The sequence below is a fragment of the Rhodococcus sp. 008 genome (assembly GCF_001682295.1).
Classification (GTDB): Bacteria; Actinomycetota; Actinomycetes; order Mycobacteriales; family Mycobacteriaceae; genus Rhodococcus_F; species Rhodococcus_F qingshengii.
Genome location: NZ_CP012749.1, coordinates 3,318,872 through 3,549,557, shown reverse-complemented (window position 1 = coordinate 3,549,557; position 230,686 = coordinate 3,318,872). Strand labels below are relative to the sequence as shown.

General features: G+C 62.4%; 215 protein-coding genes, 2 pseudogenes and 2 riboswitches (2 of these 219 cut by a window edge). Of the genes and pseudogenes, 109 read left to right on the top strand and 108 right to left on the bottom strand.

Features of this window, described 5'->3' with window-relative positions; translation table 11 throughout:
* Positions 1–669 carry the start of a catalase/peroxidase HPI gene (katG, locus tag AOT96_RS16490; RefSeq protein WP_007726429.1) on the bottom strand. 1,554 nt of this gene lie to the left of the window's left edge, so only the first 669 of its 2,223 coding nucleotides appear in the window; it begins with the start codon at positions 667–669; its stop codon lies off the left edge, out of view.
* A 36-nt stretch (positions 670–705) separates the two neighbouring features.
* Positions 706–1,149, bottom strand: a complete 444-nt coding sequence (locus AOT96_RS16485; RefSeq protein WP_037129600.1) for a Fur family transcriptional regulator — start codon at positions 1,147–1,149, stop codon at positions 706–708.
* Between the two features lie 248 nt (positions 1,150–1,397).
* On the opposite strand from AOT96_RS16485, the gene AOT96_RS16480 reads away from it, so the two are divergent.
* The gene (locus AOT96_RS16480) at positions 1,398–1,706 is read left to right on the top strand and encodes an amphi-Trp domain-containing protein (protein ID WP_007726426.1); all 309 of its coding nucleotides are present in this window, start codon (positions 1,398–1,400) and stop codon (positions 1,704–1,706) included.
* Positions 1,707–1,733: 27 nt separating this feature from the next.
* Here AOT96_RS16480 and AOT96_RS16475 read toward each other — a convergent pair whose 3' ends face one another.
* The 10 genes from AOT96_RS16475 to AOT96_RS16430 all read right to left on the bottom strand — a co-directional run bounded on the left by AOT96_RS16475 (position 1,734) and on the right by AOT96_RS16430 (position 15,358).
* Positions 1,734–4,031, bottom strand: coding sequence for a serine/threonine-protein kinase (locus AOT96_RS16475; RefSeq protein ID WP_042452385.1), 2,298 nt, complete (start codon positions 4,029–4,031; stop codon positions 1,734–1,736).
* An 86-nt stretch (positions 4,032–4,117) separates the two neighbouring features.
* Positions 4,118–5,533 carry an FAD-dependent oxidoreductase gene (locus AOT96_RS16470; protein ID WP_042452389.1) on the bottom strand — a complete coding sequence of 472 codons (1,416 nt, stop codon included), beginning with the start codon at positions 5,531–5,533 and terminating at the stop codon, positions 4,118–4,120.
* A 60-nt stretch (positions 5,534–5,593) separates the two neighbouring features.
* Positions 5,594–6,373, bottom strand: a complete 780-nt coding sequence (gene nagB / locus AOT96_RS16465) for a glucosamine-6-phosphate deaminase (protein ID WP_003941456.1) — start codon at positions 6,371–6,373, stop codon at positions 5,594–5,596.
* Positions 6,374–7,291: an N-acetylmuramic acid 6-phosphate etherase gene (gene murQ, locus AOT96_RS16460; RefSeq protein ID WP_065352030.1), complete on the bottom strand. Its 918-nt coding sequence runs from the start codon at positions 7,289–7,291 to the stop codon at positions 6,374–6,376.
* Positions 7,292–7,388: 97 nt separating this feature from the next.
* Positions 7,389–8,264, bottom strand: coding sequence for a MurR/RpiR family transcriptional regulator (locus AOT96_RS16455; RefSeq protein WP_047269009.1), 876 nt, complete (start codon positions 8,262–8,264; stop codon positions 7,389–7,391).
* Complete coding sequence (locus tag AOT96_RS16450) at positions 8,261–9,457, bottom strand: anhydro-N-acetylmuramic acid kinase (protein ID WP_042452394.1); 1,197 nt, start codon at positions 9,455–9,457, stop codon at positions 8,261–8,263. The genes AOT96_RS16455 and AOT96_RS16450 overlap by 4 nt, the downstream gene beginning before the upstream one ends.
* 46 nt (positions 9,458–9,503) lie before the next feature.
* A complete protein-coding gene (locus AOT96_RS16445) occupies positions 9,504–10,835 on the bottom strand; it encodes an MFS transporter (protein ID WP_065352029.1) in 1,332 nt (443 codons plus the stop codon).
* Positions 10,836–10,939: 104 nt separating this feature from the next.
* Complete coding sequence (locus tag AOT96_RS16440) at positions 10,940–11,920, bottom strand: linear amide C-N hydrolase (RefSeq protein WP_065352028.1); 981 nt, start codon at positions 11,918–11,920, stop codon at positions 10,940–10,942.
* Positions 11,921–11,937: 17 nt separating this feature from the next.
* Positions 11,938–13,845: an alkyl/aryl-sulfatase gene (locus AOT96_RS16435; protein WP_065352027.1), complete on the bottom strand. Its 1,908-nt coding sequence runs from the start codon at positions 13,843–13,845 to the stop codon at positions 11,938–11,940.
* 109 nt (positions 13,846–13,954) lie between these two features.
* Positions 13,955–15,358, bottom strand: coding sequence for an MFS transporter (locus tag AOT96_RS16430; protein WP_065352026.1), 1,404 nt, complete (start codon positions 15,356–15,358; stop codon positions 13,955–13,957).
* A gap of 112 nt (positions 15,359–15,470) precedes the next feature.
* On the opposite strand from AOT96_RS16430, the gene AOT96_RS16425 reads away from it, so the two are divergent.
* Entirely contained in the window at positions 15,471–16,073 is a 603-nt protein-coding gene (locus AOT96_RS16425; protein WP_065352860.1) for a helix-turn-helix domain-containing protein, read from the top strand.
* Here the strand turns inward: AOT96_RS16425 and AOT96_RS16420 are convergent.
* The gene (locus AOT96_RS16420) at positions 16,070–16,849 is read right to left on the bottom strand and encodes an IclR family transcriptional regulator (protein ID WP_007726402.1); all 780 of its coding nucleotides are present in this window, start codon (positions 16,847–16,849) and stop codon (positions 16,070–16,072) included. The genes AOT96_RS16425 and AOT96_RS16420 overlap by 4 nt on opposite strands.
* A 167-nt stretch (positions 16,850–17,016) precedes the next feature.
* Between AOT96_RS16420 and AOT96_RS16415 the strand changes: the two genes are divergently transcribed.
* From AOT96_RS16415 to AOT96_RS16405, 3 genes are read left to right on the top strand one after another with little or no spacing between them, the layout of a single operon-like run.
* Complete coding sequence (locus AOT96_RS16415; RefSeq protein ID WP_178377363.1) at positions 17,017–17,784, top strand: CoA transferase subunit A; 768 nt, start codon at positions 17,017–17,019, stop codon at positions 17,782–17,784.
* Positions 17,781–18,443, top strand: a complete 663-nt coding sequence (locus tag AOT96_RS16410; protein ID WP_020906493.1) for a 3-oxoacid CoA-transferase subunit B — start codon at positions 17,781–17,783, stop codon at positions 18,441–18,443. Before AOT96_RS16415 ends, AOT96_RS16410 begins: the two co-directional genes overlap by 4 nt.
* Complete coding sequence (locus AOT96_RS16405) at positions 18,440–19,639, top strand: acetyl-CoA C-acetyltransferase (protein WP_065352025.1); 1,200 nt, start codon at positions 18,440–18,442, stop codon at positions 19,637–19,639. Before AOT96_RS16410 ends, AOT96_RS16405 begins: the two co-directional genes overlap by 4 nt.
* A 72-nt stretch (positions 19,640–19,711) precedes the next feature.
* On the opposite strand, the gene AOT96_RS16400 is transcribed toward AOT96_RS16405, so the two are convergent.
* Complete coding sequence (locus AOT96_RS16400; RefSeq protein WP_003945782.1) at positions 19,712–19,927, bottom strand: BldC family transcriptional regulator; 216 nt, start codon at positions 19,925–19,927, stop codon at positions 19,712–19,714.
* A gap of 111 nt (positions 19,928–20,038) precedes the next feature.
* On the opposite strand from AOT96_RS16400, the gene AOT96_RS16395 reads away from it, so the two are divergent.
* Positions 20,039–20,446, top strand: a complete 408-nt coding sequence (locus AOT96_RS16395; RefSeq protein WP_047269303.1) for a RidA family protein — start codon at positions 20,039–20,041, stop codon at positions 20,444–20,446.
* Between the two features lie 22 nt (positions 20,447–20,468).
* On the opposite strand, the gene AOT96_RS16390 is transcribed toward AOT96_RS16395, so the two are convergent.
* Positions 20,469–20,738, bottom strand: a complete 270-nt coding sequence (locus AOT96_RS16390; protein WP_047269302.1) for a DUF4235 domain-containing protein — start codon at positions 20,736–20,738, stop codon at positions 20,469–20,471.
* 187 nt (positions 20,739–20,925) lie between these two features.
* Here AOT96_RS16390 and AOT96_RS16385 point away from each other — a divergent pair, with 187 nt between their 5' ends.
* Complete coding sequence (locus AOT96_RS16385; protein WP_047269301.1) at positions 20,926–21,141, top strand: hypothetical protein; 216 nt, start codon at positions 20,926–20,928, stop codon at positions 21,139–21,141.
* A gap of 7 nt (positions 21,142–21,148) precedes the next feature.
* Here the strand turns inward: AOT96_RS16385 and AOT96_RS16380 are convergent, their stop codons facing one another.
* The 4 genes from AOT96_RS16380 to AOT96_RS16370 all read right to left on the bottom strand — a co-directional run bounded on the left by AOT96_RS16380 (position 21,149) and on the right by AOT96_RS16370 (position 23,704).
* Positions 21,149–22,306, bottom strand: coding sequence for an AI-2E family transporter (locus AOT96_RS16380; RefSeq protein WP_065352024.1), 1,158 nt, complete (start codon positions 22,304–22,306; stop codon positions 21,149–21,151).
* A 64-nt stretch (positions 22,307–22,370) separates the two neighbouring features.
* Positions 22,371–22,847 carry a hypothetical protein gene (locus AOT96_RS16375; protein ID WP_065352023.1) on the bottom strand — a complete coding sequence of 159 codons (477 nt, stop codon included), beginning with the start codon at positions 22,845–22,847 and terminating at the stop codon, positions 22,371–22,373.
* A gap of 135 nt (positions 22,848–22,982) precedes the next feature.
* The gene (locus AOT96_RS35755; RefSeq protein ID WP_003945564.1) at positions 22,983–23,138 is read right to left on the bottom strand and encodes a DUF6131 family protein; all 156 of its coding nucleotides are present in this window, start codon (positions 23,136–23,138) and stop codon (positions 22,983–22,985) included.
* Between the two features lie 164 nt (positions 23,139–23,302).
* Positions 23,303–23,704 (bottom strand): nuclear transport factor 2 family protein, encoded by a 402-nt coding sequence (locus AOT96_RS16370; protein WP_007734703.1) that lies wholly within the window; start codon positions 23,702–23,704, stop codon positions 23,303–23,305.
* A gap of 101 nt (positions 23,705–23,805) precedes the next feature.
* Between AOT96_RS16370 and AOT96_RS16365 the strand changes: the two genes are divergently transcribed.
* The gene (locus tag AOT96_RS16365) at positions 23,806–25,161 is read left to right on the top strand and encodes a DUF1254 domain-containing protein (protein WP_065352022.1); all 1,356 of its coding nucleotides are present in this window, start codon (positions 23,806–23,808) and stop codon (positions 25,159–25,161) included.
* Positions 25,162–25,211: 50 nt separating this feature from the next.
* On the opposite strand, the gene AOT96_RS16360 is transcribed toward AOT96_RS16365, so the two are convergent.
* Both AOT96_RS16360 and AOT96_RS35320 read right to left on the bottom strand, forming a co-directional pair.
* Positions 25,212–26,003 carry an SDR family NAD(P)-dependent oxidoreductase gene (locus AOT96_RS16360; RefSeq protein ID WP_003945545.1) on the bottom strand — a complete coding sequence of 264 codons (792 nt, stop codon included), beginning with the start codon at positions 26,001–26,003 and terminating at the stop codon, positions 25,212–25,214.
* Positions 26,004–26,169: 166 nt separating this feature from the next.
* Positions 26,170–26,328, bottom strand: a complete 159-nt coding sequence (locus AOT96_RS35320) for a hypothetical protein (RefSeq protein WP_155419158.1) — start codon at positions 26,326–26,328, stop codon at positions 26,170–26,172.
* 156 nt (positions 26,329–26,484) lie between these two features.
* Here AOT96_RS35320 and AOT96_RS16355 point away from each other — a divergent pair, with 156 nt between their 5' ends.
* The 5 genes from AOT96_RS16355 to AOT96_RS16335 all read left to right on the top strand — a co-directional run bounded on the left by AOT96_RS16355 (position 26,485) and on the right by AOT96_RS16335 (position 31,196).
* Entirely contained in the window at positions 26,485–27,342 is an 858-nt protein-coding gene (locus AOT96_RS16355; protein WP_047269307.1) for a siderophore-interacting protein, read from the top strand.
* Positions 27,343–27,383: 41 nt separating this feature from the next.
* Positions 27,384–27,564: riboswitch (cobalamin riboswitch) on the top strand.
* Positions 27,565–27,622: 58 nt separating this feature from the next.
* Positions 27,623–28,636: an ABC transporter substrate-binding protein gene (locus AOT96_RS16350; protein ID WP_047269298.1), complete on the top strand. Its 1,014-nt coding sequence runs from the start codon at positions 27,623–27,625 to the stop codon at positions 28,634–28,636.
* Positions 28,637–29,389, top strand: coding sequence for a class I SAM-dependent methyltransferase (locus tag AOT96_RS16345; RefSeq protein ID WP_047269297.1), 753 nt, complete (start codon positions 28,637–28,639; stop codon positions 29,387–29,389). It begins immediately after the preceding gene.
* Positions 29,386–30,426 carry a FecCD family ABC transporter permease gene (locus AOT96_RS16340; protein ID WP_047269296.1) on the top strand — a complete coding sequence of 347 codons (1,041 nt, stop codon included), beginning with the start codon at positions 29,386–29,388 and terminating at the stop codon, positions 30,424–30,426. The genes AOT96_RS16345 and AOT96_RS16340 overlap by 4 nt, the downstream gene beginning before the upstream one ends.
* A complete protein-coding gene (locus AOT96_RS16335) occupies positions 30,423–31,196 on the top strand; it encodes an ABC transporter ATP-binding protein (protein ID WP_047269295.1) in 774 nt (257 codons plus the stop codon). The genes AOT96_RS16340 and AOT96_RS16335 overlap by 4 nt, the downstream gene beginning before the upstream one ends.
* A 15-nt stretch (positions 31,197–31,211) precedes the next feature.
* Here the strand turns inward: AOT96_RS16335 and AOT96_RS16330 are convergent, their stop codons facing one another.
* A complete protein-coding gene (locus AOT96_RS16330) occupies positions 31,212–33,572 on the bottom strand; it encodes an arylsulfatase (protein ID WP_007734692.1) in 2,361 nt (786 codons plus the stop codon).
* Between the two features lie 177 nt (positions 33,573–33,749).
* Between AOT96_RS16330 and AOT96_RS16325 the strand changes: the two genes are divergently transcribed.
* The 3 genes from AOT96_RS16325 to AOT96_RS16315 are packed head-to-tail and all read left to right on the top strand — an operon-like array spanning position 33,750 to position 36,093.
* Complete coding sequence (locus AOT96_RS16325) at positions 33,750–34,727, top strand: HAD family hydrolase (RefSeq protein ID WP_047269306.1); 978 nt, start codon at positions 33,750–33,752, stop codon at positions 34,725–34,727.
* A 12-nt stretch (positions 34,728–34,739) separates the two neighbouring features.
* Positions 34,740–35,606 (top strand): hypothetical protein, encoded by an 867-nt coding sequence (locus AOT96_RS16320; protein WP_065352021.1) that lies wholly within the window; start codon positions 34,740–34,742, stop codon positions 35,604–35,606.
* A 55-nt stretch (positions 35,607–35,661) separates the two neighbouring features.
* Positions 35,662–36,093, top strand: a complete 432-nt coding sequence (locus AOT96_RS16315; protein WP_065352020.1) for a PPOX class F420-dependent oxidoreductase — start codon at positions 35,662–35,664, stop codon at positions 36,091–36,093.
* Here AOT96_RS16315 and AOT96_RS16310 read toward each other — a convergent pair whose 3' ends face one another.
* On the bottom strand, positions 36,094–37,470 hold the full coding sequence (locus tag AOT96_RS16310) for a WS/DGAT/MGAT family O-acyltransferase (protein ID WP_065352019.1): 1,377 nt from the start codon (positions 37,468–37,470) through the stop codon (positions 36,094–36,096). It abuts the gene before it with no gap.
* 369 nt (positions 37,471–37,839) lie between these two features.
* On the opposite strand from AOT96_RS16310, the gene AOT96_RS16300 reads away from it, so the two are divergent.
* The 3 genes from AOT96_RS16300 (at position 37,840) to AOT96_RS16290 (ending at position 40,235) form a co-directional block, all read left to right on the top strand.
* A complete protein-coding gene (locus AOT96_RS16300) occupies positions 37,840–38,712 on the top strand; it encodes a hypothetical protein (RefSeq protein WP_007734676.1) in 873 nt (290 codons plus the stop codon).
* A 70-nt stretch (positions 38,713–38,782) separates the two neighbouring features.
* Entirely contained in the window at positions 38,783–39,571 is a 789-nt protein-coding gene (locus AOT96_RS16295) for a hypothetical protein (protein WP_003945568.1), read from the top strand.
* Between the two features lie 49 nt (positions 39,572–39,620).
* Complete coding sequence (locus AOT96_RS16290) at positions 39,621–40,235, top strand: hypothetical protein (RefSeq protein ID WP_042920173.1); 615 nt, start codon at positions 39,621–39,623, stop codon at positions 40,233–40,235.
* Positions 40,236–40,360: 125 nt separating this feature from the next.
* On the opposite strand, the gene AOT96_RS36580 is transcribed toward AOT96_RS16290, so the two are convergent.
* Positions 40,361–40,819, bottom strand: coding sequence for a MarR family winged helix-turn-helix transcriptional regulator (locus AOT96_RS36580; protein ID WP_192712017.1), 459 nt, complete (start codon positions 40,817–40,819; stop codon positions 40,361–40,363).
* Positions 40,820–40,881: 62 nt separating this feature from the next.
* Here AOT96_RS36580 and AOT96_RS16280 point away from each other — a divergent pair, with 62 nt between their 5' ends.
* Both AOT96_RS16280 and AOT96_RS16275 read left to right on the top strand, forming a co-directional pair.
* The gene (locus AOT96_RS16280; protein WP_058228149.1) at positions 40,882–41,757 is read left to right on the top strand and encodes a haloalkane dehalogenase; all 876 of its coding nucleotides are present in this window, start codon (positions 40,882–40,884) and stop codon (positions 41,755–41,757) included.
* A gap of 168 nt (positions 41,758–41,925) precedes the next feature.
* Complete coding sequence (locus AOT96_RS16275) at positions 41,926–42,564, top strand: PAS and ANTAR domain-containing protein (RefSeq protein ID WP_065352017.1); 639 nt, start codon at positions 41,926–41,928, stop codon at positions 42,562–42,564.
* A gap of 139 nt (positions 42,565–42,703) precedes the next feature.
* Here AOT96_RS16275 and AOT96_RS35750 read toward each other — a convergent pair whose 3' ends face one another.
* The gene (locus AOT96_RS35750) at positions 42,704–42,850 is read right to left on the bottom strand and encodes a hypothetical protein (RefSeq protein WP_164490549.1); all 147 of its coding nucleotides are present in this window, start codon (positions 42,848–42,850) and stop codon (positions 42,704–42,706) included.
* Between the two features lie 181 nt (positions 42,851–43,031).
* Here AOT96_RS35750 and AOT96_RS16265 point away from each other — a divergent pair, with 181 nt between their 5' ends.
* The 4 genes from AOT96_RS16265 (at position 43,032) to AOT96_RS16250 (ending at position 46,265) form a co-directional block, all read left to right on the top strand.
* On the top strand, positions 43,032–44,219 hold the full coding sequence (locus AOT96_RS16265; RefSeq protein ID WP_065352016.1) for a zinc-dependent alcohol dehydrogenase: 1,188 nt from the start codon (positions 43,032–43,034) through the stop codon (positions 44,217–44,219).
* Between the two features lie 112 nt (positions 44,220–44,331).
* Entirely contained in the window at positions 44,332–44,859 is a 528-nt protein-coding gene (locus AOT96_RS16260; protein ID WP_065352015.1) for an SRPBCC family protein, read from the top strand.
* 51 nt (positions 44,860–44,910) lie between these two features.
* Positions 44,911–45,498 (top strand): TetR/AcrR family transcriptional regulator, encoded by a 588-nt coding sequence (locus AOT96_RS16255; RefSeq protein WP_007734655.1) that lies wholly within the window; start codon positions 44,911–44,913, stop codon positions 45,496–45,498.
* Complete coding sequence (locus AOT96_RS16250; RefSeq protein WP_007734653.1) at positions 45,495–46,265, top strand: glucose 1-dehydrogenase; 771 nt, start codon at positions 45,495–45,497, stop codon at positions 46,263–46,265. The genes AOT96_RS16255 and AOT96_RS16250 overlap by 4 nt, the downstream gene beginning before the upstream one ends.
* A 13-nt stretch (positions 46,266–46,278) precedes the next feature.
* On the opposite strand, the gene AOT96_RS16245 is transcribed toward AOT96_RS16250, so the two are convergent.
* The 4 genes from AOT96_RS16245 to AOT96_RS16230 all read right to left on the bottom strand — a co-directional run bounded on the left by AOT96_RS16245 (position 46,279) and on the right by AOT96_RS16230 (position 50,787).
* Positions 46,279–47,028: an enoyl-CoA hydratase/isomerase family protein gene (locus AOT96_RS16245; RefSeq protein WP_099696961.1), complete on the bottom strand. Its 750-nt coding sequence runs from the start codon at positions 47,026–47,028 to the stop codon at positions 46,279–46,281.
* 23 nt (positions 47,029–47,051) lie between these two features.
* On the bottom strand, positions 47,052–48,299 hold the full coding sequence (locus AOT96_RS16240; protein WP_065352014.1) for a CaiB/BaiF CoA transferase family protein: 1,248 nt from the start codon (positions 48,297–48,299) through the stop codon (positions 47,052–47,054).
* A gap of 38 nt (positions 48,300–48,337) precedes the next feature.
* Positions 48,338–49,936 (bottom strand): bifunctional 3-(3-hydroxy-phenyl)propionate/3-hydroxycinnamic acid hydroxylase MhpA, encoded by a 1,599-nt coding sequence (gene mhpA / locus AOT96_RS16235; RefSeq protein WP_042920183.1) that lies wholly within the window; start codon positions 49,934–49,936, stop codon positions 48,338–48,340.
* Between the two features lie 161 nt (positions 49,937–50,097).
* The gene (locus AOT96_RS16230) at positions 50,098–50,787 is read right to left on the bottom strand and encodes a DAPG hydrolase family protein (protein WP_065352013.1); all 690 of its coding nucleotides are present in this window, start codon (positions 50,785–50,787) and stop codon (positions 50,098–50,100) included.
* Between the two features lie 182 nt (positions 50,788–50,969).
* Here AOT96_RS16230 and AOT96_RS16225 point away from each other — a divergent pair, with 182 nt between their 5' ends.
* Positions 50,970–52,205 carry an MFS transporter gene (locus AOT96_RS16225; RefSeq protein WP_042452477.1) on the top strand — a complete coding sequence of 412 codons (1,236 nt, stop codon included), beginning with the start codon at positions 50,970–50,972 and terminating at the stop codon, positions 52,203–52,205.
* Between the two features lie 113 nt (positions 52,206–52,318).
* Here AOT96_RS16225 and AOT96_RS16220 read toward each other — a convergent pair whose 3' ends face one another.
* The 4 genes from AOT96_RS16220 to AOT96_RS16205 form a co-directional block, all read right to left on the bottom strand.
* Positions 52,319–53,056, bottom strand: coding sequence for an IclR family transcriptional regulator (locus tag AOT96_RS16220; RefSeq protein WP_042452480.1), 738 nt, complete (start codon positions 53,054–53,056; stop codon positions 52,319–52,321).
* Between the two features lie 2 nt (positions 53,057–53,058).
* On the bottom strand, positions 53,059–53,466 hold the full coding sequence (locus AOT96_RS16215) for a nuclear transport factor 2 family protein (protein ID WP_042452483.1): 408 nt from the start codon (positions 53,464–53,466) through the stop codon (positions 53,059–53,061).
* Positions 53,463–54,461 (bottom strand): DUF3500 domain-containing protein, encoded by a 999-nt coding sequence (locus AOT96_RS16210; RefSeq protein ID WP_230793175.1) that lies wholly within the window; start codon positions 54,459–54,461, stop codon positions 53,463–53,465. The genes AOT96_RS16215 and AOT96_RS16210 overlap by 4 nt, the downstream gene beginning before the upstream one ends.
* Positions 54,462–54,721: 260 nt before the next feature.
* Positions 54,722–55,441, bottom strand: a complete 720-nt coding sequence (locus tag AOT96_RS16205) for a FadR/GntR family transcriptional regulator (RefSeq protein WP_042452488.1) — start codon at positions 55,439–55,441, stop codon at positions 54,722–54,724.
* A gap of 99 nt (positions 55,442–55,540) precedes the next feature.
* Here AOT96_RS16205 and AOT96_RS16200 point away from each other — a divergent pair, with 99 nt between their 5' ends.
* Positions 55,541–56,392, top strand: coding sequence for a fumarylacetoacetate hydrolase family protein (locus tag AOT96_RS16200; protein ID WP_058228150.1), 852 nt, complete (start codon positions 55,541–55,543; stop codon positions 56,390–56,392).
* A gap of 31 nt (positions 56,393–56,423) precedes the next feature.
* On the opposite strand, the gene AOT96_RS16195 is transcribed toward AOT96_RS16200, so the two are convergent.
* The gene (locus AOT96_RS16195; protein WP_064443200.1) at positions 56,424–56,978 is read right to left on the bottom strand and encodes a hypothetical protein; all 555 of its coding nucleotides are present in this window, start codon (positions 56,976–56,978) and stop codon (positions 56,424–56,426) included.
* Between the two features lie 384 nt (positions 56,979–57,362).
* Between AOT96_RS16195 and AOT96_RS16190 the strand changes: the two genes are divergently transcribed.
* From AOT96_RS16190 to AOT96_RS16180, 3 genes are all read left to right on the top strand, one after another.
* Positions 57,363–58,250, top strand: coding sequence for a class I SAM-dependent methyltransferase (locus AOT96_RS16190; RefSeq protein ID WP_065352011.1), 888 nt, complete (start codon positions 57,363–57,365; stop codon positions 58,248–58,250).
* Between the two features lie 191 nt (positions 58,251–58,441).
* A complete protein-coding gene (locus tag AOT96_RS16185) occupies positions 58,442–59,683 on the top strand; it encodes a serine hydrolase (RefSeq protein WP_335739938.1) in 1,242 nt (413 codons plus the stop codon).
* 1,165 nt (positions 59,684–60,848) lie between these two features.
* On the top strand, positions 60,849–62,027 hold the full coding sequence (locus AOT96_RS16180) for a carboxylate-amine ligase (protein ID WP_065352010.1): 1,179 nt from the start codon (positions 60,849–60,851) through the stop codon (positions 62,025–62,027).
* Here the strand turns inward: AOT96_RS16180 and AOT96_RS35745 are convergent.
* A complete protein-coding gene (locus AOT96_RS35745) occupies positions 62,021–62,176 on the bottom strand; it encodes a DUF6131 family protein (protein ID WP_003945912.1) in 156 nt (51 codons plus the stop codon). The two genes, AOT96_RS16180 and AOT96_RS35745, sit on opposite strands and share 7 nt — an antisense overlap.
* A gap of 145 nt (positions 62,177–62,321) precedes the next feature.
* Here AOT96_RS35745 and AOT96_RS16170 point away from each other — a divergent pair, with 145 nt between their 5' ends.
* From AOT96_RS16170 to AOT96_RS16160, 3 genes are all read left to right on the top strand, one after another.
* Positions 62,322–62,525 (top strand): hypothetical protein, encoded by a 204-nt coding sequence (locus AOT96_RS16170; RefSeq protein ID WP_003945456.1) that lies wholly within the window; start codon positions 62,322–62,324, stop codon positions 62,523–62,525.
* A 77-nt stretch (positions 62,526–62,602) separates the two neighbouring features.
* Positions 62,603–63,685, top strand: coding sequence for a M48 family metallopeptidase (locus AOT96_RS16165; protein WP_042452503.1), 1,083 nt, complete (start codon positions 62,603–62,605; stop codon positions 63,683–63,685).
* A gap of 201 nt (positions 63,686–63,886) precedes the next feature.
* Complete coding sequence (locus tag AOT96_RS16160) at positions 63,887–64,921, top strand: baeRF2 domain-containing protein (RefSeq protein ID WP_007734628.1); 1,035 nt, start codon at positions 63,887–63,889, stop codon at positions 64,919–64,921.
* A 40-nt stretch (positions 64,922–64,961) separates the two neighbouring features.
* Here AOT96_RS16160 and AOT96_RS16155 read toward each other — a convergent pair whose 3' ends face one another.
* On the bottom strand, positions 64,962–66,128 hold the full coding sequence (locus AOT96_RS16155) for a MinD/ParA family ATP-binding protein (RefSeq protein ID WP_003945525.1): 1,167 nt from the start codon (positions 66,126–66,128) through the stop codon (positions 64,962–64,964).
* A 309-nt stretch (positions 66,129–66,437) separates the two neighbouring features.
* A complete protein-coding gene (locus AOT96_RS16150) occupies positions 66,438–67,145 on the bottom strand; it encodes a hypothetical protein (protein WP_064112938.1) in 708 nt (235 codons plus the stop codon).
* A gap of 220 nt (positions 67,146–67,365) precedes the next feature.
* Between AOT96_RS16150 and AOT96_RS16145 the strand changes: the two genes are divergently transcribed.
* From AOT96_RS16145 to AOT96_RS16130, 4 genes are all read left to right on the top strand, one after another.
* Entirely contained in the window at positions 67,366–67,896 is a 531-nt protein-coding gene (locus AOT96_RS16145) for a hypothetical protein (RefSeq protein WP_007734626.1), read from the top strand.
* 108 nt (positions 67,897–68,004) lie between these two features.
* On the top strand, positions 68,005–69,435 hold the full coding sequence (locus tag AOT96_RS16140; protein ID WP_065352008.1) for a PepSY-associated TM helix domain-containing protein: 1,431 nt from the start codon (positions 68,005–68,007) through the stop codon (positions 69,433–69,435).
* Positions 69,436–69,460: 25 nt separating this feature from the next.
* Positions 69,461–69,961: a copper chaperone PCu(A)C gene (locus tag AOT96_RS16135; RefSeq protein WP_064443196.1), complete on the top strand. Its 501-nt coding sequence runs from the start codon at positions 69,461–69,463 to the stop codon at positions 69,959–69,961.
* Entirely contained in the window at positions 69,954–71,171 is a 1,218-nt protein-coding gene (locus AOT96_RS16130) for a Dyp-type peroxidase (protein ID WP_064443195.1), read from the top strand. Before AOT96_RS16135 ends, AOT96_RS16130 begins: the two co-directional genes overlap by 8 nt.
* An 80-nt stretch (positions 71,172–71,251) precedes the next feature.
* Here AOT96_RS16130 and AOT96_RS16125 read toward each other — a convergent pair whose 3' ends face one another.
* Together AOT96_RS16125 and AOT96_RS16120 are read right to left on the bottom strand one after the other, a co-directional pair.
* On the bottom strand, positions 71,252–72,388 hold the full coding sequence (locus AOT96_RS16125) for a GIY-YIG nuclease family protein (protein WP_054827317.1): 1,137 nt from the start codon (positions 72,386–72,388) through the stop codon (positions 71,252–71,254).
* 45 nt (positions 72,389–72,433) lie between these two features.
* On the bottom strand, positions 72,434–73,021 hold the full coding sequence (locus AOT96_RS16120; protein ID WP_228401948.1) for a TetR/AcrR family transcriptional regulator: 588 nt from the start codon (positions 73,019–73,021) through the stop codon (positions 72,434–72,436).
* 178 nt (positions 73,022–73,199) lie between these two features.
* Here AOT96_RS16120 and AOT96_RS16115 point away from each other — a divergent pair, with 178 nt between their 5' ends.
* The 3 genes from AOT96_RS16115 to AOT96_RS16105 all read left to right on the top strand — a co-directional run bounded on the left by AOT96_RS16115 (position 73,200) and on the right by AOT96_RS16105 (position 76,407).
* A complete protein-coding gene (locus AOT96_RS16115) occupies positions 73,200–74,765 on the top strand; it encodes an LVIVD repeat-containing protein (protein ID WP_042452515.1) in 1,566 nt (521 codons plus the stop codon).
* Positions 74,762–75,418, top strand: a complete 657-nt coding sequence (locus AOT96_RS16110; protein WP_054831545.1) for a DUF305 domain-containing protein — start codon at positions 74,762–74,764, stop codon at positions 75,416–75,418. The genes AOT96_RS16115 and AOT96_RS16110 overlap by 4 nt, the downstream gene beginning before the upstream one ends.
* Before the next feature lie 65 nt (positions 75,419–75,483).
* Entirely contained in the window at positions 75,484–76,407 is a 924-nt protein-coding gene (locus tag AOT96_RS16105; RefSeq protein WP_003945794.1) for a DUF2797 domain-containing protein, read from the top strand.
* Positions 76,408–76,414: 7 nt separating this feature from the next.
* Here AOT96_RS16105 and AOT96_RS16100 read toward each other — a convergent pair whose 3' ends face one another.
* Positions 76,415–76,885 (bottom strand): hypothetical protein, encoded by a 471-nt coding sequence (locus AOT96_RS16100; RefSeq protein ID WP_003945723.1) that lies wholly within the window; start codon positions 76,883–76,885, stop codon positions 76,415–76,417.
* Positions 76,886–77,136: 251 nt separating this feature from the next.
* On the opposite strand from AOT96_RS16100, the gene AOT96_RS36445 reads away from it, so the two are divergent.
* From AOT96_RS36445 to AOT96_RS16085, 3 genes and pseudogenes are all read left to right on the top strand, one after another.
* A complete protein-coding gene (locus AOT96_RS36445; protein ID WP_007734612.1) occupies positions 77,137–77,958 on the top strand; it encodes a roadblock/LC7 domain-containing protein in 822 nt (273 codons plus the stop codon).
* 112 nt (positions 77,959–78,070) lie between these two features.
* Positions 78,071–78,436 carry a pyridoxamine 5'-phosphate oxidase family protein gene (locus AOT96_RS16090; RefSeq protein ID WP_047269305.1) on the top strand — a complete coding sequence of 122 codons (366 nt, stop codon included), beginning with the start codon at positions 78,071–78,073 and terminating at the stop codon, positions 78,434–78,436.
* A gap of 78 nt (positions 78,437–78,514) precedes the next feature.
* Positions 78,515–79,258: pseudogene (locus tag AOT96_RS16085) on the top strand (HNH endonuclease family protein); the annotation flags it as partial.
* Positions 79,259–79,274: 16 nt separating this feature from the next.
* Here the strand turns inward: AOT96_RS16085 and AOT96_RS35735 are convergent.
* The 4 genes from AOT96_RS35735 to AOT96_RS16070 all read right to left on the bottom strand — a co-directional run bounded on the left by AOT96_RS35735 (position 79,275) and on the right by AOT96_RS16070 (position 82,845).
* On the bottom strand, positions 79,275–79,445 hold the full coding sequence (locus tag AOT96_RS35735) for a hypothetical protein (protein WP_007734610.1): 171 nt from the start codon (positions 79,443–79,445) through the stop codon (positions 79,275–79,277).
* 353 nt (positions 79,446–79,798) lie between these two features.
* Positions 79,799–80,167 carry a hypothetical protein gene (locus tag AOT96_RS16080; RefSeq protein WP_228232477.1) on the bottom strand — a complete coding sequence of 123 codons (369 nt, stop codon included), beginning with the start codon at positions 80,165–80,167 and terminating at the stop codon, positions 79,799–79,801.
* A gap of 289 nt (positions 80,168–80,456) precedes the next feature.
* Positions 80,457–81,575, bottom strand: coding sequence for an Ig-like domain-containing protein (locus tag AOT96_RS16075; protein WP_065352007.1), 1,119 nt, complete (start codon positions 81,573–81,575; stop codon positions 80,457–80,459).
* A gap of 55 nt (positions 81,576–81,630) precedes the next feature.
* Positions 81,631–82,845, bottom strand: a complete 1,215-nt coding sequence (locus AOT96_RS16070; RefSeq protein ID WP_064443192.1) for an Ig-like domain-containing protein — start codon at positions 82,843–82,845, stop codon at positions 81,631–81,633.
* 297 nt (positions 82,846–83,142) lie between these two features.
* On the opposite strand from AOT96_RS16070, the gene AOT96_RS16065 reads away from it, so the two are divergent.
* From AOT96_RS16065 to AOT96_RS16055, 3 genes are read left to right on the top strand one after another with little or no spacing between them, the layout of a single operon-like run.
* Positions 83,143–84,642, top strand: a complete 1,500-nt coding sequence (locus AOT96_RS16065; RefSeq protein ID WP_228401945.1) for a SulP family inorganic anion transporter — start codon at positions 83,143–83,145, stop codon at positions 84,640–84,642.
* Between the two features lie 35 nt (positions 84,643–84,677).
* Positions 84,678–85,103 carry a MerR family transcriptional regulator gene (locus AOT96_RS16060; RefSeq protein WP_047269546.1) on the top strand — a complete coding sequence of 142 codons (426 nt, stop codon included), beginning with the start codon at positions 84,678–84,680 and terminating at the stop codon, positions 85,101–85,103.
* 26 nt (positions 85,104–85,129) lie between these two features.
* Positions 85,130–85,750: an L-threonylcarbamoyladenylate synthase gene (locus AOT96_RS16055; protein WP_003945756.1), complete on the top strand. Its 621-nt coding sequence runs from the start codon at positions 85,130–85,132 to the stop codon at positions 85,748–85,750.
* Positions 85,751–85,784: 34 nt separating this feature from the next.
* On the opposite strand, the gene AOT96_RS16050 is transcribed toward AOT96_RS16055, so the two are convergent.
* From AOT96_RS16050 to AOT96_RS16040, 3 genes are all read right to left on the bottom strand, one after another.
* Positions 85,785–87,698, bottom strand: coding sequence for an alkyl/aryl-sulfatase (locus AOT96_RS16050; RefSeq protein ID WP_003945738.1), 1,914 nt, complete (start codon positions 87,696–87,698; stop codon positions 85,785–85,787).
* A 99-nt stretch (positions 87,699–87,797) separates the two neighbouring features.
* Positions 87,798–88,361: a TetR/AcrR family transcriptional regulator gene (locus tag AOT96_RS16045; RefSeq protein ID WP_007734604.1), complete on the bottom strand. Its 564-nt coding sequence runs from the start codon at positions 88,359–88,361 to the stop codon at positions 87,798–87,800.
* A complete protein-coding gene (locus AOT96_RS16040) occupies positions 88,358–89,593 on the bottom strand; it encodes a cytochrome P450 (protein WP_065352006.1) in 1,236 nt (411 codons plus the stop codon). The genes AOT96_RS16045 and AOT96_RS16040 overlap by 4 nt, the downstream gene beginning before the upstream one ends.
* Before the next feature lie 108 nt (positions 89,594–89,701).
* Here AOT96_RS16040 and AOT96_RS16035 point away from each other — a divergent pair, with 108 nt between their 5' ends.
* Positions 89,702–90,547, top strand: coding sequence for a hypothetical protein (locus AOT96_RS16035; RefSeq protein ID WP_065352005.1), 846 nt, complete (start codon positions 89,702–89,704; stop codon positions 90,545–90,547).
* Between the two features lie 105 nt (positions 90,548–90,652).
* Here the strand turns inward: AOT96_RS16035 and AOT96_RS36340 are convergent, their stop codons facing one another.
* Positions 90,653–90,781 (bottom strand): hypothetical protein, encoded by a 129-nt coding sequence (locus AOT96_RS36340; RefSeq protein ID WP_007734598.1) that lies wholly within the window; start codon positions 90,779–90,781, stop codon positions 90,653–90,655.
* Positions 90,782–90,988: 207 nt separating this feature from the next.
* On the opposite strand from AOT96_RS36340, the gene AOT96_RS16030 reads away from it, so the two are divergent.
* Positions 90,989–91,750 carry an SDR family NAD(P)-dependent oxidoreductase gene (locus AOT96_RS16030; RefSeq protein WP_042452547.1) on the top strand — a complete coding sequence of 254 codons (762 nt, stop codon included), beginning with the start codon at positions 90,989–90,991 and terminating at the stop codon, positions 91,748–91,750.
* Here the strand turns inward: AOT96_RS16030 and AOT96_RS35730 are convergent.
* Positions 91,732–91,869, bottom strand: a complete 138-nt coding sequence (locus tag AOT96_RS35730; protein WP_003945592.1) for a hypothetical protein — start codon at positions 91,867–91,869, stop codon at positions 91,732–91,734. The genes AOT96_RS16030 and AOT96_RS35730 overlap by 19 nt on opposite strands.
* 219 nt (positions 91,870–92,088) lie before the next feature.
* On the opposite strand from AOT96_RS35730, the gene AOT96_RS16020 reads away from it, so the two are divergent.
* From AOT96_RS16020 to AOT96_RS16010, 3 genes are all read left to right on the top strand, one after another.
* Positions 92,089–93,033 carry an alpha/beta fold hydrolase gene (locus tag AOT96_RS16020; RefSeq protein WP_064074108.1) on the top strand — a complete coding sequence of 315 codons (945 nt, stop codon included), beginning with the start codon at positions 92,089–92,091 and terminating at the stop codon, positions 93,031–93,033.
* Positions 93,034–93,296: 263 nt separating this feature from the next.
* Positions 93,297–94,070, top strand: coding sequence for a VOC family protein (locus AOT96_RS16015; protein ID WP_065352004.1), 774 nt, complete (start codon positions 93,297–93,299; stop codon positions 94,068–94,070).
* A gap of 135 nt (positions 94,071–94,205) precedes the next feature.
* Positions 94,206–95,360: an alkaline phosphatase family protein gene (locus tag AOT96_RS16010; protein ID WP_007734589.1), complete on the top strand. Its 1,155-nt coding sequence runs from the start codon at positions 94,206–94,208 to the stop codon at positions 95,358–95,360.
* On the opposite strand, the gene murJ is transcribed toward AOT96_RS16010, so the two are convergent.
* The 4 genes from murJ to AOT96_RS15990 form a co-directional block, all read right to left on the bottom strand.
* On the bottom strand, positions 95,346–96,974 hold the full coding sequence (gene murJ / locus AOT96_RS16005) for a murein biosynthesis integral membrane protein MurJ (protein ID WP_228232473.1): 1,629 nt from the start codon (positions 96,972–96,974) through the stop codon (positions 95,346–95,348). The genes AOT96_RS16010 and murJ overlap by 15 nt on opposite strands.
* Before the next feature lie 97 nt (positions 96,975–97,071).
* The gene (locus tag AOT96_RS16000) at positions 97,072–98,100 is read right to left on the bottom strand and encodes a beta-ketoacyl-ACP synthase III (protein WP_003945837.1); all 1,029 of its coding nucleotides are present in this window, start codon (positions 98,098–98,100) and stop codon (positions 97,072–97,074) included.
* A 161-nt stretch (positions 98,101–98,261) separates the two neighbouring features.
* Complete coding sequence (locus AOT96_RS15995; RefSeq protein WP_042452561.1) at positions 98,262–98,903, bottom strand: response regulator transcription factor; 642 nt, start codon at positions 98,901–98,903, stop codon at positions 98,262–98,264.
* Positions 98,891–100,129 carry a sensor histidine kinase gene (locus AOT96_RS15990; RefSeq protein WP_231917215.1) on the bottom strand — a complete coding sequence of 413 codons (1,239 nt, stop codon included), beginning with the start codon at positions 100,127–100,129 and terminating at the stop codon, positions 98,891–98,893. Before AOT96_RS15990 ends, AOT96_RS15995 begins: the two co-directional genes overlap by 13 nt.
* A gap of 109 nt (positions 100,130–100,238) precedes the next feature.
* Here AOT96_RS15990 and AOT96_RS15985 point away from each other — a divergent pair, with 109 nt between their 5' ends.
* From AOT96_RS15985 to AOT96_RS15970, 4 genes are all read left to right on the top strand, one after another.
* On the top strand, positions 100,239–101,021 hold the full coding sequence (locus AOT96_RS15985) for an ABC transporter ATP-binding protein (RefSeq protein ID WP_065352002.1): 783 nt from the start codon (positions 100,239–100,241) through the stop codon (positions 101,019–101,021).
* On the top strand, positions 101,021–103,504 hold the full coding sequence (locus AOT96_RS15980; RefSeq protein ID WP_065352001.1) for an FtsX-like permease family protein: 2,484 nt from the start codon (positions 101,021–101,023) through the stop codon (positions 103,502–103,504). The genes AOT96_RS15985 and AOT96_RS15980 overlap by 1 nt, the downstream gene beginning before the upstream one ends.
* Before the next feature lie 21 nt (positions 103,505–103,525).
* A complete protein-coding gene (locus AOT96_RS15975) occupies positions 103,526–104,158 on the top strand; it encodes a class I SAM-dependent methyltransferase (protein ID WP_058039137.1) in 633 nt (210 codons plus the stop codon).
* 89 nt (positions 104,159–104,247) lie between these two features.
* Entirely contained in the window at positions 104,248–106,083 is a 1,836-nt protein-coding gene (locus tag AOT96_RS15970; protein ID WP_007734578.1) for an acyl-CoA dehydrogenase, read from the top strand.
* Between the two features lie 85 nt (positions 106,084–106,168).
* Here AOT96_RS15970 and AOT96_RS15965 read toward each other — a convergent pair whose 3' ends face one another.
* Positions 106,169–106,801: a hypothetical protein gene (locus AOT96_RS15965; protein ID WP_230359540.1), complete on the bottom strand. Its 633-nt coding sequence runs from the start codon at positions 106,799–106,801 to the stop codon at positions 106,169–106,171.
* Positions 106,802–106,980: 179 nt separating this feature from the next.
* Between AOT96_RS15965 and AOT96_RS15960 the strand changes: the two genes are divergently transcribed.
* On the top strand, positions 106,981–107,703 hold the full coding sequence (locus AOT96_RS15960; RefSeq protein WP_007734574.1) for an ATP-binding cassette domain-containing protein: 723 nt from the start codon (positions 106,981–106,983) through the stop codon (positions 107,701–107,703).
* A 5-nt stretch (positions 107,704–107,708) separates the two neighbouring features.
* The gene (locus AOT96_RS15955; protein WP_007734572.1) at positions 107,709–109,721 is read left to right on the top strand and encodes a YhgE/Pip domain-containing protein; all 2,013 of its coding nucleotides are present in this window, start codon (positions 107,709–107,711) and stop codon (positions 109,719–109,721) included.
* Here the strand turns inward: AOT96_RS15955 and AOT96_RS15950 are convergent.
* Entirely contained in the window at positions 109,718–110,296 is a 579-nt protein-coding gene (locus AOT96_RS15950; protein ID WP_042920237.1) for a nucleotidyltransferase family protein, read from the bottom strand. The genes AOT96_RS15955 and AOT96_RS15950 overlap by 4 nt on opposite strands.
* Positions 110,297–110,361: 65 nt before the next feature.
* Between AOT96_RS15950 and AOT96_RS15945 the strand changes: the two genes are divergently transcribed.
* The 3 genes from AOT96_RS15945 to AOT96_RS15935 all read left to right on the top strand — a co-directional run bounded on the left by AOT96_RS15945 (position 110,362) and on the right by AOT96_RS15935 (position 112,161).
* Positions 110,362–110,607 (top strand): helix-turn-helix transcriptional regulator, encoded by a 246-nt coding sequence (locus AOT96_RS15945; protein WP_007734566.1) that lies wholly within the window; start codon positions 110,362–110,364, stop codon positions 110,605–110,607.
* Positions 110,604–111,092 (top strand): hypothetical protein, encoded by a 489-nt coding sequence (locus tag AOT96_RS15940; protein ID WP_054187986.1) that lies wholly within the window; start codon positions 110,604–110,606, stop codon positions 111,090–111,092. Before AOT96_RS15945 ends, AOT96_RS15940 begins: the two co-directional genes overlap by 4 nt.
* 85 nt (positions 111,093–111,177) lie before the next feature.
* A complete protein-coding gene (locus AOT96_RS15935; protein WP_007734562.1) occupies positions 111,178–112,161 on the top strand; it encodes an LLM class F420-dependent oxidoreductase in 984 nt (327 codons plus the stop codon).
* A 4-nt stretch (positions 112,162–112,165) separates the two neighbouring features.
* Here AOT96_RS15935 and AOT96_RS15930 read toward each other — a convergent pair whose 3' ends face one another.
* Both AOT96_RS15930 and AOT96_RS15925 read right to left on the bottom strand, forming a co-directional pair.
* Positions 112,166–114,388 (bottom strand): VanW family protein, encoded by a 2,223-nt coding sequence (locus AOT96_RS15930; RefSeq protein WP_065352000.1) that lies wholly within the window; start codon positions 114,386–114,388, stop codon positions 112,166–112,168.
* Between the two features lie 294 nt (positions 114,389–114,682).
* Positions 114,683–116,038, bottom strand: a complete 1,356-nt coding sequence (locus AOT96_RS15925; protein WP_065351999.1) for an acetyl-CoA C-acetyltransferase — start codon at positions 116,036–116,038, stop codon at positions 114,683–114,685.
* Positions 116,039–116,168: 130 nt separating this feature from the next.
* Between AOT96_RS15925 and AOT96_RS15920 the strand changes: the two genes are divergently transcribed.
* A complete protein-coding gene (locus tag AOT96_RS15920) occupies positions 116,169–117,515 on the top strand; it encodes a 3-oxoacyl-ACP reductase (RefSeq protein ID WP_007734554.1) in 1,347 nt (448 codons plus the stop codon).
* Positions 117,515–118,378 carry a MaoC/PaaZ C-terminal domain-containing protein gene (locus tag AOT96_RS15915; RefSeq protein WP_007734551.1) on the top strand — a complete coding sequence of 288 codons (864 nt, stop codon included), beginning with the start codon at positions 117,515–117,517 and terminating at the stop codon, positions 118,376–118,378. The genes AOT96_RS15920 and AOT96_RS15915 overlap by 1 nt, the downstream gene beginning before the upstream one ends.
* Before the next feature lie 100 nt (positions 118,379–118,478).
* Here AOT96_RS15915 and AOT96_RS15910 read toward each other — a convergent pair whose 3' ends face one another.
* Both AOT96_RS15910 and AOT96_RS15905 read right to left on the bottom strand, forming a co-directional pair.
* Complete coding sequence (locus tag AOT96_RS15910; protein ID WP_003945885.1) at positions 118,479–119,078, bottom strand: TetR/AcrR family transcriptional regulator; 600 nt, start codon at positions 119,076–119,078, stop codon at positions 118,479–118,481.
* A gap of 72 nt (positions 119,079–119,150) precedes the next feature.
* On the bottom strand, positions 119,151–120,329 hold the full coding sequence (locus tag AOT96_RS15905) for a glycoside hydrolase family 3 N-terminal domain-containing protein (protein ID WP_007734549.1): 1,179 nt from the start codon (positions 120,327–120,329) through the stop codon (positions 119,151–119,153).
* A 101-nt stretch (positions 120,330–120,430) separates the two neighbouring features.
* On the opposite strand from AOT96_RS15905, the gene AOT96_RS15900 reads away from it, so the two are divergent.
* The 4 genes from AOT96_RS15900 (at position 120,431) to AOT96_RS36440 (ending at position 126,713) form a co-directional block, all read left to right on the top strand.
* On the top strand, positions 120,431–120,898 hold the full coding sequence (locus AOT96_RS15900; protein WP_003945900.1) for a universal stress protein: 468 nt from the start codon (positions 120,431–120,433) through the stop codon (positions 120,896–120,898).
* Positions 120,899–120,943: 45 nt separating this feature from the next.
* The gene (locus AOT96_RS15895) at positions 120,944–122,032 is read left to right on the top strand and encodes an isochorismate synthase (protein WP_065351998.1); all 1,089 of its coding nucleotides are present in this window, start codon (positions 120,944–120,946) and stop codon (positions 122,030–122,032) included.
* Positions 122,033–122,161: 129 nt separating this feature from the next.
* Positions 122,162–122,335, top strand: a complete 174-nt coding sequence (locus AOT96_RS34705) for a DUF2613 domain-containing protein (protein ID WP_003945488.1) — start codon at positions 122,162–122,164, stop codon at positions 122,333–122,335.
* A 43-nt stretch (positions 122,336–122,378) separates the two neighbouring features.
* Positions 122,379–126,713 carry an alpha-(1->3)-arabinofuranosyltransferase gene (locus AOT96_RS36440; protein WP_065351997.1) on the top strand — a complete coding sequence of 1,445 codons (4,335 nt, stop codon included), beginning with the start codon at positions 122,379–122,381 and terminating at the stop codon, positions 126,711–126,713.
* 71 nt (positions 126,714–126,784) lie between these two features.
* Here AOT96_RS36440 and AOT96_RS34700 read toward each other — a convergent pair.
* Positions 126,785–127,714 (bottom strand): annotated as a pseudogene (locus AOT96_RS34700) (acyltransferase family protein); the annotation flags it as partial.
* 288 nt (positions 127,715–128,002) lie between these two features.
* On the opposite strand from AOT96_RS34700, the gene AOT96_RS15885 reads away from it, so the two are divergent.
* A complete protein-coding gene (locus AOT96_RS15885) occupies positions 128,003–129,136 on the top strand; it encodes a DUF3068 domain-containing protein (RefSeq protein WP_065351996.1) in 1,134 nt (377 codons plus the stop codon).
* A 169-nt stretch (positions 129,137–129,305) separates the two neighbouring features.
* Positions 129,306–130,262, top strand: coding sequence for an ABC transporter substrate-binding protein (locus tag AOT96_RS15880; RefSeq protein WP_065351995.1), 957 nt, complete (start codon positions 129,306–129,308; stop codon positions 130,260–130,262).
* Here AOT96_RS15880 and AOT96_RS15875 read toward each other — a convergent pair.
* On the bottom strand, positions 130,243–131,469 hold the full coding sequence (locus AOT96_RS15875; RefSeq protein WP_065351994.1) for a lipopolysaccharide biosynthesis protein: 1,227 nt from the start codon (positions 131,467–131,469) through the stop codon (positions 130,243–130,245). The two genes, AOT96_RS15880 and AOT96_RS15875, sit on opposite strands and share 20 nt — an antisense overlap.
* A gap of 33 nt (positions 131,470–131,502) precedes the next feature.
* On the opposite strand from AOT96_RS15875, the gene AOT96_RS15870 reads away from it, so the two are divergent.
* Positions 131,503–133,242: a hypothetical protein gene (locus tag AOT96_RS15870; RefSeq protein ID WP_065351993.1), complete on the top strand. Its 1,740-nt coding sequence runs from the start codon at positions 131,503–131,505 to the stop codon at positions 133,240–133,242.
* Here the strand turns inward: AOT96_RS15870 and AOT96_RS15865 are convergent.
* Positions 133,189–134,403 carry a glycosyltransferase family 4 protein gene (locus AOT96_RS15865; RefSeq protein WP_042452597.1) on the bottom strand — a complete coding sequence of 405 codons (1,215 nt, stop codon included), beginning with the start codon at positions 134,401–134,403 and terminating at the stop codon, positions 133,189–133,191. The genes AOT96_RS15870 and AOT96_RS15865 overlap by 54 nt on opposite strands.
* Before the next feature lie 173 nt (positions 134,404–134,576).
* Between AOT96_RS15865 and AOT96_RS15860 the strand changes: the two genes are divergently transcribed.
* From AOT96_RS15860 to AOT96_RS15840, 5 genes are all read left to right on the top strand, one after another.
* A complete protein-coding gene (locus AOT96_RS15860) occupies positions 134,577–135,347 on the top strand; it encodes a class I SAM-dependent methyltransferase (protein WP_003945692.1) in 771 nt (256 codons plus the stop codon).
* Between the two features lie 4 nt (positions 135,348–135,351).
* The gene (locus AOT96_RS15855; RefSeq protein WP_065351992.1) at positions 135,352–136,239 is read left to right on the top strand and encodes an ROK family protein; all 888 of its coding nucleotides are present in this window, start codon (positions 135,352–135,354) and stop codon (positions 136,237–136,239) included.
* A 139-nt stretch (positions 136,240–136,378) separates the two neighbouring features.
* Positions 136,379–137,566 carry a phosphotransferase family protein gene (locus AOT96_RS15850; protein WP_007734522.1) on the top strand — a complete coding sequence of 396 codons (1,188 nt, stop codon included), beginning with the start codon at positions 136,379–136,381 and terminating at the stop codon, positions 137,564–137,566.
* Between the two features lies 1 nt (position 137,567).
* On the top strand, positions 137,568–138,737 hold the full coding sequence (locus AOT96_RS15845) for a hypothetical protein (RefSeq protein ID WP_042452600.1): 1,170 nt from the start codon (positions 137,568–137,570) through the stop codon (positions 138,735–138,737).
* A gap of 4 nt (positions 138,738–138,741) precedes the next feature.
* Positions 138,742–140,187 carry an aldehyde dehydrogenase gene (locus tag AOT96_RS15840; protein WP_003945530.1) on the top strand — a complete coding sequence of 482 codons (1,446 nt, stop codon included), beginning with the start codon at positions 138,742–138,744 and terminating at the stop codon, positions 140,185–140,187.
* A gap of 330 nt (positions 140,188–140,517) precedes the next feature.
* Here the strand turns inward: AOT96_RS15840 and AOT96_RS15835 are convergent, their stop codons facing one another.
* The 5 genes from AOT96_RS15835 to AOT96_RS15815 all read right to left on the bottom strand — a co-directional run bounded on the left by AOT96_RS15835 (position 140,518) and on the right by AOT96_RS15815 (position 144,974).
* Entirely contained in the window at positions 140,518–141,219 is a 702-nt protein-coding gene (locus AOT96_RS15835) for a (2Fe-2S) ferredoxin domain-containing protein (RefSeq protein WP_065351991.1), read from the bottom strand.
* A complete protein-coding gene (locus tag AOT96_RS15830; RefSeq protein WP_065351990.1) occupies positions 141,216–142,277 on the bottom strand; it encodes an ABC transporter substrate-binding protein in 1,062 nt (353 codons plus the stop codon). Before AOT96_RS15830 ends, AOT96_RS15835 begins: the two co-directional genes overlap by 4 nt.
* Complete coding sequence (locus AOT96_RS15825; RefSeq protein ID WP_042452609.1) at positions 142,274–143,092, bottom strand: ABC transporter ATP-binding protein; 819 nt, start codon at positions 143,090–143,092, stop codon at positions 142,274–142,276. Before AOT96_RS15825 ends, AOT96_RS15830 begins: the two co-directional genes overlap by 4 nt.
* The gene (locus tag AOT96_RS15820; RefSeq protein WP_007734507.1) at positions 143,089–144,096 is read right to left on the bottom strand and encodes a FecCD family ABC transporter permease; all 1,008 of its coding nucleotides are present in this window, start codon (positions 144,094–144,096) and stop codon (positions 143,089–143,091) included. Before AOT96_RS15820 ends, AOT96_RS15825 begins: the two co-directional genes overlap by 4 nt.
* Positions 144,097–144,213: 117 nt before the next feature.
* Positions 144,214–144,349: riboswitch (cobalamin riboswitch) on the bottom strand.
* A 16-nt stretch (positions 144,350–144,365) separates the two neighbouring features.
* Positions 144,366–144,974, bottom strand: coding sequence for a TetR/AcrR family transcriptional regulator (locus AOT96_RS15815; protein WP_083197639.1), 609 nt, complete (start codon positions 144,972–144,974; stop codon positions 144,366–144,368).
* 52 nt (positions 144,975–145,026) lie between these two features.
* Between AOT96_RS15815 and AOT96_RS15810 the strand changes: the two genes are divergently transcribed.
* From AOT96_RS15810 to AOT96_RS15800, 3 genes are read left to right on the top strand one after another with little or no spacing between them, the layout of a single operon-like run.
* Positions 145,027–145,965, top strand: a complete 939-nt coding sequence (locus tag AOT96_RS15810; RefSeq protein ID WP_007734503.1) for an alpha/beta hydrolase — start codon at positions 145,027–145,029, stop codon at positions 145,963–145,965.
* 10 nt (positions 145,966–145,975) lie between these two features.
* Complete coding sequence (locus tag AOT96_RS15805) at positions 145,976–146,923, top strand: cation diffusion facilitator family transporter (RefSeq protein ID WP_042452614.1); 948 nt, start codon at positions 145,976–145,978, stop codon at positions 146,921–146,923.
* A gap of 28 nt (positions 146,924–146,951) precedes the next feature.
* Positions 146,952–147,254 carry a hypothetical protein gene (locus tag AOT96_RS15800; protein ID WP_065351988.1) on the top strand — a complete coding sequence of 101 codons (303 nt, stop codon included), beginning with the start codon at positions 146,952–146,954 and terminating at the stop codon, positions 147,252–147,254.
* A 58-nt stretch (positions 147,255–147,312) separates the two neighbouring features.
* Here the strand turns inward: AOT96_RS15800 and epsC are convergent, their stop codons facing one another.
* From epsC to AOT96_RS15770, 6 genes are all read right to left on the bottom strand, one after another.
* Positions 147,313–147,891: a serine O-acetyltransferase EpsC gene (gene epsC / locus AOT96_RS15795; RefSeq protein ID WP_003945907.1), complete on the bottom strand. Its 579-nt coding sequence runs from the start codon at positions 147,889–147,891 to the stop codon at positions 147,313–147,315.
* Positions 147,892–147,896: 5 nt separating this feature from the next.
* Positions 147,897–148,832 (bottom strand): cysteine synthase A, encoded by a 936-nt coding sequence (gene cysK / locus AOT96_RS15790; protein WP_003945916.1) that lies wholly within the window; start codon positions 148,830–148,832, stop codon positions 147,897–147,899.
* A 181-nt stretch (positions 148,833–149,013) separates the two neighbouring features.
* Complete coding sequence (locus AOT96_RS15785) at positions 149,014–150,843, bottom strand: phosphoenolpyruvate carboxykinase (GTP) (RefSeq protein WP_029254577.1); 1,830 nt, start codon at positions 150,841–150,843, stop codon at positions 149,014–149,016.
* A gap of 277 nt (positions 150,844–151,120) precedes the next feature.
* Positions 151,121–151,459 (bottom strand): DUF6802 family protein, encoded by a 339-nt coding sequence (locus AOT96_RS15780; RefSeq protein ID WP_003945875.1) that lies wholly within the window; start codon positions 151,457–151,459, stop codon positions 151,121–151,123.
* Between the two features lie 134 nt (positions 151,460–151,593).
* Positions 151,594–152,745, bottom strand: a complete 1,152-nt coding sequence (locus tag AOT96_RS15775) for a hypothetical protein (RefSeq protein ID WP_231917213.1) — start codon at positions 152,743–152,745, stop codon at positions 151,594–151,596.
* Positions 152,746–152,926: 181 nt separating this feature from the next.
* The gene (locus AOT96_RS15770) at positions 152,927–153,859 is read right to left on the bottom strand and encodes a GTPase domain-containing protein (RefSeq protein WP_231917212.1); all 933 of its coding nucleotides are present in this window, start codon (positions 153,857–153,859) and stop codon (positions 152,927–152,929) included.
* A gap of 163 nt (positions 153,860–154,022) precedes the next feature.
* On the opposite strand from AOT96_RS15770, the gene trmB reads away from it, so the two are divergent.
* From trmB to AOT96_RS15755, 3 genes are read left to right on the top strand one after another with little or no spacing between them, the layout of a single operon-like run.
* Entirely contained in the window at positions 154,023–154,781 is a 759-nt protein-coding gene (trmB, locus tag AOT96_RS15765) for a tRNA (guanosine(46)-N7)-methyltransferase TrmB (protein ID WP_037132323.1), read from the top strand.
* Complete coding sequence (locus AOT96_RS15760; protein ID WP_003945733.1) at positions 154,778–155,485, top strand: NYN domain-containing protein; 708 nt, start codon at positions 154,778–154,780, stop codon at positions 155,483–155,485. Before trmB ends, AOT96_RS15760 begins: the two co-directional genes overlap by 4 nt.
* A 10-nt stretch (positions 155,486–155,495) precedes the next feature.
* A complete protein-coding gene (locus AOT96_RS15755; RefSeq protein ID WP_065351985.1) occupies positions 155,496–158,450 on the top strand; it encodes an MMPL family transporter in 2,955 nt (984 codons plus the stop codon).
* A gap of 1 nt (position 158,451) precedes the next feature.
* On the opposite strand, the gene AOT96_RS15750 is transcribed toward AOT96_RS15755, so the two are convergent.
* On the bottom strand, positions 158,452–160,305 hold the full coding sequence (locus tag AOT96_RS15750) for a DUF2339 domain-containing protein (protein WP_065351984.1): 1,854 nt from the start codon (positions 160,303–160,305) through the stop codon (positions 158,452–158,454).
* A 121-nt stretch (positions 160,306–160,426) separates the two neighbouring features.
* The gene (locus AOT96_RS15745) at positions 160,427–160,999 is read right to left on the bottom strand and encodes a TetR/AcrR family transcriptional regulator (protein WP_042920278.1); all 573 of its coding nucleotides are present in this window, start codon (positions 160,997–160,999) and stop codon (positions 160,427–160,429) included.
* Positions 161,000–161,151: 152 nt separating this feature from the next.
* Between AOT96_RS15745 and AOT96_RS15740 the strand changes: the two genes are divergently transcribed.
* Entirely contained in the window at positions 161,152–161,679 is a 528-nt protein-coding gene (locus AOT96_RS15740) for a cupin domain-containing protein (protein ID WP_007734488.1), read from the top strand.
* A gap of 35 nt (positions 161,680–161,714) precedes the next feature.
* Complete coding sequence (locus AOT96_RS15735; RefSeq protein WP_003945664.1) at positions 161,715–162,167, top strand: MaoC family dehydratase; 453 nt, start codon at positions 161,715–161,717, stop codon at positions 162,165–162,167.
* 4 nt (positions 162,168–162,171) lie between these two features.
* Here AOT96_RS15735 and AOT96_RS15730 read toward each other — a convergent pair whose 3' ends face one another.
* From AOT96_RS15730 to AOT96_RS15715, 4 genes are read right to left on the bottom strand one after another with little or no spacing between them, the layout of a single operon-like run.
* Positions 162,172–162,891 (bottom strand): DUF1707 SHOCT-like domain-containing protein, encoded by a 720-nt coding sequence (locus tag AOT96_RS15730; RefSeq protein WP_064443169.1) that lies wholly within the window; start codon positions 162,889–162,891, stop codon positions 162,172–162,174.
* Positions 162,892–162,908: 17 nt separating this feature from the next.
* Positions 162,909–163,541 carry a response regulator gene (locus tag AOT96_RS15725; RefSeq protein WP_047269712.1) on the bottom strand — a complete coding sequence of 211 codons (633 nt, stop codon included), beginning with the start codon at positions 163,539–163,541 and terminating at the stop codon, positions 162,909–162,911.
* Between the two features lie 28 nt (positions 163,542–163,569).
* A complete protein-coding gene (gene macS, locus AOT96_RS15720) occupies positions 163,570–164,793 on the bottom strand; it encodes a MacS family sensor histidine kinase (RefSeq protein ID WP_003945490.1) in 1,224 nt (407 codons plus the stop codon).
* Positions 164,786–165,964 (bottom strand): AI-2E family transporter, encoded by a 1,179-nt coding sequence (locus AOT96_RS15715; protein WP_007734480.1) that lies wholly within the window; start codon positions 165,962–165,964, stop codon positions 164,786–164,788. Before AOT96_RS15715 ends, macS begins: the two co-directional genes overlap by 8 nt.
* A gap of 192 nt (positions 165,965–166,156) precedes the next feature.
* Between AOT96_RS15715 and AOT96_RS15710 the strand changes: the two genes are divergently transcribed.
* Together AOT96_RS15710 and AOT96_RS15705 are read left to right on the top strand one after the other, a co-directional pair.
* Positions 166,157–167,635 (top strand): adenylate/guanylate cyclase domain-containing protein, encoded by a 1,479-nt coding sequence (locus AOT96_RS15710; RefSeq protein WP_003945952.1) that lies wholly within the window; start codon positions 166,157–166,159, stop codon positions 167,633–167,635.
* Between the two features lie 9 nt (positions 167,636–167,644).
* Positions 167,645–168,751 carry a lysylphosphatidylglycerol synthase transmembrane domain-containing protein gene (locus AOT96_RS15705; RefSeq protein ID WP_037132313.1) on the top strand — a complete coding sequence of 369 codons (1,107 nt, stop codon included), beginning with the start codon at positions 167,645–167,647 and terminating at the stop codon, positions 168,749–168,751.
* Here the strand turns inward: AOT96_RS15705 and AOT96_RS15700 are convergent.
* A complete protein-coding gene (locus AOT96_RS15700) occupies positions 168,748–169,428 on the bottom strand; it encodes a FadR/GntR family transcriptional regulator (RefSeq protein WP_007734477.1) in 681 nt (226 codons plus the stop codon). The two genes, AOT96_RS15705 and AOT96_RS15700, sit on opposite strands and share 4 nt — an antisense overlap.
* Positions 169,429–169,591: 163 nt before the next feature.
* Here AOT96_RS15700 and AOT96_RS15695 point away from each other — a divergent pair, with 163 nt between their 5' ends.
* The 4 genes from AOT96_RS15695 (at position 169,592) to AOT96_RS15680 (ending at position 173,927) form a co-directional block, all read left to right on the top strand.
* Positions 169,592–171,328 carry a 2-isopropylmalate synthase gene (locus tag AOT96_RS15695; protein WP_042920290.1) on the top strand — a complete coding sequence of 579 codons (1,737 nt, stop codon included), beginning with the start codon at positions 169,592–169,594 and terminating at the stop codon, positions 171,326–171,328.
* Between the two features lie 78 nt (positions 171,329–171,406).
* Complete coding sequence (locus tag AOT96_RS15690) at positions 171,407–171,955, top strand: YceI family protein (protein ID WP_003945643.1); 549 nt, start codon at positions 171,407–171,409, stop codon at positions 171,953–171,955.
* Positions 171,956–172,019: 64 nt separating this feature from the next.
* Complete coding sequence (locus tag AOT96_RS15685) at positions 172,020–172,397, top strand: DUF3054 domain-containing protein (RefSeq protein ID WP_065351983.1); 378 nt, start codon at positions 172,020–172,022, stop codon at positions 172,395–172,397.
* Between the two features lie 57 nt (positions 172,398–172,454).
* On the top strand, positions 172,455–173,927 hold the full coding sequence (locus tag AOT96_RS15680) for a peptide MFS transporter (RefSeq protein WP_003945468.1): 1,473 nt from the start codon (positions 172,455–172,457) through the stop codon (positions 173,925–173,927).
* A gap of 6 nt (positions 173,928–173,933) precedes the next feature.
* Here the strand turns inward: AOT96_RS15680 and AOT96_RS15675 are convergent, their stop codons facing one another.
* The 3 genes from AOT96_RS15675 to AOT96_RS15665 form a co-directional block, all read right to left on the bottom strand.
* Positions 173,934–174,671 (bottom strand): sulfite exporter TauE/SafE family protein, encoded by a 738-nt coding sequence (locus AOT96_RS15675; RefSeq protein ID WP_003945554.1) that lies wholly within the window; start codon positions 174,669–174,671, stop codon positions 173,934–173,936.
* Positions 174,672–174,701: 30 nt separating this feature from the next.
* Complete coding sequence (locus AOT96_RS15670; RefSeq protein WP_064443164.1) at positions 174,702–176,381, bottom strand: NTF2-like N-terminal transpeptidase domain-containing protein; 1,680 nt, start codon at positions 176,379–176,381, stop codon at positions 174,702–174,704.
* A gap of 107 nt (positions 176,382–176,488) precedes the next feature.
* Positions 176,489–178,306: a penicillin-binding transpeptidase domain-containing protein gene (locus AOT96_RS15665; protein WP_065351982.1), complete on the bottom strand. Its 1,818-nt coding sequence runs from the start codon at positions 178,304–178,306 to the stop codon at positions 176,489–176,491.
* A 96-nt stretch (positions 178,307–178,402) separates the two neighbouring features.
* Between AOT96_RS15665 and AOT96_RS15660 the strand changes: the two genes are divergently transcribed.
* The 4 genes from AOT96_RS15660 to AOT96_RS15645 all read left to right on the top strand — a co-directional run bounded on the left by AOT96_RS15660 (position 178,403) and on the right by AOT96_RS15645 (position 182,280).
* On the top strand, positions 178,403–178,957 hold the full coding sequence (locus tag AOT96_RS15660) for a hypothetical protein (protein WP_003945732.1): 555 nt from the start codon (positions 178,403–178,405) through the stop codon (positions 178,955–178,957).
* Positions 178,958–179,175: 218 nt separating this feature from the next.
* Positions 179,176–180,777 carry an ABC-F family ATP-binding cassette domain-containing protein gene (locus tag AOT96_RS15655; protein ID WP_054781005.1) on the top strand — a complete coding sequence of 534 codons (1,602 nt, stop codon included), beginning with the start codon at positions 179,176–179,178 and terminating at the stop codon, positions 180,775–180,777.
* Positions 180,778–180,785: 8 nt separating this feature from the next.
* Positions 180,786–181,367, top strand: a complete 582-nt coding sequence (locus AOT96_RS15650) for a hypothetical protein (protein ID WP_231917211.1) — start codon at positions 180,786–180,788, stop codon at positions 181,365–181,367.
* Between the two features lie 142 nt (positions 181,368–181,509).
* Positions 181,510–182,280, top strand: coding sequence for an alpha/beta fold hydrolase (locus AOT96_RS15645; RefSeq protein WP_058039300.1), 771 nt, complete (start codon positions 181,510–181,512; stop codon positions 182,278–182,280).
* 18 nt (positions 182,281–182,298) lie between these two features.
* On the opposite strand, the gene AOT96_RS15640 is transcribed toward AOT96_RS15645, so the two are convergent.
* Both AOT96_RS15640 and AOT96_RS15635 read right to left on the bottom strand, forming a co-directional pair.
* The gene (locus tag AOT96_RS15640) at positions 182,299–184,347 is read right to left on the bottom strand and encodes a heavy metal translocating P-type ATPase (protein ID WP_231917210.1); all 2,049 of its coding nucleotides are present in this window, start codon (positions 184,345–184,347) and stop codon (positions 182,299–182,301) included.
* Between the two features lie 142 nt (positions 184,348–184,489).
* The gene (locus tag AOT96_RS15635) at positions 184,490–185,140 is read right to left on the bottom strand and encodes a DUF305 domain-containing protein (protein WP_007734459.1); all 651 of its coding nucleotides are present in this window, start codon (positions 185,138–185,140) and stop codon (positions 184,490–184,492) included.
* 216 nt (positions 185,141–185,356) lie between these two features.
* Here AOT96_RS15635 and AOT96_RS15630 point away from each other — a divergent pair, with 216 nt between their 5' ends.
* Together AOT96_RS15630 and AOT96_RS15625 are read left to right on the top strand one after the other, a co-directional pair.
* Positions 185,357–186,070, top strand: a complete 714-nt coding sequence (locus AOT96_RS15630; protein WP_007734457.1) for a response regulator transcription factor — start codon at positions 185,357–185,359, stop codon at positions 186,068–186,070.
* Positions 186,067–187,188, top strand: a complete 1,122-nt coding sequence (locus AOT96_RS15625) for a sensor histidine kinase (RefSeq protein ID WP_080726726.1) — start codon at positions 186,067–186,069, stop codon at positions 187,186–187,188. The genes AOT96_RS15630 and AOT96_RS15625 overlap by 4 nt, the downstream gene beginning before the upstream one ends.
* Here AOT96_RS15625 and AOT96_RS15620 read toward each other — a convergent pair.
* On the bottom strand, positions 187,172–187,462 hold the full coding sequence (locus tag AOT96_RS15620; protein ID WP_003945505.1) for a YiaA/YiaB family inner membrane protein: 291 nt from the start codon (positions 187,460–187,462) through the stop codon (positions 187,172–187,174). The genes AOT96_RS15625 and AOT96_RS15620 overlap by 17 nt on opposite strands.
* A 163-nt stretch (positions 187,463–187,625) precedes the next feature.
* On the opposite strand from AOT96_RS15620, the gene AOT96_RS15615 reads away from it, so the two are divergent.
* On the top strand, positions 187,626–188,834 hold the full coding sequence (locus AOT96_RS15615; protein ID WP_065351981.1) for a macrolide family glycosyltransferase: 1,209 nt from the start codon (positions 187,626–187,628) through the stop codon (positions 188,832–188,834).
* Between the two features lie 6 nt (positions 188,835–188,840).
* Here the strand turns inward: AOT96_RS15615 and AOT96_RS15610 are convergent, their stop codons facing one another.
* Both AOT96_RS15610 and AOT96_RS15605 read right to left on the bottom strand, forming a co-directional pair.
* Complete coding sequence (locus AOT96_RS15610; RefSeq protein WP_007734451.1) at positions 188,841–189,287, bottom strand: MarR family winged helix-turn-helix transcriptional regulator; 447 nt, start codon at positions 189,285–189,287, stop codon at positions 188,841–188,843.
* A 57-nt stretch (positions 189,288–189,344) separates the two neighbouring features.
* Positions 189,345–190,751: an aminotransferase-like domain-containing protein gene (locus AOT96_RS15605; RefSeq protein ID WP_042452643.1), complete on the bottom strand. Its 1,407-nt coding sequence runs from the start codon at positions 190,749–190,751 to the stop codon at positions 189,345–189,347.
* Between the two features lie 138 nt (positions 190,752–190,889).
* Between AOT96_RS15605 and AOT96_RS15600 the strand changes: the two genes are divergently transcribed.
* Positions 190,890–192,110: a pyridoxal phosphate-dependent aminotransferase gene (locus AOT96_RS15600; RefSeq protein WP_058227295.1), complete on the top strand. Its 1,221-nt coding sequence runs from the start codon at positions 190,890–190,892 to the stop codon at positions 192,108–192,110.
* Between the two features lie 79 nt (positions 192,111–192,189).
* Here AOT96_RS15600 and purQ read toward each other — a convergent pair whose 3' ends face one another.
* Both purQ and purS read right to left on the bottom strand, forming a co-directional pair.
* Entirely contained in the window at positions 192,190–192,867 is a 678-nt protein-coding gene (gene purQ, locus AOT96_RS15595) for a phosphoribosylformylglycinamidine synthase subunit PurQ (RefSeq protein WP_003945887.1), read from the bottom strand.
* Complete coding sequence (gene purS / locus AOT96_RS15590; protein ID WP_003945817.1) at positions 192,864–193,103, bottom strand: phosphoribosylformylglycinamidine synthase subunit PurS; 240 nt, start codon at positions 193,101–193,103, stop codon at positions 192,864–192,866. The genes purQ and purS overlap by 4 nt, the downstream gene beginning before the upstream one ends.
* A gap of 165 nt (positions 193,104–193,268) precedes the next feature.
* On the opposite strand from purS, the gene AOT96_RS15585 reads away from it, so the two are divergent.
* Entirely contained in the window at positions 193,269–193,916 is a 648-nt protein-coding gene (locus tag AOT96_RS15585) for an MBL fold metallo-hydrolase (protein ID WP_054825454.1), read from the top strand.
* An 8-nt stretch (positions 193,917–193,924) separates the two neighbouring features.
* On the opposite strand, the gene AOT96_RS15580 is transcribed toward AOT96_RS15585, so the two are convergent.
* From AOT96_RS15580 to AOT96_RS15565, 4 genes are all read right to left on the bottom strand, one after another.
* On the bottom strand, positions 193,925–195,295 hold the full coding sequence (locus AOT96_RS15580; RefSeq protein ID WP_065351980.1) for an Ig-like domain-containing protein: 1,371 nt from the start codon (positions 195,293–195,295) through the stop codon (positions 193,925–193,927).
* 227 nt (positions 195,296–195,522) lie between these two features.
* Entirely contained in the window at positions 195,523–196,227 is a 705-nt protein-coding gene (locus AOT96_RS15575) for a DUF2334 domain-containing protein (RefSeq protein ID WP_007734443.1), read from the bottom strand.
* A 94-nt stretch (positions 196,228–196,321) separates the two neighbouring features.
* Entirely contained in the window at positions 196,322–196,819 is a 498-nt protein-coding gene (locus tag AOT96_RS15570) for a glutathione peroxidase (protein WP_003945816.1), read from the bottom strand.
* A 47-nt stretch (positions 196,820–196,866) separates the two neighbouring features.
* The gene (locus tag AOT96_RS15565; RefSeq protein ID WP_065351979.1) at positions 196,867–197,805 is read right to left on the bottom strand and encodes an ABC transporter substrate-binding protein; all 939 of its coding nucleotides are present in this window, start codon (positions 197,803–197,805) and stop codon (positions 196,867–196,869) included.
* A 277-nt stretch (positions 197,806–198,082) separates the two neighbouring features.
* On the opposite strand from AOT96_RS15565, the gene AOT96_RS15560 reads away from it, so the two are divergent.
* The 3 genes from AOT96_RS15560 to AOT96_RS15550 all read left to right on the top strand — a co-directional run bounded on the left by AOT96_RS15560 (position 198,083) and on the right by AOT96_RS15550 (position 201,530).
* Complete coding sequence (locus AOT96_RS15560; protein ID WP_231917209.1) at positions 198,083–198,907, top strand: sucrase ferredoxin; 825 nt, start codon at positions 198,083–198,085, stop codon at positions 198,905–198,907.
* 125 nt (positions 198,908–199,032) lie between these two features.
* Positions 199,033–200,310 carry an acyl-CoA dehydrogenase family protein gene (locus tag AOT96_RS15555; protein WP_007734440.1) on the top strand — a complete coding sequence of 426 codons (1,278 nt, stop codon included), beginning with the start codon at positions 199,033–199,035 and terminating at the stop codon, positions 200,308–200,310.
* The gene (locus tag AOT96_RS15550) at positions 200,307–201,530 is read left to right on the top strand and encodes an acyl-CoA dehydrogenase family protein (protein ID WP_054188015.1); all 1,224 of its coding nucleotides are present in this window, start codon (positions 200,307–200,309) and stop codon (positions 201,528–201,530) included. The genes AOT96_RS15555 and AOT96_RS15550 overlap by 4 nt, the downstream gene beginning before the upstream one ends.
* Before the next feature lie 128 nt (positions 201,531–201,658).
* On the opposite strand, the gene AOT96_RS15545 is transcribed toward AOT96_RS15550, so the two are convergent.
* Positions 201,659–203,071, bottom strand: coding sequence for a C4-dicarboxylate transporter DctA (locus AOT96_RS15545; RefSeq protein ID WP_007734438.1), 1,413 nt, complete (start codon positions 203,069–203,071; stop codon positions 201,659–201,661).
* 119 nt (positions 203,072–203,190) lie between these two features.
* Between AOT96_RS15545 and AOT96_RS15540 the strand changes: the two genes are divergently transcribed.
* Both AOT96_RS15540 and AOT96_RS15535 read left to right on the top strand, forming a co-directional pair.
* The gene (locus AOT96_RS15540) at positions 203,191–204,777 is read left to right on the top strand and encodes a sensor histidine kinase (protein WP_065351977.1); all 1,587 of its coding nucleotides are present in this window, start codon (positions 203,191–203,193) and stop codon (positions 204,775–204,777) included.
* Complete coding sequence (locus AOT96_RS15535; RefSeq protein ID WP_003945570.1) at positions 204,774–205,463, top strand: response regulator; 690 nt, start codon at positions 204,774–204,776, stop codon at positions 205,461–205,463. Before AOT96_RS15540 ends, AOT96_RS15535 begins: the two co-directional genes overlap by 4 nt.
* A 44-nt stretch (positions 205,464–205,507) precedes the next feature.
* On the opposite strand, the gene AOT96_RS15530 is transcribed toward AOT96_RS15535, so the two are convergent.
* From AOT96_RS15530 to AOT96_RS15520, 3 genes are all read right to left on the bottom strand, one after another.
* Positions 205,508–207,622: a S9 family peptidase gene (locus tag AOT96_RS15530; protein WP_065351976.1), complete on the bottom strand. Its 2,115-nt coding sequence runs from the start codon at positions 207,620–207,622 to the stop codon at positions 205,508–205,510.
* The gene (locus AOT96_RS15525) at positions 207,619–208,512 is read right to left on the bottom strand and encodes a phosphoribosylaminoimidazolesuccinocarboxamide synthase (RefSeq protein WP_003945463.1); all 894 of its coding nucleotides are present in this window, start codon (positions 208,510–208,512) and stop codon (positions 207,619–207,621) included. The genes AOT96_RS15530 and AOT96_RS15525 overlap by 4 nt, the downstream gene beginning before the upstream one ends.
* A gap of 155 nt (positions 208,513–208,667) precedes the next feature.
* Positions 208,668–209,702 (bottom strand): ABC transporter substrate-binding protein, encoded by a 1,035-nt coding sequence (locus tag AOT96_RS15520; protein WP_081377449.1) that lies wholly within the window; start codon positions 209,700–209,702, stop codon positions 208,668–208,670.
* Between the two features lie 250 nt (positions 209,703–209,952).
* On the opposite strand from AOT96_RS15520, the gene AOT96_RS15515 reads away from it, so the two are divergent.
* Complete coding sequence (locus AOT96_RS15515; protein ID WP_065351975.1) at positions 209,953–210,885, top strand: tyrosine-protein phosphatase; 933 nt, start codon at positions 209,953–209,955, stop codon at positions 210,883–210,885.
* Positions 210,886–210,981: 96 nt separating this feature from the next.
* On the opposite strand, the gene AOT96_RS15510 is transcribed toward AOT96_RS15515, so the two are convergent.
* The 3 genes from AOT96_RS15510 to fepB form a co-directional block, all read right to left on the bottom strand.
* A complete protein-coding gene (locus tag AOT96_RS15510) occupies positions 210,982–211,644 on the bottom strand; it encodes a response regulator transcription factor (RefSeq protein WP_003945911.1) in 663 nt (220 codons plus the stop codon).
* Positions 211,641–212,918 carry a sensor histidine kinase gene (locus AOT96_RS15505; protein WP_007734428.1) on the bottom strand — a complete coding sequence of 426 codons (1,278 nt, stop codon included), beginning with the start codon at positions 212,916–212,918 and terminating at the stop codon, positions 211,641–211,643. Before AOT96_RS15505 ends, AOT96_RS15510 begins: the two co-directional genes overlap by 4 nt.
* A 147-nt stretch (positions 212,919–213,065) precedes the next feature.
* Entirely contained in the window at positions 213,066–214,061 is a 996-nt protein-coding gene (fepB, locus tag AOT96_RS15500) for a Fe2+-enterobactin ABC transporter substrate-binding protein (protein ID WP_037132295.1), read from the bottom strand.
* A gap of 66 nt (positions 214,062–214,127) precedes the next feature.
* Here fepB and fes point away from each other — a divergent pair, with 66 nt between their 5' ends.
* Positions 214,128–215,363 carry an enterochelin esterase gene (fes, locus tag AOT96_RS15495; RefSeq protein ID WP_003945472.1) on the top strand — a complete coding sequence of 412 codons (1,236 nt, stop codon included), beginning with the start codon at positions 214,128–214,130 and terminating at the stop codon, positions 215,361–215,363.
* 13 nt (positions 215,364–215,376) lie between these two features.
* On the opposite strand, the gene AOT96_RS15490 is transcribed toward fes, so the two are convergent.
* The 5 genes from AOT96_RS15490 to AOT96_RS15470 form a co-directional block, all read right to left on the bottom strand.
* Positions 215,377–216,765: a DUF1254 domain-containing protein gene (locus tag AOT96_RS15490; RefSeq protein WP_058039304.1), complete on the bottom strand. Its 1,389-nt coding sequence runs from the start codon at positions 216,763–216,765 to the stop codon at positions 215,377–215,379.
* 55 nt (positions 216,766–216,820) lie between these two features.
* Positions 216,821–217,234 (bottom strand): HIT family protein, encoded by a 414-nt coding sequence (locus tag AOT96_RS15485; protein WP_042920316.1) that lies wholly within the window; start codon positions 217,232–217,234, stop codon positions 216,821–216,823.
* Between the two features lie 67 nt (positions 217,235–217,301).
* Entirely contained in the window at positions 217,302–218,723 is a 1,422-nt protein-coding gene (gene purB, locus AOT96_RS15480) for an adenylosuccinate lyase (RefSeq protein ID WP_058039170.1), read from the bottom strand.
* Positions 218,724–218,778: 55 nt separating this feature from the next.
* On the bottom strand, positions 218,779–219,384 hold the full coding sequence (locus AOT96_RS15475) for a TetR/AcrR family transcriptional regulator (RefSeq protein WP_003945736.1): 606 nt from the start codon (positions 219,382–219,384) through the stop codon (positions 218,779–218,781).
* Between the two features lie 64 nt (positions 219,385–219,448).
* Positions 219,449–220,609: a pyridoxal phosphate-dependent aminotransferase gene (locus tag AOT96_RS15470; protein ID WP_037132442.1), complete on the bottom strand. Its 1,161-nt coding sequence runs from the start codon at positions 220,607–220,609 to the stop codon at positions 219,449–219,451.
* 162 nt (positions 220,610–220,771) lie between these two features.
* On the opposite strand from AOT96_RS15470, the gene AOT96_RS15465 reads away from it, so the two are divergent.
* The 4 genes from AOT96_RS15465 (at position 220,772) to AOT96_RS15450 (ending at position 228,699) form a co-directional block, all read left to right on the top strand.
* Entirely contained in the window at positions 220,772–222,382 is a 1,611-nt protein-coding gene (locus AOT96_RS15465; RefSeq protein ID WP_042452661.1) for an ABC transporter substrate-binding protein, read from the top strand.
* A 54-nt stretch (positions 222,383–222,436) separates the two neighbouring features.
* Positions 222,437–225,805: a serine hydrolase gene (locus AOT96_RS15460; RefSeq protein WP_042452662.1), complete on the top strand. Its 3,369-nt coding sequence runs from the start codon at positions 222,437–222,439 to the stop codon at positions 225,803–225,805.
* 20 nt (positions 225,806–225,825) lie between these two features.
* Positions 225,826–227,223: a serine hydrolase domain-containing protein gene (locus tag AOT96_RS15455; protein WP_042453531.1), complete on the top strand. Its 1,398-nt coding sequence runs from the start codon at positions 225,826–225,828 to the stop codon at positions 227,221–227,223.
* A gap of 87 nt (positions 227,224–227,310) precedes the next feature.
* On the top strand, positions 227,311–228,699 hold the full coding sequence (locus AOT96_RS15450) for a sensor histidine kinase (protein WP_054188020.1): 1,389 nt from the start codon (positions 227,311–227,313) through the stop codon (positions 228,697–228,699).
* 3 nt (positions 228,700–228,702) lie between these two features.
* Here the strand turns inward: AOT96_RS15450 and AOT96_RS15445 are convergent, their stop codons facing one another.
* Positions 228,703–229,377, bottom strand: a complete 675-nt coding sequence (locus AOT96_RS15445; protein WP_058227663.1) for a response regulator transcription factor — start codon at positions 229,375–229,377, stop codon at positions 228,703–228,705.
* Between the two features lie 117 nt (positions 229,378–229,494).
* Between AOT96_RS15445 and AOT96_RS15440 the strand changes: the two genes are divergently transcribed.
* On the top strand, positions 229,495–230,328 hold the full coding sequence (locus AOT96_RS15440; RefSeq protein ID WP_207624134.1) for a phosphatase PAP2 family protein: 834 nt from the start codon (positions 229,495–229,497) through the stop codon (positions 230,326–230,328).
* Here AOT96_RS15440 and AOT96_RS15435 read toward each other — a convergent pair.
* Positions 230,264–230,686: the final stretch of an ABC transporter substrate-binding protein gene (locus AOT96_RS15435; protein WP_231917208.1), read on the bottom strand. It continues 660 nt past the right edge of the window; 423 of the gene's 1,083 nt are visible here — the last part of the coding sequence; the start codon falls outside the window, past its right edge; the stop codon is at positions 230,264–230,266. The genes AOT96_RS15440 and AOT96_RS15435 overlap by 65 nt on opposite strands.

Here is a 230,686-nt window from a genome sequence, read left to right as displayed (position 1 = left end):
TCCGAGCGGTCCGGACAGCTCACGGTCTCCGCTGTAACGCTCGTCGCCGAGCCAGGTGTCCTCGGGACCCCAGTAGATCTCCTCGGGCTCCCAGATGTCTTCTCGGCCGAATCCGAAGCCGAAGGTCTTGAACCCCATCGACTCCAGGGCGCAGTTGCCCGCGAACACCAGCAGGTCGGCCCAAGAAACCTGCTTTCCGTACTTCTGCTTCACGGGCCAAAGCAGGCGCCGGGCCTTGTCGAGGCTGGCGTTGTCCGGCCAACTGTTGAGCGGGGCGAAACGCTGAGCACCTTGGCCGCCACCGCCGCGGCCGTCTGCAATGCGATAGGTGCCGGCAGCATGCCAGCTCATACGCACGAAGAGTCCGCCGTAGTGCCCGTAGTCGGCCGGCCACCAATCCTGCGACGCCGTCATCAACGCGATGACGTCGCGCTTTAGCGCCTCGATATCGAGCTTGGCGAATTCCTGGGCGTAATCGAAGTCGGCACCCATCGGATTCGACTTCGACGAATGTGAATGCAAGACAGAGAGATCCGGCTGATTCGGCCACCAGTCGCTGTTTGTTCTCGGACGATTCCCGGTAGGCGTCGGAGACGGGATTGCGGGGTTTTCACTTTCGCTGGTGCTCTCGGTGTTTCCGTCGTGAGCAACCGGGCAACTATCGGACACGGTAATCCCTCCATGAGCGAGTAGAACGGACTTCGATCACGTTTGTGATCGCAAACTCTGAGTTGTCGAGCAGTCGGGACACAGGCCCCAGTAAATGACCTCGGCTTCGTCGAGAACGAAACCGTTGTGCGCCGACGGCGTCAAACACGGTGCCTCTCCGACTGCGCAGTCGACATCTGCAACGACCCCACAGGACCGGCAGACGACGTGATGATGGTTGTCGCCGACGCGTGACTCGTACAGCGCCACCGATCCGGACGGTTGGATCCGCCTGATCAGCCCGGCGTCGGTGAGAGCGTGCAACACGTCGTAGACCGCCTGCCGCGACACCCCCGGCAGAACAGCCCGCACAGCATCGAAGACAGTCTCGGTGGCTGCGTGTGGGCGTGCATGCACAACCTCGAGCACCGTGACTCTGGGACGAGTCACGCGAAGCTCAGCGTTACGCAGTTGGGCTGCATAATCCGGCGTCGAAGGCACCTTTCCACTATTGCGCAATCTTCTGGACTGAACCCAGACTTTCGCGAAAATCATCGCTGACAGGGCCCTCCCGACCGATTCGTCCGTGCGGGAAGTGAGCCGGATTCCTCGCTCTTTCTGGCGTCCCCACACCGCCTTCAGGTTTGTTGTGCGTCGACGCGTCCTGCTGTGTGGTTCCACAAACTCCGACAATCTCCCCTTCGTCCAACTACCGTGAAAGGGAGAATCCGCCGAGGTCAGGAGTGCTCGTGCCCAAACTGGAGATCAAGAGGAAGTCAGAACTCTCACGGCAGGAAGTCGCCGACCGACTCATCGCCCTCGGCCAAGCCCTCGCCAGTGGATCGGAAGTGGAGCTGGGGTCGGGTGGGGACTCGATCGAAATCAGTGTTCCGGAACAGGTTCGGTGGGAACTCGAGATCGAAGTCGACGGCAACGAAGTCGAGATAGAAATCGAGATTCACTGGCGCGACGACCCTCAGGAAGAATCGGAAGAGAAGTCTCCGCCTCCCGCCAAAGCAGTTCGTCGCAGCCGACCACGCAAGAGCACTTCCACATAGGCCGACTCGAATACGGTTGTTCGGCACTTACGGAGACGCCGACACCTCGAGAGACACGACGCGCAGCAGTGCTCGGAGATCACTTTCGATCCGTCGAAACAGTTGATACACAACGATGAATCCGGCGATACCGCCCAAACACAGCGCACGGACTGTTGCGTTGAGTTCCTCACCGGCACCCGAACCGACAAAACTGAGCCCCGCGATTCCCACCAGTGGAACCGACGCCGCGACTGCGAGGTAACGCGTGCTGCTCCGACCCAACGAGCGAATATCGCGTCCGTCGTCGCTTCGTAACTCGCCGTGTGACAACAAGATCGGATACAGACATCGAACCGAGTAGTACGTCAGGATGAAGAACGGATACGCGACTGCGACGGCGCCGCACACCGCCAGCGACGACATCAGGTGCACGTAGGCTCGCTGCGGAATTCCGCCGGCGGCAATCTGCAATGCGACCGGATATGCGATACCGGCCAGAACCCACAGACCGAATGCGATCACCACCGCGCGATGTCCGACATTCAGCGTCGCGGTACGCGCTTTGTTCAAGACCTCCGCGCTGTACGTCTGACCGTTGCGCAGTCCGTGAGGCACGGTGAGTGCAAGCCGACACCAATACAGGATCGCTGCGGCACCGAGAGAGAACGCAGCCACCCCGATGACCAGATGAACCTGCTCGAGATGCTGCTGAGCCTGCGGCGAGAGACCCGAGATGATCAGCATCTTGTTGTAGTAGTAGTTGTAGCCCGCCGCAAGAAGATTTGGAATTCCGATCGCGGCAAGCACTATCGGCAGCGCCCACTTCCACAACGTCGAACGTGGGCTCCCTTCCGGTGGGTCCACAAGATTGCGAGCAGACCGGTCCAGACACAGTGCGAACTGACGAGCCAACTTTCGGCCGCCAGACCACCTTCCGTCTCTCTCCGGCGAGAGAGACTTGACCAGAACTCGGCGCAGCGCCGGCGGACAGTCGTCCGGTAGCCGTGCCTCGGCTGCGGGATCCACCCCGCGCCGGCGGGCCTCGAGCGCCTTCTTGGGCGACGGTGGGTTCTCCCCCGATCCGTCGTCCGTGAAAGGCCTACTCCCGGTGAGGAGTTCCCACAACATCACGCCGAGTGCGTAAATGTCGCTACGGGTGTCGAGTGTGCCAGGCGCCCCCACCGCACAGGCCTCCAATTGCTCCGGAGACATGTAGGCAAGCGAGCCTCCGACAAAACAAGCAGCGTCCTCGGTCGAAACCTCCTCGCTCGAGCTGACGTTGAAGTCGGCGAGCTTGGGGATGCCTTCGACACTGAGCAGTACGTTCGCCGGCTTGATGTCCCGATGTAATACGCCGTGCTCCCGCGCATACTCGAGGGCATCGGCAAGTCGCATCCCCATCCAGGCCACGGTCTCCGGCCACGACATCGCAGCGATCTCGCTCCTCAGGCTCGTCTCGCTGGGCTTCATCTCTCCCTTCTTCGCCAGGGTCTTGTCGATGGCGTCGAGAAGTAGTTGTCCGGACCGCTGCGCCTGCGGTGTCACGCGGACAAGTTTGACCACGTCGAGCAGGGTCCCACCCGGCACGTATTCCATGAACAGGACTCGCAGTGCGCGTTCCTCGAGCAACCGTTGATCGAAGACCCGGACGATGTTGGGATGGTCGAGCTGGGCGAGAGTCTGCGGCTCGACTCCGACGTTGCGCGAGATTTTCAACGCAACCCACCGCTGCATCGAGAGTTGCCGAGCGAGGAACACTCGGGCGAATGCGCCGTGCCCGAGTTCCAACACCAGCTCGAAATCGTCCAGGTGCTGCCCGATTTCGAACTCGTCGAAACCCGAGAGTCCCAACATCATCACGTCTTCGCGACCGGCCATCGAATCACGGTCGAACATCTGCTCGAAACTCTCTGCCTGCAAGGGAAACTCGCTGAGGTACTCGGCTGCTGCGACGTCCTCCCCACCCTGCTTCCGCAGCCGGAACTCCTCGTACAGGAGCTCGGCCGGTAATGGTTCTTCGAGTAATTCGGGATACTCGGCACAGTAATCCGTGAGCCGTTTCGGGCAATCATTTTTCAGCCAGCGGTACTCCATGTCGATTCCGACCAGTTCGATCAGCGCCGCCCGACGAATCTTGGCTGGATCAGGCAGATAGTCGCTCAGGTCGGACGGGGTTCGTCCCTCCTCCCAATCCGCCACAAGGCGGCCGAGGCCGTCTGCACCGTTCTGGCCGTCACGCATCACCGGCAGCGTTGAGGGGCGCAACTCGGTGACGGTGCCCCGTTCGGTCAGGGGCCCGCTCGCGATTGTCGCGTCACTGGCCTGCGCACCACGTTCATTCATGACACTTCTGTTCCGCACCTCGATCACAATGAATCGGAGTGACTCACTTCAGCGTAACCCCGGTGGTACTCCAGACCCCAGCGAATCTATTCGGCGTGAACTGCCGACTCCGTGCCGATGCGAACGAGTTCGTCGCGCTCTTTGATTTTGATCCGATCACGCCCATGCTTCACACCGAGGGCACGTTCGGCGGCATCGATGCGAAGCCATCCGTCCCAATCGACGGGCACCACTCTGCCGGCCCTGAGGACCTCCGCGATCCGGCCGTGGCCGGCTCGACGCTCGTATGCCGAATCCAACTGTCGCAGCAAGGTTTCGACGGTTTGGCGTGCATCAGGCCGAGCCGCACCGATCAGCCCGGCGGCACCTCGCTTCATCCAGCCCGTCACGAACAAACCTACGATCGGCGAGCCGCTCTCGTCGACCGCTGCGCCGCCCTGGTGCGCAACATTGCCGCGTCCGTGATCGAAAGGCACCCCGGCAAGTGGCGTCCCGAGAAATCCGATTGCCCGGTACACAGCTTGAACCGGATAGTCGGTACAGATACCCGAAGCGGTGACGTGACCGTATCCGTCCGGGACTGTCCGCTCGACGCGGAGTGCCTCGACTTTCCCGTTGCCGAGAATCTCCACGGGCTGTCGGTAGAAGTGCAGGTGAACTCGACGCTGGGCAGTTCGGTCGGCAGGCGCAGTGTCCGCGAAACCACGGAGTGTCTCGACTGCCAGTCGGGTGTGCACCAACTGTTTGGTCATCCGCTCGACATGCCGGTCCGGTACGACATCGACAGAATCGACGACAACATCTACGCCGGGTAGTTCACCGAGAGCGCGCAACTCGTTCGGGGAGAAGCGAGCGTCGGCTGGTCCGCGCCGGACAAAGATGTGTACTTCGCGAACTCGACTGCCGGCGATCCCTTCCCGAACTTGGTCGGAGACGTCCGTGGCCTGCAGCGATTGCGCCTCGGCGAGGAGCATACGGGTGACGTCGAGTGCGACGTTGCCACCTCCGATCACTGCGACCGATTCCGCGTTCAGCGGCCACTGCGGCGAGCTGTCCGGGTGATCGTTGTACCAACCGACAAACTCGGCGCCACCGAAAGAACCTGGAAGCTCGACGCCGGGAATGTCGAGAGGTGCATCCCGCGGCGCACCGGTTGCAATGATCACGGCATCGTAGGACGAACGTAGGTCATCGACGGAAAGGTCCTTTCCGATCTCCACGTTGCAGAACAGCCGGAACTCACTGGCGACCAGCGTGGTGTGCAGAGAATGGGCGAACTTTTCGGACTCGGGGTGCCCTGGTGCGAGACCGTAGCGCACCAGTCCGTACGGCGTCGGTAGACGCTCGAACACGTCTGTCTTGGTGCCGGGCGCAAGTTCGGCGAGAGCGCCGGCGGCGTGGATTCCCGCCGGCCCCGCTCCGACGATCGCGACACTGAGCGGTGGTGAGAAGAATCGGGGCGCCGCAGGCGGGGATACCGCTGGACCTCTGGCGTTGATCATCCCCCGAGGCTAGGACCTCAACTGCGCTGGAGATCAAGTCCGCTTTCAGCAGCCCGCTTTTCAGTAACCTTGCTCTGCAGGCTTGTGCTCGGTTGTGTAGCGGTAGAAGTCCGCTAGTTGGAGTTCGCCGGCAGCTGCCTCGTCGACTATGACGGTCACGTGTGGATGCAGCTGCAGCACCGACGCCGGGCAGAATGCCGAGACCGGACCTTCGACCGCGGCCCGGACGGCGGGCGCTTTGCGGGCGCCGTCCGCGATCAGGACGAGATGCCGTGCATCACTGATGGTTCCGAGCCCTTGCGTGATCACATGATGCGGTACGTCGGCTGGGTCTGCGAAGAACCGTGCATTGTCGGCGCGGGTCCTCTCGGTCAAGGTCTTCACTCGGGTGCGCGATGCAAGCGAGGAGGAGGGCTCGTTGAAACCGATGTGTCCGTTCAGGCCGATGCCGAGGATCTGCACGTCGATGGGACCGTTTTCGGCGATGGCAGCGTCGTAGCGCCGGGCAGCGTCACTGGGATCCGCGGCCCCGCCGTCGGGGCTGAACACTCGCGCATTGTCGATGTCGAGGTGATCCACGAGTTCCGTGCGGATGGTGTGCGCGTAGGACTGCGGCTGATCGGACGTGAGACCTACATACTCGTCGAGAAGATACGCGCTCATCGCCGCGAACGACACTCCCGATTCTCGATGCCTCTTGATCAGCTCTCGATACGTGTGCAGCGGTGACGATCCGGTCGCGAGGCCGAGCGTCCGCGCTCCGTTTTCGATTGCGCCGCACACGATATCGGCAGCGATTCGCCCGCCGTCCTCAGGACTGGGAACTATGACGATTTCCATTCAGACTTCCTCACTGCTCTTGCCGGCTCCGACGATGGCCTCACGTACCGAACCCGAAGCGCGGTCCAACAGTTCGGTTGCTTCGGCGAAGTCGCATTCGGCCAACAACATGACGACCGCTGCCTTCACATGACCATCGGCATCGTCGATGGTCTCCGCAGCGATCTCGGTATCGACTCCGGTGGCTGCCGCGACGATCCGGTTCGCACGATCGACAAGCTTGGCATTGGTCGGCCGAAGATCGACCATCAGATTGTGGAATGCCTTCCCGGAGCGAACCATACTCGCCGTGGAGAGCATGTTGCACACCATCTTCTGCGCAGTTCCGGCCTTGAGCCTCGTCGATCCGGTGAGGATCTCGGGGCCGGTCTCCACTTCGATGGCCACGCCGGCGTGAGAACTCATTGCCGCGTTCCGGTTGCACGAGACTGCCACTGTTGCAGCGCCGAGTTCGCGGGCGTGATCGAGTCCCCCGATGACGTAGGGGGTACGACCGCTGGCAGCCAGACCCACCACGACGTCGTTGGCGTTCAACGAGATTGCGTCGAGATCGACCCCAGCCGCTCGCGGATCGTCCTCTGCCCCCTCGACGGCGTTCAGAAACGCTCCTGGGCCACCGGCGATGATGCCGATCACCTCGCCCGGATCGGTCCCGAACGTCGGAGGGCATTCCACTGCGTCGAGAACTCCCAGACGCCCACTTGTCCCCGCTCCCAGGTAGATCAGTCGACCACCTTGTGCTCGGGCCGCGACGATCAAGTCGACTGCGGCTTCGATGGCGGGTAGTACCGCTGCCACCGCGCCGGCCACGATTGCGTCCTGTTGATTCATCACCGTCAGCAGACCAGACACCGACATGACATCGAGATCGTGGGTCAGAGGGTTGGGTCTCTCGGTGGAGAGCATTTCCAATTGCATTGTGGCGAGTCCTCCTCGATCGATATTCATTACGACGACTCCTCGTCAGTACTCACAGCGACGACTCCTCGTCAGTACTCACAGCGACGACTCCTCGTCAGTGCCGCTTCGAAGCAATGGCATCATGGCTTCGTTGCAGAGCAGAGAGTGCGCTGGGCAGCGAGTGCGCCACCATCGCAAAAATTGTGTCGACTACCAACAGCTGACCGGTGCGGCTTGCCATCGCAGCCGATCGGAAACCGAATTCTCTACCGGCAGTGAGCAGAACGTGATGTGACTGCACGGCGAGCGTCGATCGTACCCCTCCGGTGATCGCAGCCGTCGACGCCCCGGTTCGACGCGCAAGGGCAAGTGGTTCCACGACATCCGAAGTCTCACCCGAATGTGAGATCCCCACTGCGATGTCGTCCGGTCCGAGCAAGCTGGCGCTGACCATGGCCGCGTCTCGGTCGAGATGAACCCGGCAGTTGACGTCGATGCGAGAGAGCTTCAACGTGAGGTCTTGCGCGACGATGCCAGAGGCGCCGATGCCGTAGACCTCGACGCGGCGGGCGGATCGAATCCGGGACACAACTTCTTCGAGCGCAGCAGGATCTGTCAATTGCGCCGTGCCCTTGAGTTGTTCGGATTCGAACTCGGCGAGCTTGGCCATCACCTCACCGGCCGAGTCGGCAGCAACGATGTCCACACCGAGCGGAATCGTGTTCTCTGTACCGGACCCGCTGATCGCCGCCAGCGCGAGACGAAGCTGTGGATAACCCTCGAAACCGAGTCGTTTGGCTGTGCGGACCACTGTCGCCGTGCTTGTCGACGCTCGTTCGGCGAGGTCGTTGACCGTCAGGGTGGAGGCCAGACTGGGGTCGGCTTCGATGATTTCGGCGATCCGCAGCTCGGCAGGCGAGAGGCTACTCAGTGATGCACGAATACGAGCAAGCAGGTCGACGGACGCCGGAGCACTCCGGTCCAAAGTCATAACGCCTCGATTCGCATCGTTTTCGGAGCTGACGGCACCGATGTGATTCTAGGCAGCCCACGGCTTCCTGGCGTCAGAGATCCGAGCACACTGGCGTGACGCGCACCGGTGCACGAAGCAATGCTTCCAGGCAATCCGTGTGCGGTGAGATAGCCGAGAACCGCGAAAGCCAATGCTTCCTTGATGTCGGAAGTGACGCCGAGCTCGTCCGAAGAGACAAGCGCGATGTCGCCCAGTTCGTCACGGAGCATCGCCATCAACGTCGGGTTCTTGGTGCCACCGCCTGACACCACCACTTCGGTAGCCGCCAGCGCTTTGACGGAATCGGCGACGGTCCGGGCGGTCAGTGCAGTCAGTGTCGCGACGATGTCGGCCAGAGACAAGGATTCGTAGCCCCGCAGTGCGGCGAGTAGGTAGTCCCGATGGAACAATTCCTTGCCTGTGCTCTTGGGAGCGGGCTGCGCGTAATACGGTTCGCTCAGTAGTTGTGCGAGCAGATCGACGTTCGGTGTGCCGGCTGCGCCCAGAGCACCTCCGAGATCGAACCACTGCTCCCCCGCGGTGAATTCGCTTACCGCAGCGTCGATCAACGCATTTGCGGGGCCGGTGTCGAAGGCAATCGGTACTGCGGCACCATCTGCCGTCGATGTCGGAGCGCCTCCCGGAGCAGTGACGTTCGCGATGCCACCGAGATTGAGCGCGACGGAACCCGAAGTTCTTCCGTTGAGCCACAATACGTCGAACGCACTGACCAGTGGTGCACCCTGACCACCCGTCGCCACGTCGCGAGAGCGCAGGTCCGACACGACCGTGCATCCGGTCTTCTCGGCTATCCAGGCCGGCTGCCCGAGCTGAAGAGTGCCCTTTACTTGCGCTCCTTCGACCCAGTGGAACATCGTCTGACCATGTGAGGAGATCAACTCCGCACTGCCACCGCACAGTTCCTCGTTCGCCCGCGCAGCCACGGCCGCAAATGCCTGTCCGATCTCGGTGTCGAGTTGGCAGATCTGACCGACAGTGGTGGACGCCGGCGGTACCGCAGCCGCCACCGCAGCCCGCAACTCACCGGAATACGGTTCGCTGACCATGCCCAGTGGGGTGAGCACAAGAGTGTCCCCGTCGATCCGGATGTCTGCTGCGGCAGCATCGATAGCGTCGTACGAAGTACCGGACATCAGACCGATGACTCTCATGAAATATCCCTTACTCGCATCGTTTCGGCATTCGGAAGAACTGCGGTCAGTCGACGAGTGCCCGCTTGTGGGCATTCCCTCGCAAGGTACTCAAGGCGATCGCGCTGACGGCGCACGTTGCCATCACGAAGTAGGCCGGAATATCGAGATTGGAAGTTTCCTTGATCAGCCACGTGATGATCAAACCGGCGCAGCCCGAAAAGACCGCGTTGGACAGGGAGTATGCGAGTCCCAATCCGGTGTACCGAACCGAGGTGGGGAACATCTCGGAGAGCATGGCGGGTCCGGGTCCGGCAACAAGTCCCACTGCGGCGCCGGCGGCAAACACTGCAAATCCCTTGGCTGTCAAAGACGTCTGCTCGTTCTGCAGGACGTTGAGCAGCGGCAGAGCCAAGACCAGAATTATCACGGTGCCGGTGAGAATGACCGCGCGTCGTCCGATGCGATCGCTGAGTCCACCCGCGATCGGAATGGTCACCGCGAAGCCCGCATTGGCGAGCACGGAAGCAACAAGTGCCTGATGGAAAGTCGCGTTGAGCGAACTCTGAAGATAAGTCGGCATCACGACGAGGAACGTGTAACCGGCAGCAGACCACCCCATCAACCGCCCGATTCCGAGCAGAATCGCCCTGGCCGTCTCTCCGACAGTCGGCTGCACTACCGGCGCCGGCGCATCAGCTGTCGGTTCGGACTGGACTGATCGAGCACGCTCGAACGACGGCGTTTCTTCGAGCCGGAGCCTGAGCCACAGGGCAACCAGCCCCATCGGCAGTGCAAGGAGGAACGGGATACGCCAGCCCCAGTCACCGAGCTGTGACGGGTCGAGGACAGTGGCGAGGAGTGCTGCGATACCCGCACCGGCGAGCAGTCCGAGTGCGACGGTGAACGACTGCCACGAGCCGTACAGCCCACGTCGTCCGGGCGGAGCGAACTCGGTCATCACCGACACCGCACCGCCGAACTCACCACCGGCCGACAATCCCTGCAGAATTCGAAGGACCGTCAAGAGAAGCGGTGCCAGAATTCCGACGCTCTCGTAGGTGGGGAGCACACCGATCAGGGTCGTCGCAGCCGACATCAGCAGAAGAACGATCACCAGGGTGGGACGTCGGCCGATGCGGTCACCGAGTCGACCGAACAGCGCGGCCCCCACTGGGCGGAAGAAAAACGCCAACGCAAACGACGCATACGTCTTGATCAGGCTTTCGAGGTCGCCGGAACCGTCGGCGCTGAAGAAGTTCGACGCGATGATTGTCGCGAAGAACCCGTACACACCGAACTCGTACCACTCGATGAAATTTCCGACGGAGCCGGCGACGAGCGCCCTGCGCCGTTTGAGCTGCGCACCATCGTTCCGTGTCTGCACTGTGATGCCCATGCCGTCCTCCGTTGACGAAACCCGAATATGCAACAAAGTTTCATCTGAACGGAGTAGAAATGTCAAGAAGTTTCACGATTGGATTTTTACTACGCCCCGAAGCCTTATGCTCCCGCGAACGTGAATGCCTCCGCCCGTTCGAACTGGTCAGTGGAGTCACCGGAATAGACGGTGCTCTCGTTCGGTCCGAGTCCGAGCCTTCGGACGGGTGTCCCTTCCGCGAGATCCATCGACGCCACGTCCACCCAGAAGGTATTGGGCGTCATCGCCGACTCGAAGAAATAGAGCGTGCGTTTGTGATCGACGACGGTGCGCCAACGGGTCGATGAAATGTTGGGCTCATCGGGAGTCGAAATACCCAGGGGCACCGACACATTCCGAATAACACTGAAGGTGGATGCCAACGCCGCCCGCGGATCGTCCGTCTGCGGTATCGCATCGACATAGAACGACGCCCGAGCGAATCTGTCAGCGGCACGGTTTGTTCCGGGCAGCATGACGGTTCCGTTGATCTGCTTCCAGTACTCGTTGACGGCGAGTTGCTGATCGAAGATCGGCGAATTGGTCATCACCTGGTACTCACGGCTGTGATGAATCGTCGGGCGTCCACCGACGTACTCGATGATCGCGCTGTCTCCCCCGGCGTCCGAGAGCGACATGTGCAGCGTTGCGAGGCGGTCTTCGCCGGGAACGGCAGCGGTCACTACCGTGAACGGTTCCGACGCGAGCACTTCGACCGCTTCCTGAACTGTCGCAAAGCGATCCAGGACGTATTGCGCCCACGCCGCGATCGACAATCCCGGGGTCGAACCGTCATACGTCGGGTACTCGGACTCGACCAACCACAAGAGATTGGCGGACAGTCCAGCCTCGTTGACCCCGTCGGTCGTGCACATGTCGTAGGCCGTCGCGACAACGCTTCCGTATTTCGACGTCCACTGTATCGAGTTCGGACCTGCGCAGCCCCCTCTGGTCATGCCGCGCGGGAAAGCCCAGAGGTTTGTTCCGAGATCGACCTTCCAATCCATCGATCGAGCAGTGATCACAGTGCCGTTGGGCCCCAAGTAGACCAAGCGTGTACACATCGAAAACTATCCCTTCGTTACGGCGTGACGATATTGAAACTGGGATCGAAGGTATCGAGCAACCCTCCCAGCGTCTCGAACGCTGATTCGTCTCCGTCGAGCGAAATCTTCCCGGCCTTGGCCAGTTCGGCGGCCGCGCCCGGTTGCAGAAGCGCTCCCACGAGTGCCGCTTTCGGGCCCGAGACCGTCAGTTGTGTGTTCGGTGACGCGCCCTTACGTGCGTTGAGGACGCCGCGCTTGACCCACGCAGTCCATGCCTCGTCGCCGCGATCGGTGAACACGAAATCGATCCGCAGTTCCGCGTCGGTGGCCTTGTCGCCGATGAGATGTATTGCGACGAAGTCGAAGAGGATGTCGATGGGCATCGCGAGGACACTGTCCTGGCTCGCGGTGACATACGGGGCGGGCTGGGCGCCTTCACGGAGCTCCAGGGCGGCCGAGAGATAGATCCCACGCCACTGCGGCCCCTCGGCTTGATAGCCCATCTGCTCGTAGACGTCGGCTTGCAGGTTCCTCGCTTCGGTGTTCTCCGGTTGCGCGAACACCAACTTGTGCAGGATCTCTGCCGCCCATCGGTAGTCCGCGGCGTCGAATGCCCGCTTGCCCTCGTCCAGGATCTTCTGCGCGCCAAGGAGATCGACGAACCTCTTCGCCGATTCGACCGGCGGATGTGGATGAAGCGACACCGGATCGCCGTCCCACATTCCCAGTTCCTTGGTGTACACGGCGCGAACGTCGTGGTGCAGAGTGCCGTGATATCCGCGGTTGTACCACTTGCGCCCAAGTTCGTCCGGTAGTTCGATCACCTCGGCAGCTTCGAGCGGCGTGTACCCCTTGTTCGCGAGACGGAGTGCCTGGTCGTGAATGTACTTGTAAGTGTCCCTTTGCGATTCGATGAACGGCACCAGGTTCTCGTTACCCCACACCGGCCACGTGTGCGGTCCGTAGTGAACAGCCGCGTCGTCTCCCCACCGCTCGAGAGTCTCGTCCAGATACCGCGCGAAGTTCCGAGCGTCGCGAGTGCGCGCACCTCTTAAGGTCTGGATGTTGTGGAGCGAATGATTGGCATTCTCCGCACAGGTCAGCGCGGCGAGTTCGGGGATCCAGATGTGCATTTCCTCCGGGGCCTCGGTATCCGGCGCGTAGAGGAACTCGAATTCCAGACCGGCTATCTCACGCTTCGTTCCGGTCTCCGTGATGCTGTCAGTGGGGGAAATATACGAGACAAGTGGACCTTTCGTGCTGATCGTGCCGATGCCGCAGGTAACCATCCCTTTGGCATCGAGATCGAGCAATCCACCGAAGGCGTAGAAGGACCGTCTCGCCATGGCATTTCCGGCGACGACGTTTTCCCCGATCGCGAACTTGTCGAACGACGCGATCGTGCCCGGTGCGATGATCGGAACTCGCCCGGACGTCACGTCGTCCAGATCGACGATCCCTTTGACTCCGCCGTAGTGGTCGATGTGGGTGTGCGTGTAGATGATCGCCGAAACTGGCTTGTCGCTGACGTGCTCACGAATCATCTTCATACCCTGGCGCGCCGATTCGACCCCCGCCATACAGTCGATGACGATCAGTCCCTCGCCACCTTCGACAACCGTCAAATTTGCCAGGTCGTTGTTCCGTACCTGGTAAAGGCGATCCGTCACCTGATACAGACCACCTCGGCGCATCAGTTGTCCTTGACGCCACAGGCTCGGATTGACTGTCTCCGGCGCGGCAACATCGTCACCGAGGTATGCCATCGCATCAGGATCGAAGACCGTATGCCCGTCATCGGCGACAACCTTGCCCGGCAACGGAGCGATCAACCCTCGATCCGCGTCGGCAAAATCCTGCCGGTCGTCCATGGCATACCGTGCGACTGCCTCGCGATTCGCCGTGACTGTGGCCGGTGTTGCGTCCTTCGGTGTCTGGCACATGGCACTCCCCGCTCGGATACGACGATCTGATACCCCATCATCTGTATCGGTTGGGCGCGCGCTTGGAATCACCCGCGCAGGGTGAAGCTCCCACGAACACGCGAGGTGATCAGCCGGGGAGTTCCTCGGAATTCCGAGATGCGAGTGCAATTAACAGGACTGCGATCCCACATCCGGCAACCAGGATCCATCCCAGCCTCGATGCCTGTGCGACGTCTACCGGTGCACTGCCGCCGATAATGCCGCCGGCCAGCGCAACACCGAGAGCAGCACCGAATTGGCGTGCACTGGAGGTTATTCCACCAGCAAGCCCCGCCTGCGATCTCGGCAACCCGTTGACGGCGGTGTTGGTGATCGGGGCATTCGAGAACCCGAATCCGATACCGAGGAACAGGTAAGCGGCCAAGAGCATCGGAATCGCCGTGTTGTTGTCGAGCGAGACCAGGCACAGCCCGCCGAGTGTCGTGAAGCTACCAGCAATAAGTAACGGCCGCCGCGGGCCGAAGCGTCCGACGAGTATTCCGGACAACGGCGCGCAGACCGTTGCCGCAACAGCCATCGGAAGGGTGATCGCGCCGGCCAGTGCCGGACTCATTCCGCGGGAGTGCTGCAAGTAGAACGTGCCGAGCAGTAGCGTCGCGTTCAACGCTACGAACACCACGACAGCGCCGACCACGGCCGACGAGAACGGTCTGCGGCGGAAGAGTGCCAGATCCATCAGTGGCTCGCGCTTGCGTGATTCGACGCGGATGAATGCGGCCAACGCTGCAGCAACAACGACATACCCTGCCGTCGCCGCGGCAGAGAACCATCCGATTCGCGGACCCTCGATCAGAAGGGCGACCGCCCCGCCGACAAGAATCACCAGTAGCAACTGACCGGGAAGATCGAGTCGTCGCGACTGCTGCGCTCGGGACTCCGGTACAAACACAGCAGTCAGGGCGAGCACGGCCAAGATCACGGGCGCGTTGATCCAGAAAACCGATCGCCAGCCGAAACTTTCGATGAGCACGCCGCCGACGATCGGACCTGCCGCCATACTCAGACCGAAGACCGCGGCCCACACCCCGATCGCCTTGGCCCGCTCCTTCGGGTCGGTCATCACGTTGACCACGATCGCCAAGGCAACCGGACTGAGCATCGACCCGCCGACGCCTTGGACGATCCGCGCCGCGATCAGCACCTCCACGGACGGAGCGAGTGCGCAGGCAATCGACGCCACCCCGAAAACGACAAGCCCGATCTGAAAGACTCGTCTCCTGCCGAAACGATCGGCCACCGCTCCGGACGAGATCAGCAAGCTCGCCAGGACGAGCGTGTACGCGTTGACGACCCATTCCAGACCACGGGTTCCGACGCGAAATCCCTCACCGATCGTCGGCAGGGCTACGTTGACGATGGTCGTGTCCAACCCGACGACGAACAGGCTCGTGCAGCAGATCGCCAGGATGCCCCATCGCCGCCCTGCATCAAGTCCGATCACTTGCGGTTCGATCCGGCTCGAATGTTTCATGGTGGGACTCCATCTCTCGAAGTGCTCTGCCGTACTCGACTGTCGAAAGGATCGTTGCTCTCCAGCGTCCGAAGCCGGTAGAAATTTTGCGGAAACTGCAAAGATGGACGGCATGGATGCTGAATTCGAGCAGTTGATCACCGATATCGGACCGAAACTGCGCACGCTCCGACGCGATCGCGGATTGACCCTCGAGGGCCTGTCCGAAGCCACCGGCATCTCCGTCAGCGCACTCTCACGCCTCGAATCGGGTAAGCGTCGTCCCACCCTCGATCTGCTGTTGCCGCTTGCCCGAGCGCACCGGGTCGCGCTGGACCAACTCGTCGGCGCCCCCGCTACGGGCGATCCTCGGGTCCACCTCACCCCGAGCCGACGCAAGAACGGCAGTGCCGTCGTTCCGTTGACGCGCTATCCCGGCCGCGTGCAGGTCTTCAAGCAGGTGATCGGTCCGCGTCCACCGAAGCTGGTCACCCACGCCGGCTACGAATGGCTCTACGTCCTCGCCGGGGATCTGCGTCTCATCCTGGGGGCGAACGAGGTTCTCCTACACCCCGGGGAAGTCGCGGAGTTCGACACTGCCGAGCCCCACTGGTTCGGGCCTGCCGATGAACAGGTGGTGGAAATCTTGCATCTTTTCGGCCCGCAAGGCGAGAAGGCGCATGTGCGCACGAAGGCAAAAACTACTACTGCACAAGACCTGGTTCCCGAAAGTTAGTTCACTGCATGCGTTTTCAATCGGTTCGACAGTGTGTGAGCGTGCTCGAGGAGCAGCGTTCCCAACTCGGCATGACGCGCGGGCCGGAAGCGAGTTTCCACTCCGGTCAGGCTCAACGCCCAGGCCGGGCGACCGTTGCGGTCGAACACCGCGGCACCCATCCCCCAGCTTCCCTCGACGATGAGGGCTGGATTGACGGCGTAGCCGGTGACCCGCGTCGACTCGATTCGCTCTCGAATCGATGTCTCACTGTGGATCTCACCCCACTCCGAATCCAGATTCACCCGGGCGAAATAGTCGTCGACGTCCCGCGCCGGTAGGTGGCTCAAGATGGCAAGCCCCGCCGACGCGACCCCCAACGGGAAACGCTTCCCCTCGTGCAGCACGTGAGATCGCAGTGGAAAACTGCCTTCCTGGCTCAGGATGCAGACGGTCTCGTCACCTCGGCGTGCCGACAGGAAGGCGCTCTCCCCCGTGACCCGGGCAAGTTCGTCGACGACGTCGCGAGCCCGGTCGGTGATGTCGTACCGATTTCCGGCCGCCGCCCCCAGGAGGTACAACTCCGGGCCGAGAGACCACCGACCGGTTCGTGCGTCACGGTCGACCAGTCCTTCGGCAGCCAGGGACGTGAGCAGTCGGTGCGCAGTGGGCCGAGCGAGGCCGGTGACCTTGCCCAATTCCGTGGTGGAAGTGCCCGTTGGTTCGGACGCGCCGAGGGCTCGCAGAAGTGCAGCCACCCGCGCGACCATGGCCGGCGATTGCCCGTGAGTTGGCATGCAGCCATCCTAGCGTCCATTCAATGAACGAAATTCCTTCAGACGATCAGTAGTCGATCAGTTCTCGGTTGATGTTCGAGATTCCTTGAACCTGTGAACTGGAGATAGTTCACTGGATATCGAAGTGAGTGAGTGTCTACTCAATGAACGCTTGGCAGGGAGAGAACATGACAGCAAAGGTGTACGAGTCCGCAGCGGAGGCGGTCGCCGACATCGTCGACGGCGCAACGCTGGCCGTCGGCGGATTCGGCTTGTGCGGCATCCCCGACGTGTTGATCGACGCGATCGCAGCTACGAGTGCAACCGACCTCGAGGTGTTCTCCAACAACTGCGGCGTCGACGATCACGGTCTCGGAATCTTGCTGAGCGCCGGCCGTATCCGACGAGTGACCGCGTCGTACGTCGGTGAGAACAAGGAGTTCGCCCGGCAGTACCTGGCCGGCGAACTCGAAGTGGAACTGACGCCGCAGGGAACGCTCGCCGAGCGTCTGCGCGCCGGCGGAACCGGAATCCCCGCATTCTTCACACCGGCCGGGGTGGGTAGCCCCATCTCCGACGGCGGAATGCCATGGCGCTACGACGCCGACGGCTCGATCGCTATTGCATCGCCTCCGAAGGAGACTCGCGTCTTCGGAACCAAGCGTTACGTAATGGAAGAGGCGATCAACGCCGACTACGCACTCGTGCACGCTGTTCTCGGAGACACCGACGGCAACCTCGTGTTCGACAAGACCGCGATGAACTTCAACCCGCTCGCCGCGATGGCGGGACGGGTCACCATCGCGCAGGTGGAACGTCTGGTCGAGCCCGGTGAAATCGATCCGGCGTCAGTGCATCTACCTGGGGTCTTCGTCCAGCGCGTAGTCCACACCGGACCTCAGAACAAGCGAATCGAAAAGCGAACCGTCAGCGCTTCGGAAGGAACCTCACGATGACCGCACCAGTGACAGTGACGGGTTGGACGCGCCAGCAGATGGCAGCGCGGGCGGCCGCAGAGATGATCGACGGGGAGTACGTCAATCTCGGAATCGGCCTTCCCACACTGATTCCCGGATACCTGGGCTCGGACGTTCGTGTGGTCCTGCACTCGGAGAACGGAATTCTCGGCACCGGACCGTATCCCACCGAGGACAACGTCGATCCTGACCTCATCAACGCCGGCAAAGAGACCGTGACCGTTAACCCCGGTGCAGCATATTTTGATTCGGCCCTCTCGTTCGGGATGATCCGCGGCGGCCACATCGACACCGCAGTCCTCGGCGGTATGCAGGTGTCGAAGACGGGTGACCTCGCAAACTGGATGGTCCCCGGCAAGATGGTCAAGGGCATGGGCGGCGCAATGGACCTGGTCCACGGTGCCCGGCGTGTCATCGTCGTCATGGAGCACAACGACCGCGACGGCAACCCCAAGATCGTCGACGCGTGCACCCTGCCCCTGACCGGCCAGGGCGTGGTGAATCGGATCATCACCAACCTCGCCGTCATCGACGTGAGCGACGAAGGCCCACTCGTCCTGCGTGAACTCGCCCCCGATGTCAGCGTCGAAGACGTAGTCGCCGCAACCGGCACCGAACTGAAAGTTGAACTGGCATGACCGACACGACCACTGTGATTGTTGCGGGAGCTCGTACCCCGATGGGTCGACTCCTCGGATCGTTGAAAGACCTCTCCGGGTCCGACCTCGGCGGCATCGCCATCAAAGGCGCCCTCGACAAGTCCTCAGTCGCACCCGAACAGGTCGACTACGTCATCATGGGACAGGTCCTCACCGCCGGCGCCGGCCAGATGCCCGCCCGCCAAGCCGCCGTCGCCGCCGGCATCCCCATGAACGTCCCCGCCCTGAGCATCAACAAAGTGTGCCTCTCCGGCATCGACGCCATCGCCCTCGCCGACCAACTCATCCGCGCCGGCGAATTCGACATCGTCGTCGCCGGCGGGCAGGAATCGATGTCCCGCGCACCCCACATGCTCGAAAAAAGCCGCGAAGGCTTCAAATACGGCGACGTCACCCTCCGCGACCACATGGCCTACGACGGCCTCCACGACATCTTCACCGACCAGGCCATGGGCCTGCTCACCGAACAGGTCAACCAACAAGAAACCACCCACATCACCCGCGCCGAGCAGGACGCCTTCGCCGCCGCCTCACACCAGAACGCGGCCCGCGCCTGGAAAGACGGCCTCTTCGACAACGAAGTCGTCCCCGTCTCCATCCCCCAACGCAAGGGCGAGCCCATCGTCTTCGCCCAGGACGAAGGCATCCGCGCCGACACCACCACCGAATCCCTCGGCAAACTGCGTCCCGCGTTCAGCAAGGACGGCACCATCACCGCCGGCTCCGCCTCCCCGATCTCCGACGGCGCCGCCGCCGTCGTGGTGATGAGCAAAACCAAAGCCGAAGAACTCGGCCTGACCTGGATCGCGGAAATCGGCGCCCACGGCGTCGTCGCCGGACCCGACTCCACCCTCCAGTCCCAACCCGCCCGGGCCATCGCCAAAGCCTGCGCGAAGGAAGGCATCGACCCCACCGACCTCGACCTCGTCGAAATCAACGAAGCATTCGCCGCCGTCGGGATCGCCTCCACCCGCGAACTCGGCCTCGACCCCGCCAAGGTCAACGTCAACGGCGGCGCCATCGCCGTCGGCCACCCCCTCGGCATGTCCGGCGCCCGCATCGCCCTGCACCTCGCCCTCGAACTGCAACGCCGCGGCGGCGGCATCGGCGCAGCCGCACTCTGCGGCGGCGGCGGACAAGGCGACGCACTCATCGTCCGCGTCCCCAAGGCCTGATTACTTCCTGCTGACCAGACAGGTCGCCGAGCCCTCATCATGCTCGGCGACCTGTCTGTTTCGTGCCGGAGGTTATTGGTGATCGAGCGTCGTCGAGCGGTTACGCAGCAACGTCTCGATCTCCGATCGCCGGTACCTCCGATGCCCGCCAAGCGTTCTCAGAGTGCCGACTTTGCCCTCCCTCGCCCATCTGGACACCGTGGTCCTGTCGACGTGGAACAGTGCTGCAACCTGTTTGGTCGTCAGCCACTCGTCGACAGGTGCTGTGTGCTCTTCTTCTCGGCTCATTGGCAGTCATTCGTAGCTGCCGACTGAATGGATGGGTCCGACGATGAATTGGCAACCCCTGGCGTGCTGTGAAAGACTCGCTGCAAAACTTTACTATTCCTTGGGGAAATAATGTCGAAGTCGGTAACTCTGATCCGTTCCACGTCACTCTCTTCGGTGGCTGAATATGCCTATGCAGCAACGGCTCCCGCCGATGCACGGCTGATCTTCCTGGCCGGATCCTGTCCTCTGAACGCGGACGGCTCTACTGCCGCCATCGGTGACTACGCAGGACAGGCAGCCAAGGCCGTCGACAACCTGAGAACAGCTCTCTCGGACGCGGGCGCGTCCATCACCGACGTGATCAACACCCGCGTCCTCGTGGCGTCGAGCAATCAAGCCGACCTGGTTGCGGCGTGGGAGGTAGTCCGCGACGCGTTCGGTGATCACGACGCCCCGAGCACTCTGATGGGTGTGACCGTTCTCGGTTACGACGATCAACTGGTCGAGATCGAGGCAATCGCGGCCGTCGTCGACTGAACTCGAACCGAACCGGGCGTTCCTACCGAGGATCTTCATGAGCAAGGGCCCGGTAGCCCTTTGCCCCCGCACGATCCACTGCGGCTCGCACAACAGCGAAGATGGCTCCCTGCAGGGCTGCGGCGATCAGGACTTCCTTGCTCGACCTGCTCAAGTCTTTGGGCTCGGGCGCATTCTTGTCGTCACCGATGCGCTTCCACACCTGTTGGAAGACAGCGCCGGCCACGATGCCGCCCAGGACGCTGGTCGCCAGTGAGAGTGGCTTGTACATCACTTTCGATACTGCGCTCATTGCGCGGATCCTCCGTGGTTCGATACGTACCGCCTGAGCGGCTGACCGACTCTCACTACCCAGCAGGCGAGGTGTCGAAACATTGCACCGGCAAGGCACGAAGACGACTGTCGCACGTTGTGTTCCACGGGTTTGCCACTTCTCGAGCCGGGTAGGATCGTCTTAGCGAAAGAAGGTTGTGTAAGTCATGGAAAACTACAGAATCGAACTACCGGACGGTACAACGGTGATGGAAGATTTCGTCTCGGATCGCGCCGCAATCGCATACGCGGTCGATCTGAATCACGGTTGTAGCGAGAAAGTCTCGGTATTCCGTATCACCGCCGAGGGAGAAACCATCCCGACTCGGATGTGCCCCAAGCAGAATCCTGGTTCTCGGCGTCGCGCGCGAAGCGTCCGATAGAAGCCGGTCAAGAAGCGTCGAGGCGCGGAAAGAGCGTCTCCCTTGCAAGCAGCAGCAAGGCCGCAGCGACCGGAATCGCCAGCAACGCACCGACAATACCGAGCAACGCTCCACCCAACAGAACCGCGACAACGGTCACCAGTGCCGGGACCGCCACCGTCTTCCCGATGATCTTCGGAACGAGCAGGTAGTCCTCGAGCAGACGTAACGCAATGAAGAACGCAACTGTCGCCAATGCCGTTGGGACAGAGACTGTCAGGGAGACCAGGGCGACGACAACCCCTGCGATCGTGGAACCGACTATCGGGATCAGATCGAGCAGAGCGACCAGCAGCGCCAGGATCAACGGATACGGCACGTCGAAGATCAACAACCACGCGAAGGTGCACACTGCGGTGATCACGGAGATCAGAACATTGCCGAGGACGTACCCACCCACACCTGCCAGTATCTGATCACCGATGGCGATTGCTCGTGGCCGCCGCGAATGTGGCACCAGCCGATACAGATTCGTGCGGATTCGTGGATAGTCGATCAAGAAGTACGTCGTCAGTACCGCAACGATTCCAGCGTCGGCGACTGCGCTGAACACCGCGCGCCCCGCTCCGAGCAAACCCGTCGCGAGCGCAGACCCCGAACCGTCCAGTTGGGTGGTGAGGTGCTCCTCGAGGTAATACTTCTCGTCGAGGTCGCTGACGATCGGATACCGGTCACGAATGTGTGTCAGAAGTTCGGGAGCGTGCGATGCGAACTGACGTCCCTGCTCGACCAGCGGAGTGATCGCAGCAACGAGAAACAGCGCGAGCATCACCGCAATTCCGAGGAGTACCACGGTGACCGCGATCCAGCGCCGGAAATGTCTCCGCTCAAGCCAGACGATCATCGGTTCGATGCCCACCGCGAGAAACAGCGCGACCACGATCAGGATCAGCATGCCTCGCGCCGCCAGGAGCACTTCGATCACCGCGTACGTCACGGCAACACCGGCCGCCGCGCTCAGACCGATGAAGAACGGTGAACGACGATCGAACCTCGGCCCCGGTTCGCCCAGCGGCCGGACGGGCGTCGCCAATGCTGCGGCTTCACGTTCGGCTTCCGCCATCGGATCTGCAGCTTTGACTTCACTGTCGGAATCCGGTGAGGTGTCCGCGGAACTGGGATCCATTCAAGCCACCTCACGATCCGCGCGACTTCCCGGCACGGGAGTGAGTACCCGTGCCGTGGCCGGATCAACCTCGAGGCTTCTCCGCTCCGCTTCGGGTCAGCGCGAGACCGGTTCCTACCACTCCGATAATCGACACAGCGATGGCGATGCTGGGCCAACCGTCGCTCTGCCAGTAGACGTCGTCGAGAGTGATCAGTAACGCAGCCTCGTCGACGATGAGCCCGAGTGCGATGCCCAACGCGATGCCCATCCATGTTCTTGCGCGAGGGCTTCGGTCTACGAGTCCGAAGATCGCCACCCCGGCCAACAGCAGAATTCCCCATAAATAGTGATGCAGATGAGTGCCACCGGCGCTGATGTCGCCGACGTCTCTGGTGTCGATCTGGATCAACCACGTCACCAGACGTGCTCCGCCGAACGTCAACGTGAAGGCCACCCACGCCAACACCAAACCGCGGCGCGATTCGTCAACCTGATTCCATCTGGGAGGGAATCTGAATCGCTCGGCAGATTTCTCTTCGTCATGGTCTCGAGAAAGCATCCTTCATGTTTACCCGATGCCGCTCAGATCGATAATTTGGGGTAGAGAGACCGAAAACCAGTTGGAGCACAAAAAGCGGTACCCGATCTCCGAAGAGATCGGGTACCGCCTTCTCAGCTACTCGCGCGGTATTGATCAATACCAGACTTTTCGTCCGCCCACTGCGCGCCCGGTAGCACCGAGGATGGACAAAACTGCACCTACGACGACCAAGATGATGCCGACGGTGGTCAGAATGCTCAACCCCGTGAAAAAGCCGATCAACGCCAGAATAATGCCGAGAACAATCATGTGAGAACCTCATCCGGTATGCGTATCAAAATGATCTACTCAACTGACGCTACTACAGAAACTTCACAATCGATAAATCCGATAAATACATTCATAAATGCGAAACTCGTATTACTACCCAATAGCGCCTCCGTTAAAACATCAGCCTTTCTCTTATCTCTACCTCACAGTTCTACGTCCTCGATCTTCGCCTCGACCGCCGGCGTGATGTGGCTCAACACGCAGCACCAACGACCGTCTCGCCGCGCGAACACGTCGGTGGTCCACTCGTCGGCGTCGTATTGTCTGCCGCCGTAGTGCGCGGTATTGACGATCCGCGTGGTGAACAGTGCGACGTCACCGAAGAAACGCACGCGAGCGCTCCCGACGCGGTCCATCGCCGAATGAGTCAGGTCGCCCGAGGCCACGAAGCCCAGGAACTCCGCTTTGGTCGACACTCCGGATTCCGAGACGATCACCCAGTCGTCTGCCATGAAATCGCCGATCCGTTCGGCGTCGTTCGAGCACATCGCGACGTTCCACTCGTCTGCGACAGCGACCAATGCCGCACTCTCCTGATCCGACATGTCTTCTCCCTCTACCGTCGTCACCCTCGGCGGGTGATGCCCCGACGGCAGGGTTCCCGCAGGGTGGACTTCGAGCCGACGTGCACGACGAGAGGGCAGAGATGACAGACACCAGTCGCACCGAGCTTGCAGCTCAGGCGTATATCTACGGATTTCCCCTCGTTTTCAATCTCGACCAGGTCCATCGGTATGTTCACAACGGTGTCGGAGCGAACCCCGCCGCACCTTTCAACACCTTCAGCCACGCGCGCACACTGGCCGGGCCGGCAGACACTTTCGTCACGATCAACAACGACACCGTGTATTCCATGGCGCAGATCGATCTCTCTGTCGGCCCCGTTGCGCTGCACGTCCCCGATACCGATGGCCGTTACTACGTCCTCCAGTTCGTGGACGCCTGGACAAACAATTTCGCTTACGTCGGGCATCGGGCCACCGGCACGAAGAGCGGAGACTTCCTTCTCGTCCCACCCACCTGGACGGGAACCCCGGCGGATCAGACCACGGTGATCAGATTTCCCACGAACATTGCGTCGATCGTGGGCCGGTGGGCATGCGGTGGCGACGACGACCTCCCTGCGGTGCACGCCTTGCAGGACGCCACCACGCTGACCGTCGTCGACTCCACCGGAAACTCCGCGGGTCTCCCAGTGCCCGAACCCGGGGTAAGCCAGGACCTCCTGTTCCTCGAGAAACTCCGCATCTGGTCACAGGCGTTTCCGCCGGCCCCACGCGATCGAGAACTCCAGGATTCCTTCTCCCCGATCGGAATCGACGAGCCCGGGGCCTCTCCCTATAGCTCACACTCTGCCGCTTCACTCTCTGCCGACGAGGCAGCCGCGTTGGCTGACGGATTGACGATCGGTGAGAAGAACCTGCTCGAGGCCCTCACGAAAGGCTCCAGCCCCGAAGTCAACGGATGGAAGCTCACATTCCACGCCTTCGACTACAACCTCGACTACTTCGAGGTCGGCACAATCGACGATCCACAATTCAAGATCGCCGATCCCAAGTTGCGCATCGTCGAACGCGCCGCGGCTGCCAAGGGCGGGCTGTGGGGCAACCACCCTTACGAAGCGGCGTACATCATGACCTACGTCGACGATCAGGGCGAGCAGTTGAACGGAACCCACACCTACACAATAAGACTCGACCCCACTCCGCCGGTGAGCGCCTTCTGGTCGCTGACGATGTACTCGGTGCCGGACTTCTTCCTCGTCGCGAATCCCGTCGACCGATACTCGATCGGCGACCGCACTCCAGGAATCGTCCACGACGCCGACGGTGCGTTGACGATTACGATCAGCCACGAGGAGCCGAAAGATCCCACGGCGAAGGCAAACTGGCTGCCCGCACCGCGCGGGGATTTCCGACCGGTACTGAGAATGTACGAACCTTCGCCCGCCGTGCTCGATCACTCCTACGTCGTCCCCGCCATCACTCGCTCGCGAGAATGACGGCTCGCGTCTGACGGCCTGCCTGTGCGGGCCGTCAGACGGACGCAGAATCAGGCGTGCGTGCCGCCGTCGATCCGGATCTCCGTGCCCGTGATGAAGGCACCATCGTCGGATGCCAACATCGCGATAACTCCCGCAACACTTTCCGGCCCGGCCATGGGGGCACCACCGGACTCCAGATCAGTGCTCAGAATCGGTGACAACTTGCCGAAGAGCGACCAGTCGGTGTCTTCCGGCAAGTACGACGCCGTAGTGTCGGTGATCCCGCTCTTCACACTGCCTGGAGCCACCGCGACGGCACGCAGACCCTGCTTGCCGTATTCGAGAGCCAGTGCGTGAGTGAAGGACTGGATTCCTCCCTTACTTGCGGCATACGCGGCCATGTACGGGTGCGCGAAGGCCGCGGAGGTGGAACTGAAATTCACCACGACTGCGTTGGCGGTGGCGAGGAGAGCCGGCAGTGCCTGGCGGGTGACGAGGAAAGTGCCCGTCAAATTCACGGAGAGCACCTGATTCCACAGGTCCAGCGAGGTCTCGTGGGTGTGCCCACCACGCAGTATCCCGGCGGCGTTGACCAGTACGTCCAATCCCCCGAGAGTCGAAATCGCCTGACCCACAACCTTGATGACGGAACTCTCGTCACCGATATCGACGACGAGGGTGTCGAGGCGATCCTCCGTCGAAGCATGTTCTGCCGATTTCCGGGTGTTCGCCAAACCCTGCTCGGAGATGTCGGCAGCGACCACGCGGCCACCTTCGGCGAGCAACCGCAGCGCGGTGGCCTGCCCGATTCCAGATCCTGCGCCGGTGACGAGAATACGACGGCCTTCGAAACGATTCATTGCTGTGTACCTTTCACGAAAACGAGTTGGCTGGCATTCCAGGCTCGGTGGCGCCGACACTCACAACTCACCCGCGAGAAACTTCAGGTACGGGAAATGCGCAGCACTGCAACAGGTGTGGCACTGCGAAATCTCGGCGAGGCAATGCTCGCCGAAGTGGCGAATGTCAGACGGATCCGGCCGGTGCGGCCAAGGCTCTTTCGATCCAGACAAGACCGGACGGGCGGCGGTCGATCGCCTTACGCCCACGTCGGAAAGTCGCTACGCCGAATCGGGCCGTGCGCAGTGCACGGCCGGAAGCGAGAGAACAGCGGCGTATGGACATCACAGGCACGGTAGCAGCGCCGGCACCACTCGCTCAACCGCGTCGTTTCGAGACCCGAATCATTCAGGTAATCAGATGTCACTTCTGGACAACTCGCTCGACTTAGGCGGCACTAACCTGGCGGCATCCCGAAAACCCGATCCAGGAGCACAGTCGATGACACATGCAGACGCCTCGCGCACAACAACTCCCCCGACGACCGTCCTACGGACCGCTGACCACAATCGCGGACTCAACGACGTTCTCGCGATCGTCGAAGCGATGGAGCGACCGAGCGATCACCTGCTGCGGATCACGGCTCGTTTGACGGAGTCGACCGACGATCCGACCTGGTCACGCCCGAATGTGACCGTACGCATGAATCTCGGGCCGGCCTTCGACGACACTTCGCGCGTGTACACGGTGCGTTCCTACGATTCAGCGAGCGGATCGATCGTCGTCGATGTGGTCCTGCACGGACAGACCAGTCCGATGATGAAATGGGCAGCAGCGTTGGCCGTCGGTGACACCTTCGGCCTCACCGGTCCGCGGCCACACTTCTTGATCCCTGATGTTCCTGGTCGACGTATCGCACTTTTTCTGGACGGCACCGCAATACCCGCGTTGCACTCGATCATCGAGCAGTTACCTACCGACGTCGTCGGAATCGGCTGGGTCACAACAGATGACGAGGTCGCCTTCGCTGAACTGCCCGCCCTCCCCGGCCTGGAGCTTCACCGCGTGAGCGCAGATCCCGCCGAGCCCGACGGCCCACTGGCGGTACGAGCACGCGAGCTCGCCAATCCCGCGAGCTACGTCGTGTGGGGCGCCGGTGAACGCAACGAGATGCGCGCAATCCGGAAGCACTTTCGATCGACCGTCGGACTCGACAAAAACGACGTCGCGATATTCGGATATTGGAAGGAGGGCGTCAGCAACACCGAAATCGACCTCCGTCGACGCGAGAACTACGAGCGCATCCTCGCCGACGGCGGAACCCTCACCGACATCGACGACCTGGCCATCGAGATCTGATTGCCTCACACCAGCCGACCTGACCGGCGGTGCACTGCGGTGATAAGTTCCTCTGTGCCAGCGGACCTCCACACAGGGGGTCAGGGAATCCGGTGTGAATCCGGAACTGACGCGCAGCGGTGAGGGTGACCGCCCGGGCTTACGCCACTGGATGAGAATCTGGGAAGGCGCTCGGGTGGGGCGATCTCGAGTCCGAATACCGGCTGGCAGCAGGGGTCAACAGGCGCCTGTTCACACGGTAACGGGCTCCGCGAACGAGCCCCTGCGAGAACGAGATTCCATGCGTCTGTCCAGACTTCGCCTACCCGCCGCCGCCGTCGCTGCCCTGTTGAGCGCGTCGTTGGTTGCCTGCTCCTCCGACGACAGTGCTGCCCGACAATCCAACTCTTCCGAACAATCGCGCGTGACAGTCCAGAACTGTGGCCGAGACGTCACGGTGGAGCGACCGATCGAACGGGCAATCGCGGTAAATCAACCTGCAGCAGAGATGCTGTTCGCGCTGGGAGTGCAGGACCGGATGGCCGGGTACGCCATGAGCGATGACGATGTCCTCCCCGAACTGCGCGAGGCGCGTGGTCAGGTCCAGGCGTTCGACACCGAGTTCCCGTCATTCGAAAGTGTCCTCGAACGCGAACCGGACATGGTCTACACGACGTTCAACTACACGTTCACCTCGGAGGGCATCGCCGACCGGATCAAGTTCACCGACCTCGGTGTCGCGACATATCAGTCACCCAGCGAGTGCACCGGTCAGGATGCCGAGCAGAGCAAGGCCCTCACGCTCGACGACTTGTACGACGAAATCGACGACGTGGCAACACTGTTCGATGTCAAGAACAAAGGTGTCGAGCTCACCGAGAGTTTGAAGGATCGCGCGGCCACCGCCACGGCGGCACTGGGAGCTGAGAACGTGACGCTGGCGTGGTGGTACGCAGCCACGAAGACTCCGTACTTCGCCGGGTGCTGCGGTGCACCGGGAATCATGACCGACGCGGTGGGTGCGAAGAACGCCTTCGACGACAACAAGCAGTACTGGCCCGAAATCGGTTGGGAGAGTGTCCTCGATCGAGACCCGACCGTGCTGGTGCTCGCAGATCTCGACCGCGGTGGAGACGGCGACAGTGCCGCAGACAAGATCGCGTTCCTCGAATCGGACCCGGTCGCCAGCAAGCTCACCGCAGTGAAGAACAAGCGTTACATCATCCTCGAAGGAACGACGATGGATCCCTCGATCCGCAATGTCGGTGGCATCGAACAGCTCTCCGACGGGCTGCGCCAGTTGGGTGTGGTCTAGATGTCCGCGCAGATCAGTGAACTGGTGCGTCGGTGGGACGACCAGCAGGCGGCATACATCGCCGACCGTGAGAAGCGCTTCGACGTGATTCTCGACGTCCTCGAATTGCAGCACGCGCACGCCCCGTTCACGGTTGTCGACCTGGCCTGCGGGCCGGGTTCACTGAGCGCCCGGATTCTCGAAAAGTTCGAGCATGCGAGCGTTGTGGGGATCGATTACGACCCGATGCTGCTGGAGCTCGCCCGCCAGTCGTCGACGCGTTTCGGTGACCGACTGCAGCTGATCGACGCAGATCTGGCGGGAGCCGATTGGCCGAATTCGGTGGCTGCGCCGGTTCAGGCGATAGTGTCGACAACCGCGCTGCACTGGTTGCAACCGCAGCAGCTCGTCGAGGTGTACCGGCAGTGCCGCGAACTGCTGAGTCCGGACGGAGTCCTGCTCAACGGTGATCACTTTCGTTTCGACAGCCGCTTCCCTGTCATCGGGCGATGGGCGAAGGCTCACGACGAGCAGACGCAACGCTCCGCCTTTGCTGCCGGTGCTCCCGAGTGGGAGAGCTGGTGGGAGGAGTTGCGGGCAACTCCCGGCATCGGACCAATGACCGACGAGCGAGAGCGCAGATTCGCCGGACGTGACGCCACTGCGCCCACGGCCGTCGACTTCCAGTTGGCGGCGCTCGCGCAAGCAGGTTTTCGGGAGTCGGGGACGGTCTGGCAACTGTTCGACGACTACGTGGTCTACGGCGTGAGATGACGACAAGAGTTCGGCTGCGTGACAACCCGACGACCGTCACCCTGCTGTGGATGATCGGTGTTGTCACGCTGGCCGGATCGGCTGCCGTGGCAATCACGTTGGGGCCGGCCGGTCTGTCGGTCGGTGAGGTGGCTTCGATCGTCGTCGGCCATCTCGGCGGTACCGCGGCGGACGTCACCCCTATCCGTGACGGCATCGTCTGGGACCTCCGTCTGCCGCGTACCCTGCTCGCCGCGCTCTGCGGTGCCGGTCTCGGGTTGTGCGGTGCGATCATGCAGTCGCTGCTTCGCAATCCGCTGGCCGATCCGTTTGTCCTCGGTATCTCGTCCGGCGCCTCGACCGGTGCCGTACTGATCGTGATCCTCGGAGTCGGGTCGGGAGTAGTCGGCTTGTCGAGCGGCGCCTTCATCGGCGCGGTGATCTCCTTCGCCCTTGTGTTGCTGCTCGCCCATGCGGCCGGCGGCACGCCGGATCGGGTGATCCTGGCCGGTGTCGCCGCGACCCAACTGTTCTCCGCGCTCACCTCGTTCATCGTCATCACCTCGGCCGATCCCGAGCAGACCCGCGGCGTGATGTTCTGGCTCCTGGGTTCACTCGGCGGCGCCGACTGGCTCGACGTCGCACTCTGCGCTGCGGTGGTCGCAGTCGGCCTCGTGGTCTGTCTGACTCACTCCCGCGCACTCGACGCCTTTGCCTTCGGCGAGGACGCGGCGTCGTCGCTGGGGGTGAACGTGTGGCGGGTGCGTGTGACCCTGTTGTTGGCAACAGCCTTGATGACCGCGGTGATCGTGAGCGTCGCAGGCGCCATCGGCTTCGTGGGCCTGGTCCTCCCGCACGCGGCGCGGGCTCTCGTCGGTTCGAACCACCGCCGACTCCTGCCCGCGTCCGCACTGATCGGCTCCATCTTCCTTGTCTGGGTCGACGCTGTGGCACGCACAGCCATTGCGCCGCAGGAACTCCCGGCCGGTGTGGTGACCGCGCTGGTCGGTGTGCCTGCGTTTGCCGTCATCCTCTGGAGACGGAAGGCCAGGCCATGACACTCGAAGCTACCGGCGTCAGTTGGCGGGTCGGCGGGGCGCTCATAGTCGACGACCTCGACGTCTCGCCTACAACCGGAAGTACGGTGGGGCTTCTCGGCCCCAACGGTTCGGGGAAATCGACGCTGCTGAAACTGCTTGCCGGGCACAATCGTCCGACGTCCGGTGTCGTGACCCTGGACCGAACCCCGTTGTCCGACTGGAAACGCCGCGACGTCGCGCGTCGGATCGCGACCGTTGATCAGCACAGCAACACCGAGATCGATCTGACGGTCGCGGAGGTAGTCGAACTCGGACGCACACCGCACCGCGGACTGTGGGGTGGGCAGTCGGATTCCGATCGCGACGCCGTTCGGGCAGCGATCGAACACACCGACCTCGCCGGCATGCTGGACCGGTCGTGGCACACCCTGTCCGGCGGGGAGCGCCAACGCGTCCAGATCGCGCGCGCCCTCGCTCAGGAACCTCACGAGTTGCTACTCGACGAGCCGACCAATCACCTGGACATCAACCATCAACTCGAATTGCTCGCGCTCGTGCGACGCCTCCCCACCACCACGATCATGGCATTGCACGATCTGAATCTGGCCGCCATGTTCTGCGATTCGATAGTGATGCTGAACCGGGGATCCATCGTTGCCCACGGAAGCCCGACCGAGGTCCTCACCGCTGACCTGATAGCCGAGGTCTACCAGGTCGACGCCGAGGTTCGCCTGGACGGTCCCGGCGGAGTACCTACCGTGCGATACCTTCCGCCCGGCTCGCACTAGACGCACTCGGAACTGTCATTCACGCGAGAGCATCGCCACTGCTTCGCGTTCGAGGTCGACGTACGGTTCACCACTGACGTCGATGGCCACCCGGTTGAGCGTTCCACCCGTGAACGCCCACGGTGACGTACCCGGGTAGTCGTCGGTTACGGGCTCCCCGCTGTCACGGCCTGCGTTGAGCCCTTCGCCGCCACCGATGCTGAACTTGCCTGGCTGAGTGCGGATTCTGCCCTCACCGACTTTCCGATCGCCGTAGTAGAGGCCGAGCACCCCGTGCGCAGTGCCCGGCGGATCCTCGCCTTCCTTCTCGAAAGTTGCTGCCAAGATTATATTTTCGCCGATCGGAAGGTCTTCGGTGGCATCGATCTTCTGCTGTTCACTGCCGAGGAAGTTGTACACGTAATGCAGGCGGTTGTCCTTGACGTACAGCGAATGACCACCGAACCTGCCGCCATGCGAGAAAAGCACACCGGTCGCACCTGGCTCGGCCAAATCGACAACTGCCCCGATCGAGAATGAACGATTACGAAGGTTGACAGCGACGGCTTCCGGTACCTCGGCTCCGCCCGGGCGGTAGACATACCGGTTTCGGGGCGGGGCCAACTGGGGGCGAGGCGTGGTGAGGAGTTCGACACCGGACCGATCGTCCAGTGGCAGAGCTTGATTGGCACCGGCCTCGTGGAACCACAACCCCACCAGCTCTGCCAGCCTGCCGGGTTCTTCATCCGCAAGGTTCCGGAGCTCGGCTCGGTCCAACTCTGTGTGGTAGAGCTCCCAGGTGTCTTCCGAGAAATGGCCCCACCCGCTCAGAGTCGGGTGCGTGGTGACGGCCTTCCAGCCGTCATGCCAAATTCCTCGTCCTCCTAGCATCGAATAGAACTGGGTGTGCTTGGCGGTGGGGATGTTGCCGGCATCGAAGCTGTACCGCATGCTCACGCCTTGAATCGGGTGCTGGGTGTACCCCTTCACCGTGTCAGGCAAGTCGACGCCGACGCAGTCGAGCAGAGTCGGGACGACGTCGATGGCGTGATGGTACTGATCTCGAATCTCGCCACGGGCATCGATGCCCTCCGGCCACGAGATGATGCATGGGTCGCAGGTTCCACCGTTGAACGAGTAACGCTTCCACATCTTGAAGGGCGTGTTGAACGCCATCGCCCACCCGTTGGGATAGTGGTTGTACGTCTCGGTGCTGCCCAACTCGTCCAGCTTCGCCAGGTTCTCGGCTAGGTCGTCGGGTACGCCGTTCGCAATCTTGTTCTCGTTGACAGACCCGTCGGGTCCGCCCTCACCGCTGGCACCGTTGTCGGAGACCACCACGATGATCGTGTTGTCGAGCTGCTCGATTTCTTCGAGGTACCCGAGCAGGCGTCCGATCTGATCGTCACAGTGCGAGAGGAAGCCCGCGTACACCTCCGCCATCCGTGAGAACAGTCGCTGCTCGTCAGCGGAGAGGGTGTCCCAAGGGCGGGTGAAATCCAGCGGCGGGAACGGTTCGCCGTCGGGCCCGGTGCGGGTCTCAGGAGTGCCTATCGGGTTGAGTGAGGGCAGGGTCGTGTCTTTCGGGACAAGTCCCATTTCCTTCTGTCTGGCCAGAATCTCGTCCCGCATGGCTTCGTACCCTGCGTCGAACCTGCCTGCGTAGCGATCGGCCCATTCGCGGGGCGCGTGATGCGGAGCGTGTGCGCACCCGGGTGCGTAGTAGAGAAATACAGGCCGGTCCGGAGCTATCGACTTCACGTCACCGATGTATTCGAGCGCTCTGTCGGTGATATCGACGCTGAAGTGATACCCCTCTTCGGGCGTCGACGGCTGTTCGACGGGGTGGTTGTCGTGGACGAGATCGGGATACCACTGATTGGTCTCGGCACCGAGAAAGCCGTAGAACCGCTCGAATCCGCGGCCGACCGGCCAATTCCGTTTCGTGGAAGCAAGATTCATCTCGTCTTCTGCGCACAGGTGCCATTTGCCGACCATCGCGGTGCTGAATCCCTGCTCGACCAGAACCTCGGCGAGCGTGGCACATTCGGGAGGGATGTGACCGTTTCCGCCGGGAAAACCGACCGCGCACTCGCTGATGCAGGCCATGCCGTTGGTCGTGTGGTTTCTCCCGGTGAGCAGACACGATCGCGTCGGGGAGCACAGCGCTGTGGTGTGCCACTGCCCGTACCGCAATCCGTTGCCCGCGATGCGGTCGATGTTCGGCGTCTCGATCGGTCCCCCGTAACAACCCAAGGCGCCGTATCCGACGTCGTCGAGAACGATGTAAAGAATATTCGGTGTGCCGGCGGCGGCCTTCGGCTGCTCGTACGGGCTCCAGTCGGGAATCGAATCGCGAATATCGAGGTTGACGACGCCTTTGAATGCGTTGGCCATGATCTGGCTCCTTGTAGGTCATCTGATTTCCAGCCTCTACGGCCGCATGGTGAATCGCATACCCCGATTGTGGTCACCGAACCGCTGTCGCCCGAAATGGGCGATGCCATTTTCCGCAGGAGATCCGAGTATGAGAGTGCCGGATTTGTCATCGACTCACTGGAAGCCAGGGACCACATGAGCAGTCAATTCGTTGAAGCCTCCACCTCCGATAACCCTGACCCGCTTCCGAGCTGGCAGGACGGCACGCCGAAACAGGCCGTCCGGCAATTCGTCGAACGCGCGACGACTGAGGGAAGTCCGGACGAAATCGCACCGGAAGACAGGATCGCAGTCTTCGACAACGACGGAACCCTGTGGTGTGAGAAGCCGATGCCGATCCAACTCGACTTCATCCTGCGCCGCCTCGTCGAGATGACCGCCCAGGATCCGTCTCTTCGCAACCGTCAACCGTGGCAGGCTGCGTTCGAAAAGGACTACGCCTGGTTGAACGAAGTGATCTCGAAGCACTATCGCGGCGACGACAGCGCACTGAAGGTGCTCGCGGCCGGTGTCCTGGCGGCATTCGCCGAAGTCACGGTCGACGAGTTCGAAACCCACGCCGATACCTACCTGCGCACTGCTTCGCACCCCACTCTCGGTCGCGAGTATCTGCACTGCAGCTATGCACCCATGGTGGAGTTGCTCGATTACCTTGCAGCCAAGGGATTCTCGAACTACATAGTCTCTGGCGGCGGACGTGACTTCATGCGTCCGATCAGCCAGGAGGTCTACGGCATCCCCCGAGATCGCGTCATCGGCAGCGGCGTGGCCTTGACGTGGAAGGACGACGGGCACAGCGGCACAATTCTCCGTCAGCCCCAAACCGATGTCGTCGACGACGGGCCGGCCAAGCCCGTACAGATCTGGAACCGAATCGGCCGACGACCTGTCATCGCGGCCGGAAACAGCAACGGTGACCTACCTATGTTGAAGTTCGCCGAACACCCGAACGTTCCGGCACTTCGCCTTCTGGTGCTCCATGACGATCCGGAACGCGAGTTCGACTACGTGGACGGGGCCGAGCACGCACTCGACGTCTCGCGCGCAAACGGGTGGACGGTGGTGAGCATCAAGAACGACTGGAAGACAGTCTTCGAACGATTCGCCGAATGACAGTATTGATACGTGACCCTCGATGATGTCGCCGACGAACTCTACGGCCTCGACCCCGGCGAGTTCGTAGAGGCGCGTACAAAGCATGTGAAGACTGCCCGGGACGACAACGACCGCACACTGGCCGCAGAGATCGGAAAACTTCGGAAGCCGACCACCGTGGGGTGGTTGGTCAATCTCATCTCGCGCGATGCACCAGAGGATCTGGATGCACTTCTCGCGCTTGGCGAATCGCTACGCGACGCTCAACGCCATCTCTCGGGCCCGGACTTGCGACGGCTGACGACACAGAGGCAGCAGGTGGTGCGGAGTCTCGCCCACAAATCCGGTGAGATCGCCGCTTCACGGGGAAAAAGCGTCGGCGAGGATTCGTTGCGCGATGTCGCGCAGACTCTCAATGCCGCCCTGGCCGATGAGGAGACTGCCGCGCAGGTTCGACTCGGACGGGTCGTGACCGCCGCGAGTTACAGCGGTTTCGGGCCGGCGGGACTTGCTGTAGTGGAGGAGGATTCTGCACAAGACGCCCCTGCGATCCCCACCGAAGAACACGCTCCGGCCAAGTCCACTGCTCCGGATCGCAAGGCCGAACAAGCCAAGGCGAAAGCAGAATTGAAGGAAGCCAGGGCAGGCGTCGAGAAGATCCGACGACGGGTCAAGGCCGAGACCGCCCAATTCGAGGATGCCAGGTCAAAGCTGTCCGACCTCGACCGTCGCATCGAAGAACTCCGCGCCGATCTCGAACACGCAGAACAAGAACGACAGTTCGCCAAGAACACCGAGAAGGCTGCCCGCGTCGCAGTTCGAGAGTCCGAGGAGGAACTTCGCGAGGCCGAGTGGCGGGTCGACGAAGCAGAAGAGGCCCTCGACGAGATGGAATGAGTTGTACGTTCGGAGATCTTGACCTCTACAGCAGTTCAGGTTCTAGCGTGATTTCATGACATTCACCCGAATCGAACTCGACTACCTGGTCACACAGACTCTCGGTCGCCTCGCGACGGTTCAACGGAACGGAACGCTGCAAGTCAGTCCGGTCGGGTTCCACTACAACCCGGATACAGCCACGATCGACATCAGCGGTTACAACATGACGGGCAGCCGTAAGTTTCACAATGTCGCAGACAACGGTCGGGTCGCGTTCGTCGTGGACGACATCGCATCCGTAGATCCATGGCAGGTCAGGTGCGTCGAAATCCGTGGCCGGGCAGAGGCTTTGGATGCTACTGGTGCTGCTGCACATGGTCTCGACGCACCGATCATCCGTATCCACCCCGAACGCATCATCAGCTTCGGCCTCGACGACAAAGAACTGGACGTCCACCAGTTGGTCGTGAACGGACGTGACGTCGGAAGGCGCGAGTCGAATTGATCAGCCTGCGGCGGCTTCGAGCTCACTCAAGGATTCCTCGAGATGGCCGAGGAGCCGCTGCAAGTGCGGAACATTGCGGCGGCAGCCGACGAGCCCGAACTGCATGGTGTCCGCGTAGCCGATGACGGTGATGTTCATCGCCTGCCCGTCCAACGGAATCGATGCCGGGTAACAGCTCTCGAGTTTCGCGCCATTCCAATAGCGCGTCGTTGTCGGGCCGGGGACGTTGGAAATCACCAGATTGAAGACTGGACGCCCAGTGATCAGTCGGGATGAACCAGGGATCAGCGGCAGCCCGAGACCCGCGACGTTCAATGCACTGAGCGCCGTGATCTGCAGGGGCGTCAGGCCCGACATCAGGGACTTGGCGCTACTCATCGAGTTGTGAACTCTCTGAAGTCGGGCCGCCGGATCTGCCAATTCGGTTGCCAGATCACACAACACCGCACCCACGGCATTGCCGGAAGCCTCACCCTCTTCGCCTTTGCGAAGGGATACCGGCACCATCGCGATCAACGGTTTGTCCGGCAACTCGTCCAGTTCGATCAGGTATCGCCGTAGCGCACCCGCGCACATTGCCAACACCGCATCGTTGAGCGTCACGTCTGCAACGCAGCTGACCTTGCGCAGGCGCTCGATCGGCCACGACTGCGCGGCGACACGCCTCGCTCCGGTGATCGGGACGTTGAAGATCGATTTCGGAGCAGCAAACGGCAACGGTGCGACGTGGTCCTTCACTGCCGAGGCAGCAGCGTTCACTATCGCAGGGCCGACCCCGACCACATCTTGCACAGTCTCGATCACGGAGCCCACCCGCCTCTGCAGGTCCAGCCCGCGACCGGCACGAACCCGCCCCGAAGAAGGTCGTTGCGCCCATGGAGGCATCGAATGTCGATCGTGCGGATCCGACGAGAGGCTGCGGTACCACGCCTGAACAGCAGACACACCATCCATGAGCGCGTGGTGCGTCTTCATGTACACGGCAACTCGGCCGTCGGCGAGACCTTCGATCACGTACGCCTCCCACAGCGGCCGATGCCGATCGAGCAGCGTGCCGTGGAGCATGGAGGTCAGCTCGAGCAACTCGCGGACTCGACCCGGCTTGGGCAGCGCGAGCAACCGGACGTGATACTCGAGATCGACGTCTGCGTCCTCCGTCCAACGCACCGGCGCGAAGTTCGACAAGAACTGCACCGGCTTGCGGCGAAAGAGTGGCCGAATCGAGTCGACGTCGGTGAGCGAACGGTAGAGCGACCTGGCGAATTCGCCGTCGTCCCCTTCCGGCGGAACGAAAAGCGACAGGCCACCGACGTGCATGGGATGCTCCCGTGACTCCATCAGTAGGAACATCGAGTCGAGCGGCAGCATCAGCGTCATGGCGATCCGTTCTCTCGGGCAGCTGCCCGGAGTACCGATCAGCCGCTGTTCGACAAAGTTACTCGCCCTGACTTCCCTCATTGGCGACTCCGACAAAACATTGCCCCCTCGATTTCGACAGGAGTCGGATACTCCCGTCGACGAACGCCTTTTCGGGTCGAAGCACCTCACAGCGATTCGTGGGTGAATGACGAGACACAGAGCACTGCAACAAATTTCAATCCTCACAGCCACAAGTAGTAGCGGAGGCGATCGCAGTAATACTTTTGTCGGAATTGTTTCAAATTGTCTGTACATCTAAGTCACACGTGACTACCGTCACTCATCATCACAATCCCGACTGGTCGGTTGTACCCAAAGGAGAAATACATGTCCCGACGTTCGACGTCGCGTGGGCTTTTCGGCGCACTCGCCACCGCAACTGTGTTCGCCACCGCCGCTGCGGTGGGAAGCTTGTCAGCAAGCATTGCAGGAGCCGCCCCGGCAGCGGAGATCCCCTTCGGCGGTTGGGATTCATGTCCGATCGACAATCCCGAGACCAGCACCTGCATGGACGTCACGGTCACCGGCGGAAACATGAAGATCGGCAAGCTTTCCGTCAGCATTCCCGCCGGGGCGATGCGCATCGCAGGCGGAGTTGCATACCGGGAGAATCCAGAGGCTGAATTCGGATTCGACCAAGTATTCATCCCACCGAACGACAACAGTCGGGGGATCTACGCCAAACCCATCGATATCCCCGGGGGCGCACTCGGAATCGACCTGCCATTCAACAATCTCTTCGGACTGAACAAGGCTTCGGCCACCGTAGAGTCGACGTCTGCACTCCCCACCGTGGACGCATTTCAGCTTGGTGTGAAGCTACCCGTCAAACTGAAGATCGCGAACCCTCTCCTCGGCGGCAAATGCTACCTGGGCTCGGACAACAACCCCGTCCAACTCAACTTGGACGTGACCGAATACGGTGTCCTCGAAGAGGTTCCAGGTTTCCCGGACACTGCCGTCGTTCGAAACACCGGGCACACCGGACAGCCCTTCGCGGTCCCGACAGCTTCCGGGTGTGGCCCGTTCGGCGTTCTGAATCCAATCGTCAACTGGCGCGCCGGGCTTCCCTCGTCCACCACGTCCAACTCCCTCGCCACGACGAGTGACGTCTACAACATCGGTGCCGACAGCCTCAGGCCCCAGCCGGCCGGCTCACCCGAACCCGCTGCCGTCGTTGCCGAGCGTAGCGCCAACTAGCAATCCAACCCACTGCCACAGAACCGTCATCGACGACAGATTGCCACCTCGAAACGGAGTTCACTTGTCCATGCGCACAATACGATTCAGAGCCGCGCTCGCCGTCGTCGCAGCGGGAGTCCTCACTCTCGGGGCGGTGTCAACCGCGACGGCGGCCCCGCTGCCCAATGCGCCGTTCGGGGGCTGGGGAAAATGCCCGATAGCCAATCCGGAGACAAGCACCTGTGTCGATGTCGTCGTCAAAGGCGGCGAAATGAACATCAACGGGCTCAAAGTACCGATTCCTTCCGGCTCGTTGAATATCGCCGGCGGTGTCGCCTATCGCGAGAACCCCGACGCTGAATTCGGGTTCGACCAGATCTTCATTCCTCCCACTGACGGCACCAAAGGCGTCTATTCCACCCCCATCGAGGTACCAGGAGGAATCTTCGGGCTCGGTATACCGTTCCCCGGCGGCTTGACCACCATCAAGGCAACAGTCGAACCGGTCGCGTTGCCAACAGTCGACGCATTCCAACTCGGTGTCACACTTCCGGCAAGATTGAAGATCTCCAACCCCTTGCTGGGCGGCAACTGCTATCTGGGTTCTGCGAGCAACCCGATCATGTTCAAACTCGGAGTGTCCGAAAATGGTGTCCTGGAGGAAGTTCCAGGATTTCCGGATACCGCCGCCGTCAGAAACGTGACGCACGCCGACCAGACGTTCGCGGTACCGGGCGCATCTGGATGTGGACTGTTCGGCGCATTGAATTGGGCAGTCAATCTTCGCGCCAACGTTCCGTCTTCGAGTGGTCACAACTCGTTGACCACCACAAGCGATGTGTTCAACATCGGCGCCGACAGCCTGCGGACGCAGTAGAGCAAGCACCGGCGACTCACGAAGTATCACCGACAACAAGGAGATATCGATGACCCATGCAGTTCGCCGCACCACCATCGTCACAGCTGCCGCCGCAGCCGCGATTGCGGTCGCAGCCGGCACCGCTCTGGCTTCGACCGTCGTCACTCCAGCGGGTCAAGCCGTGACTGCTTCGAGCAGCAATCTCAGTATCAAGACTGGAACGATCACACTTACCTGCTCCAGTACGACGGGCTCCGGGACCATCCCATCCGCGCCGGGTAATTCCAACGCCGGCACCGGCGGAGTCAACGTCAATATCGGCACCCCCAGCCTGACCGGGTGCAAGGCTAACGGCCTACCCGCTGTGGTCACGACCTCCGGCTCGTGGCTATTGAACGTCTCGGCAGACACCGGATCGGCTCAGGGATCCCTGGTCATTCCTGCAGGAGGCGCAGTCGTCACGATGCCCGGATCAACATGCACAGTCACCGTCGGGGCCAGCACTGTCGGACCGCTGCCATTCGATATTCCCAACCAGCGCGTCGTGGCCAGCAACACCGGCACCGTGAACTACACACGCACCGGCACCGGACCCGTCTGCCCCGCCGCAGCCACTGGGACGGCAACAATGTCGGGCACACTGCAGTTCGCATCGGCCACACCGATCAACGTGACACCGTGACGATCGACAGCTAGACAATAGGGCTCGTTGGGGGATCGACGCTTCCGTCGCTCCCCCAACGAACGTCCTGTGGACCGGGTCCGCACACGATCGCCTTCGGTTGCGCCACTAAGCGGACCGGCGCATTATCCATCTCCTGCTTCGGTGGCGTCGAGTAACGCGTCAAGGGCGCGGTGGAGCTCGGCGAGTTCCCGCCCTCCGGTTTTCGTCAGCACTTCCGTATTCTTTGCATCCAATTGGCGGACAATGTCTTTAGCGAGCTCTATGACTCGTTTGCCCTCGTCACTGAGATCGAGGCGAACGGCTCGCGCATCGCGTCTATCGCGTTCACTGACAACAAACCCGCTCTTCTCCAACGCTCGCACGAGCTTGGATATGTAGATTCGCTGCAATCCTGTGTGCGCTGAGAGTTCTCGCTGACTCGGCCTCTCCCCCGCACTCACCAGACCATGCAGAGACGCGAGCACTGAATACTGGGCGTGAGTCAACCCCAGGTGCGCGATCGCTCGGTCAACCCCCGCCCGCCAGCGCAAGCCAAGGTGCCACACCAGCGACCCTGTCGTCCATGTTTCCCGATCTTGCATACAAATAGAATACATGGCTACTATCTCAATTAGAGTATATGGAAACTATTTGAGGAGTCGCAATGCCCACAATTCCCGTGCTCGACTCGACCATGGCCTACCGCTCGCGCGGTGAAGGAACACCCTTCGTACTCATCCACGGAAACCCCACATCCTCGCACTTGTGGCGAAACATCCTGCCGCAGATAGGAAATCTAGGCCGCGCACTTGCCCCTGACCTCATCGGAATGGGGCGGTCAGGCAAACCGCCAATCAACTACGGCTTCCTCGACACCGCCCGCTACCTCGACGCCTGGTTCGACCAGATGGAACTCGACGACGTCGTACTCGTCGGACACGACTGGGGCGGGGCACTTGCACTGGACTGGGCTGCCCGCCACCCCGATCGCGTCCGAGGTGTGGCCTTCTTCGAAACGATCCTTCGTCCGATGACCTGGGACGAACACTTCCCGGGAGAGGCACGGGCACGGGTGGAAGCTCTGAGGGACTCCGACACAGGAGAGACAAAGGTACTCGACGAGAACTTCTTTCTCGAAATAGCGCTTCACAGAACGGTTCTCGGCGAAATGACCGAAACCGATGCCGAGGCCTATCGCTCCCCTTATCCGTCACGAGAGAGTCGCCGACCCCTTCTCGAGTGGCCACGATCCTTCCCCATCGAAGGAACTCCCGGTGACGTGAATGCACGTGTGGCGGCGTACAGCGATTGGCTCACAGAAAGCACTGACGTACCCAAACTTCTTCTCACCTTCAGCGGCCCCGCAGAACTTCTCATGATCGGACCTGACGAAGTCACGTGGAGCCGATCGAATATCGCAAATCTCGAGGTGGAACAGTGCGGTCCCGCAGGACATCTCGCCCCCGAGGATCAGCCTGCGGCCATCGCGGCGGCGATCATCGAATGGACACAGCGGCAACACTGTTTCAACCGCGAGTGACGTGGGACCGTCGCCAAGTACTCTGAGCGCCGGTTTCCCCGACCCATGCGGTAGCGATCCAGACGATGCTCCGAAATATGGGACCGACACCACCTCCGCCGGATTTGTCCGATATAACTAACTGGCGAGTACGCCGGTTGGGACGAGGTCGAGAACGAGGGGGCGTGTGTGGTGAACGAGGACGGGTTGGGGCGAACGTCAGGATCGGGGGCTCCACACCGGGTGGGCGGCTTTCTCTATCACCGCAACGGCGACCGGTGGGAGTGGTCGGACGAAGTTGCACGGATTCACGGATACGAACCCGACCAAGTAGCTCCGACGACAGAATTGATGCTCTCGCACAAGCATCCCGACGACCGAAGACACGTTGCCCAGACACTGCACGCCATCCGCACTTCAGGCGGACCGTTCAGCAGCCGCCACCGTATCATCGACACTGCAGGGGATACTCACTCGGTAATCGTCGTCGGCGACAGCGTCGTGGACGAGTCGGGTGCCGTGGTCGGCAGCTCAGGCTTCTACATCGACGTCACCGAAACCCTCGACAGCACGGTGAAAGCGTCTGTCGACGTGCTGGTCAACGAAATCACCGCTTCTCGCGGAGTAATCGAGCAAGCCAAAGGCATGCTCATGGTGATCTACGGCATTTCGGCCGATCGCGCCTTCGACATACTCGTGTGGCGTTCTCAAGAGACCAACGTGAAACTCCGGGATATTGCCGAGCAGTTGATAGTTCGAACGCTTGACGACTTCCGGGTCCCGACACTACTGCGGACCCGATTCGATCACGTGCTGTTACAGGGTTGAATGACAACAGGGTTGAGGGATCTGCTCAAGGCGGTTCCCGTGGCTGGCTGCTCAACCTCGAGGAACCTCGCCCGCATTGATTCCGGGACGGTCCGATGCGGCCTATCCCCGTTGTTACCCAACGCGGAGTAAAAGGAAACTACTCGTCGTCAGACTTCTCGCCGGAGGTCTCCTCGACCAGTTCAGGCGCCTGTTCTCGCGTTGCCATCCCCCCGTCGCCGCCCTTGTCCACGGGTCCTGGGTGCCCACCCTTGGGCGACTGGTCGTTGTCGTCTTTGTCGGTCATGCGATCGTCCTCATCATCTCGTCGTCTCAGTCCTGGAGCCGGTGCAAAGAGACCGGGACCCAGCTCCATCTCAATCTAACGCGCTCAGGACTTCTCGCAACCCTCACCGATTTTGTTTGCATTTCAGTGCTTTCGGGCAGGTGACTGCGAACAGCATTTCCACGATGAGAGGTCGATCCCAGTGCGCGCAGTGACTTGGCAAGGCAAACGGAAAGTAAGCGTCGATACGGTTCCGGACCCGAAGATCGTCGAACCCACCGACGCGATCATCAAGGTCACCACGACGAATATCTGCGGATCCGATCTGCACCTGTACGAGACTCTGGGTGCGTTCATGAATGCCGGCGACATTCTCGGCCATGAACCGATGGGCATCGTCGAAGAAGTCGGTTCGGAAGTCACGAATCTCGAGATAGGTGACCGCGTCGTGATTCCGTTCCAGATCTCGTGTGGCAACTGTTTCATGTGCGATTCGAGCCTCTACACACAGTGCGAGACGACGCAGGTCCGCGATCAGGGAACGGGCGCAGCATTGTTCGGCTTCTCCGAGCTCTACGGCTCGGTGCCCGGCGGGCAGGCTGAGTACCTCCGAGTACCGCAAGCACATTTCACACATGTCAAAGTTCCCGAAGGTCCCGCGGATTCGCGATTCGTCTACCTCTCCGACGTGCTCCCCACCGCTTGGCAGTCGGTCGAATACGCCGACATTCCGCCGGGTGGTTCCGTGACAATCCTCGGCCTCGGACCGATCGGTGACATGGCGGCTCGTATCGCCCACCACAAGGGGTTTCGAGTAATCGGTGTGGACCGTGTACCCGAACGCCTTGCGCGCCTTGCCGAACGCGGTATCGAGACCCTCAACCTGGACGACTACGGCAGCAAGATCGGCGATGCCATCAGAGACGCGACAAACGGCCGCGGAACCGATTCGGTGATCGACGCTGTCGGTATGGAAGCGCACGGGTCTCCGATCGGAAAGCTCGCGCAGCAGTTCGTCGGACTCCTTCCCGACGCTCTTGCCGCGCCTGCGATGCGTAACGCAGGAATCGATCGCCTTGGCGCTGTCTATTCGGCCATCGACATCGTTCGGCGCGGCGGAACCATTTCTTTGATCGGTGTCTACGGCGGAATGGTTGATCCGCTGCCGCTGATGACCATGTTCGACAAGCAGATTCAGCTCAGGATGGGCCAGGCGAACGTCAAGAAGTGGGTAGAGGACATCATGCCCCTGCTCACTGACGACGACCCACTCGGTGTCGACACCTTTTCCACCCATCAGCTGCCGCTCGATCAGGCGCCACACGCCTACGAGATCTTCCAGAAGAAGCAGGAAGGCGCGGTCAAGATCCAACTGAAACCGCACCTGTAGTTCAACGCCGATCAGGTCGACGGTTCATCCGCCACGTCCGCATCTTGTTCGCGAAACCACCGATCGTCATACTCACCTCACACGCGCTCGACAGAAAGAACCTGAAACCGAAATGGCTCGCGAACTTACCGTCTCCGACAGCATCGTCGTCAGCTCCGACGCGCTTTCCCTCTACGAGCTCATCAGCGATCCCACTCGTATGGGTGCCTGGAGTCCCGAGAACTTAGGCGCAACCTTGCGGGGAGACCGCGAAAGCGCTTTCCTGGGCATGGAGTTCGACGGGCACAACAAGCGTGGGCGCGCGCAGTGGACCACGCGATGCACAGTCACCGCTGCCGAGGCCGGGAAGCTCTTCGAATTCCGTGTTCACAAGATCGGCCTCGGTACTCCCCGGATCCCCGCCTCTATCGCAACCTGGCAGTACCGATTCTCGCCGGTGCCCGACGGAACCCGAGTTACCGAAACGTGGACCGACGACAGGCGCGGCTGGCCGGACTTCGCCGCCGACATGTTCGACAAAATTGCCACCGGAGGAAAAACGTTCGCCGACTTTCAGCGCGGCAACATTCGCAAGACGCTCCTGAACTTCAAGAACGCAGTTGAGCAGGAGGTTTCCGGAATCGAAGGTAACGTCGGCTGACCGGCCGACACCATTTGTGGCAGTTTCTGCCACTTTTGGTACAGTGCGGATATGGCAACAGCCCGCCGCACTGCACTACTTCTCCGCGTCTCGCAGAGTTGTGCTGCCGCTTTCGTCGAACGCGGCGACACTTCGACGACCATCGCGGAGCTCGCCGAGCGGGCAGAAATCTCCGAGCGAACGTTCTACCGTTGCTTCGCCACCAAAGAGGAGAGCATCTGGCCGATGCTCGACGAGGGAAACCGCAGTCTGGCCACGGCACTCAGCGCGCAAGCCCGCGAATTCGGGCTCGCAGCGGCTGTGAAGAATGCCTTTATCGCATCGGTCGGCGAGTCCTTCGAGCCGATGACCCGATCACTGATGCCCATCATCTTCGGTGATGCGGCACTCCGGAGAGTTTGGGAATCAGCAACTTTCGAGACAATGGAACTGATTCGCCCAGAAGTCGCACGCCTGATCGACCGTCCGGAAACCTCGCTCGACACCACAGCGGCTTCGGGCCAGGCAACACTTGCGGTAGTCGCCGCACTGCGTGAGATGGCAGACCTCCGGACGCCCGCACCCGAGGCCATCACCCGCGCGCTCGGGGCGTTCTCGAAGCCATATCTCGCAACACCAACAGGTAAGGAACAATCATGACTCAGGATCTCTCCGGAAAAGTCGTTCTCGTCACCGGCGGCGCACGCGGCCTGGGCGAGGCGTTTGCCCGCGGCATCGTCGCGGGCAACGGCCGCGTCGTCATCGGCGACCTACTCGACGACGACGGTCGAGCAGTGGCCGAATCTCTCGGCGACGCAGCGCGTTACGTTCACCTCGACGTCACCGATCCAGCGTCTTGGAAGTCCGCCGCCGAGTACGCGGTATCCGAGTTCGGCGCGATCAACGGTTTGGTCAACAACGCCGGAATCTCGGCGTCCGGCCAGACAGTCGCCGAGGAACCACTCGAGACGTTCCAGCGCATCATCCAGATCAACCTGGTGTCCGTGCACACCGGTATCCACACGGTAGTGCCGTTCATGAAGGCAGCCGGCGGCGGATCCATCGTGAACATATCCTCGGCCGCCGGCCTGATGGGCATGGCTCTGACCAGCGGTTACGGCGCAGCCAAGTGGGGCGTGCGTGGGCTGAGCAAGATCGCCGCCGTCGAACTCGGTCGCGACAAGATCCGGGTCAACTCGGTTCACCCCGGCATGGTCCTGACGCCCATGACTGCACCGACGGGTATCAGCCTCGAAGAGGGCGCATTCCCCAACAATCCGTATCGCCGTGTCGGTCGCCCGGAGGAGTTGGTCGGCGCGGTCACCTACCTGCTTTCCGACGATGCCTCGTACACAACGGGTTCCGAGATCGCCGTCGACGGCGGTTGGACTGCCGGCCCGTCGATCGAATACATCGCCGGCCAGTAACAGCCTTGCAGACTCACGTATGCAGAATTTGCGCGATGCCAAGTTGGAGGTCGCGCAAATTCACGGCCGGACCGAGGGTGTGGTGAGGAGGAGGGCCGGTAACAGCAATCAATGCCTCCTTCGCCGCACGCACGGCTGATGTCGGCTGGCGAACAATCTCCTCTACCAAATCCCGAACAGTCGACGCGAGGAGCTCGCCGTACACACACCGATTCGCCAAACCTGTTGTTACCGCGTCCGGTCCCTTCACCAGCCGTCCGGTGTAGTGCAGTTCAGCGGCCACAGCCGGTCCCACAACACGGACAAGGCGCGCCGCGAATGCCGGACTGGGTCGAATCCCGAGACGCGCAATAGGCATTCCGATTCTGGCGGAAGTCGCCACGACTCGAATATCGCACGCGAGTGCCAACTGACACCCTGCTCCAGCTGCTACGCCGGAAATCTGTGCGATGACAGGAACGGGACAAATTTCGATAGCGCGGAAGGCTGCCTCCATTTGCGCGAACGACTCCTCCACGTCCTCGGCACAGGCACCAACCCACTCGGTGACATCGGACCCGGCGCAGAAGGTATCGCCGACGCCGCGAAGGACGACAACACCGAGCGATGCGTGGGTCGAGACGCCAATGATCTGATGCGCGAGATCTTTCCAAGCATCACCGTTCAAAGCGTTTCGACGACGGCCTGTGCCGATCGTCACCGTCGCGATTGGGCCGTCGAACGTCACATCGACCATGCCGGAGTCGCGCCGGCTCGGCCTCATAGCAGAAACCATCGATGTCTGTCTCATCGGCGTGCTTCGCTGAGCCAACCGGTGATAACAGCGTTGTCTGCACCGAGAAGCGGTGGAGCCGAGTGACAGTTCTTCGTGACCTCCATGCCGTCCACAGAGAAGAACCGGAGTGGGGGTCCAGGAAGCGTTATCCGACCTAGGCTTTCGTGTTCGACTTCGACCATCAACCCCTGCGAACGAGTCTGTTCCCAGCGGTACACCTCGTCGATTCCACGAACACGTCCCGCCGGAATACCCGTACGGTCCAGCTCGAGCAGCAGCTCGTCCGTGCCATACTTCGAAAAAATGCTTTCGACAAGCTGGCGGACCGCCTTACTGTTTCGAACTCGTTCGGAGTTGTCTTCCATCCCGGGGGCATCTGGGGCCAACCCGAAGCCCGAGCAGAACCGCTTCCAAAGTCCTTCACTACCAACCGCAATCTGAACTACGCCGTCAGCTGTCGGAAAGAGCCCGTAGGGGCAGATCGACGGATGGTGATTCCCTTGTGCCTTACCAGTTTCACCAGCGACGGTAAATCGAGTTCCTTGGAAGGCGTGGATACCTACTATGCCGGCCAGCAAAGAGGTTCGTACCGTCTGCCCAACGCCGGTTCGCGCTCGCTCCTGCAGTGCCGCGAGTACACCGAATGCGCCGTACATCCCTGCCAGTAGGTCGGCTATCGGAGTTCCGACCTTTTGGAAGTCGTTGGGACCCGAACCTGTCAGCGACATCAGACCCGCCTCCCCTTGTGCGATTTGGTCGTACCCCGCACGTCCGCCTTCCGGTCCGTCGTGACCGAATCCACTGATGGACAGCACGACGAGTCGCGGATTCAGCTCCGAAAGTCGTTCGGCGGTAAGCCCCAAACGATCGAGGACGCCGGTCCGAAAATTCTCCATCAGAACGTCGGCGCGTGAGACAAGGGATTCCAGTAGTGCAAGACCCTCTTCAGATTTCAGATCGAGTACGACTGACTTCTTGTTTCGATTCGTGGACAAGAAGTATGTCGATTCTCGCTGTGCACCTGCAGGTTCCATGAAAGGTGGCCCCCAGCCGCGCGTATCGTCGCCGGTACCGGGTGTCTCGATCTTGATGACCGTCGCCCCCAGGTCGCCGAACATCATTGAAGCGTGAGGTCCCGCGAGTGCGCGCGTGAGGTCTGCAACGACTATGCCTGCCAAGGGCCCTCTTCGAACATCGGATCCGGATTGTTCCGAAGATGATTCGACCGAATCGATGTCGTCGGTCACTGAGTTGAACATGTAACTTCCTGTCGATAGTCGATGTGGCGGTCGCGCTGTCAGGCAAGCGTCCGAGCAGGTTCCGGCACACGCAACCTGTGTAGAAAACCTGCTGCCAGCTCGGTTGCCTGGTGCGTTCCAGCAACGCCGTAGACGTGAAAATCCGGTCTGACCAGAACGACATCTGCGTCCTGATCGTCGAGCCAGCGCGTGTAGGTGAGGTCGACGTCGTCGACAACGGTCACGCCCGCCGATTCGGCACCTCCGAGCGCTACGAGGTCGATCCCCAACGTCGCCAAAGCTGTTCGCGTCGCCTCCGGAACTTCTCGCAGCGCGGCCGATGTGCGTGAAATCAAAGCCCCTGGCCCATCGAACGCATCGTCGAACTTGGCAACTTCGCCATCTCCGACTCGAACCTGACCTTGTAAAGCCAGACTGCCACCGGCAGTCCCGACATGTATCCCTGGGCCGAGCCCTGGTCGTGGCGGAGCAGGAGGCTTCATTCCCGCAGTCCAGTTCGCCACCATGCGGGCATCACGTTCAGCAGCTTGCTGCGGGTCGGACATGCAGATGACTTGACCTAGTTCGGTCGAGAACTGCACAAAAGCTTGTGCGTGCCTTAGTCGTTCTGTTCCATATGTATCGAGCAGGTGGTCGTCCGCTGCCGAACGCAACACCGCATCGAGCTTCCACGACAAATTCATCACGTCACGGACACCAGCACCCAGGCCTTGTCCGGCGAACGGCGGCATAAGATGCGCGGAATCGCCGGCGAGCAACACGCGTCCTTGTCGCCATCGCGTCGCCCAGCAAGCCTGAAACGTGTACACGGAATGCCGTTCAAGGATTGCATTGTCAGGGGTCAGCCCATACGGCTCGAGCAGTTCCCATGCCGTGTCTTCGCGCTGAAGGGATTCTCGACTCTCTTCCGGCAGTCGCATGAACTCCCAGCGACGGCGGCCCGGACCACCGGGAACCATCGTGGAAGGGCGTCGGTAGTCGCAATTCTGCGCGGCAACGTTCGGAAAACTGGTTCCGCCCGAAGGTTTGACGTCCACAACCAACCAATCGTAGAAGTACCCCTCGTCGTGCCAGTCGATTTCGGCCCATTGACGAACGCGACTGTTCGCCCCGTCTGCACCGACAATCCACTGCGCATCGACGGCGACACACCTACCGCTGTCCACGGATTGGACGACTACTGTTGCCAGTGCCGAATTCTGCGTCAATGCCACCGCTTCCCACCCCCTCATCACCCGAATATTGGACAACCCGGCGACAATGGCGTCCAAGGCCTCTTCCAATGCGGGCTGACTGAAGAAATAGGTGTTGTACCAACCGGATTCACCTTTACCACTCCAGTCGACCTCCACCAGTGTCCGCCCGTCACCGTTTCGCCACACATACATGTCGTCATAAGGTTCGGTTATCTCGGGAATGGTGTCCGGCGCCAGCCCGACCGACTGCAGGATTCGCGCGAAATCGGCGCAATGGGTTACTGCTCGCGGCAGAGGGTATCCGACTTCATTTCGATCCACGACGACGACATCGTGGCCCTTCCGAGCGAGTTTGACGGCGAGAAGCTTCCCCACCGGCCCGAAACCGACGATCATCACGTCAGCAGCTATCCTCGTTGCTTCGGCGTTGACACTCTGCACAGCGAATTCCGTTCTGGTGAAATAGCTTTGATGTTGAGAACAAGGATCGGTTCGTTAATTCCTTTTGTCACGGATCAGGTCCCGGAAATCGGGACGAGCCAAAATTCTCGGTGCCGCCTGAAACGGCTGCACGACCCTGGCGGGCACCGAGACAACTGCCGTCACCACGGTGCTCGCGGCGGAGATACGTCCCGGTTTTCGGCTACGTAGAGCGACGGCAGGAAACGAGACAAAAATGTGAACTCGTCGTACGCGTGCTGCAGGAGTCCTTGAGCGAACTCCACAGTTGCTTGTGCCGCAATCTGTTCCGCGGTTTGCCCGAGTGTCTCGAGATCGTGTCCGATGAAGAAGTGACTTCGCAGGGCCATCCCCCACTCGGTATCGCGAGCGATGTGCAGCAGCCTGCCGCCGAGCACGCGCCCGTCCGGGAGACGAGGTGGATTGTGGGTGACCCCCAATCGTCCGACAACCACTCCGGACACAGCGCCGGATTCTCTTGCTCTGGAATAGGCGTCTTCGTCGAAGAACTCGGACGGATCCCGAAATTGGATGACCAGATCATCGGCCGGCTGCCCCGAGAAGTATTCGGTGACGACGTGCTCGCTGCCGACATGAGTGTCGTCCGAGAGATTACCCTGCCAACTGCTGTACGTGTGGTCGATGGGATGCCACCAGATGTATTTCTGTGTGTCGCAACGCCAGCGGACCCACCATTCGAGCATCTCGCCGGTGCAACCGTGCATATCCGTACGGACTGCGACGTGCAGCCCTCCAGATGGCAGTCGCTCGTATCCCATCTCCAATTGCAGAGGCTTCGGATCTAGTAGAGCGGTGACTTCTGACAGGTCCATTGATTCAGCTCCTCGGATCGAGTTTTTCCAACGAGCTGAAGGTATGAGCCAGATGTGCTGCGCGTCACCCCATTTGTCCCGGTTTCCGGGACTAAACGGTTACGCCCGAGAAGTCGACATCGGACGATGGCACGCATCACATCGACCGCCCGAATCGGGCTCACTGTCTGGAGAGACAACACATGCATCTCAATGCACCCGCGCGAACCGATGAACGTGGGGAGACTCGATCCCACCCCGCAGTCATCGGGTTGTGCATGGTTATCACCGTGATCGAGGGATTCAACCTGATCGTCTACGGATCTGTTATTCCGTTGCTGTTGGAAGACTCGTACCTGCGCATAACCGATCAACAAGCAGGGCTGGTCGGCGGGCTCGTCTATATCGGAGCCATCGCCGGATCAGTACTGGCCCCTCTCGCTGCCGAGCGCTCCGGTCGAAAGTGGGTTCTCATTGTTGCCATCGCACTGTTCGCTTTCGGAGCCGTGATCACCGGAGCGTCGATCAGCATCGTCATGCTCGCAGTGGGTCGATTTGTCACTGGATTCGGCGTGGGCGGCGCGCTCACCACCGCGATGACAGTCGCTCGCAACAGTGCGGCATCGTCACGGGCGTCGTTGGTCGTCACGATCACAATGGCAGGTATCCCACTCGGCGGCGTCGTCGCGTCACTGCTCGCGATTCCAGTGCTTCCTGCGCTCGGATGGCGCCCGATGTTCTTCATCGGTGCATGTACGGCTCTGGTGATCCTCGCCGCCGTCGTGATAATCGACATCCCGACCGACACTCCCCAGGAGGTGGCGGGGCGTTTATGGTCTGGTCGGCAAAAGATTGCCGCACTGTTCACCGGCCGCGGGTCCACAATCGCACTGGTTGTCGCGGTATGCGCAATCTCCAACATGGTTGCGTGGCAGGGACTCAACGTGTGGGCAGCGCAGTCGATTATTGACTTGGGGTACACGCTGAACACTGCTCTTGTGATCACCTTTACTCTGACCGGTGCCGCAGTAATCGGTTCCTTTGCCAGTGCGTGGGCGGCCGACCGCCGCGGGGCCTCAGTTGTAGCGGTAGCCACCAGCGCGTGCACGCTCGTCGGACTTCTCGGAATGGTCTATCTGCCGACATCGTTGACGGGGACCATGATTTGTGTGGCACTGATGGGCATCGGCGGCCATTCCACGATGAATCTGGTGCACACGACCACAGCCGATGTCTACCCGTTGCCTGCACGAGCAACTGCCCTTGGTTGGTCGAACGGGACATCATTCGTCGGGGCGTTCTTAGGCCCGGTAATCGGCGGTACCTCCATTGCGTCGGGTGGAGCCGTCGGATTGTTCAGTACGTTCGCGGGTGCCGCGGCAGTGTGCTTGGTCGCGGTCTGTGCACTCTGTTTTGCAGATAGGCGCATCAGACGGTAGGGATACCACTGATCACGAATCAGTTCCCGACCTCCCAGTAGGAGCCGGGAACTGATTCGCGCGATCTGCAGAAGTCACGGGAGCACACAGAAGAAGCTCTCAGGCAGTCGCATTCAGAATTGCGCTCGCGACAAACCCAGATCCACCTGACTGTTCACCACTTTGAGACCTTCGACCGCGAGTTCCTTCTTCGCTTTGAACCGCCCGGACGGAATGACGATGGCGATCGCTTGAAGCGCGCCAGTCGGTCCGATCATTGCAGTAGCCACGGCGCAGATCCCTACGTCGTGCTCCTCGATGTCGACGGAGACGTGGGAGCGACGCACCTCCGCCAGTTCCGCCAGCAGCGCCGCCCGTTCGGTGATCGTCTTATCCGTAAATCGCGGTAGAACCGGTGACAACAACGCAACTGCCTGCTCCTCCGGCAACTGAGCAAGCATGGCCTTCCCGATACAACTCGCATGCAGCGAAAAGCTCTTGCCGACCTTGGTGACGCCTCTGAGCCTTTCCGGTGAGGCAATCTGATCGACGACGACAACCTCGCGACCACTGAAGATCGCCAACTCCACGTTCTCGTTGACGGTACGAGCCAACGTCGCCAGCTGAGATCGATTGGCCGAGAGTAGCCGTAGGTGAGCATTCATCCCGAACTTGAGTAAGCCGGGGCCCAAGATGTATCCGGATCTGTCCGGAACTCGGACCACGTACAACTCACGTTCGAGAGCTTGAATAACTCGGTGCACCGTCGAACGTGGAAGTCCGGTGCGGGTTGCGAGGTCTGTCAGCGTCATCGGCCAGCGACTCTCGGCGATCGAATCCAGAATCACCGTGGCCCTGCCTATGTTCGCCACGACTAACTCCTCGTCCAGGTCCTGGTTACCGCAAGTTCGATGATGCTCCAGTCTCGTTCGTCGACAACCATCGTGTATTCACCGAGGGTGTGCACCGAGGGATCGGGTTCGAACACCCACCGAGTGTAGTGCGCGTGAGCTTTCCACACTCGGGGGCCAGACCCGGCGAGCACCACGAGGTTGCTGACGTCATGGCGATGTGCGACAGGTGATTTCCACAATTCTGCGAAGAACTTCTCCGCATCGTCCGGATGATCGAAACCCGTCCCGGGGAAGCTAACCCGGGCAGAAGCCAGGAGCCCCACAGCACCGTCGACGTCTTTGCGGTCCGCAAAGTCGACGTACGTGTGAAGTAGGTTCGAAATCCAGTGTCTGGCCGAGACGACTCCCTGGAGTTGACTGCAGGTCACGATTCCGTCTGCTCTTGCCACTGTCGAACGTAGGAACGTCCGTAATCGTTGCCATGCGGAGTGCGCATCACCGTGTGAATATGGAAGGGCTGAGGAGTGTCGTAGTCGAGGAAGACACCGCAGTGGTGATCCAGTTCAGCTATCAAGACCGGGGATTGGATGCGGTAGTAGAAGACGTCTCCAGGGCGGTGCCCGCCGATCCAGCAGAACCATGTCCGGTCCAGGTGCTCTTCGATCTCGCGCAGACGAGCAGTCCGAGGTCCCGCGGGCAACAATGCCACGAACTGTTCGGCGATCGCGAGCACTAGTTGTCTGGCACGCGTGTCCATCTGATCGACGGGAATGCCTTCGAAGGGAATCACTCGGTTGTCCTGAAACGCTCCGGCGAGGTGCCGCTCATCCCCGGGGTGCACTCGCCCGGGAGGCATGGCCGGATCGTTCATCAGCCCGTATACAGTGGCCTCACGCCGCTGGTCGTCAGTGAGTGCGGCCATCAGTTCTATACCGAGTTCGATTCGACCAGTGAATGATTCGATGCCGGCGTGGGGACCATCGTCTATCTCGTTGGGTTCCGCGCCGAGAAAGACCGGACTCACAACCATCCGCCCGCCGATGATCAGACAGTTGACCGCGCAGTGGTGACCGTACAATTGCCATCCCCACGGCGAGAGGACACTCGGTTCACCGTACAGAGCGACGTTGTAACTGAATTCGTTGAGTATCGTCTCCAATCCGACAACCTCGCCGAGAAAACCATTGATCAACATCATGTTTCGGACGATTCGAAAACCTTCGGGGCTCAGCGAGGCCTCGACCAATCGCAAAGCCAACTGTCGAACACGTTGCGATTGGAACTCGAGTCGTACTCCGGTGTCGAACTGCATGAACTCGGGGTTCGCCCACGTCTGCCACTCGACAGCATCGATCGGATAACTGATCCTGGAGCGATCGACGTCACTCAACTCCGCAAGTAGATCTCTCGCAGCATCCACCATTTCATCCACCGGAGCCTCTTCACCGTGCGTGACGGCTGTCAAAGGGTAAAGCCCGTCCGTGATCGTGCCGTTTTCGGTGACTCCTCGAAATTCGTTGAGATATAGCGGCTTCCATCCCTCAACGAGATCACCGGTAAAGGTCCCAGGCCGCCTTGACACATCGCGATAGGCGTAGGGATCCAAACCTCGAACACTCGATAGTCGGCGATGGTCGTGAGGAAACAGATGTGAGCGGAACTCACCGGACATGAATCGTCCTTTCAGACTGGAGTGTTGTGCCGTACGACGGCCGCACGTACTGCAGCCATATCGCCGGCGGAGATTGCGTCGACAAGTTCGACGTGGATGTGAAACCTCTCGGTGCGGTAGCCCGCTGCGTCACGCTCGTTGTCGAACTCGGTGGCCGTGCCGTGCAGCGGGCCCAGAGTGCCGATATAGACCGATCGCGCAAGGTCATTGGGAACGATCGTCGCGATTCGCTCGTGCAAGGCCCAGTTCGCTCGGAGGAAGGTGTCCCAGTCGGGGGCGGATTCCATCCGCTTCAGGTGTGCCCCCAAGTCGGCGATGTCGGCCCGGCTTCGATGCCGAGCCGCAGCAGTGTCGATCAAGATTTCGAGGTGATCACGCAACTCGATGGCATCCGCGACGACCGAGGCCCCCTCGGTGACACTCAGCAACGTATGGCGCAAGCGAACCGCCGGGCTTTTCTCTGCGACAAATAAGCCGCCACCTCGCCCCTGGCGGATCTCCAGCACTCCCCGATCACGAAGCAGTCGAACCGCTTCGCTGACAGTCGAATATGCAAATCCGGTCTCGCCGCGAAGCGATTCCAGCGTGCCGATTGGCACACCGGGCTCCAGGTTCTGCTCCCGAATCCGGCTGTCGATCGCCGCCGCCAACTGCTCGGCTCGGGTCCCCCTCCCCACCGCTTTGGACAGCACAGAAATCGGGTCACTCGGCGCAACAGAAATCCGGGGCATGCGTCCGCCTTGTCCATCTGGGGTGTCGTGAGGCATAGTCCTATGAAACCATAAACCTCTGAAGGTTTATAGGTTTAATTCGAACCTGAAAGGCAACTGATGAAAATCGTTGGGATTCAGCAACCCGATCGTGGAGTTCAGGTGGCTCAACTGTCCGAGGACGGCTCCCACGTGAGTGTCGTGTGCACTCTCGAAGAGTTCTGGTCGGATCCCGCCGGCAAGCTCGCGACGACTCCGACCGGGCCACACCTGCCGGTAGCCGACATCGAGTTCGTTCCACCGGTCCTGCCGGGCGCGAGGGTGGTCTGCATCGGACTGAACTATCTTGCCCACGTCGCAGAGGGGAGCTACCGCGCAGATCCTCTACCCGCCTATCCGACTCTGTTCGCCCGGTGGCCCAACTCCCTCACTGTCGGCGACACCGATGTCCCCGTTCCAGCCAACGAGCAGGGTCTCGACTGGGAAGGAGAGGTGGTCGCCTGGGTTGGGCAAAAGCTTGCCGACGCCACTCCCGACCAGGCCCTTGCAGCTGTCGTCGGATACTCGACGTTCAACGATCTCACCTGCAGGCGAGCACAGAAACTCACCTCGCAGTGGATACTCGGAAAGAACGGTGACCGATCCGGCCCACTAGGACCGATGGTTCCTGCGTGCGAAGTCGGCGACCTGCGCGACGGCCTGCGAATACAAACCCGCGTCAACGGCGAAATCGTTCAGGACGCCCGCACCGACGAAATGGTCTATACAGTCGGCGACACCCTCTCTCACATCTCTCAGACCTTCACACTGCACCCCGGCGATCTCCTCGCTACGGGCACACCGTCGGGAGTCGGCTACGCACGCTCACCCCAATGGCTACTACAACCAGGCGATCAGGTCGAGGTCGAAGTCGAAAAGCTTGGTATTCTTCGAAATACATTGGTATCCAGGGATACTCGATTCGAAGGCTGAGCAAGAACGAGGCACCATGTCACGAGAGCCATCAGTCCGAGATGGGCGATCCCCCAGATCGCCCTCGACAGACGCCAGAGTGCCAACCTTCGCCGACCTCACGGGTGATTGTCAATACTTTTCTGATTGCATTCGGAGAAGACAACTTTCGCAGTCGCCGCAGCGCCCGATGCAGGTCGAGCGACACCTCGTCTGTCGTACGGGCAAGCGACGTTGCGGTCGCCTTTGTATCGAGCCCGACGATCAGCCGCAACACCAAGACATCGCGTTCGACAACCGGGAGCGTTGTCGGAGGCGGGAGCGATCCACCGCTGAACCCGTCGGATGCCGCCCGAGCAATCGCGATGCTTGTACTCGCGTACAGCACGCGTAGAAAAGGCTGATACGTCTCCGATCCGTCGCACACTGCCGTGAGAACGGCGACGCACGCGGCATCCGCGGCGGAATCGGAAACGGCCTGATCAAGCTCGGCGCGGCACCGCAGCACAACCATCGGACGAAACGCCGCATACAAACTGGCCATGGACTCACGGCTACCGCTCCGCGCCGCGGCGGCCAATACATCCAGCGAGCCTTCCTGCAACATGGGCTCACATCTCTCTTTCTCGACGGGACATTCGTTGTGCGGTCCGAGAGATCAACTGGAACCGAACGGTCCCACGAAGTGGTTCCGGCGGATGGTCATGCCACGATCAATCCCCTGCCCGAAGGATTCTCGAGTCTCTCTCTCAGCCCTGAGGCACACCCCAGTGAAGTCCTGCATCCTTGCCGCTCACTGGCACTGACCTGGCAAATTCCTGGCAGGATGCTGATTCAAACCGAACGCCTTGCACTGCAGAATTTTTCGATCCGGTCAGCGTGTATTTGCTGCTCCAAGTCCGACCGTTCCGTTCCAGGCGACGAGGGGTCACACCGGCGTAGGGTCGAGAGAGTTCGGCTCAGTCGTCAAGAGCGGAAGGACACCCAGACAATGCGGAGCGATGGAGATACGTGGGACATCGTCAGTAGCGTCGGACTTACCGCGCTGGCAGTGGCAACGTTCCGAGCACTGGAGAGCACCCGTACGGACGCGATCATCGAAGACAAGTTCGCATCGTGGTTCGTAGAAGCTGCAGCCGAGCCGCATTTCACAGCTCTTCTGAAAGATCCCACGCTCCTCGAGGACACCCCCTTCGGCGGTTTCATGGGGTTGCGAACCAGGTTCTTCGACGAATTCTTCTCGTCGTCAACCGAATCCGGAGTAAGGCAGGCGGTAATCGTTGCAGCAGGGTTGGATTCGCGTGCGTACCGGCTGGATTGGAGCTCAGGATCGACGGTATTCGAAGTGGATCAGCCAAAGGTGCTGGAGTTCAAAGCCGAAGTGCTCGCTGCGCACGACGCCCAGCCGAAGACCGATAGACGCACTGTGCCTACTGATCTGCGAAACGACTGGCCGGCCGCACTCGAGGAGGCTGGTTTCGACCCGAACGAACCCACAGCCTGGTCGGCGGAAGGCCTGCTCGCCTATCTCCCCGGCCCGGCCCACGACGCCCTGTTCGAGCGGATCGACGAACTCTCGGCCACCGGTAGTCGCTTGGCGGTGAACGACTTTCCGGCCGGAACCGACCCGAGCAAGCTTGCGGCCATCAGATCCAAGTACTTCGCCAAGGACCCGTTCGGCGACCTGGACATTTCGCAACTGTTCTACAGCGACAAGCGATCCGATCCGGGCCAGTGGTTGGCTGAACACAATTGGACTGTCCGACGCTTCAGCTCGGTCGAGTTGGCAGAACTGTACGATCGTCGGATCCCCGAACTCCCCGAAGAAATCGCAGCGCTGTCAACGCAACCGTCCTTTTTGGCCGCGACCAAGAACTAGCTCTCGCAGTCATCACGAAAGTTCTTCGAGTGCAGCCTTTCTCCCATTTGTCCAGCGGCAAGGCGCGTGTCACCACTACAAGTGGTTGACGGTACTCCAGGATGAAGCGATTCAGTACCTCAGGCTGAGTATGTCTACACCTCAGACGGACGCGCGCCGAAGCCCCCACCGCGGCACCCGCTACGGTCACGATCCCTGACAGCTCCGTCGGCAAGCAGATCACCTGGCTTCTCAGTGCGTTCAACACGAGCACGCCGTTGACCCAGGAAGAAATCGCCGAACACTTCGGGCCCACTGCACCCGTAGTCCTGACACCTCCGGACTTCGACTCCATCCGAGCCGGACAGCCTTGGACAACAGTGAATTACAAGGGAGGCGACTCCGACGGCACAGTTTCCATCACCAGCACCACCGGCGGTGCGTTCGACGTCAACGTCGTCGTCGACGGCAACGGGCTGATCCTCGGAATGGCGATCACACCGACCAAGGACGTTCATGTGCCGGCCGCATCTTGGCAAGAACTCGAGGCAGCTGTCAAAGCGCTTCCCGCGCCGACCAATCTGACCGTCACCGAGGTCACCGAAGGAAAGAACGCCGAAGTCTTCAATGTCGGCGACACCTCACCACAGCCCACAGGGTCAACGATCAAGCTGTACGTTCTCGGCGCGGTCGCGACGGCCGTCCAGAACGGGACACTCTCCTGGGATCAGAAGCTCACCATCACCGACGACCTCAAATCGATGCCCGGCGGGACCATGCAGGACCTGCCATCGGGAACTGGAGTCACGGTCCGAGATACCGCCGGCAAGATGATCTCGATCAGCGACAACACCGCCACCGACATGCTGATCGCTGCTGTCGGGCGCGAGCAGGTAGAAGCCGAATTCGCCCCGATGGGCATGGCAAATCCTTCGCTCAACATCCCGCTCAAGCCGACCCGCGCACTGTTCCAACTCGGCTGGGGTGACCAAGGCGCACAACGTATCGCTTGGCGCGACGGAACTCCGGACGAGCGTCGAGCGATACTCGCGGCACTACCTGGCGGCCTGGTGGACATCCCGGCGTCAGCATTCACCACCCCCGCATGGCCTTTCGACATCGATTGGTTCGCCTCGCCCGCCGACCTGCGTGCCGCGTTGGTCACGTTGCAAGAGAAGGCGAAGACCGAGAGCGGCGCACCGGTTCGAGACATTCTCGCCGAGGATCCGGCGCTCAGCGACGAGTCCGCGAAATGGTTCACTTACGGCGGATTCAAGGGCGGCAGTTCCATCGGGGTCCTCGCGGGTGCCTATTACGTGGAACACGACGATCGTGCCTGGGTTGTCACCATGCAAACTCATGGTGACGACGCTGCACTGGTTGCCGACCCGGCTCTGTACTTCGATCCGGTCGACGACGCGATGCTCTTGATCCAGACGGATGCAACCAGTTAGTGCCCAGTGGCGGGCCGAAACCACGCACGCCGATTCATTGCCTTCGCCGATGAAGGCGCCGGATACAGAGAAGCCGCTGCACATCCAGTGTCATCCGGATGCACAGCGGCTTCGCTAAGTCTTAGCCCGTGGGGGTCTCGGTCTCGTCCGACGAGAATCCGTCGAAGAATGCGATGACCTTCTGAAGAAGTGCCGCGATGTCGAAATCTTCCAAGCTACCCATTGCGTTCGTCCTTTCGTTTAACACTGAGGATGAAACGTGCATCTTGCAATTTCCAATGTAAAGCATGAAAAGCATTATTTCTCGACCGCGCGACACTTCGGTCGCAAATACGCCACTCAGCAAGATATGGGCAAATCACCGGAAATAACAGCTCCCACCCGCAATATTTCAGTCTTCTGCAACCCGCTGAATTCCCCAATTAGCAAGTGGGTAAATCTTGAGAAAAATTTCCCGGCGCGTCGATCACGAAAGATATTCCTGGTGAAACTCTCAATCCAAGAACACAAAGACAGAGGAAGCTCCGACACAGCTGACACGCAGTTTTGCCCGCCTTCAAGAGTCGTCATCCACGCACATAGTGGACATTCGTCTGCGATAACGAACCGGTAGCAACACAATCCCAGGCACTTTCTCCCATCTTCTGACTTTTACCCATGACCACTGAAGATTTGCGCTGGTGAAACGCAATACCAGTTCGAAAGTTCCACAACTTCTCCGGATGCTGTGCACGCGATTAACTGATCAAATATCTGTTGACTCACCGAACCCACACACTCCGCCAGAACGCCACATCCGAATGCTGGACGTTAGTTTAGATGGGTTCGCATTCTCGGAATCTGCTCGATAACGGCGGCCCCACGGATAAAGCCGAGACTGCACCACCGCAGGCCGCCAGGTCATGATCCGCGACTCGGCGAAGGGTGTGCGGACAAGTCCACACGAGGGTGAAATAGGGGGTGAGACATGCCTTGGGGTCTCGTTTTACCGAGTCCGACACAGTACGTTTTCCCAGGCACGCCAGTCCCCAGATTCATACGGTGTGCAAGGACTCGTTGACGCTTCCGAGATGTTGGCAAGGCCGACCACAGGCCCCGTTCTCCCGACGAGAACGGGGCTTCCTCGGGTCGGTTTCCGCCTTCGACCGACCGGGTAGACGCGAGCATGGGCGCCACCTGCTCGACCGAATCCACCGCTGGCCGCCACGAATCGACGACCCCGACCGTCGGCGTCGAAGAAGAATTCATCCTCGTCGACCCGACCTCCTGGTTGCCGTCCACCGACAATGCTGCGGTTGCGGAAACCGCGTCGACACTGGGATTGAATCTTCAGCTCGAGTTGTCCCGCTGCCAAGTCGAGACCAACTCTCCCGTGTGCCATGGCATCGACGAACTCCGAACCCACTTGACCGACATGCGTCGGCTCGCGGCAAAAGCTGCCGAGTTGAACGGCTGCAGGCTGTTGGCCGTCGGCGCATCGCTTTCGGGGCCTTCGCGTTTCGAGATCAGCGACTCGCCTCGTTACCGCCGGATGGGCGAACGCTTCGGCGCCCTCGCTGCCGAACAAAGCATCTGCGGTTGCCACATACATGTGGGCGTCGCTGATCAAGTACAGGCCGTGCAGGTCTGCAATCACGTGCGCATCTGGTTGCCCGCCTTGTTGGCACTGAGCGCCAATTCCCGTGTCCACCAAGGAGTCGACACCGACTTCGCGAGTTGGCGGGCGATCCAATGGTCCAGGTGGCCAGTCGCCGGGCCGCCGCCGTACTTCGAGACCACCGGGGACTTCGACACCGCGGTTGCGAAGATGGTGGATTGCGGCGTGATGCTCGACAAGCGGATGGCCTACTGGGATATCCGACCTTCCTGCCACCTACCGACCGTCGAGATCCGAGTCTGCGACGTTCAGCCGACAGCAGAGGATGCAGCGCTACTTGCAACCCTTGGACGGGCTCTGGTGGCAACTGCGTTACGCGCGATAGACCGGGGCATCGAGGCTCCGAACATTTCCCTCGAGAGCCTCCGCCTCGCAACCTGGGTGTCCGCGAAGGAAGGCGTCCTGGGAGCGTCGATCGATCCGATTACCTCACAAAGAATTTCAGCCACGGAACTGTTGCACCGGCTCCTGATCCATGTCCGTGACTCCCTCGACGAGGGAGGCGAGTACTCGAGCGTGGAGCCGGCGCTGCAGCTCAAGTCAGTCACAGGCAACGGCAGCGACTGGCAACAGCGAACGCTGCGCCAGGTCTGCCTTCGGGAACTGATTGCGCGTGCCGTTCAGCGCACCGTACCGACCGCGCCGACTGGCACGGATACGCACGACGAGCCGACAACGGATCAGTAGTAATGCCGCCGACCACCGATGGCGTGCCCGGCCGCGCCAAGCGCGTACAGGATGATTCCGATCACCAGCAAGACGACACCAATCGTCCACAGGATCGGAATGTTCACCACGAAACCGATTATCAGCAGGATCACGCCGAGGATGATCATCACAAGCTCCTTCAGTGCGTTCACTCGGGCGGATACGCCCGCCTCGAGCCGCATACACCGCGGATACCCGTCGGCAGAGCGTTTCATACCCACTCTGACCGGGTATTTCGGTGGGCACCATAATATTTGAAGAATCGAGCCCGCCATGATGAGAATTGTGACTCTGATCGTTCTGATCTGGCTGATAGTCGGGGCCGTCGCGGCCGGCCAACGCGGCTACTACAGCAGTTCGCCGACCAACTGCGCCGGCGTCGGGACCATCGCGCTCACGGTCATCGCGGGTCCGCTGAACTACTTCGGCGTCAACCCCAAAGTCACCGATTGCACGCTCCCCCAGCCCACCGAGTGAGCTGCCGGAAATCCACGCTAAACCGACTAGTCGTTACCCTGGAGGTGAGTCGACACACATCGAAGTGAGGGGCCACCATGACCACTGCACCAGATCGCACCCGAATCGAGTTCCCGGACATCAGCTCGCGTGCGTGGGAACACCCAGCCGATCGGGCTGCATTGGTGACGCTCCGGACGCTTCGGGGGTTCGACACTGTCCTGCGGACGCTGTCCGGACTGCTCCAAGAACGTCAGCACCGCCTCATGTACCTCGCCACGTCGGTGCGAGTCGACGAACGCCAGTTCAGCGACCTGAACGACCTGCGCCGTGACTGCGTCGACATCCTGCAGGCCGACGAGACACCCGAGCTGTTCGTACTCCAGACCCCGATGGTCAACGCCTTCACCATCGGCATGGACAAGCCGTTCATGGTGGTCACTACCGGCCTATTGGACGTGATGAACTACGAGGAACAGCGGTTCATCATCGGCCACGAACTTGGCCACGCGCTGTCCGGTCATGCTGTGTATCGGACCATCCTGATGCATTTGATGCGACTGGCCGGAACCATCGGATGGCTGCCCGTCGGCGGGTGGGCATTGCGCGCGATCATCGCCGCCCTCATGGAATGGCAGCGCAAGTCAGAACTGTCCGGTGATCGTGCCGGACTGTTGTGCGGGCAGGACGTACACACCGCGATTCGCGTCCAGATGAAATTGGCGGGCGGATCCCGAGTCAGTGAAATCGACATCGACGCGTTTCTTGCCCAGGCCGCCGAGTACGACGCCAGCGGCGACCTCCGCGACGGTGTACTCAAGCTCCTCAACATCGAACTGCTCTCTCACCCGTTCTCGGTGCTTCGCGCCGCCGAGCTCAAGAAGTGGGTGGACAGCGGAGACTACGCCGCGATTCTGCGCGGAAACTACCCCCGTCGCGGCGATGACGACGGAGCGAAGATCAGCGACGAGTTCAAGAATGCAGCCAAGACCTACAAGCAGAACTTCGACGAGTCGGAGGACCCTTTGATCCGCATGGTGCGCGACATCGGTAGCGGATTGGGCGGTGCGGTGGGCGCCGTGGGGAATGGCGTCGGCGATGTAGCGTCGGACATCAAGGAACGATTCACCCACTGGCGCAAGAGTTCCGACAGGTCGAAGGGCACTGACGACGCCGAGTAAGCAGAATCGGGACCTGCCACCGAAGGCAGTCGGCGGCAGGTCCCGGGCTCTTGGCGTGAAGGTGATGCAGGCTTCCCTCTGCACCACCCTCACGTTCACAGACAGTACCAGCAGTCGAACAAACGTGCGAACTGAAAGCGGTCGTGTCGAATCACCGGTTGTCGGGTACGCGGCATAGGACCACTACAGAAGGGAGCCGACATGCATGCTGGGCGACTGAAGAAGGTCGGTTCGAGTGACGGCCCGTTTGCCTCCGTGTACTTCGAAGACGTCCGTAACCGGGAAGATGCGCGCGAGCGCTTCGAACTCGAATGGCGCTCGATGCGCAATCAACTCACGAAACAGGGAGCATCGGAATCGCTGATCGCACGACTGGACGAGGTGAAGGACAACCATCACGGCATCTCAGGTCGCGCCGGGCGCGCGATCGTCGCCACTTCCGAGGCAGTGCTGATCGACGATATTCTGCTCGAACCTGCCGGCTCCACTATCGCGACCTTGGGCGAACTGCCCTACCTGATTCCACTGATCGCACACGGATACGACACCGAACCGTTCCTCATCGCCAAGGTCGACCACACTGGCGCGGACCTGTGCGTGCGCGATGCTCGCGGGCGTGACGTGTACGGCGAAACGGTAGACGGAGACGGCTTCCCGGTCCACAAGGCACACGTGGGCGGTCAGGAGCGATACACCGACAGCCAAAGCCTCGTGGAGGAGAATATCCGGAAGAACCTGACTCAGGCTGTGGAGCGCGCGGCGGCGCTCGCCCGTGAACACAAGGTCGCGCTGGTAGTTGTCATCGGAGAAGTACAATCCCGCAAAGCTTTTGCACAGCTTTTGCCGTCGACGCTACGGGTGGTGGACGTCGAAAAGGGTTCGCGTTCAGTCGGTTCGACACCCGCCGAGGTGTCCAAGTCGATTCGTGAACTGATCGACACGCAGCGACTGCGCAGAATGGATGTGGAAACCGAACGCTACGTCGCCGAGCAGGGCCGGGACTCCGGCCTCTCCATCGACGGGACCGCACGCGTCCTCGACGCCCTCGAACAGGGCAAGGTCGAGACGCTGCTGCTCACCGATCCTGACGACAAGGAAGTCACCAGTGGAGAGTTGATCGGGCCCGCCGATCGCGTACTCCCCTACATCGCAATCGGGACCGGCACCGAGTTGGTACAGATCGACGAACGCCTCGTTCTCGCCGACGGATACGGCGCGATACTTCGACACCCTTGAACGCCGGAGCCTGCTGATCAGATTCGGTGGCGAGCACGTTCTATCGAGAAGCGTGCTTGCCCACCGAGTCCGGGAAACCATCGGCAATTGCTGCGACGAGTTCCAGATATGCCCGTGCCGTGCGCTTGTTCAACAACTTCAAGTCGATCGGACCGCCTTCGCCCAGGTGATCGTCGTAGGGCAACGTCTTGACCGCTCGCACTCCACGCTGAGCGAAAACGTCCTCGAGTTGATCGAGGTCGAGCGAAGACGAACCCGGCCGCGTCGAATTGATCGCCACGACCGACCTGCTCACCAGATCTGCGTATCCGTGCTTGGTCAGCCAACTGAGCGTTGCTGCAGCACTACGGGCACCATCCTGAGCCGTCGGGCTGACGACAACCAAAGCATCTGCTTCGTCGAGAATTCCGTACATGGCCGAGTGCATGATTCCGGTGCCACAGTCGGTGATGACGATGTTGTAATGCACCTCGAGAATTCGGAGAGTATCGAGGTAGTCCTGCTCGTTGAACGACTCCGAAGTTTCCGGATCTGCCTCACTCGCAAGGATTTCGAGTCGGCTGTCGCCTTGCGAGGTGTAGTAGCGAACATCGCTGTACGTACGAATGTCACCGTCGGCCAACAGATCACGAACGGTCAGGTGATGTTCACGTCGTTCGCGATCAGCCAGGGTCCCCAGGTCGGGATTGGCGTCGATGGCTACGATTCGATCCCCACGGATCGATGCGAACGTCGAACCGACAGTTTTGGCCGCCGTGGTTTTCCCCACTCCACCCTTGAGTGAGATGAAAGCAATCTTGTACACGCCGCGCACCGTTCGGTTGGCACGGCGCACGAGAGCCTGGTGTTCGAGTTCAGCAGCCGACTGCCCGGTGTTGATCCGGCCCCCGGTGAGTTTGAACAACACACTGCCCAAACCGCGTTCGGGTGGACGCTTCGCCCGCTTGATGATGTCCAGGTCGTCGACGGAGGTCATAGGCCTGGGCGTCGAGGTCCGGAAATCGGTCGGCTCTTCACGACGTTGCTGGCGCATCCGCTGACTGGGCAACGGTTTTGCTGCAGGCTCGTCGAATTGTGGTGTGAAGGTGACGGTTCGAATCGACGTTGCATAGCCGTCGTCGGACGCGTCGAAATGGCCGTCGCCCTGAGTCGTTCCGGAGTTGTTCCCCAGGACTCCGTTATTCGAACCGTTGTTATCGCTGCGCACCGTTTTCCTAGGTCAAGTTCGGAATCATTTCGGACATAGCCTCTCGGACGCTATCACTCTGGCGGGCTTGCCGTTCTCTGCTCAATACCGTCGTGGCACAACAGACCGTTACACCCGCACTTCGATGACTTTGGTCCCCAAGCTTGTGCCGATCTCAGCAAATACGAACGTCGTAACGATATGCGGCACAGATATCTTCATCTGCCGCTAGAAACAGCCTTCCGCAATGTCAGGGCAAATCCCTTGGTAACAAACGAGAAAAGGGAGGGCGATCGCCTCGGCGATCACCCTCCCTTCATGGACAAGTGTTCAGCTGCTGCAGAATTCCGAACTACCGAGACTTCCAAAAATCGTCGACAGATCCACACTTCCGAACGAACTGCCCGTATCGCAGCCGTCGGCAGTGAGCGCGAAGTCGACACCGGTGACGTCATTCGTGCTCAGATTCACCGGAATTACTGCTGGATCGGCACCGCATCCGCTGCCGGGAACCACTTCTACGGAATAGCCGTCCTTGGCCGGCTTGTACTGAAAGAAGTAGTCACCGGAATCATCCGTCGTTGTCGTCGCGATTTGCGTGCCGGCATCGAGGAGATTCAACGTCACGTCAGACGCGCCGACCCCGTCAGCACCCGGACACCCAGTGACAGTTCCGACGATGCTGAACACCTTCACCAACTCGAAGTCGATCCCGGTCGCGTCGGACGTCGTCAGATCTACCGCCGTCCTGTCGGGTACGGATCCGCATCCAGCCGGCGAGTATGGACTGACCGTGTAATTGCCCGGAGGAACGTTCGTGATCGTGTATCCGCCACCCACCCCGACAGTGGCCGAGGATATCTGCGTCGAGCCATCCCATACGACCATCCATATCCCGACCGGATCGCCAGTATCGCTACACGAGTTGACAAGGGTGCCCGACACGGAGCGTGTGACCGGGTCCGCCGAGGCCACCGAAGACAGGAAGAGACCGAACGCACCCATCAGGGCGAATATCGCAAAGAATCGACGCCTCATGAAACTCTCCTATGTGTTTGCCCTGCCGCCGACCCGTTGCCGGCGACCAGAGCCAAGTCTGGCACCGGAAAATGACCGTCACGTTTGTTTCACCCGGTCCTCGGCAAAGTTTGGCGAATCGGACAAATCCCCCACCTAATGCGTTCGTCGGTCGGCCACCGAAACGATCCCGACCGATCACCTACTAAGCCCGGTAGTAGGCGCCTGTATCCTTTCGCGTATGACGCCGGGTCCGAAAGATGTCGCGCAGCTGCGCGGTGCTTTCGTGGGCGGCACCTCCGGCGCGGTTTCCGTCGCAGCCCACGCGCTCGGTGGCGGCGGCATGGCCCCGTCCGAAAGCGCTGTCGTGTTGCTGATCCTCGCCTGCGCGAGCGTCGGCGCGGTGGTCACGTCCATCGACACCCGTCGCTCCCCCGCGCTCTTGCTCGCCCTCATGCTCGCTGCGGGTCAGGCCATCGGTCACGCGACGTTGACCATCGCTTCGGATCATCAACACGGCCTGCTCCTGTCCCTTCCGATGCTCGCAGCACACATCGCTGCCGTCGGAGTGTGCGCAGTGCTGATCCGCGGCGCAGAACGCGGATACGTCGTGGCCGCATCGACGGTAGCGGCAATCGTCGCCGTTCTATTGCGCCCGTGGGCAGCTGAACCGTCACCGTTCGCTGCACGTACTCGATACCGCGCCAAAGTTGTTCTGCGTCAACTTCTCACCTCTGGCCTGGGCACTCGCGGCCCACCGGCATTCGTGTAACTCACCTCCCCTTTCCTTTCACGCACGTGATTACGTGCGCCACTTTGCTGTGCGCCTTTCTTAACCGCCCGCGGTTAACAAAGGCGCACAGCGGGATCGAGTACACGCATGTCCGCACCCGAATTGGAGCGCGCACAAACGCGCGCGTCCAACGACAGTTCTCCCCCGAAGAAGCAGGTTGGCGGGGCCAGACCACTGATCCTGCGTCTGCACTTCTACGCCGGCGTCCTGATCGGACCGTTCATCCTCATCGCCGCTTTGAGCGGTGGCCTCTACGCGATGGCACCCACCATCGAGAAGTTCGTTTACAGCGACTACCTCCAGACCGACACCACCGGACAGATCGCGTCACTGAACGACCAGATCCGTTCCGCTCAGCAGTACCGCCCCGACTTGACCGTCTCGGCAGTACGTCCGTCCCCTGCTGCCGGCGAAACCACCCGAGTCCTGTTCACCGATCCGTCACTGGGCGAATCGGAGAGGCTCGCCGTCTTCGTCGATCCGGTACTCGCACAGCCGGTCGGCGAGTTGGCGGTCTACGGAAGCAGTGGTTCGCTGCCACTGCGAACCTGGCTCTCCCAACTGCATCGCCACCTTCATCTGGGCGAACCCGGCCGCCTCTACAGCGAATTGGCCGCGTCGTGGATGTGGGTGGTCGCACTCGGCGGTGTCTACCTCTGGTTCCGTCGATACCGCACCGCCCGGAACGCTCGACTGCTCACGATCGACCGAGCATCCACCGGACGAAGCCGGACCCTGAACTGGCACGGTGTCGTCGGCATCTGGATAGCAGTTGCATTGGTCTTCCTCTCGGCGACCGGCCTCACGTGGTCGACCTACGCCGGAGAGAACGTCAGCAATCTGAGAACCGCGTTGAGTTGGACGACGCCCTCAGTTGTGAAAACTCTCGGCGACGCTCCCCCTCCGGCGACAGGCGGGCACGAGGGTCACGACATGGCCCCCGCCGCCACCGGCACGCTGACGGACACCAACGTCGGACGCGTCGACACCGTCCTCGGTATCGCCAGGTACAACGGGATCACCGGTCCCGTCGAAGTATCGATACCCGCGAACGCCGAGACGGCGTTCACCGTCGCCCAGACACGTCAGCCCTGGGTGTACAGCAACAACACCATCGCAATCGACGGAGCGACGCAAAAGGTCACCGACGAGTTGTGGTTCTCGGATTGGCCACTCGCAGCCAAACTTTCGGCCTGGGGAATCCAACTCCACATGGGCCTGCTGTTCGGTCTTGCCAACCAGATCGCACTCGCCGCACTGGCACTCGCACTGGTCAGCGTGGTCATTCGGGGCTACATCATGTGGTGGCGCCGACGCCCCACTCGTGGCTCCGACTGGGCAGCCGGCCGGGTTCCTGCCCGCGGCGGAATCCGCAACCTCTCCCCGGTCGGCCTCGTTGCGCTCGTCGCGATCACGGCGTTGGTCGGTTGGTTCGTTCCGCTACTCGGCATCAGCCTTCTCGCATTCCTGCTGATCGACCTGTGCCTTGCGGCGTTCAAACGCCGTGCCACCACCTGACACTTCACGAATTACGGAGACACACATGACTGTTCGCACAAAGATATTCGCAGCTGTTGCACTGTCCGCAGCTCTCGCCCTGACCGGCTGTTCTTCCAACTCCGACAAGGAAACCGAAGCTGCACAATCCATCACAGTTCAGGATCAATGGGTCAAGGCCGCGCCGGAAGGAATGAGCGCGGCGTTCGCCGAACTCGTCAACTCCAGTGACAAGGACGTACGCGTGGTCTCGGCCACCAGCCCCGCGTCGTCTCGACTCGAGCTGCACGAAGTCGTGACCGGCGACGGCGGAACGATGACGATGCGTCCCAAGGACGGCGGTTTCCTGGTCCCTGCCAACGGGTCCGCCTCCCTCACCCCGGGCGGTGACCACCTCATGTTCATGGACCTGTCCGCGCCGCTGCTCCCGGGCGCAGAAACCGACCTCACCTTGATCTACGACGACGGTTCCAGCAGCACGTTCACAGCCCAGATTCGCGACTTCTCCGGTAATCAGGAGAACTACGACCCGAATCACGGTGGCTGAGAACACGAACCCGCCCAGCCGAGCAGTCAGTCGGCGGCGCCTTCTCGGAGGAGGCGCCGCCGCGCTCGGCGTCGCGGGAATAACCTGGGGCGCAACCACAGTGGTCGAGCGCAGCGAACACGAGCAGCAAGCAGGCAAGTTGATGGAACCGTTCTACGGAGTCCACCAAGCCGGCATCGACACCACGCCGCAAGCGCACGGCACCTTCATCGGGTTCGACCTCTTGCCTGGAACCGATCGAGCAGTCGTCGTCGGAATCATGAAGATGTGGTCCGAGGATGCGTCACGGCTCACCGCGGGCAACCCGGCGTTGGCGGACACCGAACGGGAACTGGCTGTGGATCCGGCACGCTTGACAGTGACCGTCGGCTACGGCCCTGGCCTGTTCACCAAGCTGGGATTGCAAGCACGTCAACCGGACTGGTTCGAGCCGTTGCCGAGCTACGCGATCGACCGACTTGACGATCGATGGGGCGGATCGGACCTGTTGTTGCAGATTTGTGGCGACGATCCGGTGACCATTGCTCATGCTGTGAGAGTTCTGACCAAGAACGTCCGATCACTGACGACCATCCGGTGGACGCAAAAGGGATTCCGCAACGCTCGCGGCACCACGCCTGAGGGAACCACGATGCGCAATCTCATGGGCCAAGTGGACGGGACCGTCAATCCTGCTCCGGGAACAGTGGATTTCGATTCACTGATCTGGCACGACGGCGCGGGTCAGTCGTGGCTGGCGGGCGGAACCTCGTTGGTACTGCGACGCATTCGCATGGAAATGGATACCTGGGACGAACTCGACCGTTCGGGGCGCGAACTCACGATGGGGCGCACGTTGTCCAATGGCGCTCCGCTCAACGGAACCAACGAATTCGACGAAGCGGATTTCACACTCACGGACAAGTTCGGCATTCCGGTGATCCCGCCAGGATCGCACATCGCGCGAGCCCACCAGACGCATGAGAAGGAGCAGTTCTTCCGTCGGGCATACAACTACGACGACGCACCCGAGAGCGGGCAGACCTCGAATTCGGGATTGATCTTCGCAGCATTCCAACGGGACATCGCCGAGCAATATCTACCGGTCCAACAGCGATTGAGTGACTTCGACGCACTCAACGAGTGGACGACGCCGATCGGTTCTGCGGTGTATCTCATTCCGCCGGGATGCACCGAGAACGACTATCTGGGAAGCGGATTGCTCGGCTGACAACCCCGGGCAACGATATTGTGGGGGCTGGATCCGAACGGATCCCGCCCCCACAATTCCTTCTACCTGAAGTTGTTGCGTTACTTGGACTTACGAGGTCCCGGCATGACCGCACCTGGACGGGCGGTAGTCAACCTCGTGACCCAACCACTGACGGGCCACTTCTTCAGGCCGACGTTGTGCGGGGTGACCTCGGTTCCGACGTACTTGGCAGCAAGCTCGTCGTCGACGGTTCCGTTGAACCGCCACAGTTGGCTTCCGTCGGCGTTGCGCGTGGACACCTCCCACGACTGAGCACGGAAGGCACCACGAATGATGCTGTCGGCAAACACCAGAACGGGGATTCCGATCTCGGCACGAACGGCCGCACCGGCAGACCACTCGGCGCGCGCGAGTTCGTAGATCTCTTCCGGCGTTGCTCCCGGACGGGCGGAGGCCGGTACGTGGAGGACGATGCTCGGCGTCGGGAGTTCCGGCGCGGGATCAGCCGAGTAGCGCAATGCGAGTTCCTCGACGCGGGTCGCTCGGGCGTCCTTGTCCGAGGTATCGCCTGCGAGATTGGTCAGACCCTCTCCCGCGTCGGTGATCCGCAAGGCTTCCACGATGCCGCGGACGACCTCGTCGGTAGTGGCGGCCGAATCCGCGGCGGCAGAGACCGAGCGGAGGAGTACGAAGTGCTCCACCGCCGAACCTGCGTCGTAGATCTCGCGGATCCGAGCGATCTTGGCTGCCGTCACAGCAGCATTCGACTCGGCCGGAGCGTCCGCTCCTTCGAGGTTCGCGAGTTCACCGAGCGCTTCGAATACCGGCGCGAATACTTGATTTCCCGTGCCGTGCCCGACATGGAACACCTGGTCGTTACGCGGGTCACGCAAAGCAAAGACGTACTGCCCCAGTCTCTTACCGACCTTCTCGGAGAACGGCTGCGGAGCCGGCTTCCTGACGACGACCTCGGTGGACAGAGTGCGCATCACGGCCAGACGTAGTGCGTCTGGCACGCTGGTGGAACCGGCAGCACCGGAAAAGATTGCCGCCGAAGCAGCGCTGATCGAGGTGAACGTGCGGCCGACTTGCTTCTCGAGAGATGCAGAGACCGTACCGACCGCAGTCAGTTTTGCATCGAGGGTGCCGTCACCCTCGACAAGGAACTCCTTGATCAACGGAGCAACGAGCAAGGTGGAGCCGATAGCGCGAGGAACTGTCCAGACAATAGCCATGCCACGAGCCTAGGCGATCACCTCGAGACGCGAGGCGAACGCGACTCAGCCCGCCGCTGCCGGCCCGGCCAGTCCCTGCACAAGTAGGTTCCAGGCCGACTGCGCGACTTCTTTTCGCGAGCTCTCGGCAGTCCGTTCCATGATCGCGGCGAACATGGCGATCGCCAGGATCACGTCCTCAGCAGTCACGGACTCGCGTATCTTCCCAGCTCGACGCGCCTCCTCGAGCCGTCCTTCGAGGAGATCGGTCAGACGGGTGCCTGCCGAATTCAGTCGTGAGTCGCCGAAGGAGACGGGCTTGATGACCTCCACGAACACGATGGAGGTGGTGATCTGGTCTACCAACAATCGAAAAAGATCGTCGAGAGTCGAATCCGGATCGGCAGCCATATCTTGCAGCTCGACGATGTTCTCGTCGAACACCGCGAGTGCGAGGCTTTCGCGAGTGGGAAAGTGCCGGTAGAGGCTGCCCTGACCGACGCCGGCCGTGCGGGCGATCAGGCTGAGCGGAGCAGCAAAACCCTGAGTTGCGAACACCTCACGAGCTGCTGAGACGAGTGCCGCACGATTGCGCGCCGCATCTCTCGGCCCTCTGTTGAGAGATCCGCTATTGACGCGGCCAGACGATGTCACGCACACTACGATACCAACCGGACAGCATTGTCCGGTTGGTTGCGGCCCGACACCGGTTCACACCCCGACCCGATCGTCGTGAGCGCTCGAACACGCGCCTGCCCTCCGTGCTGCCTGTCCGTGAGATACGTCTGCCCGTGAGATACGAAAGGCAATCCCGCACCGGGAGTTGGACTCGATGAAATCGTTCACGACCATCAGAACCAGATCTGCCATCGCACTCGTCGCCTTGATCACCGTCCTTCCCGTGTGCGTCGCGTCGGCTGAGCCCGCCACTGCCCCGGGCTCGATCCACGAGAACCCGGGTGTCGCTTCCACCGCCGCAAGCCGCGCCGAATGCGGCCCGGGATCGATGCCCGAGACCGGGTTGCAGGGTGATGTTCCGGCCGAGGACCGAAACAGCGGACGCAGCCGAGACGGCTACAGCTGCAACATGTCTCAGATCGGCGGCTACTCGGGTCGCGGCGGCGGGATCACGTCCACCAACTTCGAACACTGCTCGTACGTCGGCAGTTTCTTCCCCGGGAACCTCCTGGGCCCCGCCCAGGGCGTCCAAGTTCTCGACGTGTCGGATCCTGCCAATCCCGCTCTCACCGCCACGCTGACCGAACCCGCGATGCTGGCCGGAACGTGGGAGAGCCTCAAGGTCAACACCGCGCGAAAGCTGCTGGTGGGCACGGGCGTTCCGCTCTTGACCGGCGTCGGCCTGATGTCGGTCTACGACATCTCCGATTGCGCGCACCCGAAACTGCTCAACCCCGGACCAGGAACCGATCTGGGGATGCTGCTGCCCATCACCAATCACGAGGGAGGATTTTCACCGGACGGGAACACCTACTGGTCTTCCGGCACCGCTCCCGGCGTGGTGAGCGCCGTCGATCTCACCGATCCCGCCGACCCGCGCGTCGTCTGGCAGGACCTCATCGGGTTGTCGACGCACGGCTTCGGAATCAGTCCCGACGGAAATCGCATGTACTTGTCGAACAATCTCGGCGGAATACATGTCCTCGACATCAGTGAGGTTCAGCGCCGGGTCCCGAATCCTCGGGTGCGCCAACTGTCCCAGCTCTCGTGGACCGACGGTTGGGCCACCCAACACAGCATTCCGGTCACCTACGACGGTTCGCCGTACCTGTTCACCGTCGACGAAGGTGGTTCCGGCGGAGTCAAATTGATCGACGTCTCCGATGACGACGAACCGTCGGTCGTCAATTCGGTGAAGCTCGAAATCAATCTGCCGGAGAATCAAGACGCTGCGCTGGCGTCTGCTGCCGGCGGATCGCTGTTCGCGTACGAATCTCACTACTGTTCGGCAGATCGCCCGGTCGACCCGACGGCGCTGGCATGTGGATGGATCTCGAGCGGGATTCGGGTCTTCGATGTTCGAGATCCCTTCGACGTCCACGAAATTGCGTACTTCAACCCACCTGCTCGGACCGGCGGCAATCTCGAACTCGCCAACTCGCCACACGCTCTCGCGTCGCTCATCGGGGTACCCGTTCTCAGCACCCCGGCAATCGCGCAGTCGATCGCGCAGGGCCAGTTCGACCCCGGCCAAGCACTGAGTTCGCGGTCGGGCATGGTCGCTCTCGGCGACATCTCGACCGATTGGTGTTTCTCCCCACCCGAATGGCGAGGGACCACGTTGTGGGCGACGTGCGCCGACAACGGCTTTGTTGCCATGCAACTCGAAAACGGTGTCTACACACCACCCGCTGACCAGAAGACGACCGTGGGATCATGACGGCGCCGCGATCGGTCAAAGCCGTCGCACTCGTGGCCGCGGCACTGATGCTGCTCGTACTCGGCGCAGCACTACGTCCGCTGTTCGCACCCGAGAACCACACGCAGAGAGCTGTTCTGAGCGAAACCGAAATCGGATTCGTGCACGACATGGCGGCCCACCATCAACAGGCCCTCTTCATTCTCGCGCGTCTGAGTCCCGATGTGGACCCGGCGGTGACGAGACTGGCCCAGCAGATCGACGATGTTCAACGAACGGAAATCGGTGTCATGCTCGGTTGGCTGAGGTTGGCCGGTGTCCCGCCGAACAGTAGAACGCCGATGGCGTGGATGGAGGCGTCGCCGAGCGGCGCGGGCGACTCTCGTCATCACCCGGCAACGCTGGACACCGAGACCGACTCCATGCCGGGTATGGCTACGACCGAAGAACTCGAGAAACTGAGCAGCGCTCGCGGGCTCGACGCCGAGGTCCATTTCCTTCAACTGATGGAACGCCACCACCGTGGCGGGATCGCCATGGCGCAGGCCGCCGATGCCCTGCTCGAGAGCGGGCCGGTGAAACAGTCCGCCCGCGACATGATCAATTCCCAGAGTCAGGAATCCGGGCTGATGACGCTGATGCTCGAACAACGTGGGGCACAACCACTGCACTGACCCGCATGTGCAGTGACTACCATAGGTGTCGACCTGCGAACTACAGAAGGAATCGACACTTCATCATGACCCTGCTCGTTCGCGGAATCGATTGGTCGAACCCGACAGCACCGCGGATCCGATGCGTCGACGACACCACTTCCGCTACGACCTTCTTCACTCACGACTCGGTGCTGCGGTTCTCCGTCGACGAGACGAAGGGCCGCCGCTGCCTCGGCTGGCGAGATCTCACCGCTGAAGGTCCAGGGCACTCGCCGTGCGACCGCGGGGCGACGGTCACCGCAGGACGCCAATGCGACCGATGCCGAAATCGTGAGGGGTTCACCACGGTTCATCAGGCACACGTCAGCGGCGCGCACATTCATCCGAATGTGCGTACCTACCTCGCACAACCACAATGGCTCTACGTCGACGTATTCGCCGGCGGCCAGATGAAGGTGGGGACGGCTTCCGAGTTCCGCAAGCATCCGCGAGTCGCCGAACAAGGGGCAGTCTGCGCATTGTTCGTAGCGCGGTCGACGGACGGTTACAGCATTCGCGCCCTCGAAGCCCGAGTTTCGGAGCACTTCCACTTGAGCCAGGCAATACGTACGTCTCGGAAGATCGAAGCGTTGACAGGTCCCTTGGATCGAGAGAAACTACGAAAGTCGTTGCACCACTTCGTATCGTCGATCAAAGACGAGCTGAATGACATCGGATCGGACATCGACGGAATCGAGATCCTGGAGGCTCCCGAAGAATGGACGGCGCCGGCGTGCGCTGACGTGGTCTTCGATGCGGCACCGTTGATCGCGTATCCGCACACTTTCGAGTCCGGGGAACATTCCTTGTATCTGGAGGGCCTTGCCGGTTCGATCGCCTCGCTGCGGATCGACCCCGATCCTGAATCGCCACGCTTCGTCGCGGATGTGTCCGGACTGGTCGGTCGAACCATCACCGTCGGCGAGTTCGAGTCCCCTGGCGTGGCGATTCAGGAATCGTTGTTCTGAAAGTAGGTCAGCAACTTCCCGCGGTCGCTGCGGCGAATCCGCGAGTGACCTCGGCCTGCTCGTCGGCAGACAGGCTCGACCATTCGGGATAAGCCTGGATGGAGGTCAGCATGTCGTTTGCCAATGATTCACGCGTCATGCCCATTTCCTCTCCGGACTCGTCGATGGCCGGCTGGTAGGCGTCGAGGTACCGGAGAACGTCGGAGCACGCCTGCGCGTAGGTCCGTGGCAGTGCCGAACTCACATTCGGGTCGGACGGGACCTCAGCCGGAGCACTCGAGTCGACCGAAGGGGTCTCGGTAGGTATTTCCGACGACGTCGCCGGAGCCTCGGATGACGTCGTCGACGTCGCCGTGGTGGTCGCCGAAGCAGAGGAAGTGAGTGTTCCGACCTCGGTCGGCTTGTCTCCGTCAGAACCGCAGGCAACCAGCGCCACCAGCGAGCAGGCACCGATGAACCCGGTGATCGTTTTCTTCATCCCTCAAGGATGCCAGAGGGCCACTGGCGTTCGAACGGACCGGCATCGCCCGTCAGCGCCAATTGCCCGAGCATCCTGCCGAATCCGAGCGCCTCGCCCTCCCGACTGCGGGATTGGACTGTATGCCCCGTTCGCGAACCCATGCTACGGTGACTTAACTGCAAAATAACTACGGGTGGGATTGTCCGGTCTGCCGCGTTCATCCGGAACGCTCCGATCGGAAATAGTTCGTCTATAAGGGGCTGGAACGAGTGGGACTTTTTCGTCGACGAGGTTCCCGCGAGGAAGACGACGATCGCGGGCAAAACCTCGATCGCAGCGACCCCGGGTACGCCGCCTGGTTCGCGAACGTCGCCGACGCGGGTGGTCAGCCGATTCCGTACAAGCGACCGCTGACCGCACCGGTGTATCCGCAACTCCAGCCGCCGGCCCCGGACTACGAGACGGATACGAGACGGCCACTCAACGCACCCGCCGGAGACGGCTGGCTACCCGCAGACCGCATCGACGAATTCGAGTCGTCGAATGGCCGCCCATCTGCACCGAACGGAACGAGCCCACAAATCTCCCAAACTGAAAAGTTGCCGCCCGACCCACTCCCGACGCCGCAACCAACGATTCCACCTCGAAATGTACCGATGACTTCACCACCGAAGCATCACCTGGAGTCGCCCCGCGCGACTCGGCCCTACCAAGGAGAAGCAATGAGCAACATCGACAAGATCCTCGGCGAATTGATGCGCATCGACGGTGCCAGCGGTGCAGCCGTCGTCGACGCCGACAGCGGAATGGTTCTCGGCATGAGCGGCAACCCGTCATTCAGCCTCGAGTACGCCGGCGCCGGCAACTCCGAGGTTGTGCGAGCAAAGCTCCGCACGATGAGTAACTTGGGGATTACCGACACCCTGGAAGACATCCTGATCACCCTGAGCAACCAGTACCACCTCATTCGCGTCCTCGAGACGCCCGGACTGTCGACGCTGTTCGTGTACCTCGTTTTGGACCGTGCGCGTGCGAACCTGGCGCTGGCCCGCCACAAGCTGGGCGAACAGACCCCCAAGATCGAGATCTGACGCTTCCACTTCCTTCCCGACAATGCCCGGTCCTCGCCAACGGCGAGGGCCGGGCATTGTTCGTTCCGAACACTCGCTTGGTGAACCTCGCGCCGGCGCCGATACTGGGACCGTGACTATCGCGGATGCTCCTTGCGTGTGGTTGACCACCCTCCGAAGCGACGGCTCGCCGCACACGACTCCGGTCTGGTTCTTACTGCATCAGAACACATTCTGGATACCGAGCGCTGAGCAGAATCGTAAGGTTCGGAACCTGCTGGATGATCCTCGGGTCTCGTTGGCAGTCGACGGATCCGCTGGCGACCCGTGGGTCGCACAGGGCCTCGCGACAATTCATCACGATGTCGGCGAATTCGTCGACCTCCTGAGACTTTTCGGCGAGAAGTACGACGGCTGGGATGCCGCAGACGAAACTCGTGACGGTCCGCGGGTCCTCGTCTCGGTCCCGGTGACTCGATGGTTCCTTCGACCAGACTGACAGACAGTGCCGGTTAGGCCCGAATTGTCGTGAATGACATACTTGTAGTTCATCTCTCGCAGAAATGGACTCTCACACATGGCACGCACGGCACATCACAGGCGCGGCATCACCGGCGTCACCATCGGCATTGCTGCCGTGATCGTGCTGGGAGGTTGCGCCAATTCCAACGCCGACGCGCCCGAAACATCTTCTCTCGGTTCGGGAATCGGATCCGGTGTCACCACGACGGTCGTGACCGAAGCCTCGGCTCCTTCGTCCGCCGCAATTGAACTGCTGGCACAGATCCCCGTCAAGGGACGCGCACCCAAGACCGGATACGACCGCGCGCTGTTCGGTACCGCCTGGACCGACGACGTCACCGTCGAATTCGGCCACAACGGCTGCGATACTCGCAACGACATCCTGCGGCGTGACCTCACCGACCTGACATTCAAGGACGGCTCCAAAAGCTGCTCGGTCCAAACCGGTACGCTCCGTGACCCGTACACGAACAAGACCATCGCGTTCACCCGCGGCCAGGACACGTCTTCTGCAGTCCAGATCGATCATGTAGTCGCACTCTCGGACGCCTGGCAGAAGGGCGCACAACAGCTCGATACACAGACGCGAACCAATCTGGCCAACGACCCTCGAAACCTGCGCGCTGTCGACGGGCCCACGAACCAGAAGAAGTCGGATTCCGACGCGGCGACCTGGCTGCCACCCAACAAGGCCTACCGCTGCCAGTACGTGACTGCTCAAGTGGAAGTCAAAGCGGCATACGGTTTGTGGGTCACCCAAGCCGAACACGACACCATCGCAGACATTCTCGCGACCTGCTGAACTCTTGCGGTGATCAGCGGCCCTTGATCAGATACCGCACAATCGCCATTCCGAGCGCGAGGCCCACTACGGTGGCGAGCGCTGCAACCAGACCGTGACCGGTCAGTGCGACGAACACACCGGTGATGACTGCGACGACGGCAATGATCCCCGCGTCCACTCTGCTTTGACCACGTTCAGGCATGGCACTCTCTCGTGCCGTCTGGTCCGTCCGCTCCCCTCGTAGCGGACGGACCCAGCGGCAATCTGTCGAAATGCGCGAACTCCGGTGGCCTCACCGGGCTGACTTTGCGGGCGGTCCTGCGAGGCCGGCACGTCCCCCGGAGCCAACTCACATCGGTTCACGAAGTCCGTACCTTCGCAGAATATACCGATTGGTAGGTAATTACCGAGGGCTAAAGTCCCTGGTCATGGACTCATGCGACGAGTGGTCGGAAACTCGAGACGAACGAGCACATCCGCGAGGCGAGCGTTAGCCGAGATAGCAGAGGTCCGTGGCCACGGCCAGAGGCCCATCTGGAATCAGAGCGGAGACGTCTATGACCCGAAAAGTGATCCGAGATCCAACGATCCGACTGACGACACTCGCTTCCAATCAGCGCAATATGCGGTGGTGAAGCGAGAATCCGTCAAGAGAATCGTGACTGTCGCCGGTTCGAGGGTGCTTTCGAACTCGAGTACATTCAATTCACCATCGCCGTCGACTTTCGCTCGGCCGTATATGCACGGCATGTCAGCTGATATGGGCCCAGACGTCGTGTAGGTTCCCGGCAACACCTCCCACGGCACGTCGAACAGTCCGTGACCAGGAATCGTTCCCGGCGCTGCTGAGGCCGCAGACGTCCCGATCATTGCCACACCGACAGCTACTGCTGCAGCGGACGCGAGCAAACTAACCTTGCGCATTTTCCCTACCTTGTTCATACCTGAACCGCAGCGGCGAGTTCGAAGGCTTGTTGATGTAAGAACCCGCGGTTCGCGCAGTTCTTCAACTAACGGTAGTAAAAGGGCACGAGTTTTGGTGAGCTACCTTTTTGTGGTTCTGGCCCGATTTCCGTGACGGAGACTCCCATTGAGAAGATCAGAGAACGCCGGCGTTGCGGCTCTCGGCATGATTCGAACCTGTCATTCCAGTATTCGATCACACACCCGCATTCGAGCCGAAACGTCGACGCTCCCCTGCCGTTTGGGTGACTCAGCCTCCGAGTGAGCCCGTCGGCAGCTTCGAGAAGATGTCCCCGAGGCTTCCGGTTCCACCAGGAGTTTCCGGTTCCGTCGGATCCACCGGCTCGACGACGATGACGCCAGGCACGGTGACGGTCACGGTCTTGTCCGCAGATTCCGAAGAACTGAACTTCTTGGTACCCAGGAACTTTGCGGTGATGCGATGCTCGCCCTGGTCGCGGAACGGCCAGACCAGTTCTGCATGGCCATTGGAATCGACTGTGGCGCTGCCGATCTTCGTATCGCCGTCGAAGAACTCGACCGTTCCCTCACCCGGGTTCGGGTCGATACTCGCCGCAATCTTGACGTCTTCGCCCGTCAGTGCCTCCAGTGCGACAGCGACCGTCGTCTCGGTCTGGTTGGTCGTGAATACCTCGGTAGTCGAGAGGGCGTTGCGTCCCTCGCCCGCAGCAACACAATACCCAGCGGCATTGACCCACCGGGATTCACCGAAACTCATGCTCGTGTCTTTGATCTTGATACTCGGGCTCGTCGCCCCGGCGCGCAGGTGCGTCGTCGCGTTTCCCTCGTCGGACCGAGCTTCGAGTTTCAATTCGACTGCCGGCAAACGAAAGTCCGTGTTGGCCTTGACTTGCAGCCCTTCCTTGGGCTTGTTGTCGCTGGCGCTCGGACCGTCGTTGACTGTCTTGTTGCCGGCACCGGTAATTCGCAGGTACTCACCCACCGGGTTTGCGTTTCCGTCTGCGCCCACCCGGAGCAGCACCGCAGTCTCGCCGGTCAAGTTGGACGACGAATCACCGACGAGGGAGTACGAAACCAGGGTTGCCCCTTGCGGTAGTGCGATGTCGTACTTGATACGACCGGTGTCCGAATCCGAACTACGCATGGTGCCTGGATGCAATTTCACTGTGAACTGTTCGCCGGGACGCACGGACGTGGGCGCGGTTACCTCCATGTTGTCGGAGAACGACGAATCCCAATCGGTGGCGCCGTCGACCCGGCACTTGTGTTCGAAGGAAACTGTCCGCGTCACGGTATCGGAAGCCGCTGCCACCGGCGCGGACACAGCGAGGAGTCCGGCCGCGAGTGCTGGTACGACAGCGCAAACTGCCAGAGTGCGGGGGTTCATGTGTTGCCTTTCAGAAGAACTCGGCCATTGAAAGTTCAGTGAGGTAGGACCGTGATCACTTGCCACCGAGCGAACCCGTCGGCAGCTGCGGCAGAACGGACTCGAGGCTGCCGAGACCACCCGGGGTGCCCGGATCGGTCGGGTTGGGATCGACCGGACCTGTGGTGTCACCGGTCACCGTGAGTACGTGTGCCGCCGACGTGTACTTCGCCTCGTCTCCGGTAGCGGTGAATACTGCAGTCACGGACTTGGTACCCGCCTTACCGAAGGTGAGATCCAGGCGCGCAATACCGCGAACCACCGGCCGCGGGTCACCGACGGGTTTGCCGTCGACCATGAACTGTACTGTTCCCGTTGCGTTTTCCGGATCGACGTGAGAAGCAAAAGACACCTTGGTACCGGTCGCGGCGGTAGCCGGTCCTTCGAGCTTAGTCACGATGTCCGCGCCTGGCTCAGGATCAACGGGCCCCAGGTCCCCGTCGATCTTCGTGGATGCCAGGGCGCCGGCACCGGCATTGAGGGGGCCGGTCTCAGCGTCGCGCGGCGAGCAGGATGTGGGCGCCCAGATGGTTCCCGCGAGCCAGTGACTGACCTGAGGGAGGAAGGTCAAAAATGACTCCGGCCCACCGAAAGTACCTGCAGCACCCGAAGTCCGGACATTGGTTTCGACTGCGCCGGAAGGCCCGGCCTTTACGGTGATTCTGATCTTCGGAAAGACGATGTCCGTCTCGGCTCCGGACTGAGCATTGATCGCCAGCCCGCCGTGCGCACCCGACGACGATGACGGGCTGTTGCCGATCGCTTCGTTTGCGCCGGACAACCGGAGTATCGGACCGTCCGCTGCGGGAGTGCCGTCTTCGTTGACACGAATCACCGAAGCAGGTTTCCCGGCAATAACATTGCCCGGATCGGTGACCGTCGCCGAAACGAACTCCGCGTTGGTCGGAATCGGCAGATCAATCTTCAGACGCGAGATCTTCTTGACGCTTGCGCCGCTCACATCGTTCGGGATCTGGACGCTACCCGGATCCACGTCGATGTCGAAGACCTGACCTGGCGCGACTACCGTCGGAGCCGAAACCCGCACCGTGGCAGGCTTTCCGTCTGACGAAGGACCGGAGAACGCACTCGGAACTGCGCGGCACGTGACCTGGAACGTTGTCGACGTGGTTTCTGCAACGGGCGCCGCGGTTGCCGGAATCACGGCCACAGCGGTTCCACCGGCAAGGAGGCCGGTAAGGAGCGCAGCATTCAGTAGGCGTTTTGACATGATGTCCTCTCGGAACAACCTGATTGACGTTTGCCGCCGAACTGTAACGGAGCCAGCGCCCGAGTTGACCCGTTTTCAATAAACAAAACCCACACAGTAGGTAAATACTTGGTAAGAGTTGCTAGTCGTCACATCTGACCGCCGCCGCAGGCCTTTCCTCTCTCGATCAATCTCGCAATTCGAGATTCACTGCAGGGAAACACAATTCGACAGAAGTTCGCACCATAGAGAGATCTCCGGTCATACTCTACCCTTACAGGAGGGTAGAGTATGAGAACCTCGTCAGGACGGAATCTCATGGCAGTAACCATCGCTTCATCCACCAACGACAATTCGGTTCGGGCCGCGCTCCGGTCACCTCACCGTCTCAAAACGGAGGTTTTGGCCGGACTGGTCGTGGCGTTGGCACTGATTCCCGAGGCGATCTCGTTCTCGATCATCGCCGGCGTCGATCCGCGGGTAGGACTGTTCGCGTCGTTCACGATGGCAGTGACCATCGCCGTCGTCGGCGGACGACCCGCAATGATCTCCGCAGCTACCGGCGCCGTCGCACTGGTCGTCGCTCCACTGACGCGCGAGTACGGAATCGACTACCTGATTGCGACAGTCCTTCTGGCCGGCCTTCTCCAGATCGTGCTGGGCCTCCTGGGCGTCGCAAAGTTGATGCGCTTCATTCCGCGCAGCGTCATGGTGGGATTCGTCAACGCACTCGCCATCTTGATCTTCATCGCCCAACTCCCCCACCTGATCGATGTTCCGTGGCTCGTCTACCCACTCCTTGCAGTCGCACTTCTGATACTCGTATTCCTGCCGAAACTGACGAACTCCGTCCCGGCTCCACTGGTGGCAATCGTGCTACTGACAACCGCCACAGTCGTTTTCGCGTTCGATGTCCCCAACGTCGGCGACGAGGGCGAGCTTCCGTCGAGCCTACCGACGCTACTGTTCCCCGACGTCCCCCTGGACATGCACACACTGTCGATCATTGCGCCGTACGCATTGGCCATGGCGCTCGTCGGACTCCTCGAATCGTTGATGACGGCCAAGCTCGTCGACGACGTCACGGATACTCACTCGAACAAGACCCGAGAAGGGTGGGGCCAAGGCGTCGCGAACATCGTCACCGGCTTCTTCGGGGGCATGGGAGGGTGCGCGATGATCGGCCAGACCATGATCAACGTCAAGGTCTCCGGCGCTCGCACTCGAATCTCGACTTTCCTGGCGGGCGTGTTCTTGCTGATACTCGTCGTCGGCCTCGGCGATGTGGTGGCGTTGATTCCCATGGCCGCATTGGTGGCCGTCATGATCATGGTCTCGGTCGGCACTTTCGATTGGCACAGCATCAATCCGAAGACCCTGCGCCGCATGCCGATCGGCGAGACAGTGGTCATGTTGGTCACCGTGGTAGTCACCGTCGCCACCCACAATCTTGCCTACGGCGTGATCATCGGAGTGATCACCGCGATGGTCATCTTCGCCCGCCGCGTCGCGCATCTCACCGAAGTGATCGACGTCGCGCATCCGGACGAGGACACCCGTGTCTATGCGGTTCGAGGCGAACTGTTCTTCGCATCCAGCAACGATCTGATCTACCAATTCGACTACGCCGGCGACCCGAAGAACATTGTCATCGATCTGTCCGAGTCTCATGTCTGGGACGCGTCGACCGTCGCGACACTGGACGCCATCACCACCAAGTACGCGGCCAGAGGCAAGAATGTCGAGATCGTGGGGCTCGACGACGCATCGGCCGAGCGCCACCTGCGCCTGTCCGGTCGCCTGGGTGACGGTCACTGAGAGTATGGAAGCCCAGCGCGAGGAAAGTGGGAGTGATGTCTGAGCCGGAACATGCGGGCCAAGGGCCGAACATGCAGATCGGACAGGTTGCCGAACGCACCGAACTGTCGATCAAGACGATTCGTCATTACGACGAGGTCGGTCTGGTTACTCCGTCCGAGCGGAGCGCCGGAGGATTCCGCCTCTATACCGAGGCCGATGTCCAACGGCTACTGGTAATCCGACGAATGAAGCCACTCGGATTCAGTCTCGAAGAAATGAAACAACTTCTCGATTCTCTGGCAGTGCTCGGCGACGAAGCTTCGGACGCGCCAACGCGCACCGCTGCAACCGAATTCGTCACCGACTGCCACACCCGGGCGGAAGAAAGCTGCACACACTTACGTAAGCAACTCGCCTACGCCGAAGAGCTGACGGGTTTGCTCGCCGACCACAGTCTCAACGGTGAACGGCATTCGTGATCTGCAAGCTGAACTAAGCTGAGTTGATGGCCCGATACTTCGACGTTCACCCGGAAAACCCGCAGCCGCGCGCGATCAGCCAGATCGTCGAAATGCTGCGCAACGACGCGGTCATCGCCTACCCCACCGACTCCTGCTACGCCCTGGGCGCCCGAATGGACAATCACTCGGGCACCGATCGGATCCGCGAGATCCGTCATCTGCGTTCGGACCATCACTTCACGCTGGTCTGTGCCGATTTCGCGCAGCTCGGGCACTTCGTCCACGTCACCAACTCGGCGTTCCGCGCGGTGAAAGCGGCTACGCCTGGGCAGTACACGTTCATCCTTCCCGCCACGAAGGAAGTTCCGCGTAGGCTGGCACACGCCAAGAAGAAGACCGTCGGAGTGCGTATCCCCAGCCACCCGGTAGTGCGGGCACTCTTGCAAGAGTTGGGTGAACCCATCCTCTCCAGCACCCTTCTCCTGCCCGGCGCCGAGGAACCGATGACGGACGGCTGGCAGATCAAGGAAGAACTCGACCACCAACTCGACGCCGTCATCGACTCGGGTGACTGCGGAACCGAACCCACCACAGTCGTCGACTATTCGTCCGGTGTTCCCGAAATCGTGCGGGTCGGCGCGGGAGATCCTTCTCGTTTCGAATGATCCCCCGCCCGGGCCACATCATGGAGTCGACCAGTCACGGCGTGACGATATCGAACCACAGATCGAAGTCCTCCAGCAGCGAGATGAACGTCTCCAGTTCGGACTGATCTCCCACAGCTTTTGCCGTTCCGGCCTTGATGGATTCGGTGAGCGAGGTCGTTCCCAGATACACCTCGTTGAACACGGCACGGGTCAAGGTCAGAGTCAGGGCGGCCGAAGCATCTGCCTTGTCCATGTCGTAGTTCAGCACGCCGTTGCGCACTGTGACCAGGACGTTGTCCGCGGTGTCCGACAACACGAATCGCAACGACAGGTCGACGTCGGCGGCCTTCGGGCCATCGAGGCGAACTGCCCAGAAATCCAGCATCTGTTCGAGCGGCATCACTGCGACCACGGCCGGGCCAGTGGGGTTGTTGGACGGCATCGGCGCCAGCGGATGCCGCAATTCCATCGCTCCGACCAGGTAGAAGTTGCGCCACGTACCGTTCTCGGCTTGGTAGCCGAGTTGTTCGTACGTGTCCGCCAACAACTCTCGCGCTTTCTGATTACTCGGATCGGCGAACACCAGATGGTTCACCAGCTCCGCGGCCCAGCGGTAGTCGCCGTCGTCGAACGCCTGCTTGCCCTTGGTCAAAAGTGCGTCCGGCCCGCCGACGGCTTCGACGTAGCGCTTGCCGTTCTCCACCGGCGGATGGGGATTGAGATGAGCGGGAACGCCGTCGAACCAACCGAGATAGAAGGTGTAGATCGCTTTGACGTTGTGACTGAGCGAGCCGTAGTACCCACGGTTGTACCACTGCTTTCCGATCGCGTCGGGTACCTCGATCTGGTCGGCAATCTCTACCGGTGTCAGTCCCTTGTTGGCAAGGCGCAACGTCTGATCGTGCAGATACTTGTACAGATCTGCCTGATCCGACATCAGCTTCAATATCTTGTCGTTGCCCCACGTGGGCCAATGATGCTGCGCAAAGATGATTTCGACGTCGGGGAACAGTTCCATTGCCAGACGCACGTAGTGCGACCACGCTTTGGCGTCGCGAGTCTTGGCGCCGCGCAACGTGTATAGATTGTGCATCGTGTGCGTGACGTCCTCGGCTGACCCGAGCGCCTTGAAATCTGGTAAATAGAAGAGCATTTCGGATGGCGCTTCGGTTCCCGGCGCGAGCATGAACGTCACGCGCACACCGTCGATGACCTCTTCGTGCACCGGTTCGGTGATGACGTCGGTAGGCACGGCAAACGTCGAAGTGCCGTGCGAAGTGGACAGGCCGAGACCACCGGATACCTGCCCTTGTGGCCCCGGACGCAGGAACGATCCGTACATGTACATTCCGCGACGTGTCATCGCCGTGCCGGCAAGTACGTTCTCGGAAATCGCTTCCTCGGTGAAACTGTCTGGTGCGTAGACCTTTACGGCACCGGACTCGATCTCTTCGTCGGTGACAAATCCTTTGACACCGCCGAAGTGATCGCCGTGGGAGTGCGTGAAGATGATTGCCTTGACCGGAACCTTCGGGCGGTGCTGGTAGTACAACTCCAGCGCGAGAGCGGCTGTTTCCGCGGACATCAGAGTGTCACCGATGATCAACCCGGTGTCGCCCTCGATGATCGTCGTGTTGGACAAGTCCTGGCCGATCACCTGGTACAGACGATCAGCCAGCTTGAACAGTCCACCGCCCTTTCCCATCAAAGTGGCTTGGCGCCACAGACTCGGGTTGACGGTATCCGGTGCATCGCCGTCGGCGAACCCGTAGGCGTCGTACGAGAAGATGAACTGCCCTTTGTCACCTTTGACCAGTCCGCCATCGATGAGCGGTGCCACGAGACCTCGAGAAATCAGTTCGAAGTCGAAGGTGTCGTCGAAAGGAAGGTCACGGAGAACCTGGGCATTTGCCAGGCGAGTCGCTTCGGTGGCGGGCTTGGGGTCGAGTTCGGACGGTGTAGTCATCTTCTCTTACGCTCCTCGGGAACTCGCGGTGACCTGTGTCGGGATATCGGTTCATCCTCGATTCCCACGCAGCCCTCGCGCATCACCCGGAAGGGATGATCAGGTGGCCCGTCCAGCAATCAACAGCGCAACGACGAACTCACGCACCAACGTCCGCTCGTCGTTCTCGTCCGCCCCCGGCACCATGAGCAGCGAGAGAATCACTCGCACGATCCAGCGCGCCCGCGACGCTGTGCCTGCTCCGAGTTCACCGAGCATCGCGACACCAAGTCCGTTGATGACGTCGGATGAATTGGCAAGTTCACCGGCAAGACTCGCATCACCCGGGGTGAACCATGCAGCCAACGTCGGAGTGCTACGCACCGCGGACACTGCAGTGAGTATGGCCGTCTCCAGACGCTCACTCGGATCGTCGATGGTCGCTACCGATTCCGCGATCGCAGTTCCCAGCCTGCGAGCTTCGCGGTGAACGAACGCAATGTGAAGAGCCTGCCGATTCTCGAAGTACCGATACAAGGTGGCTCGGGAACATCCTGCAGCAGAGGCTATCTCCGCCATACCGACCGCGTTGACGCCTTTCTCGACGAACAATTGTGCCGCACTGTCGAGGATCTTCTCGGCTGCCGCCAAGGCGCGCCCCTCGCCGAGCCAGTCGTTGCTCATGGCCGAGTCACCGACATCGGAGCCGAGAGCGGACGGCGCACGTAGTTGCCCGGCGCGTATTGCATCGCGTCGATGTCGACATGGAAGTCGGGAATCCGGGAAAGCAACTCTTCCAAAGCAACTCGCGCCTGCATTCGAGCTGCCGATGCGCCCAGACAATGGTGGGCGCCATGGCTGAAGGTGAGGATCTTCTGCGGTCGACGCAAGACGTCCAACTCCGCCGCGTCGGGTCCGTACTTCTCGGGATCACGATTGGCCGCACCGTACATCAGCAGAACCTTACGTCCTGCCGGAATCACTTTGCCACCCAAGGCCACATCTCGCGTCGTGGTGCGTGCCAGTCCTTGGACCGGTGAGGTGAGTCGAAGCAACTCGTCGACCGCGTCGGTGATCAATGCGGGATCGTCCAGCAGGATCTGACGCTGGTCGAGGCGTTCGGTCAGCATCGCCGCCGAACCACCCAGCATTCCTGTCGTGGTGTCGTTTCCACCGGCCACCATGGTGAAGGCGAAGCCCAGAATCGACAGCAGGCCGGACATGTCGCCGTCTTCACCGAGTCCAGCGGCGAGTAGGTGCGAAATCGTGTCGTCACCCGGTTCGACCTTGCGGCGTTCGATCAGCGAAGCGAAGTACATCATCAACTCACCGGTGGCGGCCTGCGCCGTCGTCGCTGCCGCGGCCACACCACCTGCCGAATTGGCAGCGACAATGGCTTCGGTCCAGCCGTCGAACCGGTCACGGTCCGATTCCGGCACACCCAGATAGTGTGCGACAACCATCGACGGCAACGGTTTGAAGAGCTCGACGACGATATCGCCGCTGCCACGCGCTTTCAGCGCCTCGATACGTTCGACGACAAATGCGCGAACCATCGGCTCGACCGCCGATACCTGACGCGGAGTGAAACCCTTCGACACCATGCGCCGGAACTCCGACTGCAATGGCGGATCCTGCATCACGAACGGCGGATTGTCCTGCATCCCGATCTGTTCGAGTTCACCGTAGACAGTGGTCAATCCCTTTGCCGACGAATACGTCTCGTAGTCGCGAGCGGCGTTGTAGACGTCTTCGTGACGGGTGAGCACCCAGTAGTCGTCCTGCGGCGCAGCTTCCGGCACAACGTTGTGCACCGGGTCGTTCTCGCGCAATGCGTCGTACATGGCCCAGGGCGAACGCCAGGACTCCCCGGTGGAAGGTACAAACCGTGGCGAATGTGACACAGAGGTTGTCATGACTCGACTATGAGACAAATTGCCGAATGTGTCAACGTTCTACGATCAACCGTTCCCACGAGCAGCATTGAGTAACTCGCATCCACGCAGAGCACTATCGTGTGTCGGGTGATCACGGATCCGAAGAATCATCCGAACAGCGCTGACGCCGGGCGCCGCGCCGTGGTTGCGGTCCTGCTCCCCCGCGAACATCTCCCCTTCATCAGAGACTGGTGCCTGCACCACATCGAGCAAGGCTGGGAGGTTGTTCTCTACGACAACACCGGTTCCGTCGGGTCCACCCGCAAGACAAGCGCATTCAGCCTCAACCGTTGGCACGGCCGCAGCGAGGACAAGAGAGGCAACTCTTACGGCGCCTTCACCCGATCGATGTCGGACAGTGAAGTTCAGGTCGCATTCCGCAAAGAACTGCACGACCTTCCGGTGACGATCGTCGACTGGCAACCGCGCGACGCGGACGGTCGGATCGTGCACGGACAGGTAGAGGCGTACGTCGATTACGTGAGCCGGTACCGCGACACCGTCGCATGGGCAGCATTCATCGACGCCGACGAATACCTCCAACACGCACCAGGATTGGACTGGGAGGTTCTACTTGCCGGCGTTACTCAAGCGGGTTCGCACCGCGTCGTTCTCGATGCTCTGGTCTACGAATCCAGGTGGACGCGCGACGGGCAATTGCGAGACGTCGAGGAATTGAAATGCCTTGGGCTACAGAGCCATGGTTGCAAGAACATACTGGAGCTGTCGGAGATTCTGCGAGCAGACGTCCACTGGGGATGGAAGACAAGCGAACCGGACAGCCTGGTGCGGCCGGACAGATCGCTCTACTACTTCCGCCACTACCGCGGTTCGGAAGCGATGCTCGACTACACTCCGTTGCCGAACTTCGGACCCCAGGTCTACGAAGAAGGTGTGGATGTTCCGGCAGCAATGGACGTATCACAGAATTGAATGTGCCTGCAAGACACAGATATTCAGGTGCAGACAAACCTCCGGCCCGCGTCCACGAAGGCAATGCCTTCAGGCCACGGGCCGGAGGATCAGCTCAGCGAAAAATCAGCTGAAGGACTGCAGGGCAACGCCCAGTCCGACGATTGCGCCGATGCCCGAGATCAGGCCAGCAACACCCGTGATAACCGGCTGAATCTGCTTGATCAATGCCAGGTCTGCGTCCGAAGAACCCATGTCTAACTCCTCATCATGGAATGTGTGTACGCGTTCCGCGCGTCCGGTGTGTAACGGCGCTCACAATATACGTAAGACGGCCGAAATTTGAAGCGGCACCGCCGAGTGGGACGTAACTCACATCTCATCCAGCGGGAACCCACGAGTAACAATGCGCGATTCGGACAACGCTTCGGGAACCGTTGAATGACGAGCAGGAGAACAGCAGTGGGCAAGTTGGATGGAAAAGTGGCCCTGATCACTGGCGCAGGGCAAGGCGTCGGCCAGGGAGTTGCGTTTGCGCTCGCCAAGGAGGGCGCTTCCGTCGCGGTCGCGGGCCGCACTGAGTCGAAACTCGTCGTCACATGTAACGAGATCGCCGAACGCGGAGGCCGTGCCGAACCGGTGCTCATGGATATCGCCGACGCGGATTCCATCACCGGAGCCGTGGCGCGAACGGTGGAACTGTTCGGCGGCGTCGACATTCTGATCAACAACGCCAGCCTCAACCCGCTCGGCAACGTCCTCGACCTCACTCCGGAGCGCCTTGCCGACGGATTGACGTCCGGCCCCGTCGCGACTCTGCGAACCATGCAAGCCTGTTACCCGTTCATGAAGGAGCGCGGCGGCGGGGCAATCATCAACATGGTCAGCTCCGTGGCCGTCCGCTGGGACGCTGCCGGCTACGGCGGCTACGCGGCCGTGAAGGAATCCGTCCGAGCCCTCAGTCGCGCGGCAGCATGCGAATGGGGCGTCGACGGGATCCGGGTCAACGCGGTTGCTCCCCACGCGTCGTCGCCGGGGCTGCAGCGGTGGGCAGATGCACGCCCGGAGGAGGCTGCCGCCTTTGTTGCCGGGATTCCGCTACGGAGGATCGGCGACTGCGAAACGGACATCGGAACCGCGGTGGCTTTCCTGGTCGGCCCGGATGCCGCGTATCTGACTGGAGCAACAATTCCGCTCGACGGTGGTCAGTCGCGCTGGGGCTGAGAGCTGGCGTCGTCGAAGGCAAGCACCGCCGACTTGGCTTCGGCGATCGGGCGGCGGAAAACGAAACCGACCAGAACGGATGCCAAAACCAAGGCGGCCAGAACAATGAGCCCGACCATCCACCACATGGTTTTCAGTATGCCCGAACCGACCTCCGCCGGACGCGCGCCACGGCCGTCGGAAAGCGGCGACAGCCTCGAAAAGTGCTGAACACCAGTCAAATTCCGTTTTGCCCGTTTCCTGAGCTTCTTGAGAAGCCGTGATCGATGACACATATTCGGATCCCGAACCGGAACGAGTGCGTGACTACGACGACACCTCGGTGCATCCTGGCATGTATGGAATCCGCTGTTTCGGCCCAACTCGTCGACGGAAGCACCCTCACACACCCGTGGGGCGGGACAAGCAACATCACCGATCTCGGCGGTGACGTTCACTGGATCGACTTCGGCGGTCCCAGCGGAGCGCCGCCCATCGTGCTCGTTCACGGTCTGGGCGGCTCGCACCTGAACTGGGTGCGGGTCGCACCGGCGCTGGCGGCGCGCACGCGCGTGTACGCCCTTGACCTCGCCGGATTCGGACTCACCTCTGCCCGTGGGCGACACACCGGCGTCGATGCCAACACAGCACTTCTGAATCGCTTTCTCGACACAGTGGTGGGTGAGCCCGCCGTCCTGTTCGGCAATTCCATGGGCGGAATGGTCTCGGCAATGTCGACCCATGCCAGTCCCGAATCAGTCGCCGGCCTGGTCCTGGTGGATCCGGCGCTCCCCCTGCCCGTCCAACTTCCCGATCTGACCGTCGCCGCCCAGTTCGCGCTCTACTCGATGCCGTACGTCGGTGAGCAGGTTCTCGGCTTCGGACGCCGAAAGATGTCAGACCGGCAGTTGGCCGCTCAGATGACCAGATTGTGTTTTGCCGATCCGACGCGAGCCGACCCCGCGGTCCTCGACGCGGGCGCTGCCTTGACGGCGATTCGCCGCAACGAACCTACCCAGGATGCCGAATTCCTTCAGGCAGCACGGTCACTGCTGATGACCCTCGCCCGTCCTGCCTCCTATCGAAAGACATTGCGAGAGATCACGACTCCGACGCTCCTGATGCACGGCGATCGCGATCGGCTTGTCCCGGTCGAGGCCGCACGGGCAGCCGCTGCTGCACATCCACACTGGACCACCATCATTCTCGGCGACACCGGCCACACCCCACAATTGGAGATTCCGGACGAGTTCACCCGTCATGCGCTCGCGTGGCTCGATCGCACGGGGCTGATCAGGAGCTGACACGTACCGGCACTACACCCGCGGAACGGCCTCGCCGATCGAGCAAGTGCCCCATAAACTTCGGAGTATCAAGAACGATTCGGCGGTCGTCTGCGTTGGCAGGTCCGGCCCACCGGGGAACGCGAAACGGTCACATACCCCAAAGCTCTCGAACCCTGGGAATGTGTCGGGGTACGCGCGTAGCGTGAGATTCAGGCCTTCCTCGGCCAAGCATTTCCGCGTCCCCTGCTTGTGTATCCGTTTCGGTTAAGGAGAGTTTTCAGATGCCCGCACGCACAGCGCTCGACGGAACACCCTGTTGGATCGACCTCACCAGCTCCGACACCGAGGTTGCCAAATCCTTCTACACCAACGTGTTCGGCTGGCAGGCTGACACAAACGACGACCCGCAGTACGGCGGCTACGCGATCTTCAGCAAAGACGGGCAGCCCATCGCCGGGCTCGGACCCCAGCAGGAGGGAAACCCCTACGGCAACGTGTGGACCACATACATCTCCTCGTCTGATGCGGCAGCGTCGGCGTCCAAGGCCCAAGCCGCGGGCGGAACGATCATGATGCCGTCGATGCAGGTCGGTCCTCAGGGCAGCATGGCGATCGTGGGCGATCCGGCCGGTGCCGTCGTCGGCATCTGGCAGGCAGATCAGCATCACGGCTTCGGTTTGGTCGGCGAGGCCGGAGCGCCGGTCTGGCACGAGACCTTGTCCAAGAACTACGCCGCGGTCCTGCCGTTCTACACCGACGTGTTCGGCTGGACTTACGAGTCGATCGGTGACAGCGACGAGTTCCGGTACTCACAGGCCAAGCAGGGTGACACCGTCGTCGCCGGTTTGATGGATGCCAGCTCGTTCCTCCCGGCAGAGGCGCCGTCGTTCTGGCAGGTGTACTTCGGGGCGGACGACACCGATGCGGCCGTCGCCAAGGTCGTCGAATTCGGCGGCAGCGTCTTGCGCGATCCCGAGGACACGCCCTTCGGTCGTCTCGCGTCGGTGGCCGATCCACTAGGTGCCAAGTTCCAGATCTCCACGATCATGGAATGAATCTCCGCGCGGAGGCCGCACCGGTCCGCGGTCTCTGCGCGCTGATCATCTGGAAAGTCCGGATTTGACCGCACAGATTTGAACACTCGCCCAGAAGGTATGCAGTTTTCTGCGTCCAACGCCTAATCTCATGGGATGCCCGCCCCCGCCCCTCTCCTCGATGTGTACTCGCAGCCGACTCTGTCGACGCTTGCGCCGTCGGTACTCGCTTCTCTCGGAGTGAGCGGCGAAGCGAACCGTCTCGATCTACAGCCCAGCAAGAAGACCGTAATTCTGCTGGTAGACGGGATGGGCGCGAACTTGCTCGCCCGCAACGCCGAACACGCACCGTTCCTGAATTCACTCGTCGGAACGCCCATACGGGCAGGCTTCCCCACGACGACGGCCACCAGCATCGTCTCACTGGGGACCGGTCTGCCTTCGGGAGCGCACGGCATCACCGGCTACCAGTCCTACGTCGAAGAAGCCGATTCGGTGTTCAACTGGCTGGGTTGGCACAGCGCGGGCAAGAAGGAATCTCAGACCGACTCCATCGTCCCGGAAACCCTGCAGCCGCAGGCCACGACGTTCGATCGCGCCGCCGCAGCCGGCATCACCGTTACAACCGTCGTACCGTCGAAGTTCGACGGCAGCGGCCTCACCCGTGCCGGGATGCGCGGTGCCCAGTTCGCCGGAATCCAGGCATACGGAGACCTCCTCGCTCGCACCGTGGCGGCGTCGAAATCTGCCGACCGCACGTTCACATACTGCTACATCAGCGAGATCGATGCACTCGGCCACGTCTACGGACCCGAGTCCGAGCCGTGGATCTTCCAACTGATGCTGGTCGATCGACTGGTCGAGCAACTCGCCGCGGCTCTCGGTCCGGACGTGAGATTGCTGGTGACGGCAGACCACGGAATGGTCGACGTGTCGGACGAGAACAAGATCGACTTCGACAACACTCCGATTCTGTCCAAAGATGTACTCGCTCTTGCCGGTGAACCTAGATGTCGTCACATCCACACCCGAGAAGGCGCTGCACAAGATGTTGCGGACCGCTGGCGCGCCGAACTGGGTGACCGCATGTGGATCGGGACGAGGTCCGAGGGCATAGTCGCAGGATTGTTCGGGCCTGCAGTGCATTCCGAGTATCACGGCCGGATCGGTGACGTCATCGCCATTGCGTCCGGGGACGTGGCCGTCGTACGTCGATCTGTCGAATCGGGACTGTCCGGCCTCCGTGGACAGCACGGCGCCCTCACTCCGGACGAACTGCTGGTACCGCTCTTGTCCTCAGGACAGCAGTAGGGTTCGCGCCCGGCGAATCTCGGGAACACCGACGACCTTGCATGCACCCAACAGGACGACGGCACCGACGGCCGCACCCGCCGACAATGAAATAACAGCAGCAAGCCTGGGCTCGGGAACTCGGTTCTGAACCGCCACCACCAAAGCGAGCGCACAACCACCTGCCAGAATTGCCGCCGCCGAAATCCTTCCGACGGTGGCCTGCACGCGACGGAATCCCAACAGCCCGTATCGCTTTCGAAGAAGGATGTGGCCGAGTACCGCTCCACACACGTAGGAGAACGAGCCGGCGGCACAGACGGCCAGGACCAGCCTTTCGTCACTCGCCGACAGTGACGCAAGAAGGACGAGCGCAGTCTTGGCGACCACCATCACCAGGGCGATCACCGCGGGAGTTCGGGTGTTGTTGTCGGCGTAGAACACTCGCAGCTGAAGCATGACCATCGCAAAGGGCACCAGCCCGAATGCACTGACCGCAACGGCCGTCCCGATCAAACGGGCACTGCTGCCGTCGACCCGGCCGAAGAAGATCAAGGTGGTCAACGAGGGACCGAACACCATGAGCGCCACAGTCACCGGGATCAGCGCCACCACAGAATACCGGGCTCCCCGGCCGAGATCGGATACGACGCCGACGTCGTCACCCGCAGCAACCGACCTGGCGATCCGCGGCATCAGCACCGTCAACAACGACACACCGAGAATGCCGTACGCCACTTGAAACAGCAGATCCGCGTGCGTGTACATCGAGTAGACGTGACGGGAGAGAGTGACCTTCATCGTCACCCACACACCGATCTGGCCGGCAACGACGTACACAAGTACCCAGCCGAGCAACGGCGCCCCGACGCGCACCGGTCGCCAGGTGTGCGGTACGACGCGCACGCGAAGGCGCCACCGAAACCCGTTGCGGTGCAGCGCTCGAGCAACGACGGCGGTTTGCGCCACGATCCCGAGCAGAGTGCCGATACCGATCACCAGAACCTGCGCGGTGGTCATCGACTCGGGAGTCAGAGCCACCGGTCCCGGGATACACAGGAAGACCGCGACCGTCACCAGAAGGACGACGTTGTTGATCACCGGTGCCCAGGCCGGCGCGCCGAATACCGATCGAACGCTGAGCACAGCCGTCATCATCGCCGTGACGCCGTAGAAGAAGATCTCCGGAAGGAGCAAGTACGCGAAGAGCGTCGTCAGCTCTCGTTGAGCCGGATCATCGATCACGGCCGAGACCAGAGGCGGCGCGCACACCACGGCCACTACCGTCACGAGCGCAAGAGCCAGCGCTCCGACGGTGAGAACGCGCTGCGTCTGCTCTCGTTCGAGCGTCCGCCCACGGCTCCGTTGCCGCGTCAGATACGGAAGCAGGACGCTGGCGAGAATCCCGCCGAGGAGGAGCTGATAGACCATGTTCGGGAAGCTGTTGGCCGCGTTGTACGCATCACTGACCAGGGCGATGCCCAGGACCGCGGCAAGGGCAAGGGTGCGGACGAAGCCGGTGATCCGACTGACCGTGCTGGCGAGCGCCACTTGCCCGCCCATCTTCGCCAAGCTGCCGCCCGTCACACCATTACGTTCGGACTCCCGTTCGGACTCCCCCACGTTCTCGACCATCTCGCCAGAGTGCCACATCGCAGACGTTCGACGATCCGGACGGAAACGGAAGGGCGCCCCGAACCGTGGGTTCGAGGCGCCCTTCCGTAAGGAACAATCAGGCGGATTCCGCTCCAGCCAACGGCGGCATGACGACAACCTGACCGGCGAAGGACAGACCCGCACCGAAGGCGAGAAGCAATGCCTTGTCGCCCGGCTTGCACTGGCCGTCGCGCAGCATCTGCTCCATGGCGAGCGGGATCGAGGCCGCGGACGTGTTGCCCGTCTCGGCGATGTCGTTGGAGACGGGGAAGCCCTCGGGCAGCTTCATGCTGCGAGCGATGACCTCGTTGATGCGCTGGTTTGCCTGGTGCGGCACAAAAGCGTCGATGTCCTCGATACCCAGCCCCGACTTCTCCAGGGTGCGAGTGGCGACCTTGCCCATCTCGAAGGCAGCCCAGCGGAACACCGCGGTACCGGCCATCTTGATCCACGGACGAGGTCCGGTCGGGTTCTTGGTGTAGTCGAGCCAGCTCGGCTCCTGAACGATGGCGTCGGACTGGCTGCCGTCCGAACCCCACTCGACCGGGCCGATTCCGACGGTATCGCTCGGGCCGACGACAACTGCGCCTGCGCCGTCACCGAAGATGAAGCGAACGCTGCGATCGGTGGGCTCGGTGGCCTCGCTCATCAACTCGACGCCGACGACGAGTACGTGATCAACCGTGCCGCCGCGAACCAGGTCGCTGGCCACCGCAAGGGCGGTACAGAAACCGGCGCAGCCTGCCGCGACGTCGAATGCAGCCGGACCCTTGATGCCGAGCTCGTGGGCGACGATGGACGCAGCCTGAGGAGTCTGCAGGTCCCACGTCGACGTCGCGATGATCACGGCGCCGATCTGCTCAGGGGCAATGCCGCTGACGTCCAGTGCTTTACGCGCCGCGCTGATCGACATCGCGAGGATGCCTTCACCTTCGCCGGAGAACCGGCGCGACTTGATACCCGATCGCGTCTGGATCCACTCGTCGGTGGAATCGATCAGCTCGCAGATCTCGTCGTTGGTCACGACTCGCTCCGGGCGGTGAACGCCGAGCCCGAGAAGGACGGACTGCCGACCTCCGGCCACACTGGCAATCGGCTTACCCATTGATCGATCTCCTCGTTGGTTTCTGGTGATGACGCGCATTCGACATCACACGTTACGTACAGGACATAAGCCCCTGCCTCTCAGGTCACCGTTCGATCACGGCAACAACATGAGGCTGGCTCACATTACGCTTCGGTCAGGTATGTAGTCCAGATCCACGATCAGGCGCGTAAATGAGCTAGAACTGCCAAAACACGACGATGCCCGCTTTCGGAAGCCGACAGGCCGAGTTTTGCGAAGATATTTCCTATGTGCTTGCTCACAGCAGTGTCGCTGACGACCAGTTTCCTGGCGATTTCCTGATTTCCCAGCCCCTCCGCCATCAGTCCGAGAACCTCGGACTCGCGTGGCGTCAGCGATCTGATCGGATCGTCGGCGCGTCGACGGCTCATCAGTTGGGATACGACCTCGGGATCCATCACCGTTCCACCGTCGACGACCCGGTTCAATGCGTCGACGAACTCGGCTACCTTCCCGACTCGTTCCTTGAGCAGGTACCCGACCCCGCCGGCGCCTCCTGCCAACAATTCACCGGCGTAGCGATCCTCGACGTAAGCGGAAAGGACCAGGACGGGAAAGCCCGGGCGAAGCTTGCGCACCTCGATCGCCGCTCGAAGTCCCTCGTTGGTGAAAGTAGGAGGCATCCGGACGTCGAGCACCGCGGCGTCGGGGGTTGTCTCCTCGAACACCGTGAGGAACTGCGCGGCGTCGGAGACAGCAGACACCTCGAAGCCCTCTCCACGGAGCAGCAGGGCCAGCCCCTCTCGCAGGAGAGCGTCGTCCTCGGCAATCAGAATCCGCACGGTAGTTCCACCCTCATCGTTGTCGGTCCACCCTCCGGGCTCTCCAATACTGCGGTTCCTTCGAAAGCCTCGACCCGGCGTCGAATACCCGCCACGCCGCCGCCCGGGCGTTCGTTCGCGCCGCCGTGACCGTCGTCGATCACGTCGATGAGCATCGTCTCACCCGACGGGTCGTCCGACGTCTCCGTCCGTGCCGTGACGGTGACCCTGCGCGCTCCGCTGTGTTTTGCGACGTTGGTCAAGGCCTCGGCGACGACGAAGTACGCAGCAGCCTCGACGGCAGCCGGGGCACGGCGGAGTTCGTCGATCTCGAGTACGCAGGGCACGGCGGAGCGCCCGGCGAGCGCCGAGATCGCGCCCTCCAGACCCAACTCGTCGAGGATCGGCGGGTAGATGTCGTGCACCAACGTCCGGAGTTCGCTCAACGCCTCGGTGGCCGCATCTTGGGCCCGATGCAGTTGTGGCAGAGCCTGGTCCGGATTGTTCTGCAACGACCGCTCGGCCATCCCCAACATCATCACCACCGCGACCAGACGGTTCTGCGCTCCGTCGTGCAGATCCCGCTCGATGCGCTTGAGTTCGGCCGAATGCGCGTCGAGCGCCGCAGCGCGGCTGGCCGTCAGGGCGGTGACGCGCTTCGAGAGGTCCGAACGCGTATCCGGCGCAAGCAAAGTCGTGGTCGACCAGCTGATCCATTTCGCCATCGCGGGGATCAACCACCACGCGATCAGGAAGTACAGGATGCCGATCAACGGCATTCCGGCAGCGCCCAGCCACGACGTCACGGGGTACGGGTTGTTGACGGGTTCGCCCGCGGGCATCTGCTGCCAGTACAGCGGGACGGCAATCGCATTGAGCGCACCGAGTGGCAGAGCAATGGTCAGCATCGCCGCGACGAAAGCACCCAGACCATGAATCGACAACCAGGCCGCGTCGCGCCTCGTCGACTGATCGGTGAGGAACCGGCTCCAGTCCCCGAATGTCGGATTGCTGGGCATCGGTGGGTATCGCTGCAGAACAGGGCGTCCGGTGTACGCAGCGGTGCGTTTGCGAGCCAGGCCGGCCCACCACCGGAGCACTCGCACGTACGACGGCAACAGCAACCAGCCGACGATCAGAATCGAGAGCGACAACAGAATGAGACCGACCATCAGCAAGAACAGGGAAACAACAGCTGCCGCACCCTCGACGAGCACGTACACCGCAGCCCTGGTTCTCTTCTTCACTGCCCCAGCATGCCGCACCACACCGCACGATCCACTACAGCTGGCTACACCATTGATTCGGGACTCTGCTGGATGTCGACGAATGGCGAATCTCCATAGCGTTCTTCCCATGAAGAATCGACACTCGGTCCTCGCCCCGCCGGCTCATGGTGCCACGGGAGCTCGAACATCTGCCGTGCGACTCGAAGGGGTCAGCAAGGTCTACGGCAACGGCCGCGGCGCCGTGACCGCCCTCGACAACATCAGCCTCACTCTGCCGCGCAGCACCTTCACCGCCGTGATGGGCCCGTCCGGATCAGGTAAGAGCACTTTCCTGCACTGCGCCGCGGGCCTCGACCGACCGAGCAGCGGATCGGTGTGGCTGGGCGATACCGAAATTTCACAGCTGAAGCCGAAGGCCCGCAGCATCTTCCGTCGCGATCACATCGGTTTCGTCTTCCAGGCCTACAACCTGCTCGGCGCTCTCGACGTCGAGCAGAACGTCACGCTCCCCCTACTCCTCGCCGGGCGACGAGCCGACAAGCAGTACCTGACCTTCGTCCTCGAATCCGTCGGACTCGGATCACACCGAAAGCGCAAACCCTCCGAGTTGTCCGGCGGTCAGCAGCAACGCGTCGCCATCGCACGCGCCCTCGTCACCCACCCCGACGCACTCTTTGCCGACGAACCGACCGGCGCCCTCGACTCCCGTAGCGCCAAGCAGGTTCTGGAGTTGTTGCGCCGGACAGCCGCCGAGTTCGACCAGACCATCGTCATGGTCACGCACGACCCGGTGGCCGCGTCGTACGCCGATCGTGTGCTGTTCCTCGCCGACGGGAAACTTGTCGGGCACATCGACCGCCCGACCCCGCAGCAGATCGCCGAGCGCATGACACACCTCGGGGACTGGTGATGATGAAAGCGCACACCTTTGCGCACCTGAAAGCGCATCGCTCCGGTTTCGTCGCCGTGTTCGTCTCCGTATTCTGCGCAGCGCTCCTCACCTGCGGTCTGGGTGTGCTGCTGGAATCGGGAGTGCGAGGCGGTGTCTCACCACATCTCTACGCCGGTGCCGACGCCGTCGTGAGTGCACCACAGGCGCTCGAGGTCAAGGAAGACGCCGATCAGCCCTTTGCCGAGCGAGTTCTCCTCGCCGGCGATACGGTCCGCAAGCTCGACGCACTCGATGTCACGGTGGTTCCCGACATCTCCGTCCCGGTCAGCACGGCCGAGGGCGTCGTACTCGATGGACATCCTTGGAACACAGCACAATTGGCGCCGTACTCGCTCACCGAGGGGCGCGCTCCGCAGAGCCGCGACGAGGTGGTCTCGACCACGGGCGCCGCGCTCGGCGAGCGAATCACGCTGGCTCACGGCGCGGTAACGGACGAGTACACCGTCGTCGGCACAGCTGATTCGGCTTCGGTGCCGTCACCCGACCGTCCGGCACTCGTCTTCCTCGACGACGCAGAGGCCGAACGGTTGTGGCCGCACCAGCACGCTGTCACCGCAGTCGGATTGATCGCTCCCGAAGGCGTGGATGCTGCCGCTCTCGCCCGCGATGCACTCGCCGGAACCGGTGCGGAGGTCTCGACCGGCACTGCACGCGGAGGCATCGAATTCCTCGACGCCGGTGCTGCGCGGACGCAGTTGATCGTGCTCTGCGCGTCGTTTGCCGGTCTCGCGTTGATGGTCAGTATGTTCGTCGTTTCCAGCACGCTGTCGCTCTCGATCAACGCCAGACGCCGAGAGTTCGCTCTGCTGCGGGCAATCGGAGCCACCACGCGGCAAGTGCACGTCATGATCGGACGTGAAGTGCTGCTCGTTGCTGCTGCGGCGGCAGCTCTCGGCGCGGTGCCCGGATACCTGCTCGCCCGAGTGCTGGGCGCACAGTTCGCCGACGCCGGTGTCATGCCCACCGATTTCGCGCTGGCCTACAGCCCGCTTCCGGCGATCGCAGCTTTCCTGATCTGCGTACTCACTGCCCGCGCGGCAGCGGCGATCGCGGCACGACGACCGGCGAAGCTCGACCCCGTCGAAGCGCTTCGCGAATCCGAAAGCGGCCCGGCGAAACTGAGCCGCGGACGTATCGTCACCGGGCTGATCTTCGGCGCCGCCGGCCTCAGCGCCTGCGTCCTCCCTGCTTTCCTGCCCGGCAGCGTGGCGGCCGCTGGAGCCGGTTCGAGCGCACTGTTGTTGATCTTCTCGGTCGCGCTGCTCGGCCCCTTGCTGGTGCGCGGCATCATCAAGGTGATCGGTGGTCCGCTGCGCCGCAGTGGGTCGGCGTCCAAAGTTCTCGCTGCCGCCAACGCCGAATCCAATTCGAGACGGCTCTCGTCGGCGGTTGTTCCGTTGGCTCTCGCAATCGCGCTCGGCTCGGTGCAGTTCTTCAGCCAGAGCACCGTCGCCGCCGAGGCGACCAACCAGTCGATCAAGGGCGTCACCGCCGACCTGATCGTCGGCGCACCAGCCGGTATCGCTCCCTCGCTCCTCGAGTCGATCGCATCGGTGCCCGGAGTGAGTGCGGCAAACCCGGTGGTCCGCAGTCAAGTCCTCCCGGTACCCAGCGGAGAGGAAGGCGGCTCAGCCGACAGCGCGATCGCGGCCCAGGGCATCGACGCCGCCAGCGCCGACGCGACCCTCGATCTCGCGGTGACCGAGGGCGACCTCAGCGCTCTGACCGGCGATACCGTTGCCGTGAGCGAAGACGGCGCCTTCACCCTCGGAGCCAAGGTAGGCCAGCGCGTCGACCTCTATCTGGGTGACGGAACACTGGTACATCCCATGGTCGTCGCAAAATATGGTCGCGGCCTCGGATTCGGGGACGTGACCATGCCGATCGAGACTTTGCGTCAGCACTCCACCGACGCTCTGATCGACACCGTTCTGGTTGCTGCCGAACCCGGACGGTCGGCCGAAGTCCAGCAGTCGTTGCGCTCGTTCCCCTCGATCGCCGCGATGAACCAGGACCAGTTCGGGGCCGCGGGCGAAGATCAGCGTCGTATGCAGTCGTGGGTCAGCATCCTCGCCGTCCTCGTCCTGCTCGGCTATCTCGCAGTCGCAGTCGTGAACACCCTGGTCGCCGCCACTGCCGAGCGTTCCCGCGAGTTCGCGCTCCTTCAACTGGTGGGCTCGCGGACGAGGCAGGTCCGAGCAATGATGCGCATCGAGTCGTTGATGGTGGTGGGAATCGCCGTCGTGGTCGGATCACTGATCGCCCTGCCGCCTCTGATGGGCATTGCCGTAGCGGTGTCCGGGCAGCCGATCCCGGCGATTTCACCGGCGATTTACGGTTCCATCGTCGCGGTGACCGCTGTTCTGGGATTTGTCTCCATCGCGATCCCGACGCGCACCGCTCTACGCAAGAACCCGATGGACGGAGTGCGTAACCACTGAGTGGCACTACCGTCGTCATCTATGGATGCGGCGGCCTGGGACAAGAAGTACGAAGAAACCGAGCTCGTCTGGGGCGCTCCTCCCAACGAATTGCTGGTGGAATACGCGACGGCCCTCCCCCACGGCCAGGCACTGGACCTGGCGTGCGGCGAGGGTCGTAACGCGTTGTGGCTCGCGACTCGCGGTTGGGAGGTCACCGGCATCGACTACTCGGCCGTCGCGATCGAGAAAGCCCGCACGATCGCGGCCCGCTCACCCCGATCGGTTCTCGACCGGCTCGACTACCGATGCGGCGACGTCACCGTCGCGGATTACGCCTCGAGGAACGAGCAGGGATACGACTTGGCCCTGCTTCTTTACCTTCATCTGCCCGCACCACAACGCACCCTGGTTGTGAACCGTGCCATAAATTCTCTGAAACCTGACGGAATCCTCATGATTTTGGGTCACGACCGAAGCAACATCGACTACGGCGTCGGCGGGCCACAAGATCCCGAAATCCTTTACACACCAGAAGAATTGATGCAGGAGTTCCGCGGAAAGCTCGAGTTCGAGATCGCCGGAAATCCCCACAGGCACACCGAAACGGGAATCGCGGTCGACGCGCTTGTCATCGGACGCAAATCCGGTGTTGGCAATGCAAAGAACGGCTAGTAACATGTATTAAGTTACCGACGAGTAATAAACTTCGGGCGGTACTAGGAGTGCTGGACCGCACCACCTCACTGGGAGAAGCAGAAGACATGGGCCATTACAAGAGCAACGTTCGGGACCTGGAGTTCAACCTCTTCGAGGTTCTCGGACTGGAGAAGCCACTGAGCGAAGGCGCTTGGGGCGACCTGGATGCCGACACTGTCCGCAACATGCTGGCAGAGGTCGCACGCCTGGCCGAGGGACCGCTTGGCGAATCTTTCGCCGATGCGGACCGCAACCCCCCTGTCTTCGATCCCGAGACGCACACCGTTGCACTTCCGGAATCCTTCAAGAAGTCGTTCAAGGCTCTGTGGGATGCCGAGTGGTACCGCATGGGATTGAGCGAAGAGGTCGGCGGCGTGCCGGTTCCCCGCTCCGTCGTGTGGGCCATCGGTGAGCTGATCCTGGGCGCACAGCCTGCAGCGCACATGTACCAGGCCGGACCCGCCTTCGCGGACGTGCTGTTCAACAACGGCACCGAAGAGCAGAAGAAGTGGGCAGCCACCATCGTCGAACGCGGATGGGGCGCCACGATGGTCCTCACCGAGCCCGACGCCGGCTCCGACGTCGGTGCCGGACGCACCAAGGCGATCAAGCAGGACGACGGCTCCTGGCACATCGAGGGCGTCAAGCGCTTCATCACCTCGGCCGACTCGGACGACCTGTTCGAGAACATCTTCCACCTCGTTCTCGCTCGCCCCGAAGGTGCCGGACCGGGCACCAAGGGCCTGAGCCTGTTCTTCGTCCCGAAGACGCACTTCAACTTCGAGACCGAAGAGTTCGGCGAGCGTAACGGTGTCTTCGTCACCAACGTCGAGCACAAGATGGGCCTGAAGGTCTCCGCCACATGTGAGGTCACCTTCGGCGGCCACGGCATCCCCGCACAGGGCTGGCTGGTCGGCGAGGTCCACAACGGCATCGCCCAGATGTTCGACGTCATCGAGCACGCTCGAATGATGGTCGGCACCAAGGCAATCGCCACCCTCTCCACCGGTTACCTCAACGCTCTCGATTACGCCAAGCAGCGCGTGCAGGGCGCAGACCTGACCCAGATGACCAACAAGGCAGCACCGCGCGTGACCATCACGCACCACCCCGACGTGCGTCGTAGCCTGGCAATGCAGAAGGCATACGCCGAAGGCCTGCGCGCGGTGTACCTCTACACCGCAGCTCACCAGGACGAGGTTGTCGCCCAGCTCGTCTCGGGCGCAGACAAGGACACCGCGTTCCGCGTCAACGACCTGCTGCTCCCGATCGTCAAGGGCGTCGGCTCCGAGCGTGCGTACCAGTACCTGACGGACAGCCTGCAGACCCTCGGTGGCTCCGGCTTCCTGCAGGACTACCCGATCGAGCAGTACATCCGCGACTCCAAGATCGACTCGCTGTACGAAGGCACGACGGCCATCCAGGCTCAGGACTTCTTCTTCCGCAAGATCGCTCGTGACCGCGGCGTCGCGCTCGCTCACGTTGCCGGACAGATCAAGACCTTCATCGACAGCGAAGCCGGCAACGGTCGTCTGAAGGCGGAGCGCGCACTGCTCGCCACCGCACTCGAAGACGTCCAGGCCATGGCCGCCACGCTCACCGGCTTCCTCATGGGAGCTCAGGAGCAGCCCACCGAGCTGTACAAGGTCGGCCTCGGCTCCGTCCGCTTCCTGATGTCCGTCGGCGACCTGCTCATCGGCTGGCAGCTGCTCCGCCAGTCCGAGATCGCTCTCGCAGCACTCGACAACGGCGCTTCCGACAAGGACAAGGGCTTCTACGAGGGCAAGGTCGCCATCGCTTCCTTCTTCGCCAAGAACGTCCTGCCCGAGCTCACCGCTTCACGCGAGATCATCGCGAACACCGAGAACGACATCATGGAGATCGACGAAGCAGCATTCTGATTCGTTCCTGATTCATGAAAAGTGCCGGTCCCGAGAACGTTTCGGGGCCGGCATTTTCATGCTCAGCAGTCCATGGAATCCGAGGTCATCTGCGCTCGACGGTCGGACAACTGATCTGTGCGGACAGTACGGACGTCGTCGGTTGTTCGCCGGGCCGTGCCGCCCTTCCCACCAGGGAAAGCGCCACGCGCCTGCGGTCCGGAGAACTGACGATTTCGATGGACTTGTCGTCACCGCCCCCGAAGGACACGAACTGTCCGCTCTGATCCGAGAACTTCATGATCGCCGACCCGTGCTGACCTGGTTCCGGTTTTTCGTTCACGTAGACCTGCAACTGGAAATCACGTCCCGGATACTCGCCGCCGCCGTCGTACTCGTAAAAGGAACTGGTGTGCACCTCGTAGGCCCACTGGCGGTGACCGGCGGGCAGCGAATCCGCCCAGTTGTGCTCGAAACACGTGACGGATCCGGGCAGCGAGACATTGGCTGCGCCGCTCCACCCACCGGACAGGGTGATGGCTCCGTACGGCGCTGCTTCGGACTCGTGCCGATCGGAAGGCAAGGGCGGAACGGTCACGGGTCCGACATTGCGACCGGTGAACTCGAAAAGCCTCTCGCTCGACACGAACGGGGGCGACTCGCGCTCACCGGCACAGGAGACAACCGACAGGGTGGCCATGACCAGTAACGCACACATACCGCGTCTACGAACCGGCACCTCGACTCCCCCGTTCCGTTTCCAACAGAATACATACCGTTCGGTCTTCAAGTTGTCGAACGTGTCCGACACATCCCATTCCTGGGACCGCTCGCCCGCTACCGATGTGATTGGGTGAGCACGAACGTCCACTGAACCAGCACTCGGTTCTTTCGCAGGCCGAGTAGATCAACAGACAGGTGATCATCGTGGTCGCACCAGAGCACGCACAACCCGATTACGCCCCTGACCTGGCATTGACCGCCACGGACTTGGCGCTCGACGGCCCATGGGGGCCGGTGTTCGGACCCGTCAATCTCGAGATTCGTGCGGGCGGTGTGACCATCCTCGAAGGCTCGGCCGGTTCAGGACGTACGTCCTTACTTCTGACACTCAGCGGACGAATGAAAGCCAGTTCCGGCTCACTGTCCGTCTTCGGTCGAACGCGTCCCCGCGAGATCTTCGAGATCGCCGGGGTCGCCGGGTTCGAGGACATCGACGAGCTTGCCGAATCCGTCACCGTCCGCGATCTGATCACCGAACAAATTCGCTGGGATGCGCCCTGGTACAAGCTCATCGGACGCGCCGGAGACCGCGAACTCGAAGCGGTGTGCGCTCCCGTCTTCGGCGATCATCCGTTACCTGCGCTCGGCCGGTACGTCAGCGATCTCGGGGAACTCGAGGCGATCCTGCTGCGTATCGCCGTCGCGAACACGAAAAAGCCGGCCCTGCTTGTCGTCGACGATCTCGAACAAGTGCGGCGCGACTCCGAACGTGCGTACCTCGTCGAGCGACTCGTCGAGATGGGGAGCTACCAGACCATCATCGCGTCGACCGTCAACCCGCTGCCAGACGGATCACCCATCGATGCCGTCACCCTGCTCCAAGAAGTCACCAATCCCGACCAAGAAGGGGCGAGGTAACCGCGATGCTCGCTGGAATGTCTCTCGGAACCGAACTCAAGCGGTTCTCCCGCGGCGCGATGCCCAGGATCGCACTCGTCACCATCATCTTGATGCCACTGCTGTACGGCGCGATGTACCTGTGGGCGTTCTGGAATCCGTTCGGTGAGGTCAACAAGGTCCCCGTCGCGCTGGTCAACACCGACCGCGGCGCGATGGTGCAGGGTCAGGAGCTCAACGCGGGCGACGAGGTAAGCCAAGCGCTGCTCGATTCCGGTGAGCTCGATCTCCACCTGGTCTCGCAGCAGGAAGCCGCTCAGGGAGTATCGGACGGCACGTACTACTTCTCTCTCACATTGCCTGAGAATTTCAGCGAGGCCGTCGCCTCCCCGACGACCAAGGACCCCCACAAAGCTCAGTTGCAGTTCACCTTCAACGACGTCAACAACTACCTCGGCACCATCATCGGCCAAAACGCCGCCCAGCAGGTCCTCAGTCAGGTCAGCGACAAGATCGGCGCGCAGTCCGTCGAGACAGTTCTGGTCGGATTGACCGATGCAGGTGCTGGTTTGAAGCAGGCCGCCGACGGAGCGCTCCAGCTCTCGGCCGGAGTGAACACTGCCAACGCCGGAGCCGGCGAATTGGCGTCGGGCTCGAAAACTCTGGCCGACAACATGGTTACCGCACGTGACGGTGCAGCCACTCTTGCCGGCGGTACAGCGCAACTCTCGACTGGCATCAACACCGCCACGGACGGCGTCCTCGCACTGACCGACGGTCTGGGGCAGCTCGATCTCGGAGCCGTCCAACTTGGCGACGGCGCAAGCCAACTCAGTGGTGGCGTCACCCAGGTCGTCGACCAACTGAGTGTCCTCGGGAACACACAAGCAGACGTCGCACAGCTGGTCGGGCAGGCAGTGGCCAGCCTTCGACTGAACCCGGATCCCGTCAGCCAACAGATCGCCAATGCCCTCGCGCCTGCCCAGGACATGCTGCGCACTCAGGGTTTCGGTGAAGCGACCATGGGCCAACTGGGCGAACTCAAGAGCGGTGCACAACAACTCGCCTACCAACTCGACGATCCGTCGAGCACCTTCCGAGCCGGGCTCAGCGCCGCGGCCAACGGCGGTGGTGAACTCCGCAACGGCCTGGTACAGCTGCGTGACGGCGGTCAGCAAGTCAACGACGGCGCTCAAACCCTCAGTAGTGGACTGGTTCAACTCACCGACGGAAGCGTTCAACTCTCCGATGGTGCAGCCAAACTCGCAGACGGCACCGAGCAACTCCGTGCCGGGTCTGCCGAACTCGCGACCAAACTCACCGAGGGCGCCGGTCAGGTCCCCAGTTGGAGCGATCAGCAGCGAACCGCAACCGCTCAAACCCTCTCCAGCCCGGTCGAACTACAGGAGACGTACGAGAACCGGGCAAGCACGTTCGGAACCGGTTTTGCTCCGTTCTTCCTGCCTCTCGCGCTGTTCGTGGGCGGCATCATCACCTGGATGCTGCTCAAGCCGCTCCAGAACCGGCCCATCGCAAACGGACTCGGCGCGCTGCGAGTGGTCCTCGCCTCGTACTGGCCGGCATTGCTCATCGGCATCTGCCAGGTGATCGTGATGTACCTAGTCGTGCACTTCGCCGTCGGCCTGCACCCCACACACGCCCTCGGCACCGTCGGATTCCTGATGCTCATCACTGCCACGTACATGGCGTTGATCCAGGCATTCAACGCCATCTTCGGAGTCTCCGTCGGACGCGTCATCACCCTGGCGTTCCTGATGCTGCAACTGGTTTCGGCCGGCGGCATCTATCCCGTCGAAACCACCGCGAAACCGTTCCAGATCATCCACCCCTTCGACCCGATGACCTACGCGGTGAACGGGCTACGACAACTCACCGTCGGCGGTATCGACTCGAGACTGTGGGTCTCGATCGCCGTCCTCGGCGGCCTTCTCGTCGCCTCACTCGGCGCCAGTTCACTTGCTGCACGCCGAAATCGGCAATGGACCATGGACAGGCTGCATCCGCCGATCGAAGTCTAGGTCAGGGTCTCCGGCCAAGGCTCCACGGTCAGCGCAGGCCATTCCCTGCGCCACCGTGCCGCCTTGGCCTCGTAAACCTCTCTCGGTGCCAGCACCGGGTTGGGACGGACGATCATGTCGAAAAGATCGTCGTATCCGTGCGGGGCATACACGTCCACAGTGCCGCCCGCAGACTTGGTGATCCCGAAACAGCAAGTTGTGGAAGCGAAGTGGTCGATAGCGTCGCAGCAACTGGTGAACGGAACGCCGGGAATCCCGAAATGCTGCTCGTACCACAGGTGCACGCGGGCTTCGTTGCGTACTTCGACATCGGCATCCACATCGGCGAACAGTTCTGCCGCCGAACGAATCACACAGTCCTCCGCGTCGTAGCTCAGATCGCCGGCGTCGAAATAGAAGAGGTCGTAGTCCTTGATTCCGGCGCCGAGGTCACGGCCGTCGATGTGATTCCAGACGGTTTGGAAGAGCCCACCCGCCGTCAGGTACCACTCCGGCAATCCCAGCTTCGGCGCACGATCCACGATCGTTGCGACCACCGGATTGGCCAAGGCGATCTCGAGAAATCGTTCACGCATGCTCTTCAGCCTCTCATATGACAAGCAAACTTGACATCTAGTGACAAGTATTCTTTACTTTTTGCATGACTGGAAAGGCTGGCGACAACAACGTGCGGGAGCACCGACGCCTCGCCGGCCTCACCCAGGCGCAACTGGCCACGGCAGGTCAGGTGAGCAGACAGAGCATCGTCTCAGTCGAACGCGGTGACTATGCACCGAGTGTCTACCTGGCACTTCGCCTGGCCCTGGCGCTGGGGACCACCGTCGAAGCGCTCTTCCCCTTACCCGAATCGGAACTCACCACAGAAATTCCAGAGGAGACGGCATGAGCACCATGATGAAGGCAATGCGGTTCGTCGGAGATCTGGACGACGACTTCTACAAGGACGAGCGTCAGCGCGACGTCTGGAACGAAGCCTCGGCCGTGGGGTTCCAATTCGCCTACTGGATCACGTTGATCGCAGCGGCAATTCTGCCGTGGGTTGCCGGACGCACCGGCGCATGGATTTCATTGGGTCTGGTCATCGGATGGTTTGTCTGTTCGATGGTGGTGCTCCGCTACGCGCAGGCCCATGACGTCGACGTCTACGCAAGCATGAAGGGTCTCCAACCCCGATCTCTCGTGGCTGGGTCCGTCTATCTGATCGCATTGATCGGCGTCGTCGCCCAACTCGTAGCTCATCCGGGCGACGGAATCGCGACTTGGGCCGGCGCTGGAGTCGGCGCACTCCTCGGCGCCACGGCAGCCGCACTAGGCGTAAAGCTTCACCAGCAGCGCGCCAAGCGACGCGACGCGGCCGAAGAACTTCTCTGACTTCCGGAAGTCTGCCCAGCACAACGGAATCCATAGAGTTGGTAAAATCGTGCCAGGTCAACCGATCGCGAGTAACGTCGAAACGGTGAGCACTCGCCTCGGATACCAGATGCCCAACTTCAGCTACGGCGGTCCGGTCAAGGACCTCTTCCCCACCGTCATAGCGCAGGCCCGCGAAGCCGAAGCCGCAGGCTTCGACACTGCATTCGTGATGGATCACTTCTACCAACTCCCCGGAATCGGAGCGCCGGACGCCCCGATGCTCGAGGCCTACTCGGCGCTCTCCGCGCTGGCGACGGCCACCGAGACCATCCAGTTGTCTGCACTGGTCACGGGAAACACCTACCGCAATCCGCCCATGCTCGCCAAGACCGTCACCACCCTCGACGTGGTGAGCGGCGGTCGGGCCATCCTGGGCATCGGCGCCGGTTGGTTCGAACTCGAACACAATTCGTTCGGATACGAGTTCGGAACGTTCACCGAGCGCTTCCAGAAACTCGACGAAGCACTGCAGATCATCGCGCCGATGCTCCGCGGTGATCGCCCCACCTTCGACGGCAAGTGGTACCACGTCAAGGACGCCATCAACGAGCCTCGCGTCCGCGACGACCTGCCGATCCTGCTGGGCGGTGGCGGTGAGAAAAAGACGTTCGGCCTCGCCGCTCGCTTTGCGGATCACCTCAACATCATCTGCGACCCGTCGGAACTGCCGCGCAAGATGGAAGCACTTGCGGCACGCTGCGACGAAGCCGGTCGCGATCCCGCAACCCTCGAGACCAGCTTCCTCACGTTCATGATGATCGACGAGGACGGCGACAAGGCTCGCGCCCATCAGCGAACGTTTCTCGCGGAGCGTGGCCTCGACATCACCACGGCGCCGGAAGACGTGGTCGCCAAGGCCACCGAACGCCATTTCGTCGGCAGCCCGGACGACGTCGCCGAGCAGGTTCAGACGCGCATCCTCGACCACGGCATCGACGGCGTCGTGATCAACCTGATCACCAACGGCGAAGAGCCAGGCATCGTCGACCTTGCGGGCCGCACCCTCGGCCCACTCGTCGGCAAGTAATCCCCTACTCGCACTTCACGATCGGCACCGGGTCGTACTTGACGGTTCGGGTGTTCGAGGAAATCTCGGCGCCACTCGCGTGGTCGGTGATCACGCGAGTGTCGCTGACCGTGAACCCGGGTGCACCGCTCGAAGCCACACAACCAGGCCCCTCCGGCAACGTCACGGTGTTCGGCGACGTCGGCGACGTACGCGGGCCGGTCGTCGACGTGACATCGACGGTTTTGGTTCCCCAGATCCGAACTGTGATGTTCGACGACGTCGCAATCGTCTCGATCATCACGCCGGTCTTCGCCGGATTACGGAACTGCAGGTCGATCGCACCATCGAAGATGGTCGCCTCACGAGCCTCGGGGTACCGCGAGATGTAGTAACTGTGCTCGGTGTGCGCGACGTCCTCCATACCTGCGAAATACGTCGCGTTGTAGAGCGTCGTCGCGAGCTGGCTGATACCGCCGCCGACAGCCTTGTCCGGGCGACCGTTGTTGATGATCCCCGACTCGATGTATCCCTGCGCCGCACCGCGCGGGCCCGTGTACTCGTTGAGCGAGAACGTGTCACCGGGCTTGATCACGGCCCCGTCGATCTCCGACGCGGCCAGGCCGATGTTCACACCAGACGCGTATTCGAAACCACCGGTAGTGAATTCGCCGATCACCTCGTTGATGCCGAGTGCCTCCGCGGCTTCGGTGGTCAACGCCGGCGGGACCGGTCCGTACACGGCGGGCGTTGCCCGAGAAGCCGTGCTGCCCAACAGAACCGGAAGTTCCTTGACCGTGTCCGGCCAGTTGATCAGATCACCGACGACACCGGGCACAACCGACGGTTTGCCACCGGCGAAGGTGAACGACGCGTCCTTGGGTTGTACTTCCGTCGACGCCAACTGCGGAGTCAGAATCTTGATCGCAGCATCCGTGTTGTACTGCGGAGTCAGCCCACCCGAGCCGTCGGGCGTGAAGGTCAGAACCTCGCCGATCTGATCGACGCCGAGTGTCGCGACCTTGCCGTCACGGCCGTTGACCACGACGTCACCCGAGACAGCTGGAATAGCGATCTCCTGCAGCGCACGATCGACACCGGCCTGAGTGACCGTCACCGGAACCTCGTCGACCGGAAGATCGACGACGCCACCATCGGACCATTCAGCGGCGAAGGTCGAACCCGCCTGCTGCGTTTCGAGCGCCTGACCGGGAGCGGGCGAAACACCAGTCGCCTTCCCGTTCTCGAACACGACTGCACCTTCGACGGGCGCACGATCGCTGTTCGCCGCGAGCTGCGCCATCGACGCATCCAACGCACCCTGGTCGATTGCCGACACCACGGGCACCTCGCGGGAGCCGAAGAACGACGTGATGCGGGTGATCGGGTTGATGGGCTGAGCGTTCACGCCCGACAGCGTCGCCGACCAGTCGACGTCCACACCCGCAGACGAGGGAACGATCTCGGAGTCGACGCCGCCTGCATGTACCGCTACCGGTTCGACGAGCCTCGGGCCGAGTTGGGCGCGCAGCGTGGCCTCCGCGTCGGCGGGCGTGAGATCACCGATGTCCACCCCGGCGACCTGAGTGCCGCGTGGTGTCTTCCCGGACGAGGTGAAGATGTCCACTCCGTAGGCAATCGCTGCGACGGCAAAGATGGCGCCGACTGCTATCGCCGGTTTGACCCACTTGCGGGAAGACTGCGAAGCGGGCGCCACCGGTTGTTGCGGCGCCGGGGGTGCAACTACCTCTGGTTCTCGGACAACAGGCTCGTACTGCTGCTGGATGGGTTCGAGTTGCTGGGTGTCGTACTGCTGCACGAACTCGGGACGCGGCGGCTTCGGGGGAACCACCACTGCCGGGGGCTCGAACTGCTCTGTCTGCTCGTCGATGGCTTCTGTCGCCGGAGCCGAGTTGACTACTTCCGTCGGCGGTGCGTCCTCCGCTGGGACGACAGGGATGACGGTGGTGACCTCGTTTGCCGATTCGTCGACTGTCGCTTCCGTGGAATCGCTTGCTTCTTCGTCGACAGGCCTTGGTGCTTCGGCTGGTTCCGGTTCTACTGATTCAGCCTCGACAACGGCCTCAGTGTCCTCAGGGGCCTCGGGTTCCTCGACCGACTGGGGTTCCTCGACCGACTCGGTCTCTTCGACCGCCTGAGGTTCCTCGACCGACTCGAGTTCCTGTTCCGGGAGGGACGAGTCCTCGCTGTTCGTCTTCTCGACGGACGGACCCTCTTCGTCACTCACCTGTTGGCTCCTCGCTGCATCAACCGTCGCTGCGGCGCTCACCGACAACTCAATACAGGATATCCGGACATACGAGAGCCCCGCGCTGCTGCCAGGTCGGGGGTCAGGCAGCAACACGGGGCTGTCATGAATATCGGTAGCTATTCTGCAGCGTTACACGCCTGCGCGAAAAAGTTTGCAAAGAGTTCGGGGATCCGGCCACCCCTCGTGGCCGGATCCCCGATTACGCATCCCCTCGCGACGATCACTGCAGGTGAGCGCAGTTTTCAGTCGCATGGGGAGATTGTGGAGCGGTTACCGCTCGATGATCGCCGTGACACCCTGGCCACCGGCCGCACAGATCGAGATCAGGCCGCGGCCCGAACCCTTCTCCGCGAGCATCTTTGCGAGGGAAGCCACAATACGTCCGCCGGTCGCCGCGAACGGGTGACCTGCAGCCAAGGACGATCCGTTGACATTGAGCTTGCTTCGGTCGATCGATCCCAATGCGCCGTCGAGGCCGAGGCGTTCCTTGCAGTACTCGTCCGACTCGAAGGCCTGCAGGGTTGCCAGAACCACCGAAGCGAAGGCTTCGTGGATCTCGTAGTAATCGAAGTCCTGCAAGGTCAGACCGTTGCGGGCCAGCAAACGCGGGATCGCGTACGTGGGAGCCATGAGCAACCCGTCTTTGCCGTGGACGTAGTCGACGGCAGCGGTTTCGGAATCGACGAGGTGCGCCAGAACCGGAAGATTGCGCTCGGCTGCCCACTCGTCGGTGGAGAGGAGCACTGCAGAAGCGCCGTCGGTGAGCGGCGTCGAGTTGCCTGCCGTCATCGTCGCGTCGCCGAGCTTGGTACCGAAGACGGGCTTGAGCGTCGACAGCTTCTCGACGTTCGAACCGGGACGGAGGTTGTCGTCGCGGGTCAGGCCGAGGAACGGGGTGACGAGGTCGTCGAAGAAGCCGCGGTCGTAGGCAGCTGCCATGTTCTTGTGGCTGGCAGCGGCAAGTTCGTCCTGGTCCTCGCGCTTGATGCCGAATTCCTTGGCGGTGATCGCAGCGTGGTCACCCATCGACTTGCCGGTGCGAGGCTCGCCGTTGCGCGGAATTTCCAGGCCGAGCATGCCCGCACGGACGTTGCCGAGCAGCTTGATGCGGTCGCCCGTGGACTTCGCGCGATTGAGGGAGAGCAGGAGCTCGCGCGCCTGATCGTTGACGCCGATCGGGGCGTCGGACGTGGTGTCCGTGCCGCCGCCGATGCCCGAATCGATGCGGCCGGCCGAAATGGCGTCGCCGACGGCGATGATCGACTGCAGTCCCGTGCCACACGCCTGCTGAAGGTCGTACGCCGACGTGTACGGGCTCAGCGCGCTGCCGAGAACGGACTCGCGAATGAGATTGAAATCACGGCTGTGCTTGAGCACCGCACCGCCGACGACCATGCCGAGCTTCTCGCCCTGCAGATTGAATCGGCTCACCAGACCGTCGAGCGTCGCAGTGAACATGTCCTGGTTGGACGCCTGTGCGTACGCCTTGTCCGAGCGTGCGAACGGAATGCGATTTCCGCCGACGATCGCAACCGGACGGCGCTGACCTGCAGAATTTGCAGCGGCTGCGGCCGGTGCAGTGCGCGGTGCGGCGGGCTTTGCATTTGAACGGGCTTTGCTTGTCACTTGCGTCTCCAAGGATGGTGCGATTACCTGTTGAAGACTATTCTTACTCAGTAGTAAGTTACTTGTCTATCGCCGCATTCTTTCGATTGCCCGGTGAGAGACAACCCGAAACACAACAGAAGGTAGGACCGTGGCAGCCAGCAAGGGAGCTCCCGACCTCTATTCACAGTTCCTCTCGTCCGCCCCCGGCGCATTCATCGCGTCGAAGGCCGGCCTGCCCAGGCCCGAGAACCTGCGTCGATACAAAGCAGGAGAACCCGCACTCGCCGGACCTGTCCTCATCGGCGGCAAGGGTCGACTCGCAGAACCACTTCGCGTACTGCTCTCCGACTACCCGGCGGCTCAGGCACACGACAGCAGCTTCGGTGGACTCGTGTTCGACGCCACCGGAATCACTCAGGTCAGCGAGCTCGAGCAGCTGTTCGAGTTCTTCCAGCCCGTGATCCGCAACCTCGCACCGTCGGCTCGCGTCGTCGTTCTCGGCACGACGCCGGAAGAAACGTCGAGCGTCGACGAGCATGTCGCGCAGCGCGCTCTGGAAGGCTTCACCCGCAGCGTCGGCAAGGAGATCAAGCGCGGCTCCACCGCTCAGCTGGTCTACGTCTCCCCCAAGGCATCCACCGGACTCTCCGGCGTGGAATCGACTCTGCGCTTTCTCCTTTCGGCAAAGTCCGCCTTCGTCGACGGCCAGGTCATCGTCGTCGGCGCTGAAGATTCCGTCGCGCCCACAAGCTGGGACAAGCCGCTCGAAGGCAAGGTTGCCGTCGTCACCGGCGCAGCCCGCGGTATCGGCGCCACCATCGCCGAGGTCCTGGCCCGCGACGGCGCGCACGTCGTCTGCGCTGACATCCCGGCCGCCGGCGAAGCGCTGTCCGAGACCGCGAACAAGGTCGGCGGCACGTCCCTCGCCCTCGACGTCACGGCAGCCGACGCAGCCGAGGTCCTCGCAGCTCACCTCCTCGAGCGTCACGGTGGAGCGGACATCATCGTCCACAACGCCGGCATCACCCGCGACAAGACCCTCGCCAACATGGACGAGGGCCGCTGGAACATGGTCATGAACGTCAATCTTCTTGCACCGCAGAAGATCACCGAGCACCTCGTCGAGAAGGGCGCTCTCAAGGAAGGCGGCCGCGTCGTCGACGTCTCCTCCATCGCCGGCATCGCGGGCAACCGCGGGCAGACCAACTACGGCACCTCCAAGGCCGGCGTCATCGGCCTCGTACACGCCGAAGCTCCCGTCCTGGCGAAGAAGAACATCACCATCAACGCCGTCGCACCGGGCTTCATCGAGACCGCCATGACCGCAGCCATCCCCTTCGCCACCCGCGAAGCCGGCCGCCGCATGAGCTCGCTCCTGCAGGGCGGCGAGACCGTCGACGTCGCCGAGACCGTCGCATACTTCGCCAGCCCGGCCTCCAATGCCGTTACGGGACAGGTCGTTCGCGTCTGCGGCCAGAGCCTCCTGGGCGCATGATGGCAACAAAGACCGTCGCGCTCACCGAGCAGCCGAAGACCCTCGACATCTACTCCCGCGCGGTACTGGGATTGTTGCCGTGGAACAAGTCCAACTCGCGCTCGGTGCCACAGCAGACCTTCACCCTCACCGGATTGAAGGTCGACACCGACAATCTGGCGGCGTACTGCCGCGTGACCGGACTGCGGTTCGGCGACACTCTGCCGATCACGTACCCCTTCACCTTGGCCTTCCCGACCGTGATGAAGCTGATGGTGTCGAAGGACTTCCCCTTCGCCGCCGTCGGCTCCGTTCACGCCGAGAACGTCATCGAATCGCTGCGGCCCATCTCCGTCAGCGAACCGCTGGACCTCTCGGTGCATGCCGAGAACCTGCGTGAGCACCGCAAGGGCCTGCTGATCGACGTGATCACCGAAATTCGGGTGGGACGGGAACTGGTCTGGCGACAGACCTCGAGCTTCCTGAACCAGCAGAAGACCTCCCTGTCCGGCCAGCCCGGTCCGGAGCCCAAGGCCGACGAGGTCCCCCCGATGCCGATGAGCACCATCCGCGTCGACCAGACCACGATCAGCAAGTACGCCGCTGTCTCCGGCGACCGTAATCCGATTCACGTCTCGTCTCTGGGCGCGAAGGCTTTCGGTTTCCCGAAGACCATTGCTCACGGAATGTGGAGTGCCGCGGCAGTTCTGCGGACCGTCGAGGGGTCCGTCGCGGACAAGGTCACCTACAGCGTGCGTTTCGGGAAGCCGATTCTGCTACCGGCGACGCTGAATGCCTACGCTGATCGCACCGACGACGGCTGGGATCTGTCACTGCGCCACCCGAAGAAGGGTTACCCGCACGTCACTGCGACGCTGCGCTGACCTGAGTTTTGTCGGGTTCCCACCCGCCCCAATTGAGCGAACGTACCTTTCGGCGCCTTGGATGCGCTGAAAGGTACGTTCGCTCAGATTGGTTTGAGAGCTATTCGGACTTCTTCTTGCCCGACAGACCGCGCCACGCGAGGGATTCGAGTAGATCCGCTGCGGCATCCACTTCGATTTCCCCACCCGCAACCCGGTCCGCTACCGCCTCACCTGCGCCGACGAGCGCGATGGCGATGATCCCGTAATCGTGCGCGGCATCAGGATCCTTGGTGCTGGACTCGAGCAGATGCGCGGTCAACTCGATCAACCGATCGCGGCTGGACTGCACGGTTCCCGCAAAAGCCTGCTGCCCGACGGCCTGACGGTAGAGCACCATCCACGACTTGCGGTTTGCGCCCACGAACCCGAGGAAGCCCTCGAGAGCGGCGCGCAATTGTTCACGCGGAGTCAGGTTCGGCGCGCCGGCCGGGGCGAGGGCCTCGAGGAAGCGGAGCCCTTCACGATGAATGCACGCCGCGAACAACTCTTCCTTCGAGCCGTAGTACAGGTACAGCATCGGCTTCGAGATCTCGGCCTTGGCTGCGATGGTGTCCATCGAAGTTTCGTGAAACCCCCTGTCGGAGAACACGTCCACAGCCGCGTCGAGCATCTGCTGCTCACGCACTGCGCGTGGCAGTCGCTTGGTACCGCCGGCCATGCTTCCTCCAACCACAGGGTAAATGTCGATCTTACTCTACGGTAAGATTGCGCGTCGAATCCTGACTTCGACTCAGCAGGTCACGGCACCTTTGGCAGCGGCAACTGTGACCACAGCCTGATCGACCCGCGTCTGCGGAAGCTCACCCGACGCGACGGCCTGCTCGAGATGATCGAGAACCCGCGGAACGTCGTCGGTGGTCAGCCACAATGCCTGATCGACTCCAGCCACCAGCGCAGCCTGAACCGCGTCGGCAATATCGTATCGGTCGGTGATCGCCTGCATGCCGCTGAGGTCGTCGGTGAACACCGGGCCGGTGAACGGCGCTGCGCCGTAACCCACTCCGTCGCGAAGCAACGCAACGGCTGCGGGGCTGATGCTGGCAGGGGTACCGGGCTCGGTCAGACCGGGAACCTCGAGGTGACCCATCATGACGCCGACTCCCGTTCCCGACAGCTCACGGAAGGGAATCAGGTCCGACGCGATCAGATCCTGTAGCGGCGGCGTTGTCACCTCACCCCGGTGCGAGTCACCCGACGCGCTGCCATGCCCGGGAAAGTGCTTGATCACCGGGAAGATTCCGGCATCGCGCATGCCCTGCGCGTACGCACCGGCGTAGGCAACCACGGTCTGGGGGTCGTCGGAGTACGAGCGGTCCCCGATCACGGAGTCGTCGGGTTGGCTGCTGACGTCGACGTCGGGGGCGTAGTTGACGGTGATCCCGAGATCCTTCAAACCGCGTCCACGCTCGAGTGCCATCTGGTACGTCTGTTCCACTGTCATGGTCTGCGCCGTTTCCCTGGCCGACGGATCGGGCCCGAGGATGTCCGCGACGCGGGAAACTCGTCCACCTTCTTCGTCGATCGTCACCATCAACGGCAACTTCGACGCCGAAGCAACCTGCGGCACTTCACGATTGGTGAGCATCGACTGATCGGTCCAACTTCCGACGAATATGCCGCCGATCTCCTCGTTCTGCACTATCGACACTGCGTCGTCGGTCCCGGTGACGCCGACGTTGAGCAGCTGGGCAAGTTTCTGACGCAAGGACAGCGAGGCTAGAAGGTCACTACCGCACGACGCGGCGACGGGTGCGGAGCTCGATGCCGCAGGCGTCGACGTGATCTCGGTGCTGGTGCTGGTCGGGGCGCTCGAAACCGGATCGGCGGTCCCGTTTTCGCCCGAGCATCCCGCAACCAACCCTCCGCACAAAGCAATGGTCGTCGCAGCCTTCAGAAACTTGATCCGCATACCTCGACCGTAACGGACCCGGTACCCATACACTCCCTCACGGGCACATCGGGACGGTAGCCTGGAAGAGAACCGATTCCCCCGCTGACGAGGAGGTCGTGATGCCACAAGGTCTGATGCTCATCGCGTACGACGGTTCCGACAACGCCAAGCGTGCAGTCGACTATGCGGGGCGTTTCCTCTCCGCCAATCGTGCTGTTCTCGTCACTGCCTGGGAGCCCATGGTTCGCCAGGCCGCTCGCATGTCCGGCCTGTCCGGGGTGATGCAACCGGAGTGGGTTCCCGACGACGACGTCGAGGACATCGCGTACACCGACGCCAAAGTCACCCTCGCCGAGGGCGTCGCACTGGCCGAGGCCGCAGGCCTGACCGTCGAAGGCAGAAGCGCCGAGTGCCGATCCGCGATCTGGTCTGCAATCTGCGAAACCGCAGACGAATTGGACGTCGACATCATCGTGACCGGCACCCGTGGCACTACGGGTTTGCGGTCGCTACTGCAGAGCAGCGTCGCGGATCATGTTCTGCGTCACAGTCATCGGCCGGTGTTGATCGTCCCTCCGGGGAAGTGACCTTCGCGCGTTCCTGATCCGTGGCCGACTAGTGTCGAAAGCACCATGGACGGTTTTGTTCTCTCGCGCCCCGATCACAGCGTGGTCACCCGCGGCGTACGACGCAGCTTCGACAGCTCCGACGCGGCCACCCACGCTCTGTCGGCAGGTACGACAAAGCTGATCGTCGGAGCGCTCCCCTTCGACCCGGCTGCCGCAACGGCGTTGTACGAACCTGCCGAGGCGACGATCGCGTCGCGGCCGTGGCAACCGCGCGATCCCCAGACCCTGCCCACGACCCGGGTTGACCGAGAGATCCCGTCGTCGTCGGAGCATCTTCGTCGAGTGGAAAAGTTGATCGGACGCCTCCGCAGTGGAGAGATCGACAAGGTTGTCGCGGCTCGCACTGTGGAACTTCGCACGCAGACCCCGATCTCCCCAACCGCGCTCGCCGCACGCATGGCGGCGCTCAATCCCGTCGCCAACACCTTTGCCGTCGACCTCTCTGCTGCGGGAGCCGAATTCGAGGGCCACAGCCTGGTCGGCGCGACGCCCGAAGTATTGGTCAGTCGACGCGGGCGCGTCGTGACGTGTCGCCCGTTGGCCGGGACCACCAAGCGATCCGCCGACGCCGATCAAGACCGCGAGGCAGGCGAAAGCCTTCTGCATTCGACGAAGAATCTGGCCGAGCACGCCTTCGTGACGTCGTGGATCCGCCAGGTCCTGCAACCGATGTGCAGTGATCTGTCGGTGCCGGCAACTCCCGAACTGACCAATACTCACGAGGTCTGGCACTTGGCCAGCCCGATCCGCGGCACACTGCGAAACGACACCACTGCGCTCGACCTCGCCATCGCGCTGCATCCGACGCCCGCGCTGTGCGGAACACCCACCGACGCGGCACTGAAGGTCATCCGCGAGACCGAGGAGCCTCGGCGTTTCTACGGCGGCGCCGTGGGATGGTGCGACGAGGCCGGTGACGGCGATTGGGTGGTTGCCATCCGCTGCGCCGAGATCAGTGCAGACGGCCGCAACGCCTGGGCCAGCGCGGGTGGTGGAATTGTCGCCGAATCGGATCCGCAGGACGAACTCGACGAGACATCTACGAAACTGCGCACTCTGTTGACCGCGCTTGGCGCCGAAACCCTCGACTGACCAGCACGTCACGAGGGTAATCGTCCGGATTCTCGAGTGCGGGTGATACCTTGACCCGAGCAGTTCGTACGGGCCGGTAAGTCCGTCCGACCGCGAACGACCGACTAACGACCAATTGGGAGATCCGCGATGACGAAGTTCCTTGTCCCCGGTGTGGCCAGCGCTGTCATCGGTGCCGTTCTGGGTGCCGGCGTCATCTTCGGTGTCACGGCCGCCGCGTCGGACAACACTCGTCCCGAGATCGACCGCAGCGGAAACGCAGATTCTTCCGTGCTGAACCAGGTTGAGTACGGCAGCCGCTGAGAGCGCAGGCCTCGCGAGTTCCCGTTCTTCCGCCGACGCAGCGGTGTCTTCGGTAGACACCGCCCCGTCGGCAGAGCCCCTGTCGAAGCGGTGGCTGTTCGGCGCCTCCGTCGTAGCGTTTCTTCTCACTTTTCTGCAATCGCCGGGTCTGATCACCGCTGACACCAAGTACGACCTGACGCAGAATCCGTTCGGTTTTCTCGAACGCGCCTCGCATCAGTGGAGTAGTCAGGCCCCGCTCGGCCAGGTTCAAAACCAGGCCTACGGATATTTCTTTCCGCACGGGCCGTTCTTCGCGCTCGGCGAGTTGGCGAACGTTCCGCCGTGGGTCACCCAGCGCATCTGGTGGGCGCTGCTTCTGATCGCAGGTTTCTGGGGCATCATCCGAGTTGCCGAGGCTCTCGGCATCGGCAGCCGTAGTTCGCGCGTGATCGCAGCGGTTGCCTTTGTTCTTTCTCCCCGCGTGCTGACCACGCTCGGTTCGATTTCCTCGGAAACCCTTCCGATGATGTTGGCGCCGTGGGTGTTGTTGCCGGTGGTTTTGGCCTTCGGCCCTGTGCGTGGAAAAGGAGTCCCTGGACTCCCTGACCACTCACGGGGGTTGAGGCGGTTGGCCGCACAATCCGCACTTGCCGTCGCACTCATGGGTTCGATCAACGCCGTCGCCACCGCCGCGGCCTGCCTGGTCGCGATCATCTGGTGGCTCTCGCACAAACCCAACCGAACATGGCTGACGTTCACCGCGTGGTGGGCGCTGTTCGTCGCTCTCGGCACCCTCTGGTGGATCGTGCCGCTACTTCTGCTCGGCAAGATCAGCCCACCGTTTCTCGACTACATCGAGTCCGCCGGTGTCACCACTCAGTGGGCATCGCTCGCCGAGATACTTCGCGGCACGGACAGTTGGACCCCGTTCGTCTCCCCCGAACGCATTGCCGGCGCCGTCCTGGTCACCCAACCCGCAGCAGTCGTCGCCACCGGCCTGGTTGCCGCCGCCGGCCTCGCCGGGCTCTGCATGCGGTCCATGCCTGCTCGCGGCCGGCTGACGCTCATCCTGTTCGTCGGTATCACCGGCCTGGCCGCGGGTTACGTGGGTGAACTCAGCTCGCCGGTGTCGGAGTCGGTGCGCCTGTTCCTCGACTCGGCAGGCGCGCCGCTGCGCAACGTCCACAAGCTCGAGCCGTTGGTCCGTCTGCCGCTGGTGCTCGGACTCGCACACCTGCTGGCCAAAGTGCCACTGCCGGGATCGGTTCCACTCGCCCGATGGCGCCGCGCGTTCGCCCATCCCGAGCGCGAACCGATGGTCGCACTGACCAGCCTGATCCTCGTTGCCCTCACCCTCTCGACCGCCTTGGCCTGGACGGGAAAGCTCGCTCCCCGCGGTGCGTATCCGGACGTCCCCTCGTACTGGAACGAGGCGGCGCAGTGGCTCGAGGACAACACCTCCCCCGGGTCGGAAGCCGAACGTGCCCTGGTCGTCCCGGGAGCGCCCTTCGGCAGCCAGGTGTGGGGTCTGACGCGTGACGAACCGCTTCAGGCGTTGGCGAGTACACCGTGGGCGGTGCGTGACTCGGTCCCGCTGACCCCTCCCGGCGCCATCCGAGCGCTCGATTCGGTGCAACGTCTCATCGCCGACGGACGTCCGTCGGACGGCCTCGCACAGACCTTGCTGGGGCAGGGCATCCACTACCTGGTGATGCGCAACGACCTCGACGGCGAAACGTCGCGCTCGGCCAGGCCGATACTCGTGCACCAAGCGGTCGACGGCTCTCCTGGAATCGAACGAGTCGCGCACTTCGGTGAGGACAACAGCCCCGAACCGATCGAAGGGCTGGTCGCGGACAGCGATCTGCGCCCCGGTTACCCGGCCATCGAGATCTTCGGGGTCACCCCGCCCGACGGCACCGCGGCGGTCAGCGGACCGTACTCCGTCGACCTGAACCAGGTTCCGCGCATACAAGGTGGGCCGGAATCGTCTGTGCGACTTCACGAAAGCGGGCTGGTTCCGGGGACCGGGCCGATGATTCTTGCCGCCGACGCCGAAGCTGCGGGACTGCCCGTCGATTCGGTCACCGTCACCGACACACCGCGCGATCGAGAAACCGATTTCGGTCAGGTCGACAACCACAGTTCCGCCCTGCGCACCCCCGACGACGCTCGTCGTACCTACAATCTGGTGCCCGACTACCCGGTTGCGAACACGCCTCTCGTGGAAGGCCGTTGGAGCGGAGCTTCGATCACCGTCTCCAGCGCCGCCTCGGATGCCACCCAGCTGGGCGGCACTTCACCGTCGAGCAGTCCCGCGTCGACGGTCGACGGCGATCCCGCCACCGGCTGGTTCAGCAACGGCATCGAGCGCGCACTGGGCCAGTGGTTGCAGATCGACTTCGACACACCGATTTCCAGTGGGTTGCTTCATCTGACCACCAGTGCCGCGGCAATCGGAGCTCCCGTCAAATGGCTCGAGGTCTCGACACCGAACGGCAGCACAGCGGTGAAGGTGGAGCGTCCCGGTGAGCCCATCACCGTCTCGATCCCGGGCGGCACCACTCCGTGGGTACGCATCACAGCGACTCACACCGAAAACGGATCGCCTGGAACACAGTTCGGCATCAGCGAACTCTCCGTCGAAGACTTCTCCGATCGCAGCGCACCGAAGACCGTACCGATCCGTTTCGACACGGTCCTGCCGAATACGCCGACGGGCGCATCCGTGAACGCCTGGAATCTGAGCCAGGAGTTCCCCGGTCGCAACGCGTGCGCGGACTCGACCGACCGCGTGCGGTGCAGCAATGCATTCATGGCGATACCCGAAGAGCCGAGCCGTTTCCAGCGCACACTCACGGTGCCCGAAAACACAGTCGTTACACCGACACTGACTGTCCGAGCGCGTCAGGGCAACGCCCTCGAAGATCTGCTTTCCGTCCCAGGCCGAATCACGGCTTCGGGTTCGAGCGACATCGGCGACACACGCGGATCTGCCTTCGCTGCCACCGACGGCGACGCACGCACCACGTGGTCGGCGCCGCAGAGCACCACCGAACCTGGCGGCCCGAAACCGACGCTGACTCTCAATCTTCCCGAGCCCACCCTGGTCACCGGCCTGGACATCACCCGGGGACTTGGCACTCTGCCGTCGCTGCCCACCAGCGTCGCGGTGAATCTCGGCAACGGGCCGCAGGTGCGAGAGCTGCCCGAACCCTCGGACGACACGCCTCGAACCAGTCGAATTACCCTCTCCCCCTTCGTCACCGACAAGATCGTCCTGAGCATCACCGATTGGGAACCGGTCCTCGATCAGACGGCGCTCGGCTTCGCCCAGGCGCAGCCCACCGGCCTCGCCGAGGTCGGCGTCATCGGTGCCGACGGAACCCCGATCGCCGGTTCGGGAGTGCAGGGCTCGGACTCATTCGACAACCGCACCGTCACCGTCACCTGTGGCGACGGTCCGACCATTTCGGTTGCCGGACAGCAATTCCCCACCTCGATCACGGCGACGGCGACGCAACTTCGGACCGGCGCACCCGTCGAGGCACGTGTGTGCGGTCTGGACGCGTCGGCGAGGTTGCCGGCGGGCCAGCCCGAAGTGGTCGTCGAACCAGGCCCCGCATTCTCGGTCGACAACCTCGACCTGGCGGCGGTCGGTCCTTCAGCCGCGCAACGGAATACACCGCTCGAATCGACCGCGTGGACGGCGAATCACCGCGAACTCACCGTCACGAACTCGTCCACCGATCAGCTGATCGTCAATCCCGAGAGCACCAGCATCGGTTGGATCGCCACGGCGCCGGACGGTTCCGAGCTGACGCCGGTGGTCGTGAACGGTTGGCAGCAGGGCTGGATCGTGCCGGCAGGCACCGCGGGAACCGTCACCATCGACTTCCCCAGCGACCGTTGGTACCGCCTCGGCATATTCGGCGGGCTCGTGTTGCTGATCCCGCTGCTGTTCGCGGCACTTGTCCCCACGCGCCGAGAGCCCAAGCCCCTCACACCACCCCGACCGTGGCGCAGCGTCGCGGCAGGATGGGTCGGCGTGCTCGCGGCGGCCACCGTCATCGGCGGCGGAGTGGGAGCGGCGATCGCAGTTGTGTGCTCGATCCTCGGACTTGCCGCGCTGCGAATCTTCGGCCCCGCTCGGACCGCACGCATTCTCGTCGGCACCGCCGGCGTAGCCGCGATGATCGGCATCACGCTGCTCTCGACCGGACCGTGGCGAGCACCGGGCGGCTATGTGGGCGACTCGTTCGCGATTCAGTTCTCGATGTTGGTGGCCTTGGTCGTGACCGGGTTGGCCGCGTTGCCCTTTGCCGGTTCACCGATATGGCGGCGCTTCTCCCAGCGCGTGACCGCGACGCGCGCCGGTTCCTCCACCAAGGCGTAACTGGCCGAGGCCACAGCGACGCTCAGGACGACCGTCAGCGCCAGGACGTAGAAGAAGCTGCCCGAGAACGGAACTATGCCGAACACGGGGAACACAGCGTTCAGTACGGCCAGGTGCCAGATGAACAGGCCGTAGGACCAGCGTCCGATTGCCAGCGCCAGCGGGCTCGCCAGGAATCGATGCTGCGATTGATCGCGCAACACCAATGGCGCGATCAACGAAAAACTGATGATCGCGCCGAGTGCAATCTTGATCGCGTACTGCCACGGCTCCGGCCGCACCAGACCTTCGGGCCCGGCCAGATCGGTGCACGAGAGAACGAAGGCCACAAACGCAACAAAAGTCAGGAGCACCCGCCGGTGCGCGAGGCGATGCACCCACGTCGACGGGCCCACGGCCAACTCGGCCAGCACCATGCCTGCGCCGAACCACGGCAGGTAGCCCGGCAGCCAGTTGTCGTGGTGAATGGCGTCCGGAGTCGGGATCGGAATGAAAGCCCACGTCAGCGCCAACACCGACACCCCGAGCAGAAGCGGTAGCCGGAACCGGGCCGAGTTTCCGCGTAGTCGCACCATCAGATACGCGAACAGCGGCAGCAGAACATAGAACGCAACCTCGACCGACAGGCTCCACATCTGCGTGAGGCCCTCGGTGAGTGTCAACGGCACGAACACCTGCGCCAACCCGAGATTCGCCAACCACACTTGGTAGCCCCCGCCGGCACCGGGCAGGAACAGCAGGATCAGCACCACCGCCACCCAGTACGCCGGCAGGATTCGCGTTGCACGCGAGATCCCATATCGGACCGTCGGCTGCGGTTGCCCGATTCCGCGGGCCTTTGCCGCGTGGGGGCGCCACAGGAGAAATCCGGACAAGGCAAAGAACACCGCTACGGCGAGATCGAGTCGACCGAACGCGCGCCCGAACGCGCCGGACTGCGCTTCACCGGTTTGGAACGCGACATGGGTGACGAGGACACCGAGCGCCGCCAATCCACGCATACCGTCCAAAGCCGGAACGAAGCCCCGAGCCTGTGGCGGGACCGTCTGAGGGGAATTCGTGGAACTGATCATCACGGATAAGTGTGCACCCCAGGCCGATTGAGGGAAACCACCAGGGACTCACAACAAAATGCCTGGCCAATTCATGCCCTCATGCGACAAACCGGGCCGGTGGACTGTTAGTGTTCTGCCACACATGGTGTCCATCGGGGGCCCCATGCGATCTGCGCAGCTCATATTGTGCCGGTTGGGGAACCTCGAAAGACTTAACGGGTTAGGAGTCACAGCATGGCGGAACGCTCAGGGCCGAGCCGGATACTTCCTTGCATTCTGGTGGGCCTCGGTGCCTTCCTTTTGGCCATCGCCATCCTCATTCCTACCTACACGGTAGGCAAGCTGGAGAAGACGCCACTCGACCTCGAGGTGACCACTGTCGCCACAGGCACCGGTAGCGTCCTCAACTCGGCGGCCCTCCTCGGCGGAAAGGCACAGGTCGACACCAACGTGCCGATCGTCGCTCAGCGCTACGTCACCACGCAGGACCCGTCCGACGCCGACATCATCACCGTCGAAGCCGGCCAGACCGTCCGTCGTACCGACAAGCAGGGTGACACCGGACTGCTGACCGCAACCCTGGACCGCGTCACGCTCGATCGCGTCAGCTCGATGCCGACCAACGATCCGGTCGGAACCGTCCAGACGTCCAGCGACCAGCCCGCCGAAGAAGTTTCCCGCGACGGTCTGCAGTACAAGTTCCCGTTCAACACGGAACAGAAGAGCTACCCCTACTTCGACCTGAACGCTCGCGCCACGAAGGACATCGACTTCGTCGAAGAGACCGAGATCAACGGTCTGAAGGTGTACCACTTCCAGCAGACGATCGATCCCGTCGACCTGTCGAAGGTCGTCAACTCCCCCACCAACAAGCTGAGCCTGCCCGCCGACACCTGGGGCGTTCCCGGTGGCGCTACCCCGATCACGATGACGCGTTGGTACACCAACGTCCGTGACCTGTGGGTCGAGCCCAAGACCGGTGTCGTCGTCAAGGGCCAGGAGCAGTTGCACCAGTACTACGGACGCAACAAGGATGCCGTCGACGTCGAGGTTCTCAAGGTCACGCTGCCCTTCGACGAAGCAACCATCGAGTACCAGGTCCAGCAGGCACGTGACGGCATGGACAAGCTCTCGCTGTTCGGCCGCACAGTCCCGATCGTGGCAGGTGTGCTCGGCGTCATCGCGCTGATCGCCGGTATCTTCCTCGGCATTCGCGGCGGCAAGGGCGGAACTCCGGCCCGCGCTGCACACGGCGGAACGAACCAGAATCCCAGCGGCCAGGGCTCGCCCGAGCCGGCTCCGGGTGAGCACGACTGGACCTCGGACGACACTCAGGTGATTCCGCGTCCGGATCTGCGCAAGGACTGATTCAGACAGTAAGCAGAGCGCCCCTTCCACACGGAAGGGGCGCTCTGCTGCGTTTCGGGGCTTTGTTGCCGGATCGGCGTACGGATTGGCGCAACGGGTCGTTCCCTCCGCGTGGTTGCGGGCTTAGCGTTTTCTGGAAGTCCAGACCACCCCGAACACGAGGAGCCACATGCCCGCATCAACAGTTCTGGGTTCGCACATCTGTGTCAGCGATCTGACGCGACGGAGGTTTGTTGTCGGCACGGCTGCATTCTCCGGGCTGTTCGCCGCCGGTTGCGCGAGGTCCGCCGGTACCGAGGGCGGTTCGGCCGGGATGCGCACGGTCACGACCTCGCTCGGAACCTACGACATTCCGGTCACCCCGAAGCGCGTCGTCGCCATCGACTCCAGACTCGACCTCGAACCAGCCGTCGCGATGGGCCTGCCGGTCATCGCGTACAGCTTCGACGCCGCCGAGCCGTGGGTTCCGGCCGATCCCACGGCACAGGTGTTCGAGGCACCGGTCAACGTCGAGGCAATTCTCGCGCTGGAACCGGACCTGATCATCTGCACCGACATCGGTGAGGCCTCCGACATGTGGCCGCTACAGCAGTTGAGCCAGACAGCGCCTGTGCTTCCGATGGACTTCACGCGTCCGTGGCGCGAGAACATCGATCAGCTGGCGAGTTGGCTGAATCGCACCGAGAACCCCGACGTCCGTCAGGTCATCGGAGCGTACGAGGACAAGGCAGCCGGATTGAAGGAACGCCACGCCCCGAGCTTGGCGAGCAAGCAGATCGTGCTGCTGAACTACGTGAATCAGAAGGTCAACGGCGTCAACCGCAAGGGCATCTCCACACAGGTGGCCGAAGACCTCGGCGTCCAGCTCCAGTGGCCGGTCGAGGGACAGAAGGAGATCTCTACCGAAAACCTCGTGACTGCCCTCGACTCGGCAGACGGAATGATCGTCACCACCGCGCCCGGCGTGGATCCCGTCAGCGACGACCGCGCGATGTGGAACCGTATCCGCGCAGTACAAGGAGACAACGTCGTCTACACGGGTGGGAACATCAACTACGGATCCGTCTACACCGCGATGCGTACGCTCGACTACTTCGACGATTTGTTCACGCGTCTGGAGAACTGACAGAGCCGCGAGGTGCCGGCCCGGCGCGGTCGGCACTTCGCACTGCGGCGACGGACACCGCCAACGCCGTCGTCGACGCAACCACCACGGCGACGCCGATCAACTCTCCCGGCGTCTTCGCCCACACCAGCATCACCGTCGCCTCCACGGCCAGTCCTGCCCACGCCAGAAGGGCCACTCGTGTGCGTTCTGACGCGATTGCGGACAGCAAAGCGCCCTGGAGTACCGCCAGCGCTGCACCGTGCAGAGCGAAGGCCCACAGCATCGGAGCCACGGCGGCGTACGCGTCGCCCACGAGCATCGGCACCAGCGGGCCGGCAACCGCCGCCCCCAGAACCAACACGGCGCCGATACCGACGAGCACCGCCAACGCCGAGCGAACCGCTTGCGCCGAGTGCGCCGGATTCGCCATCTTCGGGTACAGCACGACGCCCACTGCCTGTGGCAGCCAGAACGCCACCTTCGTCGCGACGGCGCCGAGTGCGTAGACACCGGCGTCGTACTCACTGAGGACGACGCGGACGATCAGCAGGTCCAGCGAAGACAACGCGATCAGCGCGAGCTGAACCTGAGACGCCGCGAGCACGGAGACGACGCCGATACGCACCGGCCGGTCCTCGCTCACCGTGACGGTTCGGTCGACCACTCGAACTATCGCCACCAGCAACGCAGTTCCGGCCGCGCCCGCGACCAATGCCGCGCCTGCTCCGCCGCCGAAAGCCAGAACGATCACTGCCGGAAGGACTTTCATCACCCCGGCCCCGGCCAGTACGGCGCTGAGAGTGCCGAATCGACCGTGTCCTTGCAACAACCCCTGCTCCGTGGCCAGCAGAACCAACATGGGCGCAGTCACCAATGCCGAGAACGACGCCACGATTCCGGTGTCGAGCAGCCACGCCATCGCCGGAGTGAGCGCCACCGCGAGGACGGCGACGATCGCGGTGCATCGATACCCCAACGACCGCAACGCATCTGTGCTCTTGCCACGCACCGCCTCGCGGGCGACCACCGTCTGCAACGCCAAAGCCGGAACCGCAAGTACCAACTGGGCGGCAAGCAGACTCGCGAACTCTCCGTAGCCGACCGGACCCAACCATCGGCTGGCCAACCATGCCAACAGGTACGACGCGACATTGGCCGTCATCGATCCCACCAAAACCATGCCGACCCCGGCCGCGGCGGCGCGATCGAGTGGTTGGCGAGGCATGGCAGTAATGATGCACCACGTATCGTGCGCGTCATGACAGTGCAAGCCGGATACCGCCGTTACCTGCCTGCGGCGTACAGCCTGGCGCTGGCACTGTTGATCCTCGGACCGCTGCTCGGCCCCGGCTACCTCCTGCTGCGCGACGCCGTCAGCACGCCGCGCTCGTACCTGACCGACTCCGCCCTCGGACTCACCGACGCCGCGGCCCGCGCCGTTCCCCAGGATGCGCTGATCGCAGCGTTGAGCACCGTGATCGACGGCGGACTGGTGGTCAAGTTCACCCTGCTCGTGGCGCTCTGGCTCGCCGGTTGGGGTGCGGCGCGCATGGTCGCCGTCCTACTGCCGACGGCCGGTGTCGGTCCACAACTCGTCGCGTCGACGGTGATGCTCTGGAACCCCTACGTGGCCGAGCGCCTGTTGCAAGGACATTGGAGCCTGCTGACCGGATATGCCGCACTGCCGTGGATCGTGTGTGCCGGAATCGGAGTTCGCCGAGCCACGCCCGGGTCCTGGTGGGCGTTGGCCGCGTCACTGGCATTCGCGGGCCTGACACCTACCGGCGCTCTGCTCGCTCTGACGGCCGCGCTGGTGGTGGTAGCCACCCCCGGAGGCCGAACCTCGGCCATGCGGCGTGTCTGCGGCACTATCGGACTGTTCCTCGTCGCCGCCTCGTCGTGGTTGGTCGCCACCTTCGTATCCGGAGCAGCAGGCGACGGTTCCGATCCAGCGGGAGTCGCCGCCTTTGCCGCCCGAGCAGAACCGGGACTCGCGACGCTCGGCAGCCTCGCCGGGCTCGGCGGTATCTGGAACTCGGCAGCGGTACCGTCCACGCGCACAACACTCTTCGCGTTGGTCGGAACAGTTCTTCTGCTTGTCGTGGTGTTTGCCGGTGTGCCCGCTCTATGGCGCCGACGCCGGAACCCCGTTGTCAGTGGACTCGGCGCGCTGGCCCTGTTCGCGGTGCTCGCTCCGACCCTGGGCGCTACTCCGTGGGGGCTCGACGTCGGCCGATGGTCGGTCGAGGTGTTCACCGGCGCCGGTCTACTGCGTGACGCCCAGAAGTGGGTCGCGCTGGCCGTACCGTTCTACGCACTCGCTGCCGCCGCCGCGGTGATGTGGGCGGGCAATCGGTTCTCCCTTCCCCGCCCGACATTCTCGATCGCCGCCGTCGTGGTGACGATCGTGGCGCTACCGGATCTGGTGTGGGGTGTCGGCGGCGCGTTGAAGCCCGTGCACTATCCCGGGTCCTGGACCGTGGTGGCCGAGCAACTACGAGACGAAACCGGTGACGTTGCAGTGCTTCCCGCCGGGATGTTCCGCGCCTTCCCCTACAGCGGTGATGCGCCGGTACTCGATCCAGCACCACGCTTCCTACCCCTCGACGTGCTGCAGACCGGCCAACTGGTGGTTGCCGGTGGTGCTGTCGGCGGTGAAGGAACCCGGGCCACCCAGGTCGAGGATGTGCTGCTTGCCGGCGGGAGTCCTACGCAGTTGGCCGATCTCGGAGTCGGATGGGTACTGATCGAGCGTGAGACACCAGGCCAGCTCGGCAAGGCGGCAGCGACACTCGCCGGGTTGGAACAGGTCTTTGCCGACAACGATCTCGAGCTCTACCGGGTACCGGGAGATGTTGCCGCGCACGAAGCCTCGACCGGCGCCCGAACGGCCGTCATAGTTGCGCATCTCGCCTGGATACTGATGGGCGTGATCGCGCTGATCTCAGTCGGACTGAACCAGAACCGAATTCGACTCGCGAGGCGCGGCCAGTCCTGAGACCCACCGACCGTCCTTGTGCGCGGTCAGCACCTCGAGCACTCCGGTGCCGGTCTGCTCCCAGGAGAACTCGCCCGACCACACCCGAGCTTTCTCACCGAGCACCGTGCGGAGTTCGTGGTCGCGGAGCAGGGTGCCTGCCGCCTGCGTCAGATCAGCAATGTCGCCGTCGCCGGCGTGCTCACCGCCGACCAACAGCCCGGTCACTCCGTCGACGATCGAATCGGTCAAGCCCTTGGAACTGCGGTAACCGATCGTCGGAACACCGTGCTGCGCAGCCTCGATGACCGCCAGGCCCCACCCTTCCTTCCGCGAAGGCATGAGGTGAATCCACGACTGCGCAAGGAGTTCATGTTTACGAGCCTCGTCGACGTGACCGTAGAACGAGACGGCGTCACCGATTCCCAACTCGGCGGCGCGATCTCGCAGGTTCTGCTCCCACCAACCACCACCGATGACGTCGAGATGGATGTCCGGAAGCGTAGGCCGCAGGGCTGCGACCGCTTCGAGTGCGTCCTCGATCTGCTTGTGCGGCACCAGCCGTGAGAGAACCGAGATGGTGGGACGCTCGGCCCTGGTGATCGATCCGCCCGCGTCGACGCCGACGGGGAGCCGATCGGCACCGTTACGCACCACGGCAATTCGTTCGCGCTCGACACCGAGGTCCACCAATTCTTCCGCTGAGGGAAGCGACACCGTCAGATACTGACTACGTCGATGGGTGCGCGGTGACAATCGCGATTCGACCCACCAGCCGATCCGGCCGACGAGCTTGCCTGCCACCGGCCACTGTTCGCGATGGCAGTGATGGACCAGAAGCGTGACCGGTGCACCCGCCACGGCCTTCGAGAAGAAGGGGATGCCGTTCTGGGTGTCGATCACCGCGTCGGGGCGGATGCCCTTGAGCGATCCGAAACCCAGACGTCCGGCGGCAATGGCGGCCAGAGCGCGGGGGTACACGCTGAAACGTCCACCGGCCCGGCTGATCGTGATGCCGTCTCGAACCTCCGACGCGGGCGCCCCGGGATACGACGCCGTCCGCAGCGTCACCTTGATACCTCGCTCGGCCAACTGGGATCCGACCTGCTCGAGGTAACGCTCGCTTCCACCGCCCTGGGGATGCCCGGTATCGCGCCAGCAGAGCAACAGAACCTCGCGCACGTGCGTTACTCCCTGAGTTGGTCGGTGGCCACCCCGGTTCGGGCGATCCTGCGGGATGCCCCGCCTGACCGGCCGGTAACCCTGCCGAACACCCTAACTGTTCGAGCGTCCGTATTGCCGCGCTCCTGACGGTGTTCGTGGACCGGGCGACCCAGTGGCTAAAGTTGCTACCCGTGACCAAGCCCGCAGTGACCCGCATTTTCGGCCGACGGGCAACCCTGAAACGCTCGTTCGGCCTGCTCAGCGACTTCCGCCACGAGCAGTCCGCGCCCGACATCTTCTACGGCGCGCTTGCGCGCGACTCCGTCGAATTGATCTCGGACCTGCACGAAGGTCACACCGGACGATCCCTCGACGGTCTCACTGTCCTCGACGTCGGCGGCGGTCCGGGCTATTTCGCGGAGGTCTTTCAAGCCGCAGGTGCCCGCTACATTCCCGTCGAACCCGATCCGTCGGAGATGCATGCTGCGGGTCTGACCGTGGGCGGCGCGGTGCGTGGATCCGGTTTGGCACTGCCGTTCCTGGACTCGTCCGTGGACATCTGCTTCTCCTCCAACGTGGCCGAACACGTCAGCGAGCCCTGGCTGATGGCCGAGGAAATGCTGCGCGTGACCAAGCCCGGCGGCTTGATGGTTCTCTCGTACACCCTGTGGTGGGGTCCGTTCGGCGGCCACGAAACCGGACCGTGGCACGCGCTGGGTGGCGAGTACGCAGCCAAGCGGTACCTACGCAAGACCGGACGCGAACCGAAGAACAGATTCGGGGTGTCGTTGTTCAAAGTCGGCGCCACGGACGGCTTACGCTGGGCCCGTGGAACCAGCCAGGGCACGTTGCTCGCCGCGATCCCGCGCTACCACCCGTCGTGGGCGTGGTGGATGGTCCGAGTCCCCGGTCTGCGGGAGTTCCTGGTGAGCAACCTCGTCGTGGTTCTCGAAAAGCGATAGCGACATGCGCCTCGCAGTCGACATCGGTGGTACCAAGATGGCTGCCGGGGTCGTGTCCGAGGACGGCCGCGTTCCCGTATTCGACAGCGTTCCGACGCCGCAGACCGACCCGTGGGGATCCTGTGCGGCGCTGCTCGAACGAGTCGCAGACGGCCGAGAGGTCGACGGTGTCGGCATCGCGTGCGCCGGGCCGGTGGACACCGTCGCCGGCGTCGTCGCTCCCATCAACATCACCGAGTGGGCACAAGGATTCGAGCTCGTAGCGGGCGTCCGCAGCCTCTTTCCCGACGCCGGAACCGCCCTCGCAATGGACGGAGCCGCAGCGGCATTGGCGGAGTTCCACCACGGCGCCGGACGCGGCACCCCGAACCTCCTGAGCCTGGTCGTCTCGACGGGAATCGGCGGAGGAATCGTTCTCGGCGGTGAGATTGCTCGGGGTCGCACGGGGAACGCCGGTCACATCGGCCACATCGTCGTTCCAGGATCTGCCGAACCGTGCAGCTGCGGGGGCGTCGGCTGCCTCGAGACGGTGGCAAGTGGACCGTCCGCGGTGCGATGGGCTCGTAGCCAGGGCTGGTCGGGGAACACCGGCCGTGAACTAGCCGAGGGTGCACGCAGCGGCGACGCGATCGCCGTGGACGCGCTTCACCGTGCAGGCACGGCGCTCGGTGGTGCCATCGCCTCGGCGGCTGCCCTCCTGGACGTGGACATCGCGGTGATCGGCGGCGGTTTCGCCCAGTCGGGTACACCGCTGTGGGAACCGATGCTCGACGCGGCTGCCCGACATGCCCGTTTGTCGTTCATCGCCGGGCTCCGGATCGTTCCCGCCGAGCTGGGTGGCGCCGGAACTCTGACCGGTGCGGGCTTGCTCGCGCTCACCGCCGTTATCTGACACGCGTTCTTCCCCGATAAATCCGCAGGGAGTCCCACTAAACGGGTGCCACCTGTTCCCAATTTCTGTAACGTGTTTTAGTGTTCTGACTCACACCGTTACGGGCATTGCACGTGACGCCTACGGGAAGGAGGTGACCGTGAGCCCAGACGCTTCCTCATCTGACGTTGCCTCGACTGCTTCTTCGACCGATGAAACCGAGCATCACGCCCAGGTCGCCCGACCAAGCGATTCCCTCCGCGACACCGAAGACCTCCGTGAGCGCCTGGAACGGTGGATGGCCGGCAAGGTGCCGAGCGGATCCACTGTGACCGTCGCCGACGTCACCTTGCCCGCAGCCAACGGCATGTCCAGCGAAACCATCCTCTTCGACGCCACCTGGGACGGCGAACATCATCCCTTGGTCGCTCGGGTGGCGCCGACGGAATCGACCATGCCGGTCTTTCCTGCCTACGACCTCGAATCCCAGTTCCGCACCATGGCTCAGGTGCGCGAGCACTCGGCAGTGCCCGTACCCGCGGTGTACTGGTCAGAATCCGACCCGGACGCGTTGGGTGCGCCGTTCTTCGTGATGGAACGCATCTCCGGCGACGTGCCACCGGACGTCATGCCGTACAACTTCGGATCGTGGGTCACCGAAGCGTCACCCGAGCAGCGAAAGACCCTGCAGCGCAGCTCGGTCGACGTCCTGGCTCAGTTGCATGCCATCGACAAACCTGGTGAGCGTTTCGACTTCCTCCGACTCCCGAATTCGGGAACGACTGCACGAGAAGCATTCACGGCGCACATCGCCGAGCAGCGCGCGTACTACGAGTGGGTGGTCTCCGACGGGATCAGATCACCGCTCATCGAACGTGCCCTCGACTGGATCGAGGAGAACAATCCCGCGGACGATTCGCCGGCAGTGCTCTGTTGGGGCGACTCGCGCATCGGCAACGTCATGTACCAGGACTTCGCGCCGGTAGCCGTACTGGACTGGGAAATGGCAACTCTCGGCCCGCGGGAGATGGATCTGGGCTGGATGGCATTCCTGCACAGGTTCTTCGAGGACATCGCCGGACTGGCGAACCTACCCGGTCTTCCCGACTTCCTTCGACTGCCGGATCTCGCGCAGACCTACGCCGAGATCACCGGCCACACCCCACACGATCTGGAGTTCTACGTTACCTATGCCGCACTGCGTCAGGCGGTCATCATGTGGCGAATCCAGGCTCGCGCCATAGCTTTCGGCCAGTCACAGCGACCCGAAGACCCCGACGACATGATCATGCACCGCGCTTCGCTCGCCGCGATGCTCGACGGTACCTACTGGGAGAGGTTGGCCTGACATGCTCTCACCGATGGACGACTATCCCGTTCACCAGATCGCCGAACCGATCCGTCACGTAGCCACCTCGGATCGAAACTTCTACGACCGCTACTACTTCAACTGCTACCCCACCGAATCCCCCGACGTGTTCCTCATCGTCGGACTCGGCCAGTACCCCAACCTCGGCGTCATGGACGCCTTCGCGGTACTGCGCCGCGGTGACGACCACATCGTTGCTCGTATGTCGAAGGCTCTGGGCGCCGACCGCACCGACACCACCGTCGGGCCTTTGCGCATCGAAGTGCTCGAAGGGCTGCAGAAGCTCCGCGTCGTCCTCGAACCGGGCAGCGAATACGATCTCTCCTTCGACATCACCTTCGATGCCACCATCCCCGCGGCGCTCGAGCCCAAGCACTTTCGCCGTCAACTCGAACGAGTCACGTTCGACACCTCACGCTTCCTGCAGACCGGCACGTGGACCGGATCGCTCACCGTCGACGGGGAGGACTTCGCGATCGACCCGAAGACGTGGCGAGGTAACCGCGACCGCTCGTGGGGTGTGCGTCCGGTCGGTGAAGCCGAACCGCAAGGCAGACGCGCCGTCGACGGAATCCAGAACTTCTTCTGGATCTACGCGGTCATGCAGTTCGACGAGTTCACGATCTCGGTGATCATGCAGGAAGACGAGCAAGGCAGGCGCATCGTCGAAGAAGCCATGCGAGTGTGGCCGGACGAAGCCAGGGACAACGAATGGCTCGGCCGACCCGAACACGAACTGACGTTCTGCCCCGACACCCGCGACGTCACCGGAGCGACCATCACCTTCCACCGGCCAGGCGGTGAAGTCCTCACCGTCGCCTGCGAACTGCTGCTGGCCAACTACATCGGAATCGGCACCGGCTACGGGCTCGAACAGGACTGGCGTCACGGAATGTGGCAGGGCGAACTCGTCGTACAAGGGCTCCGCCACAAGGTCCACGAGATCGAACCGTTCCAACGCATGTTCTCCCCCGTCGACAACCTCGCGTCCTTCACGCTCACCGAAGGCACGAACACCAACACCGGCACCGGTCTTTTCGAGGTAGCCGCCATCGGACCGCACGAGAAATACGGATTCACCAGTTTCACCGACACCGCACAGGCAGACGACGCGTATGCCCTCGCGGCGACCGACAACACCGAGGAATGAATTGATGACTGACTACGACAAGCTCTACATCGGTGGAGCATGGGTGGCCCCGGCCACCGACCAGGTACTCGAAGTGTTCTCTCCCGCAACGGAGGAGCGCGTCGGCAGCTGTCCCATCGCAGCACCGGCAGACATCGACGCGGCCGTGTCCGCAGCCCGCGCGGCGTTCGAGGGACCGTGGTCACGCACCACCCCCGCCGAGCGCGGCGCGATCCTCGCCAAGGCCGCCAAGCTGATCGAAGAGCGCAGCGCGGAGATCAACCAGCTCATCTCCAACGAGATGGGCCAGCCGCCCGCCATGGTCGGCATGATGCAGCAGACCCCGTCGATGGCGACGCTGGGCTACTACGCCGAGCTGGCCGACAAGTTCGCGTGGGAAGAGAAGCGCACCGGCGCATTCGGGCAGACCAAGGTGACCCGTGAGCCCGTCGGCGTCGTCGCCGCCGTGCTGGCCTGGAACGTCCCGCTGTTCCTGGCGATCAACAAGCTGGCCCCCGCACTGCTCGCCGGCTGCACCGTACTGCTCAAGCCCGCACCCGAATCCCCTCTCTCTGTCCACGTGATCGCCGAGATCTTCACCGAGGCAGGCGTTCCCGAAGGCGTCATCTCCGTGCTCCCCGGCGGAGCCGAGACCGGCGAATATCTGGTCTCTCATGCGGGCATCGACAAGATCACGTTCACCGGATCCAGTGCCGTCGGCCGCAAGATCGGTGCCATCGCCGCACAGAACCTCAAGCGCTGCTCCCTCGAACTGGGTGGCAAGTCCGCCGCGATCATCCTCGAGGACGCCGACATCGCCGCCGGAATGCCGATGCTCGTCATGTCCGGCCTGATGAACACCGGTCAGGCCTGTGTCGCTCAGACCCGAATCCTCGCTCCCCGTTCGCGTTACGACGAGGTCATCGAGGGAATGAAGACCGCCGCAGGCTTCATGACCGTCGGCGATCCGTCCGATCCCGCAGCACAACTCGGCCCGCTGATCTCCGAGAAGCAGCGCGAGCGCGTCGAGGGTTACATCGCCAAGGGTAAGGAAGAAGGCGCGCGCGTCGTACTCGGTGGTGGACGCCCCGCCGGCCTGGACAAGGGCTGGTACGTCGAGCCGACGATCTTCGCCGACGTGGACAACTCGATGACCATCGCACGCGAGGAGATCTTCGGACCCGTTCTCTCGGTGATCCCGTACGACTCCGAGGACGAGGCCATCAAGATCGCCAACGATTCGGATTACGGCCTCGCCGGATCGGTGTGGACCACCGACATCGATCACGGACTCGAAGTTGCCGCGCAGATCCGCACGGGTACCTACGCGATCAACTGGTACGCCTTCGATCCCGGATCACCGTTCGGTGGTTACAAGAACTCCGGTATCGGGCGCGAGAACGGACCTGAGGGCCTCGAAGCCTTCTGCGAGACCAAGTCCGTACTCATGCCGCCCGGCTACGTGGGCTGACCCACCCGGGAGTTGGCACCCTTTGCTGACAGTTGGCACCCGTTCCGACCTGCCGGAACGGGTGCCAGCCCCATGAAATGGGTGCCAACTCCCAGCGAATCCACAGATCCACCCGGTACCGTCGAAAACGAATCAGTCATCTCACAAAGGACATTCATATGCTCACCAACGCCATCAACGCTTTCCTCGCACTCTGGGGCAGCGCCTCCGTCGGCAGCAGTGGATACCAGATCCCGCCGGGAACCCTTCCCTTCGGTTCCTGAGACAGGACAACAGAACCCGCTGAGCGCACTTCGCGCTCAGCGGGTTCTCTGTTTCGCCGACCTGTATCTACCGGTCCAGAACGTGATCCTCCAATTGATTCTCCTGACCTGCGACCAATGCTTCAGCGTCACCGGCGTCCACGTGCCCGAACCAGGTACCGCCGGGGTTCGCGATCACCAACGGCCCCAGGTTGCACGGGCTCAGACAACCGGTTCCGGTCACCTTCGACGAGGTACCTTTGGCCGCCGCGCTCATCGCCCGGTGCAACGGTCCTGCTCCGTACGCCATACAGCGAGGGCCCTTGCACACCAACAGATGCCTATCGTGCTGCTCGATCACGGACCACGCCGGACTGCGATACGACGCCGGACTCGCGGTGATCGGCTTTCCCGCCGAGTCGAGTTCGTCGATCACCTGCCCGGCCACCGCACCTTCGAGCGTTTCCGTTTCATGGAGCGTCACTTCCAGTTCGGCGTCGATTCGGGTTTCGCGCCAGTTCGCAACCGCCTTGCTTGTCCACGTGAGCAGGTACCGATCCCTCGGCACCGCAACTGGAATCAACACGACCTTGTCGACGTCATCGACATGGGCTCGATCGAGTTCCTCGTGAAGGCTCGGCGAAGCGACATCGAGGTACGCAACGCGAACGTCGGCGTCGGTGCCCGCCTGAACAGCGTCGAACATCCGTCGCGCGGCCGACTCGTCGAGGCCGCTGACGGTCGGCCGCAGTACGACAATCACCCGACGCGAGCACCGGTTGTTGCTCATGCCGACGGCGCGGTTGTCCAGTCGATCCCGCTCGACGGAGCGAGTCCGAACTCTTCGATCTTCGCGCGCAACTCTTCCGCGCCGTAGATATTGGGGAATCCACTGGTGAACATGGCGAGCGGGAGTATGACGAAGCGGTTCTGCTTGACGGCGTCGAGATCGCGTAGGCCTTCTCGGCTCTTGATCGCGTCGATCTTGCCCTGTACTTCGTCAGCGCTCTTCTTGTAGTCCATGATCACGATGACGTCGGGTTCTGACTTCGCGACGGTCTCCCAGCTCGCTTTGAACCAGGTGTTGTCGACGTCGGCGAACACGTTGGTTCCCCCGGCGACGTCGATGATTCCGTTGGGGGCTCCGTTGCCTCCGCTGGTGTACAGATCTTCTTCACCGCTGTCGTAGATCAAAACCTTCGGCTTGTCGGCGGCATCTGGCGCGGACTCCAGACGTGCCAAACGTGAATCCAATTCGGTCAATGCCTCGGCGGCGGTGTCCTCGGTTCCGAACAGCTTTCCGTAATTGGTCACGTCCGCACGAAGGGCATCCCACGGACCCATCGTGCCGAGCGCGGAATCCGCTGCGGCACTCTGCCGACAACTATCGGAGATCACATATGCATCGATGTTGTTGCTCTGCAGCGATTCCGGCGTCACACCGGAGGCGCCCTTGAACAAGCCACTGTAGGAGCCGACCACCAGGTCCGCCTGCTTACCCAGAATCGTCTCCATCGTGATCGTTCCGTCCAGGTGTGGGACGTCCGCAATTCCAGGGCCGAACATCGACTCCATGACCGCGTCGTTGTTCGTGTTCAACACGACGGCAGCGAGACGATCCAGACCGCCGACTCGGAGAATGGTGCCGATATTGGCCGCATTGCTTGTGGCAACAACCTTTTCGATCGGAAGTTGGAAAGTGCTTTCCGTTCCGCAGTTCTCCAGCGTGACCGAAGTCTTGTCCGCGGCTTCGTCGACGGGCGCGGTTGCCGAGCATCCGGACACGGCCAACAACGCTGTCGCGGCTACAACCGCACCGAACGACGCGCGGGTCTTGACGTGTATCAAAGTGCACTCTCCGAAAATGTGTGTTGTGGTTGAGAATTTCGTGATTCGAATACGAGGTGTGAACGGCCTGTCGCGGGGTTCACGAGTTCGAAAGTCTCGACGCCGAAAACAGTTGCCACCACCGAGGTGGTGAGTACGTCGGATGGATGTCCGAACGCCCTGGCCACTCCATCCGCGAGCACGAGCACCCGATCGCACACTGCCGCAGCCAAATCGAGGTCGTGCAGTGCCATGATCACCGTCCGGTCCAACGACCGGACCAGATCGAGCAGTTCGAGTTGATGCCGGATGTCGAGATGATTGGTCGGCTCGTCGAGGATGAGCACACCGGCGTCCTGCGCGAGACCTCGGGCGAGAAACACCCGCCGACGCTCACCGCCGGAAAGCGTGTCCATCGAAGAGAACCGGTGCTCGATCATTCCGACCTCGCCCAGAGCACGATCGACGACGGCATTCTCGTGCTTTCCACCGACGCTCCAGGGCTTTGCATGTGGCGTGCGGCCCAGACTCACGTACTCGTGAACCAACAAATCGGCGGGACTCTGCTCTTCCTGCGCCACAAAGGAAATGGCTTTGGCCCTCGACCGCGCGGACATCGCGTGCACGGACTCGCCGCCGACACGAATGTCACCGCCGGCGATCGGCCCGAGACCGGCGAGAGCACGCAAGAACGTCGACTTGCCCGAGCCGTTCGGACCAACCACGCCGACCACTGCGCCGGCGTCGGCCGCGATGTCGACGCCTTTGACGATGGTTCGACGGTCGATGCGGACAACGACTCCGGACGCGGTCAGCGCCAGGGCTCGGGCGCTCACGAACTGCCACCGAATCGGTAGCGCCGACGGCCGAGAAGCAGGAGAAACAGCGGTGCACCGATCACCCCGGTCACCACGCTCAGCGGGATCTCGGTCGGCCGCAACGAGGTCCGCGCCACGACGTCGACCCACACGAGGAACGACGCGCCGATCAGCGCTGCCGCCGGCAACACCACTCGATGTCTGGCTCCGACAAGCATGCGTGTGACGTGCGGTATGACCAAGCCTACGAAGGCAATCGCGCCGGACACCGCAACCATCGTGCCGACCAACGCTGCCAGCACGCCGAACAGCACGTTTCGCAGGGTCCGGATGGGAATACCGAGCGAAGCCGCGACGTCCGGTCCGGCCGCCAGCGCGTCCAGCCAACCGTGCAGGGCGAACACCGCTGCCGTCAGCAGGAACACAACGATGACCGGCGCCCACAACTTGTCCCAGGATGCCCCGGCCAAACTTCCCAGGAGCCAGAACAATACGGACTGCGCGGCCTGGGAATCATTGGTACGCAGCACCAGAAAACTCGCGATCGCCGACAGGGCGGATGCGGTAACGGTGCCGGTCAGAACCAATCGCAGTGGAGTGATACCGCCTTGCAGCGTCGCGATGGTGAAGACGAGAATCGCAGCTCCCAACGCCCCGATCATCGCGCCGAAACTGAGCGCCCACACTCCCGCGCCGGCGAACAGTCCGGTGGTGATGACGGCGGTGGCACCGACACTCGCGCCGGACGACACTCCCAGCAGGTGGGGATCGGCAAGAGCGTTACGGACGAGGGTTTGCACCACCGCGCCGGCGACGGCAAGACCAGCGCCGACGGCCAGACCGAGCAGTACCCGAGGTGCTCTGATCCCCCACACGATCGCAAGTTCGGAACGCGTGACGGGTGGGCCTCCAAAGCGCGAGTGCACCACGTCCACCACAGTGGACACGGGGAGCATCTCGGATCCGAATGCCAACGCGCACACAGCAGAGAGCACGGCGACGACCAGCAGAGCGGGCAGCACGATACCCGGACTGAGCCGTCCTCGCGGCGCACCAGCCTTCGGCGAAAGCAGGTGGGTAGGTGGAGACAGAGCTCCGCCAACAGCATTCATGGTGTGACCGATCCATCCTCGTGGCATGACACAACGTCAACGAGGGTGGTATCTGGCTACGGTCGACGCAGGGACGACCTCACAGTGGCGGGACCGCGCCGGAATTGCACCGACTTCCCATTACCTCGATGATGACGTCAGAACCATAACGGACCGCGGTCACCATTCTCGACACCGGATCAAGGTTGCGACCCGATCATCGATCTCGCGTGCCGTACGACGGCTTCCGTTCGCACTCGAAGTTCTTCGGGTGAATCCGATTCCAGCACAACCCGATGCACCTGACTGTCCACGGCAGTCACGGTCAGCCGCGACGTCAACAACGCATCCTCCGCACTGAAACCGTGGCTCTGGAGGCACTCCGAAAAGCCTAGTACCAGTTGACGATTCAATTCTTCGACCTGCTCGATGAGCTCACGCGTACGCGGAACCTGATCGTAGAGCAGGTGAAAGAACTCTCGCGGCTTACTGTTCACTTCGACCGCGCACTCCACCAACATCCGGACGGCCTCGTCCGGGGAGAGCTCACGCTCGACGATGTCGGCAAGGCAGAGCGCAAAACTCTCCCGCGCAGCACTCACGTGACGGTTCGCCAACTCCGAGAGGATCTCGTACTTGTCGCCGAAATACTGGTAGAGCGAGCCCACCGACACCCCTGCTTCGTCAGCGATCCGGTTGGTGGTCGCTGCCATGGCTTCCGAAGCGAAAACGCGAGTAGCTGCCTCCAGGATCGCGTCGTAGGTAGCCCTCGAGCGCTGCTGGGAGGGCCTTTTCCGCCGAGTCGACACGGTCCTCCGATGCGAGTTGTCAGCCGCGACGCCGATACCGAGAATTGTGTAGGTGACCAGCGCCGATTACTCGAAGTTTATGCCCGACCGGTACACCGACCACATGCCGGCGCCGACCCCGACGTGGTGGGAGTGGAACGGCAACACCGTCCACGTCGCACGGGCCGTGGTTCCAGACGCGCCGGTTCGTGTTCTCGGCATCCACGGCGCCGGCGGCTACTCGGGCGCGTTGTGGCCGTTCGCCGGGATCGGCGTGAAACTCGGAGCCGAAGTCCTCTTCCCTGACCTTCCGCTGTACGGCGACACCGTCGTAGCCGATCCCGCCGGCGTCCGGTACGAGCAGTGGGTCGATCTCCTCTGCGATCTCGTCCGGGCCGAGAAGGCAGCCGACGATCGGCCGCTGGTGTTGTTGGGAGCCAGCATCGGCGGTCTGCTGGCCTACGAGGTAGCCGCGCGGACCGGTCTGGCCGACGCCGTCGTCGCTACCTGCCTGCTCGATCCCTCGGATCCATCGGCCAGAGCTGCCGCGGCGCGGTTCGGCCCGATGGGTGTCTACGGCGCTCCCCTGATGCGGCGCACCGAACGACTGGTGGGCCGTATCCGCGTGCCCATCCGTTGGGTCGCCGACGTGGCGAACATGAGCAGCAATCGGGAGCTCGCAACGCTGTGCGCAACCGATCCGCGCGGTGGCGGTGTTCGGGTGCCACTCGGATTCCTCAGCAGCTACTTCTCGTTCGAGCACACCGCACCCGAAGCATTTCGGACGACGCCCGTTCTGCTCACCCACCCGGCCGACGACCGATGGACGCCACCCGAACTGAGCCTGCAGTTCCTCCGCCGCATCAACGCACCCACCGAATTCGTGATGCTGGACGGGTGCGGGCACTTTCCCGTCGAAGAGCCGGGCCTGACGCAGTTCCACGACGCCGTCGCCACACTGCTGCACTCCGTCGCCGAGCGTCACCGCACGAAACCGTCGTCACCCGCCTAGCCTGAGAATCGTGAGCACCGAAACGGAAGCATCGGCCGACGAGAGCACCACGACAGTCGTACTGGCGTTTGCGGCGAACGCGCTGATCGCCGGTGCCAAGACGGCGGCCGCCATCGTCACCGGATCTGCATCGATGGTCGCAGAGGCCACCCACTCCTGGGCCGATACCGGCAACGAAGTGCTGCTGCTGATCGCGAACCGCCGCTCGAAAAGGGTTCCCGACCGAGACCAGCCACTCGGCTACGGCCGGGAGGCCTACATCTGGTCGATGTTCGCCGCCCTCGGACTGTTTGCACTCGGCGCGGGTGTCTCGATCACCCATGGCATCCAGGAACTGTTCCATTCCGAACCGGCGTCCGACTTCGGTGTCGCCTACGCCGTCCTCGGCGTCTCGTTCATCCTCGAAGGCATCTCGTTCCGGCAGGCGTACAAACAACTCCGAAACGAAGCGTCCGCCGTGAACCGCGACGTCATGACCCAGGCACTCAACACATCCGACCCGACGACTCGGGCCGTGTTCGCCGAAGATGCTGCGGCACTTATCGGTTTGGTCATCGCGTTCGTCGGTGTTCTGTTGCACCAGGTCACCGGTTCACCCATCCCCGACGCCCTCGGCTCCATCTTCGTCGGCATTCTCCTCGGGGTCATCGCAATCATTCTGATAGATCGGAACCGCCGCTTCCTGGTCGGCGAAGAGGCCTCACCGACGCTGCGGGCAGCAGCCGTCGAAGCTCTCACCCAACTGCCCGAGATCAACCGAATCACGTTCCTGCGTATGGAATACCTCGGGCCGCGACAGGTCTACCTGGTGGCCAGCGTCGACCTGGTCGGTGACTACGCGGAATCCCGTGTGGCCCACACGTTGCGCGAACTCGAGCGCTCACTCGAGCAGAGCCCACGTGTCGTGCGGGCGATCCTGACCCTCTCGACCCCCGAAGAACCGTCGATCACAGTCTGAACTTCCGGCCGGGCGATAGGCTCGGGCGATGCGCACACTGATCGTGATTCTGGCGGTTCTGGGATTTGTAGTCGGGGGAATTCCCCTGGTGGGCAGTCTGATCGACGTGATGACCAGCCCTGACGAGACCATCGTCTATCAGGGTTCCTACGTACCGTTCCGGGACGTGCAGATGGCTCGGGACTACGAGTCGACAATAGCCACCGCCTACGAACCCTTAGACGGACCGCGCTGGCTCGTCCTGGCCTGCTATCCCCTGATCGGAGCAGCACTGGGCGCTCTGACTGCCGTCGTACTGGGACGTCGCGGGTGGCACCTGACGCGAGCCTGAACAGACGCCGATGGCCACCCGCCGTCTACACGAGGGTGGCCATCGAAGAAGGAGTGCTTCAGATGTACATCGCCGGATCGATGTAGCTGTTCGGGTCCACCAGTTTTTCCTTGGTGGTCCGTGGCCGCGCCACCGCCGGGATACCCGTCGCGATGGACTCGGCCGGAACATCTCTGGTGACAACGGCATTGGCGCCGATAGCGCTACCTTCACCGATGACGACAGGTCCGAGGATCTTGGCACCAGCGCCGACGGTGACCCGATCACCCAGCGTCGGGTGACGTTTGACCTGTTCGAGCGAGCGACCACCGAGAGTGACGCCGTGATAGAGCATCACGTCGTTACCGACCTCGGCCGTCTCCCCGATCACGACGCCCATGCCGTGGTCGATGAAGAACCGTCGACCGATGGTGGCACCGGGATGAATCTCGATGCCGGTGACGAAGCGTGTCAGCTGCGAGAGCACTCGCGCCGGGCCGCGTAGCGCAGGGACGGCCCACATGCGATGTGCAACCCGATGCGCCCAAATAGCATGCAGCCCTGAATAAACGAGCGCGTTCTCCACATTGCTGCGCGCGGCAGGATCCTGACCGCGCGCAGCCTGCAGGTCCTCGCGAATTGTCCCGAGGATACTCACAAGTCTCAGTCCCGGATGTGTTCGAACAGCGGGGTGGAGATGTAACGCTCGCCGAAGTCACACACGACAGCCACGATCAGCTTGCCGGCGTTTTCCGGACGCTTCGCCAACTCGAGTGCTGCCCAGACGATGGCGCCGGACGAGATGCCGCCCAGGATGCCTTCTTTGGTGCCGAGTGCGCGAGCGACCTCGATGGAATCGGGGAACGAGACGTCGATGATCTCGTCGTAGATCTCGCGATCGAGGACGTCGGGCACGAAGTTCGCGCCGATTCCCTGGATCTTGTGGGGGCCGGGCTGGCCACCGTTGAGGATCGGCGAGTCGATGGGCTCGACGCCCACGATCTTGACCTCGGGCTTGTACTTGCGAAGGGTGCGTCCGACGCCGGTGATAGTGCCGCCGGTGCCGATGCCGGACACGAAGATGTCGACGGCGCCGTCGGTGTCGGCCCAGACCTCTTCGCCCGTCGTTGCCTCGTGGATGGCCGGGTTGGCCGGGTTCGCGAACTGGCTGGCCGAGACAGCGTTCTCGGTCTGCTCGACGATTTCCTTGGCCTTGGCGACCGCACCGGCCATGCCCTCGGATCCCGGGGTCAGCACGATCTCGGCGCCGTAAGCACGCAGCATCACGCGACGCTCGGTGGACATGGTCTCGGGCATGGTCAGGATGACCTTGTAGCCGCGAGCAGCACCGACCATGGCGAGTGCGATACCCGTGTTACCGCTGGTTCCCTCGACGATCGTGCCACCGGGCTTGAGTGCACCGGACTTCTCGGCGGCGTCGATAATCGCCACGCCGATCCGGTCCTTGACGCTGTTGGCCGGGTTGTAGAACTCGAGCTTGACGGCGACCTGTGCGTCCAGGCCCTCGGTCAGACGGTTGAGCCGCACGATCGGGGTGCGCCCGACCAATTCGGTCACGTTGTTGTAGATCCCGCTCATATCTGGTCCTCCTGAGGATCGAGTGTGTCGACCCGCTCGCTGATCACTGCTTTACGGCTGAACTGCATAACGGCTGAACTGCTTAACGGCTACAGGCAAGGGCATACAGACGACCGATGCCGCATCGGTTCATCAAATTGAACCAATGCGGCATCAGGCCACTACATACGGGGGCGGTTTATCAGGCCAACCGCTGCTTCAGAGCTTCGAACTCGTCACGAATGCCGGTCGGCAGCTTCTCGCCGACGAAGTCGAACCACTCTTCGATGAGCGGGATCTCGGCCTTCCACTCGTCGATGTTGACCGCGAGGGCCTCGGTGATGTCTGCGTCCGACACGTCCAGGCCTTCGATGTCGAGTGCCGATCCGGTGGGAACGACGCCGATCGGGGTGTCGATGCCGGCAGCCTTGTGCTCGATGCGCTCGACGATCCACTTCAGGACGCGAGAGTTCTCGCCGAAGCCTGGCCACAGGAAGCGTCCGTCGTCGCCGCGGCGGAACCAGTTGACGTAGAAGACCTTGGGGAGCTTGGACGCGTCCGCGGACTTGCCGAGGTCGATCCAGTGCTGGAAGTAGTCACCGACGTTGTAGCCGAGGAACGGCAGCATTGCCATCGGATCGCGGCGAACCGTACCGACCTGGCCTTCGGCTGCTGCGGTCTGCTCGGAGCCGACCGTTGCACCCATGAAGACGCCGTGCTGCCAGTCGCGAGCCTCGGTGACCAGCGGAACCGTCGTCTTGCGGCGTCCGCCGAACAGGATTGCCGAGATCGGCACGCCCTTCGGGTCGTCCCACTCGGGAGCCATGATCGGGCACTGCGACATCGGGGTGCAGTAACGCGAGTTGGGATGAGCCGCATGGGTGCCCGACTCGGGCGTCCACTCGTTGCCCTTCCAGTCGATCAGGTGCTGCGGGTCGCCTTCGAGGCCCTCCCACCAGACGTCACCGTCGTCAGTCAGAGCGACGTTGGTGAAGACCGTGTTGCCCTGGTCGATGGTGCGCATGGCGTTGGGGTTCGAGGACCAGTTGGTGCCGGGAGCCACGCCGAAGAAACCGAATTCCGGGTTGACGGCGTACAGCTGTCCGTCCTCACCGAAACGCATCCAGGCGATATCGTCACCGAGGGTCTCGGCGCGCCACCCGGGGATGGTCGGCTGGATCATCGCGAGGTTGGTCTTGCCACAAGCGGAGGGGAATGCCGCCGCGATGTAGTAGGCCTTGTCCTCGGGCGAGATTAGCTTGAGGATGAGCATGTGCTCGGCCAGCCAGCCCTCGTCGTGCGCCATTGCCGAGGCGATACGCAGCGAGTAGCACTTCTTGCCCAGGAGAGCGTTTCCGCCGTAGCCGGAACCGAAGCTCCAGATCTCACGATCCTCGGGGAAGTGAGTGATGTACTTGGTGTCGTTGCACGGCCACGCGACATCTTCCTGGCCATCGGCCAGCGGAGCGCCCAGCGAGTGCAGCGCCTTGACGAAGAATCCGTCGGTGCCGAGCTTGTCGAGAACCTTGCTGCCCATGCGGGTCATGACGCGCATGGAGACGACGACGTACTCGGAATCGGTGAGCTCGACGCCCAGCTTCGGGTCCTCGGCGTCGAGGGGGCCCATGCAGAACGGCACGACGTACATGGTGCGTCCACGCATGCAACCGCGGTACAGGTCACCCATGAGGGTGCGCATCTCCGCCGGGTCCATCCAGTTGTTGGTGGGACCTGCGTCGATTTCTTCCTTCGAGCAGATGTACGTACGCGATTCGACTCGCGCGACATCGGACGGATCGGAGTTGCCGAGGAAAGAGTTCGGCTTCTTCTCGTCGTTGAGGCGGGTGAAGGTTCCTGCCTCGACCAACTTCGTTGTCAGTCGGTCCCATTCTTCGTCCGAGCCGTCTGCGAAGACGACGCGATCAGGCTGGGTGAGTTCGGCAACCTCTTGCACCCATGCAAGCAGTTCCTTGTGCTGCGTGGGGGGCGTGCCGTCAGTTCCATTGAGACCGGGAATGGTCGCTGAGGTCATCAAACTCTCCTGGGGTGAGCCGGAACCGGGTTCTCGTGACACCGGATGCGAACTGCAGCGCCCCGATACCAGTCGATCCCGGTGTCCCCCTCTCGACGGGGTCCAGCCGCGTCATCCACTCACGTGGATTTCACGGACGCCGGGTGTCCTATGTATTGAGGTTAACGCTGGCTGTTCACCTGCAGGTAATCGGGTGCGGTCAGAAATGTCACAGAAACGATTCAGTTGGTGTGTTCAGGTGCCTACCCGGCGCTCAGAGCACATAAACGGAAGCTTTTCAGAGCGCTCCGGCATCGATTTTCTGCCACACGAGGGCGCCTTCGTCGTCTCGACTGCATTCCCAGGCCGAGTAGTCGCCGTCCGACTCGATCATCGTGAGGCGATCGGCGCTACCGTCGCGATCGAAATCGGACACGATCACGACGGCGCCGTCGGAGTGGACGACACGGCTGTCGACCGTTCCGTCACCGTCCAAGTCGAAGGCGTCGAAGTTCAGGTCGCCGGCATCGACCGGTCCCGACGCGGACCCGAAGGTCTCGGGCTCGATACGCCCAGGATCGAGCGCTTCGGCTTCGTGCCCGTCGATGTGTCCGGCCGTGATCAGAAATGCGTCCATTACTCCCCCTACTGGATGGTGACCTACCGCTTCGGCAACCCCTACCGAAACCGTCCGCTCAGTATTACCAGACCCCGACGATCAGCCGTGGCCGAAATTGCGGCACTGTGGAGAACTCTGCACTCGCGGAATGATCAGTAGGCGGCGTCCAAAACGGCGAGGTCGCGCTCGCACGACGCGAGCTGACCCGATCTGGCCGCGGCGAGCTCACGAAGTTCACCGTCGATCTCCACGATTCGGGCCTGCGCCGACGCCACCTGCTCGCGGCTCTCCGCCATGATCGCCGCTCCCAGATCCGCCTCGGCCTCGAGCAGAACACTCTGGACTCGCTGCTCCCACTGTGCGCGAACCGTCGACATCGATTCGACGATCCACGACCTGGAGTAGGCACGATCCGCCGTCAGCCCGCGAGTTCGCGCCAACCACCACGCCGCGGCGCCACCCAGAATCAACGTCACGGGGATACTTGCGAACTCCAAGGCCGGAATCATTTCCAGCGGAGTCACTGCGATACGGCCGAGGCCGAGACCCGCGGACGCGCCGACAAGAATTGTCACCCGGTCCTCGTTTCCGCGCTGACGGCCCGGCAGGCCCTCCGGAATCTGCGGGGAAGGCATGTATCCGTTCGTCCCCGCAGATTCCACCGCTGCCGCCATCGCGGCGTCGAACACCCGGGTGTGATGGTCGACCTCGTGCTGCAGTCGCGTCGGCACGCTGCCCAATTCGGCTCGCGAGGCCGTGTCGACCCAGGCACGTGCCCCGGCGACCGTCGCCCGGGTTGCCTCGGCGATTTGTTGTGACAGATCCCCGCGCGCTCGTTGCAGTCGGCTTCGCACCTGCACCAGGCGTTCGCCTCGTCGGCCTTCACGGTCTGCGAGCAGCTGCGATCGCTCGGCCCGCAATTCGGCACCAGGAACACTGTCACGTAGATTCCGGATCTCCATCTCGATCATCCGGCGCGTCTGTGCGATGACTCCGGAATCCGAACCACCTGCTTCCCTCTCCCGTGCCGCCCGGCTCACGACCGCAACGAGTGACTGCTCCTGACCAGGCGCAATCGGGACCACCGGAGCCTGAGCAAAAGCGGTGCAGTGCGAAGCGAGAATCTCGGCATCACGCCGGCGCACCGCCTGCCAGTCTCGATAGACGTCGACGCGGGTCAGCGCCACCACCACCGAGGTTCCGCTCGCCGCAGCGTCGCCGAGGAGAAGGAGATCCTCGCGTCCGATCACACTGGCGGCGTCGACGACCAGAAGTACGACGTCGGCGTCCACCTCGCGTGTCACTGTCGAACAATCTTCCGAAGCATCGAACATCTGCGCGACGTCTTCCCCTCCACACCTTGGTGGGCCGACAACGTAAATTCTAGTGCCACTGGATGTTTCGGCGGCGACCCGGCGACCCGGATCGGATGCCGGATTCCATCGCTGCACCACGCGCAGCACCGAATCCGGAAGTACCGAAACGCTATTCATCGGTCACCGCCGGGGCAGAGCGATCGCCTCCGAGCTGCGCCCACCGACGCACATACCCGCGTCGAATCAGTGAGACCCGTTGTTGCGGACACTGTTCCGACTCGTTCACGAGCTCGCTCCACCACCGGCTGCACGTGCCCGCGTCGTCAGCGGTACGAGGATCGGGAGGCTCGCCTTGACGCAGGGCTCGAATTTCGGGGCTCATCATCGCCGCCGCGGCGCCGAACAACACCGCGGAGTCCGAACTCAGATACAACTCGATCTCGTCCCTGCCCGCAATGCTGCGCGAGGCAGATCGCCTCAGCGCCGGGCCGATCTGCTCGACCCGGCCCCACCACTGCGCTTCCAGGACAGGTCCGAGAGCCGCGAACAACTCTTCGACGCCGCGCCCGGTCAGTGTCTCCACCGGAATCGTGGGCACGCCGACGTTCTCCGAGATTTCCGCCGCCCGTCCCAGCGCCTCGTCCCAGCGCGGACCGAACAAGTCAGCCTTGTTCGCAGCGACGACCACACGATCGGAAACTCGAGCAATGGCTCGGCCGTCGACGTCGCGGACCGCGTCGACCACCACGTAGACAACGCAACGACGACCCAGATCGGGGTTCGACGTTCCAGGGACATCGAATGCCCTCGACTCGGTCACCACAATCGGTGCGCCGACAACTCTGTGCGAGAACCGGTCGTCGCGCCTCAGGATTCGCGCCAACGACGACCGCCCCACCCCGGCCCGTCCGGCGACCACCAGCTCGAGCGGCGAAGTCAGCGATCCGAGCACGGAGTGAACCGCCTCGGCGGCTCCCGAATCGATCGGCGTCAGCCGATATGCCAGAGCGCGCAACTGATCGATCGGCTCCGAGCAGGCGTCGTCGATCGATTCTGCGGGCAACATTCGTGACCACTCACGGCATGCAAATCCTGTGTTCATCCCCACCCCACGTCCCCATCGTGTCGGTGAGATTCTGTCAGGTTCTCGGCAAGGACGGCAGGTGACACCACCCTTTCGCCGACAGTCCGAAGTCGACGGTTTCAGGACTTTCCGTGGAAAGTCTCAACTCAAACTTCAGACCCGTCTGCGCTAAACGGGGGTCATGCGTGACAATGGGTTCGTGAACGAAGCCGATCAGCATGCACCGCAGACCCCTGACACGGGGCAGACGGACCACACCAAGGGGTCCCGTCTCCATCCGAGAGTGACCAGCTTTCGCTCTCGCCGGGGTGCGCTGACCGACGCGCAGCAGCAGGCTTGGGACCGTCAGTGGCCGCTCATCGGCGCCGACGTCTCGGACACACCGCTCGACGCGAACGCCTGGTTCGGACGCGAGGCACCCCTGATCATCGAGATCGGTTCGGGTACCGGCACCGCGACGGCCGCTATGGCCAAGGCGGAACCGCACGTGAACCTGATTGCGATCGAGGTGTACCGCCCCGGGCTCGCGCAGCTTCTCCAGCAGGTCGAACGCGAAGAAATTCCCAACGTCCGCGTACTGCGCGGTGACGCGATGGACGTACTCGAGAACATGGTCGCCCCCGAATCGCTGACGGGCGTCCGGGTGTTCTTCCCGGATCCGTGGCCCAAGGCCCGACATCACAAGCGTCGCCTCCTGCAGGGGCCGACGTTCGCGCTGATCGCCAACCGTCTCAAGCCTGGCGGAGTGCTGCACGTGGCAACCGATCACGCCGAGTACGCCGAATGGATCGAAGAAGCCGGCAATGCCGAGCCGCTGCTGACCGCACTCGACTGGGAGTCTCCGATGACCCACGAGCGTCCGGTCACCAAGTTCGAGGACAAAGCCCATAAGGTCGGAAGTGCAATCACCGAGCTTATATGGGGGAAGATCAGAGCATGAGCGTCAGCGAACAGCTATCCGACGACGTGACGTCGTCGGAATCTCCTCTCGACTTCGGTCGTGACTCCCGCCACCCCAAGCGGGTGCTTCTGGTCTGGGACGCCCCTAACCTCGACATGGGCCTCGGCGCCATCCTCGGTGGCCGGCCTACCGCCGCCTACCGGCCACGATTCGACGCTTTGGGTCGTTGGCTGCTCTCTCGCACCGCCGAACTGTCCGCACAGAACAGCGGCACGCTCGAGCCTGAAGCGACCGTCTTCACCAACATCGCGTCCGGCAGCGCCGACGTCGTTCGTCCTTGGGTCGAAGCCTTGCGTAACGTGGGTTTCGCGGTGTTCGCCAAGCCGAAGGTCGATGAAGACAGCGATGTCGATTCGGACATGCTCGAGCACATCGCGCTCCGGTACGGCGAGGGCCTCGCCGGAATCATGGTCGCGTCCGCCGACGGCCAAGCGTTCCGCGAACCTCTCGAGGACATCGCAGCAACCGGTATCCCGGTCCAGGTTCTCGGGTTCCGTGAACACGCCAGCTGGGCTGTGTCGTCCGATATCTTGGACTTCGTCGATCTCGAGGACATCCCAGGTGTCTTCCGTGAGCCTCTGCCACGGGTAAGCCTGGACACCCTGCCCGACGAGGGCGCCTGGTTGCAGCCGTTCCGACCGCTTTCTGCCCTGCTCATCGGGCGAAAAAGTGTTGCCGAGTAGGAGTTGATCAGTGTTCGCCAGCTGGGGAAGCATCGTCTATCGAGCCCGCTTCACCGTCATCGCTGTCATGGTGGCGGGGCTCCTCGGGCTCGCTGCGTACGGCCTGAGCCTGCAGGATCATCTCAGCCAGAGCGGCTGGGACGATCCGGGGTCGGAATCGGTAGAGGCTGCCAAACTCGCTGACGGCACGTTCGGACGCAGCACGACGGGTGACGTTCTGGCGCTGTACACGGCGCCGGAGGGCAAGACCGTCGACGACCCCGAGTTCCAAGCGAAGGTCATCGACAATCTGCAGCGACTCGTCGCCGACAACCCCGACCAGATCATGAAGATCAACGGCTCGTACTTCAAGGTCGACAACGGTCTCTCGGTGGCGGCCCTGGCGGACAAGACCAAGCAACACGCGGTCACCAGCATCGCGATCGCCGGAGACAACGACACCGCGGTGTCCAACAACTTCCGCGACGTCGAGTCGCAGTTCTACATCGACGGCGTCGACGTGCAACTCGCCGGCCTGCAACCTGTCGCGAATTCGCTCAACGACACGATGGCCAACGACATCAAGCGCATGGAAATGCTCGCGATTCCCGCTGTCGGTGTCCTGCTGTTCTTCGTCTTCGGTGGCGTCGTCGCTGCTGCCCTCCCGTTGATCGTCGGCGGTCTGACCGTCATCGGCGCCAACGGCATCATTCGACTGATCACCAACTTCACCGAGGTCAACGCGTTTGTCGCGCCCGTGGTCTCTCTGGTCGGCCTGGGTCTGGCGATCGACTACGGACTGTTCATCGTCAGCCGTTTCCGAGAAGAGATAGCCGAGGGGTACGACACCCCGACCGCTGTACGCCGAACGGTCATGACGGCAGGTAGAACGGTCATGTTCTCGGCGACCATGGTTGCCGTCAGCCTCGGCGGTCTGCTGTTGTTCCCGCAGGGCTTCCTCAAATCGGTGGCTTACGGCGCCATTGCTGCCGTCATGCTTGCCGCGATCTCGTCCATCACGATTCTTCCCGCGATTCTCGGCATTCTCGGCAAGCGGATCGACGCGCTGACCTTCAAGAAGCTGCGCCAGACCAAGACCAACGAGGAAATCGAGAACGGTTTCTGGGGCAAGCTCACCCGCTGGGTCATGCAGCATCCGCTCAAGGTCGCGGTCCCGATCGTCGCGGCTCTACTGCTGATGATCATTCCGCTGACGGGCATCAAGTTCGGCGGTATCAACGAGACGTACCTGCCCCCGGACAGCCCCACGCGTGTCGCGCAGGCGCAGTTCGACGAACTCTTCCCCGGCAATCGCACCGAGCCCGTTCGACTCGTCATCGAGGGAGCCGACAACACCACTCTCGGTCAGATTTCCAAGACCGCAAACGCTGCGCCAGGTCTGGTCGAGAAGTTCACCCCGGAGGTTGCGACGAAGGACGGTGTCAACGTCCTCAAGGCCGGTCTGACGGAGCGGAACGAAGCACGTCCCACCATCGACTATCTGCGGTCCGCGGACTGGCCCGAGGGCACAACTGTGCTGGTCGGCGGCACTCCGGCCATCGAGCAGGACAGCGTCGACGCATTGCTCGATCGTCTGCCGCTGATGGTCGTATCCGTCATCCTGCTGACGACCTTGCTGATGTTCTTGACGTTCGGCTCGCTCGTCCTGCCCATCAAGGCCGCATTGATGAGCGCGCTCGGACTGGGTTCGACGCTCGGAATCTTGACCTGGATCTTCATCGACGGGCACGGTTCCGGTCTGTTGAACTTCACACCGGGGCCGATCATGTCTCCCGTCCTGGTGTTGATCATCGCGATCGTCTACGGCCTGTCGACCGACTACGAAGTGTTCCTGCTCTCCCGCATGGTCGAAGCGCGAGCGCAGGGCGCGAGTACTACCGAATCCATCCGTATCGGCACGGCACATACCGGCCGGATCATCACCGCTGCCGCACTGATTCTGATCGTGGTCACCGGCGCATTCGGCTTGTCCGATCTGGTGATGATGAAATACATCTCCTACGGCATGATCTCCGCGCTGATCATCGACGCGACTCTCATCCGAATGTTCCTGGTCCCCGCGACCATGAAACTGCTCGGCGACGACTGCTGGTGGGCTCCGGCCTGGATGAAGCGGATCCAGCAGAAGATCGGGCTGGGCGAGCCGATCCTCGACAACGAGCTGGTACTCGCGAACGTCCCGCAGATCGCGCCTGTCGGTGCGATCGCCGGACCGGGTCAGCCGCGCAAGATCGAAGCGGCCTCGCGGGTCATGCCACCGCCTGCCCCGGCTGCACAGCCGGAAAGCGGACCTCGCGTTCCCGATCCTCTCACCGAGCCCATTCCGCTCAGCGAAATGGCGATCAAGGCACCCAACACGGAGGCTCCCGCCGCGGAGAAGCCGGCACCGCGACGTCGTCTCGATATCGGGAGTGCAGCCAGCGCCCCCCAGAACCTGATCGAGGCACCGGTACCCAATCCCTCGTACCGGCCGCAACCGAATGCCAGCGACAAGCGCAGAAACCCCACGCCCGCTGCGCCGGCCGAGCGTCCCATCGAGAGTTGGTTGTCGGACCTGCGGGCCCGGGAACAGACTCCCCCGGCCTCACGTCCACTGCCGGTGGTCCGGACGCCTTCGCGGACAAACGGTTCGGCGACCAACGGTGCTGCCAGCAGCAGTTCAGGCTCCAACGGCGCGAGCCGGAACGGCTCCGCAAACGGTGCTACCAACAGTTCTGCAACCAACGGCTCTGTTACCAACGGCTCCGCCCCGACCTCGGTGGAGGCGACCCCCCAGTCGCCGCCTCCACCGACCGCTCCGGAGCGTCGTAACGGAGTTTTCACGGATGCGCCTTCGCCTACCAACGAGCCCCGAGTCTCGGACGCCACCCCTGACGGCGACGACAACGCCACCGGCAGGCACCGGCCTGACGACGCAGGCGCCATCAGCGTGAGCGAGCTCATCGCTCGCCAGAAGCGAAGCTGACTCATGATCCAGAAGCGAAGCTGACCTGCTCCTGCTTGGCGAAGGCTCGTGCATAACGTGTCCCGACCAGCAGGAGCAGCAAGCCGACCACCAGGAAGGCAACGCTGCGCACCAGCCCACTGAGTGTGGCCAGGTCGAAGAGGAACAGCTTTGCCACGGCCGCACTGGTGAGAGCAAGCCCGGCCCCGAGCAAGACGCGAGCGTGCTGGCGGTTGTTCAATCCGAGCACCAGCGCTGACGTGGCGGCAAGCATCCAGACGATGGTTGCAACACTGTGCCCGGCAACGAATCCGGTTGCACTGTCGAAAATTTCGACGCCGGATGAGACGAGCGCGCACGTCACCGCGTAGAGGACACCGAACCCTGCGCCCGCCCATAGAACCGCCGCGTTGGAAGCGGCAATCAACTTCAGTCGGTGAATCGCCCAGACCAGCATCACCACCGCGCCTATCGCCGTCAGGCTCGAGAGCGCCGTGATCGCACCGAGTTGCATGGATGCGGCGCGAGCGGTCGTCAACGCTTCCGGCGGAACCATCGTGAGGTATCCGATCGATCCGATTGCCGCAAAGGCGGTTCCGAGCGCGAAGACGAAGCGCGAACCCGCATACAGCGAGACTCCGAGGAAGATCATTCCGACCGTGAGGATCAGCGGTACGACCAGAGATTCAGTCGCCCCGGAGAAGCAGCAGAGCAACAATGCGAGGGCGCCGGTTGCGCCCAGTCCGAATCGCAGTTGCGTCGGCAAAGGCTTGGCCGCCGCTGCAGCCGAAAGAAGTAGTGCCGCAGCAATTCCGTACAGCACTGCGGATTCGGTGCGCCCGAGCACGGCTCCGACGCTCATCAGCGGAAGGGACGAGACGACAAAGGTAGCAGTGGACCACGCCCCTGCAATGCCGTCACGCGAGGGCGAACCCGTCCACTGCATAACCATCGCGCAGCCGACCCCCACGATTGCAACCACGCCGGCACTGATCACCAATTGCACTGCACTGTTGCCGGATTCGTCGAAGATGGACTCCGACGCTATCGCTGCGAGCAGTGCGAGAACCACCGGTACGGTGCGCGCCATGCCCAGGTACTTCCAGTCACGACCGAGCTGGGCGGAGAATGTCGCCGATTGGATTGCGAAGAGGAAACCGATGAGGGTCAACGATATTCCCGACGTCAACACGGGAGCCAGCAGCGCTGCTCCCAGAACGATCATGAGCGCCAGCGATTCGGAATCCCACTTCACGGCGAGGGCAACGCCGGCGGCGGCGATTCCGAAGGCAATCACCACCGCGAGCGGTGTCGTCACCCAACCGTAGAGAACGGAGGCTGCGACGACATCGAGATACATCCCTGCAAAACCGGTGGCAGCCAGGGCAATTGCCCCCACTTTGCCCCCTGGTCGTCCGTGGACCCGCACCCCGGCAAACACCAAGGCGCCGGAAAGGAGCGCACCGCCGAGCACCCGCAGCGGAGGTCCGAAGAATCCGGCCTGCGCTGCAAGTACCAGCAGCATCACGATGCCGATCAGTGTGACGGCAACACCTGCCGCGGCCAGAAGTCGACTGATGACACCGTCGCGTTGCCACCAGGGCTGGCGAGGTGCCGCAACCGGATACGTCGGCGGCTGCCACGCGGGCACGCTCTGCTGAGAACGCATTGGCGGCATCTGCGGCACCTGTGGCACCGGAGCCGCGGGTGCCGGGACTACCGCCATGGGCGGGGTCGCAGTAGCCGAGGCCAGCTGAGTCTGCAGGATCGACAGGTTCTGGCCCATGTGACGCAACTGCCGGCCGATGCTGTCGCACTCGGCCGAGAGGGCGGTCACCAGTCGCGGATCGACGGCGGAAGAGCTCGGTGTGGTCATGGCTTCGAGCTTGCTGCGTGGCCGAACCGATCAGATGAGTAGTACTACTCGATCAGCCTGGGGACTTCTCGTACTCAACTGAGGACACCTTCGACTGACAGCACCCTCGACTGACAGGGCACTAACGCCGAGGTGCCGCGTTCCGCAATCGTTCGGACAGAAGCCGACCCGAAGTGTGAAGCGGAGCGGGATCCTGACGCGCCCGAGCAAGGACCAGCGCGCCCTCGAGTGCGGACAGAGCGAGAATTGCCTCGGACTCGGCGTCTTCGCGGGACCAACCGTCTGCCTCGAGGCGCTGAGCCAGCAGTGCGAGCCACGAGTTGTACCCGTCCGCGCAAGCACCGCGGATGACCTCGGATTCGGTTGCGGCATCCAGTGTTGCCGTAGCCAGGGCGCATCCACGTTCGTAGTCCGAATCCGACAAACGCGCAGCCAATGCGGCGGCGAATGCCGAGATCGCGGTGGCTGCATCGGGTGAGCTCTCCAGCAGGTGCCGGATGAAATCGGCCATTGCCTCGCCACGTCGCCTCAGAGCCTCGCCTGCGAGTTCTTCCTTGCCGCCGGGAAAGTGAAAGTACAAGGAACCTTTGGTAGTCGCACTAGCCGAGAGAACTTCCGACACCCCCGTTCCGGCGTAGCCCTTCCGCTGCAACAAATCGGCAGCGGCATCGACCAACAAATCCCTCGTAGACATACGTTCAATATACCGATCAGTACACATATCGACAACACTTGAAGTGCATAAATTGTCAAAACCTTGCATCACTAGACCGATTGGTACATGATTCGGGAATCAACAAACCGGAGCGCGGCCAACGACGCTCACGACGACGAAGGACTGAATCGATGTCACCGAATTCCCCGAACAACACCACCACGACCGTCCTCGGACCGGACGAAGACCTCGCCGGGACCCTCGCGGCCACCGGCGTCCGGATGATGGTTCGTAACAAACAAACCGAGGGAGGTTTCTCTCTTGTACAACACCGCATCGCTCCGCATTCGATGACCTCACCGGTCCATCGCCACAGCCGGGAAGACGAGTACACGGTGGTTCAAAGTGGCCGCGTCGCAGCGATGGTCGGAGACGAGGTCGTCTACGCGGAGACCGGCGCCATGATCTTCAAACCGCGTGGCCAGTGGCACGCCGTGTGGAATCCCGACGACGCTCCAGCACGGATTCTCGAAATCATCACGCCCGGAGGGATGGAAGACCTGTTCGAACTGATGCCGAAACTACTGGCCGAAGCAGGTTCCGCCGCGGAATCGGTTGCAGCGCGGGTAGAAGCAGACTTCGGGATCGAATTCGATCTCGTTGCCACCGCCGAGATCGCACAGACACACGGTGTGGGATTCGGCATCGAAAGTCACTGACCGACTGTCAGCACCTACCGATCGAAGGAAAATTCATGCTTGTACTCACCGGAGCAGAAGACCTCAGCGCCAACCTGAACCAAGAGCTGGGCGTCAGCGACTGGCACGATGTCACCCAGGAGTCCATCGACGAGTTCGCCCGGGTCACCGGCGACGATCAGTGGATTCACGTCGATGTGGATCGCGCGAAGGAGTCGCCGTTCGGCGGAACCATCGCGCACGGCAACTACACGCTCTCACTCGGCCCCAAGTTCTCGTACGCAATGTTCTCGCTCGAAGGTTTTGCGTTTGCTCTCAACTGCGGATTCGACAAGGTCAGGTTGCCCGCTCCGCTTCCGGTCGGCTCTCGTGTCCGCATGCGCGCGACGTTGAGCAAAGTCGAACCGATCAACGGCGGTGTCCAGATCACGGTGACGCAGACGTTCGAACGAGAACACGGTGACAAGCCCGTGTGCGTCGCCGAGATGTTGACCCGCGCGTATCACTGAAAGGTCAGGAGCCGAACATCTTTCGGATCGTGGTACCGAAGGGATGCTTCGCGGTGACACTGCCGAATCGCACCTTGCCGTGCACCACCAGATGCAGCGGGCCCATCTGTGGGCCGGAACGAACCTTGTTCGACGCGCTTCCCCCGACTGCCTCGACACCGTTCATGTCCACCGTCGCCTCTTCGGGAACGATCAGTGAAATCGAGCTGGCGTAGTCGTCGATCGAGATGTTCACGACCTGCGTCTGCATCACCGCGCGCGTGAAATCGATAGTCACACTGGACATTCTGGTGTCGACCACGACAGCTGGTGGAACGATCCAGGCACCGTTCCGCGTCACCGTCGCCATTCGTCCACGGATCACGGCAGCATTTGCCGCTCCGTAAGTACCTACAACCGGAGCCCCGACGGGAGCGCGGTAAGGCGGGCTCGGGTGAACCGGCGGCGGTTGGGGTTGGTACGCCGGCGCCGGGTAGGGCTGGCCTTGGTACATCGGCTGACCCGCATTGGGATACGCGGGTGGGTCGTAGTCGGAGATCAGTGTGATGCCCGGAAGATCGGCGAGAACCGAGTTGAGCTCACCTCGTGTCTTTGCGGCCAAGGCAGTGTCCATGCGCTCGGTGAACTCACCGAGCGAGAGCATCCCTTGACCGACAGCTTTCTGCAGCAGCTCGCCGACATGCTCTCGTTCGGCATCGGATACGCGTAGATTCCTGGCCTCCATGATTTCCAGGATAAACGTTATTCGAGACCTTGTTCTATCGCGTATCGCGTGAGCTCGACGCGATTGGCCAACTGAAGCTTCCGAAGCGTTGCCTGCACATGGTTTTCGACGGTCCGGTGGCTGAGCGAGAGCCTCGTGGCGATCTGTTTTGCGCTCAGCCCCTTGGCGACAAGACGGAGCACTTCGGTCTCACGGTCGGTGAGCCGAGGCAGCTCGGGTGCGCGATCGTCGGCCGGTGCCGTCGACATCCGGCGGTACTCACCGAGCACCAATCCGGCGAGGCCGGGGGTGAAGACGGCTTGTCCGTCGAAAGTCGCTCGCACGGCCTCGAGCAGTTCCGCCACCGAAGCACTCTTGACCAGGTAACCCGACGCTCCGGCTTTGACCGCGTCGAGGACGTCGTCACGTTCGGCAGAGGCCGAAAGCACCAGTACCTTGCTCTTCGGCGAAACCTCGAGAACTGCGGTGGTGGCGTCGGCACCGTTTCCGTCCGGCAGGTTCATGTCCATCAGAACCACCGCCGGTTGCACGGCGGCGGCCCGGCGGCGCGCACTCTCGACACCCTCCGCCGTGGCGCTCACGGTGAAGCCGGCAGCTTCGAGGTCCCGGGAGACACCGTCGCGCCACATCGGGTGATCGTCGACGACCATCACCGTCACCGGATTCTCGCCATGTTCGTCAGCCACGCTCACTTTTCCCCTTCGGAACGTTGATCTCCCATTCGGTGCCCTCCCCCGGCCCGGTTTGCAGGACTGCAGTGCCGCCGAGCACCTGCACTCGACCGAGAATGGACTTCGATACTCCCATGCGGCCTTCGGCTTCGGCCTGCGCCAAGCGGCCCTCGGGGATTCCGACGCCGTCGTCGCGGACGCTGACGATCACCTCGTCCGGCAGATCTTCGAGCAATACGTATGCCTTCGCCGCGGGCCCGGCGTGCAGCCCGACATTGGACAGAGCATTGTCGACGATGGCTGCCAGTTCGATGGCTCGATCACGCTCGATAACGACGGGGTGCGCGGGCGTCGACACCGACACCGACGTGCTTGCCTGCGTGGTCAGCAGCGGACACAGATCCACTGTCTGTCCGCCGACGTCTGCCGCGGCGCCCGAAACCTGCTCGGAGATCAGCATTCTCAAGGCGACCTCCTGCTCACCGGCCAGAGCAGCCAGTTCAGCTGCCTCGCCGCCGAGTGCCGCACCTCGCCTGCGCACCATCGCCAGCACCTGCAGAACGCCGTCGTGTACTTCGCGTGCCAAACGCTCGCGCTCTTCGGTGGCCGCCGCCAGACGGACGGCTTGCTCGAGTTGTCGATGCGAGCGCCGAGCGGTGGTGGTGGCCAAGCCCAACGCCAGGCCGACCGATACGAGCACGGGAGCCGTCGCATCGCGCCAGAGGTCCAGGTTGACCTGGTCGCGGATGATCGCGCTGGCCGCCGAGATGACAACTCCGGACGCCATACCGAGCCACGGCCCGCCGAGAATTGCCGCGGAGATGACCGCGTTGGTGGCCCACAGCGTGGTGGGCAGCGTCTGGTGATTCTGATACCACTCGTGGTCGGAGACCAGCCTCGTCGACGCCATCAGCAAGATGACGACCACCTGATCGGCGATCACCACCTGATACCGCGGCAGCTTCTTCCCGAACAAAGCACCGGATGTCCCTAGCAACAGTGCCGACACCCCGGTCCACACGGCCATCAGAGCGACGAAGAACCAGCTGAGCCGAGAGTTGGTGTAGTCGGAGGCCGAGGCGAACTGGTAGCTGATCGCGTACACCAGCGTGACGAGCCGAAATGCCTGCGCCGCCCGCCACAGCGGGGCATCAGGGTCGGTGTCGACGCCCGACGCCTCGCGAACGGTCGGCTGATAGTGCAGCCGACGACGGCGGGTGGGCTCAGTCATCGGGAGGGGTGGGGTTCACGATGCGAGGCTCGGCGCGCGGCTCGTCGGGTTCGGCGGGGAACAGTGGGGTTTCCGGATCTTCGACGTGCAGTTCGGCGTACGCGATGTCCGGGTCGTCGGCGAGGAGGGAACGAATAGCGGTATTCAGGACCGCGACGATCGGGACAGCCAAGAGCCCGCCGACGATTCCAGCGAGAACGATGCCCGTTGTAATGGCGAGAACGACTGCCAGCGGATGCAGGCGAACAGCGCGACCCAACAACAGCGGTTGCATCACGTGCGCTTCGAGCTGCATGACGCCGATGATGATGCCGAGGACGATCAGCGCCGTCAGGAAACCCTTCGTGACCAGAGCGACAAGCACCGCGAGAAAACCGGTCAGAAATGCACCGACGATCGGAATGAACGCGCCGATGAACACCAACGACGCCAGCGGCAGGGCGAGCGGCACCCCGAGGATCGCCAGGCCGGCACCGATACCGATCGCGTCGGCGGCGGCAACCGCGACCGTGGCGCGCACGTAGCCGATCAGCGACCCGAAACCTGCAGAACCGGCGATCCGTACGCGACGACGCGCGTCGGTGGGAACGATCCGGGTGACGAACTGCCAGATCTGATCGCCGCCGTAGAGGAAGAAGATGAGAGTGAACAGCGTCAGCAATGCCCCGGTGAAGATCTCGCCGATGACTGTCGCCGTGGTCAAGGCGCCGCTGGTCAGGGACTCACGATTGGATTGCACCGACTTGACGACCGAATCACCTGCCTGGCGGATCTGATCCTCGCTGAAGTGCAGCGGACCGCTGGTGAGCCAGTTCTGAATTTGCGTGACGCTGGCCGTGAACTGGTCGGTGAGCTGGGGCAACCCGTCGATGAACTGCTCGACGACAAACGTCATGATTCCCGCGACCAGTCCGATCGAGGCAAGCAGAACGACGATGACGGCTGCCGAGCGGGGAACACCCCACACCTGTAGCCGATCGACAATCGGGATCAGCAGAGCTGATGCCAGCAGAGCCAGCCCCACCGGGATGAGCACGGTTTCGAGGCGGAGTACGACGTACCCGAGAACCAACAGTCCGGCGAAGATCACAATGAGGCGCCACGACCATTCCGCAGCGATGCGCACTCCGGGATGCACCGCCCGAGCGTCGGCGGAGATGGGTTTGTTCATCCTCGATGCTCGCTCCGCACGCCCCCTGTTTGCGTTCACATCGCGAGCCTAACCGGCCCGGCCGACACAGGTGAGCGGACGAATAATCGGACGCGCGTACCAACACTTCGACCTCTGCCAGCTAAATTGAACCCTGTGCGGGCCTCATACAGAGCAATAGCGGTGACCATCCGCAGCCGGTGGCCCCTCTATATGCTCTCCATGCTCGCAGCCAATCTGATCGGCGCGGTACTGGTCTTTGCCTTCGTCCGGTACGGCGTGCCGATCCAGGAGTCCGACGCGATAGTTGCCGACCGGGTCCGCAACTTCGCGATCTTCGGCGTGTACCTGGCATTCGCCGGCGCCGTCAGCCTCACGGCGGCGGCGATGATGTTGAAGTCGGTCATCCGTTGGCGGCTGCGCGGGGGTCCGCCGACGAGGTCCGAGCAGATGGCGGCACTGCACGCGCCGCTTCGCCAGGCCATCGTCCACCTGGTGCTGTGGATTCTGGGCGGCATCATCTTCGTGTTCCTGACCATCACCGAGATGCCCGGACTCGCGATCGCCGTGATCGTGACGGTCTGCATGGCCGCGACCACGACCTTCGGGTTCACCTACATGCTCGGTGAGCGCATTTTGCGTCCGGTCGCCGCCCAGGCCTTGAGCGAGGGCGAATTCGATCGGACCATGGCGCCTGGCGTCGGAACCCGGCTGGCGATGACCTGGGGTCTCGGCACGCTGATGCCCGTCGCAGGCATCATCTTGCTGTGCTCGACGCAGCTCACGACCGATCTCGAGTTCTCCCCCGACTCGCTCGCGTGGGCGATCCTGCTCATCTCGATCATGGCGATCGTGCAGGCCTTTGCGCTGTCGATGCTGACGGCTACCCAGATCTCCGATCCGATCCGCCAACTGCGACGCGCCATCGAGCGGGTGCAGCGCGGCGCCACCGACGTTCGCGTCGAGGTGTTCGACGGCAGTGAGATCGGCCGGCTGCAGGTCGGCTTCAACCGCATGATGAAAGAGTCCGACGAGCGTCGTCTGCTGCGTGAGCTGTTCGGTCAGCACGTCGGCGAGGATGTGGCCCGGCGCGCGTTGAAGTTCGGTACCGAGCTGGGCGGAGAAACTCGATTCGTGGCAGTTCTGTTCGTCGACATGGTCGGATCCACCGGTGCCGCGGCCGAGCGCCCGCCGGGTGAAGTGGTCGAACTGCTCAACGAGTTCTTCCGTGTGGTCGTCGACGTCATCGATCGTCACCATGGTTTTGTCAACAAGTTCATGGGTGATGCGGCACTCGCCATCTTCGGTGCACCACTCGATCGGCCCGACGCTCCGACTGCGGCCTTGGCGGCGGCTCGCGAGCTGCGGTTCAAGCTCAACGACATCACCGGCCTCGACGTCGGAATCGGTGTGAGCGCGGGGCTCGCGGTCGCCGGCAACATCGGTGCTGCCGAACGTTTCGAGTACACCGTGATCGGTGATCCGGTCAACGAGGCGTCACGGCTCACCGAGCTCGCGAAACTTCGGCCCAGCCGGGTGCTGGCGTCGACGAGCGCGTTGTACTTCGCCGACGAAGAGGAACAGGCCGAGTGGGAACTCGGCGAGCAAGTCCAACTGCGTGGGCGCCGACGACTGACGCATCTGGCGTGGCCGGAAAAGTATCCAGAGGTCGATCCGGATCAAATTGGTTAGGGTGAGTCGATGGCTCAGCCTGGAAACACCCCACGGCGACTGAGACGACCACGCTCGCCCGTGGCCGAGACCAGTCGGGCCAGAGGGCGCTTCTGGTGGTTGAAGTGGCTGCTCGGGGTGGCTCTGATCGCTCTTCTGATCGTCGAAGGTGCAATTCTGTGGTCCAAGCTCAGTGAGTCCTGGCAAGCCTTGACCGAAATCCATTGGGGTTGGGTGGCCGCGTGCGTCGCGGCGCAACTCATTTCGCTCAGCGGATACGCGTCCGTTCAGCAACGTCTTCTCAATGCCGCCGGTGTGATTGCCGGTCACCTCAAGAACCTCTCGGTCATCTACGCCAGCACCGCGATGGCGCTGACGTTGCCGGCCGGCCAGGTCTTCTCGACCGCATTCACCTACAAGCAGACTCGGAAGTGGGGGGCGACGCCGGTAGTCGCGTCCTGGCAGTTGGCGGTGTGTGGAGTGATCGCTGCGGCGACTTTGGCGCTGTTGGGTGCCGCGGGCGCGTTTGCCTTCGGCACCAAGGTCAGCCCCATAACGCTCACGATCTCGATCATCGGCATGGCGGCACTGTTCCTGGCGTTGCGATACATAGCCCAGAATCCCGGCAGTATCGAGCGAATCGGGCATCGAGTCCTAGCCCGCTACAACCGAATTCGCAAGAATCCGCTCGGCCACGGGATGCGACGCTGGTCCGAGATCCTGAAGCAACTGGATACGGTCGAGCTCAGCCGCACCGACTCGGTCATCGCATTCGGGTGGTCGGCCATCCATCGTGTCGCCGATGTCGCTTGTCTGGGTTTCGCATGTTGGGCTGTTGGCGCGGAGCCCTCTTTTGCTGGGCTCCTGATCGCTTTCGCCGCCGCAAAAGCAGTCGGCAGCATTCCGCTGGTTCCCGGCGGGCTGGGTTACGTCGACGCTGCTCTGGTCACCGCGCTGACGATCGCAGGGGCCGGCGGAGCGCAGGCAATCGCGTCGGTGTTCGTGTATCGGATGGTCAGCCTCGTAATGGTCGCTGTCGTCGGTTGGATCGTCTTCTTGATCACTTTCCGTGCAACCCACCACGAAGACCTCGAGATGGACCTCGAGTTCGAACGCCGAGAACAGCCGGGCGTCTAGCGTCGCAACGCTGCTGCCATGTCGTCGAGGTGTGCCCGACTGATCCGTACGGCTGCCTCCGCGTCGCCGGCTTCGATGGCGTCCACCAACATTCGATGTTCGTCCGCGTCGGGCTGGCTGTGGGGATGCAGGTCCAGAACCGCGATCAACTCGATCAACGCCGCCCGCAGACGCGGTACAAAGGTCTCGAAGAGTTCCGACAGCACGGGATTGTGTGCCGCGTCCACCACTGCTCGGTGGACGGCGATGTCGGCGTCGACGAACGCTGCGTCGCCAGAGTGCGCTGCGGCAGTTCTACCGTCGAGCGCTTGCCGCAGAGCCGCGACGTCAACGGCATCGCGCCGCTGCGCGGCGAGGCGAGCTGCTTCGATCTCGACCGCGTTGCGCACCTCGACGACGTGAAGGATCGCCTCGGCTTCGAGCACTCGGGGCCACTGATCCGGAGGCGTCGTACTCCGTAGGAAGACCCCGGCGCCCTGCCGCGATTCGAGCATGCCGAGGCCCGCGAGAGTCCGCACTGCTTCCCTGATAGTGGACCGCCCGATACCCAACTGCGCAGCAAGAGTGGTTTCACCTGGAAGTTTGGCGCCGACTTCCCATTCACCGCTCACGATCCGCGCGCGTAGCAACTCCGCGGCCTGGTCGGTGAGCAGCCGACGCTCGACGATCGGGGACACGTGAACTCCTCAGGTTGTCTGATAAGTGATTTCGTTCTAGTGTAGCCCGCATGGCTACAGGAGCACTCCTTCTCGACTGCCGCGGCGGGGTCTGAAAGACCGGCACCCCTCCGCGGGGTTTCGCCATGCCGGTCTCTCGACTCGACCGCAGGAGAAACCGAAGATGAGTACTACCCGCGCCAACCGCTGGAACAACCAGAAGCCGTCACCCATGCCGTCCGAGCGCTATCGCGCCGCGTGGGATCGCGTCGACATTCCGACTTTCGAGCGGACGTGGCCGTCCAATCGCACCACCGCGGCGCCCCTGTGGGTGCCCGTCGATCTGCGTGACGGCAACCAAGCCCTCGCAGAACCGATGGACCCCGAACGCAAGCGTCGAATGTTCGAACTGATGGTGGCGATCGGCTACAAGGAAATCGAGGTCGGCTACCCCTCCGCGAGTCAGACCGATTTCGATTTCGTTCGCGACCTGGTGCGCTTCGATCTCGTTCCCGACGACGTCACTATCGTCGTATTCACTGCCGCGCGTACGGATTTGATCGAACGGACATATCAATCGATCGAGGGGCTGCCTGACGCGGTTGTCCACATGTACACGGCGACTGCGCCGACGTGGAGAAACGTCGTTCTCGGCAAGGAGCGAGAAGAGTTGCACGACATGATTTTCCGCGCCGCGCAAGACGTTGCTCGTGGCGGCGAAGGCCACGACGGCTGGCGATTCGAGTTCTCACCCGAGGTCTTCAACCTCACCGAACCCGACTACATCCTGCAGGTCTGCAACAGTCTCACCGAACTCTGGGACGCCAGCCCCGATCGCCCGGTCATCCACAACCTCCCTGCCACAGTCGAAATCGCCACCCCCAACATCTATGCCGATCAGATCGAATACATGCACCAGAATCTGGCCCGACGCGATTCGGTGATCCTCTCGGTCCACCCGCACAACGACCGCGGCACCGGCGTTGCGTGCGCCGAACTGGCAGTGCTGGCCGGCGCGCAGCGCGTCGAGGGATGCCTGTTCGGCAACGGCGAGCGGACGGGCAACGTCGACCTGGTCACACTGGGGCTGAATCTGCATGCACAGGGCGTCGATCCGGAAATCGACTTCTCCGACATCGACAAGATCCGTCGAACGGTGGAGTACTGCAACAGAATTCCCGTCCACGAACGCCACCCGTACGGCGGCGATCTCGTGTACACGGCATTTTCCGGAACCCACCAGGACGCGATCAAGAAGGGCTTCGCGCATCACTACGAGAGCGCGGAGGCTGCCGGCGTCGATCCGGGATCGGCGCCTTGGGCGGTCCCTTACCTGCCGATCGACCCCGCCGACGTCGGCCGCGACTACCAGGCGGTCATTCGTGTGAACAGCCAGTCGGGCAAGGGCGGAATCGCATATCTGCTGCAGACCGAGTACGGGGTCGAACTCCCCCGGCGCCTGCAGATCGACTTCGCCTCGCGGGTGCAGCTCGAAACCGACGACTCGGGCACCGAAATGACTGCCGACCAACTGTGGAAACTGCTGCTGCGCGAATACGGGTACAACGGAGGAGTGCGTCGGTACTCACTGGAACACACCGCCGACGGTGATCAGTTGTTCGTTGCCATCGATCGCGACGGGCGCGAGGTCACCGCCGCGGCCAGTGCGTCCGGGCCGGTCGAGGCATTGAGCAAAATCCTGACCGAACAGGGCTCGGCCGTCGAGGTTGTCTCGCTCACCCAGCATTCACTGCCCCGCAACCCGAATTCTTCCGGGAGTGCGAATTCGGCAGTCACCATTGCAGAGTGCGTGGTGAACGCCGAAGGGCGCTGGGGCATTGCGGTGCATCAGTCGGTGACAGCGTCGGCGCTTCACGCGGTCTACGCCGCAAGCACAAACACTGTGATGCAGCTCACATGATCTTGCGGAAGGATTTCCTGGGGTCCATAGTTGAAGCTACAAGAACTTGAACATTCAACTACTTATTCAGGAGCTTCCATGACCACCGCAACCTTGCCCGCTTTGACCGCCGGAACCTGGGTCATCGACACCGTCCACTCCACTGTCGGATTCTCGGTTCGCCACCTCATGGTTTCCAAGGTTCGTGGAACATTCGACGAGTTCTCCGGAACGATCACCGTTGCCGAAGACGGAACCCCCGCCGTCGAGGCCGAGATTTCCGTGGACTCCATCAACACCAAGAACGAGCAGCGCGACGGCCACATCAAGTCCGCTGACTTCTTCGACGTCGAGAAGTTCCCGAAGGCCACCTTCAAGTCCACCGCAGTGCGCTCCAAGGGCAGCGACTTCGTCCTCGCCGGCGACTTCACGCTCCACGGCGTCACCCGCGAGGTCGAGCTGAACCTCGAGTTCAACGGCGTCAACCCGGGCATGGGCCAGGGCCCCGTCGCCGGATTCGAGGCCACCACCGTCATCAACCGCAAGGACTTCGACATCTCCATCGAGATGCCCCTCGAAGGCGGCGGAGCAGTTGTCGGCGACAAGATCACGATCACCCTCGAGATCGAAGCCGGCCTCCAGGCCTAACAGCACTGTGCGCCTTTATTAACCGCCCGCGGTTAATAAAGGCGCACAGTCGTATGGTGTGAGCGTGAAGAAGTACGCACCATTCCTGCTGATCGACGCCATTCTTGTCATAATCTTCTGCGCGATAGGGCGCCGTACCCACGAAGAAGCCAATGCGCTCGCCGGTCTGGCGAGGACATCCTGGCCCTTCCTGACCGGCCTGGTGATCGGATGGGCTGCCACGTTCGCGCTCTACCGCGACAAGTTCAATGCCGTTCTCCTTGTTCCCACCGGCGTTGTCGTTTGGCTCGGCGCCGTCGTCTTCGGGATGATCCTGCGAGTGTTGAGTGGCCAGGGCACCCAGTTCAGCTTCATCGTCGTCGCGACGCTGGTCCTCGGCGCGTTCCTTCTCGGTTGGCGCGCACTCGCTCCGCTGGTAGTGAGAATCCGCACCAAGTCGTAACCAAACTCCACGGCTCGGAACCACCCGAAATGCCCGAGCACGTAGGACACTTTTCGGATGAGCAACACTACGGAGCCCGTCGAACGTAGCGAGAAGGAAGACCGGGGGTTCTTCGGCCAACCCTTTGCGCTGGCGAACCTGTTCGGCGTCGAGATGTGGGAGAGGTTCTCCTTCTACGGGATGCAAGGCATCCTCATCTATTACCTGTACTACAGCGTCAGCGACGGCGGCCTCGGCATCAGCCAGGCGGCAGCGACCAGCATCGTCGGCGCGTACGGCGGCACCGTCTACCTGTCGACGATTCTCGGGGCGTGGGTGGCCGACCGACTGCTCGGCTCCGAGCGCACGCTCTTCTACAGTGCTTCGCTGGTGATGGCCGGCCACATCGCACTGTCGGTTCTTCCCGGCATGTGGGGTGTCGGCGTCGGCCTCGTCATGGTCGCTTTCGGGAGCGGCGGCTTGAAGGCCAATGCGACCTCTCTGGTCGGAGATCTCTATTCCGAACAGGATGTTCGCCGCGACGCCGGATTCTCCATCTTCTACATGGGCATCAACATCGGCGGTCTTGTCGGTCCGCTGCTCACCGGAGCTGTCCAGGACGCCTGGGGATTCCACGCCGGTTTTGCTCTCGCTGCCGTCGGCATGGCGCTCGGCCTGATCCAGTACACGCTGGGCCGCAAGCATCTTCACGGAATCGGTGCCGAACCCGGCAACCCGTTGCCGGCGGACAAGCGCGCACTCTACATCGGGATCGGCATTGCCGCGATCGTCGTCGTCGCGGTCGCCTCCGTCACCGGTTTGATCACGGCGGACAACATGTCCGACGTCGTTGTCGGACTCACGATCGTCGCGTCGGTCGGTTACTTCCTCCTCATGCTCACCAGCAAGAAGGTCACCAAGGTCGAACGCAGTCGAGTCTTTGCATTCATCCCGATGTTCATCGCGAGCGCGGCCTTCTGGTCGCTGTTTCAGCAGCAGTTCACCACCGTGCCGGTGATCTCAGACAAGCTCCTGGACCGCAATCTCTTCGGTTGGGACTTCCCGCCGACGTGGGTACAGTCGATCAATCCGGTGTTCATCATCATCTTTGCCGGTGTGTTCGCAGCGATGTGGACCAAACTCGGTGACCGTCAGCCGTCGTCGCCGATCAAGTTCGCGCTCGGTACCGGCACGATGGGTCTGGCGTTCCTGGCGTTCATCCCGATCACCGGGGGCGGACCGAACAGTGCACCGCTCCTCGGCCTTGCCGGTGTGCTTCTGCTCTTCACCTTCGCCGAACTCTTCCTGTCCCCCGTCGGCCTTTCCCTTGCAACCAAACTCGCGCCCGAGCATTTTCACACTCAGATGGTGGCGTTGTTCTTCCTGTCCGTTGCATTGGGTTCTTCGATGGCGGGAACCTTGGCCGGTTACTTCGACATCGACGACAGTCGCCCGTTCTTCCTGATCATCGGTTTCTCGTCGATCGGAATCGGAGTGATTCTTGCTCTTGCCTCGCCGTGGATCAAGAAGCTGATGCAGGGCGTGAAGTAGACGGGCTCACTTCACCCACAACCACAGAGCCAACACGAATCCCGCTATCGCTACTGCCACACGCAGTACCGATGGCGGGATTTTCTTGACGACGGGCGGGCCACACCAACCTCCGGCCAACGCGCCGAGCGCCATCGCCAACGCGGCCACCCAATGCACCTGTCCGGAGAAGGCGAAGATGAGTGCAGCCACAAGATTGGCGATGCCGAGAAAGAAACTCTTCAGGATCGTTGCACGCCACACCGTTTCGGAAGTGAGGATGAGCGTCGCAGCCAGGAAGATGACTCCGGCACCGGCACCGAAATAGCCGCCGTAAACCGCGACGGCAAACAGTGCTGCCGAGTAGATTCCGGGGCGGTCACCGCCGCCGGACAACTCACGAATCTTCGGCTGCAGCAGCAGCGCGAGCGAGGCGAACACGACCATCGCCGGCACAACGGATTCGAACGAACCTTCCGGTGCCAGCCAGAGGATGAGGGCACCGATGATGCCACCGGCCGCCGAATAGAGAGACCAGCGAACAAGTTTCGGACCGGTATCGGCAACTTCACGGGACGAGTTCGCCAACGCTCCGACGCCGACGGCCACCAACGCGACGGTATTGGTCATGTTCGCGCTGACCGGTGAGAGCCCGACGCTCAGCAGCGCCGGATACGAAACGATCGATGCAAGACCGGTGACAAAACCGACTAGACCGCTGAAGAATCCCGCTACGACGAGGAAAAGGAAATCGAGCAGGTTCACGAACCAGGAATCTACTCGCGGTGCCCGGTACTACTTGTCGGCAGGCTTGCCGAGTTCCTGGAAGAGCTTGTCCGTCATCTGCATTGCTCGATCACCGCCGTCGGCGTCTGCGACGAACACCGCGAACGCGAAGTCTCCGCGTGATCCGTAGAACCAGCGATCGTCACCGCTCGCTGCACCGGCCGCCATCATGTCCGGGTACCCAGCCAGTCCGCCGGCGCCTCGCATGGCGTCACGCAGACGATTGTTGACGTCGCCGGGCAATGCCGTCGGCGTGACGTCGGCGGTAGCCGGTTGTCCGAAGACCATCATCGGCATCGGGGCACTGCCGCGGGCGATCGATGCCGCGAGCATCGCCATTCCGAACGGAGTTACCGTCGGTGTGCTCGCGTCGTTGGACGTCTTGTTGGCCATGACGTTGTTCATCGCCTGGTCCACGCCGGGGCGGTTCGCGGCAAGCACTGCTGTCTGCTGTTCGAGTCCCTGAATGTGGAAGCCGTTGCCGAGTCCGAGTTGCTGCCCGGTGTCGGCCAACTGCTCGGGTGACACGGCGCCGGGGTCGACGCCGTTCTGCATCGACGATGCGAGACGGACCAGATCGAGGGCGCCGCCGGCCGGGCGCAACCCGGTGAAGGCGATCGGGCCCTGTTCGATGGCCTGATTGTTCTGTGCGGCAGCCAGAATGGCGCCGTCCGACGGGCGGATCGCGACGATGGCCGCAGGAGTACCTGCACTGACGACAGCTTCGATCGCGGCGAGTTGAGCGTGCGAGTCGAGGGTCGCGGCGACGTCGGGCCCGGGAGGTCCTTGGAAGCCGGCTTGCTTGATCGGGAATCCGTTGGGCTCGACCAGATTGACCGCCCAACCGGCGGTGGCGTCGCGATTGGCCTGCCACACGGTCCGCAGTGGGTCCAGCAACGGCGAGTTGATTCGACGGTCGGAGGCGATCAGCTTGGGTGTCTTGACCACGACGACGCCGGGGATCGCAAAATCGCTTTCCAGGTAGGCGTAGTCGGGATCGCGGAGCAATACGGCGGTGACGGGCTTGCCGGGGTTTGCGGCGAGGTCGGCCAACATCGACTCCGAAGTGACCAACGGTGCGACAGGTTCGAGCACCGTGGCGAGGCGACGAGTGGTGTCGACGGGGTCCGGCATGGTGGCCGGGTCGAGAGTGATCGCGTTGATGGTCTGCTCGTTCATGAGCAGGGTGCCGGTGCTGTCGACTACCTTCGGCGGCGCTGCGTCCGTGCGGGTGTACGAAACGGTGCGACCGTTGCCGAGGTCGGGGACGAGGACCGACGGGTCCCAGGACACACGCCAGCCGACCGACAGATCACGAACCTCACCCTGCGACTGGTAGCTCCAGTCCTTGCCTTCGCCGAAGTTCCAGGACGCGTCGAGTGTGAAGAGTCCGGAGTCGCTACCCAGATCCATGACCTGAGCGACGTCGAAGTCGGTGGACTTGGCGGCCAGTCCGTCGAACATCTGCTGGATCGACGGCCGCGCCGCGTTGGGGTACGACGTGAGCGCCGCAGCAGCTTCGGCGTCGTGGTTGTTGAGGGCGGTGACGAAGTCCTCCACCACCGAGGCGGCGTCGGATTTCTTCTCCCCACCGATGACACACGACGCGAGCGCCACTGTCAGAACGACAGCAGTTATCGACGCAACGACATATTTTCCACGACGGTTGTGCTGTCCTCCGGGCCCCATGCATGTAACTCTTTACTTCTGTCACACGAGTAACAAGCACGGGATGCCTACGAACGTGTCACGGTTGAGCTACGACGGTGTGATCCAACTGCAACGGAAAACAGGTTTCAGCGCAGAAAAGTGCCCGCTACCTGCACTGCAGGCGAAGAGCTGTCCGCACCCGCGATGAATACCGCAAATGCGAGGTCTCCCTTGATTCCGACAAACCACCCATGTGCCGGGCCACCCTCGGTTTCGGCCGTGCCGGTCTTGCCGAGAAGCCCCGGAATGTCCTGCAACGACGTCGCCGTACCGCCTGTGACGGTCTCGCGCATCATCACCCGCAACTGTTCGGTCACCTCCGCGGGAGCCGGTGCAACGGTCTGATCTGCCACGCCGGGCTGTCCCTTGACCAACATCGGCGCGGGTGTCGTTCCGTTGGCGATCGAGGCCGCCACGAGAGCCATCCCGAAGGGCGTGGCGGTCACCGTGCCCTGTCCGATCGCGGACTCGACGCGTTCGGCGGGGGTGTTCGCGTCAGGGACGTTGCCCGTCACCGTCGTGAGTCCGGGGGTGACGTAGTCGACGCCGAGCCCGAACTGCAGCGCCGCTTTGTGCAAAGCATCGGCGGGCAGACCGACGGCCATCCTCGCCATTGTGGTGTTGCACGACTTCGCGAACGCGGTGTGCAGCGGAACCGATCCGAGGTCGAACTCGTCGTCGTTGGGAATCTGACGGCCCTCGATGTTCTCGGTACCCGGGCACGGCAGAACGGTGTCCGGTGTAGCGACGCCGGCTTGCAGGGCCGCGGACGTCGTCACGGTCTTGAACGTCGAACCCGGTGGGTACAGGCCGGTCAGAGCGATCGGGCCCTGTGCGTCGGCGGGGGCGTTCTGGGCCACCGCCAACACCGCTCCGGTCGACGGCTGCAGCGCAACGATCGCCGCCTGTTGTGTCACCCCGGCAAGCGCATTCTCGGCCGCGAGTTGCATCGGTCGGTCGATCGTTGTGGCGATGTTCGGAGCAACCGGCCCGTCTTGGCCGGCGACGGTGGTGACGGTTCCGTTCTGCTTCACCTGCTGTACCGCCCAGCCCGCGGATTTGTCCTGCCCCTCCTGCCACAGATCGGACAACCCACTGAAAGTCGGCGACGCCAGAGTTTTGTCCACCGAGAGCAACCGAGCCTGCGGCGCCAAGCTCACTCCGGGAATCGCCGCCAACCGCTCCTCGATCGGTGCAAGATCCTCGGCCCGCAAAGTGATTGCGGTGACCGGCTTCCCACTTGCCGACGCAAGATCGCCGCTCAGCGATGCCGCCGTGATCGTCGGTGCGATGGGCGAGAGAAGGGCCGCCACGGCTGCCGTGTCCACCGGGGGCACCGCGGCGGAATCCAGATTGACCAGCGTCACCACCTGCTGCTCCATGATCGGCTGGCCCGCCGCGTCCAGCACCGACGGCGGAGCACCGGTGGTGGGTGTGTAGCGCAAGGTCGTCGAGGAGGTCAGGTCCGGAGCCAACAGCGCCGGGTCCCACTGAATCAGCCAGTTGTCCCCGCTTTTCGACGCGTTTCCCTGCGTCGAGTAGTTCCAGTCCTGACCTTCACCGAACTTCCACGCCGCATCGAGTGTGAACGTCCCCGCAGAATCACCGGACTCGGTGGCGTCGGAGACGGTGAATGTTCCCTCGTCCTTGCCCAGCCCGTCGATCAGAGCCGAAATCGCAGTCGACGCCGCCGCCGGATCGGTGGTCAGGGCTGCCGCCGCTTGCACGTCATCGGACGTGAGCGCGGAGGCGAACTCCTCTGCCACTGATTTCGGCTGGCCAGGGCCAGAACTGCAGGCAACTACCGATCCTGCGGCCAATACCCCCAGAGCCACGGCAGCCACGGGACGACGGAAAGTTCGGAAGCTCTGACGAGCGTGTGAAAGGCGCACGACTCCGATCATGCCCGAATTTGTGGCGCCAGTTCGACTATCGGTGTAATCATGTAATCAGTGCAATAAACGCACGCCACACTCCACCAGCTCTCCGAGGAGAACGCCATGAAGAACTCACAAAACTCCGGCGACCGCAGGTTCGGCCGTCCCGGAGGTTGGCAACAGGCGTCGGTTCCCGACGCGAGTGATGCGTCCGACTGGTTTGCCGGTCGACTTCCAGATGACTGGTTCACCGGAACGGCCGACGTCCAGGTCGACCGCGAAGAAATCGTCGTGATCGGTGAACTCCCGGCAGTCGACGGTGGCGAGGCCGCCGCGGACGGAAGGATCTCACGCTTTCGCGAAACCACGCGCGCCGACCGGATGCGCATCGCCGACGAGGCCGAGGCTCGCTACGGGCGCAAGGTCGCCTGGGGTGTACGTCTGGACGAAAAGACCGTCCTGTTCACACATCTCGCAGTTCCGGTGATGACACGACTACGTCAGCCCGAACGCAAGGTTCTCGACACTCTGGTGGACGCGGGTGTTGCTCGTTCGCGAGCGGACGCCCTCATGTGGACAGTCCGGTTGGCGGGCAAGCACAGCGAACAATGGCTCACCGAACTCCGCGAAGCGATGTCGAAGGTCGACGACCTCCGATCCGAGGGTCCGAAAATCTGACGGCCCGAAAATCTGAGCACCGAACACTGACGAGACCGACAGCACAGAATAATTCGATTGCACGGGACCGTTCGAGTGTTCTAACCTGGAACACGAATCATTCCCGACAGAACAGGAAACGGGCCGTTGCTCCTCTAGAGGTTCATCACGCGAAGGCACTCGCACCCATCAGCACTTGCTGAGCCGGGCGCACAGTCCAAGCACCCTCTGGAGTACTCATGACCCAATCCCATCTTTCTCTGTCGCTCTCGGATCTCACCTTCATCTGGCCGGACGGCGAATCAGTCTTTTCCCACACCAATTTTGTATTCCCCAGTGGCCGTGTCGGTCTCGTGGGACTCAACGGATCGGGAAAGTCGACTCTGCTGCGATTGATCGCAGGAGAGCTCTCACCGGAATCCGGATCCGTGACCGCTTCCGGCGAGGTCGGCTACCTCCGTCAGGACATCACACTCGATCCGAGCGTTCGGGTGGATGACATCCTCGGTATCCACGAACTCCGAAACGCTTTGCACCGCATCGAAACCGGCGACGGCTCCGAATCCGACTTTGCGCTCGTGGACAACAACTGGGATATCGAGGAGAGCGCTCTCTCCACCTTGCATCGACTCGGCCTCGAGAAGGTGGTTCCGGATACCGCAGCATTGAGCCGAACTGTCGGCACCCTCTCCGGCGGAGAGACCGTCCTACTCGGCCTGACCGCAACGCTGCTGAAGAATCCACAGGTACTTCTCCTGGACGAGCCGACCAACAACCTGGATCGCGACGCTCGATCACGAGTTCATGCTGCAGTCCAACAGTTTCCGGGAACCGTGCTGATCGTCAGCCACGACCGGGAACTGCTCGACACCGCGGAGTACACGATCGAACTACGTCGGGGGGATCTACGCGTGTTCGGCGGCAACTACTCGCACTACCAGGAGGTCGTTGCCGCTGAGCAGGAAAACGCACTCGCCACCGTTCGCGACGCCAAGGCCGATCTGGCAAAGCAGAGCCGCGAGCTGATCGACGCTCGAACGAAACTGGACCGGCGTAAGCGCTATGGGCAGAAGATGTTCGAGAACAAGCGGATGCCGCCGATCATCGCGCAGACACGAAAACGTCAGGCCCAAGTTTCAGCGGGAAAGCTGGCCCTCAACCATATCGGGAAGGTGGACGAGGCCAAGTCTGTCCTGTCGGAGGCAGAGGAACTCCTTCGAGACGATCGCGAGATTCGTCTGGATCTGCCTGCTACAGAGGTTCATCCGGGGCAGCAGGTTGCGCGGCTCGACGAGGTGCCGTTGCAGAGCGGCCAAGTGGTATCGCTCCAGATCACCGGGCCGGAGCGGATTGCGATAGTGGGACGCAACGGAATCGGCAAGACGACGTTGCTCGATGCACTCGCCGCGTCGACTCCATTCGTAGCCTCTCGTGCGCTCCCCCAACGTCTCGACGTGTTCGACGAGGACCTCTCGGTGGCGGACAACGTCGCGTTGGCCGCGCCACACGCGACAGCCGAGGAAATTCGCGGGCAGTTGGCACGGTTCCTTTTCCGGGGAACGGATTCCGACGTATCGGCATCCGCACTCTCCGGCGGTGAACGATTGCGTGCGGCGTTGGCCACGATCCTGCTGGCCGAACCCGCGCCCCAGCTGCTTCTTCTCGACGAGCCGACCAACAACCTGGACCTACCGAGTCTCGCCCACCTCACGCAGGCACTTTCCGATTTTCGCGGCGCCATGGTGGTGGTGAGTCACGATCTGCCGTTCCTTCGCGGCATCGGCATAACGCGATGGATCAGCATGGACGAGACTGGTATTCGAGACATCGATCCCGAGTAGGCCGACGGTTGACGCTGTCGGCGCTCGACGGTCTGGCCTACCGTGGGGCGATGTGCCTTCACCTCGACGCAACCGCCGCGCTGTCGCTCGCAGGTTGGGTTCGCGAAGAACCCACTCGATCGGCCTCTGCCCCAGTTCCGCAACCACTGGTCGGCGGTTGTGACCAACTCGTAGTGTGGGCGAGTTCGTTCTCCGTACTTGCCAGCTCCGACGACCAGGTGTGGTTTCTCTCGGCGGAGAACTATGCCGGTGGCGTTGGCGTCAGCGATGAGGCGTTTCCCTGGAATGCGTTCCGGCACGAGAGCCTGGCGGTCGCTTCCGGGCCGGCGGAGCGCGCGGCGACCAACGCCTTCTGGTCCACTCACCTCCCGGTCCTGCTGTCGGTGCGCAATGGGTACGAGTACTTGGCGCTCGCACCCGACGGTCAGGTTGTCCGTGGAGGAGAGCCGGAGTTCGAGGAGGTCACCATCGTCGCCGCTGATTTCGAGGCTCTGATTCGGGGCATAGCCGCAGGCGTCAGCACTGCAGACCCCTCCACCGATGCATTGCTTGGAACAGTGGGTACTGCCCCGCCGGGCAGTGACCGGTAGCTCTGAGGGAGGCCGAGTTGACGGCCCGACTGTTCGTGAGAGTCCACGCCATCCGTCGAATGGGTCCGGACGACTACTCGAGTTCACGTGCGTAGCAACTGGCACCCATACTGGACGGGTGTTGCACGACGTGAGAAATCCGGTGGACGGTGCGCGGATCACCTATCAGATCGTGGGCGATGGCCCACCCCTGTTGATGGTGCACGGCACAGCGTTGTCGCGCTCCATCTGGCGTGGCTTCGGGTACGTCAAGGCACTTCAGGAGCAATATCGTCTGATCCTCGTCGACATGCGGGGTCACGGACGCAGTGACAAACCACACGACTCCGATTCGTATGCAATGGATCTGGTGGTCGGCGATCTCCTGGAGATCCTCGACACGGAGTCTCCGTTCGAGCCGGCACACGTCCTCGGATACTCGTTCGGCGGACGTTCGGTGATGTCGCTGACAGTCGAGCACTCCGAACGGGTGCGATCGCTGACCGTCGGGGGCGGTAGCAGCCGACCGATGACGGGCGCGTTCGACGCATTGTTCTTCCCGGGTTGCATCGACGTACTCGAAAGCGGCGGTATCGAGGGATTTCTGACCGGTTGGGGCGTGAGGCGCGGCAAACCGGTGGATCCTCAGACTGCGACTGCCTTCCGAATCAATGATGCCATCGCGCTCGCTGCCTACATGCGCCGCGCAGAGAAGGAGCACGGCATCGACGACGCCGTGCTGCAACGGATCACCACACCGGCGTTGTTGTTCGTCGGATCGAGAGATCGCGAGCGCCTGCCGGATACCGAGCATCTCGCGTCGCTGATCCCGGACAGTGCCTTGACTGTGATCGAAGGGGCTGACCACGCAAGCGCAGTCGCAGACTCCGATGCTGTACTGCGTGCGCTCATTCCGTTCCTCAGCCGACAGTAGTCCGCCTTGAACCTCTCGCTACTGCGATGTGAGCACTCTCGACTCCAGCGCGGTCACCGGTGGTTGCCGCAAGTCCAAGCGCCTCAACAACTGGGCATTCGCGGCAACGACCACAGTGGATACCGACATCAGGATTGCTCCGACCTCCATCGGCAGCACGAACCCGACGGGCGCCAGTACTCCCGCAGCGAGGGGAACCGAGATCGCGTTGTATCCCGCTGCCCACCAAAGGTTCTGAACCATCTTCCGGTAGGTGGCGCGGGAGAGCTCGATGACCGAGCTCACCGAACGCGGATCATCGCTGGCCAGAACAACTCCCGCCGACGCGATCGCCACGTCGGTTCCGGCACCGATCGCGATGCCCACATCCGCCTGGGCGAGTGCCGGCGCATCGTTGACCCCGTCACCGACCATCGCCACGCGGTGGCCCGCAGCCTGAAGCCGAGATACCTGCGCTCCCTTGTCCTGCGGAAGCACTTCGGCGAAAACTTCGTCGATCCCGAGCCTGCGAGCCACCGAATGGGCCACGGCCTCCGCGTCTCCGGTGACCATGGCCACCCGCACACCGCGAGCATGGAGGGCGTCGACGGCCAATGCTGATTCCGGGCGAATCTCGTCGGCCAATGCCAATGCGCCGATCACCTTCTCGTCACGCACTACATGCAGGACGGTCGACCCGTCACTGAGCCACTCTTCGGTCCCCGGGATCGCGGTGGCCCCGACCGATCGCAGCATCCCCGGTCCGCCGACACCGACGCGTGCACCGGCGACGTCCGCAGCAACCCCGATCCCGTTGTGCGCCTGAAAGTCGGAACCCGAAGTGAATTCGAGCGACAACTCCCGCGCCGCCGCGACGACGGCGCGCCCGAGTGGATGTTCGCTGTCGAACTCGACGGCAGCCGCTGCGCTGAGAACGGCGTCATCGGAATACCCGTCGACACCGCGTACACCGACCACTGCGGGCTCCCCCTTGGTGAGAGTGCCGGTCTTGTCGAAGAGAACGGTGTCTACGTTACGCATCGCCTCGAGGGCCATGCGGTCGGTGATCAAGATCCCAGCCCGAGCCGCCCGTTCCGTCGCGATCGAGACGACCAGTGGAATCGCCAACCCGAGCGCGTGCGGGCAGGCGATCACCAGAACGGTGATCGTCCGGGTGACTGCGCTCTCCGGGGTGCCCCAGATACTCCAGGCGATCGCGGTCAGCACTGCCGCGCCCAGTGCGTACCAGAACAGCAGAGCAGCGGCCTTGTCCGCCAACACCTGCGCGCGACTCGACGAGTTCTGGGCTTGTTCGACCAGGCGCCGGATACCGGCGAGCGCGGTGTCTTCTCCCACGGCGGTGACTCGAAGCCGAAGTGCCGAGTCGGTGGCTACCGTGCCGGCCACCACCTGATCTCCGACAGTCCGGCGGACGGTCTTCGACTCGCCTGTAATCATGGATTCGTCCATGTCGGCGCTTCCCTCGACCACCGTTCCGTCCGAGGGAACACGGGCGCCGGGACGAACTATCACCAGGTCGCCGGTCGCCAGAGCTGCGGTGGGCACGGTTTCCACCGATTCCCCCACCACCCGTTCTGCCTCGTCGGGCAGCAAAGCGGCAAGTGAATCCAAGGCGCTCGATGTCTGACTGAGCGAACGCATCTCGATCCAGTGGCCCAACAACATGATCACGATCAGAAGCGCGAGCTCCCACCAGAAATCGAGAGTGTGATCCACCCAGTGCAGACTCGCAGCCCATGACGCGAAGAAGGCCACGGTGATCGCGAGCGCGATCAACAGCATCATTCCCGGCTGCCGAGAACGGATTTCGGCAACAGCGCCGGTGAGGAACGGCTTGCCACCCCAGAAGTACATCACCGTGCCGAGTACCGGTGACATCCATTCCACCAGAGAGTTTTCCGGCAGTGTGTACCCGACCAGATCAGCGAACATCGCGTCTGCCGCAACGACCGGAACCGCGATGACCAGCATGACTGCAAACAACGTCCGGAACTGTGCGACGTGATCCCCGTGACCACCGTGTGCCCCATGCTCCATCTGGCCATGGCTCATCTGGCTATGGTCCATCTGGCCATGGTCCATCTGACTGTGATCCATGTGGCGGTCATCCCCTCGCGTGTGATTGCAGCACAGCACCGGTCAAGCCATCAGCCTCGAACGTATGCCCAGGTAGCCACCCGAGCAAGGTCACGCGGCCAAGGCCTCCTGTTCAACTCCCCTTCAACATCGCTTCCATCTGAGTGATTTCCGCCTGCTGACCGGCAATGATCGCTTCTGCCATCTTCTCCGCCGACGGGTCGAGCCCGTTGTCGAGTTCGGTCTGGGACATGGTGATGGCACCCTTGTGGTGCTCGATCATCATCGTCAGCCACAACTTGTCGAACTCCGCGCCACTGGCATCGGTGAGGGCGGTCATGTCGTCGGCCGACATCATTCCCGGCATCTCGGCCATCCCGACGCCGTGTCCCGCGTGCGCCGACTCATCCATGCCCTCCATCGAACTCGACGAAGGCTCGGGGCGTCCCCACTCCGTCAACAATTCGGTCATCTGAGCCATCTCCGGGCCTTGCGCTGCCTCTATCTGCGCTGCAAGAGAGAGAAGTTCGGCATTGTCGGTTCGACCGTCGACCATCCTGGCCATGTCCAATGCCTGCGCGTGATGCGGGTACATCCCTTCGAGAAACTCGATGTCGGCAGCATTGACACCCGAAGGAATCTCCGACTGTGCTGCAACACTGGTTGTTTCGGAAGAATGGTTGATGCTCTCCCCGGAGTTGTCCGAGCATCCGGCAATCAACAGTGCTGCCGCTGCCACAACCGGAACGAACCGCGCGGCGCTCTTCCTGACCGTCAAAGACATGTTTTCACTCCCGAGAATTGATTCTGTTCGATATGCACTGCACCACAATTGATTTGACAAGAGTGCTGCACATGCACAGTTGCCACGTTACCGGCGAAAATCCACCGCGAAGCCCGATAACCGGCTCGAACAGGCTTCCTTCATCGAATCTTCACAGTCGAGTGGAAACCACCACGCGCCAGCAATGCAGACACGCAGTCGACTAACCTCGGTCTGATGAGCGCCGAACTACGACCTGGCGAGGAACCGGGGCGCGTTCTTGTCGTCGACGACGAGACTGCCCTCGCCAAGGTTGTCGCCAACTATCTGACACGCGAAGGATTCACCGTGCGCCTCGCCCACGACGGGCCGAGCGCAGTACGTTCGGTGCGCGAATTCGAGCCCGCGCTGATAGTGCTCGATCTAATGCTCCCGGGCTTCGACGGCATGGAAGTCTGCCGACGAATCCGTACCTTCTCCGATGCGTACATCCTGATGCTGTCCGCCCGCGGTGAAGAGTCGGACAAGGTGACGGGTCTGGCGGCCGGCGCAGACGACTACGTGGTCAAACCCTTCGGCCCCCGCGAACTGGTTGCGCGAGTGAAAGCACTGCTCAGACGGCCACGCGCGTCGAGTTTGCTGCCAAAAGTGCTGCCGACGCCTCCCGGTCTCGACATCGACGTCCTCGCCCGCACCGTGCATGTCGACAACCACCCTGTCGATCTCACTCCCACCGAGTTCGCGTTGCTCTCCGCGCTTGCATCCCGACCCGACGCTGCCTGGAGTCGGGCCGAGATCATCGCCTCGGTGTGGGGCTCGTCCTGGTTCGGGGACCAGCACATCGTCGACGTCCATGTGCGTGCATTACGCCGCAAACTCGGCGACGACGCGACCGATCCTCGGTTCATCAGAACCGTCAGGGGCGTCGGATACTCCCTAAGGTCGTCATGAACGCGGTCGTCATGAACGAGGTCGTCATGAAGAAACTCGGGCTACGCGGAAAACTGCTGCTGGCGCAGCTTGTCGTCCTGTTCGTCTCCTGCCTCGCCATCGCCGCAGTCGCCATTGCCGTCGCTGCCCCGCTCTTTCACAACCACCTCATGATGGCCGGCATCGAAGACTCGAATGTCCGTACCCACACCGAAGAGGCATTCGCTCAGACCATGACCATTGCACTGTTGTGCGGGATCGCGGTCGCACTGGTGGGCGCAAGCATCGCCGCGGTCTACATCGTCCGACGCATCACGGCCCCGATCTCAACGCTGGCGGAGGCGGCTCAAAGCGTCGCAGACGGGAACTTCGACGTGACAATCGGCAGGTCCGACGTAGATGCCGATTTCACGCGTCTCGAAACTGCCTTTGCCGACATGGCGGCACGCCTTGATCATTCGGATCGGGTCCGCAAACGCCTGCTTGCCGATCTTGCCCACGAATTACGCACTCCGGTATCGACTTTGGCTGCGTACGTGGACGGCATCGAGGATGGCGTCCTCCCCACGGACAACTCTTCATGGTCGGTCATGCGCGATCAACTCGAAAGACTGCGTCGGCTCTCTTGCGATCTGGCGGACGTCTCCGCGGCCGACGAACACGCTCTCGAACTCGATCGCCGAGACGAGAAGATCGACGACATCGTTTGCAGCGCAACGGCAGCAGCGGCGCCACGTTTCGCCGATCGTGGAGTCGAATTGACGACCGCGCTACCTCCGCAACCGATCACGGCCGAGGTCGATCGCCAACGAATCGAACAGATCCTCGCCAATCTGCTCGAAAACGCGTTGCGGCACACTCCGAGCGGAGGTTCGGTGACGGTGACACTCGCACGGGAAGGTGACCACCTCTCGGTGTCCGTCACCGACACCGGTGACGGAATTCCCGCAGACCAACTCGAATCAGTCTTCGACCGTTTCCATCGCGGTGATCGATCCGACGGTTCCGGTTTGGGGCTCACGATTGCGCGCAGCCTCGCGCTCGCACACGGCGGCGATCTGTCGGCGCTCCGAAACGAGCAACCTCTCGGCAGCACGCTGATCCTCACCTTGCCGACAGGTTTCAGGCTGCCGCTTTGAACGGATCGTGCTCGGCGATCAGCTTCTCGAGTCGAGCCTCGTCCACTCGAACCCTGACAGTGGATGCCTCCTGCTGATCACGAATCACCTTGGCCAACGTGAACGTACTGGTGACCAAGAACAGCAAGGACATTCCGAGAAATCCGCGTTGCCACGCATCGATCGGAAGATACGCAATTCCGAGGAGGGTGCCGACAAAACTGACGGCAAAGGCTATTCCGGCCTGAAGATAGAAGGCTGCAGTGGTCTTCGAGGGTGTTGTCGGTGTGCTCATGCTTCGAAGTCTGCTCGCCCATCCCGGCACTCGGATGCGTAGTCCTACTCGAGTGCGCACGGTACTTCCCCGGCAAAAATCAGATGCCGTCACCCATCCTGGTGGATAGTCTCGGTCCCGTATCCGGAGTTGTTCCAGAACAGTCAGACGGCAGGAGTGATCGATGACCCGCAGACATATAGCCATGGTGAGCATTCCGGCACCGGGCCACGTCAATCCGAGCCTGGCGATCATCGCGCGTCTCGTCGCCGCCGGTCACCGCGTCACCTATGCCAACGACGAGTCGATGCGTGAGATCATCGAGGCGACCGGGGCCGAATTCGCACCGTACGTCTCCACGCTGCCCAGCCTCGTCCCTTCTCCCGACGGCGCCGAATCCGAGAAGAGCTGGGACGGGGATCTGATCGATCAGTTGACGATTTTCCAGGACGATTACGAGTCGATGCTGCCGCAGCTACGCCGAATCTACGAAGACGATCGCCCTGACCTCTTTCTCTACGACATCGCCGGCATTCCGGCACGAATACTGGCTCAGCAGTGGGGCGTTCCCATCATCCAGTTGTCGCCGACGTACGTTGCCTGGGACGGTTACGAAGCCGACGCCGCACCGATGTACGACGAAATTCGTTCCGATCCGAGAGGCGTCGACCTGCTCGATCGGGAGACCCGGTTCTTCCGCGCCGAAGGCGTCGAGGTCGATCCACGTGAGTTCACCGGACGCCCACCCCGTGCAATCGTGCTGATCGCAGAATCGATGCAGCCCAACGCCGAACGCGTGAACCGCGACGTCTACACGTTCGTCGGCCCCGCACTCGAACCGAGCAGTCAACCTTGGGTGAACCCGGATCCCGAACGCAAGCTCTTGTTGATCTCGCTGGGTTCAGCATTCACCGATCATCCGGATTTCTACCGCACCTGCGTCGAGGCTTTCGGCCAGATGGACGGCTGGCACGTCGTCCTCCAGATCGGAAAGCAGGTGCAGATCTCAGATCTCGGACCATTGCCCGACAACGTCGAAATACACCGTTGGGTACCGCAGTTCGCGATTCTGCAGCAGGCCGACGCGTTCGTGACCCACGCGGGTATGGGCGGATCCAGCGAGGGACTGGTGACCGGGACATCCATGATCGCAGTGCCGCAAGCCGTCGATCAGTTCGGCAACGCCGACTCGCTCGTCGACGCCGGTGTCGCAGTACGCGTCGACAGCGCTACCGTCACGGCAGTAGAGCTTCGTGAGGCGCTGACTCTGGTGAGCGCCGACGAGTTCCGCCGACGCAGCGCGGAGTTGGCAGAAGAACTCGCAGCGGCGGGCGGTGTGTCCCGTGCCGTCGAATTGATCGAAGCCGCTCTACCCGGCAGCGGGCCCAGATAATGTCTGCTACCAGTGCCAGGCGTCGCCGCCCACGTTCTTGATGGTTCGCTGCAGCACAGTGATGGTGGTGACAAACTCCTCTTCGGTGATTCCCTGCATCCGCTCTTCCTGCAGCATCTGCTGTACCCGTGCGGCGCGATCGAACTGCTCGGAGCCCGCATCAGTCGGGCGAAGGACAGACCCGTCTTCGCGCGCCCACCCCAGTTCGAGGGCAGAGTCGACGGCGTCATCGATCACGTCGGTGGATTCGTTCGGACCGATCGTCCGCAAGAGGACAGCGCGCTCCACTCCTTCAGGGTGCAGCGAAAGTTGGTGCAGGACCCACCACCCCGGCTGGGTGACGCCGATCGCTTCGAGTGCTCCGCGCGTGCGCGTGCGAATCGCTTCACCGGCTCGCGCGGTCCAGAATCCGATCGGCTGGTTGGCCGGTGGCTGCATCGCTTGTTTGTTCATGCATACGACGATAAAACCTCAACGGAAGTTAAGGTCAACCACCAGCGAGGTGAAGTTCTACATATGTTGCGTGATTGCTCGGCCGATAATGCGGGCGGCGTCGGGGAACTCACCCGGGTTCGGTCCGGCGTAGTTGAGCCGCAAGAACTTTCCAGTCGGTTCTGCCGGGAACCAATCGTCACCGGCCCCGACGATGACGCCGGCCGACCGGCAGTCCTGCACCACGCGTTCGACGTTCGTGGTGTCCGGGAGCCGAAGCCAGAGGTTGAGTCCGCCTTTCGGTACGGCATCGAGGTGAGCGTCCGGCGCGTGCTCGCGCAGACTCGAGACGAGGAGGTCGCGTCTGGCCTCGAGTTGGTGACGAAGCCTGCGCAAGTGCGTTCGCCAGGCCGGTTGGGTCACGACGTCGAGCGCTACCGCTTGCAGCATCCCGCTGACGTACATCGAATCTGCCTGTGTATCAGCCAAAATCCGCTCGTACGCCGGACCCCGAGCGATCAATCCGGCAACTCGCACCGATGGGGACACGCTCTTGGTCAGCGCACGAAGGTAGACGACGTGACCGCTGTCGTCTCGTGCAGCGATGGGGCTGGGATCTGCGGTGATTCCGAAGTCGAGCGCCGAACTGTCCTCGATGAGGAATGCGCCGTGCCGACGGACGGTGTCGAGAACCTTGTCAGCCAACGACGGCGACCACAGCGCTCCCGTCGGACTCGCGAAGCTCGGTTGTGCGTAGAACGCACGGGCACCGGTCTGTTCGAATGCACGCGAAAGCTCTTCAGGATCAGGACCGTTGGCGCCGCTGGAAATCGGAATGACCGTGACTCCAGCCTGCGCGGCGGCCAGGATCGCTCCCCAGTAGGTCGGCGATTCCATGAGCAACGGACGCCCCTCCCCCACCAACGCGCGGAAGGACGTCGCAAGCCCGCCCTGACTGCCGGGAAGTACAACCACGTCGTTCGGCCCCGGCGGCGTGATCCCGGCAGGAGTGGCGGAACCCAATTCGGAGGCAAACCAGGACTGCAGTTCCGGAAGCCCGGCAGCGAGGGGCCGATTGAACACGGCGTCGGTTCGCGTCGCCCTGGTGAAGGCTGCACGAACCAGACCTTCCGGCAACAGCTCTCGGGCCGGATAGCCGGAATGCAGCGCGATCACGTCGTTGGAGGTGGACTGCAGCGCCATGGGCAGCTGCAGACGATAGTTCGGCGATCCAAGCGCCGCTGTCTGCCACCCGTAGTCGTTGGGTCGCACGACGCGCGCCGCGCGCACGAAGGTCCCCACACCGGGACGAGCCTCCACAACCCCCTGAGATACCAGTGTTCGCAGCGCCTTCTGCACGGTGACCGGACTCGCCCCGTGCAGGCTGACGAGCGACCGAGTGGACGGAAGCTTCGCGCCTGGAGGAGCCGTCGCGATCCACTCACGCAAGGCTGCGACAATCCTCGAACTGCTATCATTGGACATGTCGAATCATAGTAGCGCTACTCCTCTTTCGCCGCTAGCGCTATCGCGAATCAATGTCCGTTTCCAGACCGAACCCTGAGGCGCCCTTCTCATCTGAAACACAACTCGCCCACCCGAACCGGAGAGGTACGTAACCGCGTGAACACACCCATCGATCAGGCCCGCAAGCTCGAGAATGTCAGGTACGACATCAGAGGGCGAATTCTCGACAAGACCGAAGAACTCGAGGATCAGGGACACACGATCCTGCGACTCAACGTCGGCAATCCGGCCCCCTTCGGGTTCGAAGCTCCGGACGAAATCATGATGGCCATGATCCGCAATCTCCCTACCGCGCAGGGATATTGCGATTCTCGCGGACTGTATTCGGCGCGCACTGCGGTGGTCCAGTACTACCAGACGCGGGGTATCACCGACGTCACCGTCGACGAGATCTATCTCGGAAACGGTGTGTCCGAACTGATCACCCTGACGATGCAGGCCCTCTGCAATCCAGAGGACGAGATCCTGATTCCCGCTCCCGACTATCCCTTGTGGACGGCTTCGGTTTCACTTGCCGGCGGCACGCCCGTCCACTACCTCACCGATGAAAGCCAAGGCTGGGCACCGGACTTCGACGATCTGGAAGCTCGGATCACGCCGCGCACCCGAGGGATTGTCGTCATCAATCCCAACAATCCGACGGGCGCCGTCTACTCGACGGAGGTGCTGCAACGCTTCGTGGATCTAGCGCGCAAACACGATCTGATGCTCTTCGCCGACGAGATCTACGAAAAGATCGTCTACGACGGCCGATCCATGACAAACCTTGCGACGATGACCGGGCGAGACGTTCTGTGTCTGACGTATTCGGGACTGTCCAAGGCCTACCGCGTGTGCGGATTCCGAGCCGGATGGCTGGCCGTCACCGGGCCACTCGAGCGGGCGTCGAGCTTCATCGAAGGCATCAAATTGCTGGCCAACATGCGAATGTGTGCCAACGTGCCGGCGCAGCACGCTATCCAGACTGCACTCGGCGGACGACAGTCCATCGAGGACCTGTTGCTTCCACAAGGTCGGCTGACGGCCCAGCGCGATCTCGCACACACCACGCTCAACAGCATCGACGGGATCAGTTGCCAACAGGCCGACGGGGCGCTGTACCTGTTCCCCAAGCTCGACGTCGACAAGTTCGGCATCGTCGACGACGAGAGGTTCGTTCTCGATCTACTGGAATCGGAGAAGATTCTCGTCAGCCACGGTCGCGCGTTCAATTGGATCGAACCCGATCACTTCCGGTTGGTGACTCTCCCCAACACCGACGATCTCTCGACGGCACTCGAGCGACTCGGCAACTTCCTCAGTTCCTACAGCCAGTAGCCCTGGGTACCGGGCCCACATACGACTGAACGCCGACCGGATTTCCGGTCGGCGTTCAGTGGTGAAAATCAGCAGGCGATCAGGCAGTGACGATCGCGTCGAGGGCCGAGTAGAACAAGCCCAATCCGTCGTCACTGGGACCGGTGAGAGCCTCGGTGGCGTGCTCGGGGTGAGGCATCAAACCGACGACCCGGCCGTTGGCCGAGGAGATGCCGGCGATACGACGCTGCGAGCCGTTGGGGTTCTCCTCCGAGTAACGGAAGACGACGCGGCCTTCGCCCTCGAGTTCGTCGAGAACCTTCTCGGACGCCTGGAAGCGACCTTCACCCGACTTGAGGGGGATGAGGATCTGCGCGCCGGCCTCGTATCGCGAGGACCACGCCGTGTTGTTGGCTTCGACCGTCAACCACTCGTCGCGGCAGATGAAGTGCAGACCCTGGTTACGGGTCAGGGCACCGGGCAGCAATCCTGCTTCGCACAGGATCTGGAAACCGTTGCAGATGCCCAGGACCGGCATGCCGCCCTTGGCTGCTTCCACAACCTTGCCCATCGCGGGAGCAAAACGTGCGATCGCGCCGCAACGAAGGTAATCGCCGTACGAGAATCCGCCGGGAACGATGACCGCGTCGACACCCTTGAGGTCTGCATCGCCGTGCCAGAGTTCGACAGCTTCACCGCCGGCCAGGTTCACTGCCCGCGCCGCGTCGATGTCGTCGAGCGTGCCGGGGAAAGTGATTACTCCGATACGTGCGCTCATGCCTCGACTCGCCTGACGGTCCAATCCTCGATCACCGTGTTGGCCAGCAGGCCTTCGGCGATCTTCTCGAGTTCGGCGTCTTCGACACTGCCGTCGATCTCCAACTCGAACCGCTTGCCCTGACGGACATCGGATACTCCTGCAAAGCCCAGGCGAGACAGTGCCCCGACAATTGCCTGTCCCTGGGGGTCGAGAATCTCGGCCTTGGGCATGACTTCGACGACGACACGGGCCACGTGCTGCTCCTCGGTACTAGTGCGCGAACCCGGAGTGAAACGCTCGGGTGATAGCCAGTTTACCGGGCGGACCCGAGATGGTTCGCATCGAGTGATCGGGGCGTGACGGCCACCACCTGTGAAACCCGCCTGCGAGTCCCTTCGGGGCGGCGCATACTCGAAATCATGCGACTGACACATTTTGGCCATTCCTGTGTGCTCGTGGAGTTGAACGGCTCGAAGATCCTCTTCGATCCCGGCAACTTCTCGCACGGATTCGAAGGCATCACCGGCCTCGACGCCATCCTCGTGACACATCAACACCCCGATCACGCCGACCCTGCGCGGCTGCCCGAACTGGCCGAAGCGAATCCTGACGCCGTGCTCTACAGCGATCCGCAGACGGCTGAAAAGCTCGGTGGGCGCTGGACCGGCGTCCGGCCGGGCGACCGGTTCAGCATCGGCGACGTCGAGGTGACCGGAACGGGCGGAGAGCACGCAATCATCCATCCGGACCTACCGATGATCGACAACACCGCGTTCCTCCTCGGTGACGCCACCAACCCGGCACGGTTCATGCATCCCGGCGATTCCCTCTACGTCCCCGAACAAAAGATCGACGTTCTCGCCCTCCCCGCCGCCGCACCGTGGCTCAAGATCTCGGAAGCCATCGACTACCTCCGCGCGGTGGCGCCGCGCGTTGCGGTTCCCATTCATCAAGCGATCATCCGCGACGAGGCCGCAGGCATCTTCTACGGTCGCTACTCGGAAATGGCTGCCGACGGCACCGAGTTCCGAGTTCTCGGCGAGGAGTCGAGCGTCGAAGTCGCCTGATTCGGTTCTCACGCACTCACATCGACGATGATCCAGCCGGTGCTCGTGCCGCCGGCTGCGTCGGTGAGTGTGTAGAGAATCCTGTCGGTGCCTGCCTTCGTTCCGGCTTCGAACACCACTTCGCCGTTTTCGAGCTTCACGGTGCCACCGAGAAGTGACGTCGCCCCGACGCCGGTCACTGTGATCGAATCTCCGTTGCTGTCATGATCATTCGCGACGGCGTCGACGGTGACTGTGCCGCCTGAGCGGACCCGCGCGGTGTCGAGTGCGGCGTACGGCGGGATCGGGCTTGCCGTGTACCGACCGACGTCGTCGAGTCGAGCCGAGGCAACCTCCGCCGCATCGACGATGGCAGCGAATTCGGTGCCGTCGAAGCGTGAGAGGTCGTTACCGTTCATGATGGTCGATCCCTCGGCGCCGCCGCCGTGGTAGTCGTCGGCATAGAAGTTGTGGCCCAACTCGTGGCGGAGAACGCGGCTGAAGTTGCCGTCGGACTCGGCACCGACATGCGCGTAGCTGTGGTCGAGTTCGAACTTCGAGTAGTAGGCATTTCCGCCACCGGATGCGCACACGACGGTCGCCTGATCGACACTCGACCCGACCTGATCGGACCACAGCTCTTCTAACTGCTCGAGATTTTCACAACTGCTCGAGTACGGATCGCCGGCGGAATCTGCCCGCAGGACAACTCGACCGAGGACCGGCCGAATCCCGACGTCTCTGATCCAGATGGCAGCGGTGCGGGCCATTGATTCCTCGGCCCGATCCAGAGCGACGGCGGCACTGCCTGCGCCGTGCGCGGAGTACCACTCGCCACTGAGGTCCAGTCCGACCACGAACTGCTTGACCGTCTTGCCGACCCTTGCGGCCGAGGCCGGCGCAATGGCCGCGGTGGGCCACTTGGGTTTTGCGTCGATCGGCGCCGTGCTGCGACCGACCACCTCGGATCCGACGAACTCTATCGAAACACCACGATCGAAAATCACCTGCCCGCGCAGTGTTCCGGCGGAGTCGACGATGGCCGAGACGATTGCGTCCGGACGCCCTTCCACGCTGCCGATGTACGAACGGGGCGCCGGGATCACCGCGTCGGTCAGCTCTCCGTCGCTGTCTTGCACAGCCATCGAGAACTCGGATCCCCGCAGGTTCATCTTGTGAAGGCGCAGTGTGAGTTGCTCACCTTCATCGTCGACGGTTGCGGTGCGGACGCCATCGCTCGACCCGCTCGACCCGCCGTCGACACTGCCCGTCGGCAGCGTGTGAACCGCGCCGGTCGGAGCGGCAGACGCGAGCGCCGGAACGAACGCAGCACAGACGACTGCGCCCACAGCCACGGCGACAAGACCCTCGGCCGACTTGGAGAACACTCTCGTGCGCATGGCGAGATCCCAATCCCATCTACTAGCGGCAGATTAACTGCACGCACTCTAGCAGTGGGAGAGTTGGCTGACCCAGCGCTCTAATTAATCGTCCGTTTTATGCGATTTTGACCCATTCTGCACTACTACCAGCAAGGAAGTGGAGAAACGCGAAGAGTCTGCCCGCTCGGACAACCCGGACAGACGACATAGTCTCGTAGCTATCAAATAGTTGCCAACTACCGAATTCAGGCAGCGCCGAGCTCCTGAGACGGGGAGTTCCACCGATACACCTGCGAGTCGGCTTCGTGGAAGAGGGCAAGGTCGACGGCGTCGAGGACGGCCTGACGTGGGCCCTCGTTTCCCAACTGCTTGGCCGTGATCGACAATCTGACCAGTCCCCCACGTTTGGCGGCACGCCCGGCTCCGAGAACCAATGCGCGACACCACCACGGCTCGGCCTTGAAGCCTTCGCCGATCCCGAAAACCCTTCCCCGTTGCAAGGTTCCGCGGGTCAGATCATGTACTGCCCCGAGGCCTGCCATCGTGCGAAAGCCCGTCTCCGGCAACACCGACATGGCACCGGGCGATGCCACCCAGCGCGGCGGTGCGAACACCCGGGTCCGAAGGCCTGCATGCTCGAGAACGCGGTCCGCAGCGAGTAGTCGCAGTTTCGCTTCGTGCTTCGACAGAGTGGCGAACTCGGCTCGGCGACGCTTGGTCGCGGCCTGGTCGTAGCCGTGCAGAACGATGGCATCGCCGTGCTCGCGACGCTCACGCAGCCAAGCCGTCGTCACCGCGTCGTCGGCCAGTCGGTATTTGTCCTTCAGTCGCGGCGCCACCAGGAGCGACAAGCGGACACCTCGAGTGTCCATCTCGTCTGCGAATCCGGCAGCGAGATAACATGTCTCGTCTCTGATTCCGGATACCGACACGATCAGTTCTGCGGACATACTCCGATAGTGGCAGCTGTGGGTGAACAGCACACTGCCGCCGGATGATCATCCGGCGGCAGTTTTCAGCGCACCTACTGGTTCTTGGAAACCTCTAGTTCTTGGGAAGCGCAGCTTCGATCGCGGCGACAACCTCGGGTGCGTCAGGCTCGGTCCGCGGACGGAAGCGGTTGACGACGGTGCCGTCCGGTCCGATCAGGAACTTCTCGAAGTTCCACTGAATGTCTCCCGCAGCGCCTTCGGCGTCGGCCGCCTTGGTGAGCTCGGCGTACAGCGGATGCTGGTTTTCGCCGTTCACCTCGATCTTCTCGAGAAGCGGGAACGTGACGCCGTAGGTAGTGGAGCAGAACGTCTCGATCTCTTCGGCGGTACCCGGTTCCTGCCCCATGAACTGGTTGCACGGGATACCGATCACGGTCAGACCGCGATCGGCGTACTCGCTGGCCAGCTTCTCGAGCGCCGAGTACTGCGGGGTCAGTCCACACTTGGACGCGACGTTGACCACGAGGACGGCGCGGCCGTCGTATTCACCCAAAGAGGTGGGCACGCCACCGAGGGTGTTGATCGCGATGTTCTGTACTGGAGTTGTCATAGGCTCCAACTTAGCGACTCTCTCACGCACTGCTCCTTCGCGCACTGCTAATTCGACGCTCCGAGAATGCGATCGAGGTCGTCCAGAACGGTGAGGCCGCCGAGCGGTCCGACGCCGGTGATCCAGTAGGACATGTCCACCAGATGCGGGTTCGGGAAGAATCCGGCGTTGTCGGCCACGGCCTTCGGCATCGTGCCGGCATCGGCCGGTTTCGCGGAGGTGACCAGGATGAGGTCGGCGTTGGCTCCGGAGACGAATTCCGGGGAGAGGTCGACCGAGATCGAGTTCTCCCAGTCGCGTGCGGGAATCGTGAGTCCAGCACATTCGAGAGTGCTTCCGGCAAACGACGTGGGTCCGTACAGCGTCAGAACGTCGTCGCGTGGGCGGATCAGCTGAGCAGTCTTGCCCTCGGTGCTGTGCTTGCTCGCCACTTCCTCGCAGCGTGCCGTGTAGTCACCGAGCAGTTCACCTGCCTGATCGGTCTTGTTCAACGCCTCTGCGACGAACTGGACGTTGTCCTGCCACGGATCGGTCTGAGTTGCCATGTAGACGGTCGGTGCGATGGCAATGAGCTGCTCGTACAGATCACCGTGCCGCGATTCCGTTCCGATGATCAGGTCCGGGCTCAGTGCGACGATCTTCTCGAGGTTCGGTGCTGCGACGGTTCCGACCATCTCGATCTCCGCCGCCTTCTCACCGAGGTACGCCGGAACGCCGGTCGTCTCGCTGAGTACCGCGGTGCCCACGGGAATCACGCCCAGCGCTACCGACGTGTCGAGCTGAACCGGCTCGAGCACGACAACTCGCTGCGGATCCGTCGGTACGTCGGTAGTTCCGCGGGCGTGGGTGACCGCGTGCACGGTGTCGGCAGACTGACTGCCGGTATCCGTCTTGTCGTCACTGCCACACGCCGTTGTCGTTGCCACTATGGCGGCGAGGACAAAACCACCCAGCATGTACTTCGTCCGCGAGTTACTGCGTTTCATTCACAAACTCCTGTTACCGACTGCTTCCGACCGTCACAGCCACGTGCATTCACCGCGGCTGAGCAAAGGATTCACCATCCAATAGTCTGGTGAGCCTAACCTACGAGACTGGAGCCTCATCATGTCTTCCCTCCCCTGCCACAGCGACGGTGTCCTGGGGAAAGGATCTATGCAGTGCCTTTCGGAATTTGTCGCCAATCCGCAAACCAGTCGACGCCCTCACGCCTGTACACGGCAGTCGTCGACCGCCGGCGAACCTATGGTCGGTCGCGCCGGAATGACACATCTGTGGGTATTGATCGAGCATCCCGGCCCCTGGCCGGCGTCCGCCCCTGACGACATTCTCCCCGTCGCGCTCACCGAAAAGATCTACGCAGCGCAGGGCCGTATCCGTGTCGTGGTGATCCGGCGGACCCGCAACCGCCGGGTGCTCACCCCGACGTGTGTACTCGCCTGGACGGACGGCACACGCCAATGGATGCGGGAAGGGGCGGTCGACCGATACGAGGACCTGTCGGTACTGCCGTTCGAATCGATGGCCGCCGGAGCGGAACCCGACTTCGGCCGCTCCCGCACGGAACCGCTCTTCGCAGTCTGCACGCATGGAAAGAAGGATGCGTGCTGCGCGGAACTCGGCCGCCCGGTCGTTTCGGCGCTGAACGCGGCACAGATCGCAGATGTGTGGGAATGCAGTCACATCGGCGGAGATCGTTTCGCGGCCAACATGATTGCGTGGCCTGCCGCAGTCTATTTCAGCCGACTGGACGGCAACTCCGCAATCGATGCAGCCGAAAAATACCAAGCCGGAGAATTGGAGCTGCTGCACCTGCGCGGCCGGGCGGCACTGTCACAGGCCGCTCAGGCCGCCGAACACGCAGTCCGACGCGCCACCGACATCGTCGCCACGGACGCACTCGAGAGCATCAGCGAGAGTATGGACGGAGAACACACGACTGTCGATCTTCGGTTGGAGGGGAGAGACTTTCGCGTCGTCGTTCGCTCCGGTCCTCCAGGGCTGCCGTTCCGACATGATTGTGGTGCCGGAGGGACCGTCGAATGGAGCGGATGGACCGTCGAGCACGTTCACGAGCAACCCCACTGACCACTCGATTTCGACAAGAGTGCCCGGCAGGCCATCGAACCGAGATTTGCGCGGACTGACAACACTTCGAATCAGGTCGCGATGAAGGATCGACGCCCCTGGTGTTTACAGCTTGCATTCTTCCCATGACCACCGCACTGACGCCGAATGCCGTACCCCGGTCTGCTGATCCGATCAAAAGTGAGGTCGACTACGAAACACTGGCAGAGAAATTCCGTCCGATCTTCGCGGACATCGCACAAGGCGTCGTCGAACGCGAACGCGATCACGTACTTCCCTTCCAACAGATCGACGCACTCAAGAATGCAGGCTTCGGCGCCGTTCGGGTGCCGACAACACACGGTGGATCCGGTGCGAGCATCCCGCAATTGATCCGCTTACTAGTCGAGCTGTCGAGCGCCGATTCCAATATCACCCAGGCCCTGCGCGGACATTTCGCATTTGTCGAAGACCGACTGGTCGCCGACCCAGGCCCGGAGCGTGACATCTGGCTCCGACGCTTTGCGGAGGGACAGTTAGTCGGCAACGCGTGGACCGAAATCGGCGACGTTGCATTGGGCGAAGCCAACACCAAGGTCTCGCCCGCACCCGATGCCGACCATTTCCTGGCGAACGGGGCAAAGTTCTACAGCACGGGTTCCATCTTCGCCGACTGGATCGACCTGTACTCGCAGCGCACCGACACCGGCGCATTCGTGATCGCGGCGGTCGAGGCGAGACAACCCGGTGTCACACACAGTGACGATTGGAACGGGTTCGGCCAGCAGACGACTGGCTCCGGTTCGTCCGTCTACGAGAACGCAATTGTACAGCCGGAGAACATCTTCGACTTCTCGACGCGATTCAAATACCAGACCGCGTTCTACCAATTGTTCCACCTCGCCACTCTCGCCGGCATCGCCAAGGCTGCTACGATCGAGATCTCTCGTCGAGTTGCCTCTCGCACTCGAACCTTCAGTCACGGCAACGCTCCGAGATACGCGCAGGATTCGCAGATCCAGCAAGTTGTCGGCGAGGTGTCCTCTGCAGCCTTTGCAGCCGAGGCCGTTGCACTGCACGCAGCACAGTCGTCCCAATGGGCTTACGAAGCCGCATTCTCCGGCTCGCCGGAGGAAGAGAAGGCCGCCAACATCGCAGCCGAAATCGATTCGGGGCGAGGGCAAGTCGCCTCGATCGGACTCGTCGTGCCGGCCACGGCCAAGATCTTCGACGCACTCGGTGCTTCCGGAGTCAGCCGCGACCTCGATCTCGATCGATTCTGGCGCAACGCCCGCACCGTCGCCAGCCACAATCCGGTCGTCTTCAAATCCAAAGTTGTCGGCGACTACGAAATCAACGGAACCGAACCGATTTACGTGTGGGCCATCGGGACCGCACCGACCGAAAAGGATGAACAGGCATGACCGTGACCAGTGAAACCGAAGTCTTCGTCGGCGTTCCCGACACATCCGAGGGCTGGATCGACCGGGCTCGCGAGGTGAGCAACATCCTTGCCGCCGACGCACTCGCCCGCGACCGAGCCGGCGAACCACCGTTCCGAGAAGTTCAGCTGCTCAAGGACAGTGGTCTTGTGACGCTCCTGGGCCCGGTCGAGTTCGGCGGCGGCGGGCAGCGATGGGAGACCGCCTACAAGGTGGTTCGGGAGATCGCCCGCGCCGACGGCTCCATCGGACAACTGCTCGGATACCACTATCTGTGGGCATGGGCAGCCAGATTGGTCGGAACCGATCCGCAGATCTCCGCTGTCGAGGAGCTGTACACGAGCAACCGATTCTTCTTCGGCGGCGCGGTCAACCCTCGAGACACCGACCTCACCGTCGCGGACCGCGGAGACACCCTGGTGTTCAACGGTGTGAAGTCGTTTTCCACCGGCGGCCGAGTCACCGACCTCACGGTGCTCGAAGGAATCATCGACGGAACTGCGACGCATGTGTTCGCAATCGTGCCGACTGCTCAGGACGGCATAGTCTTCCGCGGTGATTGGGACAATCTCGGGCAGCGCCTCACCGATTCCGGCAGTGTCGAGATCAACGACGTCGAGGTCGACTGGGCAAGTGCGGCAGGCTTTGTCGACAAGGAATTCCAACCTCTGGTCTACAACACCCTGAACTTCCCGGCGATCGAGATCGTGTTCGCCAACTTCTACCTCGGGATCGCTCGTGGCGCACTGGACACTGCCGCCGAGTACACCCGAACCCGTACGCGTCCATGGCCGTACGGCGGTGACAACCGCGAAATCGCAACCGACGAGTGGTACCTCCGTGAGGGCTACGGCGACTTGCAATCCAAGCTGTGGGCAGCGGAGGCCTTCGTGGATCAGGTCAGCCGTGAGGCCGACGCAGTGCTCCACGACGCTCGCGAAAACCTCACCGAGCAGGCTCGCGGCGACCTCGCCGTACGCATTGCGGCCGCAAAACTTCGCGCCGCCGACGTCTCCTTGGAGATCAGCAACAAGATCTTCGAACTGACCGGTGCCCGAGCCACGTCCAACGACGTCGGCCTGGACATCTACTGGCGCAACATCCGGACGCATACCCTTCACGATCCGCTCGCGTACAAGCGCCGTGAAGTCGGTAGTCGTTTTCTGACCGGCGAGATTCCCGAACCGACCTGGTACACCTAGCCACGAACAGAAGGAGACCGTCGCACGGTTGGTGCGGCGGTCTCTTTCATCGTTACGACCAGGATCACTGATCGTAGATCGGGTTCCGCGCCTGCAGCGCAGTCAAACGTTCAGCAGAGCGGACGTTTCTAGTGATGGCTCACGAACGACTGTTTGGTGCCGGTCGGAGCCGTTTCGAGCTTGTGCTGCTCTTCTTCGTCCTCGTCGTCGAGCATCGTGGCTTCGTTGAACGGAATCTTCCCGTCGAGTACCTCGACGACGCGTTCCTTGTCGATCGTCTTGGTCCAGGCGCCGACCAGGAGAGTCGCAACCGCATTGCCCGAGAAGTTGGTGATCGCTCGCGCTTCCGACATGAAGCGGTCGATTCCGACGATGAGTCCGACGCCGTCGAGAAGCTCGGGGCGATGGCTCTGCAGTCCGCCTGCCAGCGTGGCCAGACCGGCGCCGCTGACTCCGGCAGCGCCCTTGGAGGCGATGATCATGAACACCAGCAGCGAGAGCTGTTCACCGAAACCGAGTGGCTGTCCCATGGCGTCGGCGATGAAGATCGAGGCCATCGTCAGGTAGATCGCGGTGCCGTCGAGATTGAACGAGTAGCCCGTGGGAACGACGATGCCCACCGTGGTGCGCTCGACGCCTACGTGCTCCATCTTGGCGATCAGACGCGGCAGTGCCGATTCGGAGGACGACGTGGCGAAGATGAGCAGGTACTCACGGGCCAAGTACTTGACCAGCTTGAAGATGTTGAATCCGGTGACGGCGCGCAGCAGCGTTCCGAGAACACCGAAGACGAAAATCAGGCAGGTCAGGTAGAAGCCGATCATCAGCGTGCCGAGCTGGACGACGGCGTTCAAACCGGTCTGGCCGACGACGCTGGCGATGGCACCGAAAGCACCGATCGGGGCGAGCCAGAGGATCATCGTCAGGATCTTGAACACGAGCTTCTGGATGTATCCGACGGCCTTGAGGATCGGTTCACCCGACTTGCCGAGCGACTGGATCGCGAAGCCGACCAGAAGGGCGACGAACAGAGTCTGCAGCACGCTGCCGGCTGTGAGGGAGGACAGCATCGACGTCGGAATGATGGACGCGATGAAGTCCCAGGTACCGCCCGCGCTGTGGGCCTGATCTGCAAGCTTGGCCACGGAGGCCGCATTGGGCGTGATGTTCAGGCCACTGCCCGGGTTGAGCAGGTTGCCGACGCCCAGGCCGATCGCGAGTGCGATGGTGGACATCCCGATGAAGTAGGCGAGTGCGAGGCCGCCGACCTTGCCGACCTTGGCCGCCGCTCGAACCGAGCCGATGCCGAGCACGATGGTGCAGAAGATGACCGGGCTGATCATCATCTTGATCAGGCTGACGAACAACGTGCCGAGTACACCGACGGACTTACCGAACTCGGGTGCGAGCCAACCGACGAGGATGCCGCCGATGACCGCGACGATGACGCTCATGTAGAGCCAATGCGTCTTGTCGCGCTTTGCCTTGGTGCCCTCGGGCTGTGGGGAACCGTCTACTGTCCCTGTTGCCGTGCTGCTCATGGGGTGTCCTTTGGATCGGATATCTGTGAAGTGATCGGGATCACTTCGAGTCGTGGAGAATTCTTGTTGCAAACAGGTGGGCCCGGAAGTTTGTGTTCATTACGTTCAGGAGGCGCTCGATGGTCGAACGAAAGACCGGCCGACGTATGAGCGTCGCCAGGCAGATCCTGCTCCTGCAATTGGCGTTGTTGGCGCTGGTCATCGGTGTGGGGGCCGCGCTCGCAGTTGTCGACGAACGCCGAGACAGCGACGACGCGATCCGCAGGCAGGTGAGCTCGATAGCGCAGACTCTCGCCCTGTCGGATTCGACGGCGGCAGCCCTGACGAGTCCGGACCCGACCGCGATTCTGCAACCACAGACCGAGAAGATCCGACAGGCAACCGGCGTCGATTTCATCGTGGTGATGGCGCCTGATCGCACTCGGTTCACCCACACGAGCCCGGAGCTGATCGGTCAACTCTTCACCGGGAACATCGACCGCGCACTTGCCGGCGTGACCTTCACAGAGACGTACGCCGGGTCGCTGGGGCCGTCGATCCGCGCAGTCACTCCTGTCTACGATTCCGGCGGAACCTTGGTCGGTCTGGTTTCTGCCGGTGTCACCCGCGAGCAGATCACCAAGCAGTTCGCCCAAAGTGTTCCGGTCATCCTGTTCGTTGCCGGCGGCGGTCTTCTTGCCGCCCTCCTGAGTTCACTTCTGGTGAGTCGGCGTATCCGGCGACAGACCCTGGGGATGGCGCCGGATGAACTGCGCACCATGTACGAACACCACGACGCCGTCCTGCACAGCATCGGTGAGGGTCTGGTGGTGATCGGGCGAGGCCGAAGCAGAGATGCGCGAGTGGATATCGTCAACGACGAAGCGCGTCGCCTCCTCGATCTACCGGACGGGCCCGTGCCACTTTCGTCCATCCCCGAGACCATGCGAGTCGACGACGCCTCTCCCGCGAAGGATCAAGTGCACCTCACCGACAAGCGTGTGCTGGTGGTCAACCAACACCCGGTTGAGTGGGAGGGCAACAGAATTGGCACCGTGCTGACAATTCGCGATCACACCGAATTGCAGAACGTACTCGGGGAATTGGATTCGGTACGCAGTTTTGCCGAGTCGCTTCGATCGCAAGCCCACGAGAGTGCAAATCGTCTGCACACGATCATCACGATGGTCGAGTTGGGCCGGAACGACGACGCAGTGGCCTTCGCCACCAATGAATTGCGAGTGTCCCAACAGTTGATAGATCGTCTGATGAATGCGGTCCACGAGCCGGCGCTCGCCGCACTGCTGCTCGGGAAAATGAGTGAAGCGGCCGAACGCGGGGTCGACCTGACCATCACCGAAGACACCGCGCTCGGTCCGGTTCCTTCGCTCAATGCACGCGAGTTGGTCACGCTGGTCGGCAATCTCGTGGACAATGCTATTGACGCATCGCGCGCGAGCGAGTCTCCGTGGGTGGAAGTGACGGTAATGGAAGAGGATTCGATGATGGTTGTTGCCGTCGCCGACAGCGGCCCGGGAATGACAACCGAAGCACTCGAAAAGGCCAAGGGCCGTGGCTACTCCACAAAATCCGGCTCTCGCGGACTCGGTCTCGCACTGGTCTCTCAAGTGGTGAAACGGCACGGCGGCACGCTCACCAGCGAGCCGGCGATGGGCTCCATGCTGGTTGTCCGTATCCCGCTGCGCGAGGTGGAAGCACCGCGATGATCCGTGTGCTGATAGTCGACGACGAACCGTTGATCGCCCAGGCGCACCGTTCGTACGTCGAGCGTGTGCCGGAATTCGTGGTCCACGGCGTGGTTCATTCCGGGAACGCCGCCGTGCGTGCAGTTACGGCGGCCAACGCCACCGACCAGCCCATCGACCTGGTCCTGCTCGACATCGGGTTGCCCGACGCCAGCGGTCTCGACGTGGCTTCCGCCCTGGGCGGTTTGCGGCCCAGTCCGGACATCATCGCGGTTACCTCGGCGCGCGATCTGGAGGTGGTCCGAAGCGCCGTGGCTCGCGGGATCGTCCTCTATCTTCTCAAGCCGTTCACTTTCGCAGCATTCCGCGACAAGCTCGAGCGCTACCTCGAATATCGTGCAGCGCTTCCCGCTGGAGAGTCTGCGGTCAGTCAACACGACATCGACCGCGCGATGTCCGCGCTACGAACGTCCGACGATCGAGCAGCGGCACCGAAAGGCTTTGCGTCTCAAACACTCGGACTCGTCGCAGCGTCTGTCCGGGATTCTGAGGGACCCGTGACCGCTGCAGAGGTGGCAGCATCGGTCGGCGTGTCCCGGGTGACAGCCTGGCGCTACCTGGAAAAGCTGGCAGACGACGGCATGCTCACCCGGGAGACCGAGTACGGGCGCGCTGGGCGCCCTCAGGTTCGTTACCGCAGAACCTGATTGACACAGAACCTGACAGTCACCGAACCTGATTGACACCGAAGCTAGTTTGCGCCAACCGTGTCGAGAACCCAGGCGAACTCGAACGCGACCTCTTTCCACTTCTCGTACCGACCGCTGACACCGCCGTGTCCGGCGCTCATCTCGGTCTTGAGAAGTAGCGGAGCATCACCGGTCTTGGTGGCGCGCAGTTTTGCGACCCACTTGGCCGGCTCGACGTACAGAACACGGGTGTCGTTGATGCTCGTGATCGCAAGAATGGCGGGATAGTCCTTGGCTTCCACGTTCTCGTACGGGCTGTACGAGCGCATGTAGTCGTAGACGTCCTTGTTGTGCAGCGGATCTCCCCATTCGTCCCACTCGATGACCGTCAACGGCAGTGACGGATCGAGAATCGACGTCAACGGGTCGACAAACGGAACGTTGGCGAGAATGCCGGCAAACAGTTCCGGAGCGAGGTTGGCGACAGCGCCCATCAGCAGTCCACCCGCACTACCGCCGTCGGCAACCATCCGGTCGGCCGACGTTACACCGGTGTCGATCAAATGCTTTGCGCAAGAGACAAAATCGGTGAAGGTGTTCTTCTTGGTGAGCGTCTTGCCGTTTTCGTACCAGTGACGGCCCATCTCGCCGCCGCCGCGCACGTGTGCGACGACGAAGACGACACCGCGATCGAGCAACGACAAGCGGGCAACCGAGAACGACGGGTCGATGCTCGCCTCGTAGGAACCGTAGCCGTACAACAGCAGCGGCGCGGGACCTTCCGGCGCACCTACGCGCCTCACGATCGAGAGCGGAATGCGGGTTCCGTCGTCGGCTACTGCCCAGTCGCGACGCTGCTCGTAGTTACTCGCATCGAAGTCTCCGAGAACGGGCTGCGACTTACGCAGTGCCAGTTCACCACTGGCGACGTAGTAGTCGTACACCTGCCCGGGAGTGATGAATGAGGTGAATCCGAGCCGGATGGTGGGCTGCGCCCATTCCGGGTTGGACCCCATGCCGATGCTGAAGAGTTCTTCGTCGAAGTCGATCTCGTGGCGTTCGCCGTAGCCGTCATCCGTCAACGGCCACACGGCAACCCGAGTGAGCGCCTCGCGTCGGTAGCTCAGGACGAGGTGTCCGGCAAAGGCTTCGGCTTCTTCCAGACGAACGTCTGCGCTGTGCTCGATCAGCGTCGTCATGTTCGTCGGATCCGACACGGGAGCTTCCACCAACACGAAGTTCTCTGCCTTGATGCCGTCGACGACGTCATTGTGGAGGATCAGGAAGCGGTCCTCTCCCCCGATCACGGCGTGCTCGGCCCCGTACTCGACGCCCTCGCGACGCGGGATGATGACGCGGAAGTCGCCTTCCGGGTTCGCCGATTCCAGCATCCAGCCTTCGCTGGTCACCTTGGAACCGACCCAGATCATCAGGTACTTCTCGCTGCGGGTGGACCCCACCGAAACCCAGTACCGTTCGTCGGGCTCGTGGAACACCGAAACATCTTGACTCTGCGGCGTTCCCAGCTTGTGACGCCACACCGTGTCCGGACGCCAGGAGTCGTCGACCGTCATGTAGAAGACGTGACTGTGGTCGATCGCCCAGGTGGCGCCAGGCGCGGTATCGGGAATCTCGTCGGCGAGCATCTCACCGGTCTCGAGGTTCTTGAACCGCAAGGTGTACCGCTCGTCGCCGACGATGTCCACCGAGTACGCGAGCAACGTGCCGTCCTCGCTGATGGAGAACGCGCCGAGCGAAAAGAACTCGTGCCCTTCGGCTTCGACGTTGCCGTCCATGAGGATCTGCTCGTCGGCCAGCTCGACGCCGGGCGTCAGGTCGGGCGGAGTCCAGTCGTCTTCACCGGCGATGGGGCACCGGCACTGGACGGTGTACGACTTGCCTTCCACGCTGCGCGAGTAGTACCACCACTTACCCATGCGAGTGGGCACCGACATGTCGGTTTCCTGCGTCCGCGACTTGATCTCCTGGAAGATCTTCTCGCGCAACGGCTCGAGCGCGGCCGTCTGCTCGTCGGTGTACGCGTTTTCGGCTTCGAGGTATGCGACTACCTCGGCGTTGTCCTTGTCCCGCAGCCACTCGTAGTCATCGACGAACGTGTGTCCGTGATGGGTACGTTCGGTGGGGACCTTCTTTGCGACCGGCGGGATCAGGCTCATGCGCTGGGACCGACCCAATCGTCGAAGGACAGACCGGAAATGCGCTCGTACGCCTCGATGTAGCGTGCACGGGTCGCGTCGACGATCTCCTGCGGCAACGGCGGCGGTGTCGTGTCCGAGCTACGGTCCCAGCCGGATTCAGGGCTCGTGAGCCAGTCGCGCACGAACTGCTTGTCGAAACTGGGCTGCACCTTGCCCGCTTCGTAGCCTTCGAGAGGCCAGTAGCGCGACGAGTCGGGGGTGAGCACCTCGTCGGCGAGCACGAGGTTTCCAGCGGAGTCGAGACCGAATTCGAGCTTGGTGTCGGCAAGGATGATTCCGCGATCGGCTGCGAAGTTGGAGGCGCGGGCATAGACGTCGAGAGTGTCCTCGCGAAGCTGCACTGCCAGCTTCTGGCCGACCTTCTCCACTACCTGATCGAAGCTGATGTTCTCGTCGTGATCCCCGAGAGCCGCCTTGGACGCCGGGGTGAAGATCGGGTCGGGCAGACGCGAGGCCTCGACGAGGCCCTCGGGCAACGCGACGCCGCACACTGCGCCGGTGTTGTTGTAGTCGACCAAGCCGGAGCCGGTGAGGAAGCCACGAACGACGCATTCGACGGGAACCATGTCGAGGGAGCGCACCACGAGAGCGCGGCCGAGAACCTCTTCCGGGATGCGATCGTCGTCGGGCTCGCCGGCCAGGTGGTTGGTGCCACCGAGGACGTTGAAGAAGAACACGCTCATCGCGGTGAGCACGCGACCCTTGTCCGGGATCGGCGTGCTGAGCACGTGGTCGTAGGCCGAGATCCGATCACTCGCGACAAGCAGCAGATGCTCGTCGTCGATCGTGTAAAGGTCACGGACCTTGCCACCGGCCAGATGAGTGTAGGAATCAAGTGTAGGACGCACCCGGTCACCCTATCGGGCGTTCGCAGTTCGTACAGAACCCCGGTAGCCGGGACAGGTAAGCGTCCTCGCCGATCGGAGAGCTGTCCGCCCTGCTCATCCGGATATGCAGGTGGCCCCTCGCCAGCAGGCGAGAGGCCACCGTCACAGTCGATGAACTACTGGTTTGCGGGCAGCTTCGACAGGCCCTCGTCGATCGAATCCAGCGTCAGAAGAGCCGTCTGATAGGTCGCGGCCAGCGAATGCTGGACCTGGACGACGTTGCCGGCCTTCACTGCGGGCAATTCCTTCCACAGCTCGGAATTGACCAGCTCCTGCAACTGCGGAGACATCGAGCCGTCGGCGTTGAGGCCGTAGACGATCACGTCGACATTTCCGAGATTTTCGCCGATCTTCTCGATGGATACCTGTTCGACGTGGATGTCGGCGGGGTCTGCGGGGGTGCCGGGGAACTGCAGTCCGAGTCCGTCGAAGAGATTGGTCGTGTACGAAGACGCGTACTCGCGTGAGAAGGTGCCGGCCTCCGGCTTGCAGACGTTGCACACGCCGCCGAAGGTCAACGAGCCGAGCTTGTCCTTGTACTTCGCGGCCAGTTCGGCGGTTTTGGCGTCGTAGTCGTCCTTGAACTCGCCGTAGGTGTCGGAGACATTCGCGGCATCGGCGAACTGCTCGCCCAGCACTCGCCAATCAGCAGGAACCGTCGGTCCCAGGAAGACGACGGGAGCGGCCGCCTCGAGCTGCGCCATGTCCAGCTGGCTTTCGACTCGAGCGGGAACGCCCATGATGATCAGATCGGGCTCGGCAGCGACGATTCCCTCGTAGTTGAGCTGGGAGACGTTGCCGTCGGGTGCGACCTTCGGCAGAGCTTCGTAAGCGGCCTTGGTCTTGTCGTCCATGTTGCCGAGTTCACGGGTCCACTCACATACTGCTGCCAGGTTCGCTCCCGCCTGAATCAGCGGCAGAACTGCGTATCCGCAGGCCACGATCCGTTGCGGGTCGCTCGGGATCTCGATGGATCCGTTCTGTGCCTCGAAGACACGGGTCTGCGAGCTCGCGGCTGTCGTCGACGATTCGGACGACGCCTCCTCGGAGTTGCTACAGCCGGCGACGCCGACCGCCAGCGCAGCTGCTGCGCCGATCACCACTGCGCGGCGAAACCGCGACAGACCTTGAACCCGCATGTTGAACTCCATCTGAACGCACCGGACTGCTCCGGAATTGATTTGGTGAGGCTAACCAATATCAGGGCACTGGACCTTTACACAAACACAGCTCCCGAGGAATGAACTGCGCCTCCCGAGCCGCCCACGCTCACAGCAGCACGCCTCCCACTGAGAGGGAGCAAAGCAAGATTCCTCTCGAATCGGACACGCGAACTCGCTACCTTGCCTTCGCGATACCTCATCGACTCGCCACTCTCTCCGCTCGACGAAGGGCTCACACATGTCCCGATCCACCCGTACCTGCTCACTACGGTCTGCCGCGGCCATTGCGTTGACCAGTAGCTTTCTCATCACCGGTTTCGGCGCCTCGATCGCGCAGGCCGAACCTGGCCCCTCGGCTCCGCTGTTCGGCTCGCTGGATTTCGGATCCAGCAACTTCGGCAGTTCCGAGCAGACCCCAGATGCGCCGCGGCTGACCGGGATCGACAATTTCCGCGACATCGCAGGCACCGGCGCCGGATACTCGGGAACTTTCGGCCTGCCCGTGAACAAGGGAGTCTTCTACCGCGCGAACGCGATCACGCCCAAGGGCGATGACATGAGCAATCTCGAAAAGCTGGGACTGACAAAGGTTTACGATCTGCGCACGGAACCCGAGATCGCCAGTAAGCCCGATGTCTTGCCCGACGGGGTTGCGTACGAGAACATTCCGATCCTGTCCGGGAACATCGCCGAGATGATCGCGAAGATCAAGTCCCCCGAGGACTCACGATCGATGATGCAGGACATGAACCGCGCCTTCGTCACCGGAGCGACGGAGCGAGCCGGGTTCGCGCAGTTGCTCACGGGTCTCGCGGAAACCGAAGGTGCACAGGTCTTCCACTGCACCGCAGGCAAAGACCGCACCGGCTGGACGTCGTTTCTGCTGCTGAGTATCGCCGGTGTCGACCGCTCGGTGATCATGAACGACTACTTGCTGACCAACGAGTACACAGCCGAAGGCATGAAGGCCACGCGCGCGGGCATCGCGGCGAGCCTGGGCGAACAGATGGCCGTCAACATGGAGCCCCTGTTGGGTGTCGAGGCAAGCTATCTCGATGCCGGTCTCGCCCAGTTGGACCAGACCTACGGGTCAGTCGATCGGTACCTGACCGAGGGCCTGGGTCTGAGCCCGGCGACTGTCATGACGCTCAAAGCCAAACTGCTGGGCTGAGTGGCACGGATGCCCCGGGTTCGACGAGGGATCGGACCCGGGGCACGTGTACTTCTCTGCCCGTGCCGCGGCGGATGCGCCGCAGCGTCCCGTGCGTCAGCGCGATACGGCGATCACGTTGTTTCGGTACGCCCAGATGACGATCTGCACACGGGTACGCACCTGCAGCTTCTTGCAGATGTTGCTGATGTGCGACTTCACCGTGCTCTGTTCGAGGCTGAGGGAATCTGCGATGTCGTTGTTTCCCAAGCCTTGTGACAGCAACTGCACCACATCCATCTCACGCGCACTGAGACCGTGATCCGATCCGGAGCGCGCCGTGGACATCGGTGCCGGCTTGCGCCTCGCGAACTCCACGATCAGTCTCGACGTCAATCTCGGCGAGAGCACCGAACCACCTTCGGCCACGGTCAACACTGCCGACGAGAGCTCTTCGGGATCGGCGTCTTTGAGCAAGAACCCTGCGGCACCGCTGTCGAGCGCCTCGAAAACGTACTCGTCGAGATCGAACGTGGTGATCACGATGACGCGGGTCCCGGGAAACTCGGCAAGGACCTCCCGGGTCGCAGTCAACCCGTCGCCGTGCGGCATTCGGATATCCATCAGCACGACGTCCGGACGCAGTGCACGCACCTGCTCGTACGCCTCGACTCCCGTCTTGGCATGCCCGACGACGCGAATCTCGGGGTGACCGGAGAGAAACAGCTCGAACCCCTGCCGTACCACCTGCTGGTCGTCTGCAATAAGGACATCGATCATGCGTTGATCCTCCCGTTCACCGGCACCAGTGCCTGCACAGCCCACTCACCTTCCGAATTCGGTCCGGCGTCCAGTTGACCACCCATGAGCGTCGCGCGTTCGCGCATTCCCACAATTCCGAGGTTTTGCCCGTCGGAGGCCGGGCGAGCATTCCCGAGAGTATTGACCACCCGTACCCTCACCGCACCGGCTTCTCGACTCAGACACACCTTGGACTCGCTACCCGGCGCATGGCGAAGGACGTTCGACAACGCCTCCTGCACGATGCGGTAACACGTCAACTGGACTCCGCTGTCCAGGTCGTCGAAGCGGCCGACCTTCTCCAACGAGATCGACGAGATGGTGCGCTTGCAGTCGTCCACCAACTCGTCGATGTCGGAGACCATGGGCGTCGGGAAATCGGGGTCTTCCTCACCCAGGCGAAGTATCCCCACGATCTGCCGCAAGCTGTTGAGGGCCCGCTGTCCCTGCTCGATGACGCCACCCAGAAGGGCTTGCGCTTGTTCGGGATTGCTCGAGAAGAACTTGTCGGCGGCACGAGCCTGGATGATCATGCCGGTCATGTGGTGGGCAGCGACGTCGTGCAGTTCACGTGCCATGTCCTGCCGTTCGGCAACAACGGCATTCGCGATCTTGCGTTCGCGGTCCCGGTGCAGATCCGCTACTGCCTGACTGTTCTCCACTGCTTGTTTTCGCAGGCGCGCGACGATCTTTCCCATGGCTGCGACGACCAGGAAACTCGTGACGGTGTTTGCCGCCGGTTCGAGGAACAAGTGAGGCAACTCCCCCACCTGAACCTCGGCGACCGTCAGCCCGTCCCGTTCGGTGAGATACATCGCCAAGATCACGTCCATCGCCATTCCGAGGACCAGCAGTCCGACCAGGCGCATGCCTGTCACTCGGATGGACACTGCCATGATCGCGAACCAGAAAAGCGGCGTGGCCCCCAGCGATCGACTGCCGAGGAAGAGCATCAATCCGCCGGATCCTGCCAACGTCAGGAGGTAGTACGCGATCGGGTACCGCCGGCGCGCACACGCCACAACGGTCAACACCGTCAGGAAACCCATGATGCCGACGACGGTTCCCGGATCGCTCAGCACTCGATTGCTCGTCTCGGGTTCAGTCTTGAGACTGGCGAGACCGAACACCCACGGCACACTCAGCAGGCCGACGATCACGGCCGCCGTGGCCGGGTTGTTCAGGTTGAAACGTCCCCACCCTCGCGATGCCAGGGCTTGCCCCGGGGCATTCTGACCAGCCGAGTCGAACATCCACTCCCCATTCCGCATCCGATGATTGACGTTCATGGTGGCATGCGCGCACCACTTGGTCCCACATTCGGCGAACGTGAAGGGAATGTTCGATTCCCGGCTCCTACCAAAGCACTAGTTGAAGGTGAAAGGCCTAGTACTTATGGCTCAGCTGAACTGCTCGACCAACCGGTTCACCATGTTGGTTGCGCTGTAGTAGTCGAGACGGAAGGTGTCCAGACCCACGGCATAGACATGGTGGTCACGAATTGCAGGATGCTGGGCCAACAGGGGAAGTGCCTCGACCGCTTTCACCGCACCGTCGTCGGCGCTGACCAGGATCAGGGTGTTGCCCGCGATACCGTCGTAGAGGTTCTCCGCCGAGACCTGAATGATGTCCTTGCGCTTACCCATGGATTCACTGCTCTTCGCGGACTCGGGAATGTCGGCGACCGTGAAACCCATCGCCGTGAGCAACTTCGCCTGCCCGGACTCGTGCGTCCAGATATTGGCGCCGCTGCCGTCCTCGTAGTAGACGAGCGCGGTGGTCGGCTGCGGGGGAAGTGTGATCTTGGCCTTCGCGGCCTCTACTGCGCTGTCGAACTTCGCGACCGTGGCCGCCGCGTTGTCTTCGAGACCTGTCGCCTTACCCAGCACAGCGGCGACTTCCTGCCAACTACTTCCGCCGTAGTCCACCACGATTGTCGGCGCGATGGCCGTGAACTGTTCGTACAGATCGACGACGGAGTCACCTCCAGTTGCCGAGACGACGATCAGGTCCGGGTTCTGCGCCAGAACGGATTCCGCGTTCGCACCGCCCATCGGCAACACTGCGAGTCCGCGTTCTTCTGCTATGTCGCCCCACTGTGTGAACAACCCCTGCGCATCCGAGACGTCGGTGTTCGGTCCCGTCGATGCGGTAGCCACCACCGGAGCGTCGATCGACAACAGCGTGCCCGTCAGCGTCACACTGGTCGAGACGATCCTCTCCGGCTTCGACGTGATCTCCACCGGCCCCTTCGGCGTTTCCACGGTACGCGGCCAATTACCCTGCGATGCAGCTGAGTCAGCATCGGAATCGGCATCCGCAGAACTACAACCGACGAGGGCGAACCCTGCCACCAAGACTGCGGAGAGCACCTTCAGGGTGCGTGATTTTTTCATTGTGACGCCCACCGGCGGACCACTCCTCGAATTCAAAAGCCCATCAAATTAGGTTAGGCTGTGCTCATGCTAACTCAGGCGGTGACCGAATTGTCCGCTACCCTCGCAGCCTCGCCCGACATCGAGACGTCCTGGAATCGGATAGTGCAACAAGGAACGCCGATCATCGAAAGCGTTGATACACAGACTGTTCGAGTTACGTTCCTCTGGCGTCAGCCCGAGGAGACCGAGGTCGAGCGCGTTTACCTGGATGCAAATTCGCTGACCGACCATCACGCAGAACAACTCAGCGTGATGCAGCGACTCGGAGACAGTCCGGTGTGGTTCTACACCGCCGAAGTCTCGAACACCTGGCGTAGCAGTTACAGCATCATCCCGGTACCGAAGTCCGTAGTCGACGAGTTCGACTATCCGGGAGCAGGCAAGGAAGACTCGACCCGCCGCACACGCTGGTTGGGGTTGCTCGAGCACCGAATTGCCGACCCACTCAATCCGCTTTCCGCAGGTGTGGACACAAGGCGTTCCGTCGCCGAGATGCCCTTGGCGCCGGTCCAGTTCGGTTGGGATGCTCCAGTTTTCAGGAAGTCGGTACAGCTCACCTGGGCTAGTTCGACTTTGGACGTCGAGCGGCCGGTGTGGATCTACGAGACCGTGGACGACGGATTGACACCGCTCGAAGAACGGCCGCTCGTGATACTTCTCGACGGGCGCCACTGGGCCGAGGTCATGCCGGCAGGCGCCGCCTTCGATCGTGCGGTCCAGACCGGCAAACTGAAATCCTGCGTTCTGCTGGCCATCGATTCCGTTGACAATCAACGCCGTTCGCAGGAATTGCCGTGCAACCGCGACTACTGGAGTGCAGTCGTCGACGAACTGCTTCCGCAGGTGCGCGCCGTCACACCTTTCTCGTCTGATCGAACGCGAACGGTGGTCTCGGGGCAGAGCTTCGGCGGCCTGGCTTCGATGTTCGCAGCACTCGAATTCCCCGAACACTTCGCGCTGGTCGCCAGCGGGTCCGGTTCGTTCTGGTGGCCAACCGGCTTGAAGCGCGGGGAAGACGGCCCGCCGGGTGGAGACATAGCCGCACGGATCGAGCGCGACGGCGTACCGGACGGTTTACGCGTTGTCCTCGAAGTAGGTAAGCACGAGTCCGACATGGTCGGGCACAGCGCAGCGGTCGCACAGGCGCTGGAGGCCGCAGGAGCGCAAGTGTCGTGTCGGATCTTCGACGGCGGCCACGACTGGTTGTGCTGGCGCAGTGTCCTTCTGGACTCCGTTGTCGAACTGATCGGCAGTCCGTGAGACAGACCACGCTCTAGGCCGGCTCGATGTCACCAAGCTTCCAAGTCCGATCGAAATATGGTTCGAGCGGTCCGTAGAAGCGGAAGTACGAGAACCAGTGCTGACCCGCAATGGTCTGAACCCAATTGGGTTCCTTCCCTACCGGAGTTGTAGGTCCGTAGTAGAGATCCACCGAACCGTCCTCGTTGACAACAAGATCGGGATCTCGCGAGCCACGGTCGCCTCGGCCCTGCTGGTTGTCGACAAGGCAGCGTGTGTCGACCGAGTAGACCGTCGCGGACCAGAACAACTTTGCCGGGACATCGGCGGGTACGTGGAGTGTGTAACTCTTTCCTCCGTCCAACCAGTGCCCCTCGGCGTCGGCGTAGCTACCCAGATACGCCTGCCCGAGTCCGGGCGTCGTACTCTTCATCGCCTCGGAGAAGGTGACCGCCTCGTAGAACCACGACGCGCGTTCGTAGAACTCGTCGTAGTTGTCCCCTCGCTGAGCTGAGTTGTCCAGGACAATCGCCAAGTCCCACTGGCGATCCGGCCAGTAGCGCGAACCGGGGAAGCGTTTGACGAACGCATTCGCCTGGGCGAACACCTCCCCCACTTCGACGGCCCGTTGCAAGATCTTTCTCACTCGATCATCCGGGGCGAAGGGCTTGCCCTTCTCAATCCCCAGCTGCCGAAGCCACGCCATCGGGAAGCGGTCGCGCTCTTCGACAGGTTCGTCCTGCACGATGTCGTGCAGGAGTTCCCAGTATCGAAGGTCTCGCGGCTGAATTCCGCTCCAGGGCTTGCCGTCCGGTGAGACCAGACGCGTCGGAGTCGGATTCTCACGATCGGAGTACGGGTACACCCGTACGGCGTCGACCAACGCGTCCGAGCGCGCCGGGTCGGGATCGAGCGTGCGGAAGCCGAACATGATGTGCATCATCGGGGAGTGGACAACGGTGTAATCACCTGTGTCCTCGACACTCTGACCTGGGCCGACTACCAGGGTCTTGCCACCCTTGCCTGCATCGGGGCCCATCTCACCGAGCACCGCGAATTCTCGTTGCCAGAAATCTGCGATGCCCCCGGCGGTCGGCCCTGGCGGCAATTCGATCACCAACGGCCCCGTTGCACCGAGATCGAAAAAGTTCAAGATGTACGGAGTCGTCGCGTTGGCGGTGATCAGGCCTAGTCGGTCACGATATGAGCGGTAGACGACGATATCGGAGGCAGTTGCTCCGAAGATGTTGGTATGCACGTCCATCCACTGGGCCCAGGACACGATGGGTATGGCCCACAAGTACGCCTGCACTGCTGTTTGGAAGTCGAGCTCGTCGAAGACCGTTGCGATGGTTTCGCGAGCGGGAAGCTCTCCGTCCCTCGGGACAAGTCCGGAGGAATACGTCAGTTCGATGTCGGCCATACCCAGATGGTGCTGGGAGAAACCTCGGCGCGAATCACCCACACCGGGTGAACCTCTAGTTCAGTGCGCCTCGAATGACGGCAGCCGTGCTGTCGAGGATTGTCCGATTGGGCGTGCGAGGTAGGGCGCGCAGGCCGAAGCCGTCGCCGCGATTTCGCGGAATGACATGCAGATGAACATGGAAGACTTCCTGCCCCGCAACAGCTCCGTCGGAGAGGTGCAGATTCACTCCGTCGACGGGGAGAGATCCGGTACGCATCGCCGCGGCAATCTTCTGCGCGACGGCGAAGATCCTGGCACCGTCGTCGGGATCGAGCGTGGACAATCCACTGGCGTGGCGCTTCGGCACGACCAGGAGATGGCCGGATGTGAACGGCCGAATATCCATGAAGGCAAGGACATTCGCGTCGTCGTAGACGACGCTGGCCTCGGCCTCACCGGCGATGATGGAACAGAAGATGCAGTCCATGGTCTCCGGCCCCTGTGCGCCTTTTCGGTAGTGGTGACCACCGAAAAGGCGCACGGGGGCGTATCCCTTACAGAATCGGCGACGGCGCATACGCCGCAGCTTCGGGGTTGGCGTCGACAAGTTTCTGCACCTCGGCGACAACGGCATCGACCTGAGCCGAAGCGGCACCGACAAAAGCAGCCTTGTCGGCCAGGGCCTCGTCGAGTGCAACGCGGTCGAGCGGCAAACGGTCGTCGGCGGCAAGACGATCGAGCAGGTCGGGCTCCTTGCCCTCTTCACGCATCGCCAGCGCAACTGCGACGGCATTCTCCTTGATCGCCTCGTGTGCGGTCTCGCGTCCGACGCCGGCGCGGACGGCGGCCATGAGCACGCGCGTCGTGGCGAGGAACGGCAGATACCTGGTCAGTTCCTTCTCGATGACGGCCGGGTACGCGCCCATCTCGATCAGCACGGTCAGGAAGGTCTCGAACATGCCGTCGATCGCGAAGAACGCGTCCGGGAGCGCGACGCGGCGCACGACGGAGCAGAAGACGTCGCCCTCGTTCCACTGCGCACCCGCAAGCTCGGCTGCCATGGAGCCGTATCCGCGCAGGATCACCTGAAGTCCGTTGACTCGCTCGCACGAGCGGGTGTTCATCTTGTGCGGCATCGCCGAGCTGCCGACCTGGCCGGGCTGGAAGCCTTCGGTGACCAACTCGTGGCCGGCCATCAGGCGGATCGTGTGTGCAAACGACGACGGTCCCGCGCCGACCTGAACGAGCGCGGAGATGACGTCGTGGTCGAGGGAACGCGGGTACACCTGGCCGACGCTGGTCAACACGTGAGCGAATCCGAGGTGCTCCGCAACCTTCGCTTCGAGCTGCTCGAGTTTGGCCGCATCGCCGTCGAGGAGGTCGAGCATGTCCTGAGCGGTCCCCATCGGGCCCTTGATCCCACGAAGCGGGTACCGGTCGATCAGCTGGCGCAGACGCGTCAGTGCAACCAGCAGCTCGTCGGCGGCCGAAGCGAAACGCTTGCCCAAGGTGGTGGCCTGAGCTGCGACGTTGTGCGAGCGGCCGGCCATAACGATGGACGAGTACTCGGCAGCGCGCTCACCCAGACGGGCGGCGACGGCGATGCCGTGGCTGTAGACGTGTTCGAGAGAACGCACGATCTGCAGCTGCTCGACGTTCTCGGTGAGGTCGCGGCTGGTCATGCCCTTGTGGACCTGCTCGTGCCCGGCAAGTGCGTTGAATTCCTCGATGCGTGCCTTCACGTCGTGGCGGGTGACCCGCTCGCGGTCCGCGATGGACTCGAGGTCGACGTTGTCGATGACACGCTCGTAGTCGTCGATGGCGTCGGCCGGAATGTCGATGCCCAGCTCTGCCTGCGCACGCAACACCGCCACCCACAATTGACGCTCGAGCACGATCTTGTACTCGGGAGACCACAGAGCAACGAGCTCCGGGCTGGCGTAGCGGTTGGCAAGGACATTCGGGATGCGGCTCACGAGGCCTCAGTCTAACGGGGGCCAAGCAGTGCCGTTACCCCCGATAGAGACCGAGCTAGACCGGCGGCGCCATCACGTCGATCGATTCCAAGAGCATTCCCCTGGCCAACCCCCGTGGGTCCGGGTCGTACTCCCCCAGAGCCGTGATCATCGCACCGTCGACCATCGCGACAAGACGGCGCAATTGCCCCTCGGGAGCCGACCGGCCCGAGCGTCGAAGCGCATCGGTCAACAGGTCGTCGAGCTGGGCTCGTAGGCGCAACTGCACGTCACGAAGTGCGGGATGACGGGCACACGCGACGAATCGTTCGTAGCGCGAGATCAAACGCTCGCGGCTCTCCGGCCGCTTCTCTTCGTCTCCGAGCAGCAGCTCGACCAACAGTTCGACGGTTGATTCCGCGCCCCGCCGACGTTGGGTCACCGCAGCCACTCTGGCGCGCATCGCTTCCATGTCGGCGTTGCCGTTGAGCTCGACGGCACACGCGATCAGATCGTCGAGTGAGTCGAAGTAATAGGTCGTCGAAGCCAGTGGAAGGTCAGCTCTGGTTGCCACCGCTCGGTGACGAACGGCGTCGAACCCGCCCTCCAGCAAAAGTTCAGCAGCGGACGCCACCAGAGCTTGGCGACGTCGTTCGCCCTTGGGCGTAGCTGCAGAAGACACCACGACATCGTGCCAGCAGAGGGCACCTCCGCATGGCGAAACAGCTCGAAGACCCTGCTGTTTGTTACCCGAGCCACTTCTCGAGGCGGGCCAGTGCCTCCTGGATGTCTGCTGTCGCACCCGCGAACGAGAGTCTGACCATCCGGTTTCCGTGGACGGTGTCGAAATCGATTCCGGGTGCCAGCGCGACCCCGGTATCTGTCAGCAACCGGGCACACCACGCGGTGGCGCCCTCGTCGCCACACAGATGGCCGATGTCCGCGTAGACGTAGAACGCACCGTCGGCGGGAGCCAACTCGGTGATGCCCAGTTTCGGCAACCCGGTCAACAACAGTTCACGATTGACGGCGTACCGCTGAACGTGCCCGTCCAACTCGACCTTCGCCTCGTCCGAGAATGCCTCGACGGCGGCGTACTGAGAGATCGCGGGCGGACACACGGTCATGTTCGACGCGAGTCTCTGCAGCGGGCGCCGAAGATAGGTCGGCACCAACATCCACCCGAGTCGCCAACCCGTCATCGAGAAGTACTTGGACACCGAGCCGATCACGACGGATTCGCGTGAGGTCTCCCAGGCGCTCGACGTGTGCTGATCGCCGTATCCGATGCCGTGGTAGATCTCGTCCGAGATCAGAAGAGTTCCGTGCTGCTCGCACCACGTCGCCAATGCAGCGAGCTCCTCGGGCGAGATCACCGTGCCCGTGGGATTTGCCGGGCTCGCGACGATCAGACCGGCAGGCGGCGACGGCAAAGCCTCGAGCATTTCCACTGTCGGCTGGTATCGAGTTGCCGGCCCGCAGTCGAGTTCGACGACGTTGCAGCCGAGAGCGGCAAGGGTATTGCGGTACGCGGGATATCCGGGTCGGGCAACCACCACGGTGTCGCCCTCGTCGAACGCGGCCAGGAAGAGCAAGGTGAACGCCCCGGACGAACCGGTCGTCACCACCACGTCTTCGGCGTCGACGGCGATTCCCGATCGCTCGCTGTGGTAGCGCGCAATAGCCTCGCGTAGCTGCAGGATCCCGAAAGTCTCGGTATACCCGAGTAGTTCGGTGCCCAGAATCTCTCGCGTCGCACGTAGCACCGGTGCCGGCGCGGGCGTCGACGGTTGACCTGCCGCCAAGGTCAGGACGTCACCATGTGTCCGCTGACGTTCGGTCGCGGCCTTCCATACATCCATGACATGGAAGGTCTGGATATCTGATCGACGAGATTCTGAGCGCACACTCCGACGGTAGTCGAACCGTGGTGCGGCAAGAAACGACGACCACCCATTGTGACGATCCGACAGATTCAGGCGCTCAGCATGAGTCGATTCAACGAGACCTGGGCCACGTCCCTCGCGCAACATTGATCAACGACTTCCTTCGATCAAAAGGTGCATCAGATGAAAGCTCGCTCAGTGCCCACTGCGGCTCTGGTCACGATCGGCGTTCTCACGGTTGCCTCGTGCGGAAGCACCTCTGATCCTGGCGGCAATTCTTCCGGCGACTACGCGAAGGACGGCAGTTTCACCACGATCGTGAACACCGATCCCGGCAACCTTCATCCCCTGATCACCAATCTGACTGCCACGCAGGCGATCAACAGCTATACGAACGACTCGTTGTTGGCCATCGACCCCAAAACCCGCGCAGCGGGCTCGTATCTGGCCGAAAAATGGAGCGAGAACGGAACTTCGCTGAACTTCACCCTCAAAAAGGGGATCACGTGTGAAGACGGCACGACCTTCACTGCCCAGACAGCGGCAAACAACATCAACTGGGTCGTCGACACGACCAACGGCTCGCCGTGGTTGGGAGCATCCGTACCCGAAACTGCGGTAGCAACCGCTGATGGTGACGAGCTCACGATCAAGACAACGGAACCCGCGCCCTTCCTCCTCGAGCGCATCGGCGCTCTCAAGATGGCGTGCCAGGCAGCCCTCGACGACCCTGCCAGTGTTCGAGGCAGCAGCAACGGAACCGGACTGTTCAAGATCACCGAAGTAGTGGCCAACGATCACGTCACGCTCGAACGCCGCGACGGATACAACTGGGGGCCGAACGGCGAAACCACGTCGGACACGCTCGGAGTGCCCAAGACGGTCACGATCAAGGTCGTGACCGACGCCGCGACGACGGCGAATCTCGTCCTCACCGGAACGGTCAACGCGGCCCCGGTTGCCGGCGCGGATATCGAACGTGTGGAAGCTTCAGGCCTCGAGTCGATGACGTCCAACACCCTGAGCGGACAGTTCATCTTCAACCACAATGCGGCTCTCCCCACCAAGGACGAAGCCGTACGCACCGCACTCGTGCAAGCGATCGATCTCGACGATTACACGGACATCAACACCGGTGGCAAAGGCTCACGAGCTACGGCACTGGCAGTAGTCGATCCGCGGGCGTGTGACTTCGACAGCGTCACCGGTGTAGTTCCGAAGTTCGACATGGCCGCTGCGAAAAAGACTCTTGCGGACGCCGGTTGGAAGCCCGGATCCGACGGTGTCCTGACCAAGGACGGTCAAGCGCTGCAATTGACGGTCATCTTTGCCAACTACCGCGACACCACCTCTGCAGCAGCAGAATACGCGATGAAGCAGTGGCAGGAGCTCGGTGCGAAGGTAGAGCTTCGTGGTGGTGACAACAACTTCATCATTTCCAACACATTCGCAGCGAAAGACCTGACGTCATGGTCGATCTCGATCGGACTGACCGTCCAGAGCGATACCCCCAGCATCTTCGTTCCGTACTTCGCCGGCCCCACCCCACCGTCGGGTGTCAACTTCGCATCGATCGACAATCAAAAGTACGCCGAACTGGCGGCGAAGGCCTCGGTTCTGCCCGGGCAGGAATCCTGCTCGGTGTGGAAGGAAGCGGAACAAGCACTGTTCACCTCGTCCGACGTCATTCCGGTGTCCACGTCGCCGAACTTCATGTTCTTCAACGGCGCAACGGCCCTGTATGCACCAGTTGGCGGCACCCTGGCCGGCCCTGGCATTCGCGTTCTGAAATAAGCCGGAAGACAAAGCTTTACGTCTGCATCTATTTCTCCGATTCGAAGGATCTACATGACTGACCGTCCATTTGTTCTCGACGACCTCCACCGTGTGGTCACACCCACTGAGACCTCAATCTCTCCCGACGGCACCGTGGTCGTCTTCGTTCGCTCGGAAATTGTTGCCGGAAAGGCAACTACATCGCTCTGGGCGGTGTCCCGCGATTCCCAGGCTCGCCGCCTCACCGCAGGGCCCGCCGATTCTGCCCCTCGGTTCTCTCCGGACGGAACCTCGATTGCCTTCCTGCGTAAGGTCGGCGACTCCGCGCAGCTGCACCTGATCCCGCTCGCCGGTGGCGAGGCCGAAACTCTCACCACATCAGCATCACTCCCCCTCGGCGCCGGTGCAGCAGCCTGGAGCCCGGACGGAAATGCCATCGCGTTCGCCGCTGTGGTCTCACGCTCGGACTCCGCCGATCCGAATGCTCCCATCGTCACCGACCGACTCGGATACAAGGTGGACGGTGCCGGTTGGCTCGGCACCTTCCGTCGCCACCTTCACACCGTCGATCTGGAGACGAAGGCAGTTCGACGGCTCACCGACGGTGATTGGAATGCCGACGTTCCGTCCTGGTCGCCCGACGGCACGGCCCTTGCCTTCACCGCGAATCTCGAACCGGACAGCGATCTGAACCTCACGTTCAGCGCTTACCGCATCCTCGTCGACGATCTGTCGGTTCCCCCGCAGCGACTCGGTCATGCCACCGGAGTGCAGGGCTCCACACTGTGGCATCCGCAGGGAGATTCGGTCGTCGCCATCGGCACTCCCGAGGTCCGTGTCGGAACTGCAGACCTGATCCGGCTGTCCGTCCCCGGCCCAACCGAGACACCGGTCGACGTCACCCTCACAGCTCATCTCGATCGCAACGTGATGCCCGGTGCACCCGGTTACCCCGGCGGCACACCGGCACTGTCGAATACTCGCGACGAAATCGTGTTCTGCCTACGCGATCGTGGATGGACGCATCTGTACGCGGCCGACATCGAAACCGGCACCTCTCGATCCCTCGTCGCCAATCCCAACGAGGTCGTCTCGGCGCTCTCCGTTGCCCGTGACGCCCGCGTCGCCTCCGTCATCGTCACCACGCAGCAGTCCTTCGGCGAGGTCGCACTCGTCGATCTCGACAGCGGCGCGGTCACCACGCTGACGAAATTCACCGCAGAAGCACTCCCCGAGGTGACACTGTTTGCCGCCGAGGAACGCGAGTTCACCATCTCCGACGGCCGCACCGTGCATGGTTGGTTGCTGTCCGCTCCCGAAACCAGTGGCGCTGCACCTCTTCTGCTCGACATTCACGGCGGACCGCACAACGCGTGGACCGGCGTTGCAGATACCTATCACCCCGCCCACCAGGTTCTCGCCGCCCAGGGTTGGCGCATCCTGACCCTCAATCCACGTGGGTCGGACGGGTACGGCGCAGACTTCATGTACGCCGTCAACGGCGCCTGGGGTACCTCCGACCAAGCCGACTTCCTCGAGCCGATCGACGCGCTTGTCGCCGAGGGACTTGTCGACGGGGACCGTCTGGCGATCACCGGGTACAGCTACGGCGGATACAGTACGTGTCACCTGACGTCCGCGACGGATCGTTTTGCCGCTGCGGTTGCCGGCGGGCTGATCTGCGATTTCAACGCCATGGCCGGAGTCTGCGATTTCGGTCCGCACCTCGCGTCACTCGCCACCGGCACGACTGTTCCCGAGAACTCCGCCAAGCTGCTGGCAGCCTCACCGCTCGCCGCCGTGAAGAACGTGGTGACCCCGACGCTGATCCTGCACGGAAAGTCGGACGAGCGGTGCCCGCTGGGTCAAGCCGAGGCCTGGTTCGCCGCACTGCGCCAGCAGCACGTACCCACCCGTCTGGTGGCGTATCCCGGTGCAAGCCACGGGTTCCTCGTCAACGGCTCGATCTCGCACCGAATCGACTACAGCACACGACTCATCGAATGGGTCAAGCGATACACCTCCGCGAAGCTGCCCAAGACCGGCCTGGCCAACGCGTCTGCCGGAGCCGACGCGTGGAAGCGTTCGCTGGACGTACTGTGTGAGCGTTACGGCGTCACCGGTGCTCAATTCGGTATTCTCACACTCGATTCCAACGGCAAGGAAATCACCCGTACGACGGTGGCTTCCGGCGTGATCAATGCAGACACCGGGGTCGAGGTATCCACCGACTCCCTGTTCCAGATCGGATCCATCACCAAGGTATGGACCGCGATGCTGGTCATGCAGCTTGTCGACGAAGGCTTGCTCGACCTGGACGCGACCGTCCGGTCGATCCTGCCCGATTTCGCACTGCAGGACGAGGAAACAGCTGCCCGCATCACGGTTCGCGCACTTCTGAACCATCGCAACGGAATCGACGGTGACCTGTTCATCGACAAGGGTCGCGGCGACGACGTCGTCGAACGCTACGTCGAGGGCCTGCGTGACTTCCGTCAGGTTCATCCACTCGAGGACGGCTTCGCGTACTCGAACTCCGCGTACGTCCTTGCAGCTCGTATCGTCGAGGTTCTTCGCGGCGGCATCTGGGACGACATCCTCAAGGAGCGGATCATCGATCCGCTCGGCCTCGCGCACACACTCACGTTGACCGGAGATACACCGAGATACTCTGTGGCAGCGGGTCATACGGGGAACTCCGTCGTGATGCCCGTCTGGCCGATCACGCGCTCGATGGGGCCCGCGGGTTGCATCACTGCCAGCATCGGAGATCTACTCACGTTCGCGGAACTCGGTCTTCTCGAAGGACAGAGCGTCGACGGCGTACGGATCGTGTCGGAAAAGTCAGCCGCCGCGATGCGCACACCCGAAATCGACATCAGCGAACTGTTCCCGGACAAGTCGGGTTGGGGCTTGGGCTGGTTCCACGAAACCTGGTCGGGCGAAGAGATTTTCGGGCACGACGGCAGCACCATCGGCCAGCACGCGTATCTGCGCATCTTCCCCCGCCACAATGTCGCGATCGCACTGCTGACCAGCGGCGGCAAGGCCGACGGCCTCTACCGTGATCTCTTCACCGAAGCCGCGGCCGCGTTGGTCGGACTCGAACCTCCGCAAGCCCTCGCCCCGAACCCCGCGAGTGTGGAGTCGATTCCGGATTCGGTTCTGGGAAAGTACAGCTCGGGCGGAATAGCAATCGAGTTCCGTCGTGGAGAGTCCGCTGACGAGGCCGTGATCACCGTCATCGGCGACGTAATCCCGAATCCCGAGGAAGACGAGACAGCTCCGAAGAAGCCTGCAACGGTAGCCACTCTCGTACCGTCGCAGATCCCGGGGACCTGGACCACCCGTCAACCCGGGGCCGCGGGTTGGACGACGGTACGGCCGCACCGAGACGGAGTGTACGTCGGATTCCGCTTCCTACCACGGGTTAACGCGTGACGATGACCGATACACATACGATGACGGAAACACAGAACGCCGAAACACAGAACGCCAGCGAACTCGAGGAATCAAAGATGCAAGAACAGCTTCAAGAACTCGTCGATCAGTGGAGGGTCGAGGCAAACATCCCCGGCGTCTCGGTCGGCATCGTTCACGGCGACAAGGACATCGTCGTCACCAGTGGCATCGAGAGCGTCGAAACCCAACTCCCGGTCACCGACAAGACGATGTTCATGATCGGCTCCACCACAAAGGTGTTCGCCGCAACAGCCGCGATGGCACTCGTCGAGGACGGCCTACTCGATCTCGACACCCCGTTGGTCGAGTACGTCCCCGAACTGACCTTCGCCGACGAAACAGCCACGCGCACAGTCACGATGCGTCACCTCCTCACCCACACCGGCGGATTCACCGGCGACGCGGGCCTCTCGGCAGGCTGGGGCGAAGACGCCCTGGGACGCTCGGTTTCACGGCTGAACGAACTGCGACAAGAATTTCCCGTCGGAGAAGTCTTCTCCTACAGCAACTCCGGATTCGTTCTCGCCGGACATGTCGTGGCCAAGATCAGCGGACTGACCTTCGAAGAGCTGGTCAAGCAGCGCGTGCTCGACCCCCTCGACATGAAGAACTCGGCCTTCCTGCCCTGGGACGTGATGACCCACCGGTTCGCACTCGGTCACTACATCCGCGACGGTGTGCCGTTCGTGTCCAACGAAACCGGACTGGACCGCGGCATGATCCCTTGCGGCGGAATGTGGTCCTCGGTGCGAGACCAACTCGTCTGGGCACGTTACGCACTGTCTGGCGAACACCCCGGCGAAGGACAGCCACTCGACGAGTCCACCCGGTTGTTGATGCAGAAGCCGCAGCGTCCCGCCGCGATGATGTTCGAAGAAGTCGGCCTGGGATGGCTGTTGACTCGATACGGAACCACACAGGTAGTGCGGCACGGCGGAAACGTGAGCAACCTCCAGGTCTCCGAGTTCATGACAGTGCCCGAGAAGAACTTCGCCGTCACCGTGCTGACCAACGCCCTCGGCGGCGGAATCGGCAAGAAGATCGTCGACTGGTGCATGGCCAACCTCACTGAACTACCCACGCCGGCATCCCTCGACGTGGTCGAGCCCGAACCCGCTGCCGTCGACGCAGTCCTGGGCAAGTATCAGGCCGGCTCACTGACGATGACCGTCGCCCCCGGTGACGAGGGAATCGGCATCCGGATGGGCAGCGCGCAGGATCTCGGTGAATACGAGGACATCGTCTGGCCGCCGGCAATCCCGATCGCCTTCCTCAACGACCGTGACTTCGCTGCGCGCGCCGACACCACCCGGGCGTTGGGACGCTTCGTCACCGACGACACCGGTCGCGCCGTGATGCTCGAATTCGGCGGCCGCACCGCCAAGCGAGTGGCCTGATCCTCTAGACGGGTGACGCGGTCCGATTACGGGACCGCGTCACCCGTCTTCGTAAATGCACAACCGAGAAGGTACAGACTGGACGCCATGAACTTCATCGGCGAGTCGATTCTGCACCCCTCCCGGTGGAGCGTGCGTGCCCGTTCGACCGTGGCTTCGACACTCGTGATCGCCTTCTGCCTGGTGATCGCCGGGCTTGCACTGGTTTTCGTGCTGGCAAACTCCCTGCATCTGTCCGCGCTGAACAGCTCCGACGCTCGCGCCACGCAATTGGTCCAGCAGCTCAACGGAAAAAACCCGGCCGATCTCGACCCTTCGCTTCTGTCCACAGACAGTCAGATCGGAATCGTCCAGATCGTCGACGCCGATCACCGAATAGTCGCCCAATCACCTGGAACCGACAGCGACCTCCTGTCCGAACGTTTTCTCGGCCCTGACGAGTCGGACGCTCTCGGAAGGGTCAAGAAGTCCGACGACGAGGACTACTGGCTGATCGGGCGAGGCGCTCAGACGGCGACCGGACCAGTCACCGTCTTCGTCGGCGCCGACCGCGAACCAGTTGAAACCGTGGTGACGACCGTTGCCGTTCTGCTGGCCATCGTCGGACCTCTGGTCCTGGGGCTGGCAGCGTTTGCCACCTACCGCCTCGTCGGTTCGGCCCTCGCTCCCGTCGAACGCATCCGCGCTCGGGTAGCATCGATTTCGAGTGGGCGTCAAGGTGAACGAGTGCCTGTCCCGTCAGGGAACGACGAGATAGCCCGACTGGCAACAACAATGAACGACATGCTGGCGCGCCTCGACGAAGGTGCGCTGGCCCAGCAACGATTTGTCAGCGATGCCTCACACGAGTTACGCAGTCCGCTGTCCACGATCACGACGGCCCTCGAACTGGCACACCGACGCCCGGATCTCCTCGACGACGCGCTGATCGAAGACGCACTACTTCCCGAGGCGCGCCGAATGCGGCAGTTGATCGAAGACCTGTTGATTCTCGCGCGCTCTGACGAAAGCGAACTCGAAAAGTTCGGCATCGTCGTCGACGTCGACCTCGATGACATCTTGTTCGCCGAGCAGAAAAGGATCGACGGTATCTCCGCAGTTACGGTCGCCGCTGCCGTGGCTCCGGTTCGGGTCTCCGGAGACCCGAGAGCATTGACGCGGATGGTGCGAAACCTCGTGGACAATGCAGTGCGGCATGCGGAGACCCTCGTGTATCTCGAGTGCTCCGAAGCCGGAAACGAAGCCCACATCGTGATCGAGGACGACGGGCCCGGAATCCCTGCAGCAGAACGCGAACGAATCTTCGGACGCTTCGTCCGCCTGGACCAGCCGCGGTCGAGGCAGGGAGGCGGGTCCGGACTCGGACTCGCCATCGCGTCGGAAATAGTTGCGGCGCACCACGGAACCATTTCCGTCAGCGAGAGGGCGGGCGGTGGAAGTCGATTCGAGGTGACGATTCCGGTACCGAACGACTGACGATCAGGCAGTGCCGACAAAGCGGTACCCGACGCCTCGGACCGTTTCGATGCTCTGAGTTCCGAACGGGAGGTCGAGCTTCTTACGAAGGTAACCGATATACACCTCGACGATGTTCTCGTCACCTTCGTAGTTGGTGTCCCAGACAGCGCGAACGATCTCGGTCTTCGTGACCACCACACCATTGTTGCGCATCAAGAATTCGAGAACGCTGTACTCCCTTGGCGTCAGGGTCAATTCGATTCCCGCTCTGCTCACCTGATGTTTGGCCGGGTCGAGGGACAGGTCTCCAACGGAGAGTATCGCCGGACGTTGTGGAGCGCCGCGACGCACCAGTGCGCGCAGCCGAGCGAGAAACACGACAAACGAGAATGGCTTGACCAGGTAGTCGTCGGCGCCGAGATCGAATGCATCAGCCAGGTCGTATTCGCCGTCCTTTGCCGAGAGCATGAGGATCGGCGTCCAGATCTCCCGGGCGCGTAGATCCCGCACGATGTCGTACCCGTGTTTGCCCGGCAACATGATGTCGAGAACGATCACGTCGAATTCGTCACTGCACGCAGTCGCGAATCCGTCGTCACCGTTGAGTTCGACGGCGGTCACGAATCCCTCGGCCACCAATCCCCGCCGGATCGTCTCGGCCAGGCGCACTTCGTCTTCGACCACCAGTACTCGCACCACCGGCCCCGTTTCGTCGCCACGCAGTTGTTCGGATGCACCCAGTAGAGCAGACGGTAGACCCAGAGCCGAGTTCCGTTCAGCGTTTCTTCAGCTTCGGCTCGTCACACTGCATTCATGCCTGCAACTGTGTCGACCGTGCGAAACGTGGTCACCGAAGTCCTGACCGAGAGCACCACCGCAGAGATCGCGGTTGCCGCAATCGTGGTGGCCGCAGCTCTGTTCGCGTTCGGTTCGATCTACCGAGCTTCCGGCGTTCGGTCTACAGCCCTTCGCACGTGCGGACTCGTGCTTGCACTGGTGACGCTGTCGATCCAGGTGTATGGAAGCGGGTGGTTGACGAGCTTCGACGGGCCGGTGACCGACTGGATGGTCGATCATCGGAGCGGCGCCCTGAACCAGATCGCGGTCGCCGTCACAGATCTCGGTAGCCCGGTCGCCACCGCGCTACTCGGGATCACCTGCGGAGTGCTCATCTCATGGCGAGCGCGTTCGGTCGTTCCGGGCTTGATCGTGATCGGAACCGTTGGCGGGGCGGCGGTCGCCAGCACGGTAATCAAAGCGCTCGTCGGTCGCGAACGTCCGCCGACCAACATCCAGGTTCTTCTCGAGACCGGCCACTCGTTCCCCTCCGGTCACGTGACGGGCACAGCAGCGCTGTTCGGCATTGCCGTTCTCGTTGTGAGCGTCGACCGAACACCGGCCGTCAAACGCCTTCTGATGCTCCTCGCCGTGACGGTCACCGTCGTCGTCGCGCTGACTCGCCTCTACTTGGGTGCGCACTGGCTCACCGACGTCATCGCCGGAGCCATTCTCGCGACGCTTGCCGTCACGGTGGGTGGAGCCCTCTTCCGATTCGTCGGCACTCACAACCAAGCTGAATCGACTACTGCTGCAATGCGCTCTGCAGAACCTTCAGCACTTCACGAGCCGCAGTCGGCCCGGTATTGAGGTAAAAGACGTCATCGTCAACAGCGACGGCGTGGTTGGCGACCACACCACGTAACTGCGCCCACAACGGCGCGTTCGTCAATGTCGCCGGGTCCCCGCCCTGCACGCCGTAGAAGATCCAGTCGGCGTCCGCCACGTTCAACTCTTCTTCACTGATGTCTCGGGAAGTGTCGTCGAACTGCTGCGACTGCGGACGGGTCAAGCCGGCATCCTCGGCGATACTGCCGGTGAACGAAGGAATACCGAAGATGCGCAGACGATTTCCGTTCTGGCGCGTGAACGACACCGTCGGCGGCGACGAGAGGGAAGCACCGAGGGCCGCGGCATCGGTATTGAAGGTATCCAGCAGTACCGTCGC

Coding starts and splice junctions, on each gene's coding strand:
- AOT96_RS15585 (WP_054825454.1), top strand. CDS start 193,269: ATGCGACTGACACATTTTGGCCATTCCTGTGTGCTCGTGGAGTTGAAC.
- AOT96_RS16295 (WP_003945568.1), top strand. CDS start 38,783: ATGCGCACAATACGATTCAGAGCCGCGCTCGCCGTCGTCGCAGCGGGA.
- AOT96_RS15760 (WP_003945733.1), top strand. CDS start 154,778: ATGAGCGTCAGCGAACAGCTATCCGACGACGTGACGTCGTCGGAATCT.
- AOT96_RS16475 (WP_042452385.1), bottom strand. CDS start 4,031: ATGAATGAACGTGGTGCGCAGGCCAGTGACGCGACAATCGCGAGCGGG.
- AOT96_RS16230 (WP_065352013.1), bottom strand. CDS start 50,787: ATGGACCTGTCAGAAGTCACCGCTCTACTAGATCCGAAGCCTCTGCAA.
- AOT96_RS15575 (WP_007734443.1), bottom strand. CDS start 196,227: ATGTCCGCAGAACTGATCGTGTCGGTATCCGGAATCAGAGACGAGACA.
- AOT96_RS15900 (WP_003945900.1), top strand. CDS start 120,431: ATGCCACAAGGTCTGATGCTCATCGCGTACGACGGTTCCGACAACGCC.
- AOT96_RS15655 (WP_054781005.1), top strand. CDS start 179,176: ATGACCCAATCCCATCTTTCTCTGTCGCTCTCGGATCTCACCTTCATC.
- AOT96_RS15840 (WP_003945530.1), top strand. CDS start 138,742: ATGACTGACTACGACAAGCTCTACATCGGTGGAGCATGGGTGGCCCCG.
- AOT96_RS15845 (WP_042452600.1), top strand. CDS start 137,568: ATGCTCTCACCGATGGACGACTATCCCGTTCACCAGATCGCCGAACCG.
- AOT96_RS16335 (WP_047269295.1), top strand. CDS start 30,423: ATGACACTCGAAGCTACCGGCGTCAGTTGGCGGGTCGGCGGGGCGCTC.
- AOT96_RS16165 (WP_042452503.1), top strand. CDS start 62,603: ATGACCACTGCACCAGATCGCACCCGAATCGAGTTCCCGGACATCAGC.
- AOT96_RS16280 (WP_058228149.1), top strand. CDS start 40,882: ATGCCCACAATTCCCGTGCTCGACTCGACCATGGCCTACCGCTCGCGC.
- AOT96_RS16195 (WP_064443200.1), bottom strand. CDS start 56,978: ATGTTGCAGGAAGGCTCGCTGGATGTATTGGCCGCCGCGGCGCGGAGC.
- AOT96_RS15725 (WP_047269712.1), bottom strand. CDS start 163,541: ATGGTCGTCGACGATCACCCGATGTGGCGCGACGGTGTCTCCCGGGAC.
- AOT96_RS16075 (WP_065352007.1), bottom strand. CDS start 81,575: ATGAACCCCCGCACTCTGGCAGTTTGCGCTGTCGTACCAGCACTCGCG.
- AOT96_RS16145 (WP_007734626.1), top strand. CDS start 67,366: ATGACGCCGGGTCCGAAAGATGTCGCGCAGCTGCGCGGTGCTTTCGTG.
- AOT96_RS16070 (WP_064443192.1), bottom strand. CDS start 82,845: ATGTCAAAACGCCTACTGAATGCTGCGCTCCTTACCGGCCTCCTTGCC.
- trmB (WP_037132323.1), top strand. CDS start 154,023: ATGCGTGACAATGGGTTCGTGAACGAAGCCGATCAGCATGCACCGCAG.
- AOT96_RS16365 (WP_065352022.1), top strand. CDS start 23,806: ATGACAGACACCAGTCGCACCGAGCTTGCAGCTCAGGCGTATATCTAC.
- AOT96_RS15640 (WP_231917210.1), bottom strand. CDS start 184,347: ATGGACCATAGCCAGATGAGCCATGGCCAGATGGAGCATGGGGCACAC.
- AOT96_RS16290 (WP_042920173.1), top strand. CDS start 39,621: ATGACCCATGCAGTTCGCCGCACCACCATCGTCACAGCTGCCGCCGCA.
- AOT96_RS16140 (WP_065352008.1), top strand. CDS start 68,005: ATGTCCGCACCCGAATTGGAGCGCGCACAAACGCGCGCGTCCAACGAC.
- AOT96_RS15875 (WP_065351994.1), bottom strand. CDS start 131,469: ATGCCTCGCCAACCACTCGATCGCGCCGCCGCGGCCGGGGTCGGCATG.
- purQ (WP_003945887.1), bottom strand. CDS start 192,867: ATGAGCGCACGTATCGGAGTAATCACTTTCCCCGGCACGCTCGACGAC.
- AOT96_RS15785 (WP_029254577.1), bottom strand. CDS start 150,843: ATGACCTCAGCGACCATTCCCGGTCTCAATGGAACTGACGGCACGCCC.
- AOT96_RS16435 (WP_065352027.1), bottom strand. CDS start 13,845: ATGTGCCAGACACCGAAGGACGCAACACCGGCCACAGTCACGGCGAAT.
- AOT96_RS16455 (WP_047269009.1), bottom strand. CDS start 8,264: ATGACTTTGGACCGGAGTGCTCCGGCGTCCGTCGACCTGCTTGCTCGT.
- AOT96_RS16375 (WP_065352023.1), bottom strand. CDS start 22,847: ATGCTTTCTCGAGACCATGACGAAGAGAAATCTGCCGAGCGATTCAGA.
- AOT96_RS15635 (WP_007734459.1), bottom strand. CDS start 185,140: ATGTCTTTGACGGTCAGGAAGAGCGCCGCGCGGTTCGTTCCGGTTGTG.
- AOT96_RS15710 (WP_003945952.1), top strand. CDS start 166,157: ATGCTCTCCATGCTCGCAGCCAATCTGATCGGCGCGGTACTGGTCTTT.
- AOT96_RS16110 (WP_054831545.1), top strand. CDS start 74,762: ATGACGGCGCCGCGATCGGTCAAAGCCGTCGCACTCGTGGCCGCGGCA.
- AOT96_RS15780 (WP_003945875.1), bottom strand. CDS start 151,459: ATGGACGCATTTCTGATCACGGCCGGACACATCGACGGGCACGAAGCC.
- AOT96_RS16380 (WP_065352024.1), bottom strand. CDS start 22,306: ATGGATCCCAGTTCCGCGGACACCTCACCGGATTCCGACAGTGAAGTC.
- AOT96_RS15545 (WP_007734438.1), bottom strand. CDS start 203,071: ATGAGCAGCACGGCAACAGGGACAGTAGACGGTTCCCCACAGCCCGAG.
- AOT96_RS15630 (WP_007734457.1), top strand. CDS start 185,357: ATGAGCGCCGAACTACGACCTGGCGAGGAACCGGGGCGCGTTCTTGTC.
- AOT96_RS15945 (WP_007734566.1), top strand. CDS start 110,362: ATGACTGGAAAGGCTGGCGACAACAACGTGCGGGAGCACCGACGCCTC.
- AOT96_RS16370 (WP_007734703.1), bottom strand. CDS start 23,704: ATGTCGGATCAGGAGAGTGCGGCATTGGTCGCTGTCGCAGACGAGTGG.
- AOT96_RS16055 (WP_003945756.1), top strand. CDS start 85,130: ATGGCCCGATACTTCGACGTTCACCCGGAAAACCCGCAGCCGCGCGCG.
- AOT96_RS15750 (WP_065351984.1), bottom strand. CDS start 160,305: ATGACCACACCGAGCTCTTCCGCCGTCGATCCGCGACTGGTGACCGCC.
- AOT96_RS16400 (WP_003945782.1), bottom strand. CDS start 19,927: ATGAGCCGAGAAGAAGAGCACACAGCACCTGTCGACGAGTGGCTGACG.
- AOT96_RS16000 (WP_003945837.1), bottom strand. CDS start 98,100: ATGGGTAAGCCGATTGCCAGTGTGGCCGGAGGTCGGCAGTCCGTCCTT.
- AOT96_RS15910 (WP_003945885.1), bottom strand. CDS start 119,078: ATGGCCGGCGGTACCAAGCGACTGCCACGCGCAGTGCGTGAGCAGCAG.
- AOT96_RS35320 (WP_155419158.1), bottom strand. CDS start 26,328: ATGTCCATACGCCGCTGTTCTCTCGCTTCCGGCCGTGCACTGCGCACG.
- AOT96_RS16390 (WP_047269302.1), bottom strand. CDS start 20,738: ATGAGCGCAGTATCGAAAGTGATGTACAAGCCACTCTCACTGGCGACC.
- AOT96_RS15570 (WP_003945816.1), bottom strand. CDS start 196,819: ATGACAACTCCAGTACAGAACATCGCGATCAACACCCTCGGTGGCGTG.
- AOT96_RS16015 (WP_065352004.1), top strand. CDS start 93,297: ATGCCCGCACGCACAGCGCTCGACGGAACACCCTGTTGGATCGACCTC.
- fepB (WP_037132295.1), bottom strand. CDS start 214,061: ATGAAAAAATCACGCACCCTGAAGGTGCTCTCCGCAGTCTTGGTGGCA.
- AOT96_RS16350 (WP_047269298.1), top strand. CDS start 27,623: ATGCGTCTGTCCAGACTTCGCCTACCCGCCGCCGCCGTCGCTGCCCTG.
- AOT96_RS15870 (WP_065351993.1), top strand. CDS start 131,503: ATGACAGTGCAAGCCGGATACCGCCGTTACCTGCCTGCGGCGTACAGC.
- AOT96_RS16040 (WP_065352006.1), bottom strand. CDS start 89,593: ATGACAACCTCTGTGTCACATTCGCCACGGTTTGTACCTTCCACCGGG.
- AOT96_RS15510 (WP_003945911.1), bottom strand. CDS start 211,644: ATGATCGATGTCCTTATTGCAGACGACCAGCAGGTGGTACGGCAGGGG.
- AOT96_RS16430 (WP_065352026.1), bottom strand. CDS start 15,358: ATGAAACATTCGAGCCGGATCGAACCGCAAGTGATCGGACTTGATGCA.
- AOT96_RS16250 (WP_007734653.1), top strand. CDS start 45,495: ATGACTCAGGATCTCTCCGGAAAAGTCGTTCTCGTCACCGGCGGCGCA.
- AOT96_RS16255 (WP_007734655.1), top strand. CDS start 44,911: ATGGCAACAGCCCGCCGCACTGCACTACTTCTCCGCGTCTCGCAGAGT.
- fes (WP_003945472.1), top strand. CDS start 214,128: ATGCTAACTCAGGCGGTGACCGAATTGTCCGCTACCCTCGCAGCCTCG.
- AOT96_RS16200 (WP_058228150.1), top strand. CDS start 55,541: ATGAAAATCGTTGGGATTCAGCAACCCGATCGTGGAGTTCAGGTGGCT.
- AOT96_RS34705 (WP_003945488.1), top strand. CDS start 122,162: ATGACGAAGTTCCTTGTCCCCGGTGTGGCCAGCGCTGTCATCGGTGCC.
- AOT96_RS16100 (WP_003945723.1), bottom strand. CDS start 76,885: ATGAAGAAAACGATCACCGGGTTCATCGGTGCCTGCTCGCTGGTGGCG.
- AOT96_RS15450 (WP_054188020.1), top strand. CDS start 227,311: ATGAACTTCATCGGCGAGTCGATTCTGCACCCCTCCCGGTGGAGCGTG.
- AOT96_RS16325 (WP_047269306.1), top strand. CDS start 33,750: ATGAGCAGTCAATTCGTTGAAGCCTCCACCTCCGATAACCCTGACCCG.
- AOT96_RS16245 (WP_099696961.1), bottom strand. CDS start 47,028: ATGAGGCCGAGCCGGCGCGACTCCGGCATGGTCGATGTGACGTTCGAC.
- AOT96_RS15695 (WP_042920290.1), top strand. CDS start 169,592: ATGAGTACTACCCGCGCCAACCGCTGGAACAACCAGAAGCCGTCACCC.
- AOT96_RS35745 (WP_003945912.1), bottom strand. CDS start 62,176: ATGATCATCCTCGGCGTGATCCTGCTGATAATCGGTTTCGTGGTGAAC.
- AOT96_RS16180 (WP_065352010.1), top strand. CDS start 60,849: ATGGGCGCCACCTGCTCGACCGAATCCACCGCTGGCCGCCACGAATCG.
- AOT96_RS15530 (WP_065351976.1), bottom strand. CDS start 207,622: ATGAGCCTGATCCCGCCGGTCGCAAAGAAGGTCCCCACCGAACGTACC.
- AOT96_RS15980 (WP_065352001.1), top strand. CDS start 101,021: ATGATGAAAGCGCACACCTTTGCGCACCTGAAAGCGCATCGCTCCGGT.
- AOT96_RS15440 (WP_207624134.1), top strand. CDS start 229,495: ATGCCTGCAACTGTGTCGACCGTGCGAAACGTGGTCACCGAAGTCCTG.
- nagB (WP_003941456.1), bottom strand. CDS start 6,373: ATGGAAATCGTCATAGTTCCCAGTCCTGAGGACGGCGGGCGAATCGCT.
- murQ (WP_065352030.1), bottom strand. CDS start 7,291: ATGCAATTGGAAATGCTCTCCACCGAGAGACCCAACCCTCTGACCCAC.
- AOT96_RS36340 (WP_007734598.1), bottom strand. CDS start 90,781: ATGGGTTCTTCGGACGCAGACCTGGCATTGATCAAGCAGATTCAGCCG.
- AOT96_RS15690 (WP_003945643.1), top strand. CDS start 171,407: ATGACCACCGCAACCTTGCCCGCTTTGACCGCCGGAACCTGGGTCATC.
- AOT96_RS15835 (WP_065351991.1), bottom strand. CDS start 141,219: ATGAGCAACAACCGGTGCTCGCGTCGGGTGATTGTCGTACTGCGGCCG.
- AOT96_RS35730 (WP_003945592.1), bottom strand. CDS start 91,869: ATGGTCGGGCTCATTGTTCTGGCCGCCTTGGTTTTGGCATCCGTTCTG.
- AOT96_RS16300 (WP_007734676.1), top strand. CDS start 37,840: ATGTCCCGACGTTCGACGTCGCGTGGGCTTTTCGGCGCACTCGCCACC.
- AOT96_RS35735 (WP_007734610.1), bottom strand. CDS start 79,445: ATGCCTGAACGTGGTCAAAGCAGAGTGGACGCGGGGATCATTGCCGTC.
- AOT96_RS16470 (WP_042452389.1), bottom strand. CDS start 5,533: ATGATCAACGCCAGAGGTCCAGCGGTATCCCCGCCTGCGGCGCCCCGA.
- AOT96_RS16395 (WP_047269303.1), top strand. CDS start 20,039: ATGTCGAAGTCGGTAACTCTGATCCGTTCCACGTCACTCTCTTCGGTG.
- AOT96_RS35755 (WP_003945564.1), bottom strand. CDS start 23,138: ATGATTGTTCTCGGCATTATTCTGGCGTTGATCGGCTTTTTCACGGGG.
- murJ (WP_228232473.1), bottom strand. CDS start 96,974: ATGGTCGAGAACGTGGGGGAGTCCGAACGGGAGTCCGAACGTAATGGT.
- AOT96_RS16045 (WP_007734604.1), bottom strand. CDS start 88,361: ATGAGCAACGACTGGCTCGGCGAGGGGCGCGCCTTGGCGGCAGCCGAG.
- AOT96_RS15565 (WP_065351979.1), bottom strand. CDS start 197,805: ATGAAACGCAGTAACTCGCGGACGAAGTACATGCTGGGTGGTTTTGTC.
- AOT96_RS15740 (WP_007734488.1), top strand. CDS start 161,152: ATGTCACCGAATTCCCCGAACAACACCACCACGACCGTCCTCGGACCG.
- AOT96_RS15550 (WP_054188015.1), top strand. CDS start 200,307: ATGACCGTGACCAGTGAAACCGAAGTCTTCGTCGGCGTTCCCGACACA.
- AOT96_RS15670 (WP_064443164.1), bottom strand. CDS start 176,381: ATGGGGCCCGGAGGACAGCACAACCGTCGTGGAAAATATGTCGTTGCG.
- AOT96_RS15905 (WP_007734549.1), bottom strand. CDS start 120,329: ATGCGGATCAAGTTTCTGAAGGCTGCGACGACCATTGCTTTGTGCGGA.
- AOT96_RS16080 (WP_228232477.1), bottom strand. CDS start 80,167: ATGCGCAAGGTTAGTTTGCTCGCGTCCGCTGCAGCAGTAGCTGTCGGT.
- AOT96_RS15560 (WP_231917209.1), top strand. CDS start 198,083: ATGACACATCTGTGGGTATTGATCGAGCATCCCGGCCCCTGGCCGGCG.
- AOT96_RS15485 (WP_042920316.1), bottom strand. CDS start 217,234: ATGGACTGCATCTTCTGTTCCATCATCGCCGGTGAGGCCGAGGCCAGC.
- AOT96_RS15505 (WP_007734428.1), bottom strand. CDS start 212,918: ATGTTCGACTCGGCTGGTCAGAATGCCCCGGGGCAAGCCCTGGCATCG.
- AOT96_RS15730 (WP_064443169.1), bottom strand. CDS start 162,891: ATGGAGGCCAGGAATCTACGCGTATCCGATGCCGAACGAGAGCATGTC.
- AOT96_RS15580 (WP_065351980.1), bottom strand. CDS start 195,295: ATGCGCACGAGAGTGTTCTCCAAGTCGGCCGAGGGTCTTGTCGCCGTG.
- AOT96_RS15715 (WP_007734480.1), bottom strand. CDS start 165,964: ATGAACAAACCCATCTCCGCCGACGCTCGGGCGGTGCATCCCGGAGTG.
- AOT96_RS16315 (WP_065352020.1), top strand. CDS start 35,662: ATGACATTCACCCGAATCGAACTCGACTACCTGGTCACACAGACTCTC.
- AOT96_RS16405 (WP_065352025.1), top strand. CDS start 18,440: ATGACCGACACGACCACTGTGATTGTTGCGGGAGCTCGTACCCCGATG.
- AOT96_RS15615 (WP_065351981.1), top strand. CDS start 187,626: ATGACCCGCAGACATATAGCCATGGTGAGCATTCCGGCACCGGGCCAC.
- AOT96_RS16420 (WP_007726402.1), bottom strand. CDS start 16,849: ATGCCAACTCACGGGCAATCGCCGGCCATGGTCGCGCGGGTGGCTGCA.
- AOT96_RS35750 (WP_164490549.1), bottom strand. CDS start 42,850: ATGACCGACAAAGACGACAACGACCAGTCGCCCAAGGGTGGGCACCCA.
- AOT96_RS16440 (WP_065352028.1), bottom strand. CDS start 11,920: ATGTGTACACGCTTGGTCTACTTGGGGCCCAACGGCACTGTGATCACT.
- AOT96_RS16345 (WP_047269297.1), top strand. CDS start 28,637: ATGTCCGCGCAGATCAGTGAACTGGTGCGTCGGTGGGACGACCAGCAG.
- AOT96_RS15955 (WP_007734572.1), top strand. CDS start 107,709: ATGCTCGCTGGAATGTCTCTCGGAACCGAACTCAAGCGGTTCTCCCGC.
- AOT96_RS16135 (WP_064443196.1), top strand. CDS start 69,461: ATGACTGTTCGCACAAAGATATTCGCAGCTGTTGCACTGTCCGCAGCT.
- AOT96_RS15770 (WP_231917212.1), bottom strand. CDS start 153,859: ATGAACACAGGATTTGCATGCCGTGAGTGGTCACGAATGTTGCCCGCA.
- AOT96_RS15705 (WP_037132313.1), top strand. CDS start 167,645: ATGGCTCAGCCTGGAAACACCCCACGGCGACTGAGACGACCACGCTCG.
- AOT96_RS15985 (WP_065352002.1), top strand. CDS start 100,239: ATGAAGAATCGACACTCGGTCCTCGCCCCGCCGGCTCATGGTGCCACG.
- AOT96_RS16260 (WP_065352015.1), top strand. CDS start 44,332: ATGGCTCGCGAACTTACCGTCTCCGACAGCATCGTCGTCAGCTCCGAC.
- AOT96_RS15535 (WP_003945570.1), top strand. CDS start 204,774: ATGATCCGTGTGCTGATAGTCGACGACGAACCGTTGATCGCCCAGGCG.
- AOT96_RS16450 (WP_042452394.1), bottom strand. CDS start 9,457: ATGAGAGTCATCGGTCTGATGTCCGGTACTTCGTACGACGCTATCGAT.
- AOT96_RS16010 (WP_007734589.1), top strand. CDS start 94,206: ATGCCCGCCCCCGCCCCTCTCCTCGATGTGTACTCGCAGCCGACTCTG.
- AOT96_RS16105 (WP_003945794.1), top strand. CDS start 75,484: ATGACCCTGCTCGTTCGCGGAATCGATTGGTCGAACCCGACAGCACCG.
- AOT96_RS15735 (WP_003945664.1), top strand. CDS start 161,715: ATGCTTGTACTCACCGGAGCAGAAGACCTCAGCGCCAACCTGAACCAA.
- macS (WP_003945490.1), bottom strand. CDS start 164,793: ATGACTGAGCCCACCCGCCGTCGTCGGCTGCACTATCAGCCGACCGTT.
- AOT96_RS16060 (WP_047269546.1), top strand. CDS start 84,678: ATGTCTGAGCCGGAACATGCGGGCCAAGGGCCGAACATGCAGATCGGA.
- AOT96_RS15950 (WP_042920237.1), bottom strand. CDS start 110,296: ATGCGTGAACGATTTCTCGAGATCGCCTTGGCCAATCCGGTGGTCGCA.
- AOT96_RS15620 (WP_003945505.1), bottom strand. CDS start 187,462: ATGAGCACACCGACAACACCCTCGAAGACCACTGCAGCCTTCTATCTT.
- AOT96_RS16150 (WP_064112938.1), bottom strand. CDS start 67,145: ATGAGGCGTCGATTCTTTGCGATATTCGCCCTGATGGGTGCGTTCGGT.
- AOT96_RS16310 (WP_065352019.1), bottom strand. CDS start 37,470: ATGACGCTGATGCTGCCGCTCGACTCGATGTTCCTACTGATGGAGTCA.
- AOT96_RS15460 (WP_042452662.1), top strand. CDS start 222,437: ATGACTGACCGTCCATTTGTTCTCGACGACCTCCACCGTGTGGTCACA.
- AOT96_RS16355 (WP_047269307.1), top strand. CDS start 26,485: ATGACACATGCAGACGCCTCGCGCACAACAACTCCCCCGACGACCGTC.
- AOT96_RS15680 (WP_003945468.1), top strand. CDS start 172,455: ATGAGCAACACTACGGAGCCCGTCGAACGTAGCGAGAAGGAAGACCGG.
- AOT96_RS15970 (WP_007734578.1), top strand. CDS start 104,248: ATGGGCCATTACAAGAGCAACGTTCGGGACCTGGAGTTCAACCTCTTC.
- AOT96_RS15940 (WP_054187986.1), top strand. CDS start 110,604: ATGAGCACCATGATGAAGGCAATGCGGTTCGTCGGAGATCTGGACGAC.
- AOT96_RS15745 (WP_042920278.1), bottom strand. CDS start 160,999: ATGTCTACGAGGGATTTGTTGGTCGATGCCGCTGCCGATTTGTTGCAG.
- AOT96_RS15895 (WP_065351998.1), top strand. CDS start 120,944: ATGGACGGTTTTGTTCTCTCGCGCCCCGATCACAGCGTGGTCACCCGC.
- AOT96_RS15975 (WP_058039137.1), top strand. CDS start 103,526: ATGGATGCGGCGGCCTGGGACAAGAAGTACGAAGAAACCGAGCTCGTC.
- AOT96_RS15880 (WP_065351995.1), top strand. CDS start 129,306: ATGCCCGCATCAACAGTTCTGGGTTCGCACATCTGTGTCAGCGATCTG.
- AOT96_RS15605 (WP_042452643.1), bottom strand. CDS start 190,751: ATGTCCAATGATAGCAGTTCGAGGATTGTCGCAGCCTTGCGTGAGTGG.
- AOT96_RS15915 (WP_007734551.1), top strand. CDS start 117,515: ATGGCAACAAAGACCGTCGCGCTCACCGAGCAGCCGAAGACCCTCGAC.
- AOT96_RS16065 (WP_228401945.1), top strand. CDS start 83,143: ATGGCAGTAACCATCGCTTCATCCACCAACGACAATTCGGTTCGGGCC.
- AOT96_RS16210 (WP_230793175.1), bottom strand. CDS start 54,461: ATGGTGGATGCTGCGAGAGATCTACTTGCGGAGTTGAGTGACGTCGAT.
- AOT96_RS15855 (WP_065351992.1), top strand. CDS start 135,352: ATGCGCCTCGCAGTCGACATCGGTGGTACCAAGATGGCTGCCGGGGTC.
- AOT96_RS16050 (WP_003945738.1), bottom strand. CDS start 87,698: ATGACTACACCGTCCGAACTCGACCCCAAGCCCGCCACCGAAGCGACT.
- AOT96_RS16225 (WP_042452477.1), top strand. CDS start 50,970: ATGCATCTCAATGCACCCGCGCGAACCGATGAACGTGGGGAGACTCGA.
- AOT96_RS16205 (WP_042452488.1), bottom strand. CDS start 55,441: ATGCCCCGGATTTCTGTTGCGCCGAGTGACCCGATTTCTGTGCTGTCC.
- AOT96_RS15520 (WP_081377449.1), bottom strand. CDS start 209,702: ATGGAGTTCAACATGCGGGTTCAAGGTCTGTCGCGGTTTCGCCGCGCA.
- AOT96_RS16415 (WP_178377363.1), top strand. CDS start 17,017: ATGACAGCAAAGGTGTACGAGTCCGCAGCGGAGGCGGTCGCCGACATC.
- AOT96_RS15555 (WP_007734440.1), top strand. CDS start 199,033: ATGACCACCGCACTGACGCCGAATGCCGTACCCCGGTCTGCTGATCCG.
- AOT96_RS16340 (WP_047269296.1), top strand. CDS start 29,386: ATGACGACAAGAGTTCGGCTGCGTGACAACCCGACGACCGTCACCCTG.
- AOT96_RS16385 (WP_047269301.1), top strand. CDS start 20,926: ATGGAAAACTACAGAATCGAACTACCGGACGGTACAACGGTGATGGAA.
- AOT96_RS15800 (WP_065351988.1), top strand. CDS start 146,952: ATGCGCACACTGATCGTGATTCTGGCGGTTCTGGGATTTGTAGTCGGG.
- AOT96_RS16115 (WP_042452515.1), top strand. CDS start 73,200: ATGAAATCGTTCACGACCATCAGAACCAGATCTGCCATCGCACTCGTC.
- AOT96_RS15540 (WP_065351977.1), top strand. CDS start 203,191: ATGGTCGAACGAAAGACCGGCCGACGTATGAGCGTCGCCAGGCAGATC.
- AOT96_RS16445 (WP_065352029.1), bottom strand. CDS start 10,835: ATGGGCATCACAGTGCAGACACGGAACGATGGTGCGCAGCTCAAACGG.
- AOT96_RS15625 (WP_080726726.1), top strand. CDS start 186,067: ATGAACGCGGTCGTCATGAACGAGGTCGTCATGAAGAAACTCGGGCTA.
- cysK (WP_003945916.1), bottom strand. CDS start 148,832: ATGAGCGGGATCTACAACAACGTGACCGAATTGGTCGGGCGCACCCCG.
- AOT96_RS16125 (WP_054827317.1), bottom strand. CDS start 72,388: ATGGCTATTGTCTGGACAGTTCCTCGCGCTATCGGCTCCACCTTGCTC.
- AOT96_RS16190 (WP_065352011.1), top strand. CDS start 57,363: ATGCGGAGCGATGGAGATACGTGGGACATCGTCAGTAGCGTCGGACTT.
- AOT96_RS16170 (WP_003945456.1), top strand. CDS start 62,322: ATGATGAGAATTGTGACTCTGATCGTTCTGATCTGGCTGATAGTCGGG.
- AOT96_RS36580 (WP_192712017.1), bottom strand. CDS start 40,819: ATGCAAGATCGGGAAACATGGACGACAGGGTCGCTGGTGTGGCACCTT.
- AOT96_RS15610 (WP_007734451.1), bottom strand. CDS start 189,287: ATGAACAAACAAGCGATGCAGCCACCGGCCAACCAGCCGATCGGATTC.
- AOT96_RS15515 (WP_065351975.1), top strand. CDS start 209,953: ATGTCCCGATCCACCCGTACCTGCTCACTACGGTCTGCCGCGGCCATT.
- AOT96_RS16160 (WP_007734628.1), top strand. CDS start 63,887: ATGCATGCTGGGCGACTGAAGAAGGTCGGTTCGAGTGACGGCCCGTTT.
- AOT96_RS15490 (WP_058039304.1), bottom strand. CDS start 216,765: ATGGCCGACATCGAACTGACGTATTCCTCCGGACTTGTCCCGAGGGAC.
- AOT96_RS16330 (WP_007734692.1), bottom strand. CDS start 33,572: ATGGCCAACGCATTCAAAGGCGTCGTCAACCTCGATATTCGCGATTCG.
- AOT96_RS15665 (WP_065351982.1), bottom strand. CDS start 178,306: ATGATCGGAGTCGTGCGCCTTTCACACGCTCGTCAGAGCTTCCGAACT.
- AOT96_RS15660 (WP_003945732.1), top strand. CDS start 178,403: ATGAAGAACTCACAAAACTCCGGCGACCGCAGGTTCGGCCGTCCCGGA.
- AOT96_RS16360 (WP_003945545.1), bottom strand. CDS start 26,003: ATGAATCGTTTCGAAGGCCGTCGTATTCTCGTCACCGGCGCAGGATCT.
- AOT96_RS16425 (WP_065352860.1), top strand. CDS start 15,471: ATGGATGCTGAATTCGAGCAGTTGATCACCGATATCGGACCGAAACTG.
- AOT96_RS15885 (WP_065351996.1), top strand. CDS start 128,003: ATGGCGGAACGCTCAGGGCCGAGCCGGATACTTCCTTGCATTCTGGTG.
- AOT96_RS16410 (WP_020906493.1), top strand. CDS start 17,781: ATGACCGCACCAGTGACAGTGACGGGTTGGACGCGCCAGCAGATGGCA.
- AOT96_RS15465 (WP_042452661.1), top strand. CDS start 220,772: ATGAAAGCTCGCTCAGTGCCCACTGCGGCTCTGGTCACGATCGGCGTT.
- AOT96_RS15455 (WP_042453531.1), top strand. CDS start 225,826: ATGACGGAAACACAGAACGCCGAAACACAGAACGCCAGCGAACTCGAG.
- AOT96_RS16020 (WP_064074108.1), top strand. CDS start 92,089: ATGGAATCCGCTGTTTCGGCCCAACTCGTCGACGGAAGCACCCTCACA.
- AOT96_RS16240 (WP_065352014.1), bottom strand. CDS start 48,299: ATGTTCAACTCAGTGACCGACGACATCGATTCGGTCGAATCATCTTCG.